This is a genomic window from Pseudomonas leptonychotis (assembly GCF_004920405.1).
In the GTDB taxonomy this organism is placed as follows: domain Bacteria; phylum Pseudomonadota; class Gammaproteobacteria; order Pseudomonadales; family Pseudomonadaceae; genus Aquipseudomonas; species Aquipseudomonas leptonychotis.
Genome location: NZ_RFLV01000001.1, coordinates 1,774,234 through 1,997,548, shown reverse-complemented (window position 1 = coordinate 1,997,548; position 223,315 = coordinate 1,774,234). Strand labels below are relative to the sequence as shown.

Annotated in this window: 225 protein-coding genes and 2 pseudogenes (2 of these 227 running past the window's edge); 110 read left to right on the top strand and 117 right to left on the bottom strand. The window is 59.6% G+C overall.

From position 1 onward, the window contains the following. From D8779_RS09170 to D8779_RS09140, 7 genes are all read left to right on the top strand, one after another. A protein-coding gene (locus tag D8779_RS09170) for a phage tail sheath protein (protein ID WP_136664103.1) crosses the window boundary here: on the top strand, positions 1-367 show its 3' end. Its footprint begins 824 nt before the window's first position; only the last 367 of its 1,191 coding nucleotides appear in the window; its start codon lies beyond the left edge, outside the window; the stop codon is at positions 365-367. Between the two features lie 46 nt (positions 368-413). Further along, positions 414-929, top strand: coding sequence for a phage major tail tube protein (locus D8779_RS09165; protein WP_136664102.1), 516 nt, complete (start codon positions 414-416; stop codon positions 927-929). A gap of 84 nt (positions 930-1,013) precedes the next feature. Continuing rightward, the gene (locus D8779_RS09160; protein ID WP_136664101.1) at positions 1,014-1,316 is read left to right on the top strand and encodes a phage tail assembly protein; all 303 of its coding nucleotides are present in this window, start codon (positions 1,014-1,016) and stop codon (positions 1,314-1,316) included. A gap of 8 nt (positions 1,317-1,324) precedes the next feature. Next, entirely contained in the window at positions 1,325-1,447 is a 123-nt protein-coding gene (locus tag D8779_RS09155; protein ID WP_136664100.1) for a GpE family phage tail protein, read from the top strand. Then, positions 1,437-3,998, top strand: a complete 2,562-nt coding sequence (locus tag D8779_RS09150) for a phage tail tape measure protein (protein WP_136664099.1) — start codon at positions 1,437-1,439, stop codon at positions 3,996-3,998. Before D8779_RS09155 ends, D8779_RS09150 begins: the two co-directional genes overlap by 11 nt. 20 nt (positions 3,999-4,018) lie before the next feature. Further along, on the top strand, positions 4,019-4,459 hold the full coding sequence (locus tag D8779_RS09145; protein ID WP_136664098.1) for a phage tail protein: 441 nt from the start codon (positions 4,019-4,021) through the stop codon (positions 4,457-4,459). Next, entirely contained in the window at positions 4,456-5,718 is a 1,263-nt protein-coding gene (locus D8779_RS09140; RefSeq protein WP_136664097.1) for a contractile injection system protein, VgrG/Pvc8 family, read from the top strand. Before D8779_RS09145 ends, D8779_RS09140 begins: the two co-directional genes overlap by 4 nt. Positions 5,719-5,746: 28 nt before the next feature. Here D8779_RS09140 and D8779_RS09135 read toward each other — a convergent pair whose 3' ends face one another. The 6 genes from D8779_RS09135 to D8779_RS09110 all read right to left on the bottom strand — a co-directional run bounded on the left by D8779_RS09135 (position 5,747) and on the right by D8779_RS09110 (position 8,950). Beyond that, positions 5,747-5,932, bottom strand: a complete 186-nt coding sequence (locus D8779_RS09135; RefSeq protein WP_136664096.1) for a hypothetical protein — start codon at positions 5,930-5,932, stop codon at positions 5,747-5,749. A gap of 145 nt (positions 5,933-6,077) precedes the next feature. Then, the gene (locus D8779_RS09130) at positions 6,078-6,611 is read right to left on the bottom strand and encodes a hypothetical protein (protein WP_136664095.1); all 534 of its coding nucleotides are present in this window, start codon (positions 6,609-6,611) and stop codon (positions 6,078-6,080) included. A gap of 3 nt (positions 6,612-6,614) precedes the next feature. After that, positions 6,615-7,676: a hypothetical protein gene (locus D8779_RS09125; RefSeq protein WP_136664094.1), complete on the bottom strand. Its 1,062-nt coding sequence runs from the start codon at positions 7,674-7,676 to the stop codon at positions 6,615-6,617. A gap of 92 nt (positions 7,677-7,768) precedes the next feature. Further along, positions 7,769-8,101, bottom strand: coding sequence for a DUF2511 domain-containing protein (locus tag D8779_RS09120; RefSeq protein WP_167492547.1), 333 nt, complete (start codon positions 8,099-8,101; stop codon positions 7,769-7,771). Between the two features lie 14 nt (positions 8,102-8,115). Then, entirely contained in the window at positions 8,116-8,583 is a 468-nt protein-coding gene (locus tag D8779_RS09115; protein ID WP_136664092.1) for a WYL domain-containing protein, read from the bottom strand. 4 nt (positions 8,584-8,587) lie between these two features. After that, entirely contained in the window at positions 8,588-8,950 is a 363-nt protein-coding gene (locus tag D8779_RS09110; RefSeq protein WP_136664091.1) for a transcriptional regulator, read from the bottom strand. Between the two features lie 80 nt (positions 8,951-9,030). Between D8779_RS09110 and D8779_RS09105 the strand changes: the two genes are divergently transcribed. The 15 genes from D8779_RS09105 to D8779_RS09035 all read left to right on the top strand — a co-directional run bounded on the left by D8779_RS09105 (position 9,031) and on the right by D8779_RS09035 (position 17,359). After that, on the top strand, positions 9,031-9,228 hold the full coding sequence (locus tag D8779_RS09105) for a helix-turn-helix domain-containing protein (RefSeq protein ID WP_136664090.1): 198 nt from the start codon (positions 9,031-9,033) through the stop codon (positions 9,226-9,228). Next, positions 9,225-9,563, top strand: a complete 339-nt coding sequence (locus tag D8779_RS09100; protein ID WP_136664089.1) for a helix-turn-helix domain-containing protein — start codon at positions 9,225-9,227, stop codon at positions 9,561-9,563. The genes D8779_RS09105 and D8779_RS09100 overlap by 4 nt, the downstream gene beginning before the upstream one ends. A gap of 3 nt (positions 9,564-9,566) precedes the next feature. Continuing rightward, on the top strand, positions 9,567-10,037 hold the full coding sequence (locus tag D8779_RS09095) for a YmfL family putative regulatory protein (protein ID WP_205895792.1): 471 nt from the start codon (positions 9,567-9,569) through the stop codon (positions 10,035-10,037). After that, complete coding sequence (locus D8779_RS09090) at positions 10,034-10,336, top strand: ogr/Delta-like zinc finger family protein (protein WP_136664088.1); 303 nt, start codon at positions 10,034-10,036, stop codon at positions 10,334-10,336. Before D8779_RS09095 ends, D8779_RS09090 begins: the two co-directional genes overlap by 4 nt. Then, positions 10,333-10,710 (top strand): hypothetical protein, encoded by a 378-nt coding sequence (locus tag D8779_RS09085; RefSeq protein WP_136664087.1) that lies wholly within the window; start codon positions 10,333-10,335, stop codon positions 10,708-10,710. Before D8779_RS09090 ends, D8779_RS09085 begins: the two co-directional genes overlap by 4 nt. A 3-nt stretch (positions 10,711-10,713) precedes the next feature. Further along, complete coding sequence (locus D8779_RS09080; protein WP_338109861.1) at positions 10,714-11,016, top strand: hypothetical protein; 303 nt, start codon at positions 10,714-10,716, stop codon at positions 11,014-11,016. An 18-nt stretch (positions 11,017-11,034) separates the two neighbouring features. Next, complete coding sequence (locus D8779_RS09075) at positions 11,035-13,746, top strand: toprim domain-containing protein (RefSeq protein ID WP_167492546.1); 2,712 nt, start codon at positions 11,035-11,037, stop codon at positions 13,744-13,746. Positions 13,747-13,795: 49 nt separating this feature from the next. Further along, positions 13,796-13,924: a hypothetical protein gene (locus D8779_RS20915; protein WP_276605882.1), complete on the top strand. Its 129-nt coding sequence runs from the start codon at positions 13,796-13,798 to the stop codon at positions 13,922-13,924. A 49-nt stretch (positions 13,925-13,973) separates the two neighbouring features. Next, a complete protein-coding gene (locus D8779_RS09070; protein ID WP_136664085.1) occupies positions 13,974-14,246 on the top strand; it encodes a hypothetical protein in 273 nt (90 codons plus the stop codon). A gap of 10 nt (positions 14,247-14,256) precedes the next feature. Further along, a complete protein-coding gene (locus D8779_RS09065) occupies positions 14,257-14,613 on the top strand; it encodes a DUF7673 family protein (RefSeq protein ID WP_136664084.1) in 357 nt (118 codons plus the stop codon). Between the two features lie 78 nt (positions 14,614-14,691). Beyond that, a complete protein-coding gene (locus D8779_RS09060) occupies positions 14,692-15,228 on the top strand; it encodes a hypothetical protein (RefSeq protein WP_136664083.1) in 537 nt (178 codons plus the stop codon). Next, positions 15,221-15,427, top strand: a complete 207-nt coding sequence (locus D8779_RS09055) for a hypothetical protein (RefSeq protein ID WP_136664082.1) — start codon at positions 15,221-15,223, stop codon at positions 15,425-15,427. The genes D8779_RS09060 and D8779_RS09055 overlap by 8 nt, the downstream gene beginning before the upstream one ends. Further along, positions 15,414-15,932 (top strand): hypothetical protein, encoded by a 519-nt coding sequence (locus tag D8779_RS20545; protein ID WP_167492545.1) that lies wholly within the window; start codon positions 15,414-15,416, stop codon positions 15,930-15,932. Before D8779_RS09055 ends, D8779_RS20545 begins: the two co-directional genes overlap by 14 nt. A 75-nt stretch (positions 15,933-16,007) precedes the next feature. After that, positions 16,008-16,220 carry a DUF4224 domain-containing protein gene (locus D8779_RS09040; RefSeq protein ID WP_136664079.1) on the top strand — a complete coding sequence of 71 codons (213 nt, stop codon included), beginning with the start codon at positions 16,008-16,010 and terminating at the stop codon, positions 16,218-16,220. Continuing rightward, positions 16,217-17,359, top strand: coding sequence for a site-specific integrase (locus D8779_RS09035; RefSeq protein WP_136664078.1), 1,143 nt, complete (start codon positions 16,217-16,219; stop codon positions 17,357-17,359). Before D8779_RS09040 ends, D8779_RS09035 begins: the two co-directional genes overlap by 4 nt. 952 nt (positions 17,360-18,311) lie before the next feature. On the opposite strand, the gene D8779_RS09030 is transcribed toward D8779_RS09035, so the two are convergent. Continuing rightward, entirely contained in the window at positions 18,312-18,752 is a 441-nt protein-coding gene (locus D8779_RS09030) for a DUF2269 family protein (RefSeq protein ID WP_136664077.1), read from the bottom strand. A gap of 216 nt (positions 18,753-18,968) precedes the next feature. Continuing rightward, positions 18,969-20,483 carry a threonine ammonia-lyase, biosynthetic gene (gene ilvA / locus D8779_RS09025; protein ID WP_136664076.1) on the bottom strand — a complete coding sequence of 505 codons (1,515 nt, stop codon included), beginning with the start codon at positions 20,481-20,483 and terminating at the stop codon, positions 18,969-18,971. A 157-nt stretch (positions 20,484-20,640) separates the two neighbouring features. On the opposite strand from ilvA, the gene rpiA reads away from it, so the two are divergent. The 4 genes from rpiA (at position 20,641) to D8779_RS09005 (ending at position 24,890) form a co-directional block, all read left to right on the top strand. After that, positions 20,641-21,315, top strand: coding sequence for a ribose-5-phosphate isomerase RpiA (gene rpiA, locus D8779_RS09020; RefSeq protein ID WP_136664075.1), 675 nt, complete (start codon positions 20,641-20,643; stop codon positions 21,313-21,315). A gap of 118 nt (positions 21,316-21,433) precedes the next feature. After that, complete coding sequence (tfpB, locus tag D8779_RS09015; RefSeq protein WP_136664074.1) at positions 21,434-23,218, top strand: type IV pilus assembly ATPase TfpB; 1,785 nt, start codon at positions 21,434-21,436, stop codon at positions 23,216-23,218. A gap of 298 nt (positions 23,219-23,516) precedes the next feature. Beyond that, positions 23,517-24,437 (top strand): SPFH domain-containing protein, encoded by a 921-nt coding sequence (locus D8779_RS09010; protein ID WP_136664073.1) that lies wholly within the window; start codon positions 23,517-23,519, stop codon positions 24,435-24,437. Positions 24,438-24,440: 3 nt separating this feature from the next. Further along, positions 24,441-24,890 (top strand): NfeD family protein, encoded by a 450-nt coding sequence (locus D8779_RS09005; RefSeq protein ID WP_136664072.1) that lies wholly within the window; start codon positions 24,441-24,443, stop codon positions 24,888-24,890. Between the two features lie 68 nt (positions 24,891-24,958). On the opposite strand, the gene gcvH is transcribed toward D8779_RS09005, so the two are convergent. The 5 genes from gcvH to D8779_RS08980 form a co-directional block, all read right to left on the bottom strand. Beyond that, a complete protein-coding gene (gene gcvH, locus D8779_RS09000) occupies positions 24,959-25,348 on the bottom strand; it encodes a glycine cleavage system protein GcvH (protein ID WP_136664071.1) in 390 nt (129 codons plus the stop codon). 129 nt (positions 25,349-25,477) lie between these two features. After that, positions 25,478-26,560 carry a glycine cleavage system aminomethyltransferase GcvT gene (gcvT, locus tag D8779_RS08995; RefSeq protein WP_136664070.1) on the bottom strand — a complete coding sequence of 361 codons (1,083 nt, stop codon included), beginning with the start codon at positions 26,558-26,560 and terminating at the stop codon, positions 25,478-25,480. A 195-nt stretch (positions 26,561-26,755) separates the two neighbouring features. Further along, positions 26,756-28,372 carry an ABC transporter permease gene (locus tag D8779_RS08990; protein WP_136664069.1) on the bottom strand — a complete coding sequence of 539 codons (1,617 nt, stop codon included), beginning with the start codon at positions 28,370-28,372 and terminating at the stop codon, positions 26,756-26,758. Between the two features lie 349 nt (positions 28,373-28,721). Continuing rightward, entirely contained in the window at positions 28,722-29,723 is a 1,002-nt protein-coding gene (locus D8779_RS08985) for an extracellular solute-binding protein (RefSeq protein ID WP_136664068.1), read from the bottom strand. 140 nt (positions 29,724-29,863) lie between these two features. Next, positions 29,864-31,510, bottom strand: a complete 1,647-nt coding sequence (locus D8779_RS08980; protein ID WP_136664067.1) for an acyl-CoA synthetase — start codon at positions 31,508-31,510, stop codon at positions 29,864-29,866. Positions 31,511-31,751: 241 nt separating this feature from the next. On the opposite strand from D8779_RS08980, the gene D8779_RS08975 reads away from it, so the two are divergent. Beyond that, a complete protein-coding gene (locus D8779_RS08975) occupies positions 31,752-33,662 on the top strand; it encodes a beta-ketoacyl synthase (protein ID WP_136664066.1) in 1,911 nt (636 codons plus the stop codon). Positions 33,663-33,820: 158 nt separating this feature from the next. Here the strand turns inward: D8779_RS08975 and cysQ are convergent, their stop codons facing one another. Both cysQ and nudE read right to left on the bottom strand, forming a co-directional pair. Next, a complete protein-coding gene (gene cysQ, locus D8779_RS08970) occupies positions 33,821-34,642 on the bottom strand; it encodes a 3'(2'),5'-bisphosphate nucleotidase CysQ (protein ID WP_136664065.1) in 822 nt (273 codons plus the stop codon). Then, a complete protein-coding gene (gene nudE / locus D8779_RS08965; protein WP_136664064.1) occupies positions 34,639-35,205 on the bottom strand; it encodes an ADP compounds hydrolase NudE in 567 nt (188 codons plus the stop codon). The genes cysQ and nudE overlap by 4 nt, the downstream gene beginning before the upstream one ends. A 132-nt stretch (positions 35,206-35,337) precedes the next feature. On the opposite strand from nudE, the gene yrfG reads away from it, so the two are divergent. Next, a complete protein-coding gene (gene yrfG / locus D8779_RS08960; protein ID WP_136664063.1) occupies positions 35,338-36,012 on the top strand; it encodes a GMP/IMP nucleotidase in 675 nt (224 codons plus the stop codon). A gap of 73 nt (positions 36,013-36,085) precedes the next feature. Here the strand turns inward: yrfG and lysM are convergent, their stop codons facing one another. Continuing rightward, a complete protein-coding gene (lysM, locus tag D8779_RS08955; RefSeq protein ID WP_136664062.1) occupies positions 36,086-36,523 on the bottom strand; it encodes a peptidoglycan-binding protein LysM in 438 nt (145 codons plus the stop codon). A gap of 188 nt (positions 36,524-36,711) precedes the next feature. Here lysM and D8779_RS08950 point away from each other — a divergent pair, with 188 nt between their 5' ends. The 4 genes from D8779_RS08950 to D8779_RS08935 all read left to right on the top strand — a co-directional run bounded on the left by D8779_RS08950 (position 36,712) and on the right by D8779_RS08935 (position 41,493). Further along, positions 36,712-37,605: a LysR family transcriptional regulator gene (locus D8779_RS08950; RefSeq protein ID WP_136664061.1), complete on the top strand. Its 894-nt coding sequence runs from the start codon at positions 36,712-36,714 to the stop codon at positions 37,603-37,605. A 120-nt stretch (positions 37,606-37,725) separates the two neighbouring features. After that, positions 37,726-38,571, top strand: a complete 846-nt coding sequence (fdhD, locus tag D8779_RS08945) for a formate dehydrogenase accessory sulfurtransferase FdhD (RefSeq protein WP_136664060.1) — start codon at positions 37,726-37,728, stop codon at positions 38,569-38,571. After that, complete coding sequence (locus tag D8779_RS08940; protein ID WP_136664059.1) at positions 38,568-40,889, top strand: FdhF/YdeP family oxidoreductase; 2,322 nt, start codon at positions 38,568-38,570, stop codon at positions 40,887-40,889. The genes fdhD and D8779_RS08940 overlap by 4 nt, the downstream gene beginning before the upstream one ends. A 178-nt stretch (positions 40,890-41,067) precedes the next feature. Beyond that, on the top strand, positions 41,068-41,493 hold the full coding sequence (locus tag D8779_RS08935; RefSeq protein WP_136664058.1) for a glycine zipper domain-containing protein: 426 nt from the start codon (positions 41,068-41,070) through the stop codon (positions 41,491-41,493). A gap of 107 nt (positions 41,494-41,600) precedes the next feature. Here D8779_RS08935 and D8779_RS08930 read toward each other — a convergent pair whose 3' ends face one another. The 4 genes from D8779_RS08930 to D8779_RS08915 all read right to left on the bottom strand — a co-directional run bounded on the left by D8779_RS08930 (position 41,601) and on the right by D8779_RS08915 (position 46,450). Beyond that, a complete protein-coding gene (locus tag D8779_RS08930; protein WP_136664057.1) occupies positions 41,601-42,044 on the bottom strand; it encodes an acyl-CoA thioesterase in 444 nt (147 codons plus the stop codon). Between the two features lie 158 nt (positions 42,045-42,202). After that, positions 42,203-43,366 carry an iron-containing alcohol dehydrogenase gene (locus D8779_RS08925; protein WP_136664056.1) on the bottom strand — a complete coding sequence of 388 codons (1,164 nt, stop codon included), beginning with the start codon at positions 43,364-43,366 and terminating at the stop codon, positions 42,203-42,205. A 55-nt stretch (positions 43,367-43,421) separates the two neighbouring features. Beyond that, a complete protein-coding gene (locus tag D8779_RS08920; protein ID WP_136664055.1) occupies positions 43,422-45,212 on the bottom strand; it encodes an acyl-CoA dehydrogenase C-terminal domain-containing protein in 1,791 nt (596 codons plus the stop codon). Beyond that, entirely contained in the window at positions 45,209-46,450 is a 1,242-nt protein-coding gene (locus D8779_RS08915; RefSeq protein WP_136664054.1) for a 3-hydroxyacyl-CoA dehydrogenase, read from the bottom strand. Before D8779_RS08915 ends, D8779_RS08920 begins: the two co-directional genes overlap by 4 nt. Positions 46,451-46,548: 98 nt before the next feature. On the opposite strand from D8779_RS08915, the gene D8779_RS08910 reads away from it, so the two are divergent. The 3 genes from D8779_RS08910 to D8779_RS08900 all read left to right on the top strand — a co-directional run bounded on the left by D8779_RS08910 (position 46,549) and on the right by D8779_RS08900 (position 50,523). Continuing rightward, the gene (locus D8779_RS08910) at positions 46,549-47,448 is read left to right on the top strand and encodes a LysR family transcriptional regulator (RefSeq protein WP_136664053.1); all 900 of its coding nucleotides are present in this window, start codon (positions 46,549-46,551) and stop codon (positions 47,446-47,448) included. Between the two features lie 67 nt (positions 47,449-47,515). Then, the gene (locus tag D8779_RS08905; protein ID WP_136664052.1) at positions 47,516-48,160 is read left to right on the top strand and encodes a methylamine utilization protein; all 645 of its coding nucleotides are present in this window, start codon (positions 47,516-47,518) and stop codon (positions 48,158-48,160) included. After that, positions 48,157-50,523 (top strand): putative bifunctional diguanylate cyclase/phosphodiesterase, encoded by a 2,367-nt coding sequence (locus D8779_RS08900; RefSeq protein ID WP_136664051.1) that lies wholly within the window; start codon positions 48,157-48,159, stop codon positions 50,521-50,523. Before D8779_RS08905 ends, D8779_RS08900 begins: the two co-directional genes overlap by 4 nt. Positions 50,524-50,571: 48 nt before the next feature. On the opposite strand, the gene D8779_RS08895 is transcribed toward D8779_RS08900, so the two are convergent. The 3 genes from D8779_RS08895 to D8779_RS08885 are packed head-to-tail and all read right to left on the bottom strand — an operon-like array spanning position 50,572 to position 53,836. Beyond that, a complete protein-coding gene (locus tag D8779_RS08895; RefSeq protein ID WP_136664050.1) occupies positions 50,572-51,336 on the bottom strand; it encodes a TerC family protein in 765 nt (254 codons plus the stop codon). Positions 51,337-51,341: 5 nt separating this feature from the next. Next, positions 51,342-51,896 (bottom strand): mechanosensitive ion channel domain-containing protein, encoded by a 555-nt coding sequence (locus D8779_RS08890; protein ID WP_415755949.1) that lies wholly within the window; start codon positions 51,894-51,896, stop codon positions 51,342-51,344. A gap of 29 nt (positions 51,897-51,925) precedes the next feature. Then, complete coding sequence (locus tag D8779_RS08885; protein ID WP_136664049.1) at positions 51,926-53,836, bottom strand: ATP-binding cassette domain-containing protein; 1,911 nt, start codon at positions 53,834-53,836, stop codon at positions 51,926-51,928. Between the two features lie 383 nt (positions 53,837-54,219). Between D8779_RS08885 and D8779_RS08880 the strand changes: the two genes are divergently transcribed. Then, positions 54,220-54,684 carry a TIGR02444 family protein gene (locus D8779_RS08880; RefSeq protein WP_136664048.1) on the top strand — a complete coding sequence of 155 codons (465 nt, stop codon included), beginning with the start codon at positions 54,220-54,222 and terminating at the stop codon, positions 54,682-54,684. Positions 54,685-54,686: 2 nt separating this feature from the next. On the opposite strand, the pseudogene D8779_RS08875 reads toward D8779_RS08880, so the two are convergent. Beyond that, positions 54,687-55,565: pseudogene (locus tag D8779_RS08875) on the bottom strand (AlgP family protein); the annotation flags it as partial. A 113-nt stretch (positions 55,566-55,678) separates the two neighbouring features. Here D8779_RS08875 and D8779_RS08870 point away from each other — a divergent pair. Further along, entirely contained in the window at positions 55,679-56,323 is a 645-nt protein-coding gene (locus tag D8779_RS08870) for an FKBP-type peptidyl-prolyl cis-trans isomerase (protein WP_136664046.1), read from the top strand. 4 nt (positions 56,324-56,327) lie between these two features. Here D8779_RS08870 and rsd read toward each other — a convergent pair whose 3' ends face one another. From rsd to D8779_RS08835, 8 genes and pseudogenes are all read right to left on the bottom strand, one after another. Further along, positions 56,328-56,795, bottom strand: a complete 468-nt coding sequence (rsd, locus tag D8779_RS08865; RefSeq protein ID WP_136664045.1) for a sigma D regulator — start codon at positions 56,793-56,795, stop codon at positions 56,328-56,330. A gap of 195 nt (positions 56,796-56,990) precedes the next feature. Continuing rightward, the gene (locus D8779_RS08860) at positions 56,991-57,533 is read right to left on the bottom strand and encodes a DUF3833 domain-containing protein (RefSeq protein WP_136664044.1); all 543 of its coding nucleotides are present in this window, start codon (positions 57,531-57,533) and stop codon (positions 56,991-56,993) included. A 23-nt stretch (positions 57,534-57,556) separates the two neighbouring features. Beyond that, positions 57,557-58,807 (bottom strand): heme biosynthesis HemY N-terminal domain-containing protein, encoded by a 1,251-nt coding sequence (locus tag D8779_RS08855; RefSeq protein ID WP_136664043.1) that lies wholly within the window; start codon positions 58,805-58,807, stop codon positions 57,557-57,559. Next, the gene (locus D8779_RS20785; RefSeq protein ID WP_420875598.1) at positions 58,804-60,000 is read right to left on the bottom strand and encodes a uroporphyrinogen-III C-methyltransferase; all 1,197 of its coding nucleotides are present in this window, start codon (positions 59,998-60,000) and stop codon (positions 58,804-58,806) included. The genes D8779_RS08855 and D8779_RS20785 overlap by 4 nt, the downstream gene beginning before the upstream one ends. A gap of 33 nt (positions 60,001-60,033) precedes the next feature. Further along, positions 60,034-60,789: pseudogene (locus D8779_RS20780) on the bottom strand (uroporphyrinogen-III synthase); the annotation flags it as partial. Further along, entirely contained in the window at positions 60,786-61,724 is a 939-nt protein-coding gene (gene hemC, locus D8779_RS08845; protein ID WP_136664041.1) for a hydroxymethylbilane synthase, read from the bottom strand. The pseudogene D8779_RS20780 and the gene hemC, both read right to left, overlap by 4 nt. A gap of 172 nt (positions 61,725-61,896) precedes the next feature. Continuing rightward, complete coding sequence (locus D8779_RS08840; protein ID WP_136664040.1) at positions 61,897-62,643, bottom strand: LytR/AlgR family response regulator transcription factor; 747 nt, start codon at positions 62,641-62,643, stop codon at positions 61,897-61,899. Beyond that, complete coding sequence (locus D8779_RS08835) at positions 62,640-63,722, bottom strand: sensor histidine kinase (protein ID WP_136664039.1); 1,083 nt, start codon at positions 63,720-63,722, stop codon at positions 62,640-62,642. The genes D8779_RS08840 and D8779_RS08835 overlap by 4 nt, the downstream gene beginning before the upstream one ends. A gap of 253 nt (positions 63,723-63,975) precedes the next feature. Here D8779_RS08835 and argH point away from each other — a divergent pair, with 253 nt between their 5' ends. The 5 genes from argH to D8779_RS08810 all read left to right on the top strand — a co-directional run bounded on the left by argH (position 63,976) and on the right by D8779_RS08810 (position 69,747). Continuing rightward, entirely contained in the window at positions 63,976-65,370 is a 1,395-nt protein-coding gene (gene argH, locus D8779_RS08830; protein WP_136664038.1) for an argininosuccinate lyase, read from the top strand. Positions 65,371-65,425: 55 nt separating this feature from the next. Then, a complete protein-coding gene (locus D8779_RS08825) occupies positions 65,426-65,905 on the top strand; it encodes a GNAT family N-acetyltransferase (protein ID WP_136664037.1) in 480 nt (159 codons plus the stop codon). A gap of 22 nt (positions 65,906-65,927) precedes the next feature. Then, a complete protein-coding gene (locus D8779_RS08820) occupies positions 65,928-66,197 on the top strand; it encodes a hypothetical protein (protein ID WP_136664036.1) in 270 nt (89 codons plus the stop codon). A gap of 177 nt (positions 66,198-66,374) precedes the next feature. After that, positions 66,375-66,620: a TIGR02647 family protein gene (locus D8779_RS08815; protein ID WP_136664035.1), complete on the top strand. Its 246-nt coding sequence runs from the start codon at positions 66,375-66,377 to the stop codon at positions 66,618-66,620. Positions 66,621-66,891: 271 nt separating this feature from the next. Then, positions 66,892-69,747, top strand: a complete 2,856-nt coding sequence (locus tag D8779_RS08810) for a class I adenylate cyclase (RefSeq protein ID WP_136664034.1) — start codon at positions 66,892-66,894, stop codon at positions 69,745-69,747. 8 nt (positions 69,748-69,755) lie between these two features. Here D8779_RS08810 and rnk read toward each other — a convergent pair whose 3' ends face one another. From rnk to D8779_RS08790, 4 genes are all read right to left on the bottom strand, one after another. Further along, the gene (gene rnk, locus D8779_RS08805; RefSeq protein ID WP_136664033.1) at positions 69,756-70,166 is read right to left on the bottom strand and encodes a nucleoside diphosphate kinase regulator; all 411 of its coding nucleotides are present in this window, start codon (positions 70,164-70,166) and stop codon (positions 69,756-69,758) included. Positions 70,167-70,284: 118 nt separating this feature from the next. After that, on the bottom strand, positions 70,285-70,491 hold the full coding sequence (locus tag D8779_RS08800) for a DUF1289 domain-containing protein (RefSeq protein WP_136664032.1): 207 nt from the start codon (positions 70,489-70,491) through the stop codon (positions 70,285-70,287). Then, positions 70,472-70,804 carry an iron donor protein CyaY gene (gene cyaY / locus D8779_RS08795; protein ID WP_136664031.1) on the bottom strand — a complete coding sequence of 111 codons (333 nt, stop codon included), beginning with the start codon at positions 70,802-70,804 and terminating at the stop codon, positions 70,472-70,474. Before cyaY ends, D8779_RS08800 begins: the two co-directional genes overlap by 20 nt. Positions 70,805-70,855: 51 nt before the next feature. Further along, positions 70,856-71,896: an AraC family transcriptional regulator gene (locus tag D8779_RS08790; RefSeq protein ID WP_136664030.1), complete on the bottom strand. Its 1,041-nt coding sequence runs from the start codon at positions 71,894-71,896 to the stop codon at positions 70,856-70,858. Between the two features lie 147 nt (positions 71,897-72,043). On the opposite strand from D8779_RS08790, the gene lptM reads away from it, so the two are divergent. From lptM to D8779_RS08760, 6 genes are read left to right on the top strand one after another with little or no spacing between them, the layout of a single operon-like run. After that, positions 72,044-72,196, top strand: coding sequence for an LPS translocon maturation chaperone LptM (gene lptM, locus D8779_RS08785; protein WP_136664029.1), 153 nt, complete (start codon positions 72,044-72,046; stop codon positions 72,194-72,196). A gap of 9 nt (positions 72,197-72,205) precedes the next feature. Then, positions 72,206-73,453, top strand: a complete 1,248-nt coding sequence (lysA, locus tag D8779_RS08780; RefSeq protein WP_136664028.1) for a diaminopimelate decarboxylase — start codon at positions 72,206-72,208, stop codon at positions 73,451-73,453. A 5-nt stretch (positions 73,454-73,458) separates the two neighbouring features. Then, complete coding sequence (dapF, locus tag D8779_RS08775; protein ID WP_136664027.1) at positions 73,459-74,289, top strand: diaminopimelate epimerase; 831 nt, start codon at positions 73,459-73,461, stop codon at positions 74,287-74,289. Next, on the top strand, positions 74,286-74,984 hold the full coding sequence (locus D8779_RS08770; RefSeq protein WP_136664026.1) for a DUF484 family protein: 699 nt from the start codon (positions 74,286-74,288) through the stop codon (positions 74,982-74,984). The genes dapF and D8779_RS08770 overlap by 4 nt, the downstream gene beginning before the upstream one ends. Before the next feature lie 39 nt (positions 74,985-75,023). Next, positions 75,024-75,920 (top strand): tyrosine recombinase XerC, encoded by an 897-nt coding sequence (gene xerC / locus D8779_RS08765; RefSeq protein WP_136664025.1) that lies wholly within the window; start codon positions 75,024-75,026, stop codon positions 75,918-75,920. Then, the gene (locus D8779_RS08760; protein ID WP_136664024.1) at positions 75,917-76,612 is read left to right on the top strand and encodes an HAD family hydrolase; all 696 of its coding nucleotides are present in this window, start codon (positions 75,917-75,919) and stop codon (positions 76,610-76,612) included. The genes xerC and D8779_RS08760 overlap by 4 nt, the downstream gene beginning before the upstream one ends. 150 nt (positions 76,613-76,762) lie before the next feature. Here D8779_RS08760 and sutA read toward each other — a convergent pair whose 3' ends face one another. The 4 genes from sutA to glnK form a co-directional block, all read right to left on the bottom strand. Continuing rightward, positions 76,763-77,095, bottom strand: coding sequence for a transcriptional regulator SutA (gene sutA / locus D8779_RS08755; protein ID WP_136664023.1), 333 nt, complete (start codon positions 77,093-77,095; stop codon positions 76,763-76,765). A gap of 236 nt (positions 77,096-77,331) precedes the next feature. Continuing rightward, on the bottom strand, positions 77,332-78,582 hold the full coding sequence (locus D8779_RS08750) for an ammonium transporter (protein ID WP_136664022.1): 1,251 nt from the start codon (positions 78,580-78,582) through the stop codon (positions 77,332-77,334). A gap of 78 nt (positions 78,583-78,660) precedes the next feature. After that, on the bottom strand, positions 78,661-79,974 hold the full coding sequence (locus D8779_RS08745) for an ammonium transporter (RefSeq protein ID WP_136664021.1): 1,314 nt from the start codon (positions 79,972-79,974) through the stop codon (positions 78,661-78,663). Positions 79,975-80,010: 36 nt separating this feature from the next. Then, entirely contained in the window at positions 80,011-80,349 is a 339-nt protein-coding gene (glnK, locus tag D8779_RS08740) for a P-II family nitrogen regulator (protein WP_021700071.1), read from the bottom strand. 403 nt (positions 80,350-80,752) lie between these two features. Between glnK and D8779_RS08735 the strand changes: the two genes are divergently transcribed. Next, a complete protein-coding gene (locus tag D8779_RS08735) occupies positions 80,753-81,022 on the top strand; it encodes an accessory factor UbiK family protein (RefSeq protein WP_136664020.1) in 270 nt (89 codons plus the stop codon). A 39-nt stretch (positions 81,023-81,061) separates the two neighbouring features. After that, on the top strand, positions 81,062-82,561 hold the full coding sequence (locus D8779_RS08730) for a YifB family Mg chelatase-like AAA ATPase (protein ID WP_136664019.1): 1,500 nt from the start codon (positions 81,062-81,064) through the stop codon (positions 82,559-82,561). Between the two features lie 54 nt (positions 82,562-82,615). Here D8779_RS08730 and D8779_RS08725 read toward each other — a convergent pair whose 3' ends face one another. Both D8779_RS08725 and D8779_RS08720 read right to left on the bottom strand, forming a co-directional pair. Continuing rightward, a complete protein-coding gene (locus D8779_RS08725) occupies positions 82,616-83,404 on the bottom strand; it encodes a gamma-glutamyl-gamma-aminobutyrate hydrolase family protein (protein WP_136664018.1) in 789 nt (262 codons plus the stop codon). Positions 83,405-83,685: 281 nt separating this feature from the next. After that, entirely contained in the window at positions 83,686-84,609 is a 924-nt protein-coding gene (locus tag D8779_RS08720; RefSeq protein WP_136664017.1) for a LysR substrate-binding domain-containing protein, read from the bottom strand. A gap of 138 nt (positions 84,610-84,747) precedes the next feature. On the opposite strand from D8779_RS08720, the gene D8779_RS08715 reads away from it, so the two are divergent. After that, entirely contained in the window at positions 84,748-86,139 is a 1,392-nt protein-coding gene (locus D8779_RS08715; protein WP_136664016.1) for a NorM family multidrug efflux MATE transporter, read from the top strand. On the opposite strand, the gene D8779_RS08710 is transcribed toward D8779_RS08715, so the two are convergent. From D8779_RS08710 to D8779_RS08690, 5 genes are all read right to left on the bottom strand, one after another. Then, the gene (locus tag D8779_RS08710) at positions 86,108-87,040 is read right to left on the bottom strand and encodes an SdiA-regulated domain-containing protein (protein ID WP_136664015.1); all 933 of its coding nucleotides are present in this window, start codon (positions 87,038-87,040) and stop codon (positions 86,108-86,110) included. The genes D8779_RS08715 and D8779_RS08710 overlap by 32 nt on opposite strands. Positions 87,041-87,129: 89 nt before the next feature. Next, on the bottom strand, positions 87,130-87,477 hold the full coding sequence (locus tag D8779_RS08705) for a YgiW/YdeI family stress tolerance OB fold protein (protein WP_136664014.1): 348 nt from the start codon (positions 87,475-87,477) through the stop codon (positions 87,130-87,132). An 83-nt stretch (positions 87,478-87,560) separates the two neighbouring features. After that, a complete protein-coding gene (locus D8779_RS08700) occupies positions 87,561-88,484 on the bottom strand; it encodes an SdiA-regulated domain-containing protein (RefSeq protein WP_136664013.1) in 924 nt (307 codons plus the stop codon). Positions 88,485-88,615: 131 nt separating this feature from the next. Next, the gene (locus tag D8779_RS08695; protein ID WP_136664012.1) at positions 88,616-89,281 is read right to left on the bottom strand and encodes a fumarylacetoacetate hydrolase family protein; all 666 of its coding nucleotides are present in this window, start codon (positions 89,279-89,281) and stop codon (positions 88,616-88,618) included. A 215-nt stretch (positions 89,282-89,496) separates the two neighbouring features. Then, positions 89,497-90,891, bottom strand: coding sequence for an FAD-binding oxidoreductase (locus D8779_RS08690; RefSeq protein ID WP_136664011.1), 1,395 nt, complete (start codon positions 90,889-90,891; stop codon positions 89,497-89,499). A 185-nt stretch (positions 90,892-91,076) separates the two neighbouring features. Here D8779_RS08690 and serA point away from each other — a divergent pair, with 185 nt between their 5' ends. Next, positions 91,077-92,306 (top strand): phosphoglycerate dehydrogenase, encoded by a 1,230-nt coding sequence (gene serA, locus D8779_RS08685; protein WP_136664010.1) that lies wholly within the window; start codon positions 91,077-91,079, stop codon positions 92,304-92,306. A 62-nt stretch (positions 92,307-92,368) separates the two neighbouring features. Here the strand turns inward: serA and D8779_RS08680 are convergent, their stop codons facing one another. After that, positions 92,369-92,803: a DUF4399 domain-containing protein gene (locus D8779_RS08680; protein ID WP_136664009.1), complete on the bottom strand. Its 435-nt coding sequence runs from the start codon at positions 92,801-92,803 to the stop codon at positions 92,369-92,371. 36 nt (positions 92,804-92,839) lie between these two features. Further along, entirely contained in the window at positions 92,840-93,355 is a 516-nt protein-coding gene (locus D8779_RS08675; RefSeq protein ID WP_136664008.1) for a 2-thiouracil desulfurase family protein, read from the bottom strand. A 226-nt stretch (positions 93,356-93,581) separates the two neighbouring features. Between D8779_RS08675 and D8779_RS08670 the strand changes: the two genes are divergently transcribed. Further along, positions 93,582-94,139: a DUF6160 family protein gene (locus tag D8779_RS08670; RefSeq protein ID WP_136664007.1), complete on the top strand. Its 558-nt coding sequence runs from the start codon at positions 93,582-93,584 to the stop codon at positions 94,137-94,139. A 41-nt stretch (positions 94,140-94,180) separates the two neighbouring features. Here the strand turns inward: D8779_RS08670 and D8779_RS08665 are convergent, their stop codons facing one another. Beyond that, positions 94,181-94,813: a 2OG-Fe(II) oxygenase gene (locus D8779_RS08665; protein ID WP_136664006.1), complete on the bottom strand. Its 633-nt coding sequence runs from the start codon at positions 94,811-94,813 to the stop codon at positions 94,181-94,183. 120 nt (positions 94,814-94,933) lie between these two features. Between D8779_RS08665 and D8779_RS08660 the strand changes: the two genes are divergently transcribed. Next, positions 94,934-95,698 carry a hypothetical protein gene (locus D8779_RS08660; RefSeq protein WP_136664005.1) on the top strand — a complete coding sequence of 255 codons (765 nt, stop codon included), beginning with the start codon at positions 94,934-94,936 and terminating at the stop codon, positions 95,696-95,698. On the opposite strand, the gene bipL is transcribed toward D8779_RS08660, so the two are convergent. Beyond that, on the bottom strand, positions 95,699-96,631 hold the full coding sequence (gene bipL / locus D8779_RS08655; protein WP_136664004.1) for a phospholipase BipL: 933 nt from the start codon (positions 96,629-96,631) through the stop codon (positions 95,699-95,701). Between the two features lie 85 nt (positions 96,632-96,716). Here bipL and D8779_RS08650 point away from each other — a divergent pair, with 85 nt between their 5' ends. Both D8779_RS08650 and D8779_RS08645 read left to right on the top strand, forming a co-directional pair. After that, a complete protein-coding gene (locus D8779_RS08650) occupies positions 96,717-97,325 on the top strand; it encodes a DUF6436 domain-containing protein (protein WP_136664003.1) in 609 nt (202 codons plus the stop codon). Positions 97,326-97,595: 270 nt separating this feature from the next. Then, complete coding sequence (locus D8779_RS08645) at positions 97,596-99,095, top strand: methyl-accepting chemotaxis protein (RefSeq protein ID WP_167492544.1); 1,500 nt, start codon at positions 97,596-97,598, stop codon at positions 99,093-99,095. Here the strand turns inward: D8779_RS08645 and D8779_RS08640 are convergent. Next, positions 99,085-100,116: an AraC family transcriptional regulator gene (locus D8779_RS08640; protein ID WP_136664002.1), complete on the bottom strand. Its 1,032-nt coding sequence runs from the start codon at positions 100,114-100,116 to the stop codon at positions 99,085-99,087. The genes D8779_RS08645 and D8779_RS08640 overlap by 11 nt on opposite strands. Positions 100,117-100,230: 114 nt before the next feature. Between D8779_RS08640 and D8779_RS08635 the strand changes: the two genes are divergently transcribed. From D8779_RS08635 to D8779_RS08560, 16 genes are all read left to right on the top strand, one after another. Further along, positions 100,231-102,606, top strand: coding sequence for a penicillin acylase family protein (locus tag D8779_RS08635; RefSeq protein ID WP_136664001.1), 2,376 nt, complete (start codon positions 100,231-100,233; stop codon positions 102,604-102,606). Between the two features lie 181 nt (positions 102,607-102,787). After that, entirely contained in the window at positions 102,788-103,138 is a 351-nt protein-coding gene (locus D8779_RS08630; RefSeq protein ID WP_136664000.1) for a hypothetical protein, read from the top strand. Between the two features lie 121 nt (positions 103,139-103,259). Next, the gene (locus D8779_RS08625; RefSeq protein ID WP_136663999.1) at positions 103,260-104,081 is read left to right on the top strand and encodes a type I restriction enzyme HsdR N-terminal domain-containing protein; all 822 of its coding nucleotides are present in this window, start codon (positions 103,260-103,262) and stop codon (positions 104,079-104,081) included. Positions 104,082-104,211: 130 nt separating this feature from the next. Next, positions 104,212-105,012 carry a DUF2971 domain-containing protein gene (locus D8779_RS08620; protein ID WP_136663998.1) on the top strand — a complete coding sequence of 267 codons (801 nt, stop codon included), beginning with the start codon at positions 104,212-104,214 and terminating at the stop codon, positions 105,010-105,012. Between the two features lie 87 nt (positions 105,013-105,099). Further along, positions 105,100-105,519 (top strand): hypothetical protein, encoded by a 420-nt coding sequence (locus D8779_RS08615; protein WP_136663997.1) that lies wholly within the window; start codon positions 105,100-105,102, stop codon positions 105,517-105,519. 92 nt (positions 105,520-105,611) lie between these two features. Beyond that, on the top strand, positions 105,612-105,872 hold the full coding sequence (locus D8779_RS08610; protein WP_136663996.1) for a hypothetical protein: 261 nt from the start codon (positions 105,612-105,614) through the stop codon (positions 105,870-105,872). Between the two features lie 105 nt (positions 105,873-105,977). After that, complete coding sequence (locus tag D8779_RS08605) at positions 105,978-106,172, top strand: hypothetical protein (protein WP_136663995.1); 195 nt, start codon at positions 105,978-105,980, stop codon at positions 106,170-106,172. A gap of 165 nt (positions 106,173-106,337) precedes the next feature. Beyond that, entirely contained in the window at positions 106,338-106,982 is a 645-nt protein-coding gene (locus D8779_RS08600; protein ID WP_136663994.1) for a hypothetical protein, read from the top strand. Positions 106,983-107,055: 73 nt separating this feature from the next. Beyond that, a complete protein-coding gene (locus D8779_RS08595) occupies positions 107,056-107,469 on the top strand; it encodes an ankyrin repeat domain-containing protein (protein WP_136663993.1) in 414 nt (137 codons plus the stop codon). Between the two features lie 84 nt (positions 107,470-107,553). Next, positions 107,554-107,772 carry a DUF6500 family protein gene (locus D8779_RS20775; RefSeq protein ID WP_136663992.1) on the top strand — a complete coding sequence of 73 codons (219 nt, stop codon included), beginning with the start codon at positions 107,554-107,556 and terminating at the stop codon, positions 107,770-107,772. Between the two features lie 251 nt (positions 107,773-108,023). Beyond that, positions 108,024-108,572 carry a GIY-YIG nuclease family protein gene (locus D8779_RS08585; RefSeq protein ID WP_136663991.1) on the top strand — a complete coding sequence of 183 codons (549 nt, stop codon included), beginning with the start codon at positions 108,024-108,026 and terminating at the stop codon, positions 108,570-108,572. Between the two features lie 78 nt (positions 108,573-108,650). Further along, on the top strand, positions 108,651-109,226 hold the full coding sequence (locus tag D8779_RS08580) for a GIY-YIG nuclease family protein (protein ID WP_136663990.1): 576 nt from the start codon (positions 108,651-108,653) through the stop codon (positions 109,224-109,226). Between the two features lie 106 nt (positions 109,227-109,332). Then, the gene (locus D8779_RS21050) at positions 109,333-109,881 is read left to right on the top strand and encodes a GNAT family N-acetyltransferase (RefSeq protein WP_136664468.1); all 549 of its coding nucleotides are present in this window, start codon (positions 109,333-109,335) and stop codon (positions 109,879-109,881) included. Between the two features lie 96 nt (positions 109,882-109,977). After that, positions 109,978-110,394, top strand: coding sequence for a GFA family protein (locus D8779_RS08570; RefSeq protein WP_136663989.1), 417 nt, complete (start codon positions 109,978-109,980; stop codon positions 110,392-110,394). 115 nt (positions 110,395-110,509) lie between these two features. Then, entirely contained in the window at positions 110,510-110,953 is a 444-nt protein-coding gene (locus tag D8779_RS08565) for an MAPEG family protein (protein WP_136663988.1), read from the top strand. A gap of 182 nt (positions 110,954-111,135) precedes the next feature. Beyond that, positions 111,136-111,387 (top strand): TIGR03643 family protein, encoded by a 252-nt coding sequence (locus D8779_RS08560; protein WP_136663987.1) that lies wholly within the window; start codon positions 111,136-111,138, stop codon positions 111,385-111,387. 176 nt (positions 111,388-111,563) lie between these two features. Here the strand turns inward: D8779_RS08560 and D8779_RS08555 are convergent, their stop codons facing one another. The 8 genes from D8779_RS08555 to D8779_RS08520 form a co-directional block, all read right to left on the bottom strand. Beyond that, positions 111,564-112,457, bottom strand: coding sequence for an ABC transporter permease subunit (locus tag D8779_RS08555; RefSeq protein WP_136663986.1), 894 nt, complete (start codon positions 112,455-112,457; stop codon positions 111,564-111,566). Continuing rightward, entirely contained in the window at positions 112,454-113,335 is an 882-nt protein-coding gene (locus D8779_RS08550; protein WP_167376744.1) for an ABC transporter permease subunit, read from the bottom strand. Before D8779_RS08550 ends, D8779_RS08555 begins: the two co-directional genes overlap by 4 nt. A 26-nt stretch (positions 113,336-113,361) precedes the next feature. Continuing rightward, positions 113,362-114,504, bottom strand: a complete 1,143-nt coding sequence (gene potA, locus D8779_RS08545) for a polyamine ABC transporter ATP-binding protein (RefSeq protein WP_136663985.1) — start codon at positions 114,502-114,504, stop codon at positions 113,362-113,364. Between the two features lie 54 nt (positions 114,505-114,558). Beyond that, positions 114,559-115,650, bottom strand: a complete 1,092-nt coding sequence (locus D8779_RS08540) for a polyamine ABC transporter substrate-binding protein (RefSeq protein WP_136663984.1) — start codon at positions 115,648-115,650, stop codon at positions 114,559-114,561. Positions 115,651-115,717: 67 nt separating this feature from the next. Continuing rightward, positions 115,718-116,815, bottom strand: coding sequence for a polyamine ABC transporter substrate-binding protein (locus tag D8779_RS08535; RefSeq protein ID WP_136663983.1), 1,098 nt, complete (start codon positions 116,813-116,815; stop codon positions 115,718-115,720). A gap of 157 nt (positions 116,816-116,972) precedes the next feature. After that, the gene (locus D8779_RS08530) at positions 116,973-118,346 is read right to left on the bottom strand and encodes an aspartate aminotransferase family protein (protein ID WP_136663982.1); all 1,374 of its coding nucleotides are present in this window, start codon (positions 118,344-118,346) and stop codon (positions 116,973-116,975) included. Positions 118,347-118,438: 92 nt separating this feature from the next. Then, a complete protein-coding gene (locus D8779_RS08525; protein WP_136663981.1) occupies positions 118,439-119,797 on the bottom strand; it encodes a glutamine synthetase family protein in 1,359 nt (452 codons plus the stop codon). 43 nt (positions 119,798-119,840) lie between these two features. Next, positions 119,841-120,593: a gamma-glutamyl-gamma-aminobutyrate hydrolase family protein gene (locus tag D8779_RS08520; protein WP_136663980.1), complete on the bottom strand. Its 753-nt coding sequence runs from the start codon at positions 120,591-120,593 to the stop codon at positions 119,841-119,843. Positions 120,594-120,869: 276 nt separating this feature from the next. On the opposite strand from D8779_RS08520, the gene D8779_RS08515 reads away from it, so the two are divergent. Both D8779_RS08515 and D8779_RS08510 read left to right on the top strand, forming a co-directional pair. Continuing rightward, positions 120,870-122,246 (top strand): glutamine synthetase family protein, encoded by a 1,377-nt coding sequence (locus D8779_RS08515; protein WP_136663979.1) that lies wholly within the window; start codon positions 120,870-120,872, stop codon positions 122,244-122,246. Positions 122,247-122,390: 144 nt separating this feature from the next. Beyond that, on the top strand, positions 122,391-123,449 hold the full coding sequence (locus tag D8779_RS08510) for an extracellular solute-binding protein (RefSeq protein ID WP_136663978.1): 1,059 nt from the start codon (positions 122,391-122,393) through the stop codon (positions 123,447-123,449). 102 nt (positions 123,450-123,551) lie between these two features. Here D8779_RS08510 and D8779_RS08505 read toward each other — a convergent pair whose 3' ends face one another. Then, the gene (locus tag D8779_RS08505; RefSeq protein ID WP_136663977.1) at positions 123,552-124,916 is read right to left on the bottom strand and encodes a CYTH domain-containing protein; all 1,365 of its coding nucleotides are present in this window, start codon (positions 124,914-124,916) and stop codon (positions 123,552-123,554) included. 112 nt (positions 124,917-125,028) lie between these two features. Here D8779_RS08505 and D8779_RS08500 point away from each other — a divergent pair, with 112 nt between their 5' ends. The 4 genes from D8779_RS08500 to argA all read left to right on the top strand — a co-directional run bounded on the left by D8779_RS08500 (position 125,029) and on the right by argA (position 129,656). Continuing rightward, a complete protein-coding gene (locus D8779_RS08500) occupies positions 125,029-125,706 on the top strand; it encodes a TIGR00153 family protein (protein WP_136663976.1) in 678 nt (225 codons plus the stop codon). A 39-nt stretch (positions 125,707-125,745) separates the two neighbouring features. Then, positions 125,746-127,008, top strand: a complete 1,263-nt coding sequence (locus tag D8779_RS08495) for an inorganic phosphate transporter (protein ID WP_136663975.1) — start codon at positions 125,746-125,748, stop codon at positions 127,006-127,008. A 74-nt stretch (positions 127,009-127,082) separates the two neighbouring features. Beyond that, positions 127,083-128,258, top strand: coding sequence for an acetylornithine deacetylase (argE, locus tag D8779_RS08490; RefSeq protein WP_136663974.1), 1,176 nt, complete (start codon positions 127,083-127,085; stop codon positions 128,256-128,258). A gap of 99 nt (positions 128,259-128,357) precedes the next feature. Continuing rightward, on the top strand, positions 128,358-129,656 hold the full coding sequence (gene argA, locus D8779_RS08485; RefSeq protein ID WP_136663973.1) for an amino-acid N-acetyltransferase: 1,299 nt from the start codon (positions 128,358-128,360) through the stop codon (positions 129,654-129,656). Between the two features lie 29 nt (positions 129,657-129,685). Here the strand turns inward: argA and D8779_RS08480 are convergent, their stop codons facing one another. The 3 genes from D8779_RS08480 to trpB all read right to left on the bottom strand — a co-directional run bounded on the left by D8779_RS08480 (position 129,686) and on the right by trpB (position 132,626). Further along, complete coding sequence (locus D8779_RS08480) at positions 129,686-130,318, bottom strand: TetR/AcrR family transcriptional regulator (RefSeq protein WP_136663972.1); 633 nt, start codon at positions 130,316-130,318, stop codon at positions 129,686-129,688. Between the two features lie 290 nt (positions 130,319-130,608). Then, on the bottom strand, positions 130,609-131,418 hold the full coding sequence (gene trpA, locus D8779_RS08475) for a tryptophan synthase subunit alpha (protein ID WP_136663971.1): 810 nt from the start codon (positions 131,416-131,418) through the stop codon (positions 130,609-130,611). Further along, complete coding sequence (gene trpB / locus D8779_RS08470; RefSeq protein WP_136663970.1) at positions 131,415-132,626, bottom strand: tryptophan synthase subunit beta; 1,212 nt, start codon at positions 132,624-132,626, stop codon at positions 131,415-131,417. The genes trpA and trpB overlap by 4 nt, the downstream gene beginning before the upstream one ends. 135 nt (positions 132,627-132,761) lie before the next feature. On the opposite strand from trpB, the gene D8779_RS08465 reads away from it, so the two are divergent. The 4 genes from D8779_RS08465 to D8779_RS08445 all read left to right on the top strand — a co-directional run bounded on the left by D8779_RS08465 (position 132,762) and on the right by D8779_RS08445 (position 135,783). Beyond that, positions 132,762-133,649 carry a LysR family transcriptional regulator gene (locus D8779_RS08465; RefSeq protein ID WP_136663969.1) on the top strand — a complete coding sequence of 296 codons (888 nt, stop codon included), beginning with the start codon at positions 132,762-132,764 and terminating at the stop codon, positions 133,647-133,649. Between the two features lie 110 nt (positions 133,650-133,759). Next, positions 133,760-133,975: a dodecin gene (locus D8779_RS08460; protein WP_136663968.1), complete on the top strand. Its 216-nt coding sequence runs from the start codon at positions 133,760-133,762 to the stop codon at positions 133,973-133,975. A 176-nt stretch (positions 133,976-134,151) separates the two neighbouring features. Further along, positions 134,152-135,147 carry an LLM class flavin-dependent oxidoreductase gene (locus D8779_RS08455; protein ID WP_136663967.1) on the top strand — a complete coding sequence of 332 codons (996 nt, stop codon included), beginning with the start codon at positions 134,152-134,154 and terminating at the stop codon, positions 135,145-135,147. A 210-nt stretch (positions 135,148-135,357) separates the two neighbouring features. Beyond that, positions 135,358-135,783: an OsmC family protein gene (locus D8779_RS08445; protein WP_136663965.1), complete on the top strand. Its 426-nt coding sequence runs from the start codon at positions 135,358-135,360 to the stop codon at positions 135,781-135,783. A gap of 27 nt (positions 135,784-135,810) precedes the next feature. Here the strand turns inward: D8779_RS08445 and D8779_RS08440 are convergent, their stop codons facing one another. Next, positions 135,811-136,230: a PA0061/PA0062 family lipoprotein gene (locus D8779_RS08440; RefSeq protein ID WP_136663964.1), complete on the bottom strand. Its 420-nt coding sequence runs from the start codon at positions 136,228-136,230 to the stop codon at positions 135,811-135,813. Between the two features lie 108 nt (positions 136,231-136,338). On the opposite strand from D8779_RS08440, the gene D8779_RS08435 reads away from it, so the two are divergent. Both D8779_RS08435 and D8779_RS08430 read left to right on the top strand, forming a co-directional pair. Next, entirely contained in the window at positions 136,339-137,385 is a 1,047-nt protein-coding gene (locus D8779_RS08435; RefSeq protein ID WP_136663963.1) for an aminopeptidase, read from the top strand. Between the two features lie 64 nt (positions 137,386-137,449). Beyond that, positions 137,450-137,680 (top strand): DUF1161 domain-containing protein, encoded by a 231-nt coding sequence (locus tag D8779_RS08430; RefSeq protein ID WP_136663962.1) that lies wholly within the window; start codon positions 137,450-137,452, stop codon positions 137,678-137,680. A 102-nt stretch (positions 137,681-137,782) separates the two neighbouring features. Here the strand turns inward: D8779_RS08430 and D8779_RS08425 are convergent, their stop codons facing one another. Beyond that, positions 137,783-138,430, bottom strand: a complete 648-nt coding sequence (locus D8779_RS08425) for an HAD family hydrolase (protein WP_136664467.1) — start codon at positions 138,428-138,430, stop codon at positions 137,783-137,785. A 2-nt stretch (positions 138,431-138,432) separates the two neighbouring features. Then, positions 138,433-138,975 carry a gamma carbonic anhydrase family protein gene (locus D8779_RS08420; protein ID WP_136663961.1) on the bottom strand — a complete coding sequence of 181 codons (543 nt, stop codon included), beginning with the start codon at positions 138,973-138,975 and terminating at the stop codon, positions 138,433-138,435. 173 nt (positions 138,976-139,148) lie between these two features. Here D8779_RS08420 and prlC point away from each other — a divergent pair, with 173 nt between their 5' ends. Then, positions 139,149-141,197: an oligopeptidase A gene (gene prlC / locus D8779_RS08415; RefSeq protein WP_136663960.1), complete on the top strand. Its 2,049-nt coding sequence runs from the start codon at positions 139,149-139,151 to the stop codon at positions 141,195-141,197. Continuing rightward, complete coding sequence (locus tag D8779_RS08410; RefSeq protein ID WP_136663959.1) at positions 141,194-141,478, top strand: YheV family putative zinc ribbon protein; 285 nt, start codon at positions 141,194-141,196, stop codon at positions 141,476-141,478. Before prlC ends, D8779_RS08410 begins: the two co-directional genes overlap by 4 nt. Before the next feature lie 41 nt (positions 141,479-141,519). Here D8779_RS08410 and D8779_RS08405 read toward each other — a convergent pair whose 3' ends face one another. The 5 genes from D8779_RS08405 to recC all read right to left on the bottom strand — a co-directional run bounded on the left by D8779_RS08405 (position 141,520) and on the right by recC (position 152,297). Further along, positions 141,520-142,290 carry a substrate-binding periplasmic protein gene (locus D8779_RS08405; RefSeq protein WP_136663958.1) on the bottom strand — a complete coding sequence of 257 codons (771 nt, stop codon included), beginning with the start codon at positions 142,288-142,290 and terminating at the stop codon, positions 141,520-141,522. A gap of 287 nt (positions 142,291-142,577) precedes the next feature. Then, the gene (locus tag D8779_RS08400) at positions 142,578-143,291 is read right to left on the bottom strand and encodes a substrate-binding periplasmic protein (RefSeq protein WP_240789700.1); all 714 of its coding nucleotides are present in this window, start codon (positions 143,289-143,291) and stop codon (positions 142,578-142,580) included. 120 nt (positions 143,292-143,411) lie between these two features. After that, positions 143,412-145,241: an exodeoxyribonuclease V subunit alpha gene (recD, locus tag D8779_RS08395; protein WP_136663956.1), complete on the bottom strand. Its 1,830-nt coding sequence runs from the start codon at positions 145,239-145,241 to the stop codon at positions 143,412-143,414. 181 nt (positions 145,242-145,422) lie between these two features. After that, positions 145,423-148,983 carry an exodeoxyribonuclease V subunit beta gene (gene recB, locus D8779_RS08390; protein ID WP_136663955.1) on the bottom strand — a complete coding sequence of 1,187 codons (3,561 nt, stop codon included), beginning with the start codon at positions 148,981-148,983 and terminating at the stop codon, positions 145,423-145,425. Then, on the bottom strand, positions 148,980-152,297 hold the full coding sequence (gene recC, locus D8779_RS08385) for an exodeoxyribonuclease V subunit gamma (protein WP_136663954.1): 3,318 nt from the start codon (positions 152,295-152,297) through the stop codon (positions 148,980-148,982). Before recC ends, recB begins: the two co-directional genes overlap by 4 nt. Positions 152,298-152,616: 319 nt before the next feature. Between recC and D8779_RS08380 the strand changes: the two genes are divergently transcribed. Further along, a complete protein-coding gene (locus tag D8779_RS08380) occupies positions 152,617-154,263 on the top strand; it encodes a Na/Pi cotransporter family protein (RefSeq protein WP_136663953.1) in 1,647 nt (548 codons plus the stop codon). Between the two features lie 42 nt (positions 154,264-154,305). On the opposite strand, the gene loiP is transcribed toward D8779_RS08380, so the two are convergent. Continuing rightward, the gene (gene loiP, locus D8779_RS08375) at positions 154,306-155,058 is read right to left on the bottom strand and encodes a metalloprotease LoiP (protein WP_136663952.1); all 753 of its coding nucleotides are present in this window, start codon (positions 155,056-155,058) and stop codon (positions 154,306-154,308) included. 405 nt (positions 155,059-155,463) lie between these two features. Between loiP and D8779_RS08370 the strand changes: the two genes are divergently transcribed. From D8779_RS08370 to D8779_RS08360, 3 genes are read left to right on the top strand one after another with little or no spacing between them, the layout of a single operon-like run. Continuing rightward, positions 155,464-156,453, top strand: coding sequence for a phospholipase C/P1 nuclease family protein (locus tag D8779_RS08370; protein WP_136663951.1), 990 nt, complete (start codon positions 155,464-155,466; stop codon positions 156,451-156,453). Between the two features lies 1 nt (position 156,454). Further along, complete coding sequence (locus D8779_RS08365) at positions 156,455-157,705, top strand: peptidylprolyl isomerase (RefSeq protein WP_205895791.1); 1,251 nt, start codon at positions 156,455-156,457, stop codon at positions 157,703-157,705. Further along, entirely contained in the window at positions 157,702-158,322 is a 621-nt protein-coding gene (locus tag D8779_RS08360; protein ID WP_136663950.1) for a hypothetical protein, read from the top strand. Before D8779_RS08365 ends, D8779_RS08360 begins: the two co-directional genes overlap by 4 nt. On the opposite strand, the gene D8779_RS08355 is transcribed toward D8779_RS08360, so the two are convergent. The 10 genes from D8779_RS08355 to D8779_RS08310 form a co-directional block, all read right to left on the bottom strand. Further along, positions 158,312-158,914: a hypothetical protein gene (locus D8779_RS08355; protein ID WP_136663949.1), complete on the bottom strand. Its 603-nt coding sequence runs from the start codon at positions 158,912-158,914 to the stop codon at positions 158,312-158,314. The two genes, D8779_RS08360 and D8779_RS08355, sit on opposite strands and share 11 nt — an antisense overlap. 90 nt (positions 158,915-159,004) lie before the next feature. Further along, on the bottom strand, positions 159,005-160,066 hold the full coding sequence (locus D8779_RS08350; RefSeq protein WP_136663948.1) for a hypothetical protein: 1,062 nt from the start codon (positions 160,064-160,066) through the stop codon (positions 159,005-159,007). Next, a complete protein-coding gene (locus D8779_RS08345; RefSeq protein ID WP_136663947.1) occupies positions 160,066-161,127 on the bottom strand; it encodes a hypothetical protein in 1,062 nt (353 codons plus the stop codon). Before D8779_RS08345 ends, D8779_RS08350 begins: the two co-directional genes overlap by 1 nt. Positions 161,128-161,129: 2 nt before the next feature. Next, positions 161,130-161,414: a hypothetical protein gene (locus D8779_RS08340; RefSeq protein ID WP_136663946.1), complete on the bottom strand. Its 285-nt coding sequence runs from the start codon at positions 161,412-161,414 to the stop codon at positions 161,130-161,132. Positions 161,415-161,492: 78 nt separating this feature from the next. Next, entirely contained in the window at positions 161,493-162,089 is a 597-nt protein-coding gene (locus D8779_RS08335) for a hypothetical protein (protein ID WP_136664465.1), read from the bottom strand. A gap of 557 nt (positions 162,090-162,646) precedes the next feature. Then, positions 162,647-165,955 (bottom strand): hypothetical protein, encoded by a 3,309-nt coding sequence (locus D8779_RS08330; RefSeq protein ID WP_136663945.1) that lies wholly within the window; start codon positions 165,953-165,955, stop codon positions 162,647-162,649. Further along, entirely contained in the window at positions 165,952-168,054 is a 2,103-nt protein-coding gene (locus tag D8779_RS08325; RefSeq protein WP_136663944.1) for a type VI secretion system Vgr family protein, read from the bottom strand. The genes D8779_RS08330 and D8779_RS08325 overlap by 4 nt, the downstream gene beginning before the upstream one ends. Before the next feature lie 189 nt (positions 168,055-168,243). Further along, positions 168,244-168,762 carry an Hcp family type VI secretion system effector gene (locus D8779_RS08320; RefSeq protein WP_090241257.1) on the bottom strand — a complete coding sequence of 173 codons (519 nt, stop codon included), beginning with the start codon at positions 168,760-168,762 and terminating at the stop codon, positions 168,244-168,246. A gap of 292 nt (positions 168,763-169,054) precedes the next feature. Continuing rightward, positions 169,055-171,610, bottom strand: coding sequence for a TRAP transporter permease (locus tag D8779_RS08315; protein WP_136663943.1), 2,556 nt, complete (start codon positions 171,608-171,610; stop codon positions 169,055-169,057). Between the two features lie 100 nt (positions 171,611-171,710). Continuing rightward, complete coding sequence (locus tag D8779_RS08310) at positions 171,711-172,682, bottom strand: TAXI family TRAP transporter solute-binding subunit (RefSeq protein ID WP_136663942.1); 972 nt, start codon at positions 172,680-172,682, stop codon at positions 171,711-171,713. Positions 172,683-172,875: 193 nt separating this feature from the next. On the opposite strand from D8779_RS08310, the gene D8779_RS08305 reads away from it, so the two are divergent. Then, positions 172,876-173,901, top strand: a complete 1,026-nt coding sequence (locus D8779_RS08305) for an AraC family transcriptional regulator (RefSeq protein WP_136663941.1) — start codon at positions 172,876-172,878, stop codon at positions 173,899-173,901. 6 nt (positions 173,902-173,907) lie between these two features. On the opposite strand, the gene D8779_RS08300 is transcribed toward D8779_RS08305, so the two are convergent. Further along, positions 173,908-174,858, bottom strand: a complete 951-nt coding sequence (locus D8779_RS08300; protein WP_136663940.1) for an SDR family oxidoreductase — start codon at positions 174,856-174,858, stop codon at positions 173,908-173,910. Positions 174,859-175,069: 211 nt separating this feature from the next. Here D8779_RS08300 and D8779_RS08295 point away from each other — a divergent pair, with 211 nt between their 5' ends. Further along, positions 175,070-175,417, top strand: a complete 348-nt coding sequence (locus D8779_RS08295; RefSeq protein ID WP_136663939.1) for a VOC family protein — start codon at positions 175,070-175,072, stop codon at positions 175,415-175,417. A gap of 210 nt (positions 175,418-175,627) precedes the next feature. Further along, positions 175,628-176,641 (top strand): DUF5924 family protein, encoded by a 1,014-nt coding sequence (locus D8779_RS08290; protein ID WP_136663938.1) that lies wholly within the window; start codon positions 175,628-175,630, stop codon positions 176,639-176,641. A gap of 35 nt (positions 176,642-176,676) precedes the next feature. On the opposite strand, the gene D8779_RS08285 is transcribed toward D8779_RS08290, so the two are convergent. The 7 genes from D8779_RS08285 to D8779_RS08255 all read right to left on the bottom strand — a co-directional run bounded on the left by D8779_RS08285 (position 176,677) and on the right by D8779_RS08255 (position 181,309). Next, positions 176,677-177,906: a nucleoside recognition domain-containing protein gene (locus D8779_RS08285; RefSeq protein ID WP_136663937.1), complete on the bottom strand. Its 1,230-nt coding sequence runs from the start codon at positions 177,904-177,906 to the stop codon at positions 176,677-176,679. A 174-nt stretch (positions 177,907-178,080) separates the two neighbouring features. Further along, on the bottom strand, positions 178,081-178,539 hold the full coding sequence (locus D8779_RS08280) for an inhibitor of vertebrate lysozyme family protein (protein WP_136663936.1): 459 nt from the start codon (positions 178,537-178,539) through the stop codon (positions 178,081-178,083). Positions 178,540-178,549: 10 nt separating this feature from the next. Next, on the bottom strand, positions 178,550-178,714 hold the full coding sequence (locus D8779_RS08275) for a DUF1328 domain-containing protein (RefSeq protein WP_090241243.1): 165 nt from the start codon (positions 178,712-178,714) through the stop codon (positions 178,550-178,552). 581 nt (positions 178,715-179,295) lie between these two features. Next, positions 179,296-179,703 (bottom strand): hypothetical protein, encoded by a 408-nt coding sequence (locus tag D8779_RS08270; RefSeq protein WP_136663935.1) that lies wholly within the window; start codon positions 179,701-179,703, stop codon positions 179,296-179,298. A 12-nt stretch (positions 179,704-179,715) separates the two neighbouring features. Further along, the gene (locus D8779_RS08265) at positions 179,716-179,880 is read right to left on the bottom strand and encodes a DUF1328 domain-containing protein (RefSeq protein ID WP_136663934.1); all 165 of its coding nucleotides are present in this window, start codon (positions 179,878-179,880) and stop codon (positions 179,716-179,718) included. Positions 179,881-179,958: 78 nt separating this feature from the next. Beyond that, positions 179,959-180,393 carry a ferritin-like domain-containing protein gene (locus D8779_RS08260; protein WP_136663933.1) on the bottom strand — a complete coding sequence of 145 codons (435 nt, stop codon included), beginning with the start codon at positions 180,391-180,393 and terminating at the stop codon, positions 179,959-179,961. Positions 180,394-180,472: 79 nt separating this feature from the next. Then, a complete protein-coding gene (locus tag D8779_RS08255) occupies positions 180,473-181,309 on the bottom strand; it encodes a BON domain-containing protein (protein ID WP_136663932.1) in 837 nt (278 codons plus the stop codon). 232 nt (positions 181,310-181,541) lie between these two features. On the opposite strand from D8779_RS08255, the gene algB reads away from it, so the two are divergent. Both algB and D8779_RS08245 read left to right on the top strand, forming a co-directional pair. Then, on the top strand, positions 181,542-182,888 hold the full coding sequence (gene algB, locus D8779_RS08250) for a sigma-54-dependent response regulator transcription factor AlgB (protein WP_136663931.1): 1,347 nt from the start codon (positions 181,542-181,544) through the stop codon (positions 182,886-182,888). Further along, positions 182,885-184,678: an ATP-binding protein gene (locus D8779_RS08245; RefSeq protein WP_136663930.1), complete on the top strand. Its 1,794-nt coding sequence runs from the start codon at positions 182,885-182,887 to the stop codon at positions 184,676-184,678. The genes algB and D8779_RS08245 overlap by 4 nt, the downstream gene beginning before the upstream one ends. A 77-nt stretch (positions 184,679-184,755) precedes the next feature. On the opposite strand, the gene D8779_RS08240 is transcribed toward D8779_RS08245, so the two are convergent. The 3 genes from D8779_RS08240 to D8779_RS08230 form a co-directional block, all read right to left on the bottom strand. Further along, a complete protein-coding gene (locus D8779_RS08240) occupies positions 184,756-186,237 on the bottom strand; it encodes a nucleobase:cation symporter-2 family protein (protein WP_136663929.1) in 1,482 nt (493 codons plus the stop codon). 246 nt (positions 186,238-186,483) lie between these two features. Next, positions 186,484-187,269 carry a peptidoglycan recognition protein family protein gene (locus D8779_RS08235; protein ID WP_136663928.1) on the bottom strand — a complete coding sequence of 262 codons (786 nt, stop codon included), beginning with the start codon at positions 187,267-187,269 and terminating at the stop codon, positions 186,484-186,486. Continuing rightward, the gene (locus D8779_RS08230) at positions 187,266-187,859 is read right to left on the bottom strand and encodes a MarC family protein (RefSeq protein WP_136663927.1); all 594 of its coding nucleotides are present in this window, start codon (positions 187,857-187,859) and stop codon (positions 187,266-187,268) included. The genes D8779_RS08235 and D8779_RS08230 overlap by 4 nt, the downstream gene beginning before the upstream one ends. Before the next feature lie 179 nt (positions 187,860-188,038). Between D8779_RS08230 and D8779_RS08225 the strand changes: the two genes are divergently transcribed. Next, positions 188,039-189,457: a DASH family cryptochrome gene (locus tag D8779_RS08225; protein WP_136663926.1), complete on the top strand. Its 1,419-nt coding sequence runs from the start codon at positions 188,039-188,041 to the stop codon at positions 189,455-189,457. 30 nt (positions 189,458-189,487) lie between these two features. Here D8779_RS08225 and D8779_RS08220 read toward each other — a convergent pair whose 3' ends face one another. From D8779_RS08220 to D8779_RS08200, 5 genes are all read right to left on the bottom strand, one after another. After that, positions 189,488-191,380, bottom strand: coding sequence for a GGDEF domain-containing protein (locus tag D8779_RS08220; RefSeq protein ID WP_136663925.1), 1,893 nt, complete (start codon positions 191,378-191,380; stop codon positions 189,488-189,490). A gap of 158 nt (positions 191,381-191,538) precedes the next feature. Then, a complete protein-coding gene (locus D8779_RS08215; RefSeq protein ID WP_136663924.1) occupies positions 191,539-192,402 on the bottom strand; it encodes an endonuclease/exonuclease/phosphatase family protein in 864 nt (287 codons plus the stop codon). A 24-nt stretch (positions 192,403-192,426) separates the two neighbouring features. Next, positions 192,427-193,056: a thiol:disulfide interchange protein DsbA/DsbL gene (locus D8779_RS08210; protein WP_136663923.1), complete on the bottom strand. Its 630-nt coding sequence runs from the start codon at positions 193,054-193,056 to the stop codon at positions 192,427-192,429. Between the two features lie 153 nt (positions 193,057-193,209). Then, positions 193,210-193,815, bottom strand: coding sequence for a c-type cytochrome (locus D8779_RS08205; RefSeq protein WP_136663922.1), 606 nt, complete (start codon positions 193,813-193,815; stop codon positions 193,210-193,212). Between the two features lie 46 nt (positions 193,816-193,861). Then, positions 193,862-194,152, bottom strand: a complete 291-nt coding sequence (locus D8779_RS08200; RefSeq protein ID WP_136663921.1) for a c-type cytochrome — start codon at positions 194,150-194,152, stop codon at positions 193,862-193,864. A 246-nt stretch (positions 194,153-194,398) separates the two neighbouring features. Here D8779_RS08200 and yihA point away from each other — a divergent pair, with 246 nt between their 5' ends. Further along, entirely contained in the window at positions 194,399-195,052 is a 654-nt protein-coding gene (yihA, locus tag D8779_RS08195; RefSeq protein ID WP_136663920.1) for a ribosome biogenesis GTP-binding protein YihA/YsxC, read from the top strand. Positions 195,053-195,354: 302 nt separating this feature from the next. Here yihA and polA read toward each other — a convergent pair whose 3' ends face one another. Then, a complete protein-coding gene (polA, locus tag D8779_RS08190) occupies positions 195,355-198,204 on the bottom strand; it encodes a DNA polymerase I (RefSeq protein ID WP_136663919.1) in 2,850 nt (949 codons plus the stop codon). Positions 198,205-198,278: 74 nt separating this feature from the next. On the opposite strand from polA, the gene D8779_RS08185 reads away from it, so the two are divergent. Continuing rightward, positions 198,279-198,563 (top strand): DUF2782 domain-containing protein, encoded by a 285-nt coding sequence (locus D8779_RS08185; RefSeq protein WP_136663918.1) that lies wholly within the window; start codon positions 198,279-198,281, stop codon positions 198,561-198,563. Between the two features lie 16 nt (positions 198,564-198,579). Further along, complete coding sequence (locus D8779_RS08180) at positions 198,580-199,530, top strand: homoserine kinase (protein WP_136663917.1); 951 nt, start codon at positions 198,580-198,582, stop codon at positions 199,528-199,530. A 15-nt stretch (positions 199,531-199,545) separates the two neighbouring features. Here the strand turns inward: D8779_RS08180 and D8779_RS08175 are convergent, their stop codons facing one another. Further along, entirely contained in the window at positions 199,546-200,511 is a 966-nt protein-coding gene (locus D8779_RS08175) for a zinc ABC transporter substrate-binding protein (RefSeq protein WP_136663916.1), read from the bottom strand. Between the two features lie 66 nt (positions 200,512-200,577). Here D8779_RS08175 and D8779_RS08170 point away from each other — a divergent pair, with 66 nt between their 5' ends. From D8779_RS08170 to D8779_RS08140, 7 genes are all read left to right on the top strand, one after another. Beyond that, the gene (locus D8779_RS08170) at positions 200,578-201,063 is read left to right on the top strand and encodes a Fur family transcriptional regulator (RefSeq protein WP_136663915.1); all 486 of its coding nucleotides are present in this window, start codon (positions 200,578-200,580) and stop codon (positions 201,061-201,063) included. Beyond that, a complete protein-coding gene (gene znuC, locus D8779_RS08165; RefSeq protein ID WP_136663914.1) occupies positions 201,060-201,866 on the top strand; it encodes a zinc ABC transporter ATP-binding protein ZnuC in 807 nt (268 codons plus the stop codon). Before D8779_RS08170 ends, znuC begins: the two co-directional genes overlap by 4 nt. Beyond that, complete coding sequence (gene znuB / locus D8779_RS08160) at positions 201,859-202,647, top strand: zinc ABC transporter permease subunit ZnuB (protein ID WP_136663913.1); 789 nt, start codon at positions 201,859-201,861, stop codon at positions 202,645-202,647. The genes znuC and znuB overlap by 8 nt, the downstream gene beginning before the upstream one ends. 67 nt (positions 202,648-202,714) lie before the next feature. Continuing rightward, positions 202,715-203,554, top strand: coding sequence for a PA5502 family lipoprotein (locus tag D8779_RS08155; RefSeq protein WP_136663912.1), 840 nt, complete (start codon positions 202,715-202,717; stop codon positions 203,552-203,554). A 201-nt stretch (positions 203,555-203,755) separates the two neighbouring features. After that, positions 203,756-204,763, top strand: coding sequence for a methionine ABC transporter ATP-binding protein (locus tag D8779_RS08150; protein ID WP_136663911.1), 1,008 nt, complete (start codon positions 203,756-203,758; stop codon positions 204,761-204,763). Continuing rightward, positions 204,763-205,440: a methionine ABC transporter permease gene (locus D8779_RS08145; RefSeq protein ID WP_136663910.1), complete on the top strand. Its 678-nt coding sequence runs from the start codon at positions 204,763-204,765 to the stop codon at positions 205,438-205,440. The genes D8779_RS08150 and D8779_RS08145 overlap by 1 nt, the downstream gene beginning before the upstream one ends. Positions 205,441-205,500: 60 nt before the next feature. After that, complete coding sequence (locus D8779_RS08140; protein WP_136663909.1) at positions 205,501-206,271, top strand: MetQ/NlpA family ABC transporter substrate-binding protein; 771 nt, start codon at positions 205,501-205,503, stop codon at positions 206,269-206,271. A gap of 150 nt (positions 206,272-206,421) precedes the next feature. Here D8779_RS08140 and D8779_RS08135 read toward each other — a convergent pair whose 3' ends face one another. Further along, positions 206,422-207,291 (bottom strand): LysR substrate-binding domain-containing protein, encoded by an 870-nt coding sequence (locus D8779_RS08135; RefSeq protein ID WP_136663908.1) that lies wholly within the window; start codon positions 207,289-207,291, stop codon positions 206,422-206,424. A gap of 111 nt (positions 207,292-207,402) precedes the next feature. On the opposite strand from D8779_RS08135, the gene D8779_RS08130 reads away from it, so the two are divergent. Beyond that, entirely contained in the window at positions 207,403-207,828 is a 426-nt protein-coding gene (locus tag D8779_RS08130) for a VOC family protein (protein WP_136663907.1), read from the top strand. 4 nt (positions 207,829-207,832) lie between these two features. Here the strand turns inward: D8779_RS08130 and D8779_RS08125 are convergent, their stop codons facing one another. From D8779_RS08125 to D8779_RS08105, 5 genes are all read right to left on the bottom strand, one after another. After that, complete coding sequence (locus tag D8779_RS08125) at positions 207,833-208,465, bottom strand: SCO family protein (RefSeq protein WP_136663906.1); 633 nt, start codon at positions 208,463-208,465, stop codon at positions 207,833-207,835. Positions 208,466-208,471: 6 nt separating this feature from the next. After that, positions 208,472-209,371, bottom strand: coding sequence for a heme o synthase (gene cyoE, locus D8779_RS08120; RefSeq protein WP_136663905.1), 900 nt, complete (start codon positions 209,369-209,371; stop codon positions 208,472-208,474). A gap of 24 nt (positions 209,372-209,395) precedes the next feature. Continuing rightward, on the bottom strand, positions 209,396-210,436 hold the full coding sequence (locus D8779_RS08115; protein WP_136663904.1) for a COX15/CtaA family protein: 1,041 nt from the start codon (positions 210,434-210,436) through the stop codon (positions 209,396-209,398). A gap of 153 nt (positions 210,437-210,589) precedes the next feature. Then, positions 210,590-211,186 (bottom strand): hypothetical protein, encoded by a 597-nt coding sequence (locus D8779_RS08110; RefSeq protein ID WP_136663903.1) that lies wholly within the window; start codon positions 211,184-211,186, stop codon positions 210,590-210,592. Beyond that, positions 211,161-211,892, bottom strand: a complete 732-nt coding sequence (locus D8779_RS08105; RefSeq protein WP_136663902.1) for an SURF1 family protein — start codon at positions 211,890-211,892, stop codon at positions 211,161-211,163. The genes D8779_RS08110 and D8779_RS08105 overlap by 26 nt, the downstream gene beginning before the upstream one ends. Before the next feature lie 88 nt (positions 211,893-211,980). Here D8779_RS08105 and D8779_RS08100 point away from each other — a divergent pair, with 88 nt between their 5' ends. Then, positions 211,981-212,184, top strand: a complete 204-nt coding sequence (locus D8779_RS08100; protein WP_136663901.1) for a twin transmembrane helix small protein — start codon at positions 211,981-211,983, stop codon at positions 212,182-212,184. Positions 212,185-212,192: 8 nt separating this feature from the next. Here D8779_RS08100 and D8779_RS08095 read toward each other — a convergent pair whose 3' ends face one another. From D8779_RS08095 to coxB, 4 genes are read right to left on the bottom strand one after another with little or no spacing between them, the layout of a single operon-like run. Continuing rightward, entirely contained in the window at positions 212,193-213,089 is an 897-nt protein-coding gene (locus D8779_RS08095; RefSeq protein WP_136663900.1) for a cytochrome c oxidase subunit 3, read from the bottom strand. Positions 213,090-213,101: 12 nt separating this feature from the next. Then, entirely contained in the window at positions 213,102-213,665 is a 564-nt protein-coding gene (locus D8779_RS08090; protein ID WP_136663899.1) for a cytochrome c oxidase assembly protein, read from the bottom strand. Between the two features lie 12 nt (positions 213,666-213,677). Next, positions 213,678-215,267 (bottom strand): cytochrome c oxidase subunit I, encoded by a 1,590-nt coding sequence (ctaD, locus tag D8779_RS08085; protein ID WP_136663898.1) that lies wholly within the window; start codon positions 215,265-215,267, stop codon positions 213,678-213,680. A 4-nt stretch (positions 215,268-215,271) separates the two neighbouring features. Further along, the gene (gene coxB, locus D8779_RS08080) at positions 215,272-216,396 is read right to left on the bottom strand and encodes a cytochrome c oxidase subunit II (protein ID WP_167492543.1); all 1,125 of its coding nucleotides are present in this window, start codon (positions 216,394-216,396) and stop codon (positions 215,272-215,274) included. 363 nt (positions 216,397-216,759) lie between these two features. Between coxB and D8779_RS08075 the strand changes: the two genes are divergently transcribed. Continuing rightward, entirely contained in the window at positions 216,760-217,416 is a 657-nt protein-coding gene (locus tag D8779_RS08075; RefSeq protein ID WP_136663896.1) for a hypothetical protein, read from the top strand. A 34-nt stretch (positions 217,417-217,450) separates the two neighbouring features. Here the strand turns inward: D8779_RS08075 and D8779_RS08070 are convergent, their stop codons facing one another. From D8779_RS08070 to D8779_RS08060, 3 genes are all read right to left on the bottom strand, one after another. After that, entirely contained in the window at positions 217,451-218,179 is a 729-nt protein-coding gene (locus tag D8779_RS08070) for a carbonic anhydrase (protein ID WP_136663895.1), read from the bottom strand. 158 nt (positions 218,180-218,337) lie between these two features. Then, the gene (locus D8779_RS08065; RefSeq protein ID WP_136663894.1) at positions 218,338-219,396 is read right to left on the bottom strand and encodes a PA0069 family radical SAM protein; all 1,059 of its coding nucleotides are present in this window, start codon (positions 219,394-219,396) and stop codon (positions 218,338-218,340) included. Between the two features lie 91 nt (positions 219,397-219,487). After that, a complete protein-coding gene (locus D8779_RS08060; RefSeq protein ID WP_167492566.1) occupies positions 219,488-220,426 on the bottom strand; it encodes an AEC family transporter in 939 nt (312 codons plus the stop codon). Between the two features lie 80 nt (positions 220,427-220,506). Here D8779_RS08060 and D8779_RS08055 point away from each other — a divergent pair, with 80 nt between their 5' ends. Then, positions 220,507-220,911 (top strand): GFA family protein, encoded by a 405-nt coding sequence (locus tag D8779_RS08055; protein WP_136663893.1) that lies wholly within the window; start codon positions 220,507-220,509, stop codon positions 220,909-220,911. A 5-nt stretch (positions 220,912-220,916) separates the two neighbouring features. Here the strand turns inward: D8779_RS08055 and D8779_RS08050 are convergent, their stop codons facing one another. The 3 genes from D8779_RS08050 to D8779_RS08040 all read right to left on the bottom strand — a co-directional run. Continuing rightward, positions 220,917-222,869: a DUF7844 domain-containing protein gene (locus D8779_RS08050; RefSeq protein WP_136663892.1), complete on the bottom strand. Its 1,953-nt coding sequence runs from the start codon at positions 222,867-222,869 to the stop codon at positions 220,917-220,919. Continuing rightward, positions 222,866-223,186, bottom strand: coding sequence for a DUF2388 domain-containing protein (locus D8779_RS08045; RefSeq protein ID WP_136663891.1), 321 nt, complete (start codon positions 223,184-223,186; stop codon positions 222,866-222,868). The genes D8779_RS08050 and D8779_RS08045 overlap by 4 nt, the downstream gene beginning before the upstream one ends. Before the next feature lie 102 nt (positions 223,187-223,288). Continuing rightward, positions 223,289-223,315: the end of a DUF2388 domain-containing protein gene (locus tag D8779_RS08040; protein ID WP_136663890.1), read on the bottom strand. 291 nt of this gene lie beyond the right edge of the window; 27 of the gene's 318 nt are visible here — the last part of the coding sequence; its start codon lies beyond the right edge, outside the window — the gene reads right to left on this strand; the stop codon is at positions 223,289-223,291.

Genomic DNA, 223,315 nt, shown 5'->3' with positions numbered 1-223,315 from the left:
GGGCTCACGCACCTGCAGCGATGATCCGCTGTTTGCCTTCGAGAACTACACCCGCACCGCCCAGGTACTGGCCGACACCATGGCCGAGGCGCACTTCTGGGCCGTCGACAAACCCATGCACCCCAGCCTGGTGCGCGACATCGTCGAGGGCATCAACGCCAAGTTCCGCGAGCTCACGCGCCTGGGCTACCTGATCGGCGGCGAGTGCTGGTACGACGAGGCCGCCAACGACAAGGACACCCTCAAGGCCGGCAAGCTCTACCTGGATTACGACTACACCCCGGTGCCGCCGCTGGAAGACCTCACCCTGCGCCAGCGCATCACCGACCGCTACCTGGTCGACTTCGCCAGCCGCATCAACGCCTAACCCCATTTACCCACGCGGCCCGGCCGCGTTGTAGGAGCGCCCAGCCATGGCCCTGCCCAAAAAACTCAAGAACATGAACCTGTTTAACGACGGCGTCAGCTACGTGGGCCAGTGCGCCAGCGTCACGGTGCCCAAGCTCAGCCGCAAGCTCGAAGACTTCCGCGCCGGCGGCATGGACGGCCCCGTCAAGGTCGACCTCGGCCACGGTGACGACGGCATCCAGTTCGACTGGACCCTAGGCGGCTGGGACACAACCATGCTGCGCCAATACGGCATGGTCAAAGTCGACGGCGTGATGCTGCGCTGGGCGGGTGCTATCCAGCGCGACGACACCGGCGAAGTCAGCGCCGTGGAGATCGTCGCCCGTGGCCGCCATGAAGAGATTGATTTTGGCGACGCCAAGCCCGGTGAAGACACCGAGCAGAAAATCACCACCGTCTGCACCTATTACAAACTGAGCATCGACGGCAACGTCGAGATCGAGATCGACCTGCTCAACTTCGTATTCATCGTCAACGGTGAAGACCGCCTCGCCGAGCACCGCAAAGCCATCGGCCTGTAAACCGTGCCCGGGCAACGCCCACCGTTTCGCAACCCGCCGCCAGCCATTGAGCTGGCGGCAACCCCATCACCAAGGAGAACACCCGTGAAAAAAGCCACATTCAGCGAATCCATCACCCTGGAAGAACCGATCAAGCGCGGCGAAACCAGCGTGACCAGCATCAACCTGCGCAAACCCGCCGCCGGAGAACTGCGCGGCCTCAAGCTGCTAGACCTGCTCAACGGCGACGTAAACGCCACCATCCGCCTGGTGCCGCGCATCAGCAACCCAACGCTCACCGAGCAAGAAGTGGCCGCCCTGGAGCCCGCTGATTTGCTCAGCTGCGCGGATGCCATCGCCGCTTTTTTGCAGAAGAAGGAGGCCCCGACGGATACCCCCACTGCGTAGATGACGCCATGGCCGACATTGCCATGGTTTTCCACTGGGGCCCCGAGCAAATGAATGCCATGCCCCTGCCTGAACTGATGGACTGGCGCGAGCGCGCCCGCGAACGATGGGAGCGTATGCATGGCGCGTGATTTACTGCTACGGGTGGGGCTGCAAACGCTGGATCGCGCCAGCCGCCCCCTACGCGCCATTGCCAACGGCACCATCGGCTTGGGCCGCGCCCTCAAAGACACCCGCGCCGACCTTAAAGGCCTGCAAAGCCAACAGCGCGACGTGTCCAGTTTTCGTATGCTCAAAGGCGAGGCCGAGAAAACCGGCAGCGCCCTGCAAGCCAGCCGCGACAAAGTGCGCCAGCTCAGCCAGGCCATGGCCAACACGGCCACTCCTACCAAGCAACTCAACAACGAATTCAAACGCGCCGTGCGCGAGGCCACCCACCTCAAGCAAAAGCACAGCGAGCAGCAGCGAGAGCTGCAAGGCCTGCGCGGCAAACTCAGCGCCGCCGGCATCAGCACCCGCAACCTGGGCCAGCATGAGCGAGAGCTGCGCAGCAAAATCAGCGCCACCACCCAAGCGCTCACCCAGCAAGAGAACCGCCTCAAGCGCGTGACAGCCCAGCAACAACGCCTGGGCCGCGCCAAACAACAGTACGAGAAAACCCAAGGGCTGGCCGGCAGCATGGCCGGTACCGGCGCGGCGGGTTTGGCCACTGGTAGCGGCATTCTGTATGCCGGCGCGCAGATGATGGCGCCCGGGCTGGAGTTCGACGCCAGCATGAGCAAGGTGCAGGCCCTCACCCGCCTGCAAAAAGACGACCCCCAGCTGCAGGCATTGCGCGACCAAGCGCGCCAGCTCGGCGCCAGTACCCAGTTTACCGCTGGCCAAGCAGCAGACGCCCAGGGCTTCCTCGGCATGGCAGGCTTCGACCCTAAAGCCATCCAAGACGCCATGCCGGGCATGCTCGATCTGGCCAAGGCAGGCGACAGCGACCTGGCAGAAACCGCCGATATCGCCTCCAACATTCTCACCGGCTTCAACCTGAAAGCCAGTGAAACCGGCCGCCTGGGTGACGTGCTGGTGGGTGCCTTCACCCGCTCCAACACCAACCTGCAAATGCTCGGCGAAACCATGAAGTACGCCGGCCCAGTGGCCGCCAGCGTTGGCCAAGACATCGAAACCGTGGCTGCCATGGCCGGCAAGCTGGGCGACGCGGGTATCCAGGGCAGCATGGGCGGTACCGCACTGCGCGCCATCCTCGGGCGCCTCAGTGCACCACCCAAGGCTGCCGCCGATGCCTTGGACACCCTCGGCATCAGCGCCAAGGACGCCGACGGCAACCTGCGCGACATGCCCACCGTGCTGCAGGAGATCTACGAGAAAACCAAAAACCTCGGCGACGCCGACCGCGCGGGGCTGCTCAAAGCCATCGCCGGCGAGGAAGCCGTGGCCGGTATGCAAGTACTGGTTAAGCAAGCCGGTACCGGCGCCCTGCAGGAATTTATCGGCACCCTGCGCAAAACTGAGGGCGAAGCCAGCACCACCTCAAAGGTGATGGCCGACAACCTGCGCGGCGACCTCTCCGCCCTGGGCAGCGCCTGGGAAGACCTGGGCATCCAGATGCAGGACCAGCAGAACGGCCCCATGCGCGAGGTGGCGCAAAGCCTCACCGGCATCATCGGCGGCGTAAAAGGTTGGATTGCCGAGAACCCTAAACTGACGGCCAACATCATCAAAACCGCCGCTGGCGTGGGCATTCTCATGGCGGGCATGGGCGGCCTCACCCTGGCCATGGCCAGCATCCTCGGCCCGTTCGCCATTGTGCGTTATGGCATGACGCTGTTCGGCATCAAGGGCGCAGGCTTAGCCGGCACCCTGTTCAACTTAGGCAAAACCGCCCTGCCCCTGGTGGGCAAAGGCATCCTGTTTATCGGCCGCGCGCTGATGATGAACCCCATAGGTTTGGCCATCACCGCCATCGCCGCCGGCGCGTACCTCATCTACAGAAACTGGGACAAAATCGGGCCCTATTTCCTCGGCCTCTGGGCGGAAATCAAACAGGGCTTTAGCGGTGGCCTAGGCGGCATTGCCGCCACCATCCTCAACTTCTCGCCGCTGGGCTTGTTCTACCGCGCCTTCGCCGGCGTGATGAACTACTTCGGCGCCGATATGCCGGCACGCTTTACCGAGTTCGGCGGCATGCTCATCACCGGGCTGGTGAACGGCATCACCAGCAGCCTAGGCCGTGTTAACGACGCCATCAGCGGCGCCGGCGAAAGCACCATCGGCTGGTTCAAGGAAAAGCTCGGCATTCACAGCCCCTCGCGGGTGTTCGCTGAGCTGGGCGACTTCACCATGCAAGGCCTTGCCCAAGGCCTAACGGGTGGCGAAGCCGGCCCCCTGCAAGCGCTCACCGGCATCGGCAAAAAACTCACCCAGGCCGGCGCGTTGGCGCTCAGTGCCAGCGTGGGCAGCGGCGCCATCGCCATGGACAACCGCCCGCCGCTGAGTGCCAGCAGTGGCAGCCAAGCGGTGGCCAGCGCAGCGCCCAACGTGATCATCAACGTGCACCCCAGCGCCGGCATGGATGAGCAAGCACTCGCCCGGCTGGTGGCCATTGAGGTGGCCAAGATCCAACAGCGCAGCCAAGTGCGTGCTCGCAGCACCCTCAGTGACCAGGACTAACCCACAAGGAGTACCCGCCCATGATGATGGCGCTCGGCATGTTTATCTTTAGCCTGGAAACCCTGGCTTATCAGGAATTCCAACGGCAAACCGACTGGCGCCACGGCACCACCAGCCGCATCGGCACCAACCCGGCGCGGCAGTTCCTGGGCCGAGGGGAAGACACCATCACCCTGCCCGGCGTGCTGCTTTCAGCCCTGGCTGGCAGCCAGCTCACCCTCGACGCCCTGCGTTTTATGGCGGACACCGGCAAGGCCTGGCCACTGGTGGAAGGCACCGGCAAAATCTACGGCGTATGGGTGATCGAAAGCCTCAGTGAAACCCGCACCCTGTTTTTCCGCGACGGTGCAGCACGGCGCATTGAGTTCAGCCTGGTGCTCAAGCGTATCGACGACGGCCGAGTGGATCTAATCGGCAGCGCCATCGGCGCCGGCGGCACCATCCTGCGAGGCCTGCTGTGATCAATCAGGCCATCACCCAGGCCAAGGGCCTACTCGGCAAAGCCGCAGACGCCTACCGCGGCGCCACCGCCTACCCGCGCCCCATCTGCCGCGTACTGGTGGACGGTACCGACATCACCGCCGCCATCGAGCAGCGCCTTGTCAGCATCGACCTGACCGACAACCGAGGCATGGAAGCCGACCAGCTCGACATCCAACTCAGCGACCACGACGGCCTGCTGGCCATCCCCCCGCGCGGTGCCGTGCTGCGCCTCTGGCTGGGCTGGAGTGACACCGGGCTGGTGGACAAAGGCAGCTACACCGTGGACGAAACCGAGCACAGCGGCGCCCCCGACGCGCTCAACATCCGCGCCCGCAGTGCAGATCTGCGCGGCACGTTGAAAACCAAGCGCGAGCGCAGCTTCCACGCCACCACATTGGGCGCAGTGGTGGCCACCGTGGCCGCAGCCCATGGTTTAAGCCCGGTGATCAGCGCCGTGCTCAGCAGCATCGAGCTGCTGCACCTGGACCAAGCCAACGAGAGCGACGCCAACCTGCTCAGCCGCCTCGGCAAAATGTACGACGCCATCAGCAACATCAAAGCCGGCCGCCTGTTGTTTATGCCCACCGGCAACAGCACCACCGCCAGCGGCATCGCCCTGCCCCATGTAACCCTCACCCGGCAAGACGGCGACCAGCACCGCTTTCTGCAAGCCGACCGCGACAGCTACACCGGGGCCAAGGCCTACCACTACGAAGTGAACAGCGCCGACAAAAAAGAGGCCATCGCAGGCGGCGGCGATAACCTCAAAGAGCTGCGCCACACCTACACATCACGCGCCGCAGCCCTACACGCCGCCCGCGCTGAATGGCAGCGCCTGCAACGCGGCACCGCCACCCTCAGCTACAGCCTGGCCAAGGGCCGGCCCGAACTCACGCCAGACCAAACCTACAGCCTCACCGGCATCAAAGCCGAGATAGCCGCCATCGTTTGGCTCGGCGGCAACCTGCGCCACAGCTTCACATCAGAGAGCTACACCACCAGCCTGGATCTGGAATCCCAGCTGCCCGAAGGCGACGACCTGACCGACCTGGCCGAGGGCGCGGCCTACACCGGCGTGGTGGCCACCTACCGCGACGACAAAACCGGCGAGCAAAAGCAACTAACCGCCGGCGAGCAAACCACCCCCAAACGCCTCACGCACCTGTATGCCAGCAAAGACAGCGCGCAACGGGCGGTGGATCGCGAGTGGCAAAAGCTGCAAACCACCCAGGCATAAAAAAGCCCCGACGCGCGGGGCTTTCTGTTCAGCTGGGCGACTCGCGCAACACCATTGCTTCAATGGCCCGGCGCATAAATACCTGCTCAACCTCGCCAAGCTGGCGATAAAACCGCAACAGCAGCCGCTCCTCTGGCGTAACGCACTCCATCATGGGCTGTGCAACCATCCCGCTTGGTTGATCAACAACAGCCTCAAGAACTCCGGTACTCATCTGCATACTCCTTCAATGGCAGTGAGTCTTGAACATACTGCCAATTTTAAATATGCAACCCCCTCTAGAATCGAACTCGCAGCCGACTAGGGCTTTATTGCAGGCAATAAAAAAGGGCACCTTAGTGCCCTTTTATTCAGCCGGCTTATTTGCCAGATTTGGGCCCGAGGGCACCCAGCTTCTTGGCCAACTGTTTGTTTCTGCTACTGCGCTCAAAAACAGTGCTCTTGAAGTTAGATATTTCTCGCCACTCATGCAGTATCAAGAAGAAGCTCGAAACACTAATCCCCAAGCTCAGCCCAGTGAACACCGTCACCGCATGGTAGACAGCCCAACTAGCCGGCGAAAACCACAGGCCAAGGGCAATGACAATCGCAGAGAGCATGTAAAAGCTCAGCGCGATTTGCACTTGCCGTATTTTTTCGGCGACGGTGACCCTGATCCGGCGGCGCTCACTTCCTGAAAGCCCTTTTGTCTCCCTGGTGCCGTTCAGGTTTACCCACAGCTGGATAGCAAAACCCATTGGCAACAGAAATACCGTTAACAGACCCCACTGCACGACCGGGGGTGTTGTTTGATCAAATGAGGAAACAATGTAGTGAGCAAGCAGCGCGCCCATAGCGGCAGACAACACCACTGCTAGCGCCCCTAAACCTGTCCAACCACTTTGATTTTTCATAACTCACTCTTCTGCATTCTGCTCTGGGTCTACATCGCCTTGGCGAAGCTTACTGACCAGCCAACCGTGCATTTTATGGTATAGGACACCCTCATCCAGGAGTCCATTATCTAACTTTGAGACCGATACCGGGCCAGACAGTTTCAGGTCATTACCCTTGATCTCGCCGCCACCATTCAGGGAAATTCTGACATCGGCTTCATCGACATGCCGCAGCGAGGTCGCGATGTTATCAAGCATCTGCTGGCCCATCTTCGTGGTCTGACGAACGTAGGTGATTTCCAGACTGACCTTGAGATTGGCTTCGTCCAGGTCATCCTCTAGATCCAGCCGATTAAACCAGTCAGCGCCGAGCGCAGCCTTAATCACATCCCCCGCAAACCCGGTGGGGAAGAAGCGCACACGCCGGGCATCAATGCCTTGCTCTTCCTCAGCCGCTGCGGCTGGCAGGGCAACCCGTTCGCCCTCAGGTACGACCTCGGCAGTGGTAACCGGTGAACCGACCTCGATCTTCTTCACGGGCGATCTAGCAACACGCTCAAATGTCTCTTGAGATGGCTGATCCTGCAGGATAATTGCAGTACCTACCGCCACCCCGCCAAAACTACCAATTAACCAACCAAGGTGCGCCTCAAGCTCACGCGAGCGCAGGGCACTCGACTGCAACACAACCAGGTGATTCTCAAATACGCCGAAGTACAGGAAGGAGTCGACGAACTCTTTACGGTGCTGCTCGCGCTCGGCCGGCTCATTGATATTGTTCAGTGCTTCATTAGTAAGCGCATCGAGGGCATAAGACTCAGCCTCATCATTCAGCGTGATATAGGCCTGGCTGCGCCCAGGCTCGAAGTAGATCATCTGGCAAAAGAGCATGCCGTTGTAATCACGCTTGTGGTTCACCACCCGAAAGCTGTTGGTGTCAGCACTGACTATTTCTTTGCGCTGCCCAACTTTATGGGCAGGGCTGCCATCTGCAAAAACCCGGCCGAGAATCTCCTGCAGATTACCGCCGCCGCTGATGACCGCTCGCTTGTAGTGAATTGTTTTAGATACCGTCTCAGCCATGACATTAACTTCCTTTTTTCACAGACGGCCAGAGCGCGCCCGGTAATCAATCACCTAGAAACTTATCGCAACGCCGGAATCGCCCAGGTCGATCACTTGCATAGCTCCAGCCCCTGTTTGATCAATGGCCCAAGGCTCACTTTTGCACCAGCGTTGTCTGGATCTGCACGCCATACGCTGTCTATCGGTTCCAAGGCCAGGGCGCGGGCCTTGTTTTTAGCTTGGCCGTTAAGCGGGTACATCACACCGGTTTCAGCATCAGCGACCACCACAGCGGTACCGGGCAGGCAGGACAGGTGCATTTCTTCCACGGTGAATGGCCAGGCGTCGCCATAATCTTCGGCGCTGATCAATTGCGGGCCAGCGGCATGCGCCACCGACGAAAGAAACCCAGCGATCGCCAGGCCGAATAGTTCTTTATGCATTTGCAGTCCTCCGATCATTTGTGGCGGCTAGCCCACTTTTTAGGGTTGAGAATCTCACCGGTTTCGCAGTCGGTAAGATCGCCAATAATGCGATCCAGCCGGAATGTCCTCTCGGCTTGCCTATCGTGGCACTCGCCCTTGATATAAACCGACGTGACCGAATGGGCTGTAACTGTTCGATGGCTGATGTCGCCGGCTGAGTCTTCGTAGGTAAAGGCCACTTCGCCCATGCGCCAGCCAGTGCGTATCGCTCTGGTTCGCGTGGTTGCATCTGGCTTGTTGGCTTTCTTCCAAGCCTTATCGAGAGCAGCCTGCGGGCGCGCTGTCAGATTCAGCGCTTTGCGCTGCTCTTTCGAGAGTGGCTCAGGGCGATGCACTTGCCTGACTTCTAGTCCCCGGCCTTTTGCGTTGGTTCGCCTAACCATCAGCACGAACCCCGTGATGATGCAGACCAGCACTAATAGGGCAATGAGCGCATCCATGGCGCTACTCCTTGTCGTTATTTTTCCCTGCAACCTCATACCGCCCAGCCATCTCAGCCAGGGCGGTGACCATTTTGGCCGCGCCAAACTGATCACCTGGTGATAACTGGCGGTAGTGCATCACCAGGTCGGCTTCGGCAGCGCTGAAACTCTCAGCGGGCTGTGGGGCGCGCACTCCTGTCACGACATACAGGACATCAACACCAACCTCGCCCACAGCTTGGAGGTAGTCCGCGCCAGGGAAACGCTCACCGCTTTCGTACTTCCCCTGGGCATTGGCTTTTACCCCGCCAATATCGCCAAAAGCAGCTTGAGACAGGCGCAAACGCTCCCGCTCTTCACGTAGCCGCTCACCAATTCCACTCATATGAATAGATATTCCCGTTGACACCACTCATTTGAGTGGTATTCTTTGGCCAATTGAACGCTTTTGAATGGATTTGAATCATGCACGCCACCCGCACCCCAGCACAAGCAAAGGCTTGGATCGAATCGCAGGGTAAATCCGTCAAGGACTTCGCTGAGGAAAACCACCTTGACTTGCACACCACCTACCAAGTCCTCGCAGGCACCAAAAAAGGCAAACGTGGCGAGGCACACCGTGCTGCAGTCGTTCTCGGTATCAAGCAAGGATCAGAGCAATGATTGAGCCGGCACAAAGCCGCTGCCCAGTCTGCGGGCGCGACAACTTTCTCTGCAGTGATTTATCCAGCCCACTCAAATCTGGTGCAGATGCAAAGGCCACCTTTCACTGGCACGGCATCACCATCAAGCACTGGGCGGTAGATCACCAGGTTCACTTCAATTCGGTTAACGAAGTCATAGGCGGCCGTAAGCGCTGCATCCGTGGCGACGCCCACGCCATAGCCGTACTCCTGCGTCTGAAAGACGGGGATATCAGCGCATTCATCAACTCGCGCCAGCGCTCAGCAGCAACCGCTAACTCCACAGTAGTGCCCTCGGCTCAAGGAGAAAACTAGAACATGGCCCGCTCAATTCTCGACAGCCGCCGCAAGGTGGTCAGCGCCATCATCCAGGCCTACCCGGGTGGCCGTGAAGGTGCTGCCGCACTGCTGGGCCTGGAGCTAAAGAAGTTCGACAACCACGCCTATGAAAATGCAGGGCACCGGCCACTGGCCGACGATCAGCTACACGCCCTAGAGCAAATAGCCCGCACCACCTTCCTGCCGGACTACCTCTGCAGCCTTTACGGCGGTGTGTTTGTGCCCATGCCTGAGCAGGCCGAGCTGGACAACGTGGAGCTCTACCGCATGGCGCTGGATGCCGATGTGAAGGAAGGCCGCGTAGACCAGGTGATTGCCAAGGCGCTGGCCAGTGGCGATATCGACGAGCAGGAGCTGGCCGAGATAGTCGTCGCTCACCGGGTACACATCGCCGCACGGCATGCCGAGGTCGGCGCTGTGATCACCCTGCACCGGAGGGCGATCAAGTGAGCAGCTACTACCGCCTAAAGTGCCCCAAATGCCAAGGCCCGATGAAGGTGCGCGCCAGCACCCAGCACCACATTTTTTTGCGGGTGATGTATCTGCAATGCCAGTACGTGCCGTGCAGCTGGGCGGTAAAGGCTGACTTTCAAATGACCCACGAGTTAGCCCCCAGCGGCAAAGAAAACCCAGCAGTAAGCCTGCCGATCGCGCCCCATGCAATTAGGGCTCAAGCCGAGCGTGACAACCGCGAAACGGCCAACACCAACCAACTTGATTTGCTCGACGCCCAGGAGGCCAGCGCATGAACCCCGCCGATATGCAGCACCAGGAACCCGCACAGGATTACCGCGTTGCCATGCAAGCAGCGGCTTATGCCTTCTTAGAGCGTCACCAGGCTGAACACTTGGCCGACGAGCAAAGCCTGTTTACCCGCACCGTGCAGCACTTGCAGTTTGTTTTGGACGTGCCGCAGTACATGGCCGAGAACCTGGTCGCGCTAGCGTATGGCGAGCTGCGCTCAGCAGGCCAACGCATGCAGCTGGATGTTGCCAGCAGCAGCACCACCACCGCGATGATCACCGACCCAGCCAGCGGCCTGACCTTTGCGGTACCGGTGGCGTTGATTGTCCGCCATCTGATAGCGACCCCCACCCGCCGCACACTCCGCGCGGTCGGCTAACCCATGCGCCACCACGCCATGCCCACCCTGGTGGGCTTGGGCAAGTTGCACCCGAAATTCGAGGTTTTCGCCATGTCAGAAGCGGTCGCCATTCAGTTGGACATGCCCACACCGGTAGCCGAGGCCCTGCTGTGCAGCCTGCGTAACGAACTGCGCAGGGGTATGACCGAGCACTGGTATGACGACCGCTACCGCTGCGTGCCGGAAGGCTTCCGCAGCAAACGCATCCTCGACGACTACCCGGCCCTCGCCGGCCACAAACGCACGATAGGCGCGCTGAAAGCTGCCCTCGACGCCAACCTGTAAGGCACCAACCACATGCAGATGAAAGAGTCACTCCGGGTAGAAGTCGTCAAAAGGATCGAGCAGCAGTTCGACCTCCAGCACATGCGTGGCACCAATTACATGCGCAAGGGCATATGCCCAGCGCCCAGCTGCGGCAAGAAGACCCTCTACACCTTCCACGACTCACCCTGGCTGTTGATCTGTGGGCGCCCTGAAAAGTGCGGCCACCGCGTGCACGTAAAAGAGCTGTACGACGACCTGTTCAACGACTGGAGCAAGACAGCACCATCGACCCCGGAAAGCCCGACAGCCACAGCCCGCGCCTATTTGGAAATGGCACGCGGCTTCCGTATCGAGTTGCTCGATGGCTGGTACACCCAAGAAAACTACTGGGACAGCAAACTCGGCATTGGCAGCGCCACCGTGCGTTTCCCCCTGGAAAAGGGCGGGTATTGGGAACGCCTGATCGATCAGCCGGAGCGCTTTGGCAAACAGAAGGCACGCTTCAAACCGGGCGACAGCTACAAGGGCGTGTGGTGGTGCCCGCCAAGCCTCAACCTGCTGGAAGTGAGCGAGCTGCACATCGTCGAGGGCATCTTCGACGCCATTGCCCTGCTGCATAACGACACGCCTGCCGTGTCGATGATGTCGAGCGCGCCATTCCCCCTGGAGTCACTCAAGGCTCTGGCACAGCAGCGCCGCGCGGCAGATAAGCAGTTGCCTCGTTTGGTATGGGCCCTGGATAACGAGCCGGTGGCCAAAGCCAATATGCGCCGCTGGGCAAAAGAGGCCCGCGCCCTGGGCTTTAAGTGCGAGGCGGCCGTCATCCCACAGCGCGGAGGCAAGAAAACCGACTGGAATGACCTGCACCAGCGCTGGGCATTTATCGAAGGCGACGACGAACGTGCTGAGCGCATCGCGCAGGACTTGGGCGAAGCCCGCCATCAGGGCGCCCTGCTGCTGGCTGAATCGGCAGAGGAAAAGGGCCTGCTGATGTACGAGTGGGACGAGCACAAGGAATTCCACTTTGCTTTTCGCTCGCGCCTGTATTGGTTCAAGTTGGATCTGGAGAAGTACGACCGCGCCACGCGCGAGCTGGATAACGACGAAAGCGGCGAGGCCTCACTGCTCAGCGACAAACAGCGCCGCGACAAGGCCCTGCGCCAGGCCGGCTCGGTGGTGCGCATCGCCAACTGCTACTTCGACGCCTTGTATTACATGCGCAACGACCAGACCGACGAGGCTTGGTATTACTTCCGCGTTGAGCGCCCCGATGCAGGCACCATCAAGAGCACCTTCACCTCGGCGCAAATCTCGTCTGCACCGGAGTTCAAGAAGCGCCTGTTGAACGTGTGCAACGGTGCCATGTTCACCGGCTCGCCGCAGCAGCTGGAGCGCATGCTGGGCCTGCAGCTCGACAAGCTGAAAACCGTTAACACCATTGACTGGATCGGCTACAGCCGCGAGCACGGTGCCTATGTGTTCAACGATATCGCCATCGCCGGCGGCAAGGTTTACAAGCGCAACGAAGAAGACTTCTTCGATGTCGGCAAGCTGAGCGTTAAGTCGCAAAGCATGAGCCCGGTGCTGCACATCAACCCCAACCTCAGCGCCTACAACGAGGGCTGGTTCGATCTGTTCTGGCGCTGCTTTGGTGTGCGCGGTGCGGTGGTGCTGACGTGGTGGCTGGGCGCGCTGAATGCTGAACAGATCCGCCAGCTGCATAAATCGTACTTGTTCCTGGAGCTGATCGGCGAGGCCGGCTCCGGCAAAACCACGCTGGTGGAGCTGCTCTGGAAACTTACCGGCCGTACTGAATACGAAGGCTTCGACCCCTCCAAGGCCACAGCCGCCAGCCGCGCGCGTAACTTCGCCCAGGTGGGCAACCTGCCGGTGGTGTTGATCGAGTCCGAGCGCGAGCAGAAGGAAGGCGCGCCGATTAAGCACTTTGACTGGGACGAGCTGAAAACCGCCTACAACGGCCGCAGCGTGCGCAGTACCGGCGTGAAGAACAACGGCAACGACACCCGCGAACCACCGTTCCGTGGTGCGCTGCTGATTGCCCAAAACAACGCAGTAAACGCTTCCGAGCCGATCCTGCAACGCCTTGGCCATGTGCACCTGACGCGCGAGCACCAAACGCCAGAAACCAAGCTGATCGCCGAGCAGCTGGAGCGTATGCCGGTTGAGCAGCTCAGTGGCTTTATGATCAAGGCGCTGCAGCTGGAGCCGGTGATCGTCAAGCTGCTCGATGAGCGCACATCAGGCTATGAGCAGGAGCTGCTCGCCCGCCCCGGCATTCGCACCGTGCGTATCGCCAAAAACCACGCCCAGCTCCGCAGCCTGGTGGATGCCCTGGCCATGGTGGTGCCGCTCGGTACCGAACGTGCCGCCCTGGTGCATGAAGAAATCGGCCGCATGGCCGAGGAACGCCAGCAGGCCATCAACGCTGACCACCCAACCGTTTGCGAATTCTGGGACCTCTACGAATTCCTCAACGGCATGAGCGACGACGGCGCACTCAACCACTCGCGCAAGCAGGGCTATATCGCCGTGAACCTCAACGAGTTCGTGGAAATGGCCGCCAACAAACGCCAGCAGGTACCCGCGCTCAGCGAGCTCAAGCGCCTGCTTAAAACCAGCAAGGCCCCCAAGTTTCTGGAGTCCAACAAACCGGTCAACTCAGCCCGGCAAACCGACGCATTCAACAAACCGAAAACCGTCCGCTGCTGGTTTTTCCAGCAGGTGTGACAACCAACCCGGCGCGGCAACGCCGGTAACAACCCCAAGGAGAAGCACCATGCAAACCGACCACCAACCCACCGCCCGCGAAACCTTCACCAGCCTAGCCGCCAGCGGCTTGGCCCTGGCGCTGATGATCACCGCCGGCTATCTCACCCCCGACCTGCTGGCCCTGCTCGGCAAATAACCCACCGCCCAGGCGCGGCAACGCCTGGGCAACCCCAAGGAGAAGCACCATGCAACTGAACATTGATCGCGGCGCACCAGGTACTGGCAAATCCACCCGCTTGCTGCAGATCCACAAAGTGACCTGTAAGCCCGGCCAAAAGATTCTGCGCGGCGTCCACTGCACCACCACTGGCCTAGAGCTGAAGGTGCGCGAATACGCCAAACAGGGCGTATTCGTTATCTGCATCGACGAATGCACCGAGCTACAGGTCATGCGTCTACAGGATCTAACCGAGCGCCTTCCGGCAGACCTTGTAATCCACGCGGTAGTTGGGTTTTGAGGTCATGACCATGCAAACCTCACGCGAACGCATCCAGGACGACCTCAACCGCTTGGCGGTAGAAGAAGCCGAGCGCCCATACATCCGCGAGGCCGGCATTGATGCCCTGCACCGGCTGATCCCGGTGGCCCAACGCGACAGCGGCCAGAGCCTCACCGTCGGCCGCTTCCTGCTCAGCCTGTACAACGGCAACGCCTACCCCTTCCCGCTGACCAGGCTGCGCGGGCTCGACACATCGCTGTGGAATGACTGCATGACGGTGCTGCGCATGGATCGCAGGCCCGAGCAGGAGGTGCATGAGTACATCGAGGGCGGCCACGCCATCTGGGAACAACTGAAAAAAGACTGGGCATCACGCCAGAACTGACACCGGCCAAGCCGGAAAAAAGATGGCCCCGGTGGGCGGCAACCCACCAGGGCCGAACCAACCCCAAGGAGAAGCACCATGCAAGCACAAACCCCCGAAGTCAGCAGCGAGAAGGCTACCACACCCCGCTACGACACCATTGTCATCCGAGGTGCAAAGGGCCAGAACGTCCCGAAAGAGGTAGATGGCGGCGAGGTAGTCGCCTGGAGCCGTGGCCACGAACTGGCGGCAATGGATGCACTGGAAGAATTCGTCGCTGACATGGCCGACGGCAACTGCAGCCAACCCGAACACCTAACCCATGGCGCTGCCTATGCAATGAACCTCATGCGCCGCCGGCGCGACCTGGGCTGGGATGCAGGCGAGCCAAACCCTGAGCGGGTATCAGTAGATGGATGGACGCACGACAAGCCAGCGGCGCCTGGCGCGTACTGGGTGCGCGGCAACCTTCTGCAGGCTGATGCCCTGGTGCAGGTTAAGGAATTTTCAGGTGCGCTGTGTTGCAACTTGCACGGCATCACCTCCGAGCAAAAGTTTGGTTTCACCATCCACCAGCTCAGCGAGGACTTTGAATGGCTAGGGCCGCTCGCGCCGATGGGTGGCCGCCATGATTGAACGAACCCGCCCACCACTGGCTGGCCAGCGCCTCGACCTGCCCAGCATCTGCGATATCTGCGGCAAAGCCCGCTCTACCCGCAAGCATGCCAAGTGCAGCAGCATCCGCCAGCAACGCAAAAACGCCGAGTGGTCGGCTTTGCAGGCCGAGAAAACAGCTGCCAAACAAGCCAAGGGGCCACGCTATGCACGCGGATAACAGCCAAACCATCACCATCTATGTGCGACAAAGCACCGGCACCTATATCGCCAAGTCCAGCGACCATAAGCCCTCCGCCAGCTGCACCGCCGGCCCAAACCATGCAGCTGAAGCGCTAATCAAAAAGCTCGGGCTGGCACCTGGAATGCTCAAGGAGGAATCCTACGAGGGGCTGGCATACGGCGTGTCACGCTTCACGCATCCAGGAACGCTGGCACCCAACTATTGCAGCGCCTGCGCAATGCCGATAGACGCCTGCGATTGCCTAGAGTCAGCCCCTGTTCACTGGCAAACAGAGCGCGTTATGGTCGACCCTTACGACGGCGGCACATTCTTGGAAACACCGGTGATGTTTTCGGTGCCCCGCGAGCTGCTCGAACTAGCCGTTGCCATTCCCGCCAAAGAGTCGGTGCAACTGAACCATCAGGCCATCGTTGCACGCGGCAAAGCCCAGGCGACAATCCGCAGCCTATTGGCTACCAGCGATGAGGTAGCCAATGCCTGAACGAACGCGAGAAGCACCGGGTGGTGTTTCTCGTCTTTGGCTTCCGGTCTCCAGCGCTAAACTGGAGGCTCTGCCATGAACGGGAATACCATCGGCGTGCTGACCTTTGATGACCTAAAGCGCATCACCGGCTACGCCCGGCGGGCAGACGTGGAGCGAACCCTACACGATCAGGGCATCCGCCTATTCAGGGGTCGCACTGGCCCCTGGACTACGGTGGAGTTGGTCAACCAGGCTGGCGGTTTGAAGGCAGCACACCAGGAGCAGTACGGCGTCGAGATTCTATGAGGCGAACCCGCAAGCACAACCCGCTCATCCCCAAGCATATCGACCAGGCCGCTATCCCAGCGGCCGTTTTCTTTGATCATCGCGGTAAGGGCGCTTGGTACACCCTGCACCGCGACGAGGCCGGCAAACAACGCCGGCAGAACATCGCCACCAGCACGGCCACCCTGGCCGATCTGCACAAGATTATGGAGCTGCGCAACGGCGTCGACCGCGAAAGCCTCAACTACCTGTGCCAGCAGTACCACGACAGTGCCAGGTTCAAGCGGCTCAAGCCGAAAACACAGGCCGACTACACCTGGTCGCGTGATGTATTGGTAAACATTCCCACCAAGATCAAGCTGCCCTTGGGTGAACTGGGCGTGCGCAAGTTCACCCCGGCGCTGATCCAACGGCTTATTGACCGCATAGCGGACGAAGGCACGCCCTCAAAAGCTGCCCACGCGCTGCGCTACCTACGTTTGGTGATGCAGTGGGGCCGCAACCGTGGCTACCTGGACAGCAACCCGGCCCTGGGCATCGAGGCACCCACCGAACGCAAACAGCGGCGACTGCCATCCCATGCTGTGATGCTGGTTCTGATTGAGCGCGCCCGCGAGCTGGGCAAACTCAAGCGCGGCCAACTGGGTGCGGTGCCGCCACACCTCAGCTATGTGATGGAACTGGCCTACCTTTGCCGCTTGCGCGGCATAGAGGTCGTCACGCTCACCGATGCCAACGAGCTGGCAGATGGCGTGCTGACCAACCGGCGCAAGGGCAGCCGCGACAACCTGGTCAGCTGGACACCGCGCCTGCGCGCAACCTGGGAAGCCGCCAAGGCCCGCCGTGCGCAAATATGGGCAGCCCGTGGCACGGCGGTACCGACCAACCCCGAGCAGCGCTACATCATCACCGCCGAGCACGGCGGCGCGCTTGGCAAGTCAGGGCTGGACACCGCCTGGAACCGTTTCATGCGCAACGCCATCGAAGCCGGTGCCATCACCACCGAGCAGCGCTTCGGCCTGCACGACCTCAAGCGGCGCGGCATCACCGATACACCCGGCACCAGGGCAGACAAACAGCAAGCCAGCGGCCACCGCGACGAATCCATGCTCGACATCTACGACCTCAGCGTCCCGACAGTAGCCCCCTCCGCCCTCTAATCCCCCTCAAACCTGCGTAACAAGCGAGCCGGAAACCCCATGGAATCCGGCCGCAAGCGCACCTCTTGCGTAACAAGCCCACACCTAAGCGCCTGAATTAACGCTAGAAAATGGCTTTCTTGTAATCAGTAGGTCCCGAGTTCGACTCTTGGTGCCGGCACCACACGAAACAACGGAAAGGCTCACCGAAAGGTGGGCCTTTTTCGTTTCTGACTTTTCTGCTCCCACTTAACGTAGCCCCTACGTAGACAGACCCATTAAAGAATTGCTGATGGCGAAGTTTTAGGCCTGCTGTGCATCAGTCATGCATAGGGATGAGCATGGAAATTGAAAACGCCATAACCAAAAAGCCCAGCACTAGGCTGGGCTTTTTGTGGCTGGACTAAGGCTAGATTATTTTTACCGTTGGATCAGCCGATCCGGTCACTTGATAGCGCCGACGTAGCGGCATCAAGAGAATCGAAACACCTAAGCGTCGTGATTTATTTGGGACCGAACATACCGCTTGGCGTTACGGAGCAGTGGCCGCTTGATGAATGAAACAACAGATCATTCACCTTGTAGTCGCGCCAGACGCCTGGCTGCATTTGAGATGCTTTCTGATGAGTGTCTTGATTGTCATCACCTGGCTACTTTGCGAGCCATTCGCCCGCGTATCCTGAAAACTAGGGATAGCACGTCCAGATTCACCTCATAGGCATTCAACTCCATGTAGATGTAACTGTATTCCTTGGGCCTGGCGCGACTGACTTCGCCCTGGAATTTTGCACGTTGGCCTGACTAATAAGGGGTGACCAAGTATGGCGGGGCATTGGCATAGCCCCTTTCCGCCAAACCTGTAGCAGCGCAGTGAATCCCGGCGGGATCTTACTAAGCGCAATCAATAACTCTATATGATCGCTTATTGGGACAGTGCAGCCTGTCGACGCACGACAGGTCACGGGCTGGCTATCTAGGCCGGCTTAACGCCCATCAACCCCATAATCACCAGCAACAACAGCACAATCAGCCCGGCATACACTGCACAGAAACGCAGCAGGCTGGTCGGTACGGGGTTATTACCCAGCGCCTGCCAAGCGGCCAGACGGCCATTGAGCAGCAGGCCGAAAAGCACCAGCACGCCAAATAGCACGCTGCTGGCTAATAACCAGGTTTGCCCTAGCGGGAAGCCTGCCAGATTGACCATCCACCAGCCACTGACCGGCAGGCTCAGGGCCAGCAGGCCGAATACAGGCAGACTAATCAAGCGGGTGCGTTTGAGCTTGCGTTGCAGCACAGCGCTATCGCCAGAGCGCGCCGCCTTCCACAGCATAAATACATGGGCCAGCACGCCCAGCAGCAACAGCACGCCCGGTGCACTGTGGAGAATTTTCAGCAGTTGGTAATTTTCCATCGATTCAGCTCCTGCCGTTTAGAGCCTGTTCAAAATCTCGCGAGCTAGAGCTATGCAAGGCGAAAAAAGGCGAGGAAGCGGAGTGTACGAGTTGTACATAAGCATTACTCGTTCCACTCGCCCTTCGGATCGCGCTAAAGCGCGTTAGCCGCAAGCGGCTTCCAAGCCTGTTTTTAACGCAGCAGAGCCGACGCGCAGCAGATTTTGAATAGGTTCTTAGCCTAAAAAGAGTTTGTAAGCCGGGTTATCGCTCTCATCCCAGTAGGGATAGCCGATGGCTTCCAGCGCCGCAGGCACAAGATGACGCTCTGCTTGCGGCACTTGCAGCCCCGCCACCACGCGACCGTCGGCAGCGCCGTGGTTACGGTAGTGGAACATCGAGATGTTCCAACGCCCACCCAATTTCTGTAAGAAATTGAACAGCGCGCCTGGGCGCTCGGGAAACTCGAAGCGATAGACGCACTCGTCCGGCACCGCCGCGGCATGACCGCCGACCATATGGCGGATGTGCAGCTTGGCCAGTTCGTTATCAGTCAGGTCCAGCACCGGAAAGCCCTGCTCGCGCAGCCCCTGCACCAGCGCGGCACGTGGGTCGTTTTCCGGGTGAGTTTGCACACCGACGAAGATGTGCGCTTCCTTGTCTTCGTGATAGCGGTAGTTGAACTCGGTGATCTGCCGCTTACCAATAGCCTCGCAGAACGCCTTGAAGCTGCCAGGTTGCTCGGGGATGGTCACGGCAATAATGGCTTCGCGCTTCTCGCCCAATTCGGCGCGTTCAGCGACATGGCGCAGACGATCGAAGTTGACGTTGGCGCCCGAGTCGATGCCCACCAGCACCTGGCCGTGGCAGCCTTCGCGCTCCACGTATTTCTTGATCCCGGCCACACTGAGCGCGCCTGCCGGCTCGGTGATCGAGCGGGTGTCATCGTAGATGTCCTTGATCGCTGCACAGATCTCGTCGGTGCTGACAGTGATCACCTCATCGACATAATCCTTGCACACATCAAAAGTGTGCTGACCGATTTGCGCTACCGCCACACCGTCGGCGAATAGCCCAACCTGGCTCAGCACCACCCGCTCACCGGCAGCCATGGCCGCCTGTAGGCAGTTGGAGTCATCCGGCTCAACGCCGATGATCTTGATCTCTGGACGCAGGTATTTCACATAGGCCGCGATCCCGGCGATCAGCCCGCCGCCGCCGACCGGGACAAAGATCGCATCGAGCTGACCCGGCTGCTGACGGAGGATTTCCATCGCCACGGTGCCCTGCCCTGCGATGGTGTGCGGATCATCGTAGGGGTGGATATAGATGTAGCCCTTCTCGTCCACCAGCTTGAGCGAGTAAGCCAGCGCCTCAGGGAAGCTGTCGCCGTGCAAAACCACCTTGCCGCCGCGCGAACGCACACCTTGAACCTTGATTTCAGGCGTGGTTTTGGGCATCACGATAGTCGCTTTGACCCCCAGCACCTTGGCCGCCAGCGCTAGCCCCTGGGCATGGTTGCCGGCCGAGGCGGTGACCACACCGCGCGCCTGCTCTTCAGCCGAGAGTTGCGCCAGCTTGTTGTAGGCACCGCGAATCTTGAACGAGTAAACCGGCTGCAGGTCTTCACGCTTGAGCAAAATCTGGTTGCCCAGCCGCTCAGAAAGCTGAGGGGCGACTTGCAACGGCGTTTCCACCGCTATGTCATAGACGCGCGAGGTAAGGATCTTTTTGACGTACTGTTCGAGCATGGCGTGATCGCAGGCGGCTTTTCAGGGAGTCAGCGAGTCTACCCCAGGGCTGCGCCGAACGACCACACACGCTAGGGCTTTTCCCTGCCTCAGGCCCGCTGGCTATCCAGGCAGGCTATAATTCGCGCCCTTCCTCACTCCCACGCCAGGCCCCATGATGAACCAGGATCAACTCAAGCAAGCCGTCGCCCAGGCTGCCGTCGACTTTATTCTCCCCAAACTCGACGCCAAGAGTGTGATCGGAGTCGGCACCGGCTCCACCGCCAACTGCTTTATCGACGCCCTGGCCAAGCACAAGATGGAATTCGACGGCGCCGTGGCCAGCTCCGAAGCCACTGCCGCGCGCCTCAAAGGCCATGGCATACCGGTGTACGAACTGAACACGGTCAGCGACCTGGAGTTCTATGTCGACGGTGCCGACGAGAGCGACGAGCACCTCAACCTGATCAAGGGCGGTGGCGCAGCCCTGACCCGCGAAAAAATCGTTGCCGCCGTGGCGCAAACTTTTATCTGCATCGCTGACGCCAGCAAGCTGGTACCGCTACTCGGTGCGTTCCCGCTGCCGGTGGAAGTAATTCCCATGGCGCGCAGCCATGTCGCTCGCCAACTGGTCAAACTCGGTGGCGACCCGGTGTACCGTGAGGGCGTGGTGACCGATAACGGCAACATCATCATCGACGTATTCAACCTGTCGATCACCAATCCGGCCGAGCTGGAAAGCCAAATCAACGCCATCGTCGGGGTGGTCACTAATGGCCTGTTCGCCGCTCGCCCGGCTGATTTGCTGCTGCTTGGTACTGCCGACGGCGTGAAGACACTCACACGCGCCTGACATGCAGAGCGGCAACATCTGGCGACTGTGCAAAAATGGATTAAGTCGGCAGACAGCCCAGGTGCTTAGCGTCATGCTGCCGGCATTGCCTTAGTTATCAGGATCGTCAGGGAGTTTTATGTCCGCATTTGTCTCGTCAGCCCATGATCGCCAGCTGGAACTCGCCGACCTGCTGCGTGAGCTGGTCGCCCAGGGCCGAATAGATCAAGACAATGCAGAGCAATGCCTGGCGATCCGCCGCAGCGCGGTAAACAATAAGCAGCATCCGCTGGAGTTTCTCGCCGCTCAACAGCTTGATGACCTGAGAGCGCCAGGTAAAAAGCTTGAACTGGAAGGACTGACCAGTTGGCTGGCGGAGCAATGCGGTCAACCGTTCCTGCGCATCGATCCGCTCAAGGTCAATGTCGCCGCTATCACCCCTCTAATGTCTTACGCCTTCGCCCAGCGCCACAAGATTCTTGCCGTGGCGGTGGACAATGACAGCGTCACGATCGCCAGCAGCGACCCTCTGGTTCACAGCTGGGAAGCCAACCTGACCCACGTGCTCAAGCGGCCGATCAAGCGCGTACTGGCTAGCCCGACAGACATTCAGCGCTATACCGTGGAGTTCTACCGCCTGGCGAAGTCGGTTAGCGGTGCCTCGGCTGGCGACATGAAAGTCAGCGGTGCCGGCAACTTCGAACAACTGCTCAACCTCGGCGCCCAGGATCAGGAGCCAGACGCCAACGATGCGCATATCGTCAATATCGTCGACTGGTTGTTCCAGTACGCCTTTACCCAGCGCGCCAGTGACATTCATATCGAACCACGCCGCGAGCAGGGCAGCGTGCGTTTTCGCATCGACGGGGTGCTACACACCGTTTACCAATTCCCGCCCCAGGTGACCATGGCCATCGTCAGCCGCCTGAAGAGTCTCGGCCGGATGAACGTCGCGGAAAAGCGCAAACCCCAAGACGGCCGAGTCAAGACCAAAACCCCAGACGGCGGCGAGGTCGAACTGCGCCTCTCAACCATGCCCACCGCCTTTGGCGAAAAGATGGTGATGCGGATTTTCGACCCGGAAGTGCTGCTGAAAAGCTTCGACCAGCTGGGGTTTTCGGCCGATGACCTAAAACGCTGGAAAAGCATGACCAGCCAGCCCAACGGCATCATTCTGGTTACCGGCCCGACCGGCTCGGGCAAGACCACCACGCTGTACACCACGCTTAAACAACTGGCGACCCAAGAGGTCAACGTCTGCACCATCGAAGACCCGATCGAAATGATCGAAGGGGCCTTCAATCAGATGCAGGTGCAGCACAATATCGACTTGACCTTTGCCAGTGGCGTGCGCGCCCTGATGCGCCAAGACCCGGACATCATCATGGTCGGTGAAATCCGTGACCTGGAAACCGCCGAAATGGCGATCCAGGCTGCACTGACCGGCCACCTGGTGCTCTCCACCCTGCATACCAACGACGCGCCTAGCGCCATCACTCGTTTACTGGAACTGGGCGTGCCGCACTACCTGCTCAAGGCCACACTGCTCGGTGTAATGGCCCAGCGCCTGGTGCGCACCCTCTGCCCGCATTGCAAAACCCCACAAGCGTTGGATGAAGACGGCTGGCAAAGCCTGACCAAACCCTGGAGCGCACCGCTGCCCACCCAGGCCTGCAACGCCGTCGGCTGCCTGGAGTGCCGCGACACGGGCTACCGCGGCCGCGCTGGGGTGTATGAAATCATGCTGATCAATGATGCGATGAAGCCACTGATCACTGCCGACACCGACCTGATTGCGCTGCGTCGGCATGCGTTCAAGGAAGGCATGCGCAGCCTGCGTCTGTCCGGCGCGCAGAAGGTTGGCGCCGGCCTGACTACCATCGAAGAAGTGCTGCGCGTTACCCCGCAGAGCGAACAGAAATAGCCTTAATGGCTCGTCAACGCGTACGCACTTACAGGTAGTGCAGCGCAACCAACGGCGACAAATGTCCCGCGTTGCTACTTACCTACCAATGAAGCAAAACCATCCATGCTGAAGGCCTGCGCTGGGGCCCGGGCATCAACGGTCGCAACGTTGTTGTTCTCGCCTGCAACTCGGCGGGCATTAACCGGCCAACATGACCGTTGATCGGCTCACTCTGCAACCGCATCGACAGTAGCACCAACGCCAACTGTGCTTAGATAATTGATCAGCAGACTCAACCCGCCAGGAGCTACACCATATGGAAATCGGCAGTGTCATCTTTCTTTTTGTCGGCCTCGCCGTCGCCATCGTTTTTATGGGTTTCAAGGTCGTCCCCCAAGGCTTTGAATGGACGGTTGAGCGCTTCGGCCGCTACACCAACACGCTCAAGCCAGGCCTGAACATCATCGTGCCGGTGATGGACAAGATTGGCCGTAAGCTCAACGTGATGGAAAACGTGCTGGATATCCCGCCGCAGGAAGTAATCACTGCCGACAATGCCACGGTAGAAATTGACGCCATCTGTTTTTTCCAGATTATCAATGCAGCCCAGGCCGCCTACGAGGTGAACAACCTCGAACACGCTATTCGTAACCTGGTGATGACCAACATCCGCACCGTGCTCGGTTCCATGGAACTGGACGCCATGCTTGGCCAGCGCGATGCCATCAACGAAAAGCTGCTGCGCACCGTCGATGAAGCCACCGCGCCCTGGGGCATCAAGATCACCCGCATCGAGATCAAGGACATCAGCCCGCCTGCTGACCTGATGGCCGCCATGTCCGGCCAAATGAAAGCCGAGCGGATCAAGCGTGCGCAGATTCTCGAAGCCGAAGGCCTGCGCGCCGCCGCTATCCTCACCGCCGAAGGGCAGAAGCAAGGCGATATCCTCAAGGCCGAAGGCCAGCGCCAGGCCGCCTTCCTCGAAGCCGAAGCACGCGAGCGGGCTGCCCAGGCCGAAGCAGAAGCCACCCGCATGGTTTCCGAAGCCATCGCCCAGGGTAACGTGCAGGCGGTCAACTACTTCGTCGCGCAGAAATACATCGAAGCCCTCGGCCAACTGGCCAGCGCCAACAACAGCAAAGTCATCCTCATGCCGCTGGAAGCCAGCCAAGTGATTGGCGCGGTCGGTGGTATCAGCGAAATCGTCAAAGCCACCTTCGGCGATAAGAAGGGTTAAGCCATGTGGGATTTTTTACAGCACCTGTCGTACTGGAACTGGTTGGCCTTCGGCACCCTGCTGCTGATTCTCGAAGTGTTCGGGGCCGGCGGCTACCTGCTATGGATTGGCCTGGCGGCCGCCAGCGTCGGTCTGCTGACCTTTATCTTTCCAGAGTTGCCTTGGGCCGTGCAGTTCATCCTGTTCGGCGTGCTGTCGGTGCTGACTGCGGTGTTCTGGTGGCAACGTCAGCGCAGCGCAGCGAAACCCTCCGACCAACCTGGGTTGAACCAGCGCGGCAGCGAATTCGTTGGGCGCACCTTCGCGCTGCATGAAGCCATCAGCGGCGGACGCGGCAAGATCAAGGCCGGCGACAGTTTATGGCTGGTGATCGGCGCCGACCTGCCAGCCGGCACACCCGTGCGGGTGACTGGTCAGGATGGCGTACTGCTGCGCGTTGAAGCTGCGCAATAGAATTAGACCCAAGCACCTTAAATGACAAAGCCCCGCGATGCGGGGCTTTGTCATTCAGCGTCCAGGCTTTATGCGTCGCTGTCAGCGCTGGCCTTATAGGCGGCAGCATCAAGTAGCTTGTTCAGCTCGCTGGTATCGCTCGGCTTGAGTTTGAAAAACCAGCTGCCGTACGGGTCACTGTTGACGCTTTCCGGACTGTCGGCCAGGCCGTCGTTGATCGCGATTACTTCACCGGAGATCGGTGCGTAGATGTCGGATGCGGCTTTAACCGACTCCACCACCCCAGCTTCCTGGCCGGCACTCAAGGTCTTGCCAACGTCTGGCAACTCGATAAACACCACATCACCCAACGCCTCTTGGGCGTGATCGGAGATGCCCACGGTAACGCTACCATCGGCTTCCAGGCGCGCCCACTCGTGGCTGGCGGCGTAACGCAGATCGGCGGGGATATTGCTCATGTGTCGTTCCTCATCTGACAGGACGGCAACCGCGCCGTCATGGAAATTTAGCAGGCCGTGGCCATAGTGAAAGAAAGTCTTTAACAACCGGATGAGCACCGCCAAAGCAGGTGCTACGACCATCCTTGGTCAGATAAGAGCCTTGCCGTTACGCACAAAGGTCGGTTTTACCACCCGTACCGGGTACCACTTACCGCGAATTTCCACCTCGGCGCGCTCACTGGTTGCCGCCGGCACGCGAGCCAGGGCGATCGATTTACCCAGGGTCGGCGAGAAACTGCCGCTGGTGATCTCGCCATCGCCCACACCTTCAACCCGCACCACCTGATGGGCGCGCAGCACGCCACGCTCCTCAAGTACCAAACCGACCAACTTGGAAGCAACGCCTTCAGTCTTTTGCTTTTGCAGGGCACTGCGACCGACAAACCCACGACTGGCCGGCTCCCAGGCAATGGTCCAGGCCATATTGGCAGCCAGCGGAGTGACGCTTTCATCCATATCCTGGCCGTACAGGTTCATACCGGCCTCAAGACGCAGGGTATCGCGAGCACCGAGGCCTATCGGTGAGATACCGGCACCCACCAGATCATTGAGGAAGGTCACTACCTCATGGGCTGGCAGCATGATTTCCAAGCCATCTTCGCCGGTATAACCGGTGCGCGCGATAAACCAGTCGCCATCGGGCTGGCCTTCGAACGGCTTGAGGCTGTGGATCAACTCGGCACGGGACTGGTTGACCAGTTCGGCGGTCTTGTTTCGCGCCTGCGGTCCTTGAATGGCCAACATGGCCAGCTCGCTACGCTCCTGCAATTGCACGTCGAAATCGACACTCTGCAGGCGCATCCAGGCCAGGTCCTTGTCGCGGGTCGACGCGTTCACCACCACGCGGTAACCAAAGGCGGTCAGGTAGACGATAAGGTCATCCACCACCCCGCCTTGCTCGTTGAGCATGCCGCTGTAAAGGGCTTTGCCGATACTCTGCAGGCGCTCAATGTCGTTGGCCAGCAGGTGCTGCAGGTAGGCCTTGGCCTGGCTGCCCGTGACATCTACCACGGTCATGTGCGACACATCGAAGACCCCGCAATCGCGGCGCACTTGATGGTGCTCCTCGACTTGCGAGCCATAGTGCAACGGCATGTCCCAACCGCCGAAGTCGACCATCTTGGCACCCAGAGCTAGGTGCAAGTCGTAGAGCGGTGTGCGCTGTCCCATAAGTGTCTCCTTGCGGGCTGGGCAGTGCAGCGGCAACCTGGCTGAGCCCACAAAACCGGGCACTGGCACGGGCTATCACGATAATGGGCCGCTGCGAATGGCGCGCATTGTAGCCGCAACACCGGGGGAGGTCATCTTGGTCTTGGCTGTACTGACGGCGCCTGGCGGGTTACGCCGCTACCCGACTAACCCACCCTACCCTAAGCGACGCGCCGAACGACGAATCAGCAGAATCACCGGCAATAGCCCTACCAGCACCAGGGTCAGCGCCGGTAATGCGGCACGCGCCCACTCGCCTTCGCTGGTCATTTCAAACACCCGCACCGACAAGGTATCCCAACCAAAGGGGCGCATCAGCAGGGTAGCGGGCATTTCCTTGAGCACATCGACAAACACCAGCAAAGCCGCTGACAACGCCCCCGGCACCAACAAGGGCAGGTAGACCCTAAAGAACAACCCGACACCACCGACGCCGAGGCTACGCGAAGCCTCCGGCAAGGACGGGCGGATGCGCGCCAGGCTGTTTTCCAGCGGCCCGTAGGCCACAGCCATAAAGCGAATCATATAAGCCAGCAGCAGCGCCGAGAGACTGCCGAGCAACACCGGTTTACCCGCGCCGCCCAGCCAACTGGATAGCGGAATCACCAGCTCGCGATCGAGATAACTAAACGCCAGCATGATCGCCACGGCCAGCATCGAACCGGGTAAGGCATAGCCGAGATTGGCCAACCCGACGGTCGAACGCATCAGCCGAGTCGGAGCCTGACGCCGAGCAAACGCCAGCAGTAAAGCCACGCTGACGGTGATCAGCGCAGCAATGGCGCCCAGGTAGAGGGTGTGCAAAATAAGCGCACTGTAGCGCTCATCCAGGTCGAAGCGACCGCGCTGCCAGAACCAGACAATCAACTGCAACACCGGAATAACAAAACCGCAGGCGAATACCAGACCACACCAGGCACTGGCCGCCAGAGCTTTACCACCTTTGAGGTGATACAGCGCCTTGCCCCGCGGCCGCTCATTCACCGGGCGCACTGCACCGCGGGCGCGGCGCTCGCCATACAGCACCAGCATCACCGCCAGCAGCAACAAGCTGGCCAGTTGGGTGGCACTGGTCAGGCTGTAAAAGCTGTACCAGGTTTTATAAATAGCGGTGGTGAAGGTGTCGAAATTGAATACCGATACCGCGCCGAAATCCGCCAGGGTTTCCATAATGGCCAGTGCCAACCCCGCGCCAATCGCTGGCCGTGCCATGGGCAAGGCCACTCGCCAGAATGCCCGCCACGGGCTCAGACCGAGCACCCGCGCCGCCTCCATCAACCCCTTGCCTTGAGCCAGAAAGGCATTGCGTGCGAGCAGGTAGACGTAGGGGTAGAACACCAGCACCAGCACGATGATTACCCCGCCTGTGGAGCGCACGCGGGGGAAGCGCACACCGCTGCCAAACCACTCGCGCAGCAGGGTCTGCAGCGGGCCGGCGAAATCTAACAGCCCGACAAACACAAACGCCAACACATAGGCGGGGATCGCAAACGGCAGCATCAACGCCCAATCCAGCCATCGCCGCCCCGGGAACTCACACAGGCTGGTCAGCCAGGCCAGGCTGACACCCAGCAGCGTCACCCCGACGCCAACACCGAGCACCAACATCAAGGTATTGCCGAGCAGACGCGGTAGCTGGGTTTGCCACAGGTGCGCCCAGATCTTCTGGTCGACCTCATGCCAGCTGAACAGCAACACGCTTAATGGCAGCAGCACCAGCAAGGCAACGGCAAAAGCGATCGGGTACCAGCGACGCTGGGCAGGATGGGCCACGCAGAATCCTCTACAGCGGAAAAGACAACGCCCCGCAAAGGCGGGGCGTCGGCAGTATAAAGCCAGTTACGTAGGATGGGTTGAGCGCAGCGATACCCATCCTAGCCACTGAAGGCCTGTGCAGGCCGTAGAACCTGTTTAAGATTTCGCGAGCTAGAGTCCTGCAAGGCGCTACGTTAGTAACAGCCTCCGGCTGGTCAAAACAGGCGAGGAAGCGGAGTGTACTGTTGTACATGAGCATTACTCGTTTCACTCGCCCTTCGGGTCGCGCTGAAGCGCGTTAGCCGCAGCGGCTTACCGAGCCTGTTTTTAACGCCGCAGGGCCGACGCGCAGCAAATCGTTAACGTCTTAGTTCCAGCCAGCGCGATCCATCAGCATGGTCGCTTCAGCCTGACGCTTGCCTGCCACTTCCAGAGGAATGGCATCGGCCTTGAAGCTGCCCCACGCCGCGACTTCCTCGGACGGCGCGACCGCCGGATTGGCCGGGAACTCCTGGTTGACGCCGGCGAAGATGGTTTGCGCTTCTGCGGTGGTCATCCACTCCAGCAGCTTCTGCGCCGCTTCTGCATGCGGCGCATGCTTGGTCACACCGGCGCCGGACAGATTAACGTGCACGCCACGGTCGTTTTGGTTCGGCCAGTACGGCTTCACTTTCAGGTCAGGCTGCTGCTTGTGCAGGCGGCCGTAATAGTAAGTGTTGGTGATGCCCACATCGCATTGACCGGCGTCGATGGCCTGCAGCAGCGCGGTGTCATCGGCAAACACGTCGGTGGCCAGGTTATTGACCCAACCTTTGACGATTTCTTCGGTTTTGGCTGCGCCATGGGTTTCAATCAGGGTGGCGGTCAACGACTGGTTGTAGACCTTCTTGCTGGTACGCAGGCACAGGCGGCCTTCCCAGTTTTTGTCGGCCAGGGCTTCGTAGGTCGACAACTCGCTCGGTTTGACCCGTTCGGTGGAGTAGAAGATGGTCCGGGCGCGCAGCGACAGGCCCGTCCAACTGCCGGTGCTGGAGCGATACTGCGCAGGAATATTGGCATCGATAACAGCGGACTGCAGCGGCTTGAGCACGCCTTCCTGCTCGGCCTGCCAAAGATTGCCGGCATCCACAGTGATCAACATGTCGGCCGGGGTGTTAGCCCCTTCTGCTTGCAGACGCGCCAACAGCGGCGCTTCTTTGTCGGTGATGAACTTCACCGGCACACCCGTCTTGGCGGTGTAAGCATCGAATACCGGTTTGATCAGCTCATCAATACGCGCGGAGTAAACCACCACTTCATCGGCGGCTTGCACGGCACCGGAAAGCGCAGTGAGAGTGAGTGCGGCGAACAAACGCTTGCTTACCTGCATGAAGACAGCCTCTTGGTGTAGACGAGTTAAGATGACAAATAGTAGTGAATGGCATTTAGTTTCTCAACTCGTTATCCATTTAAACCTGTAACAAGCCCCTTCACGCTGCCTCACCGCAACGCCCCCCCACATCGCCGCGCTCAAGCCACAGCCTGAGCGGCTAGCAGCCGGGCCTGCTCACGCAGCACAAACTTCTGCACCTTGCCGGTGCTGGTTTTCGGCAAGCTGCTAAACACCACGCAACCCGGCACTTTAAAGCGCGCCAAGCGTTGCTGACAGAAGCTAATCAGCTCTTCAGCCGTCAGCTCAGCGCCGGGCTTGAGGGTGACGAAGGCACAGGGGGTTTCGCCCCATTTGGCATGGGCCATGGCGACCACCGCCGCTTCAAGAATCAGCGGGTGGCGATACAGCACGTCTTCCACCTCGATAGAGGAGATGTTTTCGCCGCCAGAAATGATGATGTCCTTACTGCGGTCCTTGATCTCCACATAGCCGTCGGCATGCCACACCGCCAGGTCGCCGGAATGGAACCAGCCGCCGGCAAAAGCTTCGGCAGTAGCCGTGGGGTTTTTCAGGTAGCCCTTCATCACCACGTTGCCGCGCATCATGATTTCACCGATGGTTTGGCCATCTTTCGGCACCGGTTGCAGGGTATCCGAGTCAGCCACCATCAGACCGTCGAGCAAAGGCGCACGCACACCCTGCCGCGATTTCAGGCGGGCGCGCTGCTCTGGCGTTTCGCTGTCCCATTCGCTTTTCCACTCGCAGGCCACGCTGGGGCCGTAGGTTTCGGTCAGGCCATAAACGTGGGTAACACGAAACTCCAGCGCTTCCATGGCTTCAATCACCGCCGCCGGAGGTGCAGCGCCGGCGGTTAGTACTTTGACTGGCTGGGTCTTCAACGCTTTCAACTCATCACAGGCGTTGGCCAGCATGTTCAGCACGATGGGCGCGCCACAGAAATGATCGACGCCATGCTCGGCAAGCGCCGGATAAATCGCCTCAGCGCGAACATGGCGCAGGCACACATTAACCCCGACATAGGCGGCGAGCGCCCAGGGGAAGCACCAGCCGTTGCAGTGGAACATCGGCAGCGTCCACAGGTATACCGGGAAGCGGCTCATGTCCCAACACATGGCATTAGACAGCGCATTCAGGTGCGCGCCGCGGTGGTGATACACCACGCCCTTGGGGTTGCCGGTGGTGCCGGAAGTGTAATTGAGTGAGATCGCCTGCCACTCGTCTGCCGGCAACTGCCAGGCATAATTGACGTCGCCTTCGGCCAATAGCGCCTCGTAATCCAGCTGGCCGACCAGCAGGCCGTTCGCATACTCCGGGTCATCAATGCCGATCACTAGAGGTGCGTGCGGTAAGTGTCCGACCACCCGCTGAGCCAGCTCGCCGAACTCCTTATCCACCAGCAGCACCTTGGCCTCGCCGTGCTGCAGGATAAAGGCGATGGCTTCGGCATCCAGACGAGTATTGATGGCATTCAGCACCGCGCCGCACATCGGCACGCCAAAATGCGCCTCGAACATCGCCGGGCCGTTGGGCGCAATCACCGCCACCGTATCGCCCAGGCCGATGCCGCGCTGGGCCAACGCTGAGGCCAAACGAATACTGCGGCTATAGGTCTCGCCCCAGGTCTGGCGCAGGCTGCCATTAATCAGCGCCAAGCGCTGCGGGTAAACGCTGGCGGCACGCTCAAGAAAGCTCAACGGGCTGAGCGCCTGAAAATTCGCCGCATCGCGGGGCATGCCGTATTCGTAGGGATTGACGCTGTGCATGGTTGCTCTCCAGCTGGGCCTTTATGCGCAGAGACCATAGCAGCGGTAGGGCTTTAGTGATGCGCTACCTTGGTCGAAACCGTGACTTGCAAGTCAGCAATCACGTCAGCATAGGCATCCGTACCGCCATGCTGGGCACTTTATCGCGGCGTAACCCCGCCGTAGAGCACTGCGCCAGCACGACAAGCCGTCATAGCCTTATCTGCGCTTGTCTGGCGTCATCTTTTCAAGGAGTTATCGAGTGACCTCACGTTTACCTGTGATCGTTGGTTTTGGTGGCTATAACGCGGCTGGGCGCAGCTCTTTCCACCATGGTTTCCGCCGCACTGTAATCGAGTCCATGGACACCGCAGCGCGTCAGCAGACGCTGGCGGGCCTGGCGGTCATGATGAAACTGGTCAAGGTTGTCGATGGCATTTATCAGGACGATCAAGGCAGCGCGCTGAGCCTGGCTGAGATCGACAGCCGTTTCGCCGCACAGATTCTCGCCTCGACCCTGGTACGCCGCATCGAGAAACAGCACCTAGACCCCGACGCGGCTCACTGGCAAAAAACCATCGACATCAGTGCCACTGCCGGCCAGCCGTTGAGCTTTATCACCCTGCGCAAACACCTGCCGGACCCGTTGCCGTCGGACTGGGCCGTGGACGAATTGAACGCCACCGAAGTACTGGTCACCCTGCATGACAATTGCGAGTTCAAGGTCGATAGCTACCGTGCCCTGCCGGTGAAGTCCGCCGGGCAACTGCCCTCCGGCTTCGAGCCGAGCGAGCTGTACAACGCGCGCTTTCACCCGCGCGGCCTGGCCATGACCATAGTCGGTGTCACCGATGCGCTACGCGCCACCGGCATCGAATGGCAAACCATCATGCAGCACGTTGCCCCCGACGAAGTCGCGGTGTTTTCCAGCTGCATCATGAGCCAGCTCGACGAAAACGGTTTCGGCGGTCTGATGCAGTCACGCCTCAAGGGCGGCCGGGTCACCGCCAAGCAGCTGGCCCTGGGCCTCAACACCATGTCGGCGGACTTTATTAACGCCTACGTGCTCGGCAGTGTCGGCACCACCGGCAGCATCACCGGCGCCTGCGCGTCCTTTCTCTATAACCTGCAAAAAGGCATCGAACAGATCGCCAGCGGCAAGGCGCGCGTGGTCATCGTCGGCAGCAGCGAAGCCCCGATCAATCAGGAATGCATCGAGGGTTACGGCGCCATGGGCGCCCTGGCCACCGAGGACGGCCTGCGCCAAATCGAAGGCAAAGAAGACGTGGACTTCAGCCGCGCCAGCCGCCCGTTTGGCGATAACTGCGGCTTCACCCTGGCCGAAGCCTGCCAGTTCGTGGTGCTGATGGATGATGAACTGGCTCTGCAGCTGGGCGCGGATATTCACGGCGCGGTGCCGGATGTGTTTATCAACGCCGATGGCTTCAAGAAATCCATCTCCGCCCCTGGCCCTGGCAACTACCTGACCGTGGCCAAAGCCGTGGCCAGCGCCGTGCAACTGCTGGGGATCGATGCCGTGCGTGAGCGCAGTTTCGTTCACGCCCACGGTTCCAGCACCCCGGCCAACCGAACCACCGAATCGGAAATTCTCGACCAGATCGCCAGTACCTTCGCCATCGAGCAATGGCCGGTAACCGCAGTTAAAGCCTTTGTCGGTCACTCCCTAGCCACCGCCAGTGGCGATCAGGTGATCTCTGCCTTGGGCAGTTTCAAGTACGGCATCATTCCGGGGATCAAAACCATCGACGCCGTCGCCGACGACGTGCGCCAACAACACCTGAGCTTCGCCACCCGCGACCGTTCGCGCGCGCCGGAGCAACTGGACCTGTGCTTTATCAACTCCAAGGGCTTTGGCGGTAACAACGCCAGCGCCTTATTGTTAGCGCCCCACGTGGCTGAGCGCATGCTGCGCAAGCGCCATGGTGAAGCGGCATTTGCCGCCTACTTGCAGCGCCGCGAAGCCACCCGCGCGGCGGCCCAGGCTTACGACGCGCAAGCACTGCTGGGGCAACTGGGGATCATCTATAACTTCGGCAACGACCTAATCGACGACCAGCAGATCGAAATCAGCCGTGAGCAGATCCACGTGCCAGGCTTTGCCAAACCTCTGGTGTTCAAGAAGGATGAGCGCTACGGCGATATGCTCGGCTGAATGAGCGACGGTGGATGTAAACAACGGCATCAGCGCTAACCCGCACTAAAGCCTTCGCCGCTAAAGCGCCTCCCACGAGGTGATGGTGACGTGCGCGGCGGTCTGTGGGAGGGGCTTTAGCCGCGACTGAGCCTGCCAGGTCACGGCAGACTCACCACTCAATCCAGCACGCGGGCCAATTCGAGCAGCTCATCACGCCAGGCAGCAGCCGCCGGCAAGGCAAGGAAGTAGGGGTTAAGCAGCGACTCGCGCGCCTCATAGGTCAGCGTCTCACCCTTGAGCCTCAGCACCTCGCCCCCCGCACCTTCCAGTACGCCTTGCGCCGCTGCCGTGTCCCACTGCGAAGTGGGTGCCAAACGTGGGTAGCAATCAGCGTTGCCCTCGGCCAGTAGGCAGAACTTCAACGAGCTGCCAACGTTAGCCATCTGCAAGTCGCCGAAACGCTGACTCAAGCCTGCAAGCAACGCTTCTTGTGCCGGACTGGAATGACGGCGGCTGGCTACCAGGGTAAACGCCTCCGGTGGCGACACACGCACACTAATCGGCTCGCTCACACCCGACGCATCGGCGCGCCAGGCGCCCAGGCCGGCGCCGCCGTAATAGCACAGGCCGGTGGCCGGAATACCGACCACGCCAAACACCACGCGGCCGTGCTCGATCAGCGCGACGTTGACGGTGAACTCTTCGCTGCCAGCGATAAATTCCTTGGTGCCATCCAATGGGTCGACCAGCCACCAGCGGCTCCACTGCGCGCGTTCGCTCAGGGCGATATCGGCGGCCTCCTCAGAAAGCACCGGAATGTCAGAGGCAAGGGCCAGCAGGCCATCATTGAGGATATGGTGCGCGGCCATATCGGCGGCCGTCACCGGCGAGGCATCGGCTTTCTGATTGACCATCACATCGGCGCGCCAGTAAGGCAGCGTCGCAGCGCCGGCCAGACGTACCAGCTCAATAACTGCAGGAATCAGCGGATTGCTCATGCTTTAAAAATCCCACGCTGGGTCAGTACATCTCGGGCCAGATACAGCGCCGCTAAAGCACGCCCTTCGGTGAATTGTGGCTGCTGGATCAGGCTCGCCAGTTCGCGCAGGTTGGCCTTATCAACGCGCATCGGCTCTGGCTCATCGCCAGGCAGACGCTCTTCATACAGATCCTGAGCCAGCACCACCTGAATCTTCTGGCTCATATAACCCGGCGACAAACTCAGCTCGGCCAGCAGCTCCAAGCTCCGCGCGCCAAAGCCGGCTTCTTCTTTAAGCTCACGGTTGGCCGCGTCCAGCACGTCTTCACCTGGCTCGATCAGCCCCTTGGGCAATGACAACTGATAGTCATCCGTGCCGCCGCAATATTCCTCGACCAGCAAAGCGTGCTCGTCATCGATCATCGCCACGATCATCACCGCGCCATACCCTGCACCCTTGCCCACCAGCCGTTCGTAGGTACGCTCCACGCCATTGCTGAAACGCAGTTGCAGCTCCTCGACACGGAACAGGCGACTGCTGGCAACAATTTCGCGGGCCAGCACGGTGGGTTTCTGACGCATGGGATAGCTCCTGGGCAGGACGTAGCGGGTTATCATAACGCGGCTTTTCCTATTATCTGCCCAGGAGATTGCGCGATCACGACGCCGTAGGCACAAATCGCGACCTCCTGCGCACCAGCCCGAAGAACTCGCATGCTCGCCTTGCCCTGGAACGCCATCGACACCGTCCTGCTGGATATGGACGGCACCCTGCTCGACCTGCACTTCGACAACCACTTCTGGTTGCAACACCTGCCGCAGCGTTATGCCGAAGTGCATGGGGTTAGCCGCGCCTTAGCCGACGCCGAGCTGCTGCCATTGTTCCGCGAACACGCCGGTACGCTGAACTGGTACTGCACGGATTTCTGGAGCCGCGAGCTGAGCCTGTCGATCCGCGACCTCAAGCGGGAAGTGGCGCACCTGATCGCCCTGCGCCCGGACGCCGATACTTTTATCAGCGCCCTTCGCGATGCCGGCAAGCAGGTGGTGCTGATCACCAACGCGCACCGCGACTCGCTGTCCTTAAAGCTGGAACGCATCGAACTAGCGCCGTACTTCGACCGGCTGATCAGTTCCCACGACTATGGCTTCCCCAAGGAAGACCAGCAGTTCTGGCATGCCTTGCAGCTGGATTGCCCGTTTACTGCAGCACGCAGCCTGTTTATCGACGACAGCCTGCCAGTACTGCGCAGCGCCGCGCGCTTTGGCGTCGGCCACCTGCTCGCCGTGCGCCAGCCGGATAGCCAGGCGGGACCAAAAGACACTGAGGAGTTTGCCGCTGTAGAGGATTACCGAGCGTTGTTGCGCAACCTTGGTGGGAGCGACTGATGGCTTGTGGGAGAGGCTTTAGCCGCGACTGTCGCCGCTAAAGCGCCTCCTACAAAGGTGATGCCTGCTCGATTTACTCAGGAATACGCAGCACCTGGCCCGGATAGATTTTGTCCGGGTGGCTGAGCATCGGCTTATTGGCTTCAAAAATCTTCGGGTAATCATTGGCATTGCCGTATTCAGCCTTGGCAATCGCGCTCAGGGTGTCGCCCTTCTTCACCGTTACAAAGCGCGCCTCCGGGGCTGGCGTGGTGACCGTGATGTGGTCTTCCACCTCGGCCACACCGGCGACGTTACCGAGTGCCAGAAGGATTTTCTCCTTCTCTTCCTGACTGGCCACTTCGCCGCGAACAATGACTTTCTCACCCTCGACACTCACCTCAATAGCCGGGTTACCCAGGCCCACCTTGGCAACGTGCGCGGTCAGCGACTCAGCCGCTTGGGCCTCCTGGCCGACCAGTGATTCCCAGAGTTTCGTACCGGCTTCTTTGACAAAGGCAAACAGACTCATAAGGTTTCCTCTTGTTCCTTGGAAAGGGGCCGAGCACGTTGCCCGGAGCCAGCAGTCTAGACCCTGACTCGTGACAAAGGTGCTGCAACCGTACCTGTCGCTGTAGCCATCAAAGCATACCGTTTTGACCATCAGGCGGCGGCCAACAGCCTGCTAGAATCGCCGCACCCACCCCTCAAGGACCCATCATGGATATCAAGCAACTGAAATTCCTGATCGCCTTGGATGAAACCCGCCACTTCGGTCAGGCTGCCGCGCGTTGCCATATCACCCAGCCGACCCTGTCGATGCGCCTGCGCCAACTGGAAGACGAGCTGGGCCTGGAGCTGGTGCATCGCGGCCAGCGCTTCGAGGGCTTCAGTGCCGAGGGTGAGCGTATTCTGGCCTGGGCGCGCAGCCTGATGGCCGCGCACGACGGCCTGTATGCCGAGGCGGCCGCCTGCCGTGGGCAGTTGGTCGGCACCTTGCGCCTGGGTGTGGTGCCGCTGGCCGGCTTCGATCCGATGCGCCTGGTGCAGTTCTTCGCCGAACAACATGCCGGCCTGCACTTCCAGCTGTTTGCCCTAAGCAGCGAGGAGATTCTCGAACGCCTCGGGCGCAATCAGCTCGATCTTGGCCTGTCCTATCTCGACCGCCTCAACCCTGAGCATTTCGACAGCCTGGAGCTGGCCGAAACGCGCATGGGCCTGCTGTATGACCGCCGCCACTTTCAGTTCACCCGCCCGGCACTGCGCTGGGAAAGCCTGATCGACCTGCCGCTCGGCCTGCTCTCCGCTGGCATGCATTTTCGCCAGTCCATCGATCACAGCTTTCGCTCACGCGGCCTGACGCCCAATCCGCGCATGGAAACTGATGCCGTGCATCAATTGCTACAAGCCGTCAGCGCCGGCCTGTGTTGCGCGATCATGCCGCTCAACAGCGGTCTAGCCGAGTTCACCGAGCACCTGGCGCTGACGCCCATCGAGGACGCGCACACCCTCGCACCACTCGGCCTGATCATGCGCCGCAGTGCGCCGCGTTCAGCCCTGGCTGAAGCCTGCTTTGCCGAAGCGCACAAGCTGTTACCCGCTGCTGCGGACTGAAATGCCCGCACTTGAAGCCTTGATAGACAGCATCGATCACTAGATCGGTAACAGCGATTAGACGCACCCGCCACAGCGGCCTAGGCTGGCCCCATCACTCCGTGCCGGGAAGCCTTGCTCATGTCACGCCACGCGCCCACCAGCCCGCCCACCAGCGCGCCGACATTACTGCCAGCGCCCACCTACAGCTATGTCGAACTGGCAGATAGCCAGCAGGACGGCGCTGCAGCGCTGGCCAGCGAGACAGCCCTGGCGATCAGTTACAACGGCATCAGCCACAGCGTGATGATGGTTTCGCCCAGCGACCTTGAGGACTTTATCTACGGTTTCAGCCTGAGCGCCGGCCTGATCGACAGCTTCGATGAGATCTACGACATCAGTCTCCAGCAACATGACAACGCCATCAGCGCCGACGTGCAGGTCAGCAACCGCGCGTTCTGGGCACTCAAACGACAGCGCCGCACCTTAGCCGGTAATAGTGGCTGCGGCCTCTGCGGGGTGGAAGCGCTAGAGCAGGCACTGCCACACCTGCAAAACCTACCACCCAGCCCGCTGCCAGCACCGGGCCACCTGCAGGGGCTGCGCCAACGTATTCAAAGCGTACAAACCATGGCCCGTCACAGCGGCGCCGTGCATGCGGCGCTGTTTGTCGATGCTCAAGGGCAGATCCGCCTGTGCCGCGAAGACATCGGCCGGCATAACGCTCTCGACAAGTTGCTCGGTGCCCTGCACCGCGACGGTGAAGACCTGCGCCAGGGCTTTGCCGTGGTCACCAGCCGCTGCAGTCTGGAGCTGATCCATAAGGCGCTGCGCGCCGGTATCGGCACCCTGGTCAGCCTGTCAGCGCCGACCAGCCTGAGCGTGCAATGGGCACGTCAGCACAACCTCAACCTGATCCACCTGCCCCAGCAAAGCGCGCCACGGGTGTACAGCCCGGCAGCCGCGCCCGGAGTCGCCCGTTCATGAGCCTGCAACCGATCAAGCCGCGCTACCAACCCTACAAAGGGGCCGCCGCTGGCTGGGGCGCGCTACGCAGCGTGACGCACTTCTGGCTGGACAGTAAGCAGCCGTTCAAAAACCTCCGCGCCTTGCTCAAGACCAATCAGCACGGCGGCTTCGATTGCCCGGGTTGCGCCTGGGGCGACTCGCCGAAAGACGGCCACATCAAGTTCTGTGAGAACGGCGCCAAGGCAGTCAACTGGGAAGCCACCAAACGCCGCGTGGATGCCACCTTCTTCGCCCGCTATAGCGTCAGCCAACTGCGCGAGCAGAGCGATTATTGGCTTGAATACCAGGGCCGCCTGACCGAGCCGATGCGCTATGACGCGGCTAGCGATCATTACCTACCGATCAGTTGGGACGCTGCATTTAACCTGATCGCCGAGCACTTGAAACAGCTAGAGAGCCCCAATCAGGCGGAGTTCTATACTTCGGGCCGCGCCAGCAACGAGGCGGCTTACCTGTATCAGCTGTTCGTGCGCGCCTTTGGCAGCAACAACTTCCCCGACTGTTCCAACATGTGCCACGAAGCCAGCGGCGTGGCCCTCGGCCAGAGCGTCGGCGTGGGCAAAGGCAGCGTCACCTTCGCCGACTTCGAACACAGCGACGCGATTTTCGTGCTCGGGCAGAACCCTGGCACCAACCACCCGCGCATGCTCGAACCCCTGCGCGAGGCGGTAAAGCGCGGCGCTCAAGTGGTGTGCTTCAACCCGCTGAAAGAGCGCGGCCTGGAACGTTTTCAGCATCCGCAACATGCCCTTGAAATGCTCACCAACGGCTCCGAACCCCTGAATACCGCCTTCTTCCGTCCCGCCTTGGGCGGTGACCTGGCGGCTTTGCGCGGCATGGCCAAATTCCTCCTGCAATGGCACCGCGAAGCGCTGGCCAAGGGCGAGCCGGCCGTCTTTGATCTGGCGTTTATTGCCGAGCACACCGACGGTGTGAACGGCTACCTGGCGTTGCTTGATGCCAGCAGCTGGGACTCGCTGATCGAACAATCCGGGCTGAGCCTGGATGACTTGCAGCACGCCGCCTTGCTCTACCGCCGCGCCGAGCGGGTGATCATCTGCTGGGCCATGGGCATTACCCAGCACCACAACTCGGTGGCGACCATCCAGGAAATCGTCAACCTGCAGCTGCTGCGCGGCAACCTCGGCCGACCCGGTGCTGGTCTGTGCCCGGTGCGCGGCCACAGTAACGTGCAGGGCGATCGCACCATGGGCATTAATGAGCGGCCCACCACGGCCTTTCTCGATGCACTGCAGCAGCGCTTTAAATTCCAAGTGCCGCGCGCGCAGGGTCACAACACCATCGAGGCGATCAACGCCATGCTCGATGGTCAGGCCAAGGTGTTTATCGGCCTGGGCGGCAACTTCGCACAAGCCACCCCGGACAGCCCACGCAGCCATCTAGCACTGAGCCGCTGCGCACTGACCGTGCAGATCAGCACCAAACTCAACCGCAGCCACCTAACCACCGGCAGCGACGCGCTGATCTTGCCGTGCCTGGGCCGTACCGATATAGACCACCAGGTTGGTGGCCCGCAAGCAGTGACCGTGGAGGACTCATTCAGCATGATCCACGCCTCCTACGGCCAACTCGAACCGCTGTCGCCCCAGATGCGCTCGGAGCCGGCGATCATCGCCGGTATTGCCAAAGCCACCCTGGGCGACCACCCGGTGGAGTGGGACGCGTTGATTGCCGATTACCAGCGCATCCGCGTGCTGATTGCCGAGACCATTCCTGGCTTCAGCGATTTCAACCAGCGCCTGCAACACCCTGGTGGCTTCTACCTGGGTAATGCGGTGGCCGAACGGCGCTGGCTCACTCCCAGCAAAAAAGCCAACTTCAAGGCCAACCCGCTGCCCGCAGACCTGCTGCCCGCACAGGTGCGCAACAGCGGACAGACACCGGACCTGATCCTGCAAACCCTGCGCTCCCATGATCAGTACAACACCACCATCTACGGCTTGGATGATCGCTACCGCGGGGTCAAGGGCCAGCGCCAAGTGCTGTTTGCCAACGAAGCCGACATCCTGCGCTTAGGCTTCCAGCCGGGACAGAAGGTCGACATTCACTCAATCTGGGATGATGGCATTGAACGTAAGGTCGCCGGTTTCACCCTGCTGGCCTTCGACATTCCCGCCGGCCAGGCCGCCGCCTACTACCCAGAAGCCAATCCCTTGGTGCCATTGGCTAGCTACGGTGAAGGCAGTTTCACCCCCACCTCGAAGTACATCGCCATCCGCCTAGAGGCCAGCCAAGCCGAGGCGCGCATCCTGTAAAGCGTTGCGCTGGCGCGACAATCACAAATTCGACCGGTGGCAGGGACTTTTTCCATCGAAATGACCTCTAAGCCTATGCCGTGGTCACACTAACGTGTGATCACGGTGCGAATGTGTTGCCCTTAAAAAATCAGCAACTTAAATTTCGCATGCCCATTTAGCTAAGAAGGTCTGCCCTATGCGTACATTATTTTCTGCGCTGTTAATTAGCGCCCTGACCTCTTCACTGGCCTTCGCCGGCGATACCGGCAAAGTCGCCATTGGCAGCGGCCTCGGCGGCGTTGCGGGGAACGTGATCGGCCAACAAGTCGGTGGCAGCACCGGCGCGGCGATTGGTGCGGGGCTCGGTGGGGCGGCGGGCGGTGTGATCACCGCGCGTGACGGCAACAAAACCGAAGCGGCGCTGGGTGGTGGACTGGGTGCCGCCGGTGGTTCGGTGCTCGGCGACAAAATGGGCGGCAGCACTGGATCGCTCATCGGCGCAGGCCTCGGCGGCGCGGCAGGTGGTGCACTGGCCAATGAGTATGCCGGTGGTAACGAGCGCGACGGCGGCCACTCCCACGGCAAAAAACACAAGAAGCATAAAAAGCACAAACACCACTGAGTGCTGATTGTTGATGAAAAAAAGCCGCTTAACCGCGGCTTTTCTTTGTCCGGCGATTAACACTTTGCGCCAGCGACTTGAGCCGCGACTGCAGCGTAACGCTTCGTCTACGCGGCAGGCTCTATCAACAGCCGCATCAGCGCCGCGCGCAAGACCTCGGGAATACTTACCGGGCGATTGTTGCTGCGGTCGACGAAGACATGTACGAAGCGCCCTGCCGCACAGGCTTCATCCTCACCCGCCTTGAACACCGCCAGCTCGTATTGCACCGAGCTGTTACCCAACTTGCCAACGCGCAAGCCAACCTCGATAGCGTCGGGGAAAGCGATGGAGGCGAAGTAGTCGCAGCTTGAACTGACCACAAACCCCACCACGTTGCCGTTATGAATATCCAGGCCGCCAACTTCGATCAGGTAGGTGTTCACCGCACTGTCGAAGAAGCTGTAATAGGTGACGTTATTCACATGGCCATAAACATCGTTGTCGTGCCAGCGCGTGGTAATCGGCTGGAAATGGCGGTAGTCGTCACGCAAGTGTTGAGGTTGGCTCATTAGGGGTCCTTGCGGTTAGCGGGAAACACACGCATCCCGGCTTTTTTAGGAGCTGGCTTGCCCATGAATTTCAGTGGCGCGCTGATCGCCAATCGCGGCTAAAGCCCCTCCCACGACCGAGGCGCGGTTGTGGGAGAGGCTTTAGCCGCGCCATGGCCTCAATAGGCCACTTGGTAAATCGCCAGGGCATGCGCCTCGGTCATTTCCCGCGGATTATTCACCAACAGACGTTGCTGCTGCATGGCATCGCGGGCCAGGGTCGGCAACATGGACTCAGGCACCCCCGCATCACGCAAACGGGTCGGCAAGCCACTGCGCACACTGAAATCAGCCAGCGCGCCAATCAGTTGCTCGGTCTGCTCCAGCTCGCTGCCGGCGCGCAACGCGTCACCCAGCACCAACGGCGCCAACTCGGCATACAAGGGTGCAGCCGAACGGGCGTTAAAGCCCAGTACATGGGGCAGCACCAGCGCGTTGCTCAAGCCGTGAGGAATATGGAAATGCCCACCCAGCGGATACGCCAGGGCATGCACCGCCGCCACCGGCGCGTTAGCAAACGCCTGCCCGGCCAGGCAGGAGCCGAGCAGCATGGCCTGGCGCGCCTCGCGGTTGCCGCCATTGTTCACCACTTCATCCAGATTGGCGGCGAGCAGGCGCAATGCTTCACGTGCGAGCAGGTCAGACAGCGGGTTCTTCTTGAGCTTGCTGGTGTACGCCTCGATCGCATGCACCATGGCGTCGATGCCGGTTGCCGCCGTTACGGCCGCCGGCAAACCGAGGGTCAACTCGGCATCCAGTATCGCTAAATCAGGCAGCAGCAACGGCGATACCACGCCCATCTTGGTGGTGGCACCGGTGGTGATGATGGAAATCTGCGTGACTTCCGAGCCAGTACCGGCAGTGGTCGGCACTAGAAACAGCGGCAAACGCTGACCCCGAGCATTACCGACGCCATAGATGTCCACCAGCGCCTGACTGCACTCGGGGTGCGCTAGCAAGGCCACCAGCTTGGCCACATCCATCGAGCTGCCGCCGCCAAAACCGACAATCAATTCGGCCTTGAGTGCCTGGGCCTGCGCCACTGCAGCGAGCAGAATCGTCTCGGGCGGGTCGGCCACCACCTGATCGAATACCTCGACGCTCAAGCCAGCACGAGTAAAGCCCGCCAGCACCTCGTCGAGCAGCCCAAGCTTGCTAATGCCAGGGTCGGTGACGATCAGCACCCGCTGCGCGCCGCGTTCACGGCACAGATCAGCCAGACGCTGAGAGGCGCCGATTTCGCAGAGAATCTGCGCGGTGGTGGCAAAACTAAAGGGCAGCATGGAGCGTCCTCTTGATGTCTTAGGTTGCACGCGTATACGGCTCATCCTACGCGCCTCAGAAAGCGAAACTCGCCTCATCCATAACCATTAGGCACGTGGCACCGCCCAGCAGTGCCTCACGGTGGCTGCTGGCGCGCGGCAACACACGACGCAGGTAAAAGTCAGCTGACTGCAACTTGGCCTGATAAAAAGCGGGCTCGCCTGCCGCGGACTCCAAGGCATCCTGCGCCCGCGCCGCCGCCTGCAGCCAGAAGCCGGCCAGCAGCACATAGGCCGAATACTGGAGAAAATCCACCGAGGTCGCGCCAATCTCCTGCACGTCGCGCTGGCTGGCGGCAATCACCTCGGCGCTAAGCTCGCGCCATTCACCCAGACGGCTTTGTACAGTTGTGGCCAGAGCTGCCAGTGCCGGGCGCGCTACGTGGGCATCACACAGCTCGCTGAGTTCGGCCTGCAGCGACGACAGTTCGGCGCCACCGTCGCCGAGCACCTTGCGACGGATATAGTCCAGCGCCTGAATGCCGTTGGTGCCTTCATACAACTGAGTGATACGGCTGTCGCGCATCAGCTGCTCGATGCCCCACTCGCGGATAAAACCGTGCCCGACGTAGACCTGCACCGCATGGCTGGCGACTTCCTGGCCCATGTCGGTAAAGAAGGCTTTGACGATGGGGATCAGCAGCGCCGCGCGTTTACCGGCGGCCTTGCGCGCGGAGGCATCGGGGTGGCCGTGTTCGAGGTCGAGCTGACGCGCGCAATACACGGCGAGCATGCGGCTGCCCTCGACCAGGCTCTTTTGGGTCAGCAGCATGCGCCGCACATCCGGGTGGTGGATGATCGGGTCAGCCGCCTTGCCCGGTTCCGCCGGCCCGCTCAACGCCCGCGACTGCAAGCGCTCGCGGGCATAACGCAGCGCGCCCTGAAAAGCCGCCTCGCCGATGCCCAGGCCCTGCAAACCGACCTGAAAACGCGCGTCGTTCATCATGGTGAACATACCCGCCAGGCCCTGATTAGCTTCGCCGAGCAGCCAGCCGGTGGCACCGTCGAAGTTCATCACGCAGGTCGACGCGCCCTTGATGCCCATCTTGTGCTCAATGGCGCCGCAAGACAGCGCGTTACGCTGGCCTGGCGTGCCGTCGGCAGCGGCGATAAATTTCGGCACCAACAACAGAGAGATGCCCTTCACCCCGGCTGGCGCATCCGGCAGACGCGCCAGCACCAGGTGGATGATATTTTCCGACAGATCCTGCTCGCCACCGCTGATAAAAATCTTGCTGCCGCTAACCTTGTAGCTGCCGTCCGCCTGCGCCTCGGCCTTGGTGCGCAACAAGGCCAGGTCGGTGCCAGCCTGCGGTTCAGTCAGGCACATGGTGCCAGTCCACTGGCCGCTGACCAGCTTTTCCAGATAGGCGCCCTTGAGCGCCTCGCTACCGTGTTTGTACAGCGCCAGCACCGCGCCTTCAGTCAGCCCGGAATACACCCGGAACGACAACGATGCGCCCATTAGCATCTCGTGGAAGTTGCACGCGAGCATCTGCGGCAGCGCCTGGCCACCGTACTCGCTCGGCCCGGTCATGCTCGCCCAGCCGTTATCCACATACTGCTGATAAGCCTCGGCAAAGCCATCCGGGGTGCTTACTTGGCCATCACGCAACAGGCAACCTTGTTCGTCGCTGTTGCGGTTGAGCGGTGCCACCACCTCGGCGGTGTAGCGCGCGCCCTCTTGCAACACGCCGTCGATCAACTCACGGTCGAGGCCGTTGCCGAGCAGCGCGCAATGGCCACTGATATCGAACAATTCATGCAGGACGAAACGCATGTCACGCAGCGGGGCCTGATAGCTCATACCCGCTCCTCTTGCACATCAGCAAAGCGCTGGCCACTGCTGGCCAGCGTTTCAATCAGTGCAGCCGGCTGCCAATGGCTGCCAAAGTGGCGTTGCAGGTTCTGCAAACGGCCGAGGATGCCCGCCGCGCCCTGACTATCGGCCCAGCTCATCGGCCCGCCTTTTTCCGCCGGGAAACCGTAGCCGTTTAGGTAGACCAGGTCGATGTCATGGCTGTTAGCGGCGATGTTTTCTTCAAGGATTTTTGCGCCCTCATTAACCAGCGCCAGCAAGCAGCGCTCAAGGATTTCCTCGGGGCCAATCTCGCGGCGGCTAAACCCAAGCTGCTCGGACACTTGCAGCACCAGCGCATCCACCTCGGGATCGTGCTCGGCCTGGCGGCTGCCTTCGGCGTAGCGGTAATAACCCATGCGCGCCTTCTGACCGAAACGGCCGAGGCCGCAGAGGCGGTTATCCACCTGCACCGCAGGATCATCCTGGCCCTTGCCCGCCAGCTCGCGAGCGCGCCATTCAAGATCAATCCCGACCACGTCGTACATGCGGAACGGGCCCATGGCGAAACCAAACCCCTGCAGTGCGGCATCCACTTGATGCGGGTATGCCCCTTCGAGCAGCAGCATGCGCGCCTCACGCACGTAGGTGTGCAGCATGCGGTTGCCGATAAAGCCGTCGCAGTTGCCGGCCACCACGCTGACCTTGCCGATACGCCGGCCCAGTGCCACGGCCGCATCCAGCACCGCCGGTGCAGTCTTGGCGCCGCGCACAATTTCCAGCAGTTTCATGATGTGCGCCGGGCTGAAGAAGTGCAGGCCCAGCACCTGCTCAGGGCGCTGAGTGACGGCAGCAATCGCGTCGATGTCCAGTGCAGAGGTGTTGCTGGCCAGGATCGCGCCCGGCTTCAAGGTGACGTCCAACGTGCGGAAGATCTGCTGCTTGAGTTCGAGGTTCTCGTACACCGCCTCGATCACCAGGTCGGCATCCGCCAGCGCCGCGTAATCGCCCACCGGGGTCACGCAAGCCAGGCGCGCCGCCGCCTGCTCGGCGCTGATGCGGCCAAGCTTGAGGTTATGGGCATTGGTCTCGGCGACCACGCTCATGGCCTGATCGAGCATCTGCGGATTGTTATCCAGCCATAACACCTGAATCCCAGCGTTGGCCAGGCTCATGACAATACCGCGGCCCATGGTGCCCGCCCCGATCACGGCGGCTTGTTCGAGGGTGAAAGCAACTTGGCTCATGCGGTGCCTCTTGATCAGCTGAAGAAAATTCGCCAACCACCATAAGCAAGGCGTTACTATTTTTGAAATTTAGTCTTGTGATAAGTCGTATTCAGCTGATGAATATCTCAACGTTCGACCTCAACCTGCTGCGCGTGTTTGATGCACTGATGCGCGAGCACAATGTTTCCCGCGCCGCTGAACGCCTGTCACTCAGCCAACCGGCAGTGAGCAATGCCCTGAATCGCTTGCGCGAACTGCTCGACGATCCGCTGCTGGTGCGGGTCGGCCGCAGCATGCAGCCAACCCCACGGGCGCTGGCTCTAGAGGCGCCGATTCGCAGCGCCCTGCAGCAAATCGAACAAAGCCTGCAGTGCGGCGAGGCCTTCGACCCCGCCAGCAGCCGACAGCGCTTCAGTATCGCGGTCACTGACTATGTTGAGCTGATCTGCATGCCGCGCCTGCTCGACCAACTCCGCCAGCAGGCACCCGGCATGTGCATCGACATCCGCCACCTGAGCCCCAGCTTACCCGCCGAGGCGCTGGACAAAGGTGAGCTGGATTTAGTGCTGGGACGCTTCGAAGATATCCCCGCGCGGTTCGCCCGCCGGCACTGGATGAGTGAAACCCTGCAACTGGCGTTGCGCCGTGACCATCCGCTGGGCGCAGGGTTAATGGACCTGGAGCGCTTCCTGCAACTGCGCCACCTCTGGGTGCACGGCGGCCAAACCCGTGGCATGGTTGACCAGTGGCTCGGCGAGCAGGGCCTGTGCCGCGATATTTTCTACACCACGCCCAACTACCTGCAGGCCGCGCATATAGTCGCCAGCAGTGAACTGGCGGCCGTGCTGCCCACCCAACTGGCACGCCACTTCGCCACCCTGCTGCCGTTGCAACTGTTTGAACTGCCCTTCGCCCTCGGCCCCTTTCACCTCGAAACCGTAAGCCTGGCGCAGCGTCAGCGCGACCCGGCGCTGCAATGGCTGATCGAGCAGATTATCGCCATCGCTCAGAACTGAACCGGCTGGCCGGTCAGCAAAGCCTTCCTATACTCAGCGCTACGATTAAGCGGCGCTGGGGGCAACTATGGGCAAGTCCGGTTGGCTACTGCTGGGCGTACTGATGGGCGGCATGGCCGAGGCGGCCAGCCTGGATATCGAGCTGCTCGACCAGCAGGGCAAACCCCTCGCCGACGCGGTTGTATGGGTCGAGCCGGGGCCCGGCCAACCGAGCACCGCACACGTGGTGATGGACCAGCAGAAACGCCAGTTCAGCCCCTATATCCTGCCGGTGCAAGTCGGCACCACGGTGAGTTTTCCCAACTCTGACCCGATCAACCATCACGTCTATTCCTTCTCCCCGGCCAAGCGCTTCGAGCTGCGCCTGCACCAGCAGAACGCCGCCCCGCAGGAGCTGCGCTTCGACCAGCCTGGCCTGGTGACCCTGGGCTGCAATATCCATGACTGGATGCTCGGTTTTATCCTGGTACTGGACAGCCCCTGGTTCGCCCAGACCGACGCCAAAGGCCGTGCGCGCCTGGCGTTCGATACGGCCGCCGGGCAAACCCTGCACCTCTGGCACCCGCGCCTAAGTGACGCCAGCGCAGCGCTGAGCCGCGCCCTGCCAAACGCCAGCCAGCTGACCTGGCAATTGGACGCACCGCTCAAGCGCGACCCCAGGCCGAAGACTCCGACCATGCGCCCACAAGGCAAAGGCGGCTACACGCCATGACCCTGCGCGGCAAAATTCTGGGTTTCTTTCTGCTGTTGCTGCTGGCGGTGATGGTGCTGCTGTTGGCCCTGGTTTATCGCTCCACCTACCAGCACACCCTGAGCCAGGTCGCCGGTCAGCTGGACTTTGCCCACGCGGTGCTGAGCAACGAACTGCAGAGCCGACGCCAAGCGCAAAGCGCCATGGCGGACCTGATCGCCAAAGACTTCACCCTGCTCGGCGAGATCGCTGACCTGGTCGCCAGCCCACAGCAGGAGGCGCAGTCGCTGTCCGCCGCACTGGAGTCCTTCACCTCACGCAGCCAGGCCAGCTTTGCTTTGGTCAGCGCCCCCGAAGGGCTGATTCTCGCCGGCACCAGCGGCGAACTGCTGCCCGGCAACCCACTGCCCTGGAACGACCTGTTCGACCCCAATGACCCGCAGAGCGCAGAACGTTTGGTGGTATTCGGTGAACGGGTGCTGCATATCAACGCCACGCCGATCTTCGCCCCCCGGCCCAACCTGATGGGCTGGCTGTTGATGGCCTTCGAGTTGGACGACCAGGCCGTCAGTCACCTGGCACGCCTCAGCGGCGCTGATGTGGCACTGCTCGACGGCCGCCCTGGCCAGTACAGGGTCCTGGCCAGCAACCTGGCGGCGCTGTCGCGTGCCGAACTGGCCGGCCAGCAGCTGCCGAATGCCAACGGCGTGTTCCGCTTTGACCTGCAAGGCCTTGAGCAAGTCGCCCTGCGTGCGCCGTTGACGGGCACCAGCGGAGCCTTGCAGGTGCTGCTGATGCGCTCGCTGTCGGCCGAGCTGGCCGACTACCAACCGTTGCAATGGCAATTGGCAGGCATCTTCGCCATCGCCCTGCTGCTCGCCGGCCTCGGTGCGCTGTGGATCGCCAATACGGTCAGTCGGCCGCTGAGCCAAATGGTCGAAAACGTGCGGCGCATCGCCAGCGGCGACTATCAGGGGGCGATGCAAGTGCCGCCCAATCAGGCCAGCGGTGAGATCGGCTTGCTCGCCCGCGAATTCATCGCCATGCAGCAAGGCATCGCCGAGCGCGAAACCACCATCAGTTTCCTCGCCTACCGTGACCCACTGACCGAACTGGCCAACCGCAACCGCTTCGTTGCCGAACTGCAGCAGGCACTGGTGCACTGCCAACCGGGTGAAGGCGTGGCGGTGCTATTGATGGACCTGGACAACTTCAAGGACCTTAACGACACCCTCGGCCACGAGGCTGGCGACGTGCTGCTGTGCCAACTCGCCGAACGCCTCAACGCACTGTTACGCCCTCACGAGCAACTGGCGCGCCTGGGCGGCGATGAGTTTGCCTTGCTGATCAGCCCTTGCCAGCCCAGCCTGCTGATCCCTGCCGCCGAGCACTACCGCACGGCCCTGCATGAACCCTTTGCCGTACGCGGCATCAGCATGGTCCTTAACGCGACAGTCGGTATTGCGCTTTACCCGGACCACGGAGAAAGCGCCGGCAGCCTGCTGCAACACGCCGAAGTAGCGATGTACCTGGGCAAGCAGCAGCGCTCACACTACGCCCTCTACCGCCCGGAGCTGGACCGTCACAGCCTGCTGCGTCTGGCGCTGATGAGCGAGTTGAAAGGTGCAGTGGAAGGCGGCCAGCTCAGCCTGTACTTCCAGCCCAAGCTGAATATCCGCGCACGTAGCCTGTATGGCGTGGAATGCCTGGTGCGCTGGATTCATCCGGTGCACGGCTTTATCGCACCCGATGAATTTATTCCCCTGGCCGAGCAAACCGGCAATGTCTGCGCCCTGACCCGCTGGGTGGTGCGCACTGCCGTGGCGCAGAGCCGCGCCTGGCATGAGCAGGGCCTGGACCTGAAAACCGCGATCAATGTCTCGGCACTGGACCTGGCCGATCCTGGCTTTGCCGGCTTTATCGCCGCTCAGTTGCGCGAACATGACGTCGCACCTGCCTGTCTGGTGGTGGAAATCACCGAGAGCGCAGTGATGGCCGACCCGGAACTGGCGATGGGCCAACTGCAGCAGCTGTTTGAACTGGGCGTGCTTTTATCGATCGACGACTACGGCACCGGCTACTCGAGCATGGCCCAACTCAAACGCCTGCCGGTGCATGAGCTGAAGATCGACAAATCCTTTGTTCTCGACCTATTGAGCAACCCCGATGACGACATCATCGTGCGCTCGACCATTGAGCTGGGGCACAACATGGGCCTGAAAATCGTCGCCGAAGGGGTCGAAACCGAGGCCATTCTCGAACGCCTCGATCAGCTCGGTTGCGATATCGCCCAGGGTTACCTGCTGAGCAAACCGCTGCCGCCCGCGGTCTTTGCCGAATGGCTCACCGCCACCCAATGGCGGCTGCCTCGCCAGGTGAATTGAACAGGCTTGCAAAGGGGCGAGTGGAACCAGCCCTTTGCAAGCGCACGATCAGTCTGGCTGGTCTTTACGCAGCGCGACGGGTTCCAGCTCTTCCTTGCGCGCCCGAGCGCGGGCTGTGCGCAGGCGGATGTTGACGGCCTCAACGGCCAGCGAGAAGGCCATGGCGAAGTACACATAACCCTTCGGCACATGCACGCCGAAGGCTTCGGCGACCAGCACGGTACCCACCACAATGAGGAACGACAGGGCGAGGATTTTCAGACTCGGGTGCTTGTCGATAAAGTCGCTGATGGTACTCGCTGACAGCATCATCACGATCACCGAGATGACGATGGCCGCCACCATGACTGGCACGTTGTCGACCAGGCCGACTGCGGTGATTACCGAGTCCAGGGAGAACACGATGTCGATAATCGCGATCTGCACGATGATGCCCATAAAGCCATAGGTCTTGCCACCCACGGCTTGAGCTTCTTCTTCGCCTTCAAGGCTATGGAAGATCTCGGCAGTGCTCTTCCACAACAGGAACAGGCCACCGAAGAATAGAATCAGGTCACGGCCGGAGAAGCCTTGGTCGAACACATGGAACAGGTCAGCCGTCAGGCGCATCACCCAGCTAATCGACAACAGCAGCAGAATTCGCGTACCCATGGCCAGCGCCAGGCCGAAGAAACGCGCCTTGGGTTGCTGATGTTTAGGCAGGCGGCTGACCAGGATCGAGATAAAGATGATGTTGTCGATGCCGAGGACAATTTCCAGGGCAGTCAAGGTCAGAAAAGCGACCCAGAGTTCAGGGCTGGCCAACCATTCCATGATGCTTAAACCTCAGTGTTTCGTGGGGAGGGAAGTTCGCCATTGCGCCAGCGGCGCACAGCTTTTTGAAAAAACAGGCTATTGGGAATTTGTACCCAGGCGCCAGGTGCATCGCCGCTGAGGTCTTCCAGGGTGGTGTAGAACAGGTTGATTGCCACCACTCGCCCGCGCACGCCGGGTTTGTCAGCACTCTCCAGCACCTCGACGCAATCGCCGAGGCGGAACGGCGCCATGGCGAAGATCAGCAGCGCACAGAACATGTTGGACAACACGCTCCAGATCGCGAAAAAGGCGATCGCTGCCACCGCCGCAAAGCCTGTGAGCGCGGTCCACAGCACCTGAGCAGAGACTCCCAAGCGCTCCAACACCAGCATAAAAGCGCTGCCCAAGATCAACCAACGCACCAGACCGCGCAGCGGCATCAGCAGTTCGGCCGGCAACTGCGGATAACGGTTGCCCAGGCGGGTGATGCCGCGAGTCAGGATGCGCTGCAACAGCCAGGCTAACAGCAGGATCAGAATGATTTGACCGGCCCTGAGCAACGGCTCACGCCAGGTCATCAGCCATTCCAGCGTCGGCAGGGTGATGTTCAACTGGCGGCCTCCAGTTCAGCCTGTAAGGCTTCCAAGGTTTCCAGTGCCGACATCCAGCGCTCTTCGAGATCGGCTTCACGGCTTTTCAGCTTGGCTTGTTCGGCCAAGGCATCACGCAGTTGATCTTTCTGTGCGGCTTCGTAGATGCCGCCATCACCCAAGCGGGTTTCCACGGCGGCGAGCTGGGCATGCAACTGGCCCAGTTCTTTCTCCAGCTTGTCGGCTTCGCGTTTGTGCGGGGCCAACTGCTGACGCAAGGCCGCAGCGGCCTGACGCTGTACACGCTTGTCGGCTTTATCCACGCCACTTTCGCCACCGCTGGTTGGCGCTTGCCGCGTGCGGTAATCCACCAGCCAGCGGGCGTAGTCTTCCAGGTCACCATCGAACGACTGCACCTGACCATCAGCCACCAACAAAAACTCATCGGTGGTGCTTTTCAGCAAATGCCTGTCGTGAGAAACCACCACCACGGCGCCACTGAATTCCTGCAAGGCCATGGTTAGCGCCAGGCGCATTTCCAGGTCGAGGTGGTTGGTGGGTTCATCGAGTAGCAGCAGGTTGGGCTTGCCCCAGGCAATCAGCGCCAAGGCCAGGCGGGCTTTCTCACCACCGGAGAAGTTCAGCACCGGCTCGTCGCAGCGTGGGCCACGGAAGTCGAAACCACCGAGGAAATCGCGCAGGGTCTGTTCCCGCTCAGTCGGTGCCAGGCGCTGGAAGTGCAACAGCGGGCTGGCCTTGTCATCCAGGGCGTCGAGCTGATGCTGGGCAAAGTAGCCAACCACCAGGTTCTCGCCACGCTGCAAACGGCCGCTGATCGGCTGCAGCTCATTGGACAGGTTTTTGATCAGGGTCGACTTACCCGCACCATTCGGCCCGAGCAAGCCAATGCGCGCGCCGGGAGCCAGGTTCAGTTTGACCTTCTCCAGCACCACCTTGTCGCCATAACCGAGGCGACCTTCGCTCAGGTCCAGCAGCGGGCTGGAGATCTTGTCGGCTTCACGGAAGCTGAAATCGAAGGGCGAATCGACATGGGCGGCAGACAACTCCTCCATGCGCTCCAGCGCCTTGATCCGGCTCTGTGCCTGACGGGCCTTGGTGGCCTGAGCCTTGAAGCGCGCAATGTACTTTTCCATGTGCGCACGCTGCACTTGCTGCTTCTCGTACGCTTGCTGCTGCTGCGCCAAACGCTCGGCACGGGTGCGTTCAAACGCCGAATAACCGCCGCGATACAGCGTCAGCTTCTGCTGATCGAGGTGGGCTACGTGATCGACCACGGCATCGAGAAAGTCTCGGTCGTGGGAGATCAGCAGCAAGGTGCCCGGATAGTTTTTCAGCCAGCTTTCCAGCCAGAGAATCGCGTCCAAATCCAAGTGGTTGGTTGGCTCATCGAGCAGCAGCAGGTCGGAGGGGCACATCAAGGCCTGCGCCAGGTTCAGGCGCATACGCCAGCCACCCGAGAAATCGCCAACCCGGCGATCCATCTGCGCACTGTCAAAGCCCAGGCCGGCGAGCAGCTTGCGCGCCCGCGCATCGGCGCTGTAACCGTCGAGGGTGTCCAGTTCGGTGTGTAAGCGCGCCACTGCAGTGCCGTCATGGGCGGCTTCGGCCACGGCCAAATCGGCCTGCACTCGGCGCAGTTGCACGTCGCCGTCGAGTACGTAGTCCACCGCCTGGCGCTCGACCGCGTCGATCTCCTGGCGCATATGGGCCACACGCCAATCGGCGGGAATCAGGCAATCGCCCGCGTCCGCACTCAGCTCGCCACGAAACAGGGCAAACAGGCTGGATTTGCCGGCGCCATTGGCGCCGATCAGGCCGGCTTTGTGGCCGGGGTGCAGGGTCATCTCGGCATCTTCTAACAGACGCTGAGGGCCACGCTGTAAAGTCAGGTTCAGAAGTCGGATCATAATGGCGGCGGAGTCTACCAGAGTCCCTTTAGGGTCTGTTCCCGTTTCATCGCGAGCCGCGTTGCCGCGAGAAATGGCCCCCGGTTAGGCGCAGGACGCAGGTAATGGTTATTCCCTTGCCAAGTCCTGCAACAACAGCGGGGGCCATTTCCCGCGCAACCCAAAGGGCCGGGCCTGTTTTTGCGCAATACTGCGTTTCTCGACACTCATTTGGAACAACCACAAAAACGCAGGGAGCGTTTTTGCGCGCAAGCCCCGAAGGGGTTAAGCACATGGATGTGCTGAACAAACTTCGTGTCTCGTGCCTTGCCTCGCGCAAAAACAGGCTCCGACGCGGCCGTGAATGAAACGGGAACAGACCCTAGTGAAACCCGGAAAGCACCATGCCTACTGACCTGTGGCGATTCGCCGAAACCCTGTATCAACGCCCTGGCGTCGAGGCTGCGTGCCTGCAGCTGCAAGCCCAAGGGGCGGATGTATGCGTGCTGCTCTGCGCTGCCTGGCTGGAGCGCCGACAAGTTGCCTGCACCGAGGAGCGTACCGAGGCGTTGCGCGCTCTAGCGCAGCCCTGGCAACAGCAGGTGGTGGTGCCGCTACGCCAATTGCGCCAGAGCTGGCGTGAGCTGGCGCAGAGCGATAACGCCCTGACGCAGTTACGTGACCAGGTCAAAAAACTCGAGCTGGCCGCAGAACGCGAGCAGCTGGAACGCCTGGAGGCGTGTACTCAAGATTGGTCAAACGGCGTGGCGAACGCGCCGCCGAACTGGCTGGAACGCCTGGCGCCCCAGCCCGGCAACCGCGATGCGCTGCAAACGCTGCGCATCGCGGCGGCACACCTCAGCGCTTAAACAGCGCTTGGCGGGGTACTGCCATTGCTGCCGACAGCTGCAGCAGGCGCTTCGGCAGCCGCTGCTTTAGCAACAGCTGGCTTGGCGGCAACCGGTTTAGCGGCAGGCTTGGCGGCGGCGTTCTTCACCACCGGCTTAGCTGCAGGTTTTGCAGCTGCTTTGACCGCGGGTTTGCTGGCGGGTTTAGCCGCAGGCGCCTTCTTCACTGCCGGTTTAGCCGCTGCCTTGGCAGGCTGTGCACCCGGCTTGCTCGCGGCAGGCTTGGCCGTGCTGGCTGCTGGTTTCTTCGCTGCAGGTTTAGCAGGGGCCTTGGCTGCAGGTTTTGCGGCGGCGGGAGCTTTGCTTGCGGCCTTGACCGGGGCTTTAGCTGGAACCTTGGTGGCTGGCGTAGCCGCTTTAGCCGCTGGCTTGGCCGAAGCTTTGATCGCGGCCGGCTTGGCAGTCGGTTTAACTGCAGCAACCTTGGCCGAGCGGTTGTCCAATGCCTTGCTTACGGCCTCTTTAACCTTACCCACGCCTTGGGCCAGCTTCAGGCTTTCCTGAGCATCACGCTTGAGTCCGGCGATGTAGGTGCGGGTTTCACTCTGACGGTCTTTCAGGGTATCGAGCAGTTGCTCCAGCTCCACCACAGCTTCTTTACCCTTGGCCTGCGCCTTGGCTTTGCCGGCTACTGCGGCATCCTGCATTTTGCTGCGGGCTTTATGCAGTTTTTCCTGGGCTTTACCGCGTTGCTTTTCCAGCTTGGCGAGCAGTTTTTCAGCATCAACCAACGCGCGCGTGCAGGCATCTTCAAGATGCTCAAGCAGGCTACTGGAGAGTTGCTGCAACAGGTGCAGCGGGGTGCTCACTGACTTCTTCTTTGCATTCTTTGTAGCCGACATAACGCGCCTCCTGGCGGATTAAGATGGCGCCATACTAGACCGCCTTTTGTTCGCCTTGCCACCTCGCCGCGCCTGACTGGCATAATCGGCGCACCTTCGGCCGGAGAACGCCCATGTTACGTGTCACCCTGCTACTGCTCTGCTTGCTCGCCCCCTTCGCTCAAGCGCACGAGCACGCTCACGATCTGGCTTATAGCCTGGGGGTAAAACTTGGTGAGCGGCTGCGCGACGAGGTGCCTGATCTGGAGCTGCAAGCCCTGCTCGATGGCTTGCGTCAGGCCTATCGCAATGAACCGCTGACACTGGATGCCGCGCGCATCGAAAGCCTGCTGGCTGAGCATGAAGCCCAGCTAGCCAACGCCCCGGAACGCATCGAGAAAGCCAAGACAGCCGAACAGCGTTTTCTTGCTGCTGAGAAAGCCAAGGCCGGCGTACGCGTACTGCAGGATGGCGTGCTGATGCAGGAATTACGCGCGGGCAGCGGCCGCAAACCGGGACCGAAAGACCGTATACAGGTGCGTTATATCGGTTTCTTGGCCGATGGCAGCCAGTTCGACGAAAGCCAGACCGCACAGTGGTTTCGCCTGGATAGCGTAATTGCTGGATGGCGCAGCGCGCTGCAGAAGATGCCGGTGGGCGCACAATGGCGTTTGGTGATTCCTTCGGCCCAGGCGTATGGCGAAGAAGGTGCGGGGGATTTGATCCCTCCCTACTCACCCCTGGTGTTCGAGCTGGAGTTGCTCGACACCAAGGAGTAACGCATCAGATAGCAGGCGCAGCCTGTTCCTGATGGGCGTTATGGAGGACTTCGATCAGGCAGTCTTCCAGCTCGAAACGTTCGTGCAGCAATTGACCCAAGCGTTTCAACTCATCCAGCAGCGAAACCGAGTCTTGGCAATCGCCTTTGTCGCAGCGGTCATTGAATGCCAGCGCCACTTCGGTGATCACCTCGATACGCGGGTAAATCTGCTTGGCCAGCTCGAGGCCACGCTGATCCCCAAACGCCTTGGCTTCGCTGGTTAGCTGTTCATAGACTTCAAAATGGCCAGCCGACACGTAGTCGACAAGGATTTCGCAGAAGTGCTGCAAGGTCTCAGCGCTCGGTGCCTGCGCTGAACCATTAATGGCGGCGTACGCCTCCACCAGCTCTTTGCGCTCTTGCAGCCAGCGGTCAATCAGCAGGTGAACTCCACCCCATCGTTCTTGGGCGTTCTGACAACTCTCGAGCATGATGACCTCTACTTCCCTATTGCTATTAGTGTTGTTCGCCTGCATCGAGACAGATTTTTGTCAGTCGCTGCAAGGTCTGGGAAGACAACCGTGAAACGGCAACTTTCCGGCGGTACTACGGGCCAGATTATTCCCGCAGGCCTAAGCCTTCAAGACAGCTCTGGAGAAAATTTCATACAAGCGTTTAAACAGTGATTACTCGGCCCTCTTCGCCGCAGCGGGCTTGTAAAAGCTCAAGGTCACTTGGCCAAGATCAACGCCCCACTTGGACATGCGCGCCCGGTTAAGCATCACCTGATCGTCCATCAGGTACATCCAATCATCAAAATCAACCACATAGCTTGAGTCGTCGACCTGCAAACGCAGCTGGTAACGCCAGTTCAGCGCGTTGCCGGCGATGTGCCCGACCGCCTCACCGACAACGTCATCGGCGGTGCCGCGCCAACTGCCGTCGGCTTGTTTTCTTAGGGTCCAGATGCGGCGTTCGGTCGTGCCATCGCTGTAGGTAAAGCGCTCATCTAGCACGCCAACCTCGCCTTCCCAAGTGCCGGTCATGGCGACATGGAAGCGTTTGACCACCTCCCCGGAGCGGTTCTGGAACATACCCCAGGCCTGCAAGTCGCCGCTGAAGTAATCGCTCATCTCCAGGCGCGGCTGCTCACGGGCGTAATCACTCACCTGCGGGCCGGCGCAACCGGCCATTAGCGTCATCAAGCAAAACAGCAACAAGGTCCGCATACACACCTCGATCAACGACTCAGTCAGGTGGCCGCTGGCAATGCCGGCGGGCACAAGCGCGGATCGAGCAGGCGCAGGGCTTCCTGATACAGACCATTGCTGCGTTCCACCTCACCCAATTGCGCCAGCAGGCGCGCCAGCTCGGTACAGGTTTCCGGGTGACGCTGGAAGGTCAGGCTGCTTTCCAAATAGTCCTTGGCCTTGCCCCATAGCTGACTGTGCAAACACAACCGAGCAAGCGTCAGCAACAGCCCAGCATCCTCTGGATGCTGCTTCAACCAACCCTCGGCCGTCTGCAACTGCAGGCTCACATCACGACCATGGAGCAAACCATAGAGGCGCACCAGCGTTACGTCGTAGTGCTGCTTCAAGGCATGCCGTAGCAGCTCTTCCGCCTCGGCCTCGGCGCCCAGCACGCGCAGCTGCTCGGCATACACCGCTAAGAGTTCGGGTTCACGATGCTGCGCTGTTGGCATGGCTTGCCAAGCCTGTTGCAAGACGGCCAGAGTGGCCGGGACGTCTGCATTGAGCTGTCGCCCAGCCTGCAGCAAACGCCCGCGCCAAGCCTGGCGCTCCAGCTCACTCAACTCGGCGTTACCCAGGGCTTTTTCCTTACGCAGATCGGGCAATAAGCCGACCAAGGCCGACCAGTCACCCGCCTGCAGATAGAGCTGCTGCAGCTGGCGCAATACCAGATGGTGATGCGGATGATGCGCACGCATAACCTGCAGCGTCTCCAGCGCATCCGCCGTCTGGCCACGCGCCAGTTGCAGTTCGGCATGCTGCAAGGCTATCGCCAGCTCCGCCTGTGGCTGGCGGTTGAGCGCCTGCTCCAGCAAGCTGTCACTGTCTTCGTAATGCCCCAACTGGTTTGCCGCTTGCGCCGCACCCAGGTAATAGCTCAACGGTTGCGGCGAGCTATGAGCCGCCTGCTTCAAGTGCCGCAGAGCACGCGCCCAGCGACCTTCTGCAAGATCGAGAAAGCCCTGCTCAGAGGCCAGGCGAACACGACGACGGCTGTGCAAGCGTGACCAGGGATTGAGCAACCCACCGGATGTCACCAACAGCCTTACGCTCAGACGGGCCAGGTAAATCAGCAGCCCAAGCACCAGCAGCAACCCCACAAAAGCCCATAGGCTGGACTCGTAGCGAAAGCCCTGAAAAGCAATCAGCACATAACCCTTGTGCTCGGCCAGCGGCAGGCCGAATAACATCAGGCTGGCGACGCCTGCCACCAGCGCCAGAATCAGCAGCAACCAAGACAGACGCTTCATTGCAGCGCCTCCTGCAATTGCGCCTCGACATCATCGGCATCCGCAGCGACGGGCTCAGCCTCGACCTTGTGCTGGCTGCGCGCCGACTGCTTGGCCTGGATATAAGCCTGCACGGCATTCAACGCTGCGCTGAGGTCCGGGGGCGTCACCGCAATCGGACGCTCGACCAGCTCGTCAATACGCGTGCGCAGTGCGCGACTGTTGGGGTTATCCACATCAAAATGGGCATCCAGCACCTCACGTGCCTGTTGCAATGCCTGTCGGTAAACATCGCTTTGGCCGTGCAATGCTCCCCATTGGGCCTGCTCCAGCGCCAAGCTAAGGGCCAGGCGCACCTGGGTTAAGCTCTGGCCTGAGAGTAACGGGCGGATATTGCCGTCTGCATTGAAGTCGAGACGAAAGTATTGCGCCAAGGTTTGCAGGCCTCGCTGCCACCACTGCGGTTCGGCAGCGCCTTCGGGGGCCGCCAGTTCGTTAAGTACGCCGCCCTCACCATTGAATTCCGGGGCCTTGGCATTGAGCTGGGCGGCCTGCTCGCGCAGTGCGCCAAGCTGCAGAAACAGCCCTGTGCGGTCCGGGTTAAGGGTCGAGCGCAACGCTTGCAGACTCTTGGCCAGTTGTTCACGTGCCGCAAAGGCCGCAGGGTCATCCTGCTCATGCAGAATGTCATCAGCCGCCTGCACCAAGGCGGTGGCGCTGTTGATGTCTTGCAAAGCGGACAAGCGCAGGCTGGCTAGACGCAGCAGATGCTCGGCCTCGGCTAAACGCCAATCCTGACGACTGGCCCCAAGCACGGTTTCCAGACGCTGATTGAGCAGTTGCTGATCACTCTGCAGCTGCGTCAGCAGGCGCCGGCGGCTATCCAGCTCGACAACGCTAGGCAGTTGGTTCAGCTGCTCTTTAAGCTGCTCACCCGTTTGTGCCAAGCGCTGCGCCTCGTTGCGTGCCTCCTGCAACTGGCCCACCTGTTGTTGCCCACGAGCATCCAGCGCTTGCAGCTGCCACACGCCCCAGCCGCCCACCCCAACACCTGCAGCCGCGACCAACAAAGCCAGCAGCGCCAGGCCGTTACCACGCGCGGCCGGTTTGCTCGCGACTGACGCCGGCGGAACCGGCAATTCCTTAGCCACATCCAGCGCTGCTTGATCGTGACTGTTTGGGGTTTGCTCTTTCGGGGTAGTTGCTTCGCTCACGTATCCATCCTTTGCGTCAGAGATCGGGGTAGGTTGCGTTTGCAACGCTGCCAGCAACGCCGCAGCACTCGCGCCACGACAATCCACTACAAATTGCGCACCTGCCGCGCGCGCCAGTTCGGCAACTCGCGGGCTGGGTACAAATAAGGGTAGCCGAGCCAGATCGGCCCAAGCCTCAGCAGCCAGCTCGCGCAAATGCGCAAAACCCTGCCCACTGCTGACCACCAGAGCGTTCAGGCGTTCAGCCTGCACCCGCTCGGCCAACGCCGCGGGCGGGTACTCCGGCAGCACCCGACGATACAGTGGCAGATAGTCCACCTGCACACCTTGGCCGCGCAAGCGCTCGGCCAGTAACTCTCGGCCACCCTCTCCACGCAGGATCAGTACCCGCGGGTTAGTGGCCGTTGCCAGCGCCTGCTGCAACTGCGGCAAGGCGAGCAGCGCTTCACTGTCATCAGCCTGCTCGGGGTAATACACCCGACGGCCATGCTCTTGCAGAATCTGCGCCGTGGCCGCACCGACACTGAACCATGGCTGGGTCTCAGACAGCGGTGTTTGAGTACGATCCAACAAGGCCAGAGCCAACCGCGCCGCCGGCTTGCTCACCACGATCACCGCACAGTAGCACTGAAAGTCAGCCAGATAAGCCTGTTGCTCTGCGCTCTCGGCCAACGCTTCGATCGCCAACAACGGCAAGCTGCTGCTGAAGATACCTTGTTGCGCCAAGCATGCAGCCAACGCGGCCGACTCATCTGTCGGTCGCGTCAGCAGCAAACGCCAGCCGCTCACTCGGCGGCGGCCTCGCCGTACACGGCTTGCAAGATGGCCGCTGCGCCCTGCGCCAGCAGCGCTTCGGCTACCTGCACGCCGAGCTGTTCGGCATCTGCCGTGCTCGCACGTTGCTCGGCACGCAGTAATTGAGTGCCATCCGGTTGGCCGACCAGACCGCGCAGCCACAGCTGGTCACCCTCGAGCAGCGCATAACAGGCAATCGGCACCTGGCAGCCGCCATTCAAATGCTTGTTCAAGGCACGCTCGGCCGTCACCCGTAATGCCGTATCGCGATGATGCAGAGGCGCCAGCAAGGCATGGATCTCACTATCCACACTGCGGCACTCAATGCCCACTGCGCCTTGACCACCCGCTGGCAGGCTGTCTTCGGGGCTGATGGAGGCCCGAATGCGATCTTCAAAACCGAGGCGGATCAGCCCAGCAGCCGCGAGGATAATGGCGTCGTAGTCACCGGCATCCAGCTTGGCCAAGCGGGTGTTGACGTTGCCGCGCAGGAACTGGATTTTCAGATCCGGCCGACGTGCCAGCAACTGCGCCTGACGTCGCAGGCTGGAAGTGCCGACCACGCTACCGGCAGGCAGTGCATCGAGGCTGGCATAGGTGTTGGAGACGAAGGCATCGCGCGGGTCTTCACGCTCGCAGATGCAATACAGGCCCAGGCCTTCGGGGAAGTCCATCGGCACATCCTTCATCGAATGCACGGCAATGTCGGCCTGATTTTCCAGCAAAGCGGTTTCCAGCTCTTTGACAAACAGGCCCTTGCCGCCAATTTTCGCCAGCGGCGCGTCAAGCAGTTTGTCGCCACGACTGACCATGGGCACCAGGCTGACCTTGAGGCCAGGGTGCGCCTGCTCCAGGCGAGCTTTGACGTGTTCGGCCTGCCACAGGGCCAGGGCACTTTTACGGGTGGCGATGCGAATTTCGCGAGGCATGGGGCAATTCCAGAAAACGAACTGCCAAGGATAATAACAGGCTGGCCCACATCAGGCCTGCGACCCTGGCGGCTAAAGCGCCTTAACAACCGGTATAGGAGCGCGCGAGCTAGAGTGAGGCAAGCCTGCTTCCAACGCAGGACGCCTGCGTGCAGCAGACCCAGCCAGAACGCTAGAGGTTGTGCATCAGCTTGCGCACCCCGGCCACATGCCGGCGACTGACAATCAGTGCTTCCTCGTTCATGCCCTTGAGGAACAGCTGAAAATGCCCAAGCGGGGTGCGCTGCAAGCGCTCGATACGTTCGCGGGCCACCAGGGCATTGCGGTGGATGCGCACAAAGCGATCACCAAACTCGTCTTCCAATGCTTTCAGCGGCTCGTCCAGCAAGACCTCGCCACCAGCGTGACGCAAGGTCACGTATTTATGATCGGCAATAAAGTAGATCACCTGATCCAGCGGAATAAGCTCGATACCTTTACGGGTTCGCGCACTGATATGGCTGCGCGGACCGCCGCCGCTGTCTACCGCAGGGCGCGTCAGGGCGGCCAGCTGTACGCGATTGGGCCGCTCGGCCTTCTTCAGCGCCTCACTGAGACTCTCCGCGCGCACCGGTTTGACCAGATAACCCACCGCGCAGACCTGGAAGGCCTCCAAGGCAAATTCGTCATGGGCCGTACAGAAAATCACCGCAGGCGGCGCCTCACGTTCACACAACTTGGCCGCCACCTGCAGGCCATCCATACCAGGCATACGGATATCCAACAGCACCACATCCGGCCTTAAGCTGTCGATCAGGCTCAATGCTTCCTCGCCATTGCAGGCGGCGGGTTCAAGCACGCGATAGCCCTCGAGTTCGCCCACCATGCGGCTTAGGCGCTCACGGGCCAGGGGTTCATCATCGACAATCAGGACATTCATAATGCACGGGCTTCCTGCTTGGGTCTCGCACAAGGATAGCGTAGACAAGTGAAGTGGCGGCCGTCACGGCGCTCTACGCTGAGACTGGCCCGCGGCCCAAAAAGTGCCACCAGCCGCGCATCGATATTGCTCAGCGCCTGATGTGTACCGTTTGACGGCGGCTCCTCGCCTAATTGTTCGTATGGATTGCTCACGCACAGCTGGAATACCCCTTCGTGATAACTCGCCTCGACCCGCACCAGACCGCCCTCAATGCGCGGCGCAATGCCGTAGATCAAAGCGTTTTCCAATAAGGGCTGCAGCGTCAATTGTGGAATCGGCAGATCATCCGGCACACCAGCCACCTCCCATTGCAACTGTAGACGCTCGCCGAGCCGATAGCGCTCAATCGATAAATATCGTTGCGCTAACTCCAGCTCTTCGCACCAAGGCACCAGACTGCCAGGTTTGGCCAAGCTGGCGCGAAACAGATCAGACAGGTCCAGTACCGCCTGCTCGGCCTTGTACGGATCGATCACCACCAGGCTGGCAATACTGTTCAGGCTATTGAACAGAAAGTGCGGGCGGATACGTGCCTGCAGCGATTCGATGCGCGCGCGCAGTTCGGCCTGCTCTTGTTTGCGCCACTGGCTTTGCAGGTAAAAATAGCGCAGTAACAGCGCCGACATGATCAGGCTGATCAGCCCATGGCGCAGATACAGATTGACCTCGCCAGTGCGCGCCAGCGGGCCGCCCAACTCGTAATAATCGGCGACCGCCGTACATGCCAGGCTCAACCCAACCACAATCGCACAGCACAGCGCGCCGGCCATGGCCGCTGGCATACGCGCCATCAGTGGACGTAAGCGGCACAGCACGGCCGCCGACAGCAACACAATCCACTGCACAAACAATGAGGTCAGCGCCAAACGCACCCAATCAAACCCCGGCAACATTGGCTCGGACAACACCAGCACCAGCACCAGCAACTCAGCCAATAGCACCATGCTCAGCAGGGCTTCGGGCTGACACAGCTCAGGCACGAAGAAGTCATCGACCAGCGGTGCTTGTTTTTCGGATAAACCGTTTTTTATTTTCATCACCGCAGTTTCCGCGTGACCTGCCCCAGCAGCAAGATAGACAGCTGCCACCGGGCAAAATAAAGCACCGAAATGCACCCGCCGCGACAAAACTGTGAACGGCGCAACACTGCCTGCTCTCAGCCTAGCTGCCCCTCCGACAACCTGACGCGGCGAATTTGCCGGCCAGCCTGTTATTATCGACGCACTTTTCCGTCTTGCCGGCCGCCCCAGCGCGGCCAGCCCGTTTTAGCGCACCAGCCGAGCGAAGCCCATGAGCACTGAAAAAACCAATCAATCCTGGGGCGGCCGCTTCAGCGAGCCCGTCGATGCCTTTGTTGCCCGCTTTACCGCCTCCGTCGAATTCGACAAGCGCCTGTATCGCCACGACATCATGGGCTCCATCGCCCACGCCACCATGCTGGCCAAGGTCGGCGTACTAACCGACGCCGAGCGCGACAGCATCATCGACGGCCTGCAAACCATCCAGGGCGAGATCGAAGCCGGCCAGTTCGACTGGCGCGTGGATCTGGAAGATGTGCACATGAACATCGAGGCGCGCCTGACCGCCCGCATCGGCGTCACCGGCAAGAAGCTGCACACCGGCCGTAGCCGCAACGACCAGGTGGCCACCGATATCCGCCTGTGGTTGCGCGACGAGATCGACCTGATCCTGGCCGAGATCACCCGCCTGCAACAGGGCTTACTGGAGCAGGCCGAGCGCGAAGCCGAAACCATCATGCCCGGCTTCACCCACCTGCAAACCGCCCAACCCGTGACCTTCGGCCACCACCTTCTGGCGTGGTTCGAAATGCTCTCGCGCGACTACGAGCGCCTGGTCGACTGCCGCAAACGCACCAACCGCATGCCCCTGGGCTCGGCCGCGCTGGCGGGCACCACCTACCCGATTCAACGTGAAGTTACCGCGCAACTGCTGGGTTTCGACGCAGTCGGCGGCAACTCGCTGGACGGCGTATCGGATCGCGACTTCGCCATCGAATTCTGCGCCGCTGCCGCGATTGCCATGATGCACCTGTCGCGTTTCTCCGAAGAGCTGGTGCTATGGACCTCTGCGCAATTCCAGTTTATTGACCTGCCGGATCGTTTCTGCACCGGCTCCTCGATCATGCCGCAGAAGAAAAACCCTGACGTACCGGAATTGGTACGCGGTAAAACCGGCCGTGTATTTGGTGCACTGATGGGCCTGCTGACTCTGATGAAGGGCCAGCCGCTGGCCTACAACAAGGACAACCAGGAAGACAAAGAGCCGCTGTTCGACGCCGCCGACACCCTGCGTGATTCACTACGTGCCTTTGCCGACATGATCCCGGCGATCAAACCCAAACACGCGATCATGCGTGAAGCGGCGCTGCGCGGCTTCTCCACCGCCACCGACCTGGCCGACTACCTGGTGCGTAAAGGCCTGCCGTTCCGCGACTGCCACGAAATCGTCGGCCATGCCGTCAAGTTCGGCGTCGACACGGGCAAAGACCTGGCCGAGATGAGCCTAGAAGAGCTGCGCCAGTTCAGTGACCAGATCGAGCAAGACGTATTTGCCGTACTGACCCTGGAAGGCTCGGTGAATGCCCGTGACCATATCGGCGGCACTGCACCGAACCAGGTGCGTGCTGCGGTCGTGCGTGGCCGCGAGCTGCTCGCCGCGCGTTAATCTGACCCGGCGTGAGTAGCGCTCACGCCGCCGGCCAGCCAGCCAAGGAACCCGTATGCCTCTACACATCCGCCCTGCCACGATCGATGACACCGCACAGATTCTGCGCTTTATCATCGATCTGGCCATCTATGAGAAAGCCGAGCACGAGGTGAAAACCGATGCTGCCGGCATCCAGAACAGCTTGTTTGGCGCCGACAGCACTTCGCACGGGTTAATTTGCGAGCTCGACGGGGTACCGATTGGTTATGCCGTGTACTTCTTCAGCTACTCAACTTGGCTGGGCAAACACGGCATTTACTTGGAAGACCTCTACGTCAGCCCCGACCAGCGCAAGATCGGCGCCGGTAAAGCATTGCTACGCCACCTCGCGCAACTCGCCGTAAGCAAAGGCTGTGGTCGCCTAGAGTGGGGAGTGCTGGACTGGAACACACCGGCTATCGATTTCTATGAATCCTTCGGTGCCAAACCCCAGGATGGCTGGACCACCTATCGCCTCACCGGCCCCGCCCTACTGGATTTCGCCCAGGGCTGAACTGCATCTTCCGGAGTACCGCATGAGCGAGCAAGACGACGAAGACTTTGCCCAGGACACCCTGTCCCAAGCCATCGAAAACCAGCTTGAAGCGGGCGAGCCGGCCTTCGTTCAGGCCGTGCTGAACAAGCTGACTCTGGTTGGCTACACCCGCGAAGCCATTATCGAACTGATGGCCCTGGTACTGGCCGACGAGATCGATGCCATGCTGGCAGCCGACCGCGCCTTCGACCTGGCTCGTTATGAACAAGGCCTGCGCGCCCTGCCCGAGCTGCCTGAGCAACCCGTGTAAAAAGTCCGAAGATTTTTGCCCCACTGGCGTCCGACTTCTGGCAGCATCAGGACGAAGCAGACTGCCAGGCGCTTCACTACACTGCCTTCACAGGCTGCCTGTTGTTTCAGCCGATTTACCGCAGCGGGTGCTGCAGCCGCCGGCCGCAGCTCACTAAAACAAGAAGCTGGAGTACCTATGGCCTTTACCTCTGAACTGATTGCCGAACTGGAAATCCTCGCGTTGTTCAACCTGGGCACCACCCAGGAAGGAATCAAGGTTCATCACACTGCCGCACCCTCGGCGATTGCCGCCGCCCATCGACTGCACGAAAAAGGCCTGATCAACCAACCCGATGGTGGCTACTTGACCAGCCTGGGCCTGGATGCGGCCGAACACGCCCAAGTCCTGCTGACCATTCTCAATGTGACCGAAGCGGCCTGAGCATCTGCCTAGGGCTTGCCGCGGGTGATAGGGCGTTAGAAATGGCCTCGGCGGCTTATGCTGAGCTTGTTTCTAATGCCACGATGGCCCCGCAAACTGCGCGTCAACATCCTGCTCGCTCGCCACAGATGAAGCAGCGTCTAAGCCACCCTAGCCTGCGTTACAGCGGCGCCCTAAAGCGGCCCGCTACGCAGGCGATAACCCTGTATCCGCAGCCGTCCGCCAGCCCGCTGGCAAGGCATGATCACGCACCGCCCTGCAGAGCCTGAGCATGAGCCGCACCGAAGAAATCCGCCCAGACATTGAAGACGGTATCGACCGCAAGGTACTGACGCAGCTGCGTGCGCGCTTTCTCAAACTCAACAAGGGCCGCCTGCAGCGCGCCATGCAAGCGCTGTCGACCCGTCAACAGCTGGTGTTGCGGCTGTTGCCGTTGCTGTTCCACGTTAACCACCCGCTGTTACCGGGTTATGTTTCCGGGCTCACGCCGGCCGGCCTCAGTGGGTTTGAGCCCGATGACGCGTTGCTCTCTGAAGCGCAGCGGCTGACTCGCTCGTTCGCCTACAAGCCCTATCGCGGCAAAGAAACGCTGCCGATTCATGGGCTGTTCCTGATGGGCAGCCTAGGCACCGTCGCCCAGGCCGAGCACAGCGATATGGACCTGTGGGTGTGCCACGCCAGCAACCTCAGCTCGCAACAGCTGCAGGAACTCAACAAGAAATGTGCCCTGCTGGAAAGCTGGGCCGCCACCTTCGGCGCCGAGGCGCATTTCTTCCTGATTGATCCCGCGCGTTTCACCCAGGGCGAACGCGCGGCGCAGTTGACTTCGGATGACTGCGGCACCACCCAGCATTACCTGCTGCTCGACGAGTTCTACCGCACCGCGATCTGGCTTGGCGGGCGTACGCCGCTGTGGTGGCTGGTGCCTGTGTATGAAGAACCGCGCTATCAGCACTACACCAGCACCCTGCTAGCCAAGCGTTTTATCCGCGCCGAGGACGTGCTCGACCTGGGTCACCTGGCGCGCATTCCGCCGGAAGAATTTATTGGCGCGGGGATGTGGCAGCTGTTCAAGGGCATCGAGTCACCCTACAAGTCGGTACTCAAGCTGCTGCTGACTGAGGTCTACGCTAGCGAACACCCCAAGGTCGAATGCCTGTCGCTGCGGTTCAAGCAGGCGGTGTTCTCTAACCGCTTAGATGTCGACGAACTCGACCCCTATATCGTGGTGTATCGCCGCCTGGAGGAATACCTGATCGGCCGCGGTGAACATGAGCGCCTGGAGCTGATCCGCCGCTGCCTGTACCTCAAGGTCGACAAAAAGCTCAGCCGCCCGCCACGCAACAATCGCAAGAGCTGGCAGCGCCTACTGCTGGAACGCCTGACCCACGACTGGAATTGGGACAGCCGCCAACTGGCCATGCTCGACAGCCGCAGCCAGTGGAAGGTGCGCCAGGTCAGCGCCGAACGGCGCATGCTGGTTAACGAGCTGACCTACAGCTACCGCTTTCTTTCCGAGTTTGCCCGCAGCGAACAGGCCGGCAGCTCGCTTAACAGCCGCGACCTCGGCATCCTTGGGCGGCGCCTGTACGCGGCCTTCGAACGCAAGGCCGGTAAGATCGAATTTATCAACCCCGGCATCGCCCCGGACCTGGCCGAAGACACCCTGACCCTGGCGCAAAGCCCGAGTCCGGATGATCCTAATGACAGCCTGTGGGCGCTCTATAGCGGCAGCGTCAACGCCCAAGACTTAGCCGACTTCTCACCGCTCAAGCGCTCGCGTGAGCTGATCGAACTGCTCGCCTGGTGCCAGCGCAACGGCGTGATCGACAACAGCACGCGCCTGTCATTGCACCCAGGTTCCAGCGACCTCAGCGAGTTTGAGCTGTCTAATTTGCTCAGCAGCTTGCAACAAGTGGTACCGCTGCCGCTGCCCGCTGTTGATGAGGTCGCTCTGCTCAGCGCCAGCACGCCCGGCGAAGTGCTGCTGCTGGTCAACGTCGGCATCGACCCGCTCAAGCAGTTCAGTCAGATGAACATGCACATGACCACCGAGCGCACCGATGCGCTGGGTTATTCCGGGGTACGTGAGAACCTGATTCTGACCCTCGACCAGGTCACCCTGAACAGTTGGAACGAGCTGCTGGTGACCCGCTATGACGGCCCCCATGCACTGCTGGATTGCCTGCGCGACTTTCTCAACGCCCTGCCCGTCAACGGTAAGAAACCTAACTTGCGCGTGCGCTGCTTCTGCCGCAATCGCGCCACGGCGATTGCCGAGCGGGTTGAGGAGTTGTTCCGCGAAACCCTCGCTAGCTTCAGCAGTGCACAGGCCAATCGTTATTTGCTGCAGATCAAGCAGCAGTACCACGTGCTGGAACTCAAGCCCGGTCACGTCAGCCACACCAACCTGAAAGATTTGCCCACCCTGATCAATCACCTGGGCGAGGAGCTACCGGGCTACAGTGAACTGTACGTAGACCGCAGCGCCCTAGACGGAGAAGACTTGGCGCTGATCCTGCCGATCGGCCGGCCGCAGTGCATTCAAGTGTTCTATCGCCTGGATGAAAACAGCGCGACAGCTGAGCTAAGCGTGCTCGATGAACACAATGCCCTGTGGCGTCAGCAAATGCCTTTTCGTGATGAACAGAGCCTACTGACGCCCCTGCAACGCTTTCTGCAATCTGTTTTGTATCGGCGCAGTGCGCTATTGCCGCTGGACAATCAGCCCGCGAATCAGCCGCTGGAGGTGCTCTATTACCAGGTGTTGCCCGATGCACCTCTGCGCGCACAGCGCCTGGAGCGTCGGCCTGCGCCGCACTCGGCGATCAGCCACCCGTTCTATGACGTGCAGGCGATCGTCGAGCCTGGTGATGGCAAGCGTTCGCACGTCACCCTGTACTGCAACCACCGTGAGTTTTCCGAACTGGAGTATGCCGGCGATCTATTCGCCGCCGTGGCGCAACACATTCTCGCGCAGCGCCGCGATGGCGCGCGCTACCCCTGCTATATCACCGACCTGGACCTGTCGGCGGTACTGGGAGAGGGGCATATGCAGAGCGTGCATTACCTGCGCTACAAGAGCCGCCTGGAAGCGGCCCTTAATCAGGCCCTGCAAAAGGCCTGAGGTACAACTCAGGCGCGACTGTACTCGCCGGCAGCTTCTGGCTGGTATTCCACCGCGAGCAGCGTGAGCTTGAGCACCTTGCCAGAAGGTCCAGTCCAGTCAATGTGCTGACCCACCGACAACCCCAACAAAGCGCTACCTACAGGGGCGAGAATCGACACCTTGCCTTCACCACCGGCGTCCTGTGGGTAAACCAGGGTCAGGTGGTAATCCTTGCCGCTGCTTTCTTCACGACAATGCACCCGTGAATTCATGGTCACCACCCCGGCCGGCACCTCGTCATGGCCAACCACATCGGCGCGGTCGAGTTCCGCCTGCAGAGCCACCGCGCCGGGACCGAAGTCATCCAGACTGTCGAGCAAATGCTCCAGACGTTGCAGGTCGAGACGGGTGATGGTGAGCGAAGGTGCGCTGGTCATGGTACGGGTATGTCCCCTTTACGGATCGTGAAAAAAGCAAAACCCCATCACGGAGATGGGGTTTTGCAAGGCTTAGGCCGACCGTACCACAGCCACTTAAATAAACAAGACTGTGCGGTCAAGGTCCGCCGCTATGCCGTTGCAAACGGGCGTCGGCTGCCAGACAAATCGCCCGTTTACGGGCTCGATCCGCCGTGCCCCACTCGAGGATTTCCGCCAAGGCACGACCGCAGCCCAGGCAGACATCCTGATCATCCAGGCAACACTGGCGCCGACAAGGCGAGGCGACCTCCAGGTCGGTGCCTTCAGAGTTCTTCGAACTCAAGGTCCGCACCGGATTGTTCCAGCGTGATGCGCACCAGCATTTCACCTAATTGCTCATCGCTGCTGTCGCACATCCAGCGTTCGCTGGCTTGGTCGTAATCGAAGTGGAAACCACCAGAACGCGCCGCCAGCCACAGTTGGCGCAACGGCTCTTGGCGACTGAAGATCAGCTGGGTGCCGTTCTCGAAGCGCACCGTCAATACCCCTGCCGAGTTTTCCAGATCAAGGTCCAAATCGCTGTCATCGAAGATATCTTCCACCGCCTGCTGGGTGGCATCGACCAAATCGTGAAAGCGGGCTTCAGTCAAACTCATTACGACTTACCTCAAAAAATTCAGCGACTGCAACGTCTTGGGTTGCAGTGTTTAATGTTCACTCAGCTGACGACGATATTCGCCTGGGCTCTGCCCCGTCCAGCGGCGAAACGCACGGGCCAGTGAACCGGGCTCGCTAAAGCCTACCAGAAAGGCGATTTCTGCCAGCTCCAACGCCGGGTCACGTAAATAGTGCAGCACCAGCTGCTGGCGCGTTTCGTCCACCAACTGATTAAAGGATAACCCGGCTTCACGCAAACGCCGCTGCAGGGTACGGGGACTCAGCGCCAAACGCGCGGCAATTTGTTGCAAGTCCGCGCCCACTTCCGGCAGTTGCCGCGCCAACTCCAGCCGCGCGCGGTCGAGCACACAATGGCCCTGCTGGATCTCGCCAAGCAGGCGATCAGCATAGGCATCGAGCATCAGGCGCACTTGAGCATCCGCCTGCCCAAGCGGCGTGGCGAGCAGACGTTTGGGAAATACCAAGGCGTTATCGGCCTGATCGAATAACACCGGACAACGAAAAATCCGCTGATACTCGACCGTATCCGCCGGTGCCGAATGCTGGAAGCGCACCTCGGTCGGCGGAATATCCAGGCCGCTGATCCAGTGGCCGAACGTCACCCAGCCGGCCAGGGTTTCCTCACTCAGCTGACGCTGCTGCTGCGCCAGCAATGGCTGCCAGCTGTGCGCGACCTGCGGCTCAAGACCCTCGCGCAACGGCTCGTCAGCCAGGTCAACACGCCCCAAGTTACCCACCAGCGCGGCATAGCGCGCCTGACGGTGCAAGGCATCGGCGAGGGTCGCACAACTCATGATCAGGTAACCGAGTACACCGTAGTAACCGGGGCGTACTGCTTCGCCCAGATGCAGGCCCAGCTGCGCGTCCCCGGTCAAACGCACGCCATGGCCGAGCAGCTCCAGATAGGTGCTAGCGGCAATACGCTGATCACGCTGAGCGAGGACCTGTGGGTTCAACTGCACCTGCCCAAGCAGCTCGACAGTATCGACACCCTGGCGCCCCAGGTAATCGAGTAAACCTTGCAGGTAAGCCACTGAAACCGAACTGCTCGCGGGTACGGGGTTGTCCATCCAGGCTCCTGATCGCTGACGATGGGCGCAAAGCTAGCCGCAAAGATACAGGCAAAGCCCCGCCAGGCGGGAACCCCAGCGCATAGGCAAGCTGCCGGGGGGCCGGTATACTGCGGCGCATCTATGCTTTATTACAGGGATTTCATCATGAAGCGGCTGTTTACTGCCCTTTTCACCGTGGTTGCTATCAGCACCCTGCTCGCTGGCTGCGGCCAGAAAGGCCCGCTGTTCCTGCCAGAAGAAACCGCACCTGTGCCTGTACAGGCTGAACCTGCGACTGAACCCGCACAGACCGAATAAGGACAGCGCATGAACGCCTTCAACTACCGCGACGGTGCGCTGTTCGCGGAAGGGGTGGCGTTGTCCGCCATCGCCCAACGCTTCGGCACGCCGACCTACGTCTACTCGCGCGCGCACATTGAAGCGCAATACCGCGCCTATGCCGATGCTCTGCAGGGCATGCCGCACCTGGTCTGTTTTGCCGTTAAAGCCAACTCCAACCTCGGCGTGCTGAATGTCCTGGCGCGTCTCGGCGCCGGTTTTGACATCGTCTCCCGTGGCGAGCTGGAACGCGTCCTCAGCGCCGGCGGTGAGGCAAGCAAGATCGTCTTCTCCGGCGTCGGCAAGAGCCGCGACGACATGCGCCGCGCCCTGGAAGTGGGCGTGCATTGCTTCAACGTTGAATCCACCGATGAGCTGGAGCGCCTGCAAATCGTCGCCGCCGAGCTGGGCAAAACAGCGGCCATTTCGCTGCGGGTCAACCCAGACGTGGACGCGGGCACCCACCCGTACATCTCCACCGGTTTGAAAGAAAACAAATTCGGCATCGCCATCAGCGACGCGCCGGCTGTGTACGCCCGTGCCGCTGCAATGCCGAACCTGCAAGTGGTCGGTGTCGACTGCCACATCGGCTCGCAGCTGACCACACTGCCGCCGTTCCTCGACGCCCTCGATCGCTTGCTGGCGTTGATCGATAACCTCGCAAGCCAAGGTATCCAGATCAAGCACCTGGACTTGGGCGGCGGTCTCGGCGTGCAGTACCGTGACGAGCAGCCACCCTTGGCAGGCGACTATATCGCCGCCGTGCGTGAGCGTATCGCCGGCCGTGACTTGGCCCTGGTATTCGAGCCGGGCCGCTCGATTGTCGCCAACGCGGGCGTGCTGTTGACCCAGGTCGAGTACCTCAAGCACACCGAACACAAAGACTTTGCCATCGTTGACGCGGCGATGAACGACCTGATTCGCCCGGCCCTCTACCAGGCCTGGATGGAAGTGGTGCCGGTGCAGCCGCGCGACAGCGCGACGCGTAATTACGACATCGTCGGCCCCATCTGCGAGACCGGTGACTTCCTCGCCAAAGACCGCGACCTGGCCCTGGCCGAAGGTGATCTGTTGGCCGTGCGCTCGGCCGGTGCCTACGGCTTTGTCATGAGCTCCAACTACAACACCCGTGGCCGCGCCGCTGAGGTGATGGTGGATGGTGAACACGCCTTCGAAGTGCGTCGCCGTGAGACGCTCAGCGAACTCTTTGCGGGCGAAAGCCGCCTGCCGGAGTAGTGGCGATGTTATTGCGCTTTACCAAGATGCACGGCCTCGGCAACGACTTTATGGTCCTTGATCTGGTCAGCCAGCACGCGCATATCCAACCGAAGAACGCCAAGCAGTGGGGCGATCGCCACACCGGTGTGGGCTTCGATCAGCTGCTGTTGGTCGAGCCGCCCAGCAGCCCAGACGTGGACTTCCGTTACCGCATCTTCAATTCCGACGGCTCGGAAGTGGAGCAATGCGGCAACGGCGCACGCTGCTTCGCGCGCTTTGTGCTGGACAAGCGCCTGACGGTGAAGAAGCAAATGCGCGTGGAAACCAAAGGCGGCATCATCGAGCTGGACGTGCGCAGTGACGGCCAGATCAGCGTCAACATGGGCGCGCCGCGCCTGGTGCCTGCCGACATCCCCTTCCAAGCCGAACAGCAGGCACTGAGTTACAGCGTGGCCGTCGACGGCCAATCGATTGAACTCGCCGCCATCTCGATGGGCAACCCGCATGCGGTGCTGCGCGTCGACAGCGTCGACACTGCGCCAGTGCACAGCCTGGGGCCAAAACTCGAACACCACCCGCGCTTTCCCCAGCGGGTCAATGTCGGGTTTCTGCAAATAGTTGACCGCAAGCAGGCCAAGCTGCGCGTCTGGGAGCGCGGCGCTGGGGAAACCCAAGCCTGCGGTACCGGCGCCTGCGCCGCGGCAGTGGCCGCAATCAGTCAGGGATGGATGGATTCACCACTGCAGATCGAATTGCCCGGCGGCAAACTGAGCATCGAGTGGGCAGGTCCGGGCCAGCCCGTTATGATGAGCGGACCCGCAGTACGTGTGTACGAAGGACAGGTTCGTTTATGAGCGACAAGCAGGATTCACCCAAGCCTCTGGATTCACAAACGGTTGCAGCCTACCTAAGGCTGCATCCGGAATTCTTTATTGACCACGATGAGCTGATCCCCGAGCTGCGCATTCCGCACCAGCGCGGCGATACCGTGTCGTTGGTCGAGCGCCAGGTGAAACTGCTGCGCGAGCGCAACATCGAGATGCGCCATCGCCTTTCACAGCTGATGGATGTGGCCCGCGACAACGACCGCCTATTCGACAAGACTCGCCGCCTGGTACTCGACCTGCTCGACGCCAACAGCCTGGAAGGCGTGGTCAGTTGCGTCGAAGACAGCCTGCGCAGTGAGTTCCAAGTGCCCTTCGTCAGCCTGATTCTGTTCAGCGACGCGCCGCTTCCCGTGGGCCGCTCGGTCAGCAGCGCCGAGGCACATCAAGCCATCGGCGGCCTATTGGCCGGCGGTAAAACCATTTGTGGCGTGCTGCGCGAGCATGAACTGAACTTCCTGTTTGGCAGCGCAGACGGCGCGCAGGTCGGCTCAGCGGCCGTGGTGGGCATTAACTACCAAGGCCTGCATGGCGTACTGGCGATTGGCAGTGCCGACCCGCAGCACTACAAGAGTTCGCTGGGCACCTTATTCCTCGGCTATATCGCCGAGGTTTTGGGCCGCGTGGTCCCGGGCTTTGCCACCCCACTGCGCTCGGTACGCTAACGCCGTAATCAGACACCGAGCGCACCGCAGGGAGCTTCCATGCAAGACCTACTGGACGCCTACCTGGAACACCTGCGCAGCGAGCGCCAGCTTTCTCCCCACACCCTGAGCGGCTACGGTCACGACCTGAGCACCCTGTTGCAGTTCTGTAGCCAAGAGCAGATCGACAGCTGGGCGCTGCTCGACGCGGCACGCTTGCGCCGCATGGTCGGTCGCCTGCACATGCAAGGCCAATCCAGTCGCAGCCTGGCGCGCCTGCTTTCCGCCACTCGCGGCCTTTACCGCTACCTGATCCGTGAAGGCCACTGCCAAAGCGACCCCGCCAGCGGCCTGATGCCGCCCAAGGGCGAACGCCGCTTGCCAAAAACCCTGGATGCCGACCGCACTGCGCAATTGCTCGACGGCGCCCTGGAGGACGACTTTATTGCCCGCCGCGACCAGGCCATGCTGGAGCTGTTCTATTCGTCAGGCTTGCGCTTGTCAGAGCTGGTGGGCCTCAACCTGGATGGCCTCGACCTGCCTGCCGGTCTGGTGCGGGTACTCGGCAAGGGCAACAAGACTCGCGAATTACCGCTTGGGCGCATGGCACGCCAAGCCATGGAACACTGGCTGCCGCTGCGGGCGCTGGCCAATCCAGCCGATGGTGCGGTGTTTATCAGCCAACAGGGCCGCCGCATCGGCCCGCGGGCGGTGCAGCTTCGCGTGCGTCAGGCCGGCGTGCGCGAACTCGGCCAACATCTGCATCCGCATATGCTGCGCCACAGTTTCGCCAGTCATATGCTGGAGTCGTCCCAGGACTTGCGCGCGGTACAGGAACTGCTCGGCCACGCCGATATCGCCACCACCCAGGTCTACACCCACCTGGATTTCCAGCACCTGGCCACGGTCTATGACCAGGCCCATCCACGGGCCAAACGTAAAGGCAGCACAGAATGAGCATTCAGCTGATCACCTTCGACCTCGACGACACCCTGTGGGATGTCACCCCAGTGATGCAAGACGCCGAAGCGGCGCTGCGCAACTGGCTGGCGCTACACGCACCGCGCTTGGGCGCCGTACCTGTGGAACACCTGTGGTCGATTCGCGCGACCCTGCTGCAGGCCGAACCGATGCTCAAACATCGCCTGAGCGAACTGCGCCGGCGCATCCTCTTGCTGGCCCTGGCAGACGCCGGCTACCCGGCCAGTGAAGCGCAAGCGCTGGCCGAAGCAGGCTTTCAAGTGTTTCTCGCCGCGCGCCATCAGGTCGAGCTGTTCGCCGAAGTTCATCCAACGCTTGAAGCCTTGGCCAATCGCTTCCAGCTCGGGGTCATCACCAACGGCAATGCCGACGTACGCCGCCTGGGCCTCGCTGATTACTTCCAGTTTGCCCTGTGCGCCGAGGAACTGGGGGTCGGCAAACCGGAGCCGAAACCCTTCGAAGAGGCGCTCAAGCGCGCCGGGATAGCCGCCGAACATGCCGTGCATATCGGCGACCACCCCAGCGACGATATCGCCGGAGCCCAGGCCGCCGGCCTGCGTGCCATCTGGTTCAACCCCCAGGGCAAAGCCTGGGAAGCCGATAACAGCCCGGACGCGCAGATCCGCAGCCTGGCCGAGTTGCCCGCGCTGCTGCATAGCTGGGCGTAGGCTGAAGACGCGCAGCTCTAGCCGGCTATGCGCGATGGTTGGATAAAGCGCCATCCACCCTCCAGAGTCATCTGCTGCCTTAACAAGGCATCACCCACAAAAAAGCCCACAGGCTTATGGCATGTGGGCTTTTTGCTTTACCGCAGACGCTTAGATAGGGCGACTGCCGTACTTGCTGTCCGGCTTCTTGGGCGGATCGGAAACCACATTCGGCTCGACCTCCTGCACCTTGCCACCACGCGAGAGGAACTCTTGCATGGCACGCTCCAGCGCATCGCGCTCCTTCTGCTTGGCTTCGACGCTGGGCAACTCTTCTACAGCGACCGCGGCCTTGGCTTTTTTACTTTTGCTGGCCGGGACGATTTCGTCGTCACCATCGCCATCGTCATCACTGCCGTCGCCATCATCGGCGGCAGCCAGTTCTTCGCCTTCGTCTTCGTCAGCGCTTTCTAATTCGTCGTGTTCCAGATCTTCGTCGCTCATGTTCCAACCTCATGACTTGCGAAAAGCAGAGTAGTTATAGCCCAGCTGCGCCAGCTTTCTAACGCCGCTGGTAAAAATTCCAGGAATCTTGCCTTGGCTGAGCACTGCGCATCGGCGTTCTGCACTCAACGGCGCGCATTTTAGGGCCTGTTCGTGTTTCATCACAACAAACAGACTTCACTGTCGCAGAAAAAACAAAGGGCGCCATTAGGCGCCCTTGTTCAAAGCAGAGGGAATTAACGCTTGGTGAATTCCGGATAGGCTTCCATACCGCATTCGGCGATGTCCACGCCTTCGTATTCTTCTTCCTCGGTAACGCGCAGGCCGATCACCAGTTTGATGATGGACCAGACGATCAGGCTGCAAACAAAGACCCAGGCGAAGATCGAACCGATACCCAGCAACTGAGCGCCGAGAGTAGCGTCACTGTTGGTCAGGCAAACAGCCAGCAGACCCCAGATACCGACCACACCGTGCACGGAGATGGCACCGACCGGATCATCAAGCTTGAGCTTGTCCAGACCGAGGATCGAGAACACCACCAGCACACCACCCACACCACCAATCAAAGTTGCTTGCATGGCTGTTGGGGTCAGCGGTTCGGCAGTAATAGCCACCAGGCCAGCCAGGGCGCCGTTAAGGGCCATGGTCAGGTCAGCCTTGCCGAACAGGATGCGCGCCACGATCAGCGCGGCGATCAAGCCACCAGCAGCGGCCATGTTGGTGTTAACGAACACGTTGGCCACGGCGTTAGCGTCTTCGATGGTGCTCATCTTCAGCTGCGAGCCACCGTTGAAGCCGAACCAGCCCATCCACAGAATGAAGGTACCCAGCGCTGCCATCGGCAGGTTGGCACCCGGAATAGCGTTAACCTGGCCATTCGGGCCGTACTTGCCTTTACGTGCGCCCAGCAGCAGTACGCCAGCCAGAGCAGCAGAAGCACCCGCCATGTGCACTACACCGGAACCTGCGAAGTCGAGGAAGCCCGCTTCGTTGAGAAAGCCCGAACCCCATTTCCAGAAGCCCTGTACCGGATAAATGAAGCCGGTCATGACCACGGCGAATGCCAGGAAGGCAAACAGCTTCATGCGCTCAGCCACAGCACCGGAAACGATCGACATACAGGTCGCGGCGAACACCACCTGGAAGAAGAAGTCCGAACGCGCCGAGTAGTAAGGGGCATCGTCACCGCCGGCCAGAACCGACTCAACGCTGTTCTCGTCACCCAGTAAAAAGCCGAAGCTTGGCAGGATGCCGCCTTCCGGGCTGGAGTACATGATGTGGTAGCCGATCACCAGGTACATGATGCTCGCCACTGCGTACAGGGCGATGTTCTTGGTAAGAATTTCAGTGGTGTTCTTGGCTCGCACCAGACCGGACTCGAGCATGGCAAAACCCGCTGCCATCCACATGACCAGGGCGCCACAAACCAAAAAGTAGAAGGTATCAAAACCGTACTGCAGTGCAGTCAATGCTGTGTTGTCCATGGTTCACCTCTTGCCGTTGCGCTTTATAGCGCTATTCGGTTAAGACGTCCGGGTTGGCTCCGGACGCGCTCCGTGTGCTTACAGGTTGTAGCCGCGCTCGTTATGCAGGGCGAGATCGAGACCGATGGTCTCTTCCTCTTCGCTGACACGCAGGCCCATTACTAGGTCGATCACTTTCAGAATCACGAAGGTCACCACCGCGGTGTACAGCACCGTGAAGGCCACCCCTTCGAACTGGATCCACAGCTGTGCTGGAATGTCTTCCACCGTGCCGAAGCCACCCAGACTCGGTGCGGCGAACGCCCCGGTGAGAATGGCGCCGACAATGCCGCCCACGGCGTGCACACCGAATACGTCGAGGGAGTCGTCATAGCCCAGCTTGCGTTTCAGGCTGGTGGCGCAAAAGAAGCAGATCGCACCACTGGCCAAACCAATCGCCAGAGCGCCCATCGGCCCCGCCGTACCGGATGCAGGGGTGATCGCCACCAGACCTGCCACAGCGCCCGAAGCAATGCCTAGTACGCTGGGTTTGCGATGCGTGATCCACTCGGCGAACATCCAGCTCAACGCCGCTGTAGCGGTGGCAATCTGAGTCACCAGCATGGCCATACCAGCGCTGCCGTTGGCGGCCAGCGCAGAGCCTGCGTTGAAGCCGAACCAGCCGACCCAGAGCATGCTTGCGCCAATCAGGGTGTAGCCGAGGTTGTGCGGCGGCATGGCGGTAGTCGGAAAGCCCTTACGCTTACCCAGCACCAGGCAGGCCACCAGACCGGCAATACCGGCGTTGATGTGCACCACGGTGCCGCCCGCGAAGTCGAGCACGCCCCAGTCCCACATCAGTGCGCCATCGCCGCCCCAGACCATGTGCGCAATAGGCGCATAAACCAGGGTGAACCACACCGCCATAAAGATCAGCATGGCCGAGAACTTCATGCGCTCGGCGAAGGCACCCACGATTAACGCAGGCGTGATGATGGCGAAGGTCATCTGGAAGGTGATGAACACACTCTCCGGAATTCCAGCCACCAGGCTGTCCAGGGTCAAACCAGAAAGGAAGGCTTTGGAGAAACCGCCGACGAAGGAGTTGAGGTTAACCACCCCCTGCTCCATACCGGTGGTATCAAAGGCCAGACTGTAGCCGTAGACGACCCACAGAATGCTGATCAACCCGGTTACCGCGAAACACTGCATTAACACCGACAGCACGTTCTTGGAACGCACCATGCCGGCGTAAAACAACGCCAGACCGGGAATGGTCATAAACAACACCAGGACAGTGGCGACTAACATCCAAGCGGTGTCGCCGCTGTTCAGGCTTGCCTCTTCGGCCATGGCAAAGCCAGGAACGAGAGACAAAAGGGCTCCTAGCCCTGCGATTTTTCGCAGAGTCATGGTTTAACTCCTGGGGCGTGGGGTTCGTTCGGAGGCTTAAACTGCGTCGGTGCCGGTTTCGCCGGTACGGATGCGGATCGCCTGTTCCAGGTTTACAACGAAAATCTTGCCGTCACCGATCTTGCCGGTGTTAGCAGCCTTGGTAATGGCCTCAATTACGCGATCGAGTTGATCGTCAGCGATGGCCACGTCGATTTTCACTTTTGGCAAGAAATCGACCACGTATTCAGCACCGCGGTACAGCTCGGTATGGCCCTTCTGGCGACCAAAGCCTTTGACTTCAGTGACAGTGATGCCCTGCACGCCGATCTCCGACAGTGACTCACGGACGTCGTCCAGCTTGAACGGCTTGATGATGGCAGTGACTAGCTTCATGTAACTCTCTCCCGTGTATGGTGGACTTGCCCCAGGAATTACGAACCCGGCCCAAGTCTAAGCGCAGTGCCTGGCTTTTGTAATGCATCGCAGCCCTGACCCAGCAGCACCGATGTTCACCAATGCTTCCGACGAAGCACTGGAACTGCATCGGTGCATGCGTACGGTAGACAAAGCAGAAAGCTTGCCAGATCAGCTAAAACCGATTTATTTCATGCAGTTACCCGGCAAACAGGGGGTTTGACCGAGTAACCACCCACATCCATCGCACAATAACAGTGCATAAGCCGGCCGAACCGCGCGCGAAAACCGTGCAAGCGCTGCTAATTCCCCACCAGCCGCGCTCGGCAAGCCGTGCAAAGCTGCGTGCTACACTGCCGCCACCTGTAAACGGAACCTCATCATGCTGCCACCTAAAGCCCTGCTAGACGCCCTCAGCACCCACGCCTCGCGCCTGTTCAACGGTGACGCACCCTTACCGCGCGGTGAATTCGAGGCCCAGTTCAAGGTGCTGTTGCAAAGCGCCTTCAGCAAACTCGACTTGGTCAGCCGCGACGAATTCGACAGCCAAATGGTCGTGCTGGCCCGCACTCGCGCGCGCCTGGAAGCCCTTGAGGCTAAAGTGGCCGCGATGGAAGCGCGCAACGCAGACGCCCCAGCGACCAGCGAGTAACGCCCACCGCGGATGCATCAGCCGATCAAGGAGTGATCGATGTCCCTGGCCATAGTCCATAGCCGCGCTCAAGTGGGCGTAGAAGCGCCCTCTGTCACCGTCGAAGCCCATTTGGCCAATGGCCTGCCCTCGTTGGCGCTGGTCGGCTTGCCAGAAACCGCCGTCAAAGAAAGTAAGGACCGCGTACGCAGCGCCATCCTCAACTGCGCCTTCGACTTTCCGCCCCGCCGCATTACCCTGAATCTAGCACCGGCTGACTTACCTAAAGACGGCGGGCGTTTCGACCTGGCAATTGCCCTCGGCATTCTCGCCGCCAGCGGCCAAGTGCCTGCCAGCGCGCTGGAGCACCTTGAGTGCCTGGGTGAACTGGCGCTGTCCGGGGCGATTCGCCCGGTACAGGGCGTATTACCCGCCGCGCTGGCCGCCCGCGCTGCCGGGCGCACCTTAGTGGTGCCCAAGGCCAATGCCGAGGAAGCCAGCTTGGCGTCTGGACTGACGGTGATTGCCGTTGAGCACCTACTGGAAATTGCCGCGCACCTTAATGGTCAGGCACCTATTGCGCCGTATCAGGCCCACGGCTTATTGCGCCAGGTGCTGCCCTATCCAGATTTAGCCGAAGTACAGGGGCAGCTTGCCGCTAAACGCGCCTTATTGGTGGCGGCTGCAGGCTCGCACAATCTGCTGTTTACCGGTCCGCCCGGCACCGGCAAAACCCTGCTGGCCAGCCGCCTACCCGGCTTGCTGCCACCCCTGAACGAGGCAGAAGCGCTGGAAGTCGCGGCGATTCACTCCGTGGCCAGCCACACGCCGCTATGTGCCTGGCCACAACGACCGTTTCGTACGCCTCATCACAGCGCGTCGGGCCCGGCGTTGGTTGGCGGTGGCAGTCGCCCGCAACCTGGCGAAATAACCTTGGCCCATCATGGCGTTCTATTCCTCGACGAGCTGCCTGAGTTTGATCGCAAGGTTTTGGAAGTATTGCGCGAACCGCTGGAAAGCGGCCATATCGTGATCGCCCGAGCCCGCGACAAGGTGCGCTTCCCCGCTCGATTTCAACTTGTCGCGGCGATGAACCCCTGCCCTTGCGGGCATCTGGGCGATCCATCCGGGCGCTGTCGCTGCAGCGGCGAGCAGGTCCAGCGCTACCGCAGCAAACTCTCCGGGCCGTTGCTCGACCGTATTGACCTGCACCTCAGTGTGCCGCGAGAAACCACCCGCCTCGACGTCAGCGCCGAACAAGGACCGAGCAGCACAGAGGTGGCCGCTCAAGTCGTTAGGGCACGCCAACAGCAACTGGACCGTCAAGGCTGCGCCAATGCGCACCTGGACCTTAACGGGGTGCAACAGCACTGCAGCCTGCCCAACGAAGACCGCCTGTGGCTGGAAAACGCCTGTGAACGCCTAGGGTTGAGCTTGCGTGCAGCCCATCGCGTACTGAAGGTCGCACGCACCCTGGCTGATCTGGACAGCGCGACACACATCAGCCGCGCGCACCTGGGTGAAGCCCTGCAATACCGCCCCAGCGGCAGCGCCGGCTGAATCGCAGACATAAAGAAGCCCCGCATGCGGGGCTTCTTTATGTTCGGCTAACGCTTACTGATCGCGTTGCGCCGCACGCTGACGACAGGCATCGCCGAACGCGCTAAAGATCTTCACCGAATGGGGATTTTGCGTCGCCTGCCACTCCGGGTGCCATTGCACCGCCAGGGTGAACTGTGCCACGCCTGGCAGGTGAAACGCCTCGATCAACCCATCCTCGGCCCTCGCCAAGGCCTCAACCCCGTCGCCCAGTCGGTCAATCGCTTGACCGTGCAACGAGTTGACTGCAAATGGCGCGTCGCCCATAAGGGCGGCAAACCAGCTACCGGGCAGCGCCTGCACCGTATGGCGATCGCCGTACTGCACAGCCACCGGGTCGTTAGAGTCTTCGCGGTGGTCATTGAAGCCCGGCACTTCATAGGCTTTCTGGTGAATGCTGCCACCCAAGGCCACGTTGATTTCCTGCATGCCACGGCAAATCGCAAACAACGGCAGACCACGCTCAAGGGCTGCGCGAATCAATGGGATATCGAACAAGTCTCGATTTTTATCCTGACCTTTGCTCGGGGTTTTGTTTTTTTGGCCGTACAGCGCCGGATCAATATTGCTACCCGCACCAGTCAGGTAAACACCGTCGACCATCGACAAGTATTGGTCGAGATCATCGACGCCACAGCAGCTCGGCGCCAATAGCGGCACACAGCCGGATAACTCGGCCAATGGTGTGATGTATTTATGGGTCATGACCTGATAAGCGTGACCTTTGCGCTCCTGGGTACCCATGGACATGAGCACCACCGGTTTACGCGCCGCTGAGCGCTTGTTGGAATCGTTGCTGGACATACTTCACCTTGGGGCCGGACAGTCGGCCATTGCTTTGCAGGGCAGTCAGTACTGTTGCACGCGCCCTGTTGTGCGGTCGGTATAGGCACCTGAGAGCCCCTACACCCTGCGAGCAAGTCTGCCAAAGCCGTAAAATATGTCAAACAAATAAGTGTTTATTGTTTGACAAAAAACAGCCGCAAATAACGAAATATCGAAAATAAAATACATAAGCCATTGATTTAAAATAATAAAAATACCCTTCCAGTAGTCCAATATTTTTTACGCCAATCAGGCTTGCTCTAACTCACCGACAACCGCGCCACCGCCGGCAACTGCATGGCCGCCACGTCGGCCACCAGGTAATCGCGTAAACGCCGAAAACGCTCCTGGCCACGCCGTGCCTTGGGCCATACCAGGTAGTAACTACAACCACTGGGCACTGCGCTCGGCCAAGGCAGCGCAAGCCGCCCCTGAGCCACATCTTCGGCAACCATCACCAGATCACCGATGGATACGCCATAACCACGCGCAGCAGCCACCATACCCAGCTCCAAGGTATCGAATACCTGACCACCTTTTAGCGGCACTTGATCGGCCAGGCCCATGGCCTGCAGCCATTGCCGCCAGTCACGACGATCTGGGGTGGGGTGCAGCAACTCAGCCGCCTGCAACCGCGGTAAATCCCAGGACGACCCACTCAAGGCTTCAGGCGCACAGACCGGAATCAGCCATTCGGCGAACAATTCGGTGCTTTCCCATTCCTCGGGGAAATCGCCCTGGCTGAGCAGCACCGCACAATCGAACGGCTCATGCAGAAAGTCCACCTTGTCCACGTCCATCCAGGCGCTGGTCAGCTGCACTTCACTGGCGCTACTCAGGCGATAGCGCGACAGGCGCGCCAGCAACCAGCGCATGGTCAGCGTCGATGGCGCTTTCAGACGCAACACCGTGTCATCAACACGCAACGTGTTGCAGGCGCGCTCCAGCGCCTCAAAGCCATCGCGCAGCCCCGGCAGCAGCATGCGCGCGGCTTCCGTGAGCTGCAGACTGCGACCGCGACGCTCGAACAAACGACAGGAAAAGTGCTCTTCCAAGGTGCGCACATGACGACTGACCGCACTCTGGGTAATCGCCAGTTCTTCACCCGCACGGGTAAAAGAGCAGTGCCGCGCTGCGGCTTCAAAGGCGCGCAAGGCATAGAGCGGTGGCAAGCGCTGATTCATGCGCTCAATTCATGAGTAATAGTCATGCCTATCATCGCTATTATCCTTTTGTGCTGGCGCAGCTGGCTTATGAGAATAGGCACATTCTCTGCCTGCGCGGATCACCCGAGCAAGCCCTCTTACTGAGTAGAACTCATCATGCTGCAACCGCTCCGGGGCGAACTGCGCGCCATTCTGAAACTCGCCGGGCCACTGATTGCCGCTCAGCTGGCACACGTCGTGATGGTGTTCACCGACACGGTCATGATGGGTCTACTCGGCCCCGCGACCTTGGCCGCCGGCGGCCTGGGGGCGGCCAGTTATTCCTTTGTCTCGATTTTCTGCGTGGGGGTGATTGCCTCGGTCGGCAACCTGGTGGCGATCCGTCACGGCGCACAGGACGCTGCCGGCGTTACCCGACTGACGCAGAACGGCCTGTGGCTGGGCTGGGGCCTGGCGTTGCTGGCCGGCCTGGCATTGTGGAACCTGGGCCCGGCGCTGCTGTATGTCGGCCAGCAGCCGGAGAACGTCAGCGGCGGCATGCAGTTTCTTTCCACCCTGGTGTTTGCCCTGCCCGGCTATATGAGTTTTATGGCCCTGCGCGGCTTTACCAGTGCCATCGGCCGCCCCGGCCCGGTGATGGCCATCAGCATTGGCGGCGCGCTGGCCAACTTCATCCTCAACTATGCCCTGATCAAGGGCTGGTTTGGCCTGCCGGCACTGGGCCTGGCCGGGATAGGCCTGGTTACCGCTGTGGTGATGAATGTCATGGCGCTGTTGCTGGCCTGGCATGTCATGCGCCATAGCGCCTACAGCCCTTACCCACTGTGGCGCGGGCTGCTACGGCCGGTGTGGGCTGAGCTGAAAGAGCTGCTGCGTTTGGGCATGCCGATTGGCGGCACCTATGCGGTGGAATCCGGGTTGTTTGCCTTTGCCGCGTTGTGCATGGGCGCGCTGGGCAGCACTCAGCTGGCGGCACACCAGATCGCAATCATGTCGGTTTACGTGGCCTTTATGGTGCCGGTGGGGATTTCTTACGCGGTGACCTTTCGTATCGGTCAACACTTCGGCGCCGGCCGGCTGTTGCAAGCCCGTCAAGCCGGGCGCTTGGGTCTTGCTCTCGGCGCGCTGTGCATGCTCGGTTTCGCGGGCTTATTCTGGCTAGCGCCACACTGGGTGGTCGGGCTATTTCTCGACCCGACGGACACTGCCTATGCCGATGTGGTCAGCTTGGCCGTGGCGCTATTGGCAATTGCCGCCTGGTTCGAGTTTTTCGACGGCATCCAAACCATTGCCATGGGCGCAATCCGTGGCCTCAAGGATGCCAAGACCACCTTCTGGGTCGGTCTCGGCTGCTATTGGGTGGTCGGCGCACCACTGGCCTGGGTGTTAGCGTTCCCATTGGGCTGGGGAGCTCAGGGCGTGTGGTGGGGGCTAGCCAGTGGCCTGGCCTGTGCCGCTATAGGCCTGACCCTGGGCCTCGAATGGAAAACCGCACGCCTGCTGCAACCCTCGACCATCAATCAGCAGCCACTGCCTCAGGCTTCCTGAAGCGATAAAAAAGATTCGGCTCACTGACCAGATAAAGCACGCCCTGGTTGTCCATGGCGATACCTTCACCTTGAGGCACGCCGCGCTTAAGGCCATTGCGCCCACGCAGCAGTGACAGGCTGCTGATCGGCTTGCCTTCGACATTCAGCTCCAGCACCAAGCGCGATTCATCGGACAGCGCCAGCAAATGCCCGCTGCGTTCATCGAATTGCAGACTGGACAGATCGCGCACAAACAGCCCGGCATCGCGCTGTTGATCATCCACCACATGCACAGCAAAGGGCCGTTGCGGATCACGCTGGGGGAACCCATGAATCTCGTAGATACGTATCGGATCGCGCTCTTTGGCAACAAACAGGCGCTGCCCTACCGAGTCGTAAGCCAGCCCTTCAAACCCCTTGTTGCCGTTAAGGCCGATACCTAAGGAAAACTGCTGAGCCTGATCGGCATGCAACTCGGTCGTCGTCTCATCGACCCGCACCTTGATCAGACGCTGCAGGCGCTCGTCGGTGATGACATACAAGCCCTGGCTGATGTACTCAACCGCCTCGGCGTCGCCGAACCCATGCAGATCGATACGCCGCAACAACTCCCCCTCCAGCGACAGCTCGATCAACTGCGGTTTTTGGTTGGTCACGGTAAACAGGCTGTTACGGTCCGGGTCATAGGTCAGCGCCGAGACATCGTCATTGAGCCCTTCGATTACTTGGGCTTCGATATCCACTTGGTAATCCGCCAACAGCACAGAGGCCTGCTGTCCGTTACCCGCCTGCTGCCACTGCTGCACGTTGAACCAGGCTCGTTCAAACAGGCGGTATTCCTGGGCAAATAACCCCAACAGCAACAACGCCAGCACAACAAGGCTCAACAACAAACGCTTCAAGGTGAAATGGTCTCGCATGGCGACTCACTCGCAAAGAGTAACGGGCAACACAACGACGCCAGCCCGAAGCAATGCTTCGGGCTGGCGTGGGACGTGAATATTAAGTCTTATTTGACCAGTTCGAGGTGCTCAACATCGATCTCACGGCTGGTCAGGTCGTGGTCAACCTCACCACTGATTTTGACCACGGCCGTCTCGGAAATGGCCTGAGCCGGCCAATGCTCATCGTCGATTTCAACATTGATGGTGCCGCTGGCGTCCTTGAACTCGTAGAGCTCATCCTGCAGGCGTTTAACGATTTGTCCTTGCAGCACCACGGGCGTGTCATCGGCGGCATCCAGCGCAGCGGCCACCGTGGTGACCTGAGTAACCGCGCCAGGGCCGGTGTAACTGGTGGCCAGCGCGGCTGTAGAGAACAGTGGAACCAGCAGCAGAGCCAAGGTGAAACGCTTCATGGGGTAACCCTCTAATCAGTAAGTGATGGGGTCAGAGTAGAGAGCGTTGCTGAAACCAGGCTTAAACGGGGCTTAAGCCAAACTTAATCACTGCTGGGCGCTGACTCTTTACGCAGCACGTAGAACAGGTTGGGCTCACTGACGATATAAATATTGCCCGCCGCATCCATGGTCACCCCTTCAGCCTGCTCGATGCCCCCGCGCAAACCATTCATACCGCGGCTCAAACTGATAAAACTGACCGGCTCGCCCTGCTCGTTCACCTCCAGGAGCAGACGCGATTCATCCGAAAGCACCAAGGCGTGCCCGGTACGGGCGTCGTAGGTCAGGGATGAGATGTCACGCAAAAACAAGCCCTGGGATGACAGTGGCTGGAGGGTACCGGCGGCACCGTCCTCCCCCGGAAACGGCAAGCTGAACAGGCCCAGCGGACCGCGCTCCTTGCCCAGCAGCACGCGCTCATTGCGCGAGTCCCAAGCGATGCCTTCGAAGCCCTTGTTGCCGGCATCGGCAAAACCCAAGTCGAAAGAGGGATAGTCGGCAAACTCAAGATTGCGAGTCAGGGCTCCCAACTTGAAGGTGGTCAGCGTGCGCTTGCGCTCATCGATAATCGCCAGGCGACCATCAGAAAGCATTTCCACCCCTTCCGGGTTGGCAAAGCCGTTCAGATCGATGCGCCGCATCACCTGGCCATCCAGGGTCAGCTCAATCAATTGCGGGTGTTTGCCGGTTACGGTGAACAACGTATTGGTTTCGGCGTTGTAGGTCAGCCCGGAGACCTCGTCGTCTTCCAGCCCCTGTAACGGCTTACCCTGTAACACGGCCTTGTAGCCCGGCAGCCAGATGCTGGCCTGTTGCTCGGCAGAGTCGACTTGTTGCTCTTCAATCCAAAAGGCAAAGCGCTCATCCCAGTGCCGATAATTAATCACCAGCACGGCTACCACGAGCAGGAACAACAGCAGTATTAGCCAGCGCAGACGCACCAGCCGAGCAGCCCAGATCGACATCGCACACAACCCATAAGAACGATGGCAATCAGACTAGAGAGCAACGCTTAAGTTTCTGTTGAACCGCTAAGCCAGCGGGCACCTCCAGGCGCCCGAACCGCTCATACAAGAACGGCTGCCTAGCTGGGCCTTTAGAGCGCGCGACTGGTGAAACGGCTGTGGTCGACCAGTTCCAGCATCAGCTCGTCACCCTTGTGCAGCGGGCCGACGCCGGCAGGCGTACCTGTGAGGATCACATCACCCGGCTGCAGGCTGAAATGCCCACAGATATGCTGAATCATCGGCAGGATCGGGTTAAGCATGTCGCGGCTGTTGCCGTCCTGACGCACTTCACCGTTGATCGCCAGGCGAATGCCGATATCGGCCAGATCCTCGAGCGCATCACCGGGCACGAAGGGAGCCAGCACACAGGCACCATCAAAGGATTTAGCGGTTTCCCACGGGTAACCCTTGGCCTTGAGCGTGGCCTGCAGGTCACGCAGGGTCAGGTCCAGCGCCGGGGCGAAACCGGAAATGGCGTCTAGCACTTCTTCGGCATTTGGCGTGCGCGACAGCGGCTTGCCGATCAACACGGCGATTTCCGCCTCGTAATGCACGTCGCCGCGGCCTTCAATCAGGGTGAAGCCTTGATCCAAGGGCACCACACAGCTGCCCGGCTTGATAAACAGCAAGGGCTCGCTCGGCACCGGGTTGTTCAGCTCTTTGGCATGCTCGGCGTAGTTGCGACCGATGCACACCACCTTGCCCATGGGGAAGTGGATATGGGTGCCATCGACATACTGATGCTGGTAGCTCATGGGCAACTCCTTATGGGAATGCGGTGCTCTGCTCTTTGTGGGAGCAGGCTGTGTAGGGCAGGCCAAGCGCCCTACGATCTGAATAGTTGATTGCCCATAGTGGGCGACTCATCGCGGGCTGTCGTTTCGACTAAAGACTAAATCAGCTTGCTGAAAGCGTCGCGAGAGCAGGGAGCGCCGGACAGGCCAACATAGCCTATCCAAGCGCAGCCGTTTTAAACCGGGAAGATTTTGCCCGGGTTCATAATGCCGTTCGGGTCGAACACCGCCTTGATCGCCTTCATATAGCCAATCTCGGCTTCCGAGCGGCTATAGGTCAGGTAGTCGCGCTTGGTCATGCCTACGCCATGCTCGGCACTGATCGAGCCGTTGTACTTCTGCACGGTCTCGAACACCCACTTGTTGACCGTGGCGCACTTGGCGAAGAACTCGTCCTTGGACAGGTTCTCCGGTTTCAAGATATTCAGGTGCAAGTTGCCGTCGCCGATGTGGCCGAACCAGACGATTTCGAAGTCCGGGTAGTGCTCGCCAACAATCGCGTCGATATCGTGCAAAAACGCTGGCACTTTCGAGACGGTGACCGAGATGTCGTTCTTATACGGCGTCCAGTGGCTGATGGTCTCGGAGATGTATTCGCGCAGCTTCCACAGGTTCTGCAGCTGCTGCTCGCTCTGGCTCATCACGCCATCCAACACCCAGCCCTGCTCGACGCAATGCTCGAAGGTGGCCAGGGCCGCTTCGGCGACTTCCTCGGTGGTGGCTTCGAATTCCAGCAGCGCATAGAACGGGCAGTCGGTTTCAAAGGCGGCCGGCACGTCGCCACGGGCCATGATCTTGGCCAGGGCCTTGTCGGAGAAGAACTCGAACGCGGTCAGGTCCAGCTTGTTCTGGAAGGCGTGCAGCACCGGCATAATCGAATCGAAGTCCGGGGTGCCTAGCACCATGGCGGTGAGGTTCTTCGGCGCGCGATCCAGGCGCATGGTCGCTTCAACCACAAAACCCAGGGTGCCTTCGGCGCCAATAAACAGCTGACGCATGTCATAGCCGGTGGCGTTCTTGATCAAGTCCTTGTTCAGCTCCAGCAGCTCGCCGGTACCGGTAACGACCTTCAGGCCAGCCACCCAGTTGCGGGTCATGCCGTAGCGAATCACCTTGATCCCGCCGGCATTGGTGCCGATGTTGCCGCCAAGTTGGCTGGAACCGGCCGAGGCGAAATCCACCGGGTAGTACAGGCCTTTGTCTTCGGCGAACATCTGCAGCTGCTTGGTCACCACACCCGGTTGGCACACCGCGGTGCGGTCGAATTCGTTGAATTCGAGAATCTGGTTCATATAGTCGAACGACACCACCACTTCGCCATTGGCGGCGACCGCGCCGGCAGACAGCCCGGTACGCCCACCCGACGGCACCAGCGCAACCTTGTGCTGATTGGCCCAACGGACGATGGCCTGCACCTGCTCGATGCTCTTGGGAAAGGCAATCGCCAGCGGCGCTGGGGCGAAGTGCTTGGTCCAGTCCTTACCGAAGGCATTCAGGGAATCGGCATCGGTAAGCACTTTGCCAGGCTCAACCAGGGTCTTCAGCTCTTCGATCAGCGCAGGGTTGGTCATCTACGGAACTCTCAAACGATTCATGGTCACCCTGAGCACGCTTCATCTGCCAGGGTAGGTGTTTCGCGGGGCTCGTATGCTAGCATACGCACCCCGTGAATCACGCCTCCAAGCCGATCTGCGGGTGCAGTCAGCACTGGCGCTGACCCTTCCCTGACACCATATGTGGGACAACAGGTACTCCGATGAGCAAGACCTCTCTCGACAAGAGCAAGATCAAGTTCCTTCTTCTTGAAGGCGTCCACCAGAATGCTGTGGACACCCTGAAGGCCGCCGGTTACAGCAACATCGAGTACCTCAAGGGCGCGCTCTCCGATGACGAGCTGAAAGAAAAAATCGTCGACGCCCACTTTATCGGCATCCGCTCGCGCACCCAGGTGACGGCTGAAGTACTCGACTGCGCCAAGCGCTTGGTCGCGGTCGGTTGCTTCTGCATCGGCACCAACCAGGTTGACCTCGACGCGGCTCGCGAGCGCGGTATCGCCGTGTTCAACGCGCCGTTCTCCAACACCCGTTCGGTCGCCGAACTGGTGCTGGCCCAGGCCATCCTGCTGCTGCGCGGCATCCCCGAGAAGAACGCCTCCTGCCACCGTGGCGGCTGGATCAAATCGGCGGCCAACTCCTTCGAAATCCGCGGGAAAAAGCTGGGTATCGTCGGTTACGGCTCGATCGGCACCCAGCTCTCGGTTCTGGCTGAGTCCCTGGGCATGCAGGTGTTTTTCTACGATCCGTTGACCAAGCTTCCGCTGGGTAACGCCACGCAAATCGGCAGCCTCAACGAACTACTGGGCATGAGTGACATCGTCTCGCTGCACGTGCCTGAGATCGACAGCACCAAGTGGATGATTGGCGAGAAAGAAATCCGTGCAATAAAGAAAGGCGGCATTCTGATCAACGCTGCACGCGGCACTGTAGTGGTGCTGGAAGCCCTGGCCGAGGCGATCAAAGACGAACACCTGATCGGCGCCGCCATCGACGTATTCCCGGTTGAGCCCAAGTCTAACGACGAAGAGTTCGAGAGCCCGCTGCGTGGCCTGGATCGCGTGATCCTCACTCCGCACATCGGCGGCTCCACCGCTGAAGCACAGGCCAACATTGGCCTGGAAGTGGCCGAGAAGCTGGTCAAGTACAGTGACAACGGCACCTCGGTTTCGTCGGTCAACTTCCCTGAAGTGGCTCTGCCAGCGCATCCGGGCAAGCACCGCCTGCTGCACATCCACGCCAACATCCCCGGCGTGATGAGCGAGATCAACAGCGTGTTTGCGGAGAACGGCATCAACATCTCCGGCCAGTTCCTGCAGACCAACGCCAAGGTGGGTTATGTGGTGATTGACGTCGACGCCGACTACTCCGACCTGGCGCTGGAGAAGCTGCAGCACGTTAAAGGCACGATCCGTAGCCGCGTATTGTTCTAAGCGCTGCTGCGATACGAAAAAGGGAGGCTTCGGCCTCCCTTTTTTATGCCTGCAGCAACGTCCTACTCCACCGTAACGTTGATCGTCTTGGAGATCACCGGTGGATCCAACGGCATGTGGTTCTTGTCACCCACCAACAACTGCAGGGTGTGCTTGCCTGGCGGCAGGGTCAGTTCGGTCTCGGTCTGGCCCTTGCCGAAATGACGCACGTTGTCGCTCATCGGCAACGGCTGGTCCATGGCCGGCGGCTGCTTGAGATCAATCAGCACGTGGTGATGGCCCGTTTGCGGCGCATCGACACCGGCAGGAGCCACACCCATGCCCTTGAGGCCGAACTTGACGGTGAATGTCTGACCCACCGTGGCACCGTCCGCAGGTTCGATGAAATACACCGCCGCATCCGCCGGTGCACTGCTGCGCGGCATCTCTGCCCAGGCCGGCGACGCGGCGCTGAGCAGGGTGGCGCAGAGACCGAGTCCCATCACTAAACTTTTCATAGTCGCTCCTTCAAGTAAACGTCCCTGAAGTCGACCCTAGCCCACATTGATCGTTCCACTTGCGCCACGCTCCAACTCCGCCAGCGCAGCCTCCGCAGTCGGCAGCTCCTCTTCGCTGAACACGCGCACCCCGGCGCGGCGCAAGGCCGCGGCTGTCACACCTTCACCCGCCACCTTGGTGCCGCTGAAACTGCCGTCGTAATTCTCTCGGTTACCGCACGACGGGCTGCGTGCCTTAAGCAGCGCTAAGCGAATGCCATGCTGCGCTACCAGAGCCAACGCCTGTTCGGCTCCGGAAACAAAGGCTGCCGTCACATCCTCACCCTCCACCGTCATCACGGCGAGTAGCCCATCGAGCACCTGCGCGCCCCGACCGCCAGCAATTTCCGCCGGAGCGCGCGGGGTTGGCAGGCCACCGGCGACTTCCGGGCACAACGGCACAATGCGGCCCTCCTGCTGCCAGCGCTCAAGCACCGTGAACGGGCCATGGGCGCCGCCGTCATAGCGTACGCGCTGGCCCAACAGGCAGCGGCTCACCAGAATTTTCTGCATTGCATCCTCATACCTATTCAGTCACCAGGCGTAACACCCGCAGGTTACTGCCAACTGGCCGGGCTGATCAAAGGGCTGGGCCCGCGGCGAAAATGCCAAGCTCATCACCGACTCGAACCGAACGCCTAGCCGCGCAGGCCTATCCTTCGGCGGGAAGCGGCTCAGGCCAATAGCGCGCTCAGCATGCCCAGCACAGACTCTCGGCACGCTCACCGAGGACGCCCCCATGCACCGCCCCCTTCGCACCCTTGTCCTATCACTTGCGACCAGTCTTGCCGCCTACGTCCTGCCAAGCCAGGCGGCTCTGCTGCCGATGGACAACCACAGCCTGAGCGAGGTCAGCGGCCAGGCCGGCATCAGTATCCGTGCCGATGTGCTGGCGACCATCAAGCAAGTGCGCTGGACGGATGATGGCGGCCACGCCTCGCTGCGCAATGTGAAAATCGACAACGGCTGCACCACCCCGGCCAGTTGCCCGAATGGCGCAGGCGGTAGCTTTGCCTTTGGCGCAGCGCAATTAGGGCTGACCTTGCCGATATTCGGCGTCAACCTGCCGACCCTGAAGATCGATATCGTCAGCAACGCCAGTGGCAAACAGCAGTTACAGCTGACCCTACCCGACCTCACCACTATTAATGATCAACTGGTGGCCAGCGGCATCCCGGCGCAGCGCATACGCGTGCGTGTCGCCGCCGATATGTATGTCGGTGAAAGCCGCCTGGGCAGCATCGAAATGCGCGACATCACTGACCTGCGTGGAACCTTTAAGGTCTGGGGGCACTAAACACCGGCTTATAAGAGCGTGAATCGGTGCTAACAGACCGGTTATAGCGGCCCATAGCCGCGTCGGCGCAACCAGCCTGTCAGTGATAGTCGCTCGCGGGTGGCCGGCAGCACCTCGTGGGGCATGTCCGCCGAGAGGAACACCAGCAGACTGCCCGCTTGGGGCCATACGTCATAAAGGCAGCCATCCGCCAGGTGCAGACGCAGCGCACCACCCTGCTCGGCCTGCCACTGCTCATTGAGATAAAACACCACGGACACGGCGCGGCGATCATCATCGCGAAAACGGTCCAGGTGCTTTTTGTAATAGGCACCGGGCGGATACAGCGCGAAGTGGCTTTCGAAATCCTCCAGCCCCAGAAACAGTGCCTGATTCAAGGCTTGGCGCAGCTCATCCATAACCGCCAAGTATTGATCGCATGCCCCGCTCTGTCCGGCCTCCAGCCATTGGATATGGTCACCGCGCAGCCCCTCACTGACTACCGCTAGGGCACTGCGCCCGACGCCGGCCTGCACCAATAACCCCGCGGCCGCACGTTTACGGCACTCTTCGGCCAGTGCATGGGTCAGAGTTGGGGCAATGAAATGTGTTTGCAGCGACCAGCCCTGTTCGGCCAAGTCATCGATAATGCACGCCACGCTGGCGCTGAGGTCGTTACGTGAGCAGGTGTTCAAGGCTGGCCCCGAAGGAATGAGATCCTGCACAGGCGCAGGTTCGCGATTCTAGCAGGCCGTTAACTGACCTCGACAAGCTCGTGCTGCCCGCCGAAAATAGCCGCCCCCTATGGAGTCCCTATGCGCGCCCTTTCCGTTGTACTGACCCTGCTGCTCAGCCTGCCCGCCTTCGCAGACGATTACCTGCAGCTGTATCAGGCGGCCGGCTGGCCGCAACAGCGCATGCACTTCAGTGATGCCCTGCAAGCCGCCCAAGAGCGCTACCGCAACAGCCTACCGCCCGCCGTGCATCAGGCGCTAGTGAATAACAGCAATCAGCGCTTTGCCGCCGCCGTCGACCAGCGCGCGCAACAGGGCCTGCGTAACAGCCTCGGTGAGCCAGGCAGCGCGCTGCAGTTTTTCCAGTCACCATTAGGTCGCAAGATTGTCGATGCCGAATTACTCGCCACCCGCAGCGACCAGCTGGCGCGCTATGCCAATGGCCTGCCACGCAGTGAAGCCAGCGCCACCCGCAGCCTGCTGATCCGCCACCTCGCCCAGGCCTTACCCGCCAAGGAAGCCGGCGCCGAAGTCAGCCTGGCGCTGGCCGGCGTGGCCGCCGACAGCCTCAGCCAAATGCTCCCCGGTTTGCTCGGTGGCGACAGCGCTCAAGCCCTGCTCAACGGCCAACGCCAGCGTTTGATGGAGCAGATTGGCGCAGACCTCGACAACACCTTGCTCCACGTATACCGCGAGCTGAGTGACCCAGAGCTGGAGGAATTTGTCAGCTTTGCCCAATCCGACGCCGGCAAGGCGTATTACCAGGCCGCCCTGGCAGCCATTCGCAGCGGTCTGGCCGTCGGCCAAAGCAGCGCCAACCTGGCGCCTGCGCCGCGCGGGATCTAATTAGCCCAGGCGTTGACTGAGAAACTCGAAATAACGCTGGCGCAAGGCTGGCGCTTCGTTGGCCAGGTGATGGCCTGCGCTATCCAACATCAGGATGGTCGGCTCGGCGAACTTGTCCTGCAACACCTTCAGGTTGTGCCGCCAGGCCACGGTCATGTCCGCGCCACCCTGAACAATCAGCGGGCTGCGCAGGCTACGCGGCGCCGCCTCAATGCGCGGCACCCACTGGCTTAACGCACCCACCCAAGCGGTTGGCAGGCAGCGTGGCTGCAGCGGGTCATGGTGATGAACGAAGTCGATAAACGCGGCGTCGCTGGAGTTCACACTAAAGCGCCGCGGTATCTCGCGGACGAAGTTGCGCATCACCCGGTAACTGAGCTGCGACCAGCCCCAGGCACGCGGGCGCACCAAGGGGGCCAGCAGAATGATTTCACCCATCGGCGCGACAGGCTCACCACGCAGCACGTAATCAAGGATGATCGCCCCGCCCGTGCTCTGCCCGCATAAATGCCAGGGCTGCGGCAGGTCTAACACCGCGGCTTCAGCCAGCAGCGCCTGCAACACCGTTTGGTACTCGGCAAAATCACCGATGCTGGCGCGCGCACCGCTGGACAGACCGTGCCCCGGCAAATCGAAAGCCAGCACGGCAAAGCCCTGCCCCAGCGCCCACTCGATCACATGGCGATACAAGCCTACATGGTCGTAATAACCATGCAGCAACACCAGCGTGGCGCGCGGCTGTTCTGGCCACCAGGCTTGTACGGCAATTTGATAACCGCCCGCCGGCAGCCAGCCCATGCGGCTGCGCGTAGCCAGCGCATCGGTGAAGCCATAGAACTGCCGATACGCCTGTTCAGCCGGCGAAAGCGAGATTGCTGCGGCCAAGGGTCGCAGACTGGCGAGCAGGTTTTGCGGCTGAAACGGCTCTGGCATAGGGCTTCCATCAATCATGCGGGGCGCTCTCAGGCCATTTAATATGGCGTGATCAGGTTGCGGATATTCTGCTGTCGCGCCAGTCATGGCAAGCTGCGCGCCTGTTTGCCGAAGGCTGCCCATGACTCGATCCACGCACAAGACCCTACTCGCCAGCCTGCTGATTCTGCTCTGGGCCGCCGCCATGCTCGCCGCCTACTGGTGGTACGAAGCGCGCTACCTACGCAGTTTCAGCGAGCAAACGGCGCTGTTCTATGGCGAACAACTGCGCCTGCCGGATGAGCTGGCCGGCCTTGGGCCGATCCGCCTGGTGCACTTCTGGGACCCCGCCTGCCCGTGCAATATCGGTAACCAGCAGCACCTGGCTGATTTAATCGAACGCTTCGGCCCTCAGGACGTGACCTTTTACTCCGTGCAAAAACCTGGCAGCACGGGCCAGTTGCCCAGCACCTTGAGCGCCTTGCAACCGCTCACCGCACTGCTCGGCAGCGAGCAAATTCCCGCCAGCCCGGCGGTGGCTGTGTGGGACCGCGCAGGTCAGTTGGCCTACTTCGGCCCGTACAGCGAAGGCGCGACCTGCACCTCGAGCAACAGTTTTATCGAGCCGATTCTCGACGCTCTGATTGCAGGCCGCCCGGTAAATGCCAGCAACACCCTCGCCGTGGGCTGCTTCTGCGACTGGCAGAAGCCCTGAGCATTTGGCCCATCAAAGTCGCGCGCAACCAACACGGTCAATACCTGCTTGTCGCCTCTTATAACCACAACGCCTGAACTAAGATAAATGCCGATGGCTTAGCGGCACGGCGGCCACCGGCTGTCGGCACTCACAACGAAACCTGGAGTACCCACACAAAAAACTGTACAAGCGATGTAAGATGTACAACTTTCACAGCGATAAAGCTTAGCCCCAAGGATGATCGCCACATTTAAACCGCCGCGTCACCATTTTCAGGGTCTCCCGTATATGCCTAGCCCCCTTTCTCCTCTCGAACAGCATTACCGTAAAGCGGACAGCATCATGCTGGGCGTGCTCTGGCTTATGGCCCTTTATTCGCTCGGCCTCGCCGCCTGGCATGGCACCTGGGCTCAAGCCTTGCTAGTCGGCGGCGGCACAGCCGTGGTGATGAGCGTGCTTAGCCAGTTAATCCACGGCCAACGCCTGCTGCGCTGCGCCATGGGGGCCGCCTTTATGGTGATGTCGGCGCTGCATATCAACCAGAGCGGCGGCATGCTGGAAATGCACTTCGGCATCTTCGTGTTGCTGGCATTTCTGGTTTATTACCGCGACTGGTTACCCATTGTGGTGGCCGCCGCTGTTATCGCTGTGCACCACCTCAGTTTTTTCGCCCTGCAGTCGCAAGGCACTGAGGTGTTTGTGGTGAAAAATGGCAACTGGCCAATCATTTTCTTGCACGCGTCTTACGTGGTGGTGGAAAGCGCGATTCTTATCTACCTGGCTCTGCAAACTCATGCCGAAGCTGTTGAGGGCGCGGCGTTGATGCAGGCCGCCGAAAAGCTTACCGAGAATGATGATGAAGTTGACCTGAGTTACCGCAGCACCGCGCAGGGTAAAGTCAGTCAAGGCTTTAACCGCTTTCTCGATACCCTCGATGAGTTGGTGGGCGAGGTCATCAAAGACACCCAAGGTCTCCAGCAGATGGGCGACAACCTGGCCCAAGCCACGGGTCAACTGCGCACCGGCGCCGACCAGCAGCAAGGTGAGATCAGTTACATGAGTTCAGCCATGCAGCAGATGAGCCGCGCCATTGATGAAGTGGCCGGGCATGCCGATGGCGCGGCAACAGCGGCACAGACGGCTAACCAGCAGGCGGCCGAAGGCAGCCGCTCGGTCAACCATGTGCGCAGTGAGATCGGCAAACTGGCCACACAGATCGATGCAACAGACGCTGAAGTGCAAGCACTGGCCAATCAGTCCGAGCAAATCGGCAAGGTATTGGAGGTGATCCGCTCGATTGCCGAACAGACCAATCTACTGGCGCTCAACGCCGCCATTGAAGCCGCCCGCGCCGGCGATCAAGGTCGAGGCTTCGCCGTGGTGGCCGACGAGGTGCGCAATCTGGCGCAGAAAACTGCGCTGTCTACGGCCGAGATCCAGCAGATCATCAGTCGCTTACAACAGGGCAGCCGTCAAGCCGCTGCGGCCATGCAGGAAAGCCGCGACAGTGTGCGCAGTTGCGTAAAAGACAGTCAGGTCACGGCCGAACTGCTCGGTGCCGTGGCGCAGGACATCAGCGCCATCACCCAAATGAACGAGCTGATCGCCGCCGCTACCCACGAGCAAGCCGCCACCAGCGCAGAAGTCAGCCAACACCTGCATAGCGTGCAGCACGTTGCCGAGCAGAACCTCAGCGATGCGCAAAAGCTTAGCCATGATGGCCAGCAGCTCAATCAGCTGGCCGAACGGCTCGGCCGCTTGAGCCGGCGCTTTCGCGTTAGCCGCTAGTGCGATAGCCCTGCGGCGTGTCGCCCTGCCAGCGGCGGAAGGCGCGGTAGAACGGCGACAGCTCGGCAAAACCGCAGGCGCGTGCCACCTCGCGGATGGCCAGGCCGTTACTGAGCAAGGCCTGGGCGCGCAGGCGGCGCACTTCATCGTGGAGTTGGCGAAAGCTCTGTTGCTGTTCGGCCAGCGCCCGCTGCAGCCCGTTTACGCTATAGCCGAGCGCCGTGGCGCAACTGGGCAAGTCGCACAGCTGCACCCCTAAATTGACCTCCAGCCAGTAGCGCACGCGGTTGAGCAGCTGGTTTTCCTCCAACTCGGCCAGCTCCAGTTCGGCCTGCGCCCAGAGCACCGCGAACAAGCGCGGGTTGGCGCTGCGTGATGGCCGACTGAGCCAGGCGCGCGGAAAGATCAACGCGTCATGCGCCTGGGCAAAGCGCGGTAGCAGACCGAACAAACGGCGATGCTCACTCAGGCGGCGTGGCACGGGGTGGCGGAAGTCCAGCCCGGACAGTCGGAAACGCCCGTCGTTGTTGATGCTCGCCAGCATCTTCTGCAACAGCAGCGCCAGGCACTCCATCTGCTGACGCAGCGAGCCGACACCACGGTAGTTGAGGTCGAAAATAAGCCGCGCCTGCTCGCCGTCCGACTCCAAGCGCGCGGCAAAGCCACCAGAGAGAATGTGCTGAAACCGCACAAAACTCTCCAGCGCCTGGCCCAGATCGCGACTGGCCAGCAGCAAATAACCGACCACATCCAGCGGCCTGGGCTGCATGGTTTCGCCCAAGTGCAAGCCAATATCCACATCACCACTGATGCCTGCCAGCGCCTGCCAGAAGCGCGGGGCGTTGTCGTGGTCCTCACGGGCATTGAACAGCGGTGGCGCCAACGCCACGCCCTGATACGCACGGCGGTAGGTATCGGTCGGGTCCAGACCCAGCTCGGCCAGCGCCTCGTACAGCAGGCGGCGCAAAGTCGAGGAATGGGTCAGTGCACTGGCGATGCTGTTATGCGGGTCGTGATTCATAGTCCTTCCTTTGATTGACCAAAGACTTTCACTCCTGCCGCATTTGGTCAATGCCGGCACTGTAATCCGCCCGCACAATAGCCGCGCCGATAAAACCTATAACAAGGAACACCGATGAAACGCACCCTGACCGTCCTTGCGCTAATAGTCGCCGCCACTGCCGCCGGCGCTTACTGGTATATCGACAGCAAGCAGCCGCAACGCGCGGGCGAGCTGAGCCTGAGCGCACTGCAGGCGCCGGTCACGGTGGATTACGACGAGCGCGGCGTGCCGCATATTCAGGCGCAGAACGAGGCTGATATGTACCGCGCACTGGGTTATGTGCATGCCCAGGATCGTTTGTTCCAAATGGAAATCCTGCGCCGCCTGGCGCGTGGCGAACTGGCGGAGATTCTCGGCAGCAAGCTCATCGACACCGACCGCCTGTTCCGCACCTTGGGTATTCGCGAACATGCCGACCGCTACGCGGCGAAGATGGACATGAGCGCCCCGGCGAGCAAAGCACTGCTGGCCTACCTGGATGGCGTCAACCAGTACCAGGCCAACCACCCAGCACCCATCGAGTTCGATGTACTGGGCACCGACAAGCGCCCCTTCACCACCGCCGACACGCTCAGCGTCGCCGGCTACATGGCCTACAGCTTCGCTGCCGCGTTCCGCAACGAGCCGGTGCTGACGCATATTCGCGATCAACTGGGCGCCGATTACCTCAAGGTCTTCGACCTCGACTGGCAGCCGCAAGGCGCTGTCGGGCAGCACCTCGCCGCTGGCGACTGGCAGGACCTAAACGCCATCGCCAAGCTGAGCCTCGCCGCTCTGGAGGATGCCGGTTTACCGCAGTTCGAGGGCAGCAACGCTTGGGCCGTGTCCGGTAGCCGCACCGCCAGCGGTAAACCACTGCTGGCCGGCGACCCGCATATCCGCTTCGCCGTACCGTCAGTGTGGTACGAAGCTAACCTGAGCTACCCCGGTTTCAGCCTGTACGGTCACCATCAGGCACTTAACCCGGTGGCGTCGCTGGGGCATAACCAAGCGTTCGCCTGGAGCCTGACCATGTTCCAGAACGACGACCTCGACCTGATTGTCGAGAAAACCAACCCGGCCAACCCCAACCAGGTCTGGTACCGCGGCCAGTGGGTCGAGCTGCAAAGCCGCGTCGAACAGATCAGCGTCAAGGACGCCGCAGCGGTCAGCCTGACCATCCGCCGCTCGCCGCACGGCCCGATCATCAACAGCGCCCTGGGCGCAACGGCCGGCAGCACACCGATTGCCATGTGGTGGGCGTTTCTGGAAACAGACAATCCGATCCTCGACGGCTTCTACCAACTCAACCGCGCCGACACTCTGGATAAAGCCCGTAACGCAGTGGAAAACATTGAGGCGCCGGGATTGAACATCATCTGGGCCAATGCCACAGGCGATATCGGATGGTGGGCTGCGGCGAAACTGCCGCGCCGCCCGGCCGGGGTCAACCCGAGTTTTATCCTCGACGGCAGCAACGGCGAGGCGGAAAAAGACGGCTACTTCCCATTCAGCGCCAACCCGCAGGAAGAGAACCCGGCCCGCGGCTATATCATCTCGGCCAACTACCAGCCCGTGTCGCCGACTGGCATGGAGATTCCCGGTTACTACAACTTGCCTGACCGTGGTCAGCGCCTCAATGAGCGCCTCAGCGACAGCAGCGTGAAATGGGATTTGAGCAACAGCCAGGCATTGCAGTTGGAGCCAGGCACCGGTTATCCGCAGCGCCTACTCACACCGCTGGCCGCCGACCTGCGCGCCGCAGCGGGGGATGCAGAAGAAAAAGCATTGGTCGAACAACTGCTCAGCTGGGATGGCCAACACAACCTCGACGCCACCGCCGCCACGCTGTTCAACCAGCTGGTATATCAGCTGACGTTTGAGACCATGGCCGACGAGATGAGCGAAGCCTTCTTCGCCAACCTGCTACAAACCCGCGTGCTCGACAGCGCCTTGCCGCGCCTAGCCGCCGACGCCAACTCGCCGTGGTGGGACAAGCGCGGCAGCGACGCCGTGGAAAGCCGCAGCGATACCGTCAAAGCGGCCTGGCAGGCCAGCCTCGCTCACCTGCGCAGCACACTGGGTGACGACGCCACGCAATGGGCTTGGGGCAGCGCCCACACCCTCACCCACAGCCACCCGCTGGGCCAGCAGAAGCCGCTGGATAGGCTGTTCAACGTCGGCCCCTTCGCCGCACCGGGCGGCCATGAAACGCCGAACAACCTCTCGCAACCGGTCGGCCCAGCACCCTGGTCAGTGGTCTACGGCCCGTCTACCCGGCGCCTGATTGACCTGGCCGACGCGACTACCGCACTGGGCATCAACCCTGTGGGTCAGAGCGGCGTGCTGTTCGATGCGCACTATAAAGATCAGGCAGAAGGCTATATGCGGGGTGAGTACGTGCCGATGCACCTGGATGCACTTGCGATCAAAGCCAACAGCCGCAGCCAGTTGATACTGCGCCCCTAAACGCATCGCCGAATGCCAACAACAGCCGGCGATAATCGCCGGCTGCAGGATCTCAACGCCCCCGCAAACTAAGCAACCGACACCGCGAGGAGCGCAATGCCTTCGCTCGCACCAAAGCTTGAGCCACCCACTGGATACAGGCAGACTGCCAGCAGGACACGGCCACCCAGCGGGGCACAATATGGATGTTGTAAAAAGTCTCAAGCCAGGAAAAAACGGCACCAAACGCTTTGTCGAGCGCTACGGCGAAGACCTAGTTGCCGTGCGCTACCGCCTCGATGCGGAGCGGCAGATCAGCTACACCACAGTCGAACTGATCGTCGAACGTAAACCCAAACTACCCAGCCTTCACGCCCAGCCGGTGACACACCACCCGGCCAGCGTAGCCCTGCGCATCCTCTACCACGAAAAAGACCTGCAGCTGGCAGTTAAACAGGCCGGCGGCACATGGCAGCCCGCACAAAAGGCCTGGTTAGTGCCTTACACCGCGGTGGTAGCGCTGGGGCTAGAAGAACGGATCATCACACCGTGATGGTCAGATATGGATACGCGATAGCCAGATGTGGATACTTATTGCCACCAGTGGATATAAGCCTACATATGGCCATGTCGTACAATTAATAGTTAGATGCCCCCTTTATTTGAGACTGCGTATGTCCTTAACACAATCAGATGAAAGCATTGCCAAAGCGATTAAATGCGATGTAGAGAAATCATCTACAGGATCAAAGCGTCTAAAATTACGTACATTACTAACTAAGTTTGGCGTAGAGAAAAGATCAGACACCAACACTGCAAAAATTACAGAATTGCTAACTTGTGAAGGACTATCAATAAACCCTCCAATTGTTAGGTTCGGAGAGCGCTGGGAAATATCACAACAGGACTGGATATATTTGTCCTGCAATACACTTCCAGATCAACCAGCGCCATCTGCATTATCAACATGGAATGCTGATGGCTGGTTCGATAGAGTTTCAGAGCTAGAGCTCCGAACAGAAAAAGAAGTTGAAACAAAGTTTATCATTCCGCTGCTAACTCGCCTTGGTTATGCGGAGGATGATAGGTACGATGGCATGCCTGTTCCCGCAGCCCATGGTTCACGGAATACAACTCTTGTCATAGACTTCGCTCTATTCAACAACAGTGACGACTCATTAAAAAACCAACCATTGTTAACGGTTGAGGCAAAAAAAGAAGGGCGTCTACTTAAGCAGCAAGAACTTCTAAATGCACACAACCAAGCAAAAAGCTATTGCCTCTGGACTCAATGCGATTTTTTCTTGATAACCGATAGCAAAATTGTTCAGCTATTTCATATTTCACGAGGGCGAATTGGCCAGCTCTCACCAATATTTTCATGCGAAAGAGAATCCCTATCTTTATGTTTTGGCGAGCTTTATTCCCGAGCGTCCAAAGAGGCGCTGACAAACTACTATCAAGCCAAATTCGCCACTACTGAAGAAACTAGTTAACGCACTCTTCATAAATCGGCCGGTTAATGTGTACAGGATGTACATCTAACAAATGGTTCAAATCGTTCGCTGCGCTCACTGGGACGGGCTAAAGCCCGCCCCTTAACCAAACGTTATGTGACTAATCCTGATGCCAGAAATTATTTATAAGTACGAAAGTTTTTCTGCGCAAAGCTTGAAAAATCTCAAGGCACAATCGATATATTTCGGTTCCCCACTTGGATTTAACGACCCCTACGACTGTGCTTTAAGTGCGGGCATAGCTATTCCGACAGATGAAGAGTTAGACACTTTAAAATCGGAATACCAGAATAGTAATAGCGTTCCTGAGAATGTTAAAAAGCAGTTTGCGGAAACCGGCCACGATAAATTACGCGATATAGTCGTACGTTCCACCCATAAAATACTTGAAAGCCATGCTAGGGATTTTTTAAAAACCAGAGGGGTTAGCTGTTTTTCGGAATGTAACGATGACCTTCTAATGTGGTCGCATTATGGTGGCAAATACAAAGGGTTTTGTCTTGCCTTTTCAACAAAGTTTGAACCATTTAGCAAAATGGTCAAAGTTAAGTACACACGGACAATGCCTAAAATTAACGCAATTAAGGCACTACTAAATGACAACTTTGATGAGATGCTTGACTTATTTTGCACAAAATCAAAGTCTTGGGAGTACGAAAAAGAATGGCGGTGCATGCACGAGCAAGCAGGCACTTTATATACATATGAAGCTGACGCATTAGAATCGGTATATTTCTGGCCAGACATCGACAGCAATTCGTTAGAGATAGTCTGCTTAATACTTGCCGGCCAGAATCAAAATGTTAGATTTTGGCGTGGCAATCGAAGCCAGGAAAGGTTCGAAGTGATATTTGAAGAGTTCACTTATACCAGCTATCTAGAGGCCAAACGTCGTGGGCGAGTCACATAACAATGCGCTCAAATCGTTCACTTCGCTCACTGGGACGGGCTAAAGCCCGCCCCTTAACCAAACGTTAGGCATGAGGCTGGAACAAACATGAATTGGTTGATTAATTTTATTTTGTCTGCCGGCGGAAATAAAATAAGGAAATTTGGAAGCATTGATCCCGAACCACATGAGCTGACTGTAGGCATACATGTCATATATGATTACGGTTCTAGCATTGAGCTATCAACCAATGAGATATCCGATAATTCAATAAGAGATACCATTCTCTCTTTAGATTGGCAGAGCGGCTTTTATCAAGTAATTTGCACGCTGCACCCTGGGCAAACAATGGAGGTCGGTGGTTCTCTCAATGGAATTGACGGCCTCTCTGCAAGTTATCGCAATCGTTCTGAAAACATAGAATTAGTCACCAATTTGCCTCCTGAAAGCACAAACGAAATGATTGAGATTTTAAGTCTATTTATAAATAATAATTTAAGTTGGAAATCAAAATTTCAATTCGAATAATGCACTGCCTAACAAGTGGTTTAAATCGTTCGCTTCGCTCACTGGGACGGGCTAAAGCCCGCCCCTTAACCAAACGTTAGGCAGCACAACACATGGCTCACACCCTCATCGAACGTGTTACCAATATGCATGGCATCTCTTGGCTACGAATTCATGGTTATGGCGTCGAGGGTTTTGCTTTTTGCAGCACAGCTATTCACCCAGACGCCGATGGAATAGAAGAGGGACAAGGCCAGATCACCTGCCCCGACTGCATTGAAGTCATCAAAACTTGCAAGAGTATTGATGACAAAGACCTAGCACCAGAATATACAAATGAACTATTCAACAAACGTTTCGAGCGTGATCAATAGTGCTGCCTAACAAGTGGTTCAAACCGTTCGCTACGCTCACTGGGACGGGCTAAAGCCCGCCCCTTAACCAAACGTTAGGCATACAAAGCAAAGGAATGTGCTCGCATGGAAAATCGCGGATTCAATAGTTCAAAACCGTGTATTTCTCATGAAAAGAATCTTGGGTATTTGAAATCGCGGGCGGGCCAAACAATCCTGGTTCAACAATATCCGGCACACCGGCCATGGAATCGCGCTGGCGCTGAGGCGCTCAAAAATCGCCAAGCAGAAAAAGCACATGAAACGGCACAAACAGCATGAAAGATCAGGCACAGCACTTAAAAGCAAAAGCATTGCCAGCTACCGTGCTGTTTCCGCTTACAGCGCTCGGCTCAAGCGCGAGCCTAACAAGCGGTTCAAATCACTCGCTTCGCTCGCTGGGACGGGCTAAAGCCCGCCCCTTAACCTGAACGTTAGAAGCCACTCATGAACTACTGTGACCACAATTATCATCTATGGTTTTTTCTACCGCGCGCGGAAGAGCAGCCTATATGGAACCATAAAAAGTGGCTTTCCATTACAGAGCCCTTCAACAAAATCATTACAAGCTGCCGTGGAAACACTTCGGTCAGGTCGCAGCAACTCGAAGCAAACGGAAAAAACCAAGTTAAATTCGGCCGCATTGGGTGGAATGAGAAATCACACCAAAAATGGTGCCACAGCGACGCCGAAGACAAAATATTTATTGATACACAAATCTGGGCACCATCACTGGGCCAGTGTGAAAAAGAGGGTGTCCCTCCTGATTTCTTCATGGCAATGAATAACCGCGCCCACTCCAGTGACACTGAGCTAACATTTGGCTCCGTTATCGTAATGGCGCTCAGGGCTGAGAAATTTCATAAAGAACAACCAATTACGAGCACAGTTTGCAATGTAACCAATCCAGTTCTTTGGGGATATTGTCAGAGACCCTGGGGTACAAAGCTAAACAACTCTGGTGCCTACACAAATTCTATCCAACATATGGCAGTTACTGGACTGCTAAAAACAGGCAACTGGCAGGGTAAAGCGCTAGATAGCAACTGCCTCATGGATGACTGGGAGGAGGTATTCTGCGGTGGCATCTAACAACTGGTTCAAATCGCTCGCTTCGCTCACTGGGACGGGCTAAAGCCCCCCCCTTAACCAAACGTTAGAAGCCATGAATAAGAAATTTGAGCCTGGCAATGCAATGGATGGCGGAGCAGAAACAGAGCTTCATGCCATTGCTTGGGCGGGTAACCTTCGCAAAGCCCGCCGCCTAGTTAGAAAAGGAGCAGACGTAAACCATATTGATGCTGCAGGTGAAACTCCATTGCATGGTGCAGCTGCTTGGGGGCATTCAAGTACCGTTCTTTTCTTGCTATCAGTTGGTGCCCGTCACGATATAAAAGCAAAGAATACAAACAACATGACACCGCTCCACTGGGCTGCAAGGTCAGACCTCAAGTCTGTAAAATTACTGCTCAAGGCAGGCGCAGAAAAAGAAGCAAAGGATGCTCAGGGCAATACCGCATACGACATAGCAAAAAAGCACGAAAGGCCCGAAATTGCTGCGTTCCTGGCTTCTAACTAGTGGTTCAAATCGTTCGCTGCGCTCACTGGGACGGGCTAAAGCCCGCCCCTTAACCAAACGTTAGGTATAGGGCAGTTCAGATTCATGCGACAAGATCTAAGAGAGAAAATTGTCAGCGTATGTGCGAAAAAAATACTGTCCAAAGGTGAGTCGGTTGGAGTTTCTTTTTACGCGTTCTTCGCAAACAAAAATGATGATCCAGAGCTTCTTATGGAGGCTGCAACATGGTGGATAAAAACCCACAAACTGGATCACTTCGAGAAAGCTACAAAAATAAAGCTAATGGTTGAATCTGAACTCTGATGCATTCAGCTAGAACAAGACCATCACGCTGGCGCTGAGGCGCTCCAAAGGCCAAGAGGCAAAGCGAAGGAACCACATGAGGCAGCACTTAAAATCAAAAACAATGTTGGCTATCGTGCTGCTTCCGTTTACAGCGTTCGGCTCAAGCGCGAGCCTAACAAGCGGTTCAAGTCGTTCGCTTCGCTCACTCGGGACGGGCTAAAGCCCGCCCCTTAACCTGAACGTTATGCAACCTAGAAAGAAATACTAACGTGGAAAATTTCAATAAAGAGTGGATTCTGTTCGGCCCGCAAACTGGATACTCTGTAAGCGAAGACGCAGTAGAGGGCCTTTATTTAATTTATTGTGGTGAGCCGAACTCTGTAAAAATAGGAATTTCCAAGACACCTCTGAATCGCTTGTCGAATTTACGTACAGGCTCTCCAAGCAAATTGCATTTAATTTTCTATTCAAAGCTTTTAGGGAAAGCAGCGGAAGAAACTCTGCATCAGAGCCTAGTACAGCATAGGCGAACTGGAGAGTGGTTTGATTGGAATGGAGAGGTTCAAGGATTTCTTCTTGGAGTTATATTTGCAGTATCAGGCGTCATTCAGGTGTCCTGGCCCTTCGCAGCAGATGCAGATCACTCGATGTTTATCAAAGGCGTCGATTGGGCACATGGTTTTCTAGACCCCAACAATGAGTGGACGTTAGAGGCCATGACTGGAATGGGGGGTGAAAGAGCATTTGAGCTTTTTCAGAGTTGGTGTGACGTGGCAACAGCTAGAAATCGCGAAAAAGACGAAGTAATCCAAGCATAACAATTGGTTCAAATCGCTCGCTCCGCTCGCTGGGACGGGCTAAAGCCCGCCCCTTAACCAAACGTTAGGCAAACCAGCATGGCCCAAAATCCGTTCTACGTTTATGCACTTAAAGACCCAACAGAAAAGCCATCTAAGCCTTTCTATATTGGTAAAGGGACGGGTAATCGAGCTTGGGAACATCATACAAAAATTGACGATTCAGAAAAAAGCTCGGTAATTCAAAAGATAAAAGCGTCGGGACATGAGGTAATACACACAACAATTGCTGATAACTTAACGGAGCAGCAAGCTTTAAAAATTGAAGCCGAGTTAATTTCAGCGTTCGGAATTCGTTCTCAGGGTGGATTATTAACAAATAAAGTTCGTCCTAACACAGAGAACATTAGCCAAAAAATAAAAGCAAACATCCCTGACGGGTGTTATGAAAAAGCTCAAATGGCGCTTGAGCTTATGAAGTCCGCCGTAATGGAGCTAGCCAAGGCAAACCCGCACGGCATTTCAAACTCGGATGCCGCAAAATATCTTGGCCTACAGTCAGACTATGGTGGTGGCTCAAAAGACTATCTGAGCTACAGCATTATTGGTTTGCTAATGAAGGAAGGTCGCTTAACACGAACAGCCAACCGAAAGCATATTGCAACAGGTGAATAGTTCGCCTAACAATGCGCTCAAATCGTTCGCTTCGCTCACTGGGACTGGCTAAAGCCAGCCCCTTAGCTTAAACGTTAGACGCCACCAAACCAACACCCATGGATATCTGAACATTTTAAAATCAATTGCATCTACCCGCCTTCTTCTTGTCGCCTCAACGGCCACGCATATACGTACAGAGCTTGAAGCTCCAGATCAACTTTGCACTCTGCTGGATGCGAAAATTTCATCTTCTTGGCCATCTGGCGAATATGACAGAGATGCCATGGAGTTCTTTCTGGCTCGACTAGAGGAAGGTGGTGAAAGCGCTGAGGGCTGGTATGGCTGGTACGCCCTGGGTTCAGAGACACCCGAGGGTTCTCGGACCCTTATTGGGGCTGCGGGATACCATGGTCCGCCAGACAGTACAGGCACTGTTGAGATTGGCTACTCCGTTCTTCCAGAGTGGCAAAATCGTGGATATGCGAGTGAAATGGTCAGATTGTTGGTGACTCATGCACTGTCATTCGAGGAGGTTAGCTTGCTTGTTGCACACACGCGAATCGAAAATCCAGCATCGATAGGGGTTCTATCTCGCTGTGGTTTTTTGCCCGCAGGCGCAGGCCTGGAGCCCGACTCCATGCGCTTCGAGCATCACCGCGTCGGCGGCACCTAACTAGTGGTTCAGACCGCACACTTCGCTCACTGGGACGGGCTAAAGCCCGCCCCTTAATTTGAAAACTATATGCTCATCCAATAAGGCGCAGTCAAAATGACCCATTCAAAAACAAACTGCCTTTGTGGCGCTGTAAAAATTACCGCAGAAGAAGTTAATCCTAAATTTACAGTATGCCATTGCCAATCATGCAGAACCTGGGGTGGCGCCCCATTTTTTGCAGTTAAGTGCGGCACTAAAGTACAAATTGAAGGAAGTGATAAAGTTAAAACGTATGAGTCATCTGCGTGGGCATCTCGCGGATTTTGTATAGAGTGCGGAACTCATTTATTTTTTAAATTTAAAGAAAGCGGCGAATACAACATGCCAGCCGGTATGTTTCCAAACTTGAACGACCTGGAAATGGACATGCAGTACTTTAGTGATATGCGGCCAAGTTACTATTGCTTTTCAAACAAAACAAAAGAAATGACAACAGCCGAAATAATGGCTCATTTCGCAGAAAAAATGTGAGTTCACATATAACAAGGCACTCAAATCAGTCGCTGCGTTCGCTCGACCGGGCTAGAATCTCGCCCTGTTACTAAGCATATGCATCATAAAGTCTCTCAACGATATGGAGATGGTCATGACAGTATCTGTGCAGTTCGTTGCTCCGATGGTCGCGTTGATTGCATGGACACTGGTGATGTGGCTGTGGATGTACGCCACGCGACTTCCGGCTATGCGTGCCGCAAGAATGAAGCCTGACTCGAATGCTCCGCGAGGAGAGCAAATGTCTTTGCTGCCAGCGCAGGTACGCTGGAAGGCGGATAACTACAACCACTTGTTAGAACAGCCAACCCTCTTCTATGCGCTTGCCGCCTCGCTTGCTTTATTGGGTGTTGAATCTCAGGCTGGTCTGCTGTTCGCGTGGGTGTACGTCGTATTGCGCATCGTGCACAGTTTTGTGCAGGCGCTCGTAAACAAAATCGAGATCAGGTTTTTGTTATTTGCTTTATCGAACATCCCTCTATTTGCATTAACTTACCTTGCAGCTGTCGCCCTTTGGGATATTCACGGTATTGGCTAACGTGCAGCGGACGTAGGCCCACTATCTTAGTGAACCCCACGGCAGACTCCGCATAACGAACAGTTCAAGGGTCAAACTCGTGTGTGGACACGCGGCAACGCATTTTCAGCCTGTGGCTCGCGTCCTAATACGGCTCTAGCATCAGCATCAGCGCCAGAGCCTTCAGCCGTGTGAGGTGCAAGATGGTGCAGTCAGAAAGCGAGCTATCACGGGTTATTGAGATGGCTTGGGAAGATCGGACGCCCTTCGAAGCCATTCAAGCGCAGTTTGGCCTGAATGAGGGCGAGGTTATTACTGTGATGCGGCGCAGCCTCAAGCCGAGCAGCTTTAAGCTATGGCGCGAGCGCGTGAGCGGTCGGCAGACCAAGCATTTGCAGCTACGTGATCCGCAGGTTGGCCGGGCGTATTGCCCCACGCAATATAAACAACGCTAGATAGTGCTCCGCCTGGTGCATTGAGGCTTATTGAAAGCCACACAAGCTCCCTGCTGGCACCGCATATAGAGCGTGCCGCCGATATCCAGGGCGTTGACCGACGCAACAGCATGAAACGCCTACAACCATAAAAAAGGGCCACAGCTGTGGCCCTTTTACGTTACCGCGCAGTCCGATCAGGCATGCACCTGAGAGGGGTCACGACGGCTGTCAGGACCGCTCTGTAGCGCGGCACCGGTGGTTTCATCCATCGCTTCTTGCAGAGCCTTCTTGCGCTTTTCTTCGGCGCGGTGAGCGAAGAACCATACCAGGAAGGTCGCAAAAGACACCGACAACAGGATCAAGCTGGCGACCGCGTTGATTTCCGGCTTCACGCCCAGACGTACGGCGGAGAAGACCTCCATCGGCAAGGTGGTCGAACCAGGCCCGGAGACGAAGCTAGCGAGCACCAGATCGTCCAGCGACAAGGCGAAGGACATCATCGCGCCTGCAGCTAGAGACGGAGCGATCATCGGGATGGTGATCAAGAAGAACACCTTCCAGGGTTTCGCGCCCAGGTCCATGGCCGCTTCTTCGATGGACAGGTCCAACTCGCGCAAGCGTGACGACACCACCACGGCCACATAGGCCGAACAGAAGGTGGTGTGGGCAATCCAGATAGTCATGATGCCGCGCTCAGCCGGCCAGCCGATCAACTGGGCCATCGCCACAAACAACAACAGCAGCGACAGACCGGTGATCACCTCGGGCATAACCAACGGTGCGGTGACCAGGCCACCGAACAGCGTGCGACCCTTGAAGCGGGTGACGCGGGTCAGCACGAAGGCGGCCATGGTGCCGAGCGCTACGGCGGCAATCGCGGTGTAGCAGGCGATTTCCAGCGAGCGCATCACCGAGTTCATCAGCTGGGTGTTATCAAGCAGGCCGACGTACCACTTCACCGACCAGCCACCCCAAACCGTCACCAACCGCGAGCCGTTGAACGAGTAGATCACCAGAATCAGCATCGGCAGGTAGATGAATGCAAAACCGGCCCACAACATAAAGTTGGAGAAACTGAAACGCTTCATGGCCGGCCCTCCATTTCTTTAGCTTGATGACGGTTAAACAGAATGATCGGAATGATCAGAATCGCCAGCATGACCACCGCCAGGGCGGATGCTACCGGCCAATCGCGGTTGTTGAAGAACTCCTGCCACAGCACCTTGCCGATCATCAGGGTTTCCGGGCCACCAAGCAGTTCAGGAATCACGAACTCGCCGACCACCGGGATAAACACCAGCATGCAGCCGGTGATGATGCCGCCCTTAGCCAGCGGCACGGTGATGCGCCAGAAGCTGTTGTAAGTGCTCGAACCCAAGTCTGCAGCGGCTTCCAGCAAGCTCTGGTCATGCTTGACCAGGTTAGCGAAAAGCGGCAGTACCATAAACGGCAGGTACGAGTAAACAATACCGATGTACACTGCCAGGTTGGTGTTGAGGATCTGCAACGGATCGCTGATCACCCCCAGCCACATCAGGAAGCTATTAAGCAGACCGTTGTTGCTGAGGATACCCATCCAGGCATATACGCGGATCAGAATCGCCGTCCAAGTCGGCATCATGATCAGCAGCAACAGCACCATCTGCTTGGCCTTGTCGGCCCGTGCAATGGCATAGGCCATGGGAAAGCCAATCAGCAGGCACAACAGCGTGCTGATTGCGGCTATTTTCAGTGACCCCAAGTAAGCCGCGAGGTAGAGCGCATCCTCACTGAGGAAGATGTAATTACTCAGGTTAACGATCAAGGTGAAGGTGTTGTCCACCCAGCTGAACACCTCGGTGTAGGGCGGGATGGCGACATCGGCTTCGGCAAAGCTGATCTTCATGACGATGATGAAGGGCAACAGGAAGAACAGGAACAGCCAAAGGAAGGGCACCCCAATTACCAGGTGCCGGCCCTTGGGCATGCGGCGGCTAATGCTTCGGCTGATATTCATGAGCGTAAGGTCACCCCGCTGTCGTCCTCCCACCAGACGTAGACTTCGTCGTCCCAGGTAGGTCGTGCGCCGCGCCGTTCGGCGTTGGCTACAAATGACTGGACGATCTTGCCGCTCGGCAGTTGCACGTAGAACACCGAGTGACCGCCCAGGTAGGCAATGTCGTGCACGATGCCGCGCGACCAGTTGTACTGGCAGCTGGGCTGCTCGGTGGTAAACAGCATTTTTTCCGGGCGAATGGCGTAGGTGATGCTCTTGTCCTGCACCGAGGTGTTAACCCCGTGGCCGACATAGATGTTGTTTTCAAGGTCGGGGCTGTCGATCAAGGCATGGCCTTCCATGTCCTCGACCACCTGGCCGTCGAACAGGTTGACGTTGCCGATGAACTCGCAGACCAGGCGGCTGGTCGGCGTTTCATAGATATCCACCGGGCTGCCGATCTGGGCGATCCAGCCCAGGTGCATGATGGCAATGCGCTGGGCCATGGTCATGGCCTCTTCCTGATCGTGGGTCACCATGACGCAGGTCACCCCGACGCGCTCGATGATCTCGACAAGCTCAAGCTGCATTTGCGAACGCAGCTTCTTGTCCAGAGCACCCATAGGCTCGTCGAGTAGCAGTAACTTGGGGCGCTTGGCCAAGGAGCGGGCAAGGGCCACACGCTGACGCTGACCGCCGGAAAGCTGGTGCGGTTTGCGCCTGGCGTACTGGGTCATGTGCACCAGCTTGAGCATTTCTTCGACGCGGGCGCTGATTTCCGCTTTGGGCATCTTGTCCTGCTTGAGGCCGAAAGCAATGTTCTCGGCCACGCTCATGTGTGGAAACAGCGCATAGGACTGGAACATCATATTGATCGGCCGCTCGTACGGCGGCAGATCGGTAATGTCTTCCCCATCAAGGAAGATGCGTCCTTCGGTGGGCCGCTCAAAACCGGCGAGCATGCGCAGCAGTGTCGACTTGCCTGAGCCGGACCCCCCCAACAGGGCAAAAATCTCCCCTTTGTTGATGGTCAGTGACACATCATCAACGGCCAGGGTTTCATCAAATTTCTTTGACACACGCTCGATCTTGACCAACACCTCTTTCGGTTGTTGATCGCCTTCTAGGACTTTCTTATAGGCACTGGAAGCAACTGCCATTCCCAACACTCCCACAACGGTAGCGCCCAGCCACATTGGCTGGGCTTTTTATAATTATTGGCCGGACTTAATCTTGGTCCAGCTACGCGTCATCAATCGCTGTACTTTCACTGGCAGTTCCGCCGAGATATACAGCTTGTCGAGTACATCCTGCGGTGGGTACACCGACTCGTCATTGCGTACATCTTGATCCATCAGTGCGCCCGCTTTGGTATTGGGGTTGGCGTAGCCGACGTAATCACTGACCACCGCAATCGCGGCGGGGTCGAGCAAATAATTGATAAAGGCATGCGCCTCTTTCGGATTACCGGCATCGGCCGGAATGGCCATCATGTCGAACCACAGGTTGGCGCCTTCTTTCGGGATGCTGTAGGCAATCTCGATGCCTTTACCCGCCTCTTCGGCGCGATCAGCGGCCTGCAGAATGTCACCCGAGAAACCAACCGCTACGCAGATGTTGCCGTTAGCCAGATCACCGATGTATTTGGAGCTGTGGAAATAGCGCACGTAAGGCCGTACAGCCAGCAGCTTGGCTTCCGCCTTGGCGATGGCTTGTGCGTCATGGCTATTGGGGTCGAGTCCCATGTAGTTGAGCATGCTGGGGAGCATCTCGTCGGCCGAGTCGAGGAAACTGACGCCACACTCAGCGAGCTTCTTCATGTTCTCAGGCTCGTAGACCATGGCCCAGGAATCGATCTTGTCGACGCCCAGCACTTCTTTGATCTTGGCTACGTTGTAGCCGATACCGTTGGTACCCCACAGATAGGGCACCGAGTACTGATTATCAGGGTCATTGACTTGCAGCTGCTTGAGCAGCAACGGGTCGAGGTTGTCCCAGTTCGGCAGCTGGTTACGGTCGAGCTTCTGGAATGCGCCCGCCTTAATCTGCTTGCCGAGGAAATGGTTGGACGGCACCACGATGTCGTAGCCGGAACGGCCCGCCAGCAGTTTGCCTTCTAGGGTTTCGTTGCTATCAAAGACGTCATACAGGGCTTTGATACCCGTAGCGCTCTGGAAGTCCGCTAAGGTGGTTTCACCAATGTAATCAGACCAGTTGTAGACCTTGACCACAGGCTCGGCGGCTTGCACGGCGGATACGCTGACGGCAGCGGCCAGCAGGCCTGTCAGAAGAGGAGTACGACGCATAGTGATGTCCTTTTTTATAGGCGAGTGCGGTGGGCAAACCCACCGCATACCGTTTAGGGCTATGGCATTACTGGCCTGATTTGATCGTGGTCCAGCTGCGGGTCATGGTGCGCTGTACCTTGGCCGGCAGATCCGGGAAGGTGTAGATCTTGGCCATGGTTGCAGCGTCAGGGTAGACACCCGGATCGTTACGCAACACGTCATCCACCAGCGGCGTGGCGGCGGCGTTGCCATTCGGGAACTGGACGAAGTTGGTGATGCTGGCCATCACCTCGGGCTGCATCAGGTAGTTGAGGAACACGTGAGCGGCTTCGACGTTTTTCGCATCAGCCGGGATGGCCAGCATGTCGAAAAAACTACCCGCGCCTTCTTTAGGGATTTTGTAGGAAATGTTTACGCTGTTTTTAGCGTCCTCGGCACGGGCCTTGGACTGATACAGGTCACCCGAATAGCCGATGGCGACGCAGATATTGCCGTTGGCCAGGTCGCCAATGTACTTGGAGCTGTGGAAGTAGCGCACGTGAGGGCGGATGGTGAGAAACAGCGCTTCAGCTTGCTTCAACTCGTCTTTGTCGGTGCTGTCCGGCTTGAAGCCCAGGTAGTTGAGAGCTGCCGGGAGAATTTCGGTCGGAGAGTCAAGAAAGGTCACGCCACAGCCTTTGAGCTTGGCAATGTTTTCCGGCTTGAACACCAGGTCCCAAGAGTTAACCGGGGCGTTCTCGCCCAAGGCGGCTTTGACCTTGTCGACGTTGTAACCGATGCCGATGGTGCCCCACATGTAGGGAATCGAATACTGGTTACCCGGATCACTCGGGTCCAAAGCCTTGAGCAGGTTTTTATCGAGGTTTTTCCAATTCGGCAGTTTCGACATATCCAGCTTCTGGTACACGCCGGCCTTGATCTGCTTTGCCAGGAATGGGTTGGATGGCACCACGATGTCGTAGCCCGAGCTACCGGCCAGCAGCTTAGCTTCCAGGGTTTCGTTGCTGTCAAAGACGTCGTAGACGACCTTGATGCCGGTTTCTTTCTGGAAGTTGTCGATGGTGTCTTCTGCGATGTAGTCGGACCAGTTGTAAACGTGTAGGACTTTTTCATCCGCGTGTGCGGCACTCACCACAGCCCCAGCAAGGGACAACGCGAGAAGGGTTTTGCCGAATATTTTCATGCGTACAGCTCCTGTTGTTGTAGTCGTTTCCGGAAGATGCGCAGCCCTCTGCAGCACCTTCCGGTGAGCCTGACCTACGCAGTGGCGCAGTCTGGCAAGGTCACCTTCTGTTGACAACATTCAGGCATAAACACCTGAAAACAAAGGTTATTAACCTTTACGCCAATACCTCTGCAGCAGTCAGGTCGAGGCATTTACGGGCCTTATCCAGCAACTCATCAATCTCTGCATGGCTGATCACCAGCGGCGGCGAAATAATCAGGGTGTCGCCTACGGCGCGCATGATCAGACCATTAGTAAAGCAGTGCCCGCGGCAGATCATGCCTACGCCCACATCCCCCGCGAAACGCTTACGGCTGGCTTTGTCCTGCACCAACTCAATGGCGCCCAACATGCCAACGCCACGCACTTCACCCACCAGTGGGTGATCGGCCAGCTCACGTAAGCGCTTTTGCAAATACGGTGCCGTTTCTGCCTTGACCCGCTCCACAATCTTTTCTTCACGCAGAATGCGTAGATTCTCCAGGGCCACCGCGGCGGCCACTGGATGCCCGGAATAAGTAAAGCCGTGGTTGAAGTCGCCACCCTGATTGAGCACCTCGACGATATCGTCGCGTACGATCAGCCCACCCATGGGGATGTAGCCGCTGGTCAGGCCTTTGGCGATGGTCATCATGTGCGGGGTGTTGCCGTAATAATCGCTGCCGAACCATTCACCGGTACGGCCAAAACCGCAGATCACTTCGTCAGCGACAAACAAAATGTCGTACTTGGCGAGGATTTCACGGATGCGCGGCCAGTAACTGTCTGGCGGGATGATCACGCCGCCTGCGCCCTGGATCGGCTCGGCAATAAAAGCGGCGACATTGTCTTCGCCCACTTCGAGGATCTTCTGCTCCAACTGATCGGCCGCCCAGACACCAAATTCGTCCGGGCTCATGTCGCCGCCCTCACCGAACCAGTACGGCTGCGGGATGTGCACAATGCCCGGAATCGGCAAGTCACCCTGCTCGTGCATGTACTTCATGCCACCCAGGCTGGCGCCGGCCACAGTGGAACCGTGGTAGCCGTTGATACGGCTGATGATCACTTTCTTGTTTGGCTGGCCTTTGATCGCCCAGTAATGGCGCACCATGCGCAACATGGTGTCGTTGCCTTCCGAGCCTGAGCCGGTGAAGAACACATGGTTCAAGCCTGGCGGGGTCAGCTCGGCAATCGCCTTGGCCAACTCCAGCGCGGGCGGCGTGGCCGTCTGAAAAAACATGTTGTAGTAGGGCAACTCTTGCATCTGTTTCGCGGCGGCGTCTGCCAGTTCCTTGCGCCCATACCCAATCGCCACACACCAGAGCCCGGCCATGGCATCGAGGATCTTGTTGCCCTCGCTGTCCCACAGGTACACACCATCGGCCTTAGTGATGATGCGCGGCCCGTTTTGCGCCAGTTGTTTGAAATCACTGAACGGCGCGAGGTGGTGTTCACGGCTCATGGCCTGCCACTCGCGGGTTTTCGGGTTGATCACTTGGCTGTTCATACAACACCTTGTTCGCCTGACCTGCGCCTGCAGACCAGATAAATGCTTGATGCTGACGGGCGCAGGGATCACCTGCAGCCGCCAGCTGACGGTTACACCGAGAGCAGCAGGAACTCGCGTTCCCAGGAGCTGATCACCCGGTTGTAGTTCTCGTGCTCGGCACGCTTGACGGCCACATAGCCACGCATGAACTTCTCGCCCAGGTACTCCTTGGCGTCCTCGCAGGCTTCCATACGCTCTAGCGCGCTCTCGATGGTCACGGGCAGGCGCAGGTTGCGGCGCTCATAACCGCGGCCGGTAACCGGCGCGCTGGCAGGAACCTGGCCGACCATGCCCATGTAGCCGCACAGCAGGCTGGCCGCCAGTACCAGGTACGGGTTGGCATCGGCACCGGCCAGACGGTTTTCCACGCGGCGGTTCTGCGGCGTGGCCTCGGGTACGCGCAGGCCCACGGTACGATTCTCCTCGCCCCACTCGACATTCACCGGGGCCGAGGTATCCGGCAGGAAGCGGCGAAACGAATTGACGTTGGGCGCAAACAGCGGCAACAGCTCAGGGATGTATTTCTGCATACCGCCGATGTGATGCATGAACAATTCGCTCATGCTGCCATCCTCATTGGAGAACAGGTTCTTCCCGGTATTGATATCCACCACGCTCTGGTGAATATGCATGGCGCTACCGGGCTGATCGGTAATCGGCTTGGCCATAAAGGTGGCGGCCACATCGTGCTTGAGCGCCGCTTCACGCATGGTGCGCTTGAACACGGTGATCTGGTCGGCCAAGTGCAGGGCCTCGCCGTGACGGAAGTTGATTTCCATCTGCGCCGGGCCGTCTTCGTGGATCAGCGTGTCGAGGTCCAGCCCCTGGATTTCACACCAGTCGTAAACATCTTCAAACAGCGGATCAAATTCGTTGGCAGCATCTATAGAGAAGGACTGGCGACCAACCTCGGGACGCCCGGAGCGGCCCATGGGCGCCACCAGCGGAAAATCCGGGTCACTGTTGCGCTTGGTCAGGTAGAACTCCATCTCCGGCGCAACGATTGGCTTCCAGCCTTTGTTGGCATATAGCTTGAGGATATTTTTAAGGATGTTGCGCGGCGACAACTCAATCGGGTTGCCCTGCTTGTCGAAGGTGTCGTGGATCACCATGGCGGTTGGCTCAATGGCCCAGGGCACCAGGAACGCGGCGTTCTCGTCGGGGCGGCAGAACATGTCGATGTCCGCCTCGTCGAGCAGATCGTAATAGATGTCGTCTTCGAGGTAGTCGCCGGTAACGGTCTGCAGCAGCACACTCTCGGGGAGGCGCATGCCCTTCTCGTCGAGGAACTTGTTGGTCGGCGAAATCTTGCCGCGGGCAATGCCGGTAAGATCGCTGATCAGACATTCAACTTCGGTGATTTTGCGTTCTTTCAGCCAGCTCGAAAGCTGGTCTAGTTTGGTGCTCATAGAGACCTCAGGGTTGGTGAGAGCCGACTTATATATAGTCGGCTCAGCGTTGCCCCGCCGTCTTCCTGCAAGCCTCACCAAAGGCCTGGAAGATGGCGAGATAATTCGGGTTGGATCGTACCTGCCATTCGGGGTGCCATTGCACCCCCAATGCGAAGCTTTTGGCTCCGATGACGGAGAAGGCTTCGATCAACCCGTCAGGCGCCAGTGCTTCGACATGCAGGCCCGGCGCCAGACGCTGAACGCCCTGACCATGAATGGAATTGACTTGAATCTCGTCCGGCATGCCAATGCCGGCGAGCAGCCCGCCCGGCTGCACATGCAGCGCGTGACGCAGGCCATATTGTTGTTCTGCGCACAGGTCCGCGGGTTCACGGTGATCCATCAGCCCGTCGACCTCGTGCACTTGCTGGTGCAACGTGCCACCAAAGGCTACGTTCATTTCCTGAAAACCACGGCAAATACCCAGCACCGGGATACCGGCGGCAATTGCTGCTTTAATCAGAGGAAGGGTCGTGCTGTCACGCGCCGGATCATGGGCGGTGCCAGGCTTGCTGGCGTCACCCGCATAATGGTGCGGTTCAACATTCGATGGCGAGCCGGTAAACACCAGGCCATCCAGTTGTTGCAGCAGGTAGACTTGATCAAGCTGCTCGCCGAGCGAGGGAATGATCACTGGCATACCGCCGACCACCTGAGCGATGGCTTGCAGGTATTTATCGCCGGCGGTGTGGTAGATGTTGTGCCCGATCTGCTTGGTGCAGGCACTAACGCCGATTATCGGCTGGCGTGACATGAGACACCCGTTTTATTGCTGTTATGGGTTTCGATCGAGCTTATCCTTGTTCATTTTTTTTCACAATAGCCATGTAAAAAATTGAACACACCCGACTGAGCAGCCCAGCGGGCAAGGGTTTCAGCAGGGCCTCACTGCTCTGTAATGCCCTAAAACTGGCCGTCGAGCCCTCTTTTGGGGCAAAATGCGCCTCTCTTGACAGCATCAGGTGTTTAAGATTGACTCACACCTGTGCAATTGCATGATTGATATTTTTAACATAAAAGGTGTTGCATCATGTCTGTACCCCCGCGTGTCGTTCAGCTTAACGAAGCGAACGCGTTCCTTAAGAAACACCCAGAGGTCTTGTTCGTCGACCTTCTAATTGCAGATATGAATGGTGTGGTGCGCGGTAAGCGTATCGAGCGCGCGAGCCTGCATAAGGTTTACGAACGCGGAATCAACCTCCCGGCCTCTCTATTCGCCCTGGATATCAACGGTTCGACGGTGGAAAGCACCGGCCTGGGCCTGGATATCGGTGATGCCGATCGTATCTGTTATCCCATCCCCAACACCCTGTGCTATGAGCCTTGGCAGAAGCGCCCGACCGCGCAACTGTTAATGACCATGCACGAACTGGAAGGCCAGCCGTTTTTTGCCGACCCCCGGGAAGTGTTGCGTCAGGTGGTTGAGAAGTTCGACGAACTGGGCCTTACCATCTGTGCAGCTTTCGAGCTGGAGTTCTACCTGATTGACCAAGCTAACGTGAACGGCCGTCCGCAGCCGCCACTGTCGCCGCTATCAGGCAAACGCCCGCACTCGACTCAGGTGTACCTGATTGACGACCTCGACGAATACGCCGAGTGCCTGCAGGACATTCTTGAAGGCGCTAAAGAGCAGGGAATTCCTGCTGACGCCATCGTCAAGGAAAGCGCGCCAGCGCAGTTCGAAGTCAACCTGCACCACGTCGCCGACCCGATCAAGGCCTGCGACTACGCACTGCTGCTCAAGCGTCTGGTGAAGAACATCGCCTACGACCATGAAATGGACACCACCTTCATGGCCAAGCCCTACCCGAACCAAGCGGGTAACGGCTTGCACGTGCACATCTCGATTCTCGATAAAGATGGCAAGAACATCTTCTCGTGCGAAGACCCTGAGCAGAACGATGCGTTGCGCCATGCCATTGGCGGCGTACTGGAAACCATGCCGGCATCGATGGCCTTCCTCTGCCCGAACGTCAACTCTTACCGTCGTTTCGGTGCGCAGTACTACGTACCGAACTCGCCGAGCTGGGGCATCGACAACCGTACCGTCGCCCTGCGCGTTCCAAATGACTCGGCTGATGCCGTACGCATCGAACACCGCGTCGCGGGCGCAGACGCCAACCCGTATCTGCTGCTTTCAGCGGTATTGGCCGGCGTGCACCACGGCCTGACCAACAAGATCGAGCCGGGCGCGCCTATAGAAGGCAACTCCTACGAGCAGAACGAGCAAAGCCTGCCGAACAACTTACGTGACGCATTGCGTGAGTTGGACGACAGCGAAGTCTTGGCGCGCTATATCGACCCGAAATACATCGATATCTTCGTGGCCTGTAAGGAAAGCGAGTTAGCCGAGTTCGAAAATTCGATCTCCGACCTCGAATACAACTGGTACTTGCACACGGTTTAACGCACCACCCAACGCCGGCCTTCGAGCCGGCGTTTTTTATTCGGCATTTACACCCTGGTTGCCCGCAGTCGCACGTTTCGCGATTACGGGCAGCCATTGCCTGAATTTCTGCTGACGCGTCATTAACCAACACGGGAGAACCCCATGCCTCGCCTGTTTGCCTCACTGCTGCTTGCCCTGACGCCGCTGCTGGCCAGCGCCGAAGAGGTGATTCGCGTCTACAACTGGAACGACTACATCGCCCCACAAGTGTTGCAGGATTTCCAAGCGCAAACGGGCATCCGCGTCGACTACCACACCTACAGCACCGCCGATGAACTGGACACCTTACTCGCCAGCGGCGAGGCCATTGATGTCGCCGTTCCCTCACATGACGCGCTGCCGGCGATGATTAACAACGGCACCTTACAGCCGCTGGATTTCAGCCTGCTGCCCAATCGCAAGCACCTCGACAAACAGCTGCTCAGCACCCTGGTCGCTCTCGACCCCGCCAATCGCCATGCCGTGCCTTATCTGTGGGGCGCGGTGGGCTTGGCGATTAACACGCCGCAAGCCGAAGCCGCCTTTGGTGGTCCACTGCCCAATAGCTGGAGCCTGCTGTTCGATGCAGAGCAAAGCTCGCGCTTGGCCAGTTGTGGCATCAGCGTACTGGATGCCCCCGATGAAACCCTGACCTTGCTGCTCAATTACCAGGGTCGCAGCCTGGCGCGCAGTGCACCGAGCCGCATCGAACGCTCCAGCCGTGTACTGGATGGCCTACGGCCGAACCTGCGCTATGTCGACAGCGAGCGTTATATCGACGACCTCAACCAGGGCAAGCTGTGCGTGGCCATGGCCTGGGTCGGCGATGCGTTAGCCGCCGCCGATGCCGGTCAACCGGTGCGTTTTCTGGTGCCCGATGAGGGCTCGATTCTGTTTATCGACAACTTGGTAATTCCCAGCAGCGCCAAACGCGCCGACCTGGCGCACCGCTTTATCGATTACCTGATGCAGCCCAAGGTGGCCGCATTGATCACTGCCGAAACCCTCTACCCCAGCGGCAATGCCGATTCACGCGCGTTTCTCGACGAGGCCCTACGCAATCAGCCAGACCTCTACCCGGACCGCGACACCAAACGCCGCCTGCACCCGCTGGAAACTCTGCCGGAAAAGCACAGTGCTACCCGCGACGCCGTGTGGACACGTTTTCGTGATGGTAGTTGATTGATAGCGGTGGGAGGTCGAGCGTGGGAGGAGCTTTAGCCGCGACAAAAGCTCGCCGCTAAAGCGGGGTGCCGCCCAGCCCCTCCTACAGAACCTTTGACCTTACTTGACCAGCTGACGCCAGGCCTTCAGCGAACCCACCGCCAACAGCTGCGCCTTGCGCGCCTCTAGCACTTCAGGCTCGATGACCTGGCTTGCCAGTTCGGCCAGTTTATTCAGCTCACCGTACAAACGGTCGACCTCAGGCACCTCCAGCACCTCGCGGGCCAGGTGCAGCCAAACCAGCAAACGCTCGATACGCGGCAGCTGTTCGGCCAAGTCCTCCGGCTGCTGCAGATAACGGCGCAACTGCAAAGCCGCACCTTCCTCGGTAATCAGGGTCGGCAACCAGTTGCCCAACGGCGCAGCGCCCTGGCGATTGCCCCGGTTGTTGCGCTCCAGCGTCCAGCTGCGCGTTAACAACCAGCGCGAAGCGCTCAACGAAAAGAGCCCCCAGCGAGTGGCGTCAAGCTCGGCAGCGAACTGCGCTGGCGCACTCTTACGCGCCTGCTCATCCAGCTGCCCGGCCTGCAGGCGTGGCCGCCACTCCAACAGAAGGGCGTCCAGCAACTCACGCAGGGCGTGGCTGCTAGCCCGTGGCGCCGCCTGGCCGAGGCTGCCGAGCAGAGCGCGGAGCCCAACCAGCTGCTCCAACCACTCAACCAACAAACGCCAATGGCCATTGAAACGGTACTGCTCGGCCAAGCGCTGGCTGCTGCCGAGCAAGTGCCAGGCCAGTGACGCTACGCTGTCATCGAGGCTGCTTTCAGCGCTCACCGTAGGCGCCGGCATGCTAAGGCTGTAGCTCGCCGCATCAAACAAGCGATAACCGCGCTCGGCCTTACTGATATCGCAAGGCATTAGCGCCAGGTCAGCTGCCAGCTCGGCGGCCAGCTCCAGCAGAGCGGCAGGATCGCCCTCACGCAGTTCAAGCTCCAGCTCGCAGATTTCTTCTTCGCCTTCGCCCGCCACCACTTTGCCCAAATCCAGAGCGGCTTCGATGACCACTTTGGCCTTGCCACGGCCCCAGGCGATATCAGCCTTCTCGCGGACAAAGTCAGTAGTGAAAATCGGCACCAACTGTTTTTTGTCCAGCTCGGCCAGACTGGCGGGCCAGCATTCGCTGGAAAGCTTTTTGATGTCCAGCTTGGCCTTGGTCAACGGCCAGTCCCACTCGTTACGCTCAGACAGACCTGCAACGCTCTGGCCGCGCGTTTTCAGGGTCTGGATAAAATGCTCGCCATCACGGCGCACGCGCAGCGCGACCTTGGCAGCGGCCAGGTCGCGCGCTGGTGTGTCGAAGTACTGGTTGAGCAGCTCATGGCGGGCCCAGCCGGTCTTGTTGCGCTTCTTCAGCAGCGGATGCTCACGCAGAGCGGCCAGGGTCTCGCGGCTTACACGCAACTTGATTTCGGTTTCTTTGTTCATGATGGTGGAGTTCAACGCCTACTATGAAATTGTGTCAGTCCGATTACCTGCGCTGGCGAGCCTGCGGACTGATCCGTATACTTGCCGCCTTCTTAACGCCGGGGTTCACCCTATGCCAGTCAATCCATTTGCCAGTCTGTTTGGCCGCTCACCGATTGGGCCGATGCAAAAGCACTTTGCCAAAGCCCACGAATGCGCAGCGAACCTGGTGCCTTTTTTCGAAGCCGTGATGGTGGAAGATTGGGCCAAGGTAGAACAGGTACAACAGGAAATGGCCAACCTCGAAGGTGAGGCCGACAAGCTCAAGAAAAGTGTGCGCCTGCACCTGCCCAAGAGTCTGTTCTTGCCCGTACCGCGCTCGGATTTGCTAGAGCTGTTGAGTGTACAGGACAAAGTCGCCAATCGCGCCAAGGACATCGCCGGCCTTATGCTAGGTCGGCAAATGGCGATTCCGCAGGGCCTGCAAACACTGATGCGCGCGTTTGTGCAACGCACGGTGGATGCCAGCGCCCAGGCGTTGAAAGCCATGAACGAACTGGATGAGCTACTGGAAACCGGCTTTGGTGGCCGTGAAGCGGCACTGGTCGAATCCATGGTCATGGAATTGGAGCAAATCGAGCGCGACACCGACAAGATGCAAATCGAAGTTCGGCGCACGCTGTTCAAGCTGGAAAAGGATCTCCCGCCTGTCGATGTGATGTTTCTCTATCAGATCATCGAATGGATCGGCGACGTAGCCGATCGTGCCGAACGTGTCGGCAACCGACTGGAACAACTGCTGGCGCGCTAAGCGCCAGTGTCCTTTCTGGAATCTACGGATTAATTATTTATGTCTCTGATTGCGGACTACGGCCTCGTATTACTGCTGCTCGCCTGTCTCTTTGGCTTTTTCATGGCCTGGGGTGTGGGTGCAAATGACGTGGCCAACGCCATGGGCACATCTGTGGGCTCGCGCGCACTGACCATCAAACAGGCGATTTTGATCGCCATGGTGTTTGAATTTGCCGGGGCCTATCTGGCCGGCGGCGAAGTAACTGAGACCATCAAAGGCGGCATCGTCAATGCCGACATGGTTCCGCCTGAACTGATGGTACTGGGCATGATGTCCGCGCTGCTGGCAGCCGGTACCTGGTTGCTGGTGGCATCCACCCGCGGCTGGCCAGTGTCTACCACCCACTCCATTGTCGGCGCGGTAATTGGTTTTGCCGCCGTGGGCGTGTCCATGGACGCGGTCAACTGGGCCGGCGTGGGTCCGATTGTGGCCAGCTGGGTGGTGTCTCCCGTGCTCTCTGGCATCGTCGCCTTCGGCCTGTTCGTTAGTGTGCAGAAGCTGATCATCGACACCGACAATCCGTTCCTCAACGCCAAACGTTTTGTACCGCTGTATATGTTCGCCACCGGCTTTATGATCAGCATCATGACCCTGACCAAAGGTCTTAAGCATATTGGCCTTAACCTCTCCGGCAGCGAAGGCTTTATGCTCTCACTGGGTGTCGGCGCCGTAGTAATGCTGCTGGGTGTTGCTCTGCTGAGCCGGATCAAGGTCGACGCCGAAGCGGACAAAGACTTCCACTACGCCAGCGTGGAGAAGGTGTTTGCCGTCCTGATGATCTTCACCGCGTGCTCGATGGCCTTTGCCCATGGCTCCAACGATGTGGCCAACGCAGTCGGCCCACTGGCGGCGATTGTCGGGGTCATCCAGTCCGGCGGTGAAGCGGTCGGTGCCAAAACTGCGTTGCCTGCCTGGGTCCTGCTGCTGGGTGCCATCGGTATCGTTATCGGCCTGGCTACTTACGGCTATAAAGTGATCGCCACCATCGGCAAGCAAATCACCGAGCTGACCCCAAGCCGCGGCTTCGCTGCGGAGCTGGCCACCGCCACCACCGTGGTAGGTGCATCGGCCATCGGCCTGCCTGTATCCACCACTCACACCCTGGTGGGTGCAGTACTCGGCGTGGGCCTGGCCCGTGGTATCGGCGCATTGAACCTCGGCGTGATTGGTCGAATTTTCATGTCCTGGCTGATCACCCTGCCGGTGGGCGCAGCCCTGTCGATCATATTCTTCTACGTCCTACAGGGCATCTTCCTCTAAGCCCTTCACTGGCTCGGCGGTTTTATCTCTGCAAGTAATGGCCCTATGATGGGGCTCGCTTGCGGAGAACGCCGATGCCACTGCCTGCCTTCAAAGACCAATTCGCCGCCCTGATCGCCGCCCCATCGGTGAGCTGCACCCAGGCGCATTGGGACCAGTCCAACCGACCCGTTATTGACCTGCTTTCAAGCTGGCTCAGTGACCTCGGCTTCGCCTGTGACGTGCAGCAAGTCGCCCCCGGCAAATTCAACCTGCTGGCCAGCTATGGCAACGGCCCTGGCGGCCTGGTGCTGGCTGGGCACAGCGACACGGTGCCGTTCGACGCCGCGCTGTGGCAGACCGACCCGCTCAAACTCACCGAAGTCGACGGCCGTTGGGTGGGCCTCGGCAGTTGCGATATGAAGGGATTTTTCGCCCTGATCATCGAAGCCGTACAGCCGCTACTGACGCAGCCGTTTAAACAGCCTCTGCTAATTCTCGCCACCTGCGATGAAGAAAGCTCGATGTCCGGCGCCCGCGCCTTGGCCGAGGCAGGGCGGCCCCTTGGCCGCGCGGCGGTGATTGGTGAGCCGACGGGTTTGAAGCCGATCCGCCTGCACAAAGGCATCATGATGGAGCGTATCGACATCCTCGGGCAGAGCGGCCATTCATCCGACCCCAGCCTCGGTCACAGCGCCTTGGAGGCCATGCAGGATGTAATGCTAGAGCTGCGCGACCTACGCGCCCAATGGCAACGCGACTTCAACAACCCACAATTCAGCATGCCGCTGCCAACGCTGAATTTCGGCTGCATCCATGGCGGCGACAACCCCAACCGCATCTGCGGCCAGTGCTCGCTGGAGTTCGACCTGCGCCCGCTGCCGGGCATGCAACCAGAGGCGCTGCGCGCAGCGATTCGGCAAAAGCTGCAACCCCTGGCTGAGCAACACCAGGTCAAAATCGACTACGCACCGCTGTTCCCCAGCGTGCCGCCTTTCGAGCAAAATGCCGACGCCGAGCTGGTGCGGGTCGCCGAACGCCTGACTGGACACACGGCTACTTCAGTGGCATTTGCCACCGAAGCGCCTTATCTTCAGCAGCTTGGCTGCGAAACCCTGGTACTCGGCCCCGGTGATATCGACTGCGCTCACCAACCGGGGGAATACCTCGACATGTCACGTTTAGAGCCGACCGTGCAGCTACTGCGCAAACTGATTGGGCATTATTGCCTACACCCCGCCACTGACTTATCTGGAGGAACGAACGCGTGATGCTGCCCCTACTGCGACGATAAAACCGCTCCCGGCTGCCTCGTCCGGCGCGCCAGCGCCCCCTCATGCGTTCTTCACTCAACACAGGTTCCTCACGCAATGCACGACCACGTCAACTGGCTTCGCCACGCTTCGCCCTATATCAACGCCCACCGCGACTGCACCTTTGTGGTGATGTTGCCGGGCGAGGGCGTTGCCCACCCGAATTTCGGCAATATCGTTCACGACCTGGTGCTGCTGCACAGCCTCGGCGTACGCCTGGTGCTGGTGCACGGTTCACGCCCGCAAATCGAAGCACGCCTGGCGACAAACGGCCTGACGCCGCGTTATCACCGCGACCTGCGGATCACCGACAGCCCCGCCCTGGAGTGTGTGATCGACGCTGTCGGCCACCTGCGCATCGCCATCGAAGCACGCCTGTCGATGGACATGGCGCGCTCACCGATGCAGGGCTCACGCCTGCGCATCACCAGCGGCAACTTTGTCACCGCACGACCGATTGGCGTGGTGGATGGCGTCGACTACCACCACACCGGCGAAGTGCGGCGTATCGACCGCAAAGGCATTAATCGTCAGCTGGATGAGCGCAGCATCGTGCTGCTGTCGCCGCTGGGTTACTCGCCCACCGGAGAGATTTTCAACCTGGCCTGCGAAGACGTCGCTACCCGTGCGGCGATTGATCTGGATGCCGACAAGCTGCTGCTGTTTGGCGCCGAATGTGGCCTGCTCGATGAGAGCGGCAAACTGGTCCGTGAGCTGCGCCCACAACAGGTACCGGCGCACCTGCAACGTTTGGGCAGCAGCTACCAGGCAGAATTGCTCGATGCCGCGGCCGAGGCCTGCAAAGCCGGGGTGCGGCGCAGCCATATCGTCAGCTATACCGAGGACGGTGCGTTGCTCAGCGAGCTCTTCACCCGCACAGGTAACGGCACCTTGGTGGCACAGGAGCAATTCGAATCGCTGCGCGAAGCAACCATCGAAGATGTCGGTGGGCTGATGGAATTGATCACCCCGCTGGAAGACCAGGGCATTCTGGTACGCCGTTCACGGGAGGTGCTGGAGCGCGAGATCGAGCAATTCAGCATCGTCGAACGTGAAGGCCTGATCATTGCCTGCGCCGCGCTGTACCAGATTGCCGATTCTGATTTTGGTGAGCTAGCGTGCCTGGCCGTCAACCCCGCCTATCGCCATGGTGGCCGTGGTGACGAACTGCTTGAGCGCATTGAAGAGCGTGCCCGCGCCCAAGGACTAAAAACCCTGTTCGTGCTCACCACGCGCACCGCTCACTGGTTCCGCGAACGCGGCTTCGAACTCAGCAGCGTCGACCGCCTACCCGCGGCCCGCGCCTCGCTGTACAACTTCCAACGCAATTCGCAGGTGTTTGAAAAGACGCTTTGAGCGGATTGAACCCAGACAAAAAAGGGCGCTTATAGCGCCCTTTTTGGTAGATGGGGTGGCAGATAAAGACTGAGATAAGCATCAAACACGCGCATGCCTTCCTCGGCCATGCGCGGGGTGATTTCGCCGTGCAACTGCACAGAACGCGCGTACACCCGATCACCCAGCTCCATCGCCAAAGCGAACACATCCACATCCTCCGGCAACTGCGGCAGGGGAAAGTGACGGTCGAACAACACCTGCATGGCCTGCCCCAACTCAATGTCGTGCTGGCGATCGGCCTGAGTCACTTCAGCCAGACCGTGTTGGGCCAGAATCAGCTGGCGCGCAGCGGCATCGGCGGCGTAGATATCCAACATGCGCTGCTCGACCAGCCGCGACAGGTCGCGCCAATCGCGTAGCGAGTCATGCTCGATCGGTTCCTGCAAACAGGCGCAGAAGGCAGCGTGAATATCCGCCGTCAACGCTTCGAGCAACGCCGGCACGCTGGCGAAGAAGTGATACACCGAAGATGGCGGGATCTGCGCGCGCTCGGCCACGCTGTAGATCGACAAGCTGGCAACGCCCTGCTCGGCCAACAACTCGCGAGCGGCGGCAAGAATCCCGGCAATACGGCTCTGACTACTGGCGCGGGGTTTACGAGCAACAAGTGGGCGTGACATGGCGAGACTCGGAGCAAGAAAATAGGGCCGGATGATATTTCGCCGCCTACCCTACACCGAACCCGTAGCCCGGATGAAATCCGGGAACGGTTTTACACACAATAAATGTTCCCGGATTGCATCCGGGCTATCAGAGCGATGTAGGGTGAATGCCGCTGTTTTCATCCGCCCATGCAGCGGTGGATGGATGAAGCGTCATCCACCGCACGCAGTTGCAGACCTCGTGAATAAGCAGAAAACCTACAGAGCATTAAGGTCTGCGGAACCTGCCTGCTCTTCGTCAGTCGCGGTTAACCACGCGCGCCGCGCACGCCTTCAGCCAGCGCTGCACACAGGCTCAGCACGCCCTCCACCGCCTGCTCGTTACTGCTGGCATTGGCGATCTGGTCGATCAGCGCCGAGCCAACCACTACGCCTTCAGCCAAGCGGGCGATGGTTGCAGCGTGTTCCGGGGTGCGGATACCGAAGCCGATGCACAGCGGCAGATCAGTGTGACGACGCAAACGAGTAACAGCCTGCTCGACGTGATCCAAGGTGGCCGAGCCGGCACCGGTCACGCCGGCTACCGAGACGTAGTAAACGAAGCCAGAACTGCCGTTGAGTACCTTGGGCAAGCGCTTGTCGTCGGTGGTCGGGGTGGTCAGGCGGATAAAGTCGAGGCCGGCAGCCTGGGCCGGATCGCACAGGTCGACGTTATGCTCTGGCGGCAGGTCGACGACGATAAGGCCGTCGACACCCGATTCCTTGGCCTCGGCAATAAAGCGCGCCACGCCGTATTTGTGAATGGGGTTGAAATAGCCCATCAACACCAGCGGCGTGACCTGCTCGCCTTCACGGAACTCACGAACCATCTGCAGGGTTTTCGCCAGGTCCTGGCCACCGTCTAGGGCGCGGATGTTTGCCAGCTGGATCGCCGGGCCGTCGGCCATTGGGTCGGTGAAGGGCATGCCCAGCTCGATCACATCGGCGCCAGCTGCCGGCAGCCCCTTGAGAATGGCCAGGGAGGCGTCGTAGTTCGGATCACCAGCAGTGACAAAGGTCACCAGCGCGGCGCGGTTCTGTTGTTTCAGCTCGGCAAAGCGGCTCTGTAGGCGGCTCATGCGTGCTTCTCCTGTTGTTCCATGTGGTGCACGATGGTTTGCATGTCTTTGTCGCCACGCCCGGACAGGTTGACCACCATCAGATGATCCTTGGGCAGTTTGGGCGCGCGTTTGAACACTTCAGCCAATGCGTGGGCGGTTTCCAGGGCCGGGATAATGCCCTCCTGGCGGCAGCAAATATGGAAGGCTTCCAAGGCTTCGTGATCAGTCACTGAGGTGTACTCGACGCGGCCAACCTCATGCAACCAGGCATGCTCTGGGCCGATGCCCGGGTAATCGAGGCCGGCGGAGATCGAGTGGGCGTCGATGATCTGGCCGTCGTCGTTCTGCAGCAAGAAGGTGCGGTTACCGTGCAGCACGCCCGGCACGCCGCCATTCAGGCTGGCCGCATGCTTGCCGGTTTCGATGCCATGGCCGGCAGCTTCAACGCCAATGATCTTCACGTCCTTGTCGTCAAGGAAGGGGTGATACAGGCCGATGGCATTCGAGCCACCGCCGATGCAGGCAATCAGGCTGTCGGGCAGGCGGCCTTCCTGGGCCAGCATCTGATCGCGGGTTTCCTTGCCGATGACGGCCTGGAAGTCGCGCACCATCGCCGGGTACGGGTGTGGACCGGCCACGGTGCCGATCATGTAGAACGTGCTGTCGACGTTAGTCACCCAGTCGCGCAGGGCTTCGTTCATCGCATCCTTGAGCGTGCCGGTGCCGGCGACTACCGGAATCACGGTGGCGCCCATCAGCTTCATACGGAGCACGTTGGCATGCTGGCGATGGATATCGGTGCTGCCCATAAAGATCACGCATTCCATGCCGAAGCGCGCCGCCACGGTGGCGGTAGCCACGCCGTGCATGCCCGCGCCCGTCTCGGCAATGATGCGTTTCTTGCCCATGCGCTTGGCCAGCAACACCTGGCCGATGCAGTTGTTGATCTTGTGCGCGCCGGTGTGATTCAGCTCTTCACGCTTGAAGTAGATTTTCGCGCCGCCGCACATCTCGGTCAGCCGCTCAGCGAAATACAGCGGGCTGGGACGACCAACGAAATCACGCTGGAAGTAAGCCAGCTCCTTCTCAAACTCGGGGTCGAGCTTGGCCTTCTCGTATTCGGCGGCCAAGTCGTGGATCAGCGGCATCAGGGTTTCGGCAACGTATTGGCCACCGAACGAGCCGAACAGGCCGTTGGCATCAGGGCCAGCGCGGAAGGAAGTCATGGCGTTCTCCTTGGGAAAGTGGAGCTGTAGTGCGCGGGTATCACCCACTCCTCTACGGCAATGGGCACAGGATAAAGCTGTGGCGCGCACGACAAAAGCGATAAGATCGCCTTGATATGTTAGGAAAACTCACACATGAGCCACAATCTTCCTCCACTTAATGCGTTGCGTGCCTTTGAAGCAGCCGCGCGCCTGAGCAGCGTCAGCCTGGCAGCGGCCGAGCTGCATGTCACTCATGGGGCTGTCAGCCGGCAAATTCGCACATTGGAAGAACACCTAGGCCTGGCGCTGTTCAGCAAAGATGGTCGTGGCCTTAAACTCACAGATTCCGGCCTGCGCCTGCGCGATGCCAGCAGCGAAGCATTCGAGCGACTGCGCACGCTCTGCGCCGAGCTGCAGCAGGGCCAGGCCGACGCCCCCTTTGTGCTGGCCTGCCCGGGCAGCTTGCTGGCGCGCTGGTTTATTCCGCGCCTGGATCGGCTTAACCGCGAGTTACCGGAACTGCGCCTGCAACTGTCGGCCAGTGAAGGCGAGCTGGACCCGCGCCGCGCCGGGGTCGATGCCACCCTCTGGTTTGCCGAGCCGCCCTGGCCCGCCGACATGCAGGTATTCGAACTGGCCGCCGAACGCATCGGCCCGGTGCTGAGCCCACGTTACAGCCGCTTCACCGAGCTGCATCAAGCACCAGCCGCCCTGCTGCTGAGCGAGCCGCTGTTGCACACCAGTTCGCGCCCCCAGGCCTGGCCCAGTTGGGCCAGCAGTAATGACCTGGATGGCTCAGCCTTAAAACTTGGTCAAGGCTTCGAACATTTGTACTACCTACTGGAAGCCGCCGCTGCCGGCCTCGGTGTGGCCATCGCGCCGCAACAACTGGTAGCCGATGACCTGGCAGGCGGTCGTCTGGTTGCGCCCTGGGGCTTTGTCGAAACCTCCGCACGCTTGGCACTTTGGGTGCCGATACGCAGCCGCGATGGCCGCGCCGAACACTTGGCGCAGTGGCTGCGCAAGGAGCTGGAGCGCTAACGGCCAGCACCGACAACCAGGCAGCCCAAGTGCGACTAATCTGAACTTTAACGTTCACGGGCAGGACTCATTACATGAACCCCCCTGTTCAGTCACCTGGGAGAGCTGCAATGTCCGATCACCATACGTACAAGAAAATCGAAATCGTCGGTTCCTCGAAAAACACTATCGAGGAAGCGATCAACAACGCCCTGGCCGAAGCGGCCAAATCCATACGCCACCTGGAATGGTTTGAAGTAACGGAAACCCGCGGGCATATCGTCGACGGCAAGGTCGGCCATTACCAGGTCACCCTGAAAATCGGCTTTCGCATGAGCAACAGCTAGCTTACGCCAAGCAACCTGGCCACTGCATAGCGGCGGCCCGGTTGCACACGCCACACAACACCGCCTGCCCGACAAACATCCTCGGCCCTTGGAATCCGCTGAACCAACCCCACTATCTAACTCAGGTATTGGCGTATCAACGCGCCCATGCAACGGAAATTAATCAGGCAGGGCCGATGAACGCACTCGCACAGAGCAAATTTTCCACCCTCGATCTCGCGCCGATTCGCGACGACGGTAACGCTGCCCAGGCCCTGCATAACTCGCTGGCACTGGCGCAGCATGTCGAGCGCCTGGGCTTCGAGCGTTTCTGGGTGGCCGAGCACCACAATATGGATGGCATCGCCAGCGCGGCCACCTCGGTGTTGCTCGGTTATCTGGCAGCCGGCACATCGAGCATCCGTTTGGGCTCGGGCGGCGTGATGCTGCCCAACCACGCCCCCTTGGTGATCGCCGAGCAGTTCGGCACCCTGGCCACTCTGTATCCGGGCCGCATTGAACTGGGGCTGGGTCGTGCGCCAGGGGCGGATCAGTTCACCGCCCAAGCCCTGCGCCGCGACCGCATTGGCAGCGCCGATGACTTCCCCGCTGATGTTGAAGAGCTGCAGCGTTACCTCGGCCCACGCACGCCGGATCAACGGGTGATTGCCATGCCTGGCACCGGCACCAATGTGCCGATCTGGTTGCTCGGCTCCAGCCTGTTCAGCGCCCAGCTGGCCGGCGAAAAAGGCCTTCCTTACGCCTTCGCCTCACACTTCGCGCCGCGTTATATGCATGAGGCGATCCGCGTCTACCGCAACCACTTCAAGCCATCTACGGTGCTCGACAAGCCGTACGTGATGCTCGGCGTACCGTTGATTGCCGCCGACAGCGATGAGCACGCCGAATACCTGGCCACCTCAGCCTACCAGCGCATTCTCGCCCTGCTACGCGGCCAGAGCTTGGTGCAGAAACCACCGGTAACCAGCATGCAGGGGCTGTGGTTACCGCATGAGAAAGAAGCGGTGAGCGGCTTCCTCGGCATGGCCATGATCGGCGGCCCGGATAAAGTCCGCGCGCGCTTGGAAATGCTGCTGGAGCAAACCGGCGCCGATGAGCTGATCTTTACCTGCGACCTGTACGACTTCGCCGACCGTTTGCATGCCTTCGAGTTGGTCGCGCAAATGCGCTAACAGGCTGTTGAAAACTACCTACGTTGGCAATCCTGCGTTAAAAACGGCCTCAAAATGCTCATTTACAACAGTAAACTCCGCTTTTTCGGCCGTTTTTGCCTTGTCTTGCCGGCCTCGCCTACGTTTTCAACTGCCTGTTAGGACTTATTTTCGAACTTGTGCCGCCCGACCCGGCTCTCAACCCTATCACCCACATGCAGGAGACGCCCGATGAAGAAGACAGCATCAGCCCACTGGCAAGGTGGCATCAAGGATGGCAAAGGTACGATTTCGACCGAAAGCGGCGCACTGAATAAGGTGCCCTATGGTTTTAACACCCGCTTTGAGGATCAACCGGGCAGCAACCCGGAAGAGCTGCTCGGTGCAGCCCACGCGGGCTGTTTCTCCATGGCACTGTCCAAGGAGCTCGGCGACGCCGGGATGACCGCTGAAAGCATCGAAACCCGCGCCGAAGTGACCCTCGACAAACAGGACGGTGGCTTTGCCATCACCGCCGTGCACCTGTCCTTGCGGGCGAAAATCCCCGGCGCGGACCGCACTGCTTTTGAAAAAGCCGTGGAAACGGCCAAGACTGGTTGCCCGGTCTCCAAGGTATTGAACGCCGAAATCACCCTGGAAGCCGTGCTGGATAACTGATTCGCGTCGCGCTTTAGGTGCGCGCGATTAGAAGGTGCCGCAACGTAGCACCTTGCCGCGCGCCAGCACATTGCGCTGGGCATCGTAGAGCCAGGCCTGGGCTTTCATTTGCAAAGGCCTGGCCTCCAACTGATAGCGTTGACCGGCCACAAAGCTGTCATAACGCAGACGAATCTCGCAGGTCACCTGCCGAGGTTCGTCTGCGCCATCCAGGCCACCGCCATTGGTCACCTCAAACTGAAAGCGCGCTTGTAACTCATGAGCCCCCACGGGCACCTGGAAGTAGCGGCCATCATTCAAGCGCTGACCATCGAGCCGGTCTGCCATCAACAAACTGCCGGCATTACTGCGCAGCTGAACCCAGGCCTGACTCGGATCAGGTGAGGGTACGGGTGAGGCGCAAGCACTGAGCACCAGCACAGCGCCAAACAAAGCCAAATACCGCATAAAACACCTCCACAAATTGCCACAACCCATAGCCTACGCCGATCTCGCGCTGGAGACAGCCGAGCCGATGCGCTAGCGTGGCTGCCTGACCAATCACGGGTAACCCTCATGCCTGACGCCCTACGCTGGCTTGCGCTGACCGCCACGGTGCTACTGAGCGGGTGCAGCACCCTCGATTATTACAGCCACCTGGCCAAGGGACAGTTGCAGCTGCTGCAGGCACGCGAACCGATTGCCGGGCTGTTAGAAAATCCGGCTACCGACCCCAGCCTCAAACAGCGCCTGGCCCTGGCTCAGCAGGCGCGGACTTTTGCCAGCGCTCAGTTGAGCCTGCCAAACAACGATAGCTATCGTCTGTACGCAGATATTCAGCGGCCTTTCGTGGTGTGGAATGTGTTTGCCACCCCAGAGTTCTCTCTGTCGCCCGAGCTGCACTGCTTCCCTATCGCCGGTTGTGTGGCCTATCGCGGCTTTTACAGCCAAGCTCGGGCGCGCGGTGCCGCCGCGCTGCTCAAGCAACAGGGCCTGGACACCTATCAAGCCGGTATTGAGGCGTACTCGACCCTCGGCTGGTTCGATGACCCGCTCCTCAACACCATGTTGCGCTGGAGTGATGAGCGCCTGGTGGCGGTGATTTTTCACGAACTGGCGCACCAACAGCTGTATGTCGCGGACGACACCGCCTTCAACGAATCCTTCGCCAGTTTTGTTGAACACGAAGGCCTGCGCCAGTGGCGCACCAAACAGGGCCTCCCACCCAGCGACCCGCAGGGCGAACAGCAGCGCGAGCAGTTTATTGCACTGGTACTGAGCAGCCGAACACGACTGCAGCAGCTGTATGCCAGTGAACTGCCGCCTGCGCAGATGCGCAGCGAAAAACAGGTGGAGTTCACCCGCCTGCGCGCCGAATACCATGCGCTAAGCAAGCGCGAGTGGGGCGGTAACGGGCGTTACGATGACTGGATCAATGCGCCGATCAACAACGCCAAGCTGCTGCCATTTGGCCTCTATGATCGATGGGTGCCGGCCTTTGCTGCATTGTTCGAGCAGACCGGGCGTAACTGGCCACACTTTTATCAGCGCGTCGCGGCGTTAGGAAAACGCCCCGCCGCCGAGCGACAGCAGATCCTGGCGTCGTTATCGCCAGGTACTTAGAACTTAGGTAGCTAAAACGCACTCCAACGACTGTCATTTCTGTTCACGCAAAAGGACCTATGCCATGAACAAATTCGCCCTTGCCGTACTGCTTGGCCTGCTCAGCAGCAGCGTATTAGCCGCGCCAAAGCCCTGCGAAGAGCTGCGCGCCGAGATCGAAGTGAAAATCCAGGCCGCAGGCGTTGCCAGCTATACCCTGGAAATCGTGCCCAATGAAGACGCTCAAGACCCCAACATGGTGGTCGGCAGCTGCGACGGCGGCACCAAGAAGATCATCTACCAGAAAAATGGCTAACCGTAGGTCATAGGCTGGGTTAAGCGCAGCGATATCCATGCAGCCTATGCGATGGGTTGCGCCGCAACGCGTCTAACCGCGCGGCCCGACCCATCCTACGCTTCACCCCACAAACGCCTGGTGCAGCTCGGCCAGGCTGTGGAAGTGATAGGTCGGCGCCTGCGCCTGCAATTCAGCAAAGCTGCCAAACCCATAGCCCACCGCAGCGGCATCCAGACCGTTACTGCGCGCACCGATTAGGTCGTGTTCGCGGTCACCAATCATCAGCGTTGCTTCGCGCGGCAATTGCTCTTGCTCCAACAGATGGGCGATCAGCTCGACCTTATTGGTGCGTGTGCCATCCAGTTCGCTGCCGTAAATCACTTTAAAGTGCTGAGCGAAACCAAAGTGGCGGGCTATCTGCTCGGCAAACACCGTCGGTTTACTGGTGGCGATATACAGGGTGCGTTGCTGCTCGCCCAACAACTTCAGCAACTCAGGTACGCCCTCGAACAGCTGGTTCTCATACAGCCCGACCTCTCTGAAGCGCTCACGGTAATGATTCACCGCCTGCCAGGCGGTGGCTTCATCGAAGCCATAGCTGTGCATAAAGCATTGCAGCAACGGCGGGCCAATAAAGTGCTCCAGCGCTGGTAGGTCGGGCTCATCAATACCCAGTTTGGCCAGCGCATGCTGCACCGAACGAGTGATGCCCTCACGCGGGTCGGTGAGGGTGCCATCGAGGTCGAACAGAACATTCGAGTAGTCCAACATCAGCTGGCATAGCCTTCCATCAGGTGCTGGTCTTTGAGCCGCACGTAGTTATCGGCGCTGTAGCGGAAGTAGCTGCGCTCTTTGTCGCTCAGCTCGCGGGCTTTTTTCGCCGGGCTGCCGAGGTAGAGAAAGCCGCTCTCTAGGTGACTGCCGGGCGGTACCAAACTCCCGGCTCCGAGCATCACCTCTTCATCAATCACCGCACCGTCCATGACGATGCTGCCCATGCCGATCAGCACCCGATTGCCGATGTTGCAGCCATGCAGGGTGACGTTATGGGCGATGGTGACATCGTCGCCGATATTCAGCGGGTAACCACGCGGGTTGAACGGCCCGGCGTGGGTAATGTGCAACACGCTGCCGTCCTGGATGCTGGTTCGCTCGCCGATGCGGATGCTGTGCATGTCACCGCGAATCACCACCAACGGCCAGACCGAACTGTCCGCGCCGATTTCCACATCGCCCAGAACCACCGCCGAGGCATCAACAAACGCCCGTGAACCGAGCAATGGAGTGAATTGTTGGTAGGTACGAATAGCCACGATAGAAACCTCTTAAGCTGCGTCAGGCCTTGATTGTAATTAAGATGGCACCCATGTTCAGGGTATGCGCGCTGTTTTAACAACGGCCGGTACCCACTCAAGCCTGCCCCTGGGAGTTTTCGCATCCACCTGGGGTCACAGCTACACACCCATTTCGTTACAGGTGACCCGACGTGACTGCCAACAACCCACTGCTGCAAGCCTTCGACCTCCCGCCCTACTCCGCCATTCGCCCCGAGCATGTCGAGCCGGCGGTGGACAGCATTCTGGCCGATAGCCGCGCTGCCATGGCGCGTCTGCTTGAACAACAGTCTGGCACACCCTGCTGGGATGGCCTGGTGTTGGCGCTCGATGAGTTGGGTGCGCGCCTGGGCCAGGCCTGGAGCCCGGTGAGCCACCTGAACGCCGTGTGCAACAACGCCGAACTGCGCGCCGCCTATGAGGCCTGCCTGCCCAAGCTGTCCGAATACTGGACCGAGATCGGCCAGAACCGCCCGCTGTTCCAAGCCTATGAAAGTCTGGCCCACAGCCCCGAGGCCGCCGGCTTCGACGTGGCGCAGAAGACCATTCTCGAACATGCCCTGCGCGATTTCCGCCTGAGCGGTATCGACCTGCCACCCGCCGAACAGCAGCGTTACGGCGAAATCCAGATGAAGCTCTCCGAGCTGGGCAGCACGTTCTCCAACCAGCTGCTCGATGCCACCCAAGCCTGGAGCAAGCACGTTACTGACGAAGCGGCGCTGGCGGGCCTGACCGACTCGGCCAAGGTACAAATGCAACAAGCCGCGGCGGCAAAAGAACTGGATGGCTGGTTGATCACCCTGGAGTTCCCCAGCTACTTCGCGGTGATGACCTACGCCGACGATCGCGCCCTGCGTGAAGAGGTGTACGCCGCCTACTGCACCCGCGCCTCCGACCAGGGCCCGAATGCCGGGCAGAACGATAACACCCCGGTCATGGCCGAAATTCTCGCCCTGCGCCAGGAGTTGGCCAAGCTGCTTGGCTTCGGCAATTACAGCGAACTGTCATTGGCCAGCAAGATGGCCGACTCCACCGAACAGGTACTCAGTTTCCTGCGTGACCTGGCGGCGCGCAGCAAGCCATTCGCGGCCCAGGACCTGAGCGAGTTGCAAGCTTTCGCCAGTGAGCAGGGCTGCAATGATCTGCAGAGTTGGGATGTCGGCTACTACAGCGAAAAACTGCGCGAGCAGCGCTACAGCATTTCCCAGGAAATCCTGCGCGCCTATTTCCCCATCGACAAAGTGCTCAGCGGCCTGTTCGCCATCGTCGAGAAGCTCTACGGCATCCAGATCAAAGAGCTGTCCGGTTTCGACGCCTGGCACCCGGATGTACGCCTGTTCGAAATTGAAGAAAACGGCCAGCACGTCGGGCGCTTCTTCTTCGACCTCTACGCCCGCGCCAACAAGCGCGGCGGCGCGTGGATGGATGGTGCCCGCGACAAGCGCCGCACGGCCGATGGCACGCTGATCAGTCCAGTGGCCAATCTGGTGTGCAACTTCACCCCAGCGGTCGGCGGTAAGCCGGCGCTGCTGACCCACGATGAAGTCACCACCCTGTTCCACGAATTCGGCCACGGCCTGCACCACCTGCTGACCCGCGTCGAGCATGCTGGCGCGTCGGGCATCAACGGTGTGGCGTGGGACGCTGTCGAGTTGCCAAGCCAGTTTATGGAGAACTGGTGCTGGGAGCCGGAAGGCCTGGCGCTGATATCTGGTCATTATGAAAGCGGCGAACCGCTACCGCAGGACCTGCTGGACAAGATGCTGGCGGCGAAGAATTTCCAGTCCGGCTTGATGATGGTGCGGCAAATCGAGTTCAGCCTGTTCGACTTCGAACTGCACGCCACCCACGGCGACGGTCGCAGCGTCCTCGACGTACTCGAAGGCATTCGCCAGGAAGTTTCGGTGCTGCGTCCGCCCGCCTACAACCGCTTCCCCAACAGCTTCGCGCATATCTTCGCCGGCGGTTACGCGGCCGGTTATTACAGCTACAAGTGGGCGGAAGTGTTGAGCGCCGATGCCTTCTCTAAATTTGAGGAAGATGGGGTGTTCAACCGCGCCACCGGTAACGCATTTCGCGATGCGATTCTAGCGCGCGGCGGATCGCAAGCGCCGATGGTGTTGTTTGTCGACTTCCGTGGTCGCGAGCCGAGCATTGACGCCCTGCTACGCCATCTCGGCTTGAGCCAGGAGGCCGCATGAGCGACGCACCGGTGATCAGCGCTAAACGCTTTATAGCCGGGGCGGTGTGCCCGGCGTGCAGCGAAATGGACAAGATCCAGATGTGGAATGTCGACGGCGTGCCGAACCGCGAGTGCGTGGCCTGCGGTTACGCGGACACCTTGGATGAGCGCGGCAATTCGGTGCCAAAAGAACTGCCGACGCGGGTCAATATCAGTGCGCTAAAACCCAAGGCCAGCAACCCTAAGGTGCAAACGGTGCAGTTCTTTCCAAATCCAAAGCTGAAGAAACCGACTGAATAAGCCAGCAGTCAAAGAAGGCCTGCGCGCGCAAGCGCGACAGGCTAGTTACCGCTCGTCATCTGCGCCCGGGACTCTATATATCCCGCAAGCACCTGCTGGTACTCACCGCTGGCTCTAAGGCTCGCCAACCCTGCGTCGAAGCTATCGATAATCGATGCGCCACGTGGGTGATTAAGCGGCACGATCAGGTGCAAAGAGCTGGTACTGATCATGCTGTTGGAGCTGCGCATCTGAGCCGGTGTAGCTCCCACCAGCTGTAGCGCAGCGTCCCCCAGCCGCCGATCAGCGACAAAAAAGTCATCCCGCCCGATCAACACCAACCGCGCGCACTCTTTGATACCAATCGGTGAATGGCGTCTCAGCACCCCTTGATCCAGCAAGTCCTGGATAACCGATGGCGGCTGCCAGCCCAACGGGCTACAGACACTGCGACCCTGCATGATCTGCGCGTCAACACGCTCTATGGGGTCATCGGCGCGACTGAAAATATGTTGTTCAACGACCAACAGCGGAGCCGAATAGAAGTACTCCTGCTCTCGCTGGAGCGTGTGCACATAGGGGAAAGTGGCGTCGTACTCGCCACGTAGCGTTTTTAGATAGCCTCGGTTCCAGGGTTGCCAGTCCAGCGTGCTATCGAGATTTACCTGGGCTAGAGCGGCATGCACAACCTGGGTGAGCATGCCGCCAGCCGGTAATGCTCTCCCGGTAAACGGTGCGTAGTCGTCAGCGGTGACCAAACGCAAGTGCTCGCCAAACGCGCTGTGGCAGCAAAAAAAGCCCAGTAGCAAGCAGCCAAGTCGTCGTGTAAACATCCGTTCTAAGCCTTAGCGCTAAATACCTCGGCGCACATTAAAACTGCAGTGAGTTACCTCTGCAGTGTAGGCCGCTCACTTGCCCTGGCTAATCAAATAAGCTCAACGGCGTTGTAACAGGGCGTTAGGCAGCCACTGACAGCGGCGTTATGACCAGCTGCTGCACCAACCCAGGAGCCTGCTCCACACGCGTCGCCACGGGGTTGAACTGCGCGCCGTGGACTGGCCATCGCCGGGCTGATCAAGCTGGATAGACACCGCCATGTCGAATAACAGAGGCGCCTGCCCTAATGTTTATCCAGCTGTTGTAGGTAGTCCTCAATCAAACGCTGATATTCGCCACTGGCATGCAAGGCGGCCAAGGCCTCATTGAACTGCTCGATAATTGCCGCCGCACGCGGATGGCTACGCGGCACGATCAAGTGCAAGGCGCTACTACTCAGCGTCTCGGTAGAGCGGCGAAAGGCACTCATGGGTGCTCCAGACGCTTGCAAGGCGGTCAAACCAAGGCGGTGATCCGAAATAAAGAAATCATCACGGCCCAGCAGCAACAACTTTGCGCACTCCTTCAGGCCAGCTGGCGAATGGCGTACCAACTGGCCGCGATCGAGCATTTGCTGGAGCACAGGCGGCGACTGCCAACCAAGAGGAAAGCACAAACGCTTGCCGAGCATGCTAGCTATATCTGTAACTTCAATGACCTCGCCAGCGCGGCTGAAAATATGCTGCTGAGGGGTAAACAAGGGCTCGGAGTAAAAGTACTCCTGCTCGCGTTGCACGCTGCGTACATAGGGGAAGGTGGCGTCGTAGTCACCGCGCAGGGTTTGCAGATAGCCGCGATTCCAGGGCCGCCAATCCAACGTATTACTGATCCCAGCAGCGGCCAAGGCTGATTGCACCACCTGGGTCAGCATGCCTCCGGCCGGGAGTGACTCACCGGTAAAGGGGGCGTAATCGTCGCCGGTTACTAAGCGCCAACTGTCAGCTACAGCACTGCTCACGAGCGCCACGCTAAGTAGCAGACAGGCAAATACTCGTCCCTGCATCAGCCCTCAACCTTAGTCATTAGCCAGCCGCTCTCCTTAACCAAGTGTAGGCATAAGCGCCGGTGTGGTGGCTGTCTATTCAAAAAGATCACGCTGCGTGCTGACCTGTTGCGGCACTGCTTGGTGTACCTGCGCGGGACTCAGCGCCAGCCGCTGAGCCAACCCTGCGGATCGCTCGGCACGCGTTGCCACAGCTTCAGCCAAGCGTGGTGGCAAGCCCCAGATTTCCACCTTCTGCTTGGCTCGGGTGATGCCGGTGTAGAACAGGCTGCGGCTAAGCAACGGGCTGGGTTGCTCGGGCAGCACCAGCAGCACTTCGGCGAACTCAGAACCCTGGCTCTTATGCACCGTCATGGCGAAGGCACTATCGTGGCTGGGTAGACGCGCGGGGGCGAAGGGACGAAAGCCGTCCTCGCCTTCAAAGAACACGCGCAGGCCGTACTCGGTATGCAGGCAGATGCCGATATCACCGTTGAACAGGCCGAGGGCGTAATCGTTTTGCCGCACCATCACCGGCCGCCCGACATACCAGCGCTCGCGGCTCGGCACCTGACTGCGGCGCTTGATCCGCGCCTCCAGCGCTTCGTTGATCCCGGCTACGCCCCAAACGCCTTCGCGCTGGGCCGTCAGGGTGCGAAAGCTGTTGAAGGCGGCGAACGCAGCAGCGGCATCCGCGTTTTTCGCCGCTGCCATGTAAGGGACGTAGCCCTGGTCGAGCCGATCAAGTAAGTCTGCCGGCGTGGGCTCGGCGTTCCAGGCCAGATCGCTGCGATCTTCTTTGAGCAGGTTGAGCGTAGCGCTGACATCGCCGCCGTTGATGCGCCGCGCCAGCTCACCGATGCCGCTGTCGCCGGCAAAGCGATGGCTATGGATCAGCAGCACCACGGCATCGCCCAGTTGCGAGCTGGGCTCAGACACCGGAACCGGCTGACCGGTGATACGTTGCAAGTCGGCGGCAGCCTGGGCATCAAAGCCACGCCCTTCGCACAGCTCGGCGAATACCGCGCCGGCTTCCACGGCGCAGAGCTGGTCTTTGTCACCGAGCAGAATCAGCCGCGCCGTCGGCGGCAGGGCGTCGAGCAATTTGGCCATCAGCGCCAGGTCGACCATCGAGGCTTCGTCCACCACCAGCACATCCAACGCCAGCGGGTTGGCCGCGTGATGCCGCACCTGCGGGCTGTCGCCACGGCTGCCGAGCAAGCGATGCAAGGTGCGCGCTTCATCCGGCAGCGCGGCTTTGATCGCCTCGCTGACCGGCAGTGCGGCCTTGGCATTGCGAATTGCTTCGGCCATGCGGGCGGCGGCCTTGCCAGTGGGCGCGGCCAGGCCGATAGCCAAATGCTCACAACCGGGCTGCTCAAGAAGGGCAGCAAGCAGGCGCACCACGGTGGTGGTTTTGCCAGTGCCGGGGCCGCCGGAGATTACCGCCAGCTTGCGCCGTACCGCTTGCGCGGCGGCCAAACGCTGCCAGTCCGGTTGTTGCTGGTTGAAGGCAAATAAGCGGCTGAGACTTTCACTCAGCTGGGTTTCGTCGATCTCCGGCAGATCAGCGGCGCGTTGCAGCAGTTGCGTGGCCAGATGCCGCTCATAGGCCTGATAGCGCGCCAGATAGAGCCGGCCATGTTCGAGAATCAGCGGAGTGAAATCGCCATCAGCACCGACCAGTGCTGAGGCTTCCAACTGCGCCTGCCAGTCCGCCAGATTCGGTAGGTTAAAGGCATGCTCGGGCCAAGGCCGCTGTCCGGCATAACGAGCTAGGGGCAGGCACACATCGCCTTTGTCCAAGGCCATGCAAAGTAGCGCCGCCGAAGCCAACACCACCGGCGACGCCTGCGGATCGAGACGCTGCAGGCTATCGACCAGCGCGCGTTCGAGCGGGCCAAGGGGCAAGTCGGCAAGCGTCATACTCTCCTCCCGTAGGGTGGATGACGCTTCACCCATCCACCGCCAACAGTGGTGGATGAAAAGAGCGTCATCCACCCTACCCAGCCAATCCCTGTCGATCCCGTAGCCCGGATGAAATCCGGGGCATGAGTTAAACGGCACGAAAACCTTTCCCGGATTACATCCGGGCTACCTGGAAGCATCACTTACCCTCCGCAAACAAGGTATCCAGCGCATCTAGCAAGCCATCCGCCGGGCGTGAGAAATACACCCCGACGCTCGGCATGCCACGCAGAAACAGGTAGTAAGCGCCGCCCAGTTGATCACTCTGGAAATCGTCCAGACGCTGACGCAGGAAGCGCCGCAGCGCCACCAGATAGATCAGGTATTGCAGGTAGTAATGCTCCGCCGCCAGGGCTTGCAGCAGACGGTCGCCGCCGTAGTAACTGGCATCCGGGCCGAGCCAGTTGGATTTGTAGTCGGCGATGTACCAGCGCCCGTCATGCTCGAAGGTTAGGTCGATAAAGCCTTTGAGGAAGCCCTTGAGGCTGTCGAATTCCAACCGCGCCGCCGCATCACGCATCGGCGCAGGCAGGCCGTGGGCCGGATCACTGAGAATCGCCCGCAGGCGCTGCATATCCAGCCCGGCGACCGGGAAGGTAAAGCCCAGCTCGGGCAGGCGACGCAAAGGGTTTAGCCCGCTCAGGGTCAGGCCCTGTCCATCGAGATCGCAGTCGATCACCTGTTGCAGTTGCTCAAGCGCCACCGCGTTCCAGTCATTACTGATGCCGTGGCCGCTCAGGCCCGGCTCAATCAAATCTGCCAACGACGCCTTATCCCGCGCCCAGTCTTCGAGAATGGCGTGCAGGCAGGTACCGGCTCGCGCGCCACGGGGGAAGGCGAAAAAGCCCGTGCCCGGCTCACTGGCATCGGGGATCACCAGGCCATCGCGGTCCGGCGCTTCCATGTGCATACCGGCGGCCAGGCCGGAGAAGCTGCCGACGCGCCAGGCGCTGTGCAGGCTGCGTTGCAATGTTGATAACTGCTGCGGCGCCGGAGCCCGTTGCTCGCCAGCGGCGCTGGCTTCGCTGTCACGCAACGGCTGAATGCTCATATGGCCGGAGCTGCTCGCCACCAACTGTTGGATTTCTGCGTGCACGCCCTGCGGGCTCAAACTCTGCATATGTCCGGCAAGCTCGGCCAAAGCATCCTCACCCGGCAACTCGCGACCGTGCAGCAGCCAGGCCAGGGCGCTGCTGTGCAGGCCGGAGTCACTCAGCGTACCGTCCTTCTTCGGTTTGCAGTCCACCGGCCCCCAGTGCAACCACAACCGTTCACCAGCGCGGGTCAGGGCGACGTAGGTCAGGCGTAGCTTCTCGGCGAAGCGCTCGTGGCGGGCGCGCTCGCGGTGCACGTCGAGCTGTTCGCTGCCGAGGTCGAGCAACGGCGTGCCGTCGTCGGCGTGGCAGCTGATGTCTTCGTGCTGATAGAGCAGCGCGCCGTCCCACAGGTAGGGGCAGAACACCAACGGATACTCCAAGCCCTTGGAGGTGTGGATGGTGACGATCTGCACCCGCTCGGCATCGCTTTCCAGGCGCAGCAGGGCCTCTTCACCGTGGGCTTCGGCGCTGCGTTGGGCGTTGAACCAGCTCAGCAGCTGCTCCAGGCCGGGGCGTTGCAAGCTTTCGGTTTGCAGCAATTCAGCCAGGTGCAGCAGGTTGGTCAAACGGCGTTCGCCATCGACCAAGGCCAGCAGACGCTGGGCGACTTTCTGCTCATCCAGCCAGGCGCGGAAGGCGCGCATAAAGCCCTGTTGCTGCCACAGTTGGTGATAGCGTTCGGCCGCTTCGCGTTCGGCGTCCCAAGCGTGAGCATCTTCCGAGCAGGCCGCCAGATCGGCGGCGCTGCGGCCCAGCAAACGACTGGCCAGGGCGTAACGCAACGCACCCTCACGGCCGGGCTCAGCGTAGGCGGCCAGCACCGCGCTCAGCTCATCCGCCTCCTCGCTGTGCCAAACATTCTCCTTGCCGCGGCGCACACTGGGCACGCCACGCGCAGCCAGCTCTGCGGCTACTTCACTGGCCTGCCGATGACTGGCAACCAGCACGGCAATATCGCCGCCCTTGATCGGCGTACGGGTTGCCGACTGTTCGCCGCCTTCATTATTAAAATACGCCTCGCCACGACTACTGGCTGCCAGCACAGAGGCAATTCGCCGTGCTGTGTCGCGAGCGACTAACGCGCCGGCTTCGCCCTTGCCGAGGTAGTCGTTATCCAGCCAAACCAGCGCCAGCGGCGCGTCCTGCTCACCCTCAACCGGCGGCAACACCAACTGCGGGCGCGCTTTATCGCTGGCGCCGACCTGCTGGTAGGCCAGACCCGGCTCGGCAAACGGCATGGGCCGGTCGAACAGCTGATTGAGCGAGGCGATCAGCTCAGGCGTGGAGCGGTGGTTGGTGGTCAGGCTGTATTGCCGCGCCGCTTCGCTGCGGGCTTGCAGGTAGGTCGCCAAGTCGGCGCCGCGGAAAGCGTAAATAGCCTGCTTCGGATCCCCGACAAAGCACAGGTCCCCATTGTCTTCGTAGATCCGGTGAAACACCCGGTACTGCACCGGGTCGGTGTCCTGAAATTCATCGATCAGCGCCACCGGGTATTGCGTGCGCAGGGTCGTCGCCAAGTGCTCGCCGCCCTCGCCCTGTAGCGCCTGTTGCAGCTTGTTGAGCAGGTCGTCGAAGGCCAACAAACGCTGCGCCGCCTTGCGTTGTGGCAGCTGCTCGTTGAGCTGACCAATCAGACGTACTTGCAGGTCGATCAGCCGTTGCTCGGCTTCTGGCTGCGCCGCATCGAGGGCGTCGCAGAGTTCCTGCAAGGCTGCCGCCAGCGGATTAGCCGGCGCTTCGCAGCCCTTTTTACTGGCCTTGTTCAGCCCTTCGCGAGCCAGACGACGGTGCGCTTCGGTCTTGCTGAACAGCGCGGCAGCATCACTGAAATAGCCGTCCAACTCCGCCTGCCAAACACCCAGTTTGGCCGCGTTGCACATATTGCTCTTGAAGCCGTCGAAGGCTTTCAGCTGCTCCAGCCAAGCGGCGCTCTCGCCTTGCCAGAGGCGCTGCGCCTGTTGCCAGGCGGCGCGTAGTGCCGCCATGTCGCTGTGTGTACCCGGTTGCGGCTCGATGCGCAGATAGGGTTTGCCCAAGTGATTACGCAGGCGTTTGCGCAGGCTTTGCGGGGTGATCTTTTGCTGCACCAGAAACGCCGCCCACTCCGGCTCGGCGGCCGCCAGTTCGTGTCGCCACAAGTCAGCCAACAGCGCGTCGATAATCTCGCGGTCGTCATGGGTCAACTCGTTGTCGAAATCACCACCGGCCTCGAATGCGGCATCCTGCAAGGCGCGCTGACAGAAACCGTGAATAGTGAAGATCGCCGCCTCGTCAAAACCATGTACTGCCAGCAACAAACGGCGGTGGCTAGCGGCGTCCGGGTACTGCGCATGCAGATCATTGAGCAGCTTGTCGTCGCTCGGGCCGTTGTCGTACACCGCCAGCAGTTCGGCCAAACGCTTACGGATGCGCTCGCGCAGCTCGGCGGTGGCGGCGGTGGTAAAGGTCACCACCAGAATCTGGCTGACGCTGAGCTTTTTCTCCAGCAACAGACGGGCGTAGAGCGAGGTCAGGGTCCAGGTTTTGCCGGTGCCGGCGCTGGCTTCGATCAGCGAGCGGCCGCTAAAGCTGTCCTGCAATAGGTTTAACACAGCGCCACTCATGCCTCGTCCTCTTCACTGCCTTGCAGGGCGTCCAGCGCCGGGCCGTAGAGCTGTTCGGCGAGCGCCTCGAAACGCTCGTCCAGCGGCTCACGGTCGCGGAAGGCCAGGGCATTCCAGGGGTCTTGGCCTTCGCCGGTCATGTAGTCGTTACCCTGCCACATCAGCCGCGCTTCGCTGCGGGCGGCGTCAATTGGCTCTTTACGCCCGGGCTTACGCCACTTGCGGGCGAAGCCATGGCTGCATTTGGCGAACAGCGGCAATGGTTCACGCAGGGCACTTTTGTAAGCGTCCAGCCAAGGTTCTAGCAGCCCCCGAGCATCGGCCAGCGGGCCTAAACGCCATTCGCTTTTTGGCGACAACAGGCGGCTATCCCGGCTGGTGCCTGGCGTCGCCGCGTAGTTAAGCAGCAAGTGGCGCAACCAGAACGGCGCCAGCTCCCAGGCGCCGAGATCGCGCAGGCGGTAATCGAACAGGCCGCTGGCGCTGACGCCATCCAGCCAACCGTGAATGCGTACGCCGGCCAACTCGATATCCACCAGCAGCGGTTGCGGCGCATCCTCCGGGCGTTCATCGAACAGGGTTGGGGCGAAGGCGCGGATCGGCCCGCGAATCTGCCCCCAATGCGCCTGACCCAACTCGCCCACCGGCAACCAGCCAGATGCTGCGGCCACGGCGCGTTCCTCGCGCTCACTCCAGCCGCGCTCAATGGCCTGTAACGCTAACTGGCGCAAACCATGCTGGCTGGTCCACTCAACGCTGAACGGCTCATCGCCGGCCAAGGCTTCGTCACTCTGGGCCAGACGCAGACCGAGGCGCTGCTCCAGCAGGTAACGCGCCGGGTGTTTGAAGCAATGCAGCAATTGGCTCGGCTCAATGCTCAGCCAGTCTTTGTCGGGTTCTGCCAACAGGCTGGCGAATGGTGGCGTGGCTTCCACCGCTTGGCTCAAACGCTGCGCCGCGTGAAACCAGGGCGCGGCGAAACCGGCATGCCGCGCGCCGGCGAAGTTGCCGGGAGCGAAGGGCTGTAACGGATGCTGATGGGTGATGCGGGCGCTGACTTTAGCGTTGACCTCAGAGGCGCCGCGGCTAAAGCCCCTGCCACTATCGCTTGTACAAACAGCCGTGAGGTCGACCACATCGAGCAGCTCGCTAACCAGCACCGAGGGCGGTAGTTCCTTATTGCTGCGCGGGTCGCGGCCGACATAACTGAGGTACAGACCGCCACGGGCCGAGAGCAGGGTTTCCAGCAAAAGATAACGGTCATCCAAACGCCGCGCGCGGTCGCCACGGCGGGGCTTCTGCCCGATCAGGTCGAAACCGGCGGCCGGGGTACGCCGTGGCAGCGCGCCGTCATCCAGGCCGAGCAGGCAAACCAGCCGGAACGGCAGGCTGCGCATCGGCACCATGGTGCAGAAGGTCACCGCGCCGGTGAGAAAGCCCGACGCCGCACTGCCTTGCTCCAAGGCTGCGGTCAGTTGCTGACGAATCAGCGCCAGCTCAATCGGCCGTTCGACCCCGGAGGCCGTGGCCTGCTCCTGCAAAGCAGCGCTGGCCTTGGACAGCAGCAATAAGGTATCGCCAGCTTCGCGTTCATCAAACACTTGATCGATCAGCACTTGCAGCGATTCGGCCCACTCAGCCAAAGGCCGGGGTCGTTGCAGGCTCTGCGCCAGCGCGGCCAAGCGCTCGACAAAACCGGACAGGCGACCGAGCAATTGCGCACGGCCACCTTCCAGCGCGTCCAGCGGCCAGCTGCTGCCGAGCAAAGGCGCAGCCAACCCGGCTAACTGCGGCGGCGCGGCAAAGCCCAGCAGCAGACGATCCAGCCCTTGCCGCCAGGTGAATGCGGCATCGGCTGGCAAGCCAAGCTGTTCGCGGTGCGCGTCATCACGGCCCCAGCGGATGCCGGCCTCGCGCAACCAATCGCGCAGCAGGCTCAGGTCTTCGGCTTCGATCCCGGCGCGGCGAGCGACGGCTGGCTGCTCCAGTAGGGCGAGCACTTCTTCGGCGGTAAAGCGGCTGTCCGGCAGCGCCAGCAAGCTGAGGAAGGCTTCGATCAGCGGGATTTCTGCACGCAGGCTGCGGTCGGCCAGGCTGAATGGCACGCGCGGTACGCCTTCACGCGGGGCGAATACGGCCTCGATATAGGGCGCATAACGCTCGATGTCCGGGGTTAGCACCACCACTTGGTCCGGGGTCAGTTCCGGCTCGGCGGCAAAGCGGGCGAGCAGTTGGTCATGCAGAATTTCCACTTCGCGCAGCGGCGAGTGGGCGATGTGCAGTTCCAGCGAACGGTCGTCGTCGCGCAGCTGCAAGCGCTCATCCGCAGTGCGAGTGCGCAGACGCAGAATGTCGTTCTGCAGCGCTTGCAGCAGGCTGCCATCGTGCAGGTCGGCATCCTCGGAATACAAGCCGACTTCCTGGCTGCCTTCGCTGGAGGCCAGGCTGAACAGGCTGTCGAAGAAATCGCGGCCTTGTTTACCCAGACTCGCCAGCAGTGGATGACCGACGTCCAGGTACCAATCATCCGGATTCAGCTCTTGATTAGCCGCTGCGCTTTGCGGCTGCCTGGCCAGCTCACGGATATCGCGAATTTCACCCCAGGCTTCGCGGCAGGGATTGAGGGCGAAGATCACCACTTCGGTGTGCCGCGCCAGGCCTTCCAGCACACGCATATGATGCGGCGGCAGGGAGCTGATGCCGAAGATCAGCACGCGCTCGGGCAGAGCGTTGATCGGCGCGGCGTCGTACAGCCGCGCCAGCAAGTCTTCGAGCAGGCGCGCGCGGTGCGGGTGGCCCTCTTTGGTCAGCTCGCGCCACAGCAGCGCCTGCCAAGCTTCATCCGGGCCGAGGTCGAGCAGCTCATTGCGCTCCCAAGCGGCGAGCCAGTCGTCGCGATAAAGCAGGTATTGGTCGAAAACGTCGGCGATCTTCACCGCCAGCGACAGCCGACGACGCTCATCGCCACCGTCCAGGTAATGCGCCAAGCGCGCTGCCTGCGCCAGTTGCTCGGGCTCACACAGCCAGTCATACAGGCGCCAGCTCAGGCTGCTAGGGCTAAAGGCTGATTGTTCCGGCAACTGACCCAAGGCCAGGCGCGACAAATCCCAAACAAACTTGGCCGGCAGCTGCACCTCCAGCTGCATGGCAATACCCTGCTTGCGCGCCAACTCTAGGGTCAGCCAGCGGCCCATGCCCTGGCTCGGCACCACCACCAACGCGGGGGCGAACGCATCGCGCATCGGCGTGGCCAATAAAGTCGTGGCCAGCTCGCCAAGGGTTTCTAGATCTGGTGCGTGGTAGAGGGTGAGCATGGGCAGGGTCGCATCCGTTCAATCGGCCTAGGTTAACAGCTCACCCGCCTGACGGCATGCCGCGACAGCCTGGGTCGCAGCACGCTGGAATTGGCCGAATAGCGCTGCGTTTAACACCCGCCAGAGCACTTAACTGTGCTCACGCGACTGGCGCCAATGCCATTTGGCGACTAAAGCTAAAGCTAGGCTTGGTAAAAAAATATCTAATCAGGCCATTCACTTACCCGCGACACCTAACTCTGCGGATTCACTGCCAAAGCCTAGGCGTCGCCTCCTGTTGTTGCCCTCTTTGGGGCGACCCGCGTCAGGGAGATGCGCGATGCTAACCCTGCTCAATCTGCTTTCTGCCATTGCCCTGCTGATCTGGGGCACCCACATCGTCCGCACCGGCATCTTGCGCGTGTATGGCTCGCAGCTGCGTAAGGTGCTTAGCCACAACGTCAGCAAACGGCCCATGGCCTTTGCTGCCGGGATTGGCGTTACCGCGCTGGTGCAGAGCAGTAACGCCACCGCGCTGCTGGTGACCTCCTTCGTCGCCCAGGGCTTGATGACCCTGACCCCGGCACTGGCGATCATGCTCGGTGCCGATGTCGGCACCGCGTTGATGGCGCGGGTGCTGACCCTCGACCTGAGCTGGCTAAGCCCGCTGCTGATCTTCCTCGGGGTGATTTTCTTCCTCTCACGCAAGCAAACCCGCGCCGGCCAACTCGGCCGAGTTGGCATTGGCCTGGGTTTGATGCTGCTGGCATTGGAGCTGATCGTTGCGGCCGCCACGCCCATCACTCAGGAGCAAGGCATCCGGGTGCTGTTCGCCTCACTGACCGGCGACCTGCTGCTGGACGCCCTGGTCGGTGCGCTGTTTGCGTTGATTTCCTATTCCAGCCTGGCCGCTGTGCTGCTCACCGCCATGCTCACCGGAGCGGGCCTGATCAGCCTGCCGGTGGCCATCGGTCTGGTGATCGGCGCGAATATTGGCAGCGGCTTATTGGCCTTCCTCACCAGCAGCCTGCAAAGCCCAGCCGGACGACGTGTGGCGCTGGGCAGCCTGCTTTACAAGCTGATCGGCCTACTGCTGGTGATGCCGTTCCTAGATCCCCTGGCTAACTGGCTGGACAGCCTGAACTGGCGACCCGAAGAGCTGGTGATCGGCTTTCACGTGCTCTACAACAGCCTGCGCTGCGTGCTGATGCTGCCCAGCGTCGGGCTGATGGCGCGCTTCTGCAACTGGCTGCTGCCGGATCGCGCCGAAGAGAACGGCGTTGCCCGCCCACGTCATCTCGATCCCACCGCACTGTCCACCCCGAGCCTGGCACTGGCTAATGCGGTGCGCGAAACCCTGCGCATCGGCGACATTGTCGAAACCATGCTCAGCCACCTGCTGGAAGTGCTGCAAGGCGGACAAACCGCGCTGAGCAAGGAGCTGCGCCGTCTCGATGACGATGTTGATGCACTCTACAGCGCGGTGAAACTCTACCTGGCCCAGGTGCAGCGGGAAGCCTTGAGCGAGCAGGACAACCACCGCTGGGCAGAGATCATCGAGTTGGCGGTCAACCTGCAACAGGCCGGCGACATCATCGAGCGCATGCTCGGCAAGGTGCAGGATCAGCGAACCGCTCAGCGCCACGCTTTTTCCGATAATGGCCTGGAAGAATTGACCAGCCTGCATCAACAGCTCACAGCCAATCTGCGCCTAGGTCTTTCGGTTTTTCTGTCAGGCGACAAGGAAAGTGCCCGCCAACTGCTGCGCGAAAAACGCCGCTTCCGCGCTCAAGAGCGCCGTTTGGCCCACGCCCATGTCGGACGCCTGCATCATCAGGTGGTGCAAAGCATTGAAACCAGCGGCCTGCACATGGAGTTGATCGCCGACATGAAACGCCTCAACTCGCTGTTCTGTTCAAGCGCTTATGCGGTGCTGGAAAGTAACGAAACCGGCGCGCTGCATAACCAGGACACGGCAGATGAGTAACACCTAAAACAAATGGGGCCGCTGTTGCGGCCCCATCGTTGATCACTTCTCGGCAGCAATACGCTGACGAATATGCTCAGCACGGTCGGCCGAGCCAGGGTGGGAGTCGAACATGCTGCTGTCACCGCCGCCCTGCTGGGCCAGCTTGTCGAATGCACTGGCCAAGCCTTGAAGCGGAATATTGCGCTTCTTCAGCAGGTCAAAGGAAAAGTCGTCAGCAGCGCTTTCCTGGGACTGGGAGAACTGCGCATTGATCAGCGCCTCACCCAAATCCCCTAGCTGCGAGCTGGACAGCGCCATGGCCGCACTGTTGCCGGAAGAGGCAATCGCGCCACGCGCTACCGAGGTGGCATAAGCCGCTTGCATGGCCTTCTTGGTGTGGCCGAGGGCAACGTGACCCATCTCGTGACCGAGTACACCTTCCACTTCGTTGTCGGTCATCAGGTCCATCAGGCCGCTGTACACGCGCACGCACCCGTTGGCCATGGCCCACGCGTTGACCTCGTCGACCAGATAGACCTTATAGGTCACCGGCGTGCCATTGACCTGGCTGCCGAGGTTGCTGGCAATCGTCGCCAAGCGCTTGCTGTAGGTGCTGTCGGCCGGCGCGATCGGCGACTGAGCATCCATCTGCACGCAGGCATCGTCAGCCATGCTCTTCACTTCAGCATCGCTGAGGGTGGCTGCCTGCATGGCTTGCAAGCCGGTATTGAGCATGGCGTCAGGGCTCATGTTCTGGCAGCCGGACAGCAGGGTGGCGAGTGCGAGGGCAGAAAGAGAGAACTGCAATTTCATGGTCATCGTCCTTGAGGAGTGAGGCAATGGAGTGACCGAGAGGCTGCAGCGCCCCGGCCGGCGCGGCATTGTCGGTGATATACCGCGCAGAAAAGTGTGCCGCCGATCACGCTCTAAGGCTTAACGGCGGTAGATGAACAACGGTTGCGACTTCATTAACTGCCACCCGCTGAGCGCATCTGGATCGAACCCGACCGCCCCATCCGCACGGTGTAAGCCGCACTGCCTGGCTGAACAGCGGCACGAAAGCAAAACGCCCAACACAATTGGTCTATACCACCCAACCTTGGTTGGGTTGAACCTCCACCACACTTGAGTTTTAAGTTGACGTGCGGGATTGCAACAGTTTTGCCACAAATACCCGCTAGAACTGCTCAACTCCAACAACAAAAGAGCGCCCTGCCTATGAAAACCCTCACCACCCTGGCCCTTGGTCTAGGCCTAGCCTGCAGCGCTGGCCAAGCCAGCGCCTGGTCGCAGCCCACCCATAAAAATATCGTCAAAGACGCCCTAGCCTTCCTCAACTCGGCCTACGCCACCCCGGAGATGAAGCGCGCCTATCAGTTCTACGTCGGTGCCGCCGGCAGCGAAGCCCGCGCGGGCGAAATTCTCGGCCAGGCAGCCTATGACGTAGACGACTTTCAGGACACACGCTTAGGTGGCTGGTGGGTCGGTTACGAGCACGCCCCGGTATACGGCGCCGCCGCGTCGCTGGTCAATTACACCTCCTACTGGCACTTCATCAACATGGCCCGCCAGGGCGACGCCCATGGCAATGACCACGGCGGTTACGACTACCGCTATCGCAAGGTCGATGGCAGCTGGAGCGGTGACGTCGACTGGTACGCGATGGTTTACCTGTACAACCGCGAGCTGAAAAAGAGCGACTTCGACACCACCGAGGCACACTACCGCCAGGGCACTAATTCCAACTGGCAGACCCACTACGGCGACTTCCAGACGGCGGCCTTCCAGCCCATCGATAACCTGGCCAAGTACTGGTTCGATCAGTTCAAGAACGCCCCTTCGTTGCAGACCATCGGTTACTCGCTGCACACCACCGGTGATGTCGCGCAGCCGCACCACGCCTGGGTCACCTCGGGCAATGGTCACTCCGGCTGGGAAGGCTGGGTGGACGACCACTACGCCAGCGAAGGCCTGAACAATATGGCCGCCGTGGCCAACCGCGTCGGCAGTTATGACCCACAGAAACCGATCCGAGATCTGCTCACCCAAACCGCGCAAGTCGCCTATCAACGCCCCGAGCCGTTGTACGACACCAGCTACGCCACTCGCCTGCGGGTTGCCAAGGAGCTGATTCCCGAGTCCATCGCCCTGACCGTCAGCGTGCTGACCAAGGGTGCCAATACCTTCTACGGCCAGGGTGGCCTGTAAGGTGCGCGCGATAATCCAGCGCAGTTTGCTGGTACTGGGGCTGACCGGCATCTGCCTGTCAGCCCTGGGCAGCCAGGACTTGCGCATCGATGGTGAACGCCTGCCCGGCAAGAGCATCGGCCTGCTGGAGCAGGCCATGAGCCGGGTCAAATTCAATACCGACCCACGCCAACTGCGCACCGGTCTGGTGGAAAACCACCTGCTGGCACGCGAGGTTGAGGGTGAACTGAACAGCACATACCGCAGTGATCTCGATGTGCTGGTCGAGCGCGAATCCGCCAACCTGATCGAACAGGTCTACGGCAAGCAATTCGACCACGACGTGCGGCCGTTTCTGCGTCAACCGCAGCCACTCAGCAGTGAGCGCTTGCACCAGGTACTCAGTGCGCCGCAACAGGGCGTGGTACTCGATAGTTTGCAGCTGAGCGCCCAGCAACAAGCCGATGCCGCTCAGGTGCAGCTCATCAGCTGGCAGTTCCCCGGGCAGCCCGAGCAACGCCTCAACCTGCTGCAGCTTTACCAAGGCGATAACGTGCAAGGCCAGGTTGAGTTGCAACAGGGCAATTTGGCCTACCTGGCAGAGCAGGTCCGCCAGCAAGCGCTGCGCGACTACCTCTGGTACCAACTGGGCCAGAAAGGCTTTAGTGCCGATGAACTCGCCGGTGTGCGCCAACTGGTGCGCGACAAGCTTATCCGCCACAAGTATCTGCACCAGCAAGGTTTGCACAACGACTTCCACCACGAAACCGAAAGCCTGCGCCAACGCGCACGCCAGATCAGCGACGTGGATGCCGACGCCTACTACCAACGCAACTTGCAGCAATACCTGAACGTCGCCCAGGTGCAGGCCGCGCATATACGCCTGGCTGATCAGGCCAGCGCTGATCGCGTCTATGCCGAGCTAGAAAAGGGCCTTGGCTTCGATGAAGCGGTGAAAAGCTACTCAATCGCTGAGGATAAAAACCGTACACCGGCCGGCGACCTGGGGCTGATTCGCCCGCAAGATGCACAGCTGGATTTCCTGCGCAAAACCGCCCTGCTGCAGAAAGCCGGCAGCATTTCCCAACCGATGCTGATCGACGGCGCGTTCGAGATCGTTCAAGTGCGCCAGCGTGAAGACAAGCAATTGCCACTCAGCGACCCCAGCGTGCGCTACGAGGTCAACCAGGCCGTGGCCAAGGAACAACTGGCCCGCGAGTTCCAGGCCCGCCTGCAAAGCTTGCTGAGCAATGCCGAGGTACAAGGGCTATGAAAGGCTGGCTGGGTATAGCCCTACTCAGCGTGGTGACGGCGGTGACTGTCGTGATTGTGCGCATGCCTCAGGCCGACACTGCACCAGCGCTTGCGCAGCAGGCTATAGCGCCGCTTAACCCGCCTATCCGCCTGCCGGATATACCCGCGACTCGCCTGCCCCAGCAGCAGCCCGTAGCCACACCAACGCCAGCCGCAGAACCGGTAGAAGCCGCAACCAACGAGCCGCAATTAAATGCCCAGGAAGCGCAAATGCTGATCCAACTCATGGCTGACCAAGGCGACCCACGCAGCCCAGTCCTAGGCCAACTCAAACCCCGCGAACGTGCCTCCGCCGCACAACTGGCCGACCCGGCCCAATACAGTGCCTTCGAAGACCAACAAACCCGCGACCAACTTATGGCCTACGCCAGCGGCGTACAGCAGATCCCCGCTATCCGCGAACGTATCGAACAAGCCGCCCAGTCCGGCGAACGCAACCAAGCCGAACTCGACGAAGCGCGCGCGGCGCTGGAGCAGCTGGAAATGCTGCAGAGCAAACTGCAGAGGGAAAGGCCGGAGTTGTTGAGGAACGAGGAGCTATCTATAGAAAAAGCGGGCGCCCTGCCTACTCAATGATAAGAGCATCGAGCTCTTCTTGGGGCGCCACAAGCTGCTTGTCGATCCGCGCCATACCTGGCAGCGCAGATAGTCGCTGGAGATCTTGCAGGACCAAATGCATCGGCCGAAAGGTGTTGATCAATAGATGCGGTGTTTCGCCAGAGCGGGACGTTCGGATCCGATATTGCCGCCAGCGGTGAGTACCTAGGCGTCCTTCGTGCACCACTTTTGATTCCAGAGTGAGCGAATTGATCTCGGTAAATGGCACCCGGATATCCGTGCTGAGCTCAGGAAACCGGCCGCACTCAAATGTAAGCAGCAGCCCATCCTGCTCCGCGTACACCTCGACCTTGTCTTCCGGAATGCCGCGGCCAAGCCAATAAAGAACAACGAATGGCACAGTCGCTGTCGCAATTAACATGATACCTGCCAACCAGTCGCGCTCAGTTAGTACGCCAAATATGAACAACCCAAATAGGGTTACAACGCATAGCAAAAAAGACTTCCCCTGGTGAGTACTCGGCTGACGCACCAGCGGCTCATACCGGTTGAACTCATCATCGGTGAACTGGACGTTATTAACGAAGAGCCGAATCCGTTTCTGCTGCATAGGCATTCCTTTAGCATCTTTGTGCAACCGACCTGATTTCACGACTCGACCGCAAACTCCTGCTTTATCTTTTGACCCTACTGTCGCCTATCAATCGACATACTCAACATGCTGCGCCATCAGATTGGGGCGGTGCATGGTGTCGATCAGGTGGATGCGGCCGGACATTTCTTTTAGCTGGGCCTCGAAGGTCTCATTGTCCATGTCTATCCAATATCGCGGGTTGCGCCCCTCTTGCTGGTCGTGTTCTTCGGTGATCGGGTCGAGGTGGCGGTACTTCTCGAAGCAGGGCAGTTCCGGCAACGGACGACTGCTGTCCATATAGTTCTGCAAAAAGTCCCATAACGCGCAAGGCAGTTCTGGGGTGCGGTCGGGCGCGAGCAGTGAACTGAAATTGAGGGTGATGTCGCGATAGCGATGGGCCAGGTAGAGAAAGTTCATCGGCAAGCCCTGACGGTCTGGCGAGGTGCTGATATAGGCATCGAACTCATAGAAAGGCGCGGTGATTTCACCGATGCTGCCGTTCTTTTTATATTCGCCGTTATTGTCGTAATCGAACACGGTGACCAGGCCGGTGCGGCGATTGAGTTCCCAGATAGGTCCGCGAGAAGGTTTAAACCATAGACGGGGGAATTTATTGATAACCAACGAACCAATTAACCAGCATGCAAGCGGAAAAACGGAAAGAATATAAAACATTGAAAGGAATGAAACTGCTGTTTCAAACCATGTTGCACCGGCCACAATTCCCAATTCAGATATATATACAGAAATTAGAATTATAGTTCCGAAGAAAAACATAAACCTTCCCCCCCCGCACAATAACATCCAGAAGTGCGAGCGCTTGGATAAGAGGGCATGACGAAAGCGTTCATGATCGAGCACCCCATGCGTATCCACTCCCTCAAAAGGTCTTGGTTTATAGGTGCCGAGGGCTTTTTGCTCTTCCTTTTTCTTATCGAACTCTTCCCAGAAACGCAGGCTCTTAGGCGTGGGGTCTTGAAGGATGCTTTCCGGCGCGACGTCCTGGGTGTGGCCCCAAGGCAAACGCGTTTTGGCGAACTTACCTAGCCAAGAACGCTCGGCCGAGGCTGGCTGCTTGGGAATCTGCGCCGGGTTATAGGCTGTGTTGGCGTAGTAGAGCTCGGTCATTAGTCTGCATACGCAACATGCTTGGCCATCAGGTTGCGCCGACTCAGGGTGTCGATGGCGTTAATGCGTCTGGACATGTCATCAAGTTGTGCGGCAAAGGCCGCGTCGTCCATGTCTATCCAATATCGCGGGTTGCGCCCCGTTTGCTGGTCGTGGGCCGCGGTGATCGGGTCGAGCGCGCGATACTTCTCGAAGCAGGGCAACTCTGGCAACGGACGACTGCTGTCCATATAGTTCTGCAAAAAATCCCACAACGCGCAGGGCAACTCGGGTGTGCGGTCGGGGGCGATCAGCGAACTGAAATTGATGGTGATGTCGCGGTAGCGATGGGCCAGATAGAGAAAGTTCATCGGCAAGCCCTGACGGTCTGGCGCGGTGCTGATATAGGCATCGAACTCATAGAAAGGCGCGGTGATTTCACCGATGCTGCCGTTCTTTTTATATTCGCCGTTATTGTCGTAGTCGAAGACTGTGACCAGGCCGGTGCGGCGATTGAGTTCCCAGATAGGTCCGCGAGAAGGCTTAAACCATAAGCGGGGGAATTTATTGATAACCAACGAACCAATTAACCAGCATGCAAGCGGAAAAACGGAAAGAATATAAAACATTGAAAGGAATGAAACTGCTGTTTCAAGCCATGTGGCATCCGCAACAATGCACAGCTCAGTTATATAAACAAATATTAAAAGAGCAGTGCCTAGGAAGAACAAAAACCTCCCCCCCCCGCATAAATACATCCAAAAATGCGAGCGCTTAGATAAGAGGGCATAACGAAAGCGCTCGTGGTCGAGCCCACCATGTAGATCAACGCCTTCGAAGGGTTTGGGTTTATAGGTGCCTAGTGCTTTCTGTTCATCACGCTCTTTATCGACCTGCTCCCAGAAGCGCAGGCTTTCTGGGGTGTCATCTCTCAAGAAGTGATCCGGTGCTACTTCCTGGGTACGGCCCCAGGGCAAACGCGTTTTGGCGAACTTACCTAGCCAAGAACGCTCGGCCGAGGCTGGCTGCTGGGGAATGTGCACCGGGTTATAGGCGGTGTTGGCGTAGTAGGTGTTGTCCATGGTCACTTTGTATTATCCGGTGCGCTATGGGTTTGCTCGCTGGCCCAGAACGGCTGCTCAGCACTGCTGAAGTCAGGCGCTTTTTTAGCTTCGCTGATCGGTACGAGCGCTTTCGGCGCAGGGGCAGGAAAATACCAGCTTTGGCCCCCTGACTCGGCCAACTGGAACTGCGCTTTGACCGCCCAACTGTAGGTGGTGCTGAGCAACGCGCCCATTTGGCTGGCGCTGGTCGTGGCCGGGCTGTTGAAGAACAGCTCTAAACCATTGGACCAAGGGCGCTGGGCCACTGGTTTTTGGGCCTAAGGGGTCATTACGCACGCCCCAACTACCCTACTAGACCGACAGAAATCACCTGAATCCATTGCCTAAAGCGAAACATGAATGCCTTTATCTTCCTGGCTGCGGTAGTAGGCTTCGATACTCAGGCCGGGGTCGATTTTGGCCTTAAGGATGCACGGCTGTTTTTGCCAGGGGTAGTCCGCTAACTTGGCCCTGAGTTGCTTAGCGTCTTTAGTTACCCAACTGTTGACGTTGAGATCGCGCCAACGGCGCGGCGGCCGTGCATGAGCGGCGTCATGGGCGGCGGTGAGCGGGTCGAGGTGGCGACTCTGCTCGAGAATAGGCAGGTCAGGCAGAGATTGCTCAACGTCCATATAGCGCTGCAGGGTGTCCCAGAACGCCAGCAGGTTGGCGTGATCCAGGCCCAGGCTGTGCACCTTGTTGGCCAGGCAGACTTTAGTCGCGCTATAGCGATGGTGTAACCACAGCACATAGTCGTGCCCGCCATGGGGGGTGACTTGCAGCTGCATGACCGGATCGAATTCGTAGAACGGCGCGACAAAAGGCTTGCGCAGGCGCCGCGCGATTCTCAACATACCGTCACGGCGGTTGAACTCACTGCCATCGTGTTCATAGAAACGGCTATACAACCAAAGCAAGGCATCGGCGCCGATTAGCGCCATAAAAAATAAAAACATGCCGAGCCAGAACCCCGTTTGCTCAGACCAGTAACCCAAAAAAGCGCCCTGACTCCATACAATGGTTAAGGATGTAGCCAGCGCGCCAGCACCTAGTAATAGGTAAGCATATATTTGCTTGTTTGAACCAAATAGAATGGTCGTGCAAAACCATAAAGCCACACCTATAAAAATCACTATCATTGAGGTATCTAGGTGCATAGATATAATCGTCGTCCAAATTAAAAATGGAAAACTAGCGCTTACGATTTTCACAAGAAACAGCAAATAAGGAATTTTGCTGGTATTCTCAAAACGCCAACGTTGCGCGTCGCAGAATATATTATTGTCACGCCCCTCCTGCTCTTGCCGCTCATATACTTTATGCAATTCACTGCTCAGCTGATATTCCACCTCAACAGTCGAATCCAGCCCGGCATAGTGCCCCCAGCTCAATGGCGTATCGACTATCCCGCCTTGCTCACGTAGCGGCGGCGGCACGCTGGGGAGACCCTGAGCGCGATAGGCACCTGGGCCGTATGCCATTGCTTGTTCCTGCATGCTCATGCTTTAAATTCCGCCACTTCGATCTGCCAGTAGGGTACCTCACCCGGCTGGGCTTGCTGCTGTGGCAACTGGCGATACGACGCGTTGTAGGGCAGCCAGCGCTTCGGGCTAGACTGTGGCAGAACCACGTACTGCTTAAGGTTTGTGGGGGTTCCCAGGTGAAATTGGGCAAACACCTTGAGGCGCTGAGTAACCTGACTGCCACGGCGTTGCAGCGGCGTCAGTTGCAACACTGGGTACTGCTTGGGCAGTACATAGAGCACGCTGGCATCATCCAATGGCATGGCCGACACCTTGGCCTCACCGATTGGGCGAGGCTCGACTCGCTCCACGTTGAACACCCCCGTAAGCGGCAGTACAGCCAATTGCTCAACCGCATGCAGCTGAAAGTCCTGCTCGCGCTGGAACATGGCAAGCAGCGGTGAGTGCACGGTCACCACCCAGTCTTCTCCCTCTAAGGGTTGAGCGCTTGCACGAACGCACTGCGCACTCGATGAGGGGAAACGTGTTTCACGCTCGGCATTCAGGCGCAGCAACCGTGCCCGCTGAGGGGCCGGTGCTTGACGCAGCCACTCGGCGAAGCGAGATACCTGAATCCGCGGTTTGCCGAGAATGCCCAACAGCTGCGTGTAGGCAACCTGCGAATCGGCTAAATGAGCGAAGCGCTTGTCGTCCCCCAGCAAGCCATCGAGCAGCCCCACTTGGCCATGCTCACGCCCAAAGGGGCCATTTTTTAGGAGCGCTTCTGCATCGCTGTCAACCAGCCAGCCGGCGACAATACTTCCGCCGATAAAAAGTACAGCACCGATGCCCAGTACGAACGGGTTGATTGCCATACCCCAAGCATAAGCAGTCCAGGCCGCCCCGCCGCTGGCGGCAACGCCATAGGCCAACGCTGCATCCATGTCTCCCTGCTGCCAAGCACGCTTAGCATCCCACACACTCAAGGCCGTAGTGAAAAGCATGGCGACACCTGATAACGTGCGCAGCGCTGGTAATTTTGCGTTATCAGTCTGTTCTATCAGTTTTGCGGCCCAACGCTTAGAAATCTTCGATGTATCAAATAGTTGTTTCTCTAGCACCTGCACCAAACTATTTTCCACACCAAGCATAGGCTTGGTGAGGTTGCCCAACGCCACAGTTAAATCCGTGACCGCTGAGACTATTCCAGCCTGATAGCGCCCCTTCCCTTCCAGCCCTTCAGTAATCAACCCTCTCATGCCATCGCGTTGCGCCTGCAAGTTGTATAGCGCGCAGGCCACAGCCACAACCGGCATACTCGGCGTTCTAGCCAATGTATCGACTTTACGCGCGACATACTCCTTCCAGGCGCGGTACTTACGCACCTCGGGGTGGTCATCCGGGGCGACGATCAAGGTGACCTTGCCTTGATTCTGCAGCACCTTATCGAGCTGGCGAGGGCTGCTGGAGCCGATCACACGTTCTTCGTGGTCAAGAATATTGCCGTACAGATAATTCTGCCGGCTCAGGGTGGTGCGCTCGGCGGGCGTCAGGCCGGACTGCAAGCCGCCGCTGTTGCTGCCAAGAATCTTGAAGTGCTTAGCCTCGGCCTCGGCGGCCGTCATCAACTGTAAGCCCTTCCATTTCGATGACAGTTTGTCCAGCGCACCCAGCGACGGTGCGAACAGTCGGTTGAAGGTGACTTGCATGACCGCACCACTGCTGTTCAATCGCTGAAGGTGAGTGAGTACGCTGACAGAGAAGGTATCCATTAGATCGCTGATCAGGGCGTGCACGTTTTTAAACACGAGGCCGCGATCGGTGTCCTCTGGTTCGATATCCACCACCCGCAATAAGCTGCTTAGCCCCATGCGTTCTGGCTTTGGTTGGCGCCCCGTGGCGGCTAGAGCCTGCAAACGCTTGACCGGTTCAGGCACGCTGTTTTCATCCGTCACCAGAATGGAGCGGGTAACGGCGTGCTTGCCCTGCAGCAAGCTTTGACTTAAGCGGCCAATACTCTGCTGTAACTCCCGGCCCATGGCGTCGACACACAGCGCGTCAGACTGGACCGGGCTCTTACCCAACGCGTCCAGTGCCTCTGCCAGTAGGGCATAGGGCTCCAATAACCGCTCATCGTGGCTGAACAACCAGTCTTGAAGCACCACGGCCAAGTCGTTGTTGAATATCCCCACTAAGCGTTTGAGCATCAGTTCCAAGTGCTCGCGGGCTTCGTGTCGCTCTCGCACGAATACCGCTTTGTTCAACTCGTTGATATCCAGATATTCCTGGAATTTCGACAGCGGATTCTCGGCCTTCTGCATAACCGTGCTGTAAACCAACTGTGCATAGCGGCCATTCGGGCGGTGCGGTACCAGGGCGTTAAGCGCAAGCAGGTAAGACTCCGTCTGGCGCGCCTGTGCAGTTGCATGGCGCAACGAAAACAGCGGATCGTGAAGTATCAACCCCACCAGCTTGGGGTAGCCGCGCATGGCTTTTTCAGCAAACACGTCGACAGCAGCGGTGATCGCCGGAAGTGGCGCGGGAGGTGCGCTTTTATCATGGCCTGCCAACTCAGTAAGTGTGCTCTGTAGCTTGGCGACCCATTCAGTGGGCGGAATGGCTGCCAGTGACGGCGTGAACGTAGCCGGGTCAGCCAACGCGCTTTCAACATTGAAGTCGCGCGGGCGAAGTCCTTCGGCATGCTTGTCGATGACAACAATTGGCATGGCCTGCGTCGTGCGCCACTGCTCACCCCCGGCTACAGCCGCAGACCACGCAGGGCCGAAGGACTGGAGTCGCTTTTGCACCCGGCTGCTATTGCCCTCAAGCCAGGTGATGTACTCCCAGGTCCAGGGCAACTCGCTGTAGGCCATCGTGTAGTCATTACCCACGAAATGCCCCTGGAGCAGCATGGGCACTAAGATCAGCGACAACGGCGTACATGCTGCTGAACGGTCATCAGCAAACTGGCCTTGCTCCGCCTGTTTTCGCCAATAACCGACATCGACGTCACTCAGGTTGCCTTTACCGTCGCAGAGCAGCTCGCGCCAGAGCTTGCCATCCTGGAAAACGTATATACGACCAGGGCGAGGCAAGCCACCTTTGGGTGCTTTGTCGTATTGGTCGTTACCAGGTAAACGGGCCAGGGGCACAATTGCCAGAAATGTATTCTGCTGGATGTCCTTTTCTTCCTCATGGCTGCGCATGTTGTACGCGATGGGTATGCGCAGCTTCCCGCCATCTGTACGCGTGAGATTGATAGTCAGCTGGGCACGCCGTGCGTTGTCGTACTCAGTCCGCTTGCGGGTACCCTGCTCGATACTCTCGTCCTTGAGCTCGCTCATACGTCACCCTCCGGGTCGTGTAGCTCTACCTGCCCGCCCATGGCCGGATCGCCCCATACGTCAACGATCAGCTGCTCAGGGCCCTTTTCGCGGCTCTTCGCAGGTAACACCGCAATGGGTACAGGCGAGTTAACCTGCGCCTGGCCGGTTCGCTCACCGGTTGGTGCGGTATCTGCGGGTTTGGGAATTACCGGCAATACCGGCGCAGCCCCCGACCCACTGCCTGGGCCGCCACCTGAGTTGATTTTGATAATCGGGCCAACCATCGTGATGCCGCTGGCGTCGAGCTTGATAAAGCTGCCGGCGGCTTTGAGGGTGAGTTCGCTGCCGGCTTCGAGCACGACTTTCTGGCCGCTGGAAAGGTGGATTTCCTGCCCGGCATTGATGAACTGGCCAGTGCCGATCTTGATGTGTTGGTTGTTGCCGACGGTAAGGTGGTCGTTGGCTTTGACTTCGCTTTTGCGGTCGGCGTGGGTGGTGCGGTGTTCTTCGGCTTTGAATTCGCTGTAGCTGTTGGCTTCAACGGTGTCGTGGCGTTCGTTGCCGATGCGGATTTTCTGGTCGTGCTCGATGTTCTCGTCCCAGTCGCGCTCGGCGTGCAGGTAGATTTGTTCGGCACCTTTTTTGTCTTCAATACGCAGTTCGTTGTAACCGCCGCCGCCGGGGCTGCTGAGGGTTTTGAACAGGCTGCGGGTTTTGTTCGCCGGCAGGTCGTAGGGCACCACGTGTTCGGCGTGGTACAGACAACCGGTGACCAGCGGTTGGTCGGGGTCGCCTTCAAGGAAGGTGATCACGACTTCCATGCCGACCCGTGGGATGGCGATGCCGCCGTAGCGGTCGCCGGCCCAGCTGGAGCTGACGCGCAGCCAGCAGCTGGTTTTATCGTCGGCTTGGCCTTCACGGTCCCAAAAGAACTGCACCTTGATCCGGCCGTATTCGTCGCAGTGGATTTCTTCACCCGGCGGGCCAGTGACCACGGCGCTTTGGCTACCGAGGATGCGCGGTTTCGGGTGGTTGAGCGCTGGGCGGTAGAGCACCGTCCAGGGGGTAGCGCGGAAGTGGTTGCGGTAGCCCTGCTGGAAGCCGTCACTGACCTCGGTATGGCTGGTGACTGACTCTTCCAGCACTTGCGGCTGCTTGCCTTCATGGCTGACTTCAGTGAGCAACCACAGGTCGTTCCAGCTGGTGCGTGGGTGCTCGGTCAGGGCGAGGAAGTGGCCACTGACCAGCAGCGGTTGGTCGCTATCGCCTTGAGCCTGTTCGAAGTCGTGACGATGGCGTTCCAGCGCGCGCTGGCTGAGGTGCTTGCCACGTTCACGGTCGACAAAGCGGCCAGGGTAATCGTAATCCTCTAGGTCGGGTTTGAACGCGCTTTTGGCGTCCGCTTCCATCAGCAGTTTGGGTTTTTCAAAGTCGTAGTCGCGGCGGGTCACCCGGCTGGTACGGGTTTCCACGCGCACGCCAAAACGTTTGATCACCGGGTCATCGGCGACCAGGCCGCTGTCTTGCTGGTAGGCGGTTGGCGCCAGCTTGGGGAACGGCGTTTGATCGTCGCCGAACGTCAATACATGGCCTTGCTCACTGTGCTGGAAGTGGTAGTGGATACCTTCTTCCTCGCACAGACGCTGCACAAAGTGCAGGTCGGTCTCGTCGTACTGCACGCAGTACTCGCGCTCGGGGTAGATCGAGCCGAGTTGGAATTGGTAGGCGTTGGCCTGGATGCCATGCTCTTCGAGCACTTGGCTGATGATCTTTTCCACCGTCAGGTGTTGGAAGATGCGTTGGTTGGTGCGGTGCGCCAGATAGGCCAGTTGCGGGCGCAAGGTGACATGGTAGCGGGTCAGGCGTTTGCCGGACTCGCCTTGGGCAACGCGGTAGATCTGCCCATGAATGCCGTTGCCGGCTTGGTTGAAGACCAGAAAAGCAGCTTGGTGCAGCAGGCTTTCCAGGTCGAGATCAGGGCGTTCGCTGACCAACTCCAGTTCAAACTCGAAGGGCTGGCTGATCGCCTCACGGCCGCTGAATTCGAGCACCTGCAGATCGTGGCTAACGCCTTCGATGCTCAGGCTGAAATGAGTCTGGTTGGCGGCGGCGAACATTCGTTGTTCCTCTTGTTTCGTCCATGAATCAAACCACTGCGCAGTTTTAACCCAGGCCTGGCCTAGGTAGCCGTGCGTACTCGTGCTTTTTCGCGATGCCTGTCAGCGTTTGGCGAAACAGGTCTCACTAAAAACGCAGCGGCCAGGACGATGCCTGGCCGGTGCGGAGCGTACGAACTCAGCCTGTATTTAGGCGGAGATCGGGGTACGCCAGTCGTCAGAACCGGAAGTGCCGGAGACTTCGTGGGTCCAGACGATTTTGCGGTAGGTGAAGTACACGTCTTCCAGGTGAGTGAAGTGAGACATGTTCGGATCCTGGCAGTTCGGCATACGCGACTGCACGTCAACGATCACGGCATCTTCCAGCTCGATGGTGAAGTAGTGCTCTTGAGTACCAGTGGAGGAAGTGCGGTACCACTCCAGACGGCACTTGTTCAAACGCTCGCCAGAGGTCAGGGAGTTGAAGATCAGCGGCGAGGATTTGTCGAAGACTTTGGTGATCATCAGCGGCTTGTGTACACGCTGGCCAGTCGGCTGACCGGACTGTGGGTCACGCGGGATGATGACCTGGTGGTTGAAGGCTTGAACCAGAATCTGGTCTTCATGACCTTCCTGGAAGATGTTACCGACGGAATCTTCGGTGAAGGTGCCGGCGGTGATCAGGCCTTGCTTGGTGCCTTCGAGGGACAGATACGCGGGAGTTGGCATGAGTGCTTTCCTTGCCTTGGGTCATGGATCTGCAGTGATCCGGGAACCCTCCCTAGAGCGATAAGCGTGCCATTAAAATAAAACCCTTATAAAACAACGATTTATAAGGGTTAGCCATCAAGCTAGAAAGCGACTGTGCGGCAGATCACTTAAATCTGCGCAACTTATTGCGCAACCTTGCGCAATAAGTTGCCTGAGTGCTTACAAGCCCGCAGACAAAGGTGATTAACAGCTTATCCACACACTTACCCACAGAGCGCTGCGCAATATACTGCGCAGCGCTCTGTATGGCTCACGCCTCGCGGGCGCGACGGCGGCGCTGCAACCAGACCACCAGACCAAACAGCAGGAAGCCGGGAATCCACATCAGCTCTTTGGTCATACGCTGGGTAGGCGCGCGAACTTTAAGAATCTGCTGATCGAACTCCAAACCCGCTTCGGCGGCCGGGCTGGCAAAGGTCACGCTGTCGACCAGCACCTTGTCGCCCTCTTCATAGGTCAGCAGGCCCAGCTTCTGCAGGCGCTCCTCGCCGCTATCGCCCTCAGGCACAGGTAACAGCAGGCTGAATTCACGCGCATCGCCTACTGCGTCTTCACCTTTGATGCGCAAGCGCAGCTGACTGCCCGCCTCAACGTCACCCAAGGCTTGGGCCAGTTGTGCCGGCGGGATGTCACGGTAAGGGTCGTGTGCCATGTCCATCCAGAAGCCCGGGCGGAACAGGGTGAAGGCAACCAGCAGCAGCATGACGTTCTCGTACCAGCGGCTGCGTACCAGGAAGAAGCCCTGACTGCCGGCCGCGAAGATCAGCATGGCCGTCGTGGCAATGATGAAGATCAGCACGCCATGCCAGAAGTCCACGTCGATCAACAACAGGTCGGTGTTGAAGATAAACAGGAACGGCAAAATCGCCGTACGCAGGCTGTAGTAGAACGCGGCGATACCAGTCTTGATCGGGTCGCCCTTGGACACCGCTGCAGCGGCGAACGAGGCCAACCCCACCGGCGGCGTCACGTCGGCCATGATGCCGAAGTAGAAGACGAACAGGTGCACGGCAATCAGCGGCACGATCAAGCCATTCTGCTGGCCGAGGGTGACGATCACTGGCACTAGCAGGCTGGACACTACGATGTAGTTGGCGGTGGTCGGCAAGCCCATGCCCAGCACCAGGCTGAAAATCGCGGTGAGCACCAGCATCAGCAGCAGGTTGCCCATCGACAGCAGCTCAACCAGATCGGCCAAAACTAGGCCAACCCCGGTTTGCGACACCGCGCCGACGATCATCCCGGCGGCTGCCGTGGCAATGCCGATGCCGATCATGTTGCGCGCACCGGCAATCAGGCCTTCACGTAAGTCGATCACGCCATCCATAAACGAGCCGTGAGCATGCGTGCCATCGGTGCGCAGCCAGGTCAGCAGTGGCCGCTGCGTGAGCAGGATGATCACCAGCATCACGCTGCCCCAAAAGGCAGACAAGCCTGGGGACAAGCGCTCGATCATCAGGCACCAGACCAGCACCACCACCGGCAACAGAAAGTGCAGGCCGGAGAGTAATACAGCGCGGGTTTGTGGCAGTTTGTCGAGCGGTGCGTCGGGGTCTTCGGCGGGCAACACCGGCACGCTGGCGGCAATTTTCAGCAAACCGAGGTAAACCAGTGCCAGCAGTGCGCCGATGCCCGGCAAAGCGAAATCGCCCAATGCCGGCTTGAGCCAGCCGAGGCCGTAGTACACCGCCAGCGACAGGCCGCTGATCATCGCGGCACCGAAGGCAAAGCCGGTCAGGCGCCGCAGCCAGGGCTTAGGTTGGTGGCCGCCAATCGGCTGCAGGCCGAGCTTGAGCGATTCCAGATGAACGATATACAGCAGGGCGATATAGGAGATTGCCGCCGGCAGGAACGCGTGCTTGATGATGTCGACATAGGGCATGCCGATGTACTCGACCATCAGAAAAGCCGCCGCGCCCATCACCGGCGGCATGATCTGGCCATTCACCGAGGAGGCGACTTCCACAGCGCCAGCCTTTTCCGCCGAGAAGCCGGTGCGTTTCATCATCGGGATGGTGAAAGTGCCGGTAGTCACTACGTTGGCGATCGACGAGCCGGAGATCAGCCCGGTCAACCCCGACGCCACCACAGCGGCTTTGGCCGGGCCGCCACGGAAATGCCCGAGCATGCTGAAGGCCAGCTGAATAAAGTAATGCCCGGCGCCGGCACGATCCAACAAGGCGCCGAACAGCACAAACAGGAACACAAAGCTGGTGGACACCCCAAGGGCAATGCCGAACACCCCTTCGGTGGTGATCCACTGGTGGTTAGCCAGCGCATTTATGCTGACCCCACGGTGCGCCAGCAGCCCAGGCATATAGGGCCCAGCCAGGCTGTAGATAAGAAACAGCAGGGCAATAATCGCCAGCGGCGGGCCGAGCACCCGGCGCGTGGCTTCCAGCAGCAGCGGTATGCCGATACAGGCGGTGAGCATGTCCGCCGTGGTCAGGCTACCGGGGCGTAAAGCCAGCTGCTGGTAGAAAATAAACAGGTAGGCGGCGCTGGCGGCAGCGACTAGGCCTAAGGCGATATCCAGCAACGGCACCCGATCGCGCGGCGATTTCTTAAACGCCGGGTAGGCGAGAAACGCCAACAGCAGGGCAAATGCCAGGTGGATAGAGCGGGTTTCGGTGTCGTTGAATACACCCACACCCACGATAAATGGCAGCGGTGAAGCGATCCACAGCTGAAATAGTGACCAGAGCAGGGCCAGGCCGGTGATCACCTGGGCCATGGCACCCAGCGGGGTGCGCGCACCGACATCCTGGGCAATCAGTTCTTCGGTGGACAGTTGCTTGTCATGCATGGGTCGAACCTGCATTCGAGGGTACGGAAACGGCAAAACCCGCAGCCTCACGACTGCGGGTTTGCTTATCTAAAGATGCTAGCTCAGCAGAGCCGGCTGATTACAACCAGCCACGCTCTTTGTAGTAACGCACAGCACCTTCGTGCAACGGCGCACTCAGGCCAACTTTGATCATGTCGGTTTCTTTCAGGTCAGCAAATGCAGGGTGCAGACGCTTGAAACGATCAATGTTGTCGAACACCGACTTAACCAGCTGGTAAACCACTTCCGGGCTGGCCTTAGCCGAGGTGGATAGCACCGCTTTGCCGCCAATCGATGGTGTCGGCTTGTCGTTGCCCTTGTACACACCGCCTGGGATATCAGCCTTGGTGTAGTAGCTCTTCTCAGCCAATAGCTTGTCGATTTCCGCACCGGTCACCGGCACCAGTACCGCGTCGGTGGTGGTGGTGGCTTCCTGGATCGCGCCGTTTGGATGGCCAACGAAGTAGGTCATCGCATCGATGTTGTTATCGCCCAAGGCAGAAGCCTGCTCTGCCGGCTTCAGCTCAGCGGCCAGGGAGAACACGGAACGCTCCCAACCTTTGACCTGCATGATTTCATCAAGGGTGTCGCGCTGGCCGGAACCTGGGTTGCCGATGTTGACGCGCTTACCTTTGAGGTCATCGAAGGTGGTGATGTTGGCGTCGCGACGCGCAAGGATAGTGAACACTTCACTCTGCAACGAGAACACGGCGCGGATGTCATCCATCGCACCTTCTTTCTCGAACGGTGTGACACCTTTCATGGCCTTGTATTGGTGATCCGATTGCATGATGCCGAAATTGAATTCGCCACTGCGGATACCGTTGACGTTGGCCACGCCGCCGCCACTGGCGGGTGCGTTGCACTTGATGCCGTGCTCAGTAGCACCGCGATTGAGGAAACGGCAGATCGATTGACCGGCTACATAATAAACGCCGGTTTGGCCACCGGTGCCGATGGTGACGAATTGCTCTTCGGCCTGTACGGCGCTGCTCAGGGTGATACCTGCAAGTGCAGCCGACAGGGCCCATGCCAGGGATTTACCTTTCATGGGAGTTCTCCTTTTCTGTTTATTGTTGAGCCGAGCGCACCTTTTGAGTGCGTCCGGAGGCGAGAGTCTAACGGCTCAGAAATAAGTTGCACGGAGTAATGCTTAGCCAGCGAGTAACCAAGTATTTATCCACACACTCAGCCTAGACGCTTTAGCGCTACCGCTGAGCCACAGCTTTGGGCAAACTTACTGAATGGCCAAACACCCGTTCGACTCACCGCACACCTCCGTCAGTGCCAGCGTCACCCTCGCGGTGTTGCGTGCAGCCAGCCAATTAGGCTTGGAACGTAATGAGCTGATCCGTGCATGCGGGCTGAGTGAAGAGCTGCTCAATGATCCCGATGCGCGTATTCCCTTCGCCGCACAGGAACAGTTGTGGCAATGCCTGAGTCGTATCGAGCATGCCGAACCCGGACTGGCGCTGGGTGAACACCTCGCTCCCGCCACCTTCAGCGTGCTCGGTTATCTGCTGCAAAGCAGCCCAACACTGGGTGATGCCCTGCTTGCTGGGGTGCGCTACCAACGCCTAGCTGGTGAAGGCGGTGAAATTCAGCTGCATGAACACGGCGATGAGTTGCACCTGCTCTACCAACCCTTGCATCCCGAGTTGCCGGTCACACGCACCCGCGTGCTGGCACTGATGGCCGGCTGGGTGAAGATGTTTCACCCGCTGCTGGATAACTGGCACCTGCTGCGTGCGCAGTTCGTCCATGCGCAACCGCCGAGCCTCGATAGTTACACCCACGTTTTTGCCTGCCCGCTGCAATTCGGCGCCAGCGACTACGCCATTGTGTTGCCCAAACACCTGGCCGGTGCCGCGCTGACCCAGGGCAACCTGCCCTTGCAAAACCTATTGCGCCAGCATGCTGAAGCGCTGCTCGCACGCCTGCCCAGCGAAAGCCTGAGTGCGCGGGTAGTGGCGTTGCTGGGCGAGCAGCTGGCGCGGGGGGAGCCGGACCGCAGCGAACTGGCGCGCCATCTGCACCTGAGTGAACGCACCCTGCAACGGCGCCTGGCCGAAGAGGGCTGCAACTATCAACAGCTGCTCAATGACACCCGCCAGCAACTGGCCGAGCAACACCTGAGCAGCGGCACCTTACCAGCGGCCGAAATCGCGCTGCTCTTGGGCTACTCAGAACCCAGTGTGTTTTTCCGCGCGTTTCGCCAATGGACCGGGCTGACGCCAGGTGAGTATCGCGCCCAGCAGAAAGCGGGTTAACGGCGGTTAAATACCCTGCGCCCGCAAGAACGCCAGAAATGCCTCGCGCGAGCTGTAACGCGGACTGAAGCCGAACTCCTGTTTAAGTCGGCGGTTGTTGAGCACCGGGCGATAACGCAGAAAGTCCACTTGCTCCGGACCATAAGGGCTCAGGCCTAGGGGTTTGAGTACGCTCAGCGCAGCGCGAATCAACCCGGCCGGTAGCGCGTGGTAAGGCTTGCCGAGCAGTTCGGCGATCTCCTTGAGCGACAGCGCGCCATCACCGGCCAGGTTGAAGATCCCTTCGCGTCCATCGCGCAGGCCGCAGCAAATGATGTCCACCACGTCCTGATCCCAGATAAACACGAAGCGGCTGTCACTGCCGCGAATACCCAGCACCGCGCGCTTCTTGAACAGTTCGCTGATCTGGTTGTTCACCTGTTTGCCGAGAATGGTGCCGGGACGCAGGATCAGCTGCTTGAGTGACGGGTGACTCGCCCGCGCCTCCGCCAACAGCAGTTCCACTTCACGCTTGTGCTTGGCATAGGCGAAATGCGCATGACCACGTAACGGTTGGTCTTCATCCAGCCACGCGGCATTCTGCGGGTGATAGCCGTAAGCGGCGCCCGAGCTGGTGACGATCAACTGCTCAACCCCATGCGCCAGCGCTGCCTGAATAAGCGCCTGAGTACCGCCCACATCAATGGCATGCAACTGCGCTTCGCTCATGCCCGGCGGCGGCGTGACCACCGAAGCCAGATGCACAATCGCCTGCGGTTGCCAGGTGGCTATGCAGTTTTCTACCGCCGCCGGCTGGCTGATATCGAGCTGCACCGGCTCGACATTGAGCTTCATGCCTGCACGATTTTGCGGGCGAATATCGGCGGCAATCAGCATCCACTGCGGCTGCTGCACGGCTAATTGATTGAGCAGTTGCTGGCCGATATAACCGGCAGCGCCGGTGATCAATACACGCATAAGTTTCTCCACACGCGGCCTGCCCGTTGTGCCACGGGGCGACGGCTGCGGTTTTCTCGACTGTATTCCGCACTGCAGGCTACTGCGCACGGTGCGCCGCCGAAGTGGCAGCGCAGGCCAACCGAGATGACCAAAGGCGCCAACGCCTTGCGCTCTTACCTGCCGGCCGCGCTATGCTCTGCAACCAGACCGCTCTCGGAGCACCTCAACCATGAACCAAGCTGAGCAGAACTTGCGTATCGACTACATCGAGTTCGCAGCCATCGACCTGCCCGCTCTCAAGCAGTTCTATCAGCAGGTATTCGCCTGGGCCTTCACCGATTACGGCCCGCACTACAGCAGTTTCAGCGATGGCCGCATGAGTGGTGGCTTTAGCACCGAGGTGACAGCGGGCAATGGCCCGTTAGTGGTGATTTATGCCAGCGATCTTGAGGCGGTTTGCGGTCAGGTAACCGCCGCTGGCGGGCAGATCACTCAGGCGATTTTCAGTTTTCCGGGTGGCCGCCGCTTCGAGTTCCTCGATCCCAGTAACAATCGCCTGGCCGTGTGGTCGGAGTAAGAGGCACATCCAGTGCCTGCCGTGCGTTGGCCCTGTTGGATTAAAGCCAGGCGCAGCAAACCGCTTGCGGCTAACGTGCTTCAGCGTGGCCCGAAAGGCGAGTGACGCAGTAATGCTTACTTACACCAGTAAACTCCGCCTTCTCGCCTGTTCTTACCTTGCACCACGCCCTCTCGCGAGGCTTTGAATAGGTTCTAACCGAGTCAATCTATGTCCACCTGGAAACAGTCAATTTCCAAGCTTATCGCCCTGGCGCAACGCTACCCCGGTGTCGTTGCGATCTTCGGATTTTTCTCGGGCTTAGCAAGTTTTCTGCTGGTCAAACGTCAGGCCGAACTGGCCCAAGTGCTGGCATTGGTGATGTTGGTGAGCTGGCTGTGGCTGATTTTGGAAAACATCCTGCGCGAGCGCATCTCCAAGTGGTTTGGCTTCGAGTTGCCACCGCCGCTGCTGCGCTACGCCACGCAGATGATTCACCAGGAAAGCCTATTCTTTGTGCTGCCGTTCTTCTTTATCACCACCACCTGGAACAGCGGCCAGGTAATGTTCAGCGGCCTGCTGGCGCTGGCCGCGCTGGTCGCGATCATTGACCCGCTTTACTACAAATGGCTGGCCAACCGACGCTGGCTATTTCTCGCCTATCACACCCTCACACTGTTTGCGCTGCTGCTCACGGCGCTGCCGATCATCTTCAAACTGACTACGCCGCAGAGCTACCAGCTTGCGCTGGCAGCAGCAGTGGTACTGTCATTCCCGTCGCTGCACACCGTGATTACCGCGCAGCGTTGGTGGCGCTGGCTGATACTGGTCGGCCTGATGACCGTGCTGGGCGGCGGCGGTTGGCTGGCGCGCATCTGGGTGCCGCCAGCCACGCTCTGGATGACCGAGGTGGCCGTCAGCACCGAAATGAACAACGCAGAACGCGCTCCGGTTGACCCACTCAAAACCATCAGCGATGAGCAGCTGCACCAACAGGGCTTGTATGCCTACACCGCCATCAATGCACCACGCGGGCTCAACGAGCGCATCTACCATGTGTGGCGCCACAACGGCCACGAGATTGAACGCATCGCGCTGGATATTCACGGCGGGCGCAAAAAGGGCTACCGCGCCTGGACCCACAAACAAAACTTCCCCGCCGACGCCGTGGGCCGCTGGCAGGTGCAGGTGCTGACTGAAGCGGGACAGATGATTGGCGTGCTGCGCTTTCAGGTCACCGAGTAAGCCGACGCGCTAAACCGCGCGCCCGGTTTAGCGGCCTAGCCGAAGAACCAATAACACACTGAAATCGCTGCCACGACTCCGGCAAACTCGGCCAGCAGCGCGCAGCCCACAGCATGGCGCACACGCTGGATGCCGACCGCACCGAAGTACACCGCCAGCACATAAAAGGTGGTTTCCGTGCTGCCCTGCACCGTGGCGGCAACCAGTGCCGGAAAGCTGTCGACACCCTGGGTCTGCATGGTTTCGATCAGCATGGCGCGCGCCGCACTACCGCTGAAGGGTTTGACCATGGCCGTAGGCAAGGCTTCGACAAAGCGTGTGTCCCACCCAATCACCTCAACCAGCCAGCGAATCCCATCCAGGCCGAAGGCCAGCGCACCAGATGCGCGCAGCACACCGATTGCGCAGAGCATCGCCACCAAATAGGGCAACAGGCTCTTGGCTACATCGAAGCCTTCCTTAGCGCCTTCGATAAATTCCTCATACACCGCCACCTTTCTCAACGCACCCATCAGCAGAAACAGCAGAATGATGCCGAACAAGGTGAGGTTGCCCGCCAGTGACGACAGCGCCGCCAGCGCCGTGGCTGACATGCCGGCCAGCAGCGCCATAAAAGCCCCCAGCGCCAGCGCGCCGGGCACCAGGTAAGCCAGCACCACCGGGTCCCACAACCGCAGCCGCTGCATCACTGCCACCGACAGCAAGCCGACCAGCGTCGAGGCGCTGGTGGCCAGCAAAATCGGCAAAAATACCAGGGTTGGATCAGGCGCACCTTGCTGGGCGCGGTACATAAAGATGGTCACGGGCAGCAGGGTCAGCGATGAGGCATTGAGCACCAGAAACAGGATCTGTGCATTGCTTGCCGTGGTGCTGCTGGGGTTAAGGGTTTGCAGGGCGCGCATGGCTTTCAGGCCAATTGGCGTGGCGGCATTGTCCAGCCCCAGGCCGTTGGCGGCGAAGTTCATGGTAATCAAACCAAGGGCTGGGTGGCCGCGCGGAACCTCAGGCATCAGCCGAGCAAACAGCGGGCCGAGCAACCGCGCCAAGGCATCGACCAGACCGGCTTTTTCGGCAATGCGTAACAAGCCCAGCCATAGAGTCAATGTGCCGAACAACAGCACCATGACCTCGACTGAGAGCTTGGCCATGGCAAACAGGCTCTCGACCATGGCGGCGAATACCCCTGGATCATCGCCGAGCAACCAGCGCGACAAGCCGGCAATAGCCGCCACCAAAAAAAACCCCAGCCACAAGCCGTTCAGCATACTTATCCCCCTGTCAGTGGGCTGGATAATAGCGCGGCTGGTGATACTGGGGTGCAAAGGAGCAGCGCAAGGCTACTCGGGGAGCGTTACAGCAGTGAGCAATGCCCGTTGGGGCATGTGTGCAGTTCGCTCGTACTCAAGCCATGGCTGGGTACGCGCCAAGCACGCTGATGCTTAGTACCAGTTCGGGTCGCTTTTCAGCTGTTCGAGCAGCAGCTTCTGAGTGGCCTCGTCCGGGTCGCCCAGCCAGCGCAAGCTGGCATGTTGGCTAGGCGCTTTGTCTGTCGGCAGCCCGTCTGGCAGCTGCACGTAGAGCGCATAGGCGTCTTCCTTGTCCCAGCTAAAGGCCACGTAGAGGCGCTGATTGAAACAGTTTTGCTCCTCGCACAACTGACCAACCAGGTACTTGTCACCGTCGTCCTCCAGGCCCAGCATCGGGGTGGCGAGGCCGCTTAGGTTCATCACCCATTCCGGCAAACGGCTTTCGTCTTCCACCAGCTCCTGCCAGCTCTGCTGGTAAACCGGGTCACTGGAAAGCAATTCATTGAGGCGGAATTGGCCATCGGTGTCTGCGGCCAAAGCCGCCGCACTGCCACCCAGCATCAGGGCGGCAAGCAGCGTCTTAATGGTCATGGGAGCTCCTCTATCCACGTGGGCGGCGGCCCATGATGAACGACACGATGAACAGCACCAGAAAGACCAGGAACAGAATTTTCGCGATCCCGGTTGCGGTGCCGGCGATACCACCGAAGCCCAATACTGCAGCGATGATGGCGATGATCAGAAAGGTAATGGCCCAACTCAACATGGTGATACTCCTATGTAGAACACACCCCAGCAAATGCGCTGTGGCAGAACGAAAGGGCTTACAGACGCCCTCGCTGGTTTGTAGCAGGGTTACCGGAGCAACCGTAATAGGATTATTGCAGGCACCGTGCCAGCTTTTATTAGATATAAAATACTTATATTTCAATGACTTACGAATCACCCACAAAGCGAGTCACTTGCAAGCTGCATGATCGAGACCATTTCATCATGCAACTTGCATGAATCCTTACAGCGGCGTACCCACCGCAACCGAAGTCTGCCGGCCTATCCATATGCCTGCACAACACGTCATGCACCTTGCAACAGCCACCTTTGCACGGGCACATCGCCCCACTGACGTTGCTCCTCAATCAGGCACAGGCTCGGCTACCCATGCAATTCAATGCACGAGGACAACGGTAGGTAAAAACACATGGAGTGAGCGTGAAGCGCTGCAGCCGACTGGCCAACAGCAGACACGTGCTATGCAAGGTTGCCGTTAATAGGCCGGATAAGCGCTAGGCAAACGCTACGCGCTCTGCCCATCGGCTAAAGGGAAGGAATGGAACATGGCGCTGAGGCTCAGAAGCTCAGACGTTGCGGCATCCGCGCATCAGGCTGTGCTTGCCAAGGCAAACTAGCGTGGCGGGCTTGCGGCGCAGCGGATGGCTGTTGTGCCGCCTGCTGATAGGTGCCGAAAGTCGCTGACATAGGCTGGGGCAGCCCAGAAACTTGAGTACATTGCGGCGCATGGCAGCCGCTTAGATCGTGGCGCGCGCCCTGTAAGACCAGCACCGTACCTGTGAGGTTGTGCATCCATTGGGGCCAAGCATGCTCGACCGCGCGAATAGCAGGCCAGGCTTGAGCATGAACAGGTGCCTGCTCAAGCGTAGGTTCAACAGTCAACGACTGTGAGTTGTTGCCGGCGGCCGAAGCCGCCGCACTGCCGCCCAATACCAGGGCGACAAGCAGCGCCTTGAAGGGTTGCATGGTTATATGCTCCTACACCCGTGGGCGACGGCCCATGATGAACGAGACAATGAACAGCACCAGAAAGACCAGGAACAGAATCTTGGCGATCCCGGTTGCAGTGCCCGCGATACCACCGAAGCCCAGTACTGCAGCGATGATGGCAATGATCAGAAAGGTAATGGCCCAACTCAACATGATGACTCTCCTTATTTAGCGAACCGCGCCCTAAGCGCAGCCATTAAGGGGCGCGGCCAGGCCGCGCCCCTAAGTGCCTTACTGCATGGACTGTTTGATGTTGCGCATACGGTCGTGGTTAGCACGCACGGTCGGCATTTGCGTCGCGAGCAGTGCATGCACGTCTGGATCAGCATCTTTCAGCGCATCTTCGAAGGCGTGCAGGATGCGGTCTTCCGCTTCCTCAAGCTGCGCCACATAAGTGGCCTCTTCGTCGCTTACCAGCGCGGCTTTAGTGTCGGCATACATCTGGCGCAACTTGCCGACCATGGTGCCGCCAGCGGCTGGCTTCTCCTGATTAGCACTCACCTTCACGGCCAGCGCACGGATCAGCTCGGTCTTGCTCTGCGACATGTCGCGGAACAGAGCCTGCAGGCGCACATCTTTCACTTCATCGTGGGCGTGCTGATAAAAGCGCTGACCGTCACGGGTAATCTCAATCAGGTCGTTCAGTTGCTGGATTTTGTCAGTCATGGTGACTCTCCTCTGGCTGTAACGGCGGCGATAACCGCCTCAAAAATAGGCTGCCTCCAGCTGGAGGCAGCCAGCGGGATTAGCTATCGATACGCAGGGCGTCGGCATCTACACCGCGAACACCACGGATGTTGCGGGCGGTTTCAACAGCCAACTGCTTCTCGGCGTTGCTCAGCACGCTGCCGCTGAGGCTGACCATGCCCTTTTGGGTGTCGACCGAAATATTCAGGCCGTCGAGGTTGCGGCTGTATATGAAGCTGGATTTCACCTTGCTGGTGATCCAGGCATCGCTGACCGCTACACCGACGTCATCGGCGGCGTTCTGTGCCTTGGCGGCGCTGCTGTCGGTGCCGCTGACGCTCAGCAGGTTATTCACCTCACGCACGCCATCGGTGTTGGCAGCCAGACGACCGGCCAATTCCTTTGCCTCGGCACTCTGCGCATTACCGGTCAGGCTGACCGTACCGTTGGCGGCGTTAACATTAATGTCGAGACCTTCGGTGTTGCTGTTCCACAACAACTTGGACTTCACGGTGGCCACCAAGGTGGCATCCTCAAAGCGCTGCGACAGGTTCGGCTCGCTGCTGGCTTTGGCCTCAAAGGCCGGGTCGAGGGTGAGCTGGTTATCAACCTTTTTCACCCCTTCAATACCCAGGGCAATCTGCTCGGCGAGATCGCGATCAACCTCGGTCTCCACCTTGCCGGTCAACTTGGCGCTGCCGTTCTCTACATCCACATCAATGGTGAAGGGGTTGAGGTGGCGGTTGAGCGCAAATGCGGTCCAGATCGAGCCTTCCTGGCGCGCCTCACTAAGCTCACGGGTCATCTCACCATCAGCGGCAAAGGCGCTGAAAGGGGCCAGGCCGATCAGGCCGGCGGTCGCGGTGGCCAGGGCCAATGTCTTCAACTTATGCATGGCTATTTCTCCTATGGGTTGCAGTCACTCAGTCGCTTTTGGCGACTCGTACTCCACTATCGCAAGGCCCATGCCATACTTTTGTAAAACAAAATATCTATATAAATCAGCAACTTAACCATAACGCCTAGGCATCCCCTGCATGCAGGCTGCATGATTGCCTTTTAGATGCCGTGCAACTTGCACGACAGATAACGGACTAAGCCTCAGCACAACAGCCAAGGAGAGCAATATGGACACCCCAGCCCAGCCACTCGGACGCATTCTGCTGGTCGATGATGAGCCGGCCATCCTGCGAACCTTCCGCTATTGCCTGGAAGATGAGGGCTATCAAGTCAGCACAGCCACCAGCGCGGCTCAGGCCGATGCGCTGCTGCTGCGTCAGGTGTTCGACTTATGTTTTCTCGACCTGCGCCTGGGTGACGATGATGGCCTTGAGGTGCTCGCGCACATGCGCGTGCAGGCGCCATGGATGCGCGTAGTGATGATTACCGCCCACTCGGCGGTGGACACCGCGGTGGATGCGATCCAGGCGGGTGCGGCTGATTATGTGGTGAAGCCCTGCAGCCCTGACCAATTACGCCTGGCCGCTGCCAAACAACTGGAAATTCGCCGTTTGGCTGAGCGCCTGGAGCACCTCGAAGGCAGCGTGCGTAAACCGGGTGAAGGCCTGGACTCAAATAACCCGGCCATGATGGCGGTGCTGCAAACCGCTAAACAGGTCGCCGACACTGACGCCAACATCCTCATTCTCGGCGAGTCTGGTACGGGTAAGGGCGAACTGGCCCAGGCCATCCATGGCTGGAGCAAGCGCGCGAAAAAAGCCTGCGTCACCATCAACTGCCCGTCGCTGAGCGCCGAGCTGATGGAAAGCGAACTGTTCGGCCACAACCGCGGCTCATTCACTGGGGCCACTGAAAGCACCCAGGGCCGCGTCAGCCAGGCAGATGGCGGCACCTTGTTTCTCGATGAAATTGGCGATTTCCCGCTGGCTCTGCAGCCCAAGCTGCTGCGCTTTATTCAAGACAAGGTTTACGAACGCATTGGCGATCCGCAAACCCGCCAGGCCGATGTACGCATCCTCGCGGCCACCAACCTCGACCTCGATGAAATGGCCAAGAACGGCCAGTTCCGTGAAGATTTAAAGTACCGCCTCAATGTCATCACCCTCACCCTGCCGGCCCTGCGTGAGCGCCGCGAAGACATTCTGGTACTGGCCGAGCGCTTTCTTGCCCGCTTTGTCAGCGACTACGCCCGCCCCGCCCGCGCCTTTAGTGATGAAGCCCGCGAGGCCCTGCTCAACTACCCCTGGCCGGGCAACATTCGTGAGTTGCGCAACGTGATCGAGCGCGCAAGCATTCTGTGCCCGGAACAACAGGTACAGGTCAGCCATTTGGGCCTTAACCTCAATGAAGAGCTGAACAGCCCGTATGTCGGCGGCGAAATGAGCCTAGAAGACCTGGAAAAAGCCCACATCAGCGCGGTACTGGCCAACAGCAGCACCCTCGACCAGGCTGCTAAAACGCTGGGCATTGATGCCTCCACGCTCTATCGCAAACGTAAGCAGCTCGGCTTATGAGGCTGCGCAGCCAGTTATTCATCAGCGGTGGCGCACTGGTTACTGCCTCCATGATCGGCTTGCTGCTGGGCATGTTCAGTGTGTGGCAGCTGAGCAAAACCCAAGATGAGACCATGACCCGTAACATGGACATCCTGGATGCCTCGCTCGGCTTGCGCCAAGAGATGGGTACCCAAGTGATCCTGATCATTTCCGACAAGCTCGACCGCCAAGCATTGAAAGCGTCGGATACGCGCTTCGATGAGTGGCTGGCCAAGGCCGCTGATGGGGCGCTGAATGCCAACGATGACCAATCGGTTATCACGATCAAGCAGGCCTACAGCAACTATCAAAAATTCCTAAGCTCCCCTGCCGAGGTGCGCCGGCACCTACTCAAGGACGACAATTTCAACCTGGCCTTGCGCGACCTGCGCGACAGCATCAATGCCATGCAAATGCACTACGTCAACCAAGTTAACCTGGGGCAGCAAGACATTCGCGAACGCACCCGGCTGATTACCGCACTGCTTGGGATGATTGGTCTGGCGGTGCTGCTGATCAGCTTTGTCACCGCGCACAGCATCGCCCGGCGCTTTGGCCGGCCGATTGAAGAGTTGGCCACCGCTGCTGACCAGATCGGTCGTGGCGACTTTCAAGTCAGCCTGCCCATTACCCCGGTGAACGAAATCGCTTCATTGAGCCGGCGTTTCGGCTTAATGGCCGAGGCCTTGCACAGCTTCAGAAGCAGCGATATCCAGGCCCTGAAAATCGAGCAACAACGCTTAAACGCGGTACTCGACAGCATTGACGACGGCCTGCTGATTTTTGATCGCCAAGGCAACGTCGAGCACTTCAACCCAGTCGCGCAACGCCAGCTGGGCTGGAATGAAAGCCACCTGGGACAGCAACCCGAATTGAGCCTGCAGCGCTCTGACCTGCCAACCCAGCTGTACCGTGTGATACACGGCGAGCCTCTGGAAGAGGCGCTGGAAGACCTGCAAGTCGACATCGATGGTGAGCCCCGATTACTGGCTTATAGCCTCGCGGCAGTCAGCCACGACGGCGAACGCCCGCTGGGCGCGGTGATGGTGCTGCGCGATGTCACCGAACAGCGCGCGTTCGAACGGGTGCGTAGCGAATTCGTGTTACGCGCTTCACATGAGCTGCGCACCCCGGTCACCGGCATGCTGATGGCCTTCTCCCTGCTGCAGGAGCGGGTGAGCTTTGCTGCCGAAACCCGTGAAGCAGATCTGCTGAGCACGGTCGATGAAGAAATGCAGCGCCTGTTGCGCCTGATCAACGACCTGCTGAATTTCTCGCGTTACCAGAATGGCTTACAAACCCTTGAGTGTGTCGAGTGCAGCATTGAACCGCTGCTGCGCCTAGCCCAGCAGCGATTCAGCGCTCAAGCCGATGAGCTGCAGGTGACGTTGTATTGCGATGTAGAAGAGAACCTACCGCTCCTGCAGATCGACCCAGGGCAAATCGAACGGGTACTCGACAACCTGATTGGCAACGCACTGCGCCACAGTCACCCCGGCGGTACCGTGCACTTACGCGCCAGCTCACAGGGTGAGCGGGTTGAGCTAAGCGTGACCGACAACGGCGAGGGTATTGCGTTTCGCCAACAAGCGCGGATTTTCGAGCCGTTCGTGCAGGTCAGCCGCAAGAAAGGCGGCGCGGGCCTGGGCCTGGCCTTGTGCAAGGAAATCGTGCAATTGCACGGCGGTTATATCGGGGTGAAATCACGGATAGGCCAGGGCACACAGTTCTATGTACTGCTGCCAACCTGCCCCCCGAACGTGGCCTGAGTAAGTGGCGCCTAGCAACCAGCGCCACCTTCAACCATGCCAACCGGCGGCGCTGATCCGCGCCGCCGCTGCCGACCTCAATGCGCCGCTTCTTTGAGTAGCGGCACCTCTTTACCCTGTGCATCGAACAGCTTGCCACCCTTGAAGTAGTCGCCATCGTTGAGCGCCGCAATATCCTGGTAGCGCAGGGTGCGTTCGCTGCCGGCGACGAATACTGACTGCTGGTCCGAGTTGCCTGTTTTGAAGTGGTTGAACGCCAAATTCAGCACAATCGCCATGATCGCCGCCGAGCTGATGCCGGAATGGAAAATGGTTTCGAACCAGGCTGGGAAGTGATGATAAAAAGCCGGCGCGGCAATCGGGATCATGCCGAAGCCAATCGAGGTGGCGACGATAATCAGGTTCATATTGTTGCGGTAGTCAACCTTAGACAGGGTGCGAATGCCACTGGCTGCCACGGTGCCGAACAGCACCACACCCGCCCCGCCCAATACCGCCGTGGGTACGGCAGCTACTAGGCGCCCCATCACCGGAAGCAGACCCAAGGTCACCAGAATCAACCCCGCCGATGCCACCACATAGCGGCTCTTAACCCCAGTTACAGCCACCAGGCCCACATTCTGGGCGAAGGCGCTTTGGGTGAAGGAGCCGAAGATCGGCGCAAACATGCTGGAGATCATGTCGGCGCGCAGACCATTGCCGAGCCGCTTGGAGTCGACCTTGGTTTCAATGATGTCACCCACGGCGAGGATGTCTGCCGAGGTTTCCACCAAGGTGACAATAATCACAATAAACATGGAGATGATGGCGGCCACGTGAAAGGTCGGCATACCGAAATGGAAGGGGCTGGGGAATGCCACCATCGGCCCTTCGGTGATCTTGGAGAAGTCCGCCATACCCAGTGCAAGCGCCACCAGGGTGCCAATGACCATGGCCAGCAGAATCGACAAGCGCGAGATGCTTGAACTGCCTAATTTGCTCAGCAGCAGCACCGTAACCAGGGTCAGTGCGGCCAGGCCGATATTGGCCATGCTGCCAAAATCAGCCGCCTGGCTGTTACCGCCCATTGCCCAACGCGCCGCCACCGGCATCAAGGTCAAGCCGATGATGGTAATCACGATCCCATTCACCAGCGGTGGGAAGAATTTAGTAATTCGTGAAAACACCGGGGTTATCAACAGCCCGATAGCCGAGGCCGCCATCACCGCGCCCAGCACCGCAGGCAGGCCCCCGGCGCCATCGCTGCCAATGATCGCAATCATGGTGGCCACGCCGGCAAAGGACACGCCCTGCACCAGCGGCAGCTGACAACCGAAAAACGGTAAACCCAGGGTTTGCAGCAAGGTCGCCAACCCGCCGGCAAACAGTGATGCGGCGATCAGTAGGCCGATATCCGCTGGCGACAGACCTGCAGCCTGGCCGACGATCAGCGGCACGGCAACAATGCCACCGTACATGGTCAACACATGTTGCAGGCCATAGGCGAGGTTGGCACCGATACCGAGGTTTTCGTCTTCCGGGCGCGGCACAGAGGACGGCGTAACAGGTGAAATCGACATGCTGAGGTTCTCGCTGTTGTTCTTGTGCAGCCAATGTAGACAAAGTCAAAAGCTCTTGGCTACAACTTTGTATACATTTTTCGACAAAAGAGCATCACCAGAACGATCCACCAACAGACAGTCTAAAAACAGGCAAACACATACAGAAAAACCGCCTTGGCAGGCATTGCCAAGGCGGTTGTTTATATCAAGGTCAGAGCAGCCCAGCGTGCCCATTAATCGTGCAGGACGCTGTACAGCCGAGGCTCAGCGCGAGGCTTGCATACCGGCCAGCACCAGTAGCAACGCCGCTGTCTCAGCATCCGGCTCGCCGTCATAGCGCGCAGGCCGGTACTTCATTTGAAAAGCCACGATTACATTGCGTGTGGCCGGATCCAACTCACCCTGCATGGGCACCGCGTAGCCTTGGCGTGCAAGCTGCTCCTGGAACCACTGCACGCTCGGCAAGCGGGTACTGAACAAGGCGTGTTGCCGCGCAACTGCATCGGCGTCCGGCCACGGCAGCAAGCCTTCATCGGCGAGGCGCTTCCAGGGAAATAGCGGGCCTGGATCAACCTTGCGCTGCGGGGCGATATCGCTGTGCGCAATGATGCTGCCAGGGGGCAGTTGATGGCGCTGCATGATGCCCTTGAGCAGCACGACCAATGCATCGATTTGCGCTGGCGCAAAGGGCTGCCAGTAACGACCGTTGGGACCATCGTAAAAACCCTGATTGACCAGCTCGATGCCAATCGTGGTGCCATTGAGCCAGGTACGCCCCTGCCATTGGCTGACACCAGCGTGCCAGGCACGGCGGTTTTCATCCACTAGACGGTAGACAGTCGCAGGAGCCTCGCCGATCAGGTAATGACTGCTCACCTCGCCTTGGGTCAGCAGTTGCAGCGAGCGCGCAAAATCGGTGGAGGTGTAATGCAGCACGATGTACTGCACGCGGCTGTTTTGCCCGCTAGCGATGTAGCTGTCGTCAATTTGCAGGCTGTTGCTGCAACCGGCCAGCAGCGCAAACAGAACACTTAAACAAAAAACTCTCATGGGTTGATATGCAACACGCTTTGCAGGTTATCCAGCAGCATATCGACGCTGAGCATGATCAACAGCATGCCCATCAAGCGCTCCACTGCGGTCAACCCGCGAGGTCCAAGAAAACGCTGCAGCAACGAGGCCTGCAACAAAATAAATGCGGTCGCCGCCCACGCTAATAGCACAGCGGCATAAAGCTCCCAGAGCGCCCCTTCGTGGGTATTGCGCAGGGTCATCAACACCGCCAGCGCCGATGGGCCCGCCACCGCCGGGGTAGCCAACGGCACCAGCATCGGTTCGCCATCCGGCACATCACCCAACACACCCTGGGGACCGGGGAAGATCAGGCGCATGGCGATCACAAACAGGATGATACCGCCGGCAATCGAAGTTGCCTCCCGCGACAGCCCCAAAGCGCTAAGCACTTTGTCACCAAAGGTGAGGAAGAGCATCAGCAGTGCCAAGGCAAACAACAGCTCACGCGCCGCCACCCACAGTCGACGCTTAGCCGGCACGTTCTTTAATGCCGCGATAAAAATGGCGATATTGCCGAAAGGATCCGTAACCAGAAAGATCAACGCGGCAATGCCGAAAATTTCCATAACAACTCCTCAGACGATCAGCAGAGTTTAGTGTCTTACGCAGTAGAAGACGCCTTTGATCTGGCAGAACCATCACGCTGGTCTAGTGCCGAAGCAATGTAAGGCTGACGCTGCTAGACTAAAAACTGTACAGATATATTGATATGTATAAGTCTTGTACTGACTGGGAGATTAAACCGATGCGCGCCCTGCTGTGGTTCAAACAGGATCTACGCCTTGATGACCACCCCGCCCTGCAAGCAGGCCTGGCTGCCGAGTGCTTACTGCCGGTGTATGTACTGGACCCTGAGCTGCTCCAACTCAACGCTTTTGGTATGCGGCGCATGGGTGTGCACCGTGCGCGCTTCCTGCTGGAAAGCTTGGTGGCATTGGAGAGCGAGTTGCGGCAGCGCGGCTCGCACCTGCTGGTGATCATCGGCACAGCAGAACAGGTCATCCCTCAGCTGGTTGCTCAATTCAAGCTGGATCAGGTGCTGACTCTCGAAGAAGTGGCGCCCGATGAACGCGCCCAAGTGGCGCGCGTGGCTCAGGGCCTTGGCGATGTTGCATTGCAGCAAGCACCGACCAACAACCTGCTGCATGCAGAGGAGCTGCCCTTCACCCTTGATCAGTTGCCGCATGTGTTCAGCCGCTTTCGCAGCCTGGTGGAAGAGCGTTTACAGGTGTTCCAGCCACGTCATGCCCCGGATCGTTTACCTGGGCTGCCCGATGGTGCGCTGGCCCTGATGCAGCCGCTGCCAACGCTGTCGCAACTGGGTTTGGGCGAGCCGCTTAGCGTGCCGGCCAGCGCCTTCCCGTTTGCCGGCGGTGAGCCGGCAGCCCTTAGTCGGCTGCGTGATTACCTGTGGAAAACCCAGGGTGTAAGGCAGTACAAAGACACCCGCAACGGCATGATCGGCAGTGAGTACTCTTCCAAGTTTTCACCCTGGCTGGCTAATGGCAGCCTGTCTGCACGCCGGGTGGTGGCCGAACTGCGCCGCCATGAAGCGCAGTACAAACGCAATGATTCGACCCATTGGTTGTGGGTCGAGATGCTCTGGCGCGATTTCTTCCGCTGGACGCTATTACGCCACGGCAGTGCGCTGTTTAAATCAGGAGGCCTGAAAGCCACTGAACGCGCACCGCAACAACTGGATCAACGCCTTCAGGACTGGTCGCGCGGGCGCACCGGCATGCCGTTGGTGGATGCCAATATGCGCGAACTGGCCGCCACCGGTTTTATGTCCAACCGCGGCAGGCAGGTGGTTGCCAGCTACCTGATCAATGACCTGCAGCAAGACTGGCGCCACGGCGCGGCCTGGTTCGAGGAGCATCTGATTGACTATGACCCGGCCAGTAACTGGGGCAACTGGGCCTACCTGGCCGGTGTGGGCAACGACCCCCGGCATAACCGGGCGTTCAATGCGCTGCGCCAGGCCCGCGAATACGACCCTGACGCCCAGTACATCAGCCTCTGGCTACCGGAGTTGCGCGACGTGCCACAAGCGTTACGCCACACGCCTTTCCTGCTCGCAGGCGGGCATTTGCGCAGCCTTGGCTACCCACAACTGGAACGTATTCCGGAAAGCTGGAAACCCTATTTACACAATGTTGCCTGAGCCGCTGACAGCCATGCAGGTAATACCGGCCTAGCCTTGCTCGACCCGGTTACGCCCGCCACCCTTGGCGCGATAGAGCGCCTGGTCGGCACGCTCGAACACCTTGTCGCTGTCCTCGTCATTGCTGAAGGCCGTCAATCCAGCCGACAGGGTGATAGTTACGCGCTCACCTCGAAAGTGGAACGGGCATTGTTCAACGCCATCCAACAGGGTTTGCAACAGTTGCTGACCGCCCTCCAGAGGCGTTGAGGGGATCAACAGTACAAACTCCTCGCCGCCGAACCGCGCAATAAAATCAGTTTTGCGCAGGCGCTTGGCCAACTCACCGGCAATGATCTTCAGCACTTTGTCACCCGCCAGGTGACCGTAGTTGTCGTTGATCCGCTTGAAATGGTCGATATCCAGCACCGCGAGCAGCAATTCGCCGCCATAACGCTTCCAGCGCGCCATTTCCAACTCCAGGCGCTCGCTCCAGCCGGCACGATTGGGCAGGCCGGTGAGCGGGTCGATCAACGCTTTTTGCCGCTGCTCTTCGAGGTGATCGCGAAAGCCCTGCGCTTCATGCTCCATGTCAGCAACCTTCTGGGTCAGACTCTGCAGACGCTGCGCGACTTGTTCCTCATGGCCATCACGGTGCTTCTGGTGCTCGCTGACGGTGCTAAGCAGACCATCCAGACGGGCTTCCAACGATTGCTTGAGGGTGGGCAGATCAATCGCATCCTGCACGCTGGCCTGCAAGCCACTGACCTGCTCACGCAATTCCAGGTTAAAGCTGCGAGCGCTCTGCACGGACTCGCTGTAACCCTCGTGGGCCTCGCTGAGGGTACTGAGAAAGGAGGCTAGGCGCTCATTCAACTGCTTCAGGTAGCTGGCAAAATCGCGCTGACCGCTATCGGTGACGGCCAGCACCAACACCGCCAAATCATCCAGCACCGACACCAACTCGTACCAGTTCAGGCCACCCTGTACCCGTTGGCGTAAGGCCTCGCCCTGCGGCTGATGGCGCTCCGGAAGCTCCAGTTCATCGAGCAGCCCCATCAAACTGTCGCCGATATGTGCGGCAACAGCGCTGTAACCCGGCTCGGGAATTTCCGGTAGGGCGTAGGCCGGGTCGCCGGCACTCTGAGCTGGCGCAGACGCTGTCGGCGCCAGCACGGCATCGGGTAAGACTGCCACGGCAACCTGCAACTCTGCCCCTGACGGTTGCTCGTGCTCAACGGGTGCCCTAACAGGCTCGACAGATGCAGGTGCAGGTGCAGCCATGCTGGGGGCCGGTAACGATTCGACCGCTAATGGTGGGCGGTCCGATTGCGCGGCAGCAGCCGGGGCGGGCGCTGCTGGTTGCGCCTTATCAGCCGGCGTCGGCTCAGCATCAGTAGGGCTGCCGGACGCTGTCTCCTTGTTACCAAATAGCCGCTGTAGCAAGCCAGGACGCGGCGTACCGGGCTCACCCCCATCAAATGCCGCCAGCACTTGTTGCTGCAGGCGGCTCAATTCTGAGAGCAACGCAGGCAGCTCACGCGGCTGACTGGCACGCTCTTCGATGCGTTTGGCAAACTGCTTGAGCGCCTTGCGCACCTCGCGCGGCGGTTCCAGAGCGAGCAGCTGATCAGTCAGGCTGGTGACCCCAGACACATTCAACTCAAGTCGATCCTGGCGGCTTTTCTCGGAGTCCAGTACCGCCCTCTCCAACCGCGGAATCAACGCAGACAGGCCGGCATCGATATCGTCGCGGCGCAGAATGTCGCGCAGCTCTTGCATGCACTGGTCGACCGATTTATCACTGCCCTCAGCTGCCAGCGAGCTGCGCACCAGCCCACGCCTTAGCAGGTCGAGTCGCGCATCCCAGCTGCGTTCGAGCTTTTCTTGCTGTTCCAGACTTTCCAGGTACTTGCTTTTCCAGCGTTGAGCATCATCGGTCATGGTTGCAGTCCAAACGTAGAAGCTGTTTTACGATCTCGCGAGCTAGAGTCCTGCAAGGAAAAAACAGGCGAGGAAGCGGAGTTTACTGGTGTAAATGAGCATTCCGAGCCTGTTTTTAACGCAGCAGGGCCGACGCGCAGCAGATCATAAACAGGTTCTTAAGGCTCAATCAGCATAGGCGTTGCCGGCCCATAGAGTGAAGTAGGCAGGCGAATTTGCACCGCCACGGGCAAGTGATCGGAAATTGACATTGGCAACACCTCACAGCGCTCCAGTGACAATGTCGGGCTGAGGAGGATGTGGTCAAGGCAACGCTGCGGCCGCCAGCTAGGGAAAGTCGCCTCGATTTGCGGCGCGAATAACTCAAGATCGCGCAACGGCGAATGCAGCAGAAGATCATTGGCATGCGTATTCATGTCGCCCATCAGCACCCGGTGGCGATAGTCACTCAGCAGTTCGCGAATGTAGGCCAGCTGGCGGGTGCGGGTACGCGCGCCAAGTGACAGGTGCATCATCACCACCGCAATCGCGTCCGGCCCCTCACCCAGGCGCAACAACATGGCACCGCGCCCCGGCGGACCAGGCAGCGGGTGATCTTCCAGCAAGCTGGGACGTAAACGACTGAGCACGCCATTGCTGTGTTGCGCCAGGCGGCCGAGGTTACGGTTGAGTTGCTGGTACCAGTAAGGAAAGGCGCCAAGATGTGCCAGGTGTTCGACCTGATTGACGTAGCCGGAACGCAGGCTGCCGCCATCTACCTCCTGCAAGGCGACTAAGTCGAAATCATTGAGCAAGTCGCCAATCCGTTGCAGATTGCCGCTACGCCCGGCGGTAGGCAGCACATGCTGCCAACTGCGCGTGAGGTAATGGTGATAACGCTGGGTACTGATACCCACTTGGATATTGAAACTCAGCAGCCGCAAACTGCCATTCTGCGGCCAGTCTTCGGCTGACACGCAACCGGGGTTGACCTGTGGGTCGCACAGGTCAACCGCTCGCTTGGCAGGCCAGCGCCTGAGCATTTACGCGTTATCCGCGTCTGCCACTTACTGCTCGGCGCGTTCTTTGGCGATCAGGTGGTCAGCCACTTGCAAGGTTTGCTGCGGACCACCCGAGCTGCTGATGTCAAACCGGTATTTGCCGTTGACGATCATCACCGGCACGCCGCTGATCTGGTAGGCCATGGCCAGTTTCTTGGCTTTCTCCAGCTGGCTCTTCACGCCGAATGAGTTATAGGTCTTGAGAAAGGCGTCTTTATCGATGCCTTCGGCCGCCAGAAAGTCAGCCATTTCTTCCGGCGTGGCGAGCTTTTTACCCTGTACATGGATGGCATCGAACACAGCGGCATGCACCTTGTGCTCAGCCTTCATCGCCTCAAGGGTGATAAACAGCTGGCCGTGAACATTCCACATACCGCCGAACATGGCTGGGATACGCACGAAATTCACATCGTCCGGCAAGCTATCAATCCACGGGTTGATGGTTTCTTCAAACTTGTAGCAATGGCCACAGCCGTACCAGAACAGCTCCACCACTTCGATCTTGCCTGGTTTGGCAACCGCGACCGGGTTGTTCAACTCAACATATTGCTTGCCTGCTTCAATCGGCTCGGCGTGAGCGCTCAAGCCAAACAGGCTGGCGGTGACGAGAGTGGCACTGAGGATCAGGTTACGCATGCGTTACTCCTTGGCTATAGACGGTGCGCGATGGCGAATCGAAGTTCGACCCGCGAGGCAAACTGGGGTTCCGTACATTGTAGCGATGCCCACAATGAAAAAGGGCGGCCTAAGCCACCCTATTTCATTACGGCATGTCGCAGTGTTAACAGATCAATGCAGGCCTTGAATAAAGCTGGAGACTGCTTCGATGTCTTTGTTGCTCAGCTTGGCTGCGATCGAACGCATGATCATGCTGTCGCCATCGTTGGTACGGTTGCCTTCACGGAAGTCAGTCAGCTGCTTGGCAAGGTAAGTGGCGTGCTGACCACCCAGTTGCGGGTAACCGGCGGCATCCAGGCCAGCACCATTCGGCGAATGGCAACCGGTGCAAGCAGGCATGCCTTCAGCCAGTTTGCCGCCACGGAACAATTCGCCGCCACGCTCAACCAGCTTCGGATCGGCCGCACCAACACTCATCTTCTGGCTGGCGAAGTAAGCGGACATATCTTCCAGGTCTTGGTCGCTGAGGTTGTCCAGCAAACCGGTCATTTCCACGACAGGGCGCGCGCCGGATTTGATGTCGTTCAGCTGCTTGAGCAAGTAACGCTCGCCTTGCCCAGCCAGTTTCGGGAAGTTCGGGGCTGCACTGTTGCCGTCGGCACCATGGCAAGCACCACATACAACAACTTTACCCTGACCCGCTTCGGCATTGCCGGCGGCGTGCGCCAGGCCGGTAATGCCAAGGGTCAACAGCAGACTCACGAGTACTTTGTTCATCAGCTAATCCAATTTGCGACTAAGAGAAAGAGTTTATAGGCCCGGCTTACTCGGTCATCAACTTAATGACCGCTTGGTAATCCTCGGCCGAGCAGTCGGTGCACAGCCCACCTGGTGGCATGGCATTCAGGCCGTTGGTGACGCTAAGTACCAGCGCATCCATACCCTTCGCCAAACGCGGCTCCCAGGCAGCCTTGTCGCCTTTTAACGGCGCGGTCGGGATCGCCCCGTTGTGGCACACGCCGCACGCACGAGCGTATACGGCTTCAGGGTCCTGTGCAGCGTGAGCCCCCAACGAAAACATCAATGCAGTGGCTACAGTCAGTAGTTTTTTCATCAGATCAACCTCATCAGGGAGGGGAACGTACTGCTTTCTATGGGCAGATGATCTAAATCGTTCCCGTGAACACTTATCCAACAGCGGGAGAAAGCGCACACAAAATCTGCGCCATTATATACTGGCGTCATTGAAACGGAAACGACGCAGCTTGCCGCGCTATGCGCCAACAGGCAGGCTGCGCGCAAATGTCGCAAGGGCATCGCGCCTGTAACGCCACCCTACGCTCGCCTCACGGATATCCAGATGCAACCCAAGAACCCGATTATCGGCCTGTGCCAGCAAGCCACTTTTCTTATCAGCGCAGCCAAAGTCGACCAGTGCCCGGAAGATTTCGGTCATGAAGTGGCCTTTGCCGGACGCTCCAACGCCGGTAAATCCAGCGCCCTGAATACCCTGACCCACGCCAGCCTGGCGCGCACCTCAAAGACGCCTGGGCGCACCCAGCTGCTCAACTTCTTCAAACTGGATGAAGAGCGTCGCCTGGTCGACTTGCCCGGTTATGGTTACGCCAAGGTACCCATCCCGCTGAAATTGCATTGGCAGAAACACCTGGAAGCCTACCTCGGCAGCCGCGAATGCCTGCGAGGACTGATGCTGATGATGGATATCCGCAAGCCGCTGACCGAGTTCGACATACTGATGCTCGATTGGACAGCCGCAAGCGAAATGCCCATGCACATCCTCCTAACCAAAGCCGACAAGCTGGCCTTTGGCGCCGCGAAAACCGTTCTACTAGAGGTGCGCAAGGAGATTCAGGCACGCTGGGGCGACCGCGTTAGCATCCAACTGTTCTCAGCGCCCAAGCGTATCGGTATCGAAGACGCACAAGCGGTGTTGGCCGAATGGATGCAACTCGGCGAATTTGCCGTGCCGGACGATGAAGAGACTGAGGCCTGATTCAGCACGCTTGAGGCCTGGCCATAACGTGATGACCAGGAGTGCGGGCAAAAAAAACCCCGAAACTTCTATGGGGGAGGGAAGTTTCGGGGTTCAACATCCGAACCGCTAGGGCGGGGTTCAGAATCTGCCAACACTTAACACAACAAAGGAGCATCGAATGGTTGTCTAGGCCATTCATAAGCTCTGAGTGGCCAAGCCAAAGCAAAGTTCAGATGCTCGCTGTAATTAATTTATTTAAAGCGCAGACACCTTGATAGGCCTACGCCTTTAGCGCTCGCCAGTAGGCTCTACACCGCCCATCAATGAGCCTCGTCCCAGTTAGCACCTACTCCTACCTCAACCAGCAGCGGCACATCTAACGCAGCGGCATTGCCCATCAACGGCTTGATCTGCTCACGCACCTGCTCGATCAGATCCTCGCGCACTTCCAGCACAAGCTCATCGTGCACCTGCAAAATGACCTTGGCATCCAGACCGGACTCGCTCAGCCAGTTGTCCACCGTCACCATCGCGCGCTTGATGATGTCCGCCGCGGTGCCTTGCATCGGCGCGTTGATCGCCGTGCGTTCGGCGCCTTTGCGCAGCGCCTGGTTCTTCGCATGAATATCCGGCAGGTATAAGCGGCGACCGAACAGGGTTTCAACAAAGCCCTGCTCAGCCGCCTGCGCGCGAGTGCGCTCCATATAGGCCAGCACGCCGGGGTAGCGGGCGAAGTAGACATCGATATAGGCCTTGGCCTGCTTGCGATCGCAACCGATCTGCTTGGCCAAACCAAAGGCGCTCATGCCATAGATCAGGCCGAAGTTGATCGCCTTGGCACTGCGGCGCTGATCGGTGCTGACATCCTCCAGCGCTACACCGAACACCTCGGCAGCCGTGGCTTTATGCACATCGCGACCGTGGCGGAAGGCATCCAGCAGGCTTTCGTCCTTGGCCAGGTGGGCCATGATGCGCAGCTCGATCTGCGAATAATCCGCCGCCAGCAGCTTGTAACCCTTGGGCGCGATAAAGGCCTGGCGAATGCGCCGGCCTTCGGCGGTGCGGATCGGGATGTTTTGCAGGTTCGGATCGGTGGACGACAAGCGCCCAGTTGCGGCCACAGCCTGGTGATAGCTGGTGTGGATACGCCCGGTGCGCGGGTTGATCTGCTCCGGCAAGCGGTCAGTGTAGGTGCTCTTAAGCTTGCTCAGAGAGCGGTACTGCATCAGCACCTTGGGCAGTTCGAAGTCCTGCTCGGCCAGTTCGGCCAACACCGCCTCGGCGGTAGATGCCTGTCCTTTGGCGGTTTTGCTGATAATCGGCAGGCCGAGTTTTTCGTAAAGAATCACCCCAAGTTGCTTGGGTGAAGCCAGGTTGAATTCCTCACCGGCAATCTCAAAAGCCTGGCGCTCTAGCTCCACCAGTTTTTCACCCAGCTCGACGCTTTGCAGGCCCAACAGGTTGGCATCCACCAATGCGCCTTGACGCTCAATACGCGCCAACACTGGCACCAACGGCATTTCAATTTCGCGCAACACCTTGGCCAGGCTCGGCTCGGCGTCCAGCTTGGCCCATAAGTGCTGGTGCAGACGCAGGGTCACGTCGGCATCTTCGGCGGCATAGGGCGCGGCCTGGGCCAGGTCGATCTGGTCGAAGGTCAGCTGCTTGGCGCCTTTACCGGCAATATCCTCGAAGCGGATATTGCTGTGGTCCAGGTACTTGAGCGCGAGGCTGTCCATGTCATGGCGGGTAGCGGTGGAATCCAGCACATAGGATTCGAGCATGGTATCGAACGCCACGCCCTGCACGCGGATCGGCGTCGAGGCATTGGCCAAAATATTGATGTCGTACTTGGCGTGCTGGCCGACCTTGGCTTTGTTTGGGTCCTCAAGAATCGGCTGTAGCGCCTTGAGTACTGCATCGCGGTCCAGCTGGGTCGGCACGCCCATATAACTATGGTCAACCGGGATATACGCCGCTTCTCCCGCTCTAACCGCAAACGACAAACCGACCAACTGGGCCTTCTGTGCGTCCAGGCCAGTGGTCTCGGTGTCGAACGCAATCAGCTCGGCGTTGCGCAGCTTCTCCAGCCAGACATCAAACTGCGCCTGGTCGAGGATGCATTGGTAATCGCCCAGCGCTTCGGTTGCCGGAGTCTGCGCAGGCGCTTCATCGGCGCCTGAGGCAACCGCTGCAACTGCAACCTCCTCGGCCACAACATTGGCGCTCGGTGCCAGGGCAAATAGATCATCGGCGGCCGCTTTGGCCTGCGGCGCAACTACCGGAGCAGGATTGCTGCGTAGCAGTTCATCGCGCCAGGTTTTGAACTCCAGCTCGGCGTACAGCTCGACCAGAGCGGGCACATCCATCTGGCCTGGGTGCAGCGATTCGATTTCGATATTCAGCGGCACATCGAGTTTGATGGTCGCCAGAGCATAGGACAGGTAGGCCATGTCCTTATGCTCAGTGAGCTTGGCCGGCAGGGTCTTGGCGCCACGAATCGGCAATTCCGGCACCTTCTCGAGGTTGGCGTAGAGCACGTCCAGACCGCCGCCGACACCGACCAGCAGACCCAGCGCAGTCTTCTCACCTACGCCCGGCACGCCAGGGATGTTGTCAACCTTGTCGCCCATCAGCGCCAGGTAGTCGATGATCAACTCAGGACCGACGCCGAATTTCGCTTTCACGCCCTCTATGTCATAGACGCTTCCGCTCATGGTGTTGACCAGCGTAACGTGCGGGCACACCAGTTGGGCCATGTCCTTGTCGCCAGTGGAGATCACCACATCACGCCCCTCGGCGGCGCACTGACGGGCCAGGGTGCCGATCACGTCATCGGCTTCGACACCTTCAACACACAGCAGCGGATAGCCCATGGCTCTGACACTGGCATGCAGCGGCTCAACCTGTACCCGCAGCTCGTCCGGCATCGAGGGGCGATTGGCCTTGTAATCAGCATACATTTCATCGCGAAACGTACCGCCCTTGGCATCGAACACCACGGCAAACGGGCTTTTCGGGTACTGCTTACGCAGACTCTTAAGCATGTTCAGCACGCCTTTCACTGCCCCCGTCGGCAAGCCCTTGGAGGTGGTCAGCGGCGGCAAGGCATGGAAAGCCCGGTAAAGGTAAGAAGAACCGTCAACCAGTACGAGAGGAGCTTGGCTCATGAGCAGGATCAACCTTTTCGGCGGGGGCGGCGTTAGAATGACCGCACCATTGGAATCAAAGGGACAAGGTTATCATGCGTGTACTCAATCGCCTGTTGCTGGCCAGCCTGCTGGCATTCACCACCCTGGCCGTTCAAGCCGAAGATCCTGTCTCGGCCGACCCGGATGTCACCATTCGCCAAGAGGGTGATCGCACTATCCACGAATACCGGGTTAACGGTTTTCTCTACGCGGTGAAAGTCATCCCAAAAGGCGGTAAACCGTACTTTCTGGTCCGCGCCGATGGCAGCGATGGCAACTTCGTCCGTTCAGACAGCCCGGATATGTTGATTCCGGCCTGGGAAATTTTCAGCTGGTAATTAAGGCAGTTCTGTCATGTCGGTGTTTACCCCGCTTGAGCGCCACGAGCTCGAGGACTTTCTCGCCCCCTATGGCCTAGGTCGCTTGCGCGACTTCCAGGGCATTGCTGCGGGCAGCGAGAACAGCAATTTCTTCGTCAGTCTGGAGCGGGGCGAGTTCGTCCTGACTCTAATCGAACGTGGCCCAAGCGCCGACCTGCCGTTCTTTATCGAACTGCTCGACGTGCTACACGCTGCCGGCCTGCCCGTGCCCTATGCCTTGCGTACCGAAAACGGCGAGGCGCTACGCAGCCTGGCGGAAAAGCCGGCGTTGTTGCAGCCGCGCCTGGCCGGCAAGCATGTGCACGAGGCTAACCCGCATCACTGCCAGGAAGTCGGCGCGCTGCTCGCGCGTATTCACCTGGCCACGCGCGCGCAACCGCTGCCACGCAAAAGTGATCGAGGCCTGGACTGGATGCTGAGTGAGGGGCCAAGCCTGGCCTTGCAATTGCCCGATGAGCAGTTGCCCTTGCTGCGTGATGCATTGGCGGAAATTCACGACCTCAAGCCACGCATTCTTGCTTTGCCGCAGGCCAACCTGCACGCCGACCTGTTCCGCGACAACGTGCTGTTCGACGGCAACCATCTGGCCGGGGTGATCGACTTCTACAACGCCTGCTCCGGGCCGATGCTCTACGACCTGGCGATTGCCCTGAACGACTGGTGCTCGAATGCTGATGGCAGCCTCGACCCCAAGCGCGCCCAAGCCTTTCTCGGTGCTTATGCGGCGTTGCGGCCCTTTACGGCGACGGAAGCCGAGCTGTGGCCGGCGATGCTGCGTATCGCCTGTGTGCGCTTTTGGCTATCACGCCTGATTGCCGCCGAGTCCTTCGCCGGGCAAGAAGTGTTGATCCATGATCCCAGTGAGTTCCAACGTCGCCTGGCACAGCGCCAGCAGGTCGAGCTGGCGCTGCCGTTCGCTTTCTAAGACTTAAGAGGCGGGCTACAGAGCCTCCAGGCAGCCCGCCAACTCGCCGGCCAGATTATCCAACAAGGCCTCATAGCCCTTGGCATTCACCGGCAAGCTGCCGCCCATGGCATCCATTTCAGCCAGGGTGACGGGCAAGCCGGCGGTTAGGGTTTTCGCCAAGCGCGGCAACAGTGGCGGCTCGCTGAACACACAGGTCGGCCCTGCCTGCTGCAACCGCTCACGCATGGCGGCAACGTGTTTAGCGCCTGGTTGCACCTCACCCAATACGCTGAACACGCCCGCATGCTTGAGGCCATAGGCGGCCTCGAAGTAATCGTAGGCTTCATGGAAGACGAAGTAAGGCTTGCCTGCCAGGCCTTGCAAACGGCTTTTAAGACGCTGATCCAGCGTGGCCAGGCGGCTCGCGAATGCTTCGACATTGGCCTGGTAGCGCGCGGCATTCGCGGGGTCGGCAACAGCTAGGTCAGCCGCCATTTTGCGGGCAATCACCAACGCGTTGGCCGGCAGCAACCACAGGTGCGCATCCAGGCTGCCAGGGCGGTGGTTATGATCATGTTGATCGGCCATCTCTGCGTGACCGTCATGCTCTTCGTCGTGATCGGCATGCTCATTGGCGTGAGCATCAGCGAAATGACGCAAGCTCATCCCCGGCAAATCCTGCACCTTTACGCTGGTTTTAGCGCGGCCATTCAGCACCCGCGGCAGGAAGCTCTCCAAGTCGGGCCCGATCCAATACAACAGGTCCGCGTCCCGCACACTGCGTACATCGGAGGGGCGCAGCGCGTAGTGATGCGGTGAAGCGCCTGGCGGCAATAACACCTCCGGCTCACCCAGCCCATCTTGCACGGCGGCCGCAATCAGCTGCAGTGGCTTGATGCTGGTCAGTACGCGCAACTGAGGTTGAGGCTGCGTCTGAGCAGCAGCATTGAGGGATAAAGCGATGAACAGCAGGCAAGCAACCGAAAAAAGACGCGACACGGGGAGCACTCAGGCGGAAAGGAACAGGTAATATAATAACGTCTCTCATCCTATTCGTCGTTGCCCATGACTCAAGCCCCCTTGGCTTCACGCCCACACGATCACTCCCGTTGCGTCACTCACGCGCTGACCGAGGCGGAGAGTATCTGCACACGCCAAGGCCTGCGCCTGACCGCCTTGCGCAAACGGGTACTGGAATTGGTCTGGCACAGCCATAAGCCGCTCGGCGCCTATGACATTCTCGGCGTGCTGAGCGAAGAAGACGGCCGCCGCGCCGCGCCGCCGACGGTTTATCGCGCGCTGGATTTTCTCTTGGAAAACGGCCTGGTGCACCGCATTGCATCCCTCAACGCTTTTATCGGCTGCAGTCATCCACAGCACCCGCACCAAGGCCAGTTCCTCATCTGCCGCGTGTGCAGTGCGGCTATTGAGCTGGAGCAAGCGGCTATCAGCGACGCCATTACCCAAGCCGCCGCCGGTGTGGGCTTTGTCGTGGAAAGGCAAACAGTGGAAGTGGTCGGGCTGTGCGCCGGCTGCCGGGAGGGCGCATGAGTGATGCTCTGATTCGCCTCGAAGGCGTGGGCGTAACCTTTGCTGGTCAGAACGTATTGCAGGACGTGCAGCTCAGCGTTAAACCCGGCGAGATCGTCACCCTGATCGGTCCCAACGGCGCCGGTAAAACCACCCTGGTGCGCGCTGTACTCGGCTTGCTCAAACCCAACAGCGGCAGCGTCTGGCGTAAACCTAAACTGCGCATTGGCTATATGCCGCAAAAACTTCACGTCGACGCGACCTTGCCGCTTTCGGTGCTGCGCTTTTTGCGCCTGGTGCCCGGCGTTGACCGCCCTCGCGCACTGGCCGCGCTGGCTGAAGTCGGGGCAGAGCAGGTGATCGACAGCCCACTGCAAAGCATCTCCGGCGGCGAGCTACAGCGCGCGCTACTCGCTCGTGCATTGCTGCGTGAGCCCGAGCTATTGGTACTCGATGAGCCGGTGCAGGGTGTCGATGTCGCCGGCCAAGCTGAGTTGTACCGGCTGATCACCCAACTACGCGACCGCTATGGCTGCGGCGTGTTGATGGTGTCGCACGACCTGCATCTGGTGATGAGCACCACCGATCAAGTGGTTTGCCTGAACCGCCATGTGTGCTGTTCCGGGCATCCGGAGCAGGTCAGCTTCGATCCGGCGTTCGTTGAGCTGTTTGGCCAGGATGGCAAGAGCCTGGCGATCTACACCCACCACCACGACCATGCGCACGATCTGCACGGCGCCGTGGTCAGCGATAGCGCATCGGGCCTGAGCATCAAGGGCCCGGTTAAACCCCACATCCACGGAGATGACTGCAAGCATGGCTGATTTTCTCCTCAATGCCCTGCTCGCAGGCCTGGCCCTGGCGCTGGTCGCCGGGCCGCTCGGCTCCTTCGTGGTGTGGCGGCGCATGGCCTATTTTGGCGACACCTTGTCCCACGCCGCGCTGCTCGGCGTCGCGCTGGGGCTGATGTTGGATGTCAGCCCGATGTTAGCGGTGACGGTGGGCTGCGTGCTGCTGGCGGTGTTGCTGGTGACCCTGCAAAGCCGTCAACCGCTGGCCTCCGATACCCTGCTCGGGATTCTCGCCCACAGCACCCTGTCGCTGGGCCTGGTGGTGCTGAGCTTTATGAAAGATGTGCGCATCGACCTGATGGGCTACCTGTTTGGCGACCTGCTGGCCGTCAGCCCCACTGACCTGGCCTGGATAGTCGGTGGCAGCGCGCTGGTACTGGTGCTGCTCGCGCTGCTGTGGCGGCCGCTGCTGGCGATCACCGTGCATGAGGAGCTGGCCAAGGTCGAAGGCCTGCCGGTAGCGGCGATTCGCCTGAGCCTGATGCTGCTGATCGCCGTGGTGATCGCCGTGGCCATGAAGATTGTTGGGGTACTGTTAATCACCTCACTGCTGATCATCCCGGCCGCCGCCGCCCAGCGTCATGCGCGCACCCCGGAACAGATGGCCTTCGGCGCCAGCCTGCTGGGCATCGTCGCAGTCTGCGGCGGGCTTAGCCTGTCCTGGTTTGAGGACACCCCAGCCGGACCATCGATCGTGATCACCGCTGCCAGCCTGTTTTTGTTGAGCTTTGCCCTACCCCGGCGCACCGCCTGAACGGTGGTGGTGCCACGGAGCGCAGTGTAGACTTGCGCGTTTTTTGCACAATCCGAGACGCGCAGTAATGAAATCGTTCGTTTTACATGGCTGTGCCCTGATGCTGGTTCTGCTGTTGGCTGGCTGCCAAAGCGCGCCACAACCGGCCAACCTGCCAGTGGATGACCTCGTCAGCGCCTTTCGCCAGCTCGACCAAAGCCTCGCCAGCGGCGACTTGAACGGCGCCGAAAGCCAGCTCGTCAGCCTGCAACAGCGAGCTGTAGGCGATACGCGCCTGGAGCAGTACCAGCGGCAACTCGCCGAGGCGCACCTGCAGCAAGGGCAAACAGCCCTGCAGGCCGGCGATCTGGACAGCGCCACCAAGGCCCTGAGTCGTGCCCGCAGCCTGATGCCCCAAGCACCCGCGCTGACCACCGGACTGGACGGCGCCATCACCCAGGCGCGTGAAACCGAGCTGGCCATGGCTGCACAGCAGCGCCAGGCTGACGAACAGGCCGCCGCCCGTGCCGACGCCATGCGCCTGGAACAGGCGCGGCAACTGCGCTTGAGCGCCGAACGCCAAGCGGCAGCGCAGGCCACCCAACCAGCGAATACCCCGGCACCGGCACCTGCCAAAGCGCAAGCCAAACTGATCAACCCGGCCGCCGCCAACAGCGTGATTGCCCTGCCGATGCTAGATACTCAAGACAACGAACGCCTACGCAGCCTCCTCGACGCTGTAGCGGCGGACATGGTCGCGTTCAATTGCGCAGTGCGCATCGAAGTGCGCCAAAGCAAAGACTTCCCCTGGGTCGCCTCTTTGCTCAACGCGCGGATCAAGCGTCTCGATCCAGGTTTCAGCCCACGCATCAGCCACGTGATCAAACCGGCGCAGGTGCCGCAGCTGATACTCAGCCCCGCACGCTGATCCGACTTTGCCAGCACCACGACCGGGCTTGCCCGGTCGTTTGCATTGGCGCTGGCTACACTGCCCAGAACACACCTGTATTTAATGCAATTTAGTTATAACCATAGGTCTACAAAGATTTTTGCGACCTAAACAGTGCCGGGTAGACTAGCCACCGTTTCGGCCTACCCGGCAGCCCGAAAAACCCAAAAGGTTTATGCAGTGATCAACTTCCATCAGGTCCACAAGGCGTACCGCGTCAGTGGCCAGAACATCCCCGCATTGCAACCGAGCGATCTGCAGATTGCTCGGGGCGAAGTGTTCGGCATCATCGGTCACTCCGGCGCCGGCAAAAGCACCCTGCTGCGCCTGATCAACCGCTTGGAAGAACCCAGCGGCGGACGCATCGAGATCGACGGTGAAGACGTAACCGCGCTCGACGCCAATGGCCTGCGACGCTTCCGTCAGCGCGTCGGGATGATCTTCCAGCACTTCAACCTGCTGTCATCCAAGACCGTCGCCGACAACGTCGCCCTGCCGCTGAAACTGGCCGGCGAACTGTCGCGCAGCGCCATCGACGCCCGGGTTGCCGAGTTACTGGCACGGGTTGGCCTGCAAGATCACGCCAACAAATACCCGGCGCAGCTCTCCGGTGGGCAGAAACAGCGCGTCGGTATCGCCCGCGCCCTTGCCACCGAACCAAAAATTCTGCTGTGTGACGAGGCCACCAGCGCCCTCGATCCGCAGACCACGGCCTCGGTGTTGCAACTGCTGGCGGAGATCAATCGCGAACTGAACCTGACCATCGTACTGATCACCCACGAGATGGACGTGATCCGTCGCGTCTGCGACCGCGTGGCGGTGATGGATGCCGGCGTCATCGTCGAGTCAGGCTCAGTGGCCGAGGTGTTTCTGCACCCGCAACACGCCACCACCAAACGCTTCGTACAAGAAACCGAGCAGATTGACGAGAACGAACAGCGTGACGATTACGCTCATGTTGCCGGGCGTATTCTGCGCCTGACCTTCCAGGGCGAAGCGACCTACGCGCCGTTGCTGGGCACTGTGGCACGTGAGACCGGGGTCGATTACAGCATCCTGGCCGGGCGTATCGACCGCATTAAGGACACCCCCTACGGTCAGCTGACGCTGGCCCTGACCGGCGGCGATCTCGACGCCGCGCTGGCGCGTTTTGCGAGCGCCGACGTGCATCTGGAGGTGCTGCGCTGATGGACGCCCTACTGACTCGCCTATTACCCAACGTAGACTGGGCCGAAATCGGTTACGCCAGCCTGGACACCCTGAGCATGCTCGGCGGCTCGCTGCTGTTTACTGTGTTGCTCGGCCTGCCGCTGGGCGTGCTGCTGTTTCTCACCAGCCCGCGACAGATGTTCGAGCAGAAAGCCCTCTACGGCGTGCTGTCACTGCTGGTAAATATTCTGCGCTCGGTGCCGTTCGTGATTTTGCTGATCGTGATGATCCCCTTCACCGTGATTGTCACCGGCACCTCACTGGGCGTCGCCGGGGCCATCCCACCCCTGGTGGTTGGGGCCACGCCGTTCTTTGCACGGCTGGTGGAAACGGCGCTACGTGAGGTGGATCGCGGCATCATCGAAGCCACCCAGGCCATGGGCGCAACTACCCGGCAGATCGTGGTGAACGCGTTGCTGCCCGAGGCGCTGCCCGGCATCTTCGCAGCCGTCACCGTCACCGCGATTACCTTGGTGTCCTACACCGCCATGAGCGGCTTGATTGGCGGCGGCGGCCTGGGTGACCTGGCGGTGCGTTACGGCTATCAGCGCTACCAGCCGGACGTCATGCTGGTCACCGTGATCCTGTTGCTGGTGCTTGTACAAATTCTGCAAACCGTCGGCGACAAGCTGGTGGTGCACTTTTCTCGCAAATAGACAGCCCACTACTCAGGTGGCCATGCGCTGCCACAGGCTGATCCCACAAGGAGCTTTATGATGAAAAAATTGATCGTAGCCGTTGCTGCCCTGGCAGCCTTTTCCGCCCAGGCCGAGAGCCTGAGTGTTGCCGCCACTGCCGTACCGCACGCGGAAATCCTCGAATTCGTCAAACCGGCTCTGGCTAAAGAAGGCGTTGAGCTGAACATTAAAGTCTTCACCGACTACGTGCAGCCCAATGTACAGGTCGCCGAGAAGCGCCTGGACGCCAACTTCTTTCAGCACCAACCGTACCTGGATGAATTCAACAGCAGCCGCGGTACTACGCTGATCAGCGTTGCCGGTGTGCACGTCGAGCCCTTCGGTGCCTACTCCAGCCAACATAAAACCCTGGCCGACCTGCCGCAGGGTGCCAACGTAGTAATCCCGAACGACGCCACCAATGGCGGCCGCGCCCTGCTGCTGCTGCAGAAAGCTGGGGTTATTACCCTCAAGCCTGATGCCGGCATCCTCGCGACGCCGAAAGACATTGTCGAAAACCCCAAGACCATCAAAGTGCGTGAGCTGGAAGCCGCCACCCTGCCGCGCGTGCTGACCCAGGTTGACCTGGCCCTGATCAACACCAACTACGCCCTGGAAGCCAAGCTCAACCCGACCAAGGATGCGCTGGTCATCGAAGGTAATGACTCGCCGTACGTCAATATCCTGGTCGCACGTGCCGACAATAAAGACAGCGCAGCGATGCAAAAGCTGGCCAAAGCTCTGAACAGCGCTGAGGTGAAAGCCTTTATCGCTGAGAAGTATCAGGGCGCTGTTGTTCCGGCGTTCTAAGCCCCGGCGTTACCCGCGCCATCTGCCAAACCCCGCCTCGTGCGGGGTTTGTCGTTTATGGTCGGGTCTCGCGCCGATTTCGTAGGGTGGGTTAGCGGCGCTGCGCGAGTAGATACCGCTAACGTGGCGAGCAGCGTAACCACCAGCAATCTATCGAGTTGCGGCGACCTCGCGCAGGCATTCCAACAAGCAATCCAGGGCCGGCTGACGCTGGGCGCGGCGCAACACGGCAATCAGTTCGCGGTGGAACGTTAGCTCGCCTAATTCGATTACCCGCACATGCGTCGGCCGCTGCAACCACAACCCCGCGCGCGGAATCAGTGAGACGCCCAGGCCGCATTCGACCATACGCACGATGGCTTCCAGTTCATCCAATTCCAGCGCCTCCTGCACGATCAGGTGTTGCTCGCGGAGAAACTGGCTGACCCGGCGCCCGCCGAACGAACGCCGGTCATAGCGCACAAAAGGCTGCTCGGCGAGGATCTGCAGCGGCTCATTCGCCGTCACACTCAGCGGCGTGATCAGTACAAAGGGTTCGCGGGCCAGGCTGATTTGCAGCAACTCTTTGGGCGACTCGAACGGCGGCTTGATCAGCAGCGCCAGATCCAGCTCACCGGCATCCACTTGGCTCAGTAGATTCAACGAGACGCCCGGCACCAGTTTCAACTCAACCCGCGGCGCGGCGACACGAAAGGCCGGCAAGGTTTCTGGCAGCAGCCCAGTTTGCACTGAGGCAATCGCCCCGACTTTCAATTCGCCCTGCCATTCAGCCGCCGAAGTCGGCAACGCCATCTGCGCATACAGGCCGAGCATCTGTTCGGCCAGGGGCAGAGCATGCCGACCCGCCGCACTCAGCACGGCGGCACGCCCGCTACGGTCGAACAGGCGCACGCCCAGGCCCTGCTCCAGCACTCGCATCTGCGCACTGACGGCCGACTGGGTCAGACCGACCTGCTGACCGGCAGCGGCGAAGGTGCCATGTCGGGCTACCGCCACAAAGGTTTTCAACTCGCGCAGCATCGATCGCCTCGATTGATCAATTTTAGTAGTGCTCGAAAGCAAGAATATGCGCTTTCAATCAAACATGTTGCTGCTGAGAATGAGCGACTTCAACCTATTTAGGAGCACCCCATGGCACTCGCACCCTTTCACCTGGCGATTCCGGTGTACGACCTGACCACGGCCCGACACTTCTACGGCGAGGTCTTTGGCTGCATCGAAGGACGCAGCAGTGAGCATTGGGTGGACTTCGACTTTTTCGGCCACCAATTGGTGATCCACCAGGCGCCGAAGATGGCTTACCAGGAAGCCGCGCACAGTAATCCGGTGGACGGCCATGATGTGCCCGTGCCGCATTTCGGTGTGGTACTGGGTTGGGAAGATTGGCAGGTGTTGGCCGCGCGCTTAAAAGCCAAGGACACGTCGTTCGTGATCGAACCCTGTATCCGCTTTGCCGGTCTGGCAGGCGAACAGGCGACCCTTTTTCTACTGGACCCGTGCGGCAACGCCTTGGAGTTCAAGGCGTTCAAAGACATCCGCCAGATGTTTGCCAAATAGCCGGTTATGGCTGCTCAAGCAATCCAGGCAGCTGTGCAGCCAACTTGGTGTTATTGATCGGTGCGCGAATAAAGCCACGCTGCTTGCCATCTGGCCCGATGATCACCAGGTTGCCACTGTGATCGACTGTGTAGTTTTCTTTGCTGGTATCCGCCGGGATATAGGGAATGCTCACCGCGTTGGCGAGCTTCTGCAGCGTCGCCTGCTCGCCGGTCAGGCCAATAAAGCCGGCGTCAAAGTAATCCAGGTATTTCTTCAGTTGTTCCGGGGTGTCGCGGTGAGGGTCGACACTGACCAGCACAATGCGCAACTTGGCCACGGTTTCCGGCGGCAACTGGCCTTGCAACTGGCGTAACTGAGCGAGGGTCGCGGGGCAAATATCCGGGCAAAAGGTGTAGCCGAAAAACAGCAGGCTCCATTGATCCTTGAGCTGATCGACTGCAACCGCCTCACCGTCCTGATTGGTCAGGCTTAGCTCTGGCAAGCTGCGACTTTGCGGCAATAGGATAATGCCGGCATCAAGCAAGACAGTGGGATCGCCCTGCCCCTTGCTGGTCAGCACTTTATTGACGGTCAAACCCATCACCAGGGCGACGATAGCTACGAGCACAAAAACGGTGGTATGGGTTCGGGTCATGGGGCCTCAGATATTAAGCAGCAAGTAGTGATCGACCAGCAGGGCGATAAACAGCGCAAAAAGATACCAGATGCTGAATTTGAAGGTATTGATCGCCGCATGCGGTTTGCTGTCACGGTACAGCACCACCGCCCAATGCAGGAAACGCCCGCCCAACACCACGGCGCAGGCGAGGTAGAGCAACCCGCTCATATGAATGGCGTAAGGCAGTAGCGTTACGGCAAACATCACCAGGGTGTAGAGCAGGATATGTACCTTGGTGTAATGCTCGCCGTGGGTGACCGGCAGCATGGGAATGTCGGCCTTGGCGTATTCCTCTTTGCGGTGGATGGCCAGCGCCCAGAAGTGTGGCGGCGTCCACGCGAAAATGATCAGCACCAGCAGCAGCGGTTCGGCACTGATATGGCCGGTTACTGCAACCCAGCCAAGCAACGGTGGCGCAGCACCCGCGAGGCCGCCAATCACGATGTTCTGTGGCGTGGCGCGCTTGAGAAAGCCGGTGTAAAGCACCGCATACCCGAGCAAGGAAGCCAGCGTCAGCCAGGCGGCCAGCTCATTGGTAAACGTTAATAACAGCGCCATCCCCGCCACCGCCAGCAGCAAAGCAAAGCCGAGGGCTGCAGTCGGCGAAACACGCCCTGAAGTGACGGGGCGTTTGAGGGTGCGCGCCATGATCGAATCAATACGCCGGTCGACTACATGGTTAACCGCTGCGGCAGAACCGGCACACAGACCAATGCCCAGGTTGCCGAAGAGCAGCACCTGCCAGGCCACGCCGGCACGGGTCGCGAGAAACATACCGACCAAGGAGGTGATCAGCATCAGCACCACCACCCGCGGCTTGGTCAGCTCCAGATAATCGCGCCAGCTGGCGTGGGCTTGGTGTTCGCGCGCTAGAGTAGCCATACGGTCTCTCCTCGATTGTTTTTGTTATTTGCTCGGCAACGCTGCAAAGCCAGCGTGCGCTTCTACCGCCGGGGATACCAGCCGTGTCGCGCTGCGAAGCCGATAATTGATCGATACCAGGGTCAGCAGCAGAGCTGCGCCCCCCAGGTTGTGCGCCACTGCAACCTGTAGTGGCAGATGCAGCAGCACGTTGCTGATGCCCAGACTGACTTGCACCACCAGCGCCAACAGCAGCAGACCAGCAAGACGTGACAGACCATTGCGTTTGAGCTGCCAGGCCAGCAACAGCAGCACCAGCGTCACTAACAACGCGCCGATACGATGGGTCATATGGATAGCGGTGCGCGCATCGCTGTCGAGCTGGCCGCCCAGATAATTGGGGCCAATATGCTGGGTCAGGTGAAAACCATTGGCGAAGTCCATCTGCGGCCACCACTGACCGTGACAGGTCGGCAAGTCGACGCAGGCAACCGCCGCGTAATTACTGCTGACCCAGCCACCTAGGGCGATCTGCCCAATAACCAGCAGTAAGCCGAACGCCGCTAAACCGCGCAATTTGACGGGAAACACCGGCAATACAGGCAGCCGACCGGATAGGCGCAGCGTCAGTAGAAACAACAAACTCAAGGTGGCAAAACCGCCCAGCAAGTGCGCTGTGACGACTTGCGGCCAGAGTTTCAGGGTCACCGTCCACATACCGAAAGCGGCCTGCACGATCACCAGTCCAAGGAGCAAGAGCGGTAGCTTTAGTGGCTGCTCAACCTCGTTACGCCGGCGCAGCGCCTGTACTGCCAGGCCCAAAATCACCAAGCCCAGGCTGCCGGCGAAATAGCGATGAATCATTTCATACCAGCCCTTGGCCACTTCCACGGGCGCGTCGGGAAAGCGCACCTCGGCCAACGTCTGCTTGTGTTCGCTCATCGGCACGCCGATAAAGCCATAGCAACCGGGCCAGTCCGGACACCCCAGACCGGCATGGGTTAAACGGGTATAGGCACCGAGCAGCACCACGACCACAGCCAATACGGTGGCGAATAAGGCGAAACGGAAACCGGGTTTGCTCATCCTTCCTCCTTAGATAGACCTTTTAAAACGTAGCGAGCGAAGGTTAGACAAGGCGGAATCAGGCGAGGGAGCGGAGTGTACGAGCTGTACATGAGCAGCCCGAGCCTGATTTCAACGCGGTATAACCGAGCGCAGTAGTTTTTCAATGATCTATCAACCGATTTGCGAGATTTTCAGCAGATGCCGCAGATCATTCAGAATCGCCTTGCCCTTGCTGGTCGCGTCATAACGCAGCACCAGGTTGCCACGCGGGTCGACGATCCACAGTTGTGCACCTTCAGCCTTGCCGGCCGCCTTGTTATAGGCGTCCAGTTCCAGCTGATAGCGAGCCAACTGCGGGTATTCGCGCTGCAGTTGAGCGTCGTAGTCGTCCGTCAGCGGCTGGGCAGTCGCCACGCCATGGGCCGCACGGGAAACATCGCGATTCAGGCCAATGTGTACTTGCCGGGCGAGGAATATCAGCTCCTTGCACGCCTCATCGCAGACCGCCGGCACCGTCACCAGCAACTGCCAGCGCTGCTCATCAGCACCGACTACACCGAGATCGGCACGGCTCTGTCCGGTGCCGATCAGTTCGCCGTGATAGCTGCGGGTTTCCGGCACCCAGAAACGCCACTGGTACATGGCAGTGGCAAGAATCATCGGGCCAATCACGATGGCCAGAATCAGGATCAGTTGCAGACGCCCGCGACGGCGTTGGCTGGGTGGCACTTCAGGTGAGGCATCAGGCATGGCGATGGCTGGGTTCATGGCGAGTCTCCCGCGCATTAAATAGACCTAAATAAATAAACAGGCCGAGCAAGGCCGCCGCCAGGGCGAACCACTGCACGGCGTAACCAATGTGTTTGTCGGGGCTCATGGCGATAATCGGCCAATCGCCCTGGAATGACGCTGGGCCTGGCTCCAGGCGCACTTCATAACTCAAGCCACCACGACCAAGCTGCTGCCACAGGGCATCGGGCTTGACCTCAGTGACCAACCGCGGCCAGCCTGTAGCGACCGGTTCACTGTGCAATTGAAAGGCCTCGCCCAGCGGCACATACACCGTGGCTTGCAGGCGCAACGGGGTATCCGGGGTGGCGAACGTAGGGGGGATGCGTCGATCTGGCCAAGGCAGCCACCCGCGATTGAGCAGCAGCCAAAGGCCGCTGGCTTGATCGTAGAACGGTTGCAGCACCTCCACACCGGCTTTGCCATCGCGGGTGCGATTGTCCAGCAGCACGGTATGCCGTGCGTCGAAGAAGCCCTGCAACTGCACACGGGTATAGGCCGGATTGGGGTGCTGCTCAAGTTCATCGATACTGATCGGAGCGGCCTGTTGCTGGGCCTGATGAGCCGCTAGTAGCTCGCGCTTTTCCTCGGCGCGCGCCAGTTGCCAGAAACCCAGAGCGATCAGGCACGGAAACAGCAGCAACACCAGAATGCTAGGCAGCAGCCCAGGACGGAAGGCATTCATGCCGACCTCCCAAAAGCCCTGTGCAAGCTGGCTATACTGCAGCTAGACCGCATTTCCCTTCCCCCGAAGTCACACATGGGAGTCACGCATGCTCAAGGCCGCGATCGTCCTTTTCCTCCTGGCCACTCTGGTCAGCCTATTCAGTGGCCTGTTTTTTCTGGTCAAGGATGAAGGTCGAACCTCCCGGGTGGTCAACGCGCTGACTGTGCGCGTGACCCTCACCGCCTTAACCGTCGCCCTCATTACCTGGGGCTTCTACACGGGCCAACTGGTCTCACATGTCACCTGGTAAACAGCGCTTCACAGCACATAGACGAAGACGAACAGACCAAGCCAAACCACATCGACGAAGTGCCAATACCAGGCCGCCGCCTCGAAGCCGAAGTGCTTATCTGGGGTGAAATGACCGCGAATAACCCGAATCAACATGATGCTCAGCATCAACGCACCCAGGGTTACGTGAGCACCGTGAAAGCCGGTAAGCATGAAGAACGTCGCGCCATAAATGCCCGAACCCAACGTCAGCCCCAACTCGGTATAGGCGTGGATATATTCCTCGACCTGTAACACCAGAAAGGCAATGCCCAGAATCACTGTTAGGGCCAGCCACAAGGTCAGCGGCTTGCGGTGATTCTTGCGCAAGGCATGGTGAGCAAAGGTCAGGGTAAAGCTGGAGGTCACCAGCAAGATGGTGTTGATCAGCGGCAAGCCCCACGCACTAATGGTGCCGCTCGGCGCCGGGAAGAGCTTCGGGTCCGGGGTATTGAGCAGCGGCCAGGTGTATTCAAAGCCTGGCCAGAGCATGTTGGCGATGCCCTTGTCGCCTTCGCCACCGAGCCACGGGCCGGCCCAGGTGCGCACATAAAACAGCACGCCGAAGAAAGCGGCAAAAAACATCACCTCGGAGAAGATGAACCAGCTCATGCCCCAGCGGAACGAGCGATCCATCTGCGGGCTGTACATGCCTGAGCGGCTTTCTTTGATCACATTGCCGAACCAGCCAAACAGCATGTAGGCGAGGAACAGCCCACCGATAAAAAAAATCAGCGGACCGTTGGAGTCGGCGCGATCGGCCTTCATGTCGTTGAACCAGGTGCCAACGCCGTAAACCGACACCAGCATGCCCAAGGTGGCAATAATCGGCCACTTACTCTGGGCCGGGACGTAATAGCTTTCGTGCGTTTCGTGACTCGACATTTATTGTTCTCCTTATGGAGCCGCCCGGGTAAGGGTCACTTGCGCCACCGGCGGTTTGCGCGCGGTGACATCAAACAAGGTGTAAGCCAGCGTTAGGTGGCGAACATCTGCCGGTAAGTCTCTATCGACGATAAAGCGCACCGGCATTTCGATGCGCTCGCCGGGTTGCAGTACCTGTTGGGTAAAGCAAAAGCATTCAGTCTTGTGAAAGTAAGCGGCAGCCTTGGACGGTGCCACGCTGGGGATTGCCTGGGCGGTCATCGGTTTGTCGGTGGGGTTGTAGGCAACAAACAGCATTTGCGTACTGTCACCTGGGTGCACCACGACCTCGTCAGCTTGGGGGCCAAACTCCCACACCATATCCGCGGCATTGGTGGCCAAGAACTGCACACGCACCTGGCGCTGCTCGTCCACCGCCTGCTGGCCCTCGTACACGCCGGCAGTTTTACCGTTGATGCCGAAGGCCTGGCACATCACGTCATAGATCGGCACCAGAGCGAAACCAAAGCCGAACATAGCCACCACCACCACGCAGAGGCGGATAACCAGGCGGCGAGTCGACAAGGCTTCGCTCATTTGCACATGTCCTTATTTCACATCCGGTGGAGTCTGGAAGGTGTGGTAAGGCGCCGGTGACGGTATTGTCCACTCCAGCCCTTCAGCCCCATCCCAGGGTTTGGCCGGTGCGGCTTTGCCACCACGAATGCACTTGATGACGATAAACAGGAACAACAACTGGGTCGCACCGAACATAAAGGCGCCAATGCTCGACACCATGTTGAAGTTGGCAAACATCATGTTGTAGTCGGGAATCCGCCGCGGCATGCCGGCAAGGCCGACGAAGTGCATCGGGAAGAACGCCATGTTCATGCCGATAAAACTCATCCAGAAATGCAGCTTGCCGAGGGTCTCGTCATACATATGCCCGGTCCACTTCGGCAGCCAGAAATAGGCCGACGCAAAGATGCCGAAGATCGCCCCAGGCACCAGCACGTAGTGGAAGTGCGCCACCACAAAGTAGGTGTCGTGGTACTGGAAGTCCGCCGGCGCGATGGCCAGCATCAGCCCGGAGAAACCACCGATGGTGAATAGGATGACGAACGCCACGGCGAACAGCATGGGCGTCTCGAAGGTCATCGAACCCCGCCACATGGTACTCGCCCAGTTGAACACCTTGACCCCGGTGGGCACGGCGATCAGCAAGGTGGCGTACATAAAGAACAGCTCGCCAGTGAGGGGAATCCCCACCGTGAACATGTGATGCGCCCAGACGATAAACGACAGGAAGGCAATCGAAGCCGTGGCGTAGACCATCGAGGTGTAACCAAACAGCGGCTTGCGGGCGAACGCTGGGATGATTGCACTGACCGCGCCGAATGCCGGCAGGATCATGATGTACACCTCGGGGTGACCGAAGAACCAGAACACATGCTGGAACAACACCGGATCACCACCACCGGCGGCGCTGAAGAAGCTGGTACCGAAGTGGATATCCATCAACATCATGGTCACCACCCCAGCCAGTACTGGCATCACCGCGATCAACAAGAACGCCGTAATCAACCAGGTCCAGACGAACAGCGGCATCTTCATCAACGTCATGCCAGGGGCGCGCAGATTGAGAATGGTGGCGACCACGTTGATCGCCCCCATGATCGAACTGAAACCCATCAGGTGAATGGCGAAGATAAAGAAGGTCACCGACTCCGGTGCATAGGTGGTCGACAGCGGCGCATAGAAGGTCCAGCCGAAGTTCGGCCCACCACCCTCCATAAACAGCGTACTGACCAACATGGTGAACGCGGCCGGCAGCAGCCAAAAGCTGAAGTTGTTCATGCGCGGCAAGGCCATATCCGGCGCGCCAATCATCAACGGGATCATCCAGTTGGCGAGGCCGACGAAAGCTGGCATCACCGCACCGAAGACCATGATCAGGCCGTGCATGGTGGTCATTTGATTGAAGAACTCCGGCTGCACAATCTGCAGGCCCGGCTGGAACAACTCGGCACGAATCACCATGGCCATGCTGCCGCCCAACAGGAACATGGCGAAGCTGAACCACAGGTACATGGTGCCGATGTCTTTATGGTTGGTGGTCAACACCCAGCGCATCAGGCCTTTGGCCGGGCCGTGGTGATGGTCATGCCCGGCATGACCGTGGTCGATCACTGCACTCATGTCCTTACTCCTGAGCCTGTTTGAACGCGAGGATGTCTTTCGGCGTGACCATGTCGCCTACCGCATTGCCCCAGGCATTGCGTTCGTAGGTGATGATCGCGGCGATATCGACTTCCGAGAGTTGCTTACCAAAGGCGGCCATTGAGGTGCCTGGCTTGCCGTTGACCACGATGCCGATATGACCCGCAGCCGGACCGGTGGCAATAGCCGAGCCTTTCAGTGATGGGAACATCGGCGGCAGACCCTCGCCACTCGCTTGGTGACAAGCCACGCAGGCCGTGTTGTAAGCCTTCTCACCGCGCACCATCAGCTCATCCAGGGTCCATTCCTTACTGGTCAGCTCCTTCTCGGCCATAGCCAATTGTTTGCGCTCGGCCAACCAGGCGGCGTAATCCTCTTTCGACTTCGCCTCGACCACAATCGGCATAAAGCCATGATCTTTACCGCACAGCTCGGTGCACTGGCCACGGTAGAGGCCAGGCTCATCGATGCGGGTCCAGGATTCGTTGATAAAGCCGGGGATGGCATCCTTCTTCACGGCCAGAGCCGGTACCCACCAGGAATGGATCACATCGGCGGCGGTAATCAGGAAGCGCACCTTGGTGCCAACCGGGACCACCAATGGCTCATCAACCTCCAAAAGGTAATGCTCACCCTTGGTCGCCTTGTTGTTGATCTGGTCTTTGGGGGTGGTGAGGTTGCTGAAGAACTCAACATCCTCACCCAGGTACTTGTAGTGCCATTTCCACTGATAACCGGTGATCTGAATATCCAGCTCCGATTCGCTGGAATCATAGATTTCAATCAAGGTTTTGGTCGCGGGTATGGCCATCAGCACCAGAATCACCAACGGTACAACCGTCCAGAGAATCTCGACTGTGGTGCTTTCATGGAAATGTGCCGGCTGCTGACCGGTGGAGCGGCGGTGGACGAGCATCGACCAGAACATGGCACCAAACACGATCACGCCGATGACGACGCAGATCCAGAAGATGGTCATGTGCAAATCGAATACTGAGCGGCTGACCTCGGTGGCTCCAGGCGTCATATTGATGCCCCAGCTGGCCTGCGCCGAGCTGAATACCAACCACAACAGGAGGCCCATCCAGACTCGTGGATGTCGCATCATTGCGGGTTCCCCTTAATTTTTCTTGTTATCCCGCCGAATCGGTCAGTGGCTCAGTCATCACACATTTTTACGCTGAAAAATGCCTGCGAGGGCTGTCCATGCCACAGCTGATTCGGAGTTATCAGGTACTGCCTTTCGAGTTCGAGTATAGACACGGACTTGCCGCTGGCAACGCGAAAACTGAAATGAGCAACGCACTGTAAGGCAGGCGCTAAACACCGCGGCTGCCGTGGGATAGGCCAAGGAGACGGCCCCTGCATATAGCCGTCTCGCATAACTGTTTAATAATTATGACAATTGGGTCTTAGCCGATGTGCTGAGCCAGCTATGGTTCTCGCCCATGTCCTTACCTCAGGAGTAGTCATGAATATCTCCGCTTTGCAGGCACTGATTCAGCGTGCGCACCAACACGAAACTCGTACAGGTCACTTGGCCAGTCAGATGCAGGCACATGTAGGGCAACTGCACCCCTCTATCCGACTGCCCAATGAAGACACCCAGGATGTGTTGCAGCGTTTTGTCAGCGCCTATATCGAACAGGTACCTGAGCTGTTGCAGGCCGCCCAGCAGGTCGCCCAGGAAGCGGGGATCGAGGCGCAGATAAAGCCGGTGCTGCAAGTGGCCGAGCAATTCTTTCTGCAGCCGCCCGCGTTGATGGCCGGGCATGAAGGGCTTGAAGGGTTGCTCGACGAGGCCTACCTGGCCCACCGCCTGGTCGAGGAAGTGAATGATCGCTATATCGCCCACTTGGGCGCACCGCTGATCCCGCTGGACACCACAGTGGCCAACCTGATCGTCCACCAACTGATCGGCGAGCCCTTCGCCAACCAGCTGGATGAGGCGGTGCACCATGCCGTAGAGGGCATGCTGGATGACGCCAGCTTTGCCCAGGACTCGGTGCTGGCCTACCGTGAGCGTCTGCACAACCCACAAACCGAGGCTGCCTGGCTGCGCTGGCCGTGCCTGTCACGCCAGCTCGGGGTGGAGTTACAGTTGGATGAAACCCGCGCGACGGGCTAACAGATGTTAAAACCCCAGTCCGCGCGACTGCCGATTAGTTACTCGGCAGGTAGCGCGGACGTGGCGTGGCCATCGGCAGCGGGCCGTCGCCGATCAGGCGGAACTCACCTTTCTCGGCGTCGTAAGCCTTAATCTCGCTGGTCTCAATGTCATACACCCAGCCATGGATAAATACCTGGCCACAGGCCATGCGCGATGCCACCGAGGGGTGGGTGCGCAGGTGATCAAGTTGCGCCACCACGTTCTCCTCGGTGAGGATGCCCAGCGTGGTGTGATCGGCGCAGCCGCAGTTGTCCGCTACCACTGTCCTGGCCACTTCGGCATGGCGCAACCAGGCCTTTACCGTGGGCATGCGTTCCAGGCCCGAGGGGTCGAGTACGGCTTTCATCGCGCCGCAATCCGAGTGCCCGCAAATGATGATGTGCTGCACGCCCAGGGCCATCACCGCGTACTCGATCGCAGTGGAAACCCCGCCCATCATCTGCCCGTAGGGCGGCACCACGTTGCCAACATTGCGGCTGACGAACAGGTCGCCCGGTGAGCTTTGCGTGATCAACTCAGGCACCACCCGCGAATCGGCGCAGGTGATAAACATGGCGCGCGGGTTTTGTGCAGTGGCCAACTTTTTGAACAGTTCTTCCTGCTGCGGGAATACCTCAGTGCGAAAGCGCTTGAAGCCATCCACGATGCTCTGCAGCGCCTCCTCGGCACTTTCACTGCCTGTACGCCCCTGCAACGGGATCAACTGATGCTTGTATGGCATTGCTCTGACCTCTGTGAACCGGAAAATCTGCTGCTAAAACGACAGTGACAGCCGCTAGCGAGTCACATATCCAGTTTCACCTGCGCTGACGTGAGCGGCAACCATCACCCTGGCCTAGCCCTCACAAACGCAGCAGCGGCTCAGGCAGGCATGGCGGCTCAGAGTAGTGCCAGTTGGCCACCCGGCGGACAGAAGCGTGTGCAGTCGAGGTTGAACGCTTCGCGTCGATTCAGGCCCAAGCGCTTGCTGGCCAGGGCAAAACGCTGCGCGAGCAGCTCCGCGAACGCCCCATCACCGCGAAAGCGCAGGCCAAAGCGACTGTCATACAACTCACCGCCCCGGCTCTGACGAATCAGGCTCAACACATGCGTAGCGCGCTGCGGGTAGTGCGCGTGCAGCCACTCCTCGAACAACGGCGCCACTTCGCGTGGCAGACGCAGCAACATGTAATTGGCGCTCTGCGCGCCGGCCTCCTTGGCAGCCTCCAGCAAGTGCTCCAGCTCCATGTCATTGATCATCGGGATCATCGGCGAGCACAACACCCCGACCGGAATGCGGTTATCACGCAGCACGCGAATCGCCCGCAAGCGTGCCGCCGGCGCAGCAGCGCGAGGTTCAAGAATACGTTTGAGCTCGTCATCCAGGGTGGTCAGGCTGATCATCACTGCCACCAAGCGCTGCTGCGCCAACTCAGCCAGCAGATCGAGGTCACGCAGGATCAGCGCTCCCTTGGTGATGATGGTCACGGGATGGCGATAGTTGAGCAACACCTTGAGACTGTTGCGCGTCAGCAGGTGCTGGCGTTCGATCGGTTGATAGGGGTCAGTGTTGGAACCCAGATTGATCGGCGCACAGACATAACCCGGTTTGCTCAACTGCTGCTCGAGCAAAGCCGCGGCGTTGCTCTTGGCAATCAGCTTGGTCTCGAAATCCAGCCCCGGCGACAGATCCCAATAGGCGTGACTGGGCCTGGCGTAGCAATAAATGCAGCCATGTTCACAACCTCGATAAGGATTGAGCGAGCGGTCGAACGGCAGATCCGGTGACTGATTGCGGGTGATGATGCTCTTGGCAATCTCCGCGCGCACCTCGGTGGCACGGCTGGGCGGCATTTCCTGAAACCAGCCATCATCGCTGGCGATAATGCGCTGTGGGGCAAAGCGGTTATGCGGGTTACTGGCGGTACCGCGACCGCGCGGCGGCAGGGAAACGGACATGGCTGGCTCCATAAATTACTGTATATAAATACAGTAATTTATTTACATCACCAAGCACCGACCGTCAGCCTGCCCTTACGCGGCGCCTGAGTCAGCCGGCCACCAGCAACAACAGCAGCGGCAAACTGGCCGCCGCCAGCAGGGTTTGCAGGGTGATAATGCCGGCCATCAACTGACTATCGCCGCCCAACTGACGGGTCAAAACATAGGCCGTTGGCGCAGTTGGCAGGGCAAAGAACAGCACCAGCACCGTGCTTTCCATCGCTGGCAACTGCAGACCATAGGCCACCGCCCAGGCCAACATCGGCATAATCAACAGGCGCAGCAGGCTGTTCCAACCCAGTGCCGGAATCTCACCGCCCAACTGCTCCGGCTTCAACGCCGCGCCGACACAGAGCAGGCCTAATGGCAAGCTGGCCGCCGCCAATAGGCTAAGCAGGCGATCACTGCCGCCCGGCAGGCCAAAGCCACTGAAGTTGACCAGCGCACCGCCCAGGCAGGCCAGAATCAACGGGTTCTTGGCAATCGGGAGCAACAGGCTGCGCGCGCTGACGCCACGTTCCGCGGTCAGCGACCAGACCGACAGCACATTCACCGTCGGCACCATCAGGGCGAGCATGATGGCCGCCAGGGTCAGGCCTTCCTGGCCAAACAGGCTGCCAACTGCAGCCAAGCCCAAATAGGTATTGAAGCGCAGAATGCCTTGGCTGAACGCACCAAAACGTCCCGCCGGCCAGCCACGTAAACGCCGCACCAGCAGTAGCGCCAGCCAAGCGATACCAAGCGCCAGCAACACCGCCAATGCCAGGCGCGGCAATGCCGGGTTATCCAACGGTGCGGTGGCCAGGCTGCTAAACAGCAGCGCCGGGAACAGCACGAAGTAGTTCAGCCGTTCGGCACCCGGCCAGAACGCCTCATTAGGAAACGCCCAGCGGCGCAGGTAATACCCGGCCACGATCAAGGCGAACAACGGCCACAAGGCCAACAACAATTCCAGCACGGCAACCTCCAGCCACAGGCAAGCCGCCATCTTGAGCAGCCGCATGAAGTGACGCAAGGTAGACGTCGGTATTAGGCTGCTTTACCTGACCCTAACGATGGGAAAATCCAATGTCCGCTATCCATCAAGGCGGTTGCCAGTGTGGAGCCTTGCGCTATCAGTTCGAAGCGCCGCTGCAGGACATCGCGCACTGCCATTGCTCGACCTGTCGACGCAGCACCGGCGGCATCGTCACCACCTGGATTACGGTGCCGCTGACGCGCTTTCGCTGGTTGGCCGGCACACCACGCGAATACGCCTCGTCAGCCAGCTGCACGCGCAGCTTCTGCCCAATCTGCGGTGCGCACCTGACGCTGTTCACCACGCTCAGCCCGGACAGCCTGGATATCACCATCGCCACCCTCGACCAGCCGGAACTGGCACCGGCAGATCGACATATCTGGGTGCAAAGCCGGCTGCCCTGGCTGCAGCTGGACCCGCAATTGCCTGAGGAAGATCAAGAAGTCATGGAGTAACCGGCTCAGGGCAGCTGCAGGCCGCCACCAGCCTTGTGCAAGGCGCGCAGATGCGTGCCCAGTTGCGCCAAATTGGCTTCAGTGGCATGCAGTTCGACTAGACGCACCGGTTCCAGCAGGGTGCGCACTTCCTGGTCGAGGTTGTCACTGAGTTGGCGTAATTGCTGCTGACGGGCCTGGCTCTCAGTTTCCAGGCGCTGCCATTCGGCAGGCTGCGGCAGGCCATAACCGCCCTCAAGCAATTCGGCCGGGCGACTGAGAAAGCCGCTGTTGGCGAGGATCTGCTGCAGCGCGCCGCCGGCCTTGTTCAATGTGGAGTCAACGCCGTCACGGCCACTCAGATAGCGACGTTTGAGCTCATCCTGAGCCAACAGCAATTGCCGGCGTAACGCCGCCTGTTCGAGTAATAGCAGGGCCGCGCTGGTGCGCAGGTCGGCGCGGGCGAACCAGGGCTGACGTTTCTCGGCCGGCAGGGTCAGCCAGTCCTCAACCTGCATCTGCTCAATCGGCAACTGTGCCTGCAGCACGCTGAACATGGCCTGGTAGCGGTCACGGAACGAGTCAAAGCGATAACCCAGACGCAAAGCCTCGGTCGCATCGGCCAACACGCTGCGGTCGGCCAGGTCGCGGGCCACCAAGGTGTCGAGCAGACCGTTGGGCATGATGCTGTCCAGTGCATGCAGCCGCGGATGCTGGCTGCCGCTGCGCAGCAGCTTGAGGGTTTCCACGGCGCAGTTGTTGGAGATAAACCAGTAAGCACCGTCATAACTCCAGTGCTGCTCGGCGGCGCGAATGACCATGTGCTCCAGCTGCGTGCGATCGAGTTTGAGCGGCACCGAGGCCAGGCTGCGCAACTCAACCTTGGTGTACTCCTCGATCACCTGAGCCAACGGCAGAACGAACAGCCGCGACGGATAAACGCCGGTCAAACCATCCCAGCTGGACAGCTGCACGTCGCCAACAAAGGCGCGGTAGGACAGCACCAGATGCTCCTGCAGATCCAGCCGACAATCCGGCCCCAGCGGCCGGCCAGGCGCACAGATGACCAGGCGCAGCATGCTGTGGCCCCAGCGACTGGCCAGGGCATCGTTGGCCTCGGCCAGCAGGTAATCCACCTGATAGACCCGCTGCGGGTCGATGCTCCCGAGGGGTTGGCGAGCGAAGTCGCGCCCGGCATTCAGATAGGCCAAGCTTTCGGCGCAGGGCTGCTGGTTCGCTGGCGTCCAAGCAAAATGCGCACTCAGGTAACGCGCCAACGAGGGCCGACGGCAGGCGTAGCTGGGGTCGAGAAGAAAGTACTCCATGTTGACCGCGAGAAACTCGCGCGGGTTGCTCAGCTCATAGCTGTCCGGGCTGCGCGCAACCTGATGGTTCTCTTCATCACGCGCGCCGCGTCGCCCGACCTGCTGCGCCCAGCCGGCCAGATCCAGCAAGTTCGGGTCATCACTGAGCGTGAAGCGCCGGGCGGTCTGGCCGCGGCAGTGATCAGGCAGGCCAACGAGCCCCAAGCTCTGCTCGCGCTGGCGGCACTGGCGTTGCAGTGTTCGCGCCGTCTGCGGCCAAAGTTGAGCGCGATCATATAGATGAGTGATTTCGTGCAGCACGGTCGCCAGCAACTCGCGACGCACAGTGCCATGGGGGCGTGAAGTCTGAGCAGTAGCGCTGCTGCCATCGCTCAACGCGGGCAACAAGGCGGCATTGAGCTCAATGCCACTCAAACGCCCGGCGCGGCCATAGACCTGCGCGGGCAGTGACCGCCAACGAACGTTAACGTGCCGATCAAGTTGCTGTTTGAGGTGGGGCGGCAAAGCAGCCAGCGCGTCCTGCAACAGTTGCTGGCTGGCCTTGCGCTCGCAGGGGCTTAGTTCCGTGTCAGCTAACGTCAGGCGCAGTCCTGCTTGGCTAAAGGAGCTGGCCAGTAACGCCAGCACCAGCAGCCAGGCACACGGCCATCTCACAGCGCCAGAATGGCTTCGGCCAATACCAAGTCAGAGGCGCCCTGCGCTTCAGGCACGCGGCTGCGAATAGTGCCTATGGCCGCTTCCAGTTGCGCACCGCGTATCTGCCCTTGGCTGGCGACGAAACTGGCTGCGTCGTCACGCGCCGCCAAAACGACTTTCGAATCACGAACCGACGTGGTGGTATCCGAGGTGAAGTCAAAGCTGCGATCCAGCGCGCGCACAATGATGTTGCTAGTCGCTACTAAGGTTTGCGCCTGTGCAGCGGCGCTGAACAAGACGGCAGCAACTACGGCACTGAGCAAGACAGAACGCATATTCATCTCCAAAAGTCAGCCATCAGATCAATTGAATGGGCTTGGACGGACAATCTGTCGGACAGTTCCACCAGCGCTCTGGGCAAGCACTGGCGGGCGCACTCAGAGACTGAGGATGGCAGCCGCCAA

What these genes read in the sequence shown, in the direction of transcription:
- D8779_RS08905 (WP_136664052.1), top strand. Translation starts at nt 47,516, where the DNA reads ATGGGCAAGTCCGGTTGGCTACTGCTGGGCGTACTGATGGGCGGCATG.
- D8779_RS08155 (WP_136663912.1), top strand. Translation starts at nt 202,715, where the DNA reads ATGAAATCGTTCGTTTTACATGGCTGTGCCCTGATGCTGGTTCTGCTG.
- D8779_RS09040 (WP_136664079.1), top strand. Translation starts at nt 16,008, where the DNA reads ATGAACGGGAATACCATCGGCGTGCTGACCTTTGATGACCTAAAGCGC.
- D8779_RS08290 (WP_136663938.1), top strand. Translation starts at nt 175,628, where the DNA reads ATGTCCACCTGGAAACAGTCAATTTCCAAGCTTATCGCCCTGGCGCAA.
- D8779_RS09145 (WP_136664098.1), top strand. Translation starts at nt 4,019, where the DNA reads ATGATGATGGCGCTCGGCATGTTTATCTTTAGCCTGGAAACCCTGGCT.
- D8779_RS08435 (WP_136663963.1), top strand. Translation starts at nt 136,339, where the DNA reads ATGCCTGACGCCCTACGCTGGCTTGCGCTGACCGCCACGGTGCTACTG.
- ctaD (WP_136663898.1), bottom strand. Translation starts at nt 215,267, where the DNA reads ATGAGTGCAGTGATCGACCACGGTCATGCCGGGCATGACCATCACCAC.
- recC (WP_136663954.1), bottom strand. Translation starts at nt 152,297, where the DNA reads ATGCTCACCCTCTACCACGCACCAGATCTAGAAACCCTTGGCGAGCTG.
- D8779_RS08230 (WP_136663927.1), bottom strand. Translation starts at nt 187,859, where the DNA reads ATGGAAATTTTCGGCATTGCCGCGTTGATCTTTCTGGTTACGGATCCT.
- D8779_RS20775 (WP_136663992.1), top strand. Translation starts at nt 107,554, where the DNA reads ATGCGACAAGATCTAAGAGAGAAAATTGTCAGCGTATGTGCGAAAAAA.
- potA (WP_136663985.1), bottom strand. Translation starts at nt 114,504, where the DNA reads ATGGCAGTTGCTTCCAGTGCCTATAAGAAAGTCCTAGAAGGCGATCAA.
- D8779_RS08700 (WP_136664013.1), bottom strand. Translation starts at nt 88,484, where the DNA reads ATGTCGATCTGGGCTGCTCGGCTGGTGCGTCTGCGCTGGCTAATACTG.
- D8779_RS08985 (WP_136664068.1), bottom strand. Translation starts at nt 29,723, where the DNA reads ATGCAGGTAAGCAAGCGTTTGTTCGCCGCACTCACTCTCACTGCGCTT.
- D8779_RS08790 (WP_136664030.1), bottom strand. Translation starts at nt 71,896, where the DNA reads ATGGACAACCCCGTACCCGCGAGCAGTTCGGTTTCAGTGGCTTACCTG.
- bipL (WP_136664004.1), bottom strand. Translation starts at nt 96,631, where the DNA reads ATGCCAGAGCCGTTTCAGCCGCAAAACCTGCTCGCCAGTCTGCGACCC.
- D8779_RS08325 (WP_136663944.1), bottom strand. Translation starts at nt 168,054, where the DNA reads ATGTTCGCCGCCGCCAACCAGACTCATTTCAGCCTGAGCATCGAAGGC.
- D8779_RS08105 (WP_136663902.1), bottom strand. Translation starts at nt 211,892, where the DNA reads ATGAATGCCTTCCGTCCTGGGCTGCTGCCTAGCATTCTGGTGTTGCTG.
- D8779_RS08260 (WP_136663933.1), bottom strand. Translation starts at nt 180,393, where the DNA reads ATGACTGACAAAATCCAGCAACTGAACGACCTGATTGAGATTACCCGT.
- argA (WP_136663973.1), top strand. Translation starts at nt 128,358, where the DNA reads ATGCACGACCACGTCAACTGGCTTCGCCACGCTTCGCCCTATATCAAC.
- D8779_RS08715 (WP_136664016.1), top strand. Translation starts at nt 84,748, where the DNA reads ATGCTGCAACCGCTCCGGGGCGAACTGCGCGCCATTCTGAAACTCGCC.
- D8779_RS08205 (WP_136663922.1), bottom strand. Translation starts at nt 193,815, where the DNA reads ATGAACAAAGTACTCGTGAGTCTGCTGTTGACCCTTGGCATTACCGGC.
- D8779_RS08640 (WP_136664002.1), bottom strand. Translation starts at nt 100,116, where the DNA reads ATGAATCACGACCCGCATAACAGCATCGCCAGTGCACTGACCCATTCC.
- D8779_RS08910 (WP_136664053.1), top strand. Translation starts at nt 46,549, where the DNA reads ATGAATATCTCAACGTTCGACCTCAACCTGCTGCGCGTGTTTGATGCA.
- D8779_RS08240 (WP_136663929.1), bottom strand. Translation starts at nt 186,237, where the DNA reads ATGTCGATTTCACCTGTTACGCCGTCCTCTGTGCCGCGCCCGGAAGAC.
- D8779_RS08745 (WP_136664021.1), bottom strand. Translation starts at nt 79,974, where the DNA reads ATGACTCTGCGAAAAATCGCAGGGCTAGGAGCCCTTTTGTCTCTCGTT.
- xerC (WP_136664025.1), top strand. Translation starts at nt 75,024, where the DNA reads ATGCAAGACCTACTGGACGCCTACCTGGAACACCTGCGCAGCGAGCGC.
- D8779_RS08095 (WP_136663900.1), bottom strand. Translation starts at nt 213,089, where the DNA reads ATGTCGAGTCACGAAACGCACGAAAGCTATTACGTCCCGGCCCAGAGT.
- D8779_RS08895 (WP_136664050.1), bottom strand. Translation starts at nt 51,336, where the DNA reads ATGGAATGGTTGGCCAGCCCTGAACTCTGGGTCGCTTTTCTGACCTTG.
- D8779_RS08055 (WP_136663893.1), top strand. Translation starts at nt 220,507, where the DNA reads ATGTCCGCTATCCATCAAGGCGGTTGCCAGTGTGGAGCCTTGCGCTAT.
- D8779_RS08345 (WP_136663947.1), bottom strand. Translation starts at nt 161,127, where the DNA reads ATGGACAACACCTACTACGCCAACACCGCCTATAACCCGGTGCACATT.
- D8779_RS08555 (WP_136663986.1), bottom strand. Translation starts at nt 112,457, where the DNA reads ATGAAGCGTTTCAGTTTCTCCAACTTTATGTTGTGGGCCGGTTTTGCA.
- tfpB (WP_136664074.1), top strand. Translation starts at nt 21,434, where the DNA reads ATGTCCGCATTTGTCTCGTCAGCCCATGATCGCCAGCTGGAACTCGCC.
- D8779_RS08695 (WP_136664012.1), bottom strand. Translation starts at nt 89,281, where the DNA reads ATGAGCTACCAGCATCAGTATGTCGATGGCACCCATATCCACTTCCCC.
- D8779_RS08270 (WP_136663935.1), bottom strand. Translation starts at nt 179,703, where the DNA reads ATGCAACCCTTCAAGGCGCTGCTTGTCGCCCTGGTATTGGGCGGCAGT.
- D8779_RS09080 (WP_338109861.1), top strand. Translation starts at nt 10,714, where the DNA reads ATGCGCCACCACGCCATGCCCACCCTGGTGGGCTTGGGCAAGTTGCAC.
- D8779_RS09155 (WP_136664100.1), top strand. Translation starts at nt 1,325, where the DNA reads ATGGCCGACATTGCCATGGTTTTCCACTGGGGCCCCGAGCAAATGAAT.
- recD (WP_136663956.1), bottom strand. Translation starts at nt 145,241, where the DNA reads ATGACGCTTGCCGACTTGCCCCTTGGCCCGCTCGAACGCGCGCTGGTC.
- D8779_RS08330 (WP_136663945.1), bottom strand. Translation starts at nt 165,955, where the DNA reads ATGAGCGAGCTCAAGGACGAGAGTATCGAGCAGGGTACCCGCAAGCGG.
- rnk (WP_136664033.1), bottom strand. Translation starts at nt 70,166, where the DNA reads ATGACCAGCGCACCTTCGCTCACCATCACCCGTCTCGACCTGCAACGT.
- D8779_RS08635 (WP_136664001.1), top strand. Translation starts at nt 100,231, where the DNA reads ATGAAACGCACCCTGACCGTCCTTGCGCTAATAGTCGCCGCCACTGCC.
- D8779_RS08465 (WP_136663969.1), top strand. Translation starts at nt 132,762, where the DNA reads ATGAGCCACAATCTTCCTCCACTTAATGCGTTGCGTGCCTTTGAAGCA.
- fdhD (WP_136664060.1), top strand. Translation starts at nt 37,726, where the DNA reads ATGTCACGCCACGCGCCCACCAGCCCGCCCACCAGCGCGCCGACATTA.
- D8779_RS09115 (WP_136664092.1), bottom strand. Translation starts at nt 8,583, where the DNA reads ATGGATGCGCTCATTGCCCTATTAGTGCTGGTCTGCATCATCACGGGG.
- D8779_RS08125 (WP_136663906.1), bottom strand. Translation starts at nt 208,465, where the DNA reads ATGACCCGAACCCATACCACCGTTTTTGTGCTCGTAGCTATCGTCGCC.
- D8779_RS08350 (WP_136663948.1), bottom strand. Translation starts at nt 160,066, where the DNA reads ATGACCGAGCTCTACTACGCCAACACAGCCTATAACCCGGCGCAGATT.
- D8779_RS09135 (WP_136664096.1), bottom strand. Translation starts at nt 5,932, where the DNA reads ATGAGTACCGGAGTTCTTGAGGCTGTTGTTGATCAACCAAGCGGGATG.
- D8779_RS08900 (WP_136664051.1), top strand. Translation starts at nt 48,157, where the DNA reads ATGACCCTGCGCGGCAAAATTCTGGGTTTCTTTCTGCTGTTGCTGCTG.
- D8779_RS08730 (WP_136664019.1), top strand. Translation starts at nt 81,062, where the DNA reads ATGTCCCTGGCCATAGTCCATAGCCGCGCTCAAGTGGGCGTAGAAGCG.
- D8779_RS08855 (WP_136664043.1), bottom strand. Translation starts at nt 58,807, where the DNA reads ATGAAGCGTCTGTCTTGGTTGCTGCTGATTCTGGCGCTGGTGGCAGGC.
- D8779_RS09130 (WP_136664095.1), bottom strand. Translation starts at nt 6,611, where the DNA reads ATGAAAAATCAAAGTGGTTGGACAGGTTTAGGGGCGCTAGCAGTGGTG.
- D8779_RS08515 (WP_136663979.1), top strand. Translation starts at nt 120,870, where the DNA reads ATGTCTGTACCCCCGCGTGTCGTTCAGCTTAACGAAGCGAACGCGTTC.
- D8779_RS08445 (WP_136663965.1), top strand. Translation starts at nt 135,358, where the DNA reads ATGAAGAAGACAGCATCAGCCCACTGGCAAGGTGGCATCAAGGATGGC.
- D8779_RS08285 (WP_136663937.1), bottom strand. Translation starts at nt 177,906, where the DNA reads ATGCTGAACGGCTTGTGGCTGGGGTTTTTTTTGGTGGCGGCTATTGCC.
- D8779_RS08570 (WP_136663989.1), top strand. Translation starts at nt 109,978, where the DNA reads ATGACCCATTCAAAAACAAACTGCCTTTGTGGCGCTGTAAAAATTACC.
- D8779_RS08410 (WP_136663959.1), top strand. Translation starts at nt 141,194, where the DNA reads ATGAGCGACGCACCGGTGATCAGCGCTAAACGCTTTATAGCCGGGGCG.
- D8779_RS08335 (WP_136664465.1), bottom strand. Translation starts at nt 162,089, where the DNA reads ATGGCGCTAATCGGCGCCGATGCCTTGCTTTGGTTGTATAGCCGTTTC.
- D8779_RS09010 (WP_136664073.1), top strand. Translation starts at nt 23,517, where the DNA reads ATGGAAATCGGCAGTGTCATCTTTCTTTTTGTCGGCCTCGCCGTCGCC.
- D8779_RS09120 (WP_167492547.1), bottom strand. Translation starts at nt 8,101, where the DNA reads ATGCATAAAGAACTATTCGGCCTGGCGATCGCTGGGTTTCTTTCGTCG.
- D8779_RS08940 (WP_136664059.1), top strand. Translation starts at nt 38,568, where the DNA reads ATGAGCCTGCAACCGATCAAGCCGCGCTACCAACCCTACAAAGGGGCC.
- D8779_RS09125 (WP_136664094.1), bottom strand. Translation starts at nt 7,676, where the DNA reads ATGGCTGAGACGGTATCTAAAACAATTCACTACAAGCGAGCGGTCATC.
- D8779_RS08495 (WP_136663975.1), top strand. Translation starts at nt 125,746, where the DNA reads ATGTCTCTGATTGCGGACTACGGCCTCGTATTACTGCTGCTCGCCTGT.
- lysM (WP_136664062.1), bottom strand. Translation starts at nt 36,523, where the DNA reads ATGAGTCTGTTTGCCTTTGTCAAAGAAGCCGGTACGAAACTCTGGGAA.
- D8779_RS08550 (WP_167376744.1), bottom strand. Translation starts at nt 113,335, where the DNA reads ATGCCCAAGGGCCGGCACCTGGTAATTGGGGTGCCCTTCCTTTGGCTG.
- D8779_RS09065 (WP_136664084.1), top strand. Translation starts at nt 14,257, where the DNA reads ATGCAAACCTCACGCGAACGCATCCAGGACGACCTCAACCGCTTGGCG.
- D8779_RS08880 (WP_136664048.1), top strand. Translation starts at nt 54,220, where the DNA reads ATGCCTACTGACCTGTGGCGATTCGCCGAAACCCTGTATCAACGCCCT.
- D8779_RS08885 (WP_136664049.1), bottom strand. Translation starts at nt 53,836, where the DNA reads ATGATCCGACTTCTGAACCTGACTTTACAGCGTGGCCCTCAGCGTCTG.
- D8779_RS08600 (WP_136663994.1), top strand. Translation starts at nt 106,338, where the DNA reads ATGAACTACTGTGACCACAATTATCATCTATGGTTTTTTCTACCGCGC.
- D8779_RS08520 (WP_136663980.1), bottom strand. Translation starts at nt 120,593, where the DNA reads ATGTCACGCCAGCCGATAATCGGCGTTAGTGCCTGCACCAAGCAGATC.
- cyaY (WP_136664031.1), bottom strand. Translation starts at nt 70,804, where the DNA reads ATGAGTTTGACTGAAGCCCGCTTTCACGATTTGGTCGATGCCACCCAG.
- glnK (WP_021700071.1), bottom strand. Translation starts at nt 80,349, where the DNA reads ATGAAGCTAGTCACTGCCATCATCAAGCCGTTCAAGCTGGACGACGTC.
- trpA (WP_136663971.1), bottom strand. Translation starts at nt 131,418, where the DNA reads ATGAGCCGCCTACAGAGCCGCTTTGCCGAGCTGAAACAACAGAACCGC.
- D8779_RS08300 (WP_136663940.1), bottom strand. Translation starts at nt 174,858, where the DNA reads ATGCGTGTATTGATCACCGGCGCTGCCGGTTATATCGGCCAGCAACTG.
- D8779_RS08525 (WP_136663981.1), bottom strand. Translation starts at nt 119,797, where the DNA reads ATGAGCACCAAACTAGACCAGCTTTCGAGCTGGCTGAAAGAACGCAAA.
- D8779_RS09085 (WP_136664087.1), top strand. Translation starts at nt 10,333, where the DNA reads ATGAACCCCGCCGATATGCAGCACCAGGAACCCGCACAGGATTACCGC.
- D8779_RS08430 (WP_136663962.1), top strand. Translation starts at nt 137,450, where the DNA reads ATGAACAAATTCGCCCTTGCCGTACTGCTTGGCCTGCTCAGCAGCAGC.
- D8779_RS08935 (WP_136664058.1), top strand. Translation starts at nt 41,068, where the DNA reads ATGCGTACATTATTTTCTGCGCTGTTAATTAGCGCCCTGACCTCTTCA.
- D8779_RS08530 (WP_136663982.1), bottom strand. Translation starts at nt 118,346, where the DNA reads ATGAACAGCCAAGTGATCAACCCGAAAACCCGCGAGTGGCAGGCCATG.
- D8779_RS08370 (WP_136663951.1), top strand. Translation starts at nt 155,464, where the DNA reads ATGAAAACCCTCACCACCCTGGCCCTTGGTCTAGGCCTAGCCTGCAGC.
- argH (WP_136664038.1), top strand. Translation starts at nt 63,976, where the DNA reads ATGAGCACTGAAAAAACCAATCAATCCTGGGGCGGCCGCTTCAGCGAG.
- rpiA (WP_136664075.1), top strand. Translation starts at nt 20,641, where the DNA reads ATGAACCAGGATCAACTCAAGCAAGCCGTCGCCCAGGCTGCCGTCGAC.
- D8779_RS08070 (WP_136663895.1), bottom strand. Translation starts at nt 218,179, where the DNA reads ATGCCATACAAGCATCAGTTGATCCCGTTGCAGGGGCGTACAGGCAGT.
- D8779_RS08480 (WP_136663972.1), bottom strand. Translation starts at nt 130,318, where the DNA reads ATGTCACGCCCACTTGTTGCTCGTAAACCCCGCGCCAGTAGTCAGAGC.
- D8779_RS08135 (WP_136663908.1), bottom strand. Translation starts at nt 207,291, where the DNA reads ATGCTGCGCGAGTTGAAAACCTTTGTGGCGGTAGCCCGACATGGCACC.
- D8779_RS08245 (WP_136663930.1), top strand. Translation starts at nt 182,885, where the DNA reads ATGAGGCTGCGCAGCCAGTTATTCATCAGCGGTGGCGCACTGGTTACT.
- gcvT (WP_136664070.1), bottom strand. Translation starts at nt 26,560, where the DNA reads ATGGGACAGCGCACACCGCTCTACGACTTGCACCTAGCTCTGGGTGCC.
- cyoE (WP_136663905.1), bottom strand. Translation starts at nt 209,371, where the DNA reads ATGGCTACTCTAGCGCGCGAACACCAAGCCCACGCCAGCTGGCGCGAT.
- D8779_RS08220 (WP_136663925.1), bottom strand. Translation starts at nt 191,380, where the DNA reads ATGACCGATGATGCTCAACGCTGGAAAAGCAAGTACCTGGAAAGTCTG.
- D8779_RS08510 (WP_136663978.1), top strand. Translation starts at nt 122,391, where the DNA reads ATGCCTCGCCTGTTTGCCTCACTGCTGCTTGCCCTGACGCCGCTGCTG.
- D8779_RS08460 (WP_136663968.1), top strand. Translation starts at nt 133,760, where the DNA reads ATGTCCGATCACCATACGTACAAGAAAATCGAAATCGTCGGTTCCTCG.
- D8779_RS08815 (WP_136664035.1), top strand. Translation starts at nt 66,375, where the DNA reads ATGGCCTTTACCTCTGAACTGATTGCCGAACTGGAAATCCTCGCGTTG.
- D8779_RS08560 (WP_136663987.1), top strand. Translation starts at nt 111,136, where the DNA reads ATGGTGCAGTCAGAAAGCGAGCTATCACGGGTTATTGAGATGGCTTGG.
- D8779_RS08145 (WP_136663910.1), top strand. Translation starts at nt 204,763, where the DNA reads ATGGACGCCCTACTGACTCGCCTATTACCCAACGTAGACTGGGCCGAA.
- D8779_RS08920 (WP_136664055.1), bottom strand. Translation starts at nt 45,212, where the DNA reads ATGAGCTATCAGGCCCCGCTGCGTGACATGCGTTTCGTCCTGCATGAA.
- D8779_RS08810 (WP_136664034.1), top strand. Translation starts at nt 66,892, where the DNA reads ATGAGCCGCACCGAAGAAATCCGCCCAGACATTGAAGACGGTATCGAC.
- yrfG (WP_136664063.1), top strand. Translation starts at nt 35,338, where the DNA reads ATGCTCGCCTTGCCCTGGAACGCCATCGACACCGTCCTGCTGGATATG.
- D8779_RS08595 (WP_136663993.1), top strand. Translation starts at nt 107,056, where the DNA reads ATGAATAAGAAATTTGAGCCTGGCAATGCAATGGATGGCGGAGCAGAA.
- D8779_RS08870 (WP_136664046.1), top strand. Translation starts at nt 55,679, where the DNA reads ATGTTACGTGTCACCCTGCTACTGCTCTGCTTGCTCGCCCCCTTCGCT.
- D8779_RS08380 (WP_136663953.1), top strand. Translation starts at nt 152,617, where the DNA reads ATGCTAACCCTGCTCAATCTGCTTTCTGCCATTGCCCTGCTGATCTGG.
- D8779_RS09070 (WP_136664085.1), top strand. Translation starts at nt 13,974, where the DNA reads ATGCAACTGAACATTGATCGCGGCGCACCAGGTACTGGCAAATCCACC.
- D8779_RS08265 (WP_136663934.1), bottom strand. Translation starts at nt 179,880, where the DNA reads ATGTTGAGTTGGGCCATTACCTTTCTGATCATTGCCATCATCGCTGCA.
- D8779_RS08185 (WP_136663918.1), top strand. Translation starts at nt 198,279, where the DNA reads ATGCGTGTACTCAATCGCCTGTTGCTGGCCAGCCTGCTGGCATTCACC.
- D8779_RS08505 (WP_136663977.1), bottom strand. Translation starts at nt 124,916, where the DNA reads ATGAACAAAGAAACCGAAATCAAGTTGCGTGTAAGCCGCGAGACCCTG.
- hemC (WP_136664041.1), bottom strand. Translation starts at nt 61,724, where the DNA reads ATGCCTCGCGAAATTCGCATCGCCACCCGTAAAAGTGCCCTGGCCCTG.
- D8779_RS08110 (WP_136663903.1), bottom strand. Translation starts at nt 211,186, where the DNA reads ATGAACCCAGCCATCGCCATGCCTGATGCCTCACCTGAAGTGCCACCC.
- D8779_RS08060 (WP_167492566.1), bottom strand. Translation starts at nt 220,426, where the DNA reads ATGGCGGCTTGCCTGTGGCTGGAGGTTGCCGTGCTGGAATTGTTGTTG.
- D8779_RS08690 (WP_136664011.1), bottom strand. Translation starts at nt 90,891, where the DNA reads ATGACCAACCCTGCGCTGATCGAAGAGCTGAAGACCCTGGTTGAGCCT.
- ilvA (WP_136664076.1), bottom strand. Translation starts at nt 20,483, where the DNA reads ATGCTCGAACAGTACGTCAAAAAGATCCTTACCTCGCGCGTCTATGAC.
- yihA (WP_136663920.1), top strand. Translation starts at nt 194,399, where the DNA reads ATGCAACCCAAGAACCCGATTATCGGCCTGTGCCAGCAAGCCACTTTT.
- D8779_RS08170 (WP_136663915.1), top strand. Translation starts at nt 200,578, where the DNA reads ATGACTCAAGCCCCCTTGGCTTCACGCCCACACGATCACTCCCGTTGC.
- D8779_RS08405 (WP_136663958.1), bottom strand. Translation starts at nt 142,290, where the DNA reads ATGTTTACACGACGACTTGGCTGCTTGCTACTGGGCTTTTTTTGCTGC.
- znuB (WP_136663913.1), top strand. Translation starts at nt 201,859, where the DNA reads ATGGCTGATTTTCTCCTCAATGCCCTGCTCGCAGGCCTGGCCCTGGCG.
- D8779_RS08835 (WP_136664039.1), bottom strand. Translation starts at nt 63,722, where the DNA reads ATGAAAATAAAAAACGGTTTATCCGAAAAACAAGCACCGCTGGTCGAT.
- D8779_RS08315 (WP_136663943.1), bottom strand. Translation starts at nt 171,610, where the DNA reads ATGCATGACAAGCAACTGTCCACCGAAGAACTGATTGCCCAGGATGTC.
- D8779_RS09055 (WP_136664082.1), top strand. Translation starts at nt 15,221, where the DNA reads ATGATTGAACGAACCCGCCCACCACTGGCTGGCCAGCGCCTCGACCTG.
- D8779_RS08890 (WP_415755949.1), bottom strand. Translation starts at nt 51,896, where the DNA reads ATGACCTGGCGTGAGCCGTTGCTCAGGGCCGGTCAAATCATTCTGATC.
- D8779_RS08360 (WP_136663950.1), top strand. Translation starts at nt 157,702, where the DNA reads ATGAAAGGCTGGCTGGGTATAGCCCTACTCAGCGTGGTGACGGCGGTG.
- D8779_RS08500 (WP_136663976.1), top strand. Translation starts at nt 125,029, where the DNA reads ATGCCAGTCAATCCATTTGCCAGTCTGTTTGGCCGCTCACCGATTGGG.
- D8779_RS08280 (WP_136663936.1), bottom strand. Translation starts at nt 178,539, where the DNA reads ATGACCATTAAGACGCTGCTTGCCGCCCTGATGCTGGGTGGCAGTGCG.
- D8779_RS08925 (WP_136664056.1), bottom strand. Translation starts at nt 43,366, where the DNA reads ATGCTGCCCTTTAGTTTTGCCACCACCGCGCAGATTCTCTGCGAAATC.
- dapF (WP_136664027.1), top strand. Translation starts at nt 73,459, where the DNA reads ATGTTATTGCGCTTTACCAAGATGCACGGCCTCGGCAACGACTTTATG.
- D8779_RS09105 (WP_136664090.1), top strand. Translation starts at nt 9,031, where the DNA reads ATGCACGCCACCCGCACCCCAGCACAAGCAAAGGCTTGGATCGAATCG.
- D8779_RS08615 (WP_136663997.1), top strand. Translation starts at nt 105,100, where the DNA reads ATGAATTGGTTGATTAATTTTATTTTGTCTGCCGGCGGAAATAAAATA.
- nudE (WP_136664064.1), bottom strand. Translation starts at nt 35,205, where the DNA reads ATGCGTCAGAAACCCACCGTGCTGGCCCGCGAAATTGTTGCCAGCAGT.
- D8779_RS09110 (WP_136664091.1), bottom strand. Translation starts at nt 8,950, where the DNA reads ATGAGTGGAATTGGTGAGCGGCTACGTGAAGAGCGGGAGCGTTTGCGC.
- D8779_RS08820 (WP_136664036.1), top strand. Translation starts at nt 65,928, where the DNA reads ATGAGCGAGCAAGACGACGAAGACTTTGCCCAGGACACCCTGTCCCAA.
- D8779_RS08580 (WP_136663990.1), top strand. Translation starts at nt 108,651, where the DNA reads ATGGCCCAAAATCCGTTCTACGTTTATGCACTTAAAGACCCAACAGAA.
- D8779_RS09095 (WP_205895792.1), top strand. Translation starts at nt 9,567, where the DNA reads ATGGCCCGCTCAATTCTCGACAGCCGCCGCAAGGTGGTCAGCGCCATC.
- D8779_RS08825 (WP_136664037.1), top strand. Translation starts at nt 65,426, where the DNA reads ATGCCTCTACACATCCGCCCTGCCACGATCGATGACACCGCACAGATT.
- D8779_RS09060 (WP_136664083.1), top strand. Translation starts at nt 14,692, where the DNA reads ATGCAAGCACAAACCCCCGAAGTCAGCAGCGAGAAGGCTACCACACCC.
- D8779_RS08440 (WP_136663964.1), bottom strand. Translation starts at nt 136,230, where the DNA reads ATGCGGTATTTGGCTTTGTTTGGCGCTGTGCTGGTGCTCAGTGCTTGC.
- D8779_RS08075 (WP_136663896.1), top strand. Translation starts at nt 216,760, where the DNA reads ATGAATATCTCCGCTTTGCAGGCACTGATTCAGCGTGCGCACCAACAC.
- D8779_RS08210 (WP_136663923.1), bottom strand. Translation starts at nt 193,056, where the DNA reads ATGCGTAACCTGATCCTCAGTGCCACTCTCGTCACCGCCAGCCTGTTT.
- D8779_RS09035 (WP_136664078.1), top strand. Translation starts at nt 16,217, where the DNA reads ATGAGGCGAACCCGCAAGCACAACCCGCTCATCCCCAAGCATATCGAC.
- D8779_RS08455 (WP_136663967.1), top strand. Translation starts at nt 134,152, where the DNA reads ATGAACGCACTCGCACAGAGCAAATTTTCCACCCTCGATCTCGCGCCG.
- D8779_RS08310 (WP_136663942.1), bottom strand. Translation starts at nt 172,682, where the DNA reads ATGAAAGGTAAATCCCTGGCATGGGCCCTGTCGGCTGCACTTGCAGGT.
- D8779_RS09005 (WP_136664072.1), top strand. Translation starts at nt 24,441, where the DNA reads ATGTGGGATTTTTTACAGCACCTGTCGTACTGGAACTGGTTGGCCTTC.
- D8779_RS08630 (WP_136664000.1), top strand. Translation starts at nt 102,788, where the DNA reads ATGGATGTTGTAAAAAGTCTCAAGCCAGGAAAAAACGGCACCAAACGC.
- D8779_RS08355 (WP_136663949.1), bottom strand. Translation starts at nt 158,914, where the DNA reads ATGCAGCAGAAACGGATTCGGCTCTTCGTTAATAACGTCCAGTTCACC.
- D8779_RS08725 (WP_136664018.1), bottom strand. Translation starts at nt 83,404, where the DNA reads ATGTCCAGCAACGATTCCAACAAGCGCTCAGCGGCGCGTAAACCGGTG.
- D8779_RS08680 (WP_136664009.1), bottom strand. Translation starts at nt 92,803, where the DNA reads ATGAAAAGTTTAGTGATGGGACTCGGTCTCTGCGCCACCCTGCTCAGC.
- D8779_RS08625 (WP_136663999.1), top strand. Translation starts at nt 103,260, where the DNA reads ATGTCCTTAACACAATCAGATGAAAGCATTGCCAAAGCGATTAAATGC.
- D8779_RS08735 (WP_136664020.1), top strand. Translation starts at nt 80,753, where the DNA reads ATGCTGCCACCTAAAGCCCTGCTAGACGCCCTCAGCACCCACGCCTCG.
- D8779_RS08650 (WP_136664003.1), top strand. Translation starts at nt 96,717, where the DNA reads ATGGCAAGCTGCGCGCCTGTTTGCCGAAGGCTGCCCATGACTCGATCC.
- polA (WP_136663919.1), bottom strand. Translation starts at nt 198,204, where the DNA reads ATGAGCCAAGCTCCTCTCGTACTGGTTGACGGTTCTTCTTACCTTTAC.
- D8779_RS08720 (WP_136664017.1), bottom strand. Translation starts at nt 84,609, where the DNA reads ATGAATCAGCGCTTGCCACCGCTCTATGCCTTGCGCGCCTTTGAAGCC.
- D8779_RS08535 (WP_136663983.1), bottom strand. Translation starts at nt 116,815, where the DNA reads ATGAAAATATTCGGCAAAACCCTTCTCGCGTTGTCCCTTGCTGGGGCT.
- D8779_RS08675 (WP_136664008.1), bottom strand. Translation starts at nt 93,355, where the DNA reads ATGCAGAAAATTCTGGTGAGCCGCTGCCTGTTGGGCCAGCGCGTACGC.
- D8779_RS08710 (WP_136664015.1), bottom strand. Translation starts at nt 87,040, where the DNA reads ATGCGAGACCATTTCACCTTGAAGCGTTTGTTGTTGAGCCTTGTTGTG.
- D8779_RS08065 (WP_136663894.1), bottom strand. Translation starts at nt 219,396, where the DNA reads ATGTCCGTTTCCCTGCCGCCGCGCGGTCGCGGTACCGCCAGTAACCCG.
- D8779_RS08090 (WP_136663899.1), bottom strand. Translation starts at nt 213,665, where the DNA reads ATGAGCGAAGCCTTGTCGACTCGCCGCCTGGTTATCCGCCTCTGCGTG.
- D8779_RS09165 (WP_136664102.1), top strand. Translation starts at nt 414, where the DNA reads ATGGCCCTGCCCAAAAAACTCAAGAACATGAACCTGTTTAACGACGGC.
- argE (WP_136663974.1), top strand. Translation starts at nt 127,083, where the DNA reads ATGCCACTGCCTGCCTTCAAAGACCAATTCGCCGCCCTGATCGCCGCC.
- D8779_RS08045 (WP_136663891.1), bottom strand. Translation starts at nt 223,186, where the DNA reads ATGCGTTCTGTCTTGCTCAGTGCCGTAGTTGCTGCCGTCTTGTTCAGC.
- recB (WP_136663955.1), bottom strand. Translation starts at nt 148,983, where the DNA reads ATGAGTGGCGCTGTGTTAAACCTATTGCAGGACAGCTTTAGCGGCCGC.
- serA (WP_136664010.1), top strand. Translation starts at nt 91,077, where the DNA reads ATGAGCAAGACCTCTCTCGACAAGAGCAAGATCAAGTTCCTTCTTCTT.
- D8779_RS08215 (WP_136663924.1), bottom strand. Translation starts at nt 192,402, where the DNA reads ATGCTCAGGCGCTGGCCTGCCAAGCGAGCGGTTGACCTGTGCGACCCA.
- D8779_RS08320 (WP_090241257.1), bottom strand. Translation starts at nt 168,762, where the DNA reads ATGCCAACTCCCGCGTATCTGTCCCTCGAAGGCACCAAGCAAGGCCTG.
- D8779_RS08605 (WP_136663995.1), top strand. Translation starts at nt 105,978, where the DNA reads ATGGAAAATCGCGGATTCAATAGTTCAAAACCGTGTATTTCTCATGAA.
- D8779_RS08180 (WP_136663917.1), top strand. Translation starts at nt 198,580, where the DNA reads ATGTCGGTGTTTACCCCGCTTGAGCGCCACGAGCTCGAGGACTTTCTC.
- D8779_RS08760 (WP_136664024.1), top strand. Translation starts at nt 75,917, where the DNA reads ATGAGCATTCAGCTGATCACCTTCGACCTCGACGACACCCTGTGGGAT.
- D8779_RS08660 (WP_136664005.1), top strand. Translation starts at nt 94,934, where the DNA reads ATGCGCGCCCTTTCCGTTGTACTGACCCTGCTGCTCAGCCTGCCCGCC.
- D8779_RS09100 (WP_136664089.1), top strand. Translation starts at nt 9,225, where the DNA reads ATGATTGAGCCGGCACAAAGCCGCTGCCCAGTCTGCGGGCGCGACAAC.
- D8779_RS08305 (WP_136663941.1), top strand. Translation starts at nt 172,876, where the DNA reads ATGGCCAAACACCCGTTCGACTCACCGCACACCTCCGTCAGTGCCAGC.
- D8779_RS08225 (WP_136663926.1), top strand. Translation starts at nt 188,039, where the DNA reads ATGCGCGCCCTGCTGTGGTTCAAACAGGATCTACGCCTTGATGACCAC.
- D8779_RS08840 (WP_136664040.1), bottom strand. Translation starts at nt 62,643, where the DNA reads ATGAATGTCCTGATTGTCGATGATGAACCCCTGGCCCGTGAGCGCCTA.
- D8779_RS08645 (WP_167492544.1), top strand. Translation starts at nt 97,596, where the DNA reads ATGCCTAGCCCCCTTTCTCCTCTCGAACAGCATTACCGTAAAGCGGAC.
- D8779_RS08200 (WP_136663921.1), bottom strand. Translation starts at nt 194,152, where the DNA reads ATGAAAAAACTACTGACTGTAGCCACTGCATTGATGTTTTCGTTGGGG.
- D8779_RS08705 (WP_136664014.1), bottom strand. Translation starts at nt 87,477, where the DNA reads ATGAAGCGTTTCACCTTGGCTCTGCTGCTGGTTCCACTGTTCTCTACA.
- D8779_RS09150 (WP_136664099.1), top strand. Translation starts at nt 1,437, where the DNA reads ATGGCGCGTGATTTACTGCTACGGGTGGGGCTGCAAACGCTGGATCGC.
- lysA (WP_136664028.1), top strand. Translation starts at nt 72,206, where the DNA reads ATGAACGCCTTCAACTACCGCGACGGTGCGCTGTTCGCGGAAGGGGTG.
- D8779_RS08140 (WP_136663909.1), top strand. Translation starts at nt 205,501, where the DNA reads ATGAAAAAATTGATCGTAGCCGTTGCTGCCCTGGCAGCCTTTTCCGCC.
- D8779_RS20545 (WP_167492545.1), top strand. Translation starts at nt 15,414, where the DNA reads ATGCACGCGGATAACAGCCAAACCATCACCATCTATGTGCGACAAAGC.
- D8779_RS08670 (WP_136664007.1), top strand. Translation starts at nt 93,582, where the DNA reads ATGCACCGCCCCCTTCGCACCCTTGTCCTATCACTTGCGACCAGTCTT.
- D8779_RS08950 (WP_136664061.1), top strand. Translation starts at nt 36,712, where the DNA reads ATGGATATCAAGCAACTGAAATTCCTGATCGCCTTGGATGAAACCCGC.
- loiP (WP_136663952.1), bottom strand. Translation starts at nt 155,058, where the DNA reads ATGAAATTGCAGTTCTCTCTTTCTGCCCTCGCACTCGCCACCCTGCTG.
- D8779_RS08130 (WP_136663907.1), top strand. Translation starts at nt 207,403, where the DNA reads ATGGCACTCGCACCCTTTCACCTGGCGATTCCGGTGTACGACCTGACC.
- sutA (WP_136664023.1), bottom strand. Translation starts at nt 77,095, where the DNA reads ATGAGCGACGAAGATCTGGAACACGACGAATTAGAAAGCGCTGACGAA.
- D8779_RS08540 (WP_136663984.1), bottom strand. Translation starts at nt 115,650, where the DNA reads ATGCGTCGTACTCCTCTTCTGACAGGCCTGCTGGCCGCTGCCGTCAGC.
- D8779_RS08610 (WP_136663996.1), top strand. Translation starts at nt 105,612, where the DNA reads ATGGCTCACACCCTCATCGAACGTGTTACCAATATGCATGGCATCTCT.
- D8779_RS08930 (WP_136664057.1), bottom strand. Translation starts at nt 42,044, where the DNA reads ATGAGCCAACCTCAACACTTGCGTGACGACTACCGCCATTTCCAGCCG.
- D8779_RS09030 (WP_136664077.1), bottom strand. Translation starts at nt 18,752, where the DNA reads ATGGAAAATTACCAACTGCTGAAAATTCTCCACAGTGCACCGGGCGTG.
- D8779_RS08295 (WP_136663939.1), top strand. Translation starts at nt 175,070, where the DNA reads ATGAACCAAGCTGAGCAGAACTTGCGTATCGACTACATCGAGTTCGCA.
- coxB (WP_167492543.1), bottom strand. Translation starts at nt 216,396, where the DNA reads ATGATGCGACATCCACGAGTCTGGATGGGCCTCCTGTTGTGGTTGGTA.
- algB (WP_136663931.1), top strand. Translation starts at nt 181,542, where the DNA reads ATGGACACCCCAGCCCAGCCACTCGGACGCATTCTGCTGGTCGATGAT.
- trpB (WP_136663970.1), bottom strand. Translation starts at nt 132,626, where the DNA reads ATGACTTCCTTCCGCGCTGGCCCTGATGCCAACGGCCTGTTCGGCTCG.
- D8779_RS08275 (WP_090241243.1), bottom strand. Translation starts at nt 178,714, where the DNA reads ATGTTGAGTTGGGCCATTACCTTTCTGATCATCGCCATCATCGCTGCA.
- rsd (WP_136664045.1), bottom strand. Translation starts at nt 56,795, where the DNA reads ATGCTCGAGAGTTGTCAGAACGCCCAAGAACGATGGGGTGGAGTTCAC.
- D8779_RS08115 (WP_136663904.1), bottom strand. Translation starts at nt 210,436, where the DNA reads ATGAGCAAACCCGGTTTCCGTTTCGCCTTATTCGCCACCGTATTGGCT.
- D8779_RS08750 (WP_136664022.1), bottom strand. Translation starts at nt 78,582, where the DNA reads ATGGACAACACAGCATTGACTGCACTGCAGTACGGTTTTGATACCTTC.
- D8779_RS08255 (WP_136663932.1), bottom strand. Translation starts at nt 181,309, where the DNA reads ATGCATAAGTTGAAGACATTGGCCCTGGCCACCGCGACCGCCGGCCTG.
- znuC (WP_136663914.1), top strand. Translation starts at nt 201,060, where the DNA reads ATGAGTGATGCTCTGATTCGCCTCGAAGGCGTGGGCGTAACCTTTGCT.
- D8779_RS09075 (WP_167492546.1), top strand. Translation starts at nt 11,035, where the DNA reads ATGAAAGAGTCACTCCGGGTAGAAGTCGTCAAAAGGATCGAGCAGCAG.
- D8779_RS08100 (WP_136663901.1), top strand. Translation starts at nt 211,981, where the DNA reads ATGCTCAAGGCCGCGATCGTCCTTTTCCTCCTGGCCACTCTGGTCAGC.
- D8779_RS08565 (WP_136663988.1), top strand. Translation starts at nt 110,510, where the DNA reads ATGACAGTATCTGTGCAGTTCGTTGCTCCGATGGTCGCGTTGATTGCA.
- D8779_RS08620 (WP_136663998.1), top strand. Translation starts at nt 104,212, where the DNA reads ATGCCAGAAATTATTTATAAGTACGAAAGTTTTTCTGCGCAAAGCTTG.
- gcvH (WP_136664071.1), bottom strand. Translation starts at nt 25,348, where the DNA reads ATGAGCAATATCCCCGCCGATCTGCGTTACGCCGCCAGCCACGAGTGG.
- D8779_RS08915 (WP_136664054.1), bottom strand. Translation starts at nt 46,450, where the DNA reads ATGAGCCAAGTTGCTTTCACCCTCGAACAAGCCGCCGTGATCGGGGCG.
- lptM (WP_136664029.1), top strand. Translation starts at nt 72,044, where the DNA reads ATGAAGCGGCTGTTTACTGCCCTTTTCACCGTGGTTGCTATCAGCACC.
- cysQ (WP_136664065.1), bottom strand. Translation starts at nt 34,642, where the DNA reads ATGAGCAATCCGCTGATTCCTGCAGTTATTGAGCTGGTACGTCTGGCC.
- D8779_RS20915 (WP_276605882.1), top strand. Translation starts at nt 13,796, where the DNA reads ATGCAAACCGACCACCAACCCACCGCCCGCGAAACCTTCACCAGCCTA.
- D8779_RS08770 (WP_136664026.1), top strand. Translation starts at nt 74,286, where the DNA reads ATGAGCGACAAGCAGGATTCACCCAAGCCTCTGGATTCACAAACGGTT.
- D8779_RS08235 (WP_136663928.1), bottom strand. Translation starts at nt 187,269, where the DNA reads ATGAGAGTTTTTTGTTTAAGTGTTCTGTTTGCGCTGCTGGCCGGTTGC.
- D8779_RS08980 (WP_136664067.1), bottom strand. Translation starts at nt 31,510, where the DNA reads ATGCACAGCGTCAATCCCTACGAATACGGCATGCCCCGCGATGCGGCG.
- D8779_RS08860 (WP_136664044.1), bottom strand. Translation starts at nt 57,533, where the DNA reads ATGCGGACCTTGTTGCTGTTTTGCTTGATGACGCTAATGGCCGGTTGC.